The organism is Flavobacterium sp. UBA7663 (assembly GCF_002483315.1).
GTDB lineage: Bacteria > Bacteroidota > Bacteroidia > Flavobacteriales > Flavobacteriaceae > Flavobacterium.
In genome coordinates this window covers 1-230686 of sequence record NZ_DLHR01000019.1, presented here as the reverse complement: position 1 = coordinate 230686, position 230686 = coordinate 1, and the positions used below count along the sequence as shown (strand labels likewise).

General features: G+C 32.2%; 218 protein-coding genes and 1 tRNA gene (1 of these 219 cut by a window edge). 122 read left to right on the top strand and 97 right to left on the bottom strand.

The features are described 5' to 3' along the window. Window positions 1-655: the 5' portion of an endonuclease/exonuclease/phosphatase family protein gene (locus B2741_RS08395; protein WP_291137560.1), read on the bottom strand. It extends 461 nt beyond the left edge of the window; 655 of the gene's 1116 nt are visible here — the first part of the coding sequence; its start codon is at window positions 653-655; its stop codon lies beyond the left edge, outside the window. Between the two features lie 139 nt (window positions 656-794). Here B2741_RS08395 and B2741_RS08390 point away from each other — a divergent pair, with 139 nt between their 5' ends. The 4 genes from B2741_RS08390 to hflX all read left to right on the top strand — a co-directional run bounded on the left by B2741_RS08390 (window position 795) and on the right by hflX (window position 6912). Continuing rightward, window positions 795-3569, top strand: coding sequence for a TonB-dependent receptor (locus tag B2741_RS08390; RefSeq protein ID WP_291137557.1), 2775 nt, complete (start codon window positions 795-797; stop codon window positions 3567-3569). A 12-nt stretch (window positions 3570-3581) separates the two neighbouring features. Next, window positions 3582-4217 carry a choice-of-anchor J domain-containing protein gene (locus B2741_RS08385; protein WP_291137554.1) on the top strand — a complete coding sequence of 212 codons (636 nt, stop codon included), beginning with the start codon at window positions 3582-3584 and terminating at the stop codon, window positions 4215-4217. A 5-nt stretch (window positions 4218-4222) separates the two neighbouring features. Continuing rightward, entirely contained in the window at window positions 4223-5596 is a 1374-nt protein-coding gene (locus tag B2741_RS08380) for a DUF5689 domain-containing protein (RefSeq protein ID WP_291137551.1), read from the top strand. A gap of 92 nt (window positions 5597-5688) precedes the next feature. Then, window positions 5689-6912: a GTPase HflX gene (gene hflX, locus B2741_RS08375; RefSeq protein WP_291137548.1), complete on the top strand. Its 1224-nt coding sequence runs from the start codon at window positions 5689-5691 to the stop codon at window positions 6910-6912. Window positions 6913-6960: 48 nt separating this feature from the next. Here the strand turns inward: hflX and B2741_RS08370 are convergent, their stop codons facing one another. The 7 genes from B2741_RS08370 to B2741_RS08340 form a co-directional block, all read right to left on the bottom strand. After that, window positions 6961-7803, bottom strand: a complete 843-nt coding sequence (locus B2741_RS08370) for a DUF3078 domain-containing protein (RefSeq protein WP_291137545.1) — start codon at window positions 7801-7803, stop codon at window positions 6961-6963. Between the two features lie 36 nt (window positions 7804-7839). Next, window positions 7840-8343 (bottom strand): DUF2480 family protein, encoded by a 504-nt coding sequence (locus B2741_RS08365; RefSeq protein WP_291137543.1) that lies wholly within the window; start codon window positions 8341-8343, stop codon window positions 7840-7842. An 80-nt stretch (window positions 8344-8423) separates the two neighbouring features. Continuing rightward, window positions 8424-8747: an SUF system Fe-S cluster assembly protein gene (locus B2741_RS08360; protein ID WP_111566555.1), complete on the bottom strand. Its 324-nt coding sequence runs from the start codon at window positions 8745-8747 to the stop codon at window positions 8424-8426. Between the two features lie 33 nt (window positions 8748-8780). Beyond that, window positions 8781-9197 carry a GxxExxY protein gene (locus tag B2741_RS08355; protein WP_291137540.1) on the bottom strand — a complete coding sequence of 139 codons (417 nt, stop codon included), beginning with the start codon at window positions 9195-9197 and terminating at the stop codon, window positions 8781-8783. 72 nt (window positions 9198-9269) lie between these two features. After that, a complete protein-coding gene (locus B2741_RS08350; RefSeq protein WP_291137538.1) occupies window positions 9270-9689 on the bottom strand; it encodes a SufE family protein in 420 nt (139 codons plus the stop codon). Then, window positions 9689-10174 carry a hypothetical protein gene (locus B2741_RS08345; RefSeq protein WP_291137536.1) on the bottom strand — a complete coding sequence of 162 codons (486 nt, stop codon included), beginning with the start codon at window positions 10172-10174 and terminating at the stop codon, window positions 9689-9691. Before B2741_RS08345 ends, B2741_RS08350 begins: the two co-directional genes overlap by 1 nt. A 10-nt stretch (window positions 10175-10184) precedes the next feature. After that, on the bottom strand, window positions 10185-11399 hold the full coding sequence (locus B2741_RS08340; RefSeq protein WP_291137534.1) for an aminotransferase class V-fold PLP-dependent enzyme: 1215 nt from the start codon (window positions 11397-11399) through the stop codon (window positions 10185-10187). A gap of 141 nt (window positions 11400-11540) precedes the next feature. Here B2741_RS08340 and B2741_RS08335 point away from each other — a divergent pair, with 141 nt between their 5' ends. Genes B2741_RS08335 through B2741_RS08320 form a run of 4 tightly spaced genes read left to right on the top strand, consistent with a single transcriptional unit; the run spans window position 11541 to window position 14135 of the window. Beyond that, window positions 11541-11879: a PadR family transcriptional regulator gene (locus B2741_RS08335; protein ID WP_291137532.1), complete on the top strand. Its 339-nt coding sequence runs from the start codon at window positions 11541-11543 to the stop codon at window positions 11877-11879. Next, window positions 11876-12322: a hypothetical protein gene (locus B2741_RS08330; protein WP_291137530.1), complete on the top strand. Its 447-nt coding sequence runs from the start codon at window positions 11876-11878 to the stop codon at window positions 12320-12322. Before B2741_RS08335 ends, B2741_RS08330 begins: the two co-directional genes overlap by 4 nt. Further along, on the top strand, window positions 12319-12495 hold the full coding sequence (locus B2741_RS08325) for a hypothetical protein (protein WP_291137528.1): 177 nt from the start codon (window positions 12319-12321) through the stop codon (window positions 12493-12495). The genes B2741_RS08330 and B2741_RS08325 overlap by 4 nt, the downstream gene beginning before the upstream one ends. Next, window positions 12495-14135, top strand: coding sequence for a serine hydrolase domain-containing protein (locus B2741_RS08320; protein WP_291137526.1), 1641 nt, complete (start codon window positions 12495-12497; stop codon window positions 14133-14135). Before B2741_RS08325 ends, B2741_RS08320 begins: the two co-directional genes overlap by 1 nt. Before the next feature lie 41 nt (window positions 14136-14176). Here B2741_RS08320 and sufD read toward each other — a convergent pair whose 3' ends face one another. The 4 genes from sufD to B2741_RS08300 form a co-directional block, all read right to left on the bottom strand. Next, window positions 14177-15493 carry a Fe-S cluster assembly protein SufD gene (gene sufD, locus B2741_RS08315; RefSeq protein ID WP_291137524.1) on the bottom strand — a complete coding sequence of 439 codons (1317 nt, stop codon included), beginning with the start codon at window positions 15491-15493 and terminating at the stop codon, window positions 14177-14179. A 65-nt stretch (window positions 15494-15558) separates the two neighbouring features. Then, the gene (sufC, locus tag B2741_RS08310) at window positions 15559-16308 is read right to left on the bottom strand and encodes a Fe-S cluster assembly ATPase SufC (RefSeq protein WP_291137521.1); all 750 of its coding nucleotides are present in this window, start codon (window positions 16306-16308) and stop codon (window positions 15559-15561) included. A gap of 49 nt (window positions 16309-16357) precedes the next feature. Beyond that, the gene (sufB, locus tag B2741_RS08305; RefSeq protein ID WP_291137518.1) at window positions 16358-17806 is read right to left on the bottom strand and encodes a Fe-S cluster assembly protein SufB; all 1449 of its coding nucleotides are present in this window, start codon (window positions 17804-17806) and stop codon (window positions 16358-16360) included. 10 nt (window positions 17807-17816) lie between these two features. Beyond that, window positions 17817-18146, bottom strand: coding sequence for a HesB/IscA family protein (locus tag B2741_RS08300; RefSeq protein ID WP_133609171.1), 330 nt, complete (start codon window positions 18144-18146; stop codon window positions 17817-17819). Between the two features lie 145 nt (window positions 18147-18291). On the opposite strand from B2741_RS08300, the gene B2741_RS08295 reads away from it, so the two are divergent. The 3 genes from B2741_RS08295 (at window position 18292) to B2741_RS08285 (ending at window position 22781) form a co-directional block, all read left to right on the top strand. Then, the gene (locus B2741_RS08295; protein WP_291137515.1) at window positions 18292-19152 is read left to right on the top strand and encodes an MBL fold metallo-hydrolase; all 861 of its coding nucleotides are present in this window, start codon (window positions 18292-18294) and stop codon (window positions 19150-19152) included. Between the two features lie 73 nt (window positions 19153-19225). Continuing rightward, a complete protein-coding gene (locus B2741_RS08290) occupies window positions 19226-20821 on the top strand; it encodes a S8 family peptidase (protein ID WP_291137513.1) in 1596 nt (531 codons plus the stop codon). A 76-nt stretch (window positions 20822-20897) separates the two neighbouring features. Next, a complete protein-coding gene (locus tag B2741_RS08285; protein ID WP_291137511.1) occupies window positions 20898-22781 on the top strand; it encodes a M1 family metallopeptidase in 1884 nt (627 codons plus the stop codon). Between the two features lie 65 nt (window positions 22782-22846). On the opposite strand, the gene B2741_RS08280 is transcribed toward B2741_RS08285, so the two are convergent. Beyond that, on the bottom strand, window positions 22847-23944 hold the full coding sequence (locus B2741_RS08280) for a hypothetical protein (RefSeq protein WP_291137509.1): 1098 nt from the start codon (window positions 23942-23944) through the stop codon (window positions 22847-22849). Window positions 23945-24119: 175 nt separating this feature from the next. Here B2741_RS08280 and B2741_RS08275 point away from each other — a divergent pair, with 175 nt between their 5' ends. The 4 genes from B2741_RS08275 (at window position 24120) to B2741_RS08260 (ending at window position 29243) form a co-directional block, all read left to right on the top strand. Beyond that, the gene (locus B2741_RS08275) at window positions 24120-26243 is read left to right on the top strand and encodes an elongation factor G (RefSeq protein ID WP_291137507.1); all 2124 of its coding nucleotides are present in this window, start codon (window positions 24120-24122) and stop codon (window positions 26241-26243) included. Window positions 26244-26310: 67 nt separating this feature from the next. Continuing rightward, complete coding sequence (gene rnpA, locus B2741_RS08270) at window positions 26311-26682, top strand: ribonuclease P protein component (RefSeq protein ID WP_291137505.1); 372 nt, start codon at window positions 26311-26313, stop codon at window positions 26680-26682. 73 nt (window positions 26683-26755) lie between these two features. Beyond that, window positions 26756-28390, top strand: coding sequence for a S41 family peptidase (locus tag B2741_RS08265; RefSeq protein ID WP_291137503.1), 1635 nt, complete (start codon window positions 26756-26758; stop codon window positions 28388-28390). Between the two features lies 1 nt (window position 28391). Then, window positions 28392-29243, top strand: a complete 852-nt coding sequence (locus B2741_RS08260) for an OmpA family protein (protein WP_291137500.1) — start codon at window positions 28392-28394, stop codon at window positions 29241-29243. Window positions 29244-29348: 105 nt separating this feature from the next. Here the strand turns inward: B2741_RS08260 and B2741_RS08255 are convergent, their stop codons facing one another. The 4 genes from B2741_RS08255 to B2741_RS08240 all read right to left on the bottom strand — a co-directional run bounded on the left by B2741_RS08255 (window position 29349) and on the right by B2741_RS08240 (window position 33624). Further along, the gene (locus B2741_RS08255; protein WP_291137497.1) at window positions 29349-29795 is read right to left on the bottom strand and encodes a GNAT family N-acetyltransferase; all 447 of its coding nucleotides are present in this window, start codon (window positions 29793-29795) and stop codon (window positions 29349-29351) included. A 37-nt stretch (window positions 29796-29832) separates the two neighbouring features. After that, window positions 29833-30816 carry a DUF4837 family protein gene (locus B2741_RS08250; RefSeq protein WP_291137494.1) on the bottom strand — a complete coding sequence of 328 codons (984 nt, stop codon included), beginning with the start codon at window positions 30814-30816 and terminating at the stop codon, window positions 29833-29835. 16 nt (window positions 30817-30832) lie between these two features. After that, the gene (locus tag B2741_RS08245) at window positions 30833-32371 is read right to left on the bottom strand and encodes a lytic transglycosylase domain-containing protein (RefSeq protein WP_291137491.1); all 1539 of its coding nucleotides are present in this window, start codon (window positions 32369-32371) and stop codon (window positions 30833-30835) included. A gap of 65 nt (window positions 32372-32436) precedes the next feature. After that, window positions 32437-33624, bottom strand: coding sequence for a phosphoglycerate kinase (locus tag B2741_RS08240; protein WP_291137488.1), 1188 nt, complete (start codon window positions 33622-33624; stop codon window positions 32437-32439). Window positions 33625-33780: 156 nt separating this feature from the next. On the opposite strand from B2741_RS08240, the gene B2741_RS08235 reads away from it, so the two are divergent. The 3 genes from B2741_RS08235 to B2741_RS08225 are packed head-to-tail and all read left to right on the top strand — an operon-like array spanning window position 33781 to window position 35740. Further along, entirely contained in the window at window positions 33781-34932 is a 1152-nt protein-coding gene (locus B2741_RS08235) for an ATP-binding protein (RefSeq protein ID WP_291137485.1), read from the top strand. Window positions 34933-34934: 2 nt separating this feature from the next. Next, window positions 34935-35324, top strand: coding sequence for a DoxX family membrane protein (locus B2741_RS08230; protein WP_291137482.1), 390 nt, complete (start codon window positions 34935-34937; stop codon window positions 35322-35324). A 38-nt stretch (window positions 35325-35362) separates the two neighbouring features. After that, on the top strand, window positions 35363-35740 hold the full coding sequence (locus tag B2741_RS08225) for a hypothetical protein (protein ID WP_291137479.1): 378 nt from the start codon (window positions 35363-35365) through the stop codon (window positions 35738-35740). 114 nt (window positions 35741-35854) lie between these two features. Here B2741_RS08225 and B2741_RS08220 read toward each other — a convergent pair whose 3' ends face one another. The 7 genes from B2741_RS08220 to B2741_RS08190 all read right to left on the bottom strand — a co-directional run bounded on the left by B2741_RS08220 (window position 35855) and on the right by B2741_RS08190 (window position 46110). Beyond that, window positions 35855-36166: a GIY-YIG nuclease family protein gene (locus B2741_RS08220; RefSeq protein WP_291137477.1), complete on the bottom strand. Its 312-nt coding sequence runs from the start codon at window positions 36164-36166 to the stop codon at window positions 35855-35857. A 124-nt stretch (window positions 36167-36290) separates the two neighbouring features. Continuing rightward, window positions 36291-38564: a helix-turn-helix domain-containing protein gene (locus B2741_RS08215; protein WP_291137474.1), complete on the bottom strand. Its 2274-nt coding sequence runs from the start codon at window positions 38562-38564 to the stop codon at window positions 36291-36293. A 76-nt stretch (window positions 38565-38640) separates the two neighbouring features. Next, window positions 38641-39216, bottom strand: coding sequence for an OmpH family outer membrane protein (locus B2741_RS08210; protein WP_291137471.1), 576 nt, complete (start codon window positions 39214-39216; stop codon window positions 38641-38643). 241 nt (window positions 39217-39457) lie between these two features. Continuing rightward, window positions 39458-40306, bottom strand: coding sequence for a class I SAM-dependent methyltransferase (locus B2741_RS08205; protein WP_291137468.1), 849 nt, complete (start codon window positions 40304-40306; stop codon window positions 39458-39460). 134 nt (window positions 40307-40440) lie between these two features. Beyond that, window positions 40441-42312, bottom strand: coding sequence for a tRNA uridine-5-carboxymethylaminomethyl(34) synthesis enzyme MnmG (mnmG, locus tag B2741_RS08200; RefSeq protein ID WP_291137465.1), 1872 nt, complete (start codon window positions 42310-42312; stop codon window positions 40441-40443). Window positions 42313-42368: 56 nt separating this feature from the next. Further along, a complete protein-coding gene (gene ybeY, locus B2741_RS08195; RefSeq protein WP_291137462.1) occupies window positions 42369-42788 on the bottom strand; it encodes an rRNA maturation RNase YbeY in 420 nt (139 codons plus the stop codon). Then, window positions 42781-46110: a DUF4175 family protein gene (locus tag B2741_RS08190; RefSeq protein WP_291137460.1), complete on the bottom strand. Its 3330-nt coding sequence runs from the start codon at window positions 46108-46110 to the stop codon at window positions 42781-42783. Before B2741_RS08190 ends, ybeY begins: the two co-directional genes overlap by 8 nt. A gap of 176 nt (window positions 46111-46286) precedes the next feature. Between B2741_RS08190 and gltX the strand changes: the two genes are divergently transcribed. Further along, window positions 46287-47783, top strand: a complete 1497-nt coding sequence (gene gltX, locus B2741_RS08185) for a glutamate--tRNA ligase (RefSeq protein ID WP_291137457.1) — start codon at window positions 46287-46289, stop codon at window positions 47781-47783. Window positions 47784-47816: 33 nt separating this feature from the next. Here the strand turns inward: gltX and B2741_RS08180 are convergent, their stop codons facing one another. After that, on the bottom strand, window positions 47817-48464 hold the full coding sequence (locus B2741_RS08180) for a PorT family protein (RefSeq protein WP_291137453.1): 648 nt from the start codon (window positions 48462-48464) through the stop codon (window positions 47817-47819). A 98-nt stretch (window positions 48465-48562) separates the two neighbouring features. Between B2741_RS08180 and B2741_RS08175 the strand changes: the two genes are divergently transcribed. The 3 genes from B2741_RS08175 to B2741_RS08170 all read left to right on the top strand — a co-directional run bounded on the left by B2741_RS08175 (window position 48563) and on the right by B2741_RS08170 (window position 50140). Then, window positions 48563-49537, top strand: a complete 975-nt coding sequence (locus tag B2741_RS08175; RefSeq protein ID WP_291137449.1) for an SPFH domain-containing protein — start codon at window positions 48563-48565, stop codon at window positions 49535-49537. A gap of 193 nt (window positions 49538-49730) precedes the next feature. After that, window positions 49731-49916, top strand: a complete 186-nt coding sequence (locus tag B2741_RS13060; RefSeq protein ID WP_341681808.1) for a Thivi_2564 family membrane protein — start codon at window positions 49731-49733, stop codon at window positions 49914-49916. Between the two features lie 29 nt (window positions 49917-49945). Then, the gene (locus B2741_RS08170; protein ID WP_291137446.1) at window positions 49946-50140 is read left to right on the top strand and encodes a hypothetical protein; all 195 of its coding nucleotides are present in this window, start codon (window positions 49946-49948) and stop codon (window positions 50138-50140) included. Window positions 50141-50562: 422 nt separating this feature from the next. Here the strand turns inward: B2741_RS08170 and B2741_RS08165 are convergent, their stop codons facing one another. Further along, window positions 50563-52245, bottom strand: coding sequence for a glutamine--tRNA ligase/YqeY domain fusion protein (locus tag B2741_RS08165; protein ID WP_291137443.1), 1683 nt, complete (start codon window positions 52243-52245; stop codon window positions 50563-50565). A 132-nt stretch (window positions 52246-52377) separates the two neighbouring features. On the opposite strand from B2741_RS08165, the gene folB reads away from it, so the two are divergent. After that, entirely contained in the window at window positions 52378-52737 is a 360-nt protein-coding gene (gene folB / locus B2741_RS08160) for a dihydroneopterin aldolase (RefSeq protein ID WP_291137440.1), read from the top strand. A 17-nt stretch (window positions 52738-52754) separates the two neighbouring features. Here folB and B2741_RS08155 read toward each other — a convergent pair whose 3' ends face one another. Continuing rightward, window positions 52755-54695 (bottom strand): LTA synthase family protein, encoded by a 1941-nt coding sequence (locus B2741_RS08155; RefSeq protein WP_291137437.1) that lies wholly within the window; start codon window positions 54693-54695, stop codon window positions 52755-52757. A 113-nt stretch (window positions 54696-54808) separates the two neighbouring features. On the opposite strand from B2741_RS08155, the gene B2741_RS08150 reads away from it, so the two are divergent. Beyond that, window positions 54809-54879 (top strand) — tRNA-Cys (locus tag B2741_RS08150). 192 nt (window positions 54880-55071) lie between these two features. On the opposite strand, the gene B2741_RS08145 is transcribed toward B2741_RS08150, so the two are convergent. The 3 genes from B2741_RS08145 to rnr are packed head-to-tail and all read right to left on the bottom strand — an operon-like array spanning window position 55072 to window position 58696. Beyond that, window positions 55072-55767: a LysE family translocator gene (locus B2741_RS08145; protein ID WP_291137434.1), complete on the bottom strand. Its 696-nt coding sequence runs from the start codon at window positions 55765-55767 to the stop codon at window positions 55072-55074. 50 nt (window positions 55768-55817) lie between these two features. Then, entirely contained in the window at window positions 55818-56486 is a 669-nt protein-coding gene (locus B2741_RS08140; protein WP_291137431.1) for a head GIN domain-containing protein, read from the bottom strand. Window positions 56487-56518: 32 nt separating this feature from the next. After that, the gene (rnr, locus tag B2741_RS08135) at window positions 56519-58696 is read right to left on the bottom strand and encodes a ribonuclease R (protein WP_291137428.1); all 2178 of its coding nucleotides are present in this window, start codon (window positions 58694-58696) and stop codon (window positions 56519-56521) included. Window positions 58697-58812: 116 nt separating this feature from the next. Between rnr and B2741_RS08130 the strand changes: the two genes are divergently transcribed. The 3 genes from B2741_RS08130 (at window position 58813) to B2741_RS08120 (ending at window position 60965) form a co-directional block, all read left to right on the top strand. Further along, window positions 58813-59052, top strand: coding sequence for a DUF2007 domain-containing protein (locus B2741_RS08130; protein ID WP_194093657.1), 240 nt, complete (start codon window positions 58813-58815; stop codon window positions 59050-59052). Between the two features lie 623 nt (window positions 59053-59675). Further along, window positions 59676-60107 carry a ribose 5-phosphate isomerase B gene (gene rpiB / locus B2741_RS08125; protein ID WP_111566511.1) on the top strand — a complete coding sequence of 144 codons (432 nt, stop codon included), beginning with the start codon at window positions 59676-59678 and terminating at the stop codon, window positions 60105-60107. 24 nt (window positions 60108-60131) lie between these two features. Further along, window positions 60132-60965, top strand: coding sequence for an NAD(P)H-hydrate dehydratase (locus B2741_RS08120; protein ID WP_291137421.1), 834 nt, complete (start codon window positions 60132-60134; stop codon window positions 60963-60965). Here the strand turns inward: B2741_RS08120 and B2741_RS08115 are convergent. Beyond that, window positions 60930-61202 carry a DUF1294 domain-containing protein gene (locus tag B2741_RS08115; protein ID WP_291137418.1) on the bottom strand — a complete coding sequence of 91 codons (273 nt, stop codon included), beginning with the start codon at window positions 61200-61202 and terminating at the stop codon, window positions 60930-60932. The genes B2741_RS08120 and B2741_RS08115 overlap by 36 nt on opposite strands. A gap of 53 nt (window positions 61203-61255) precedes the next feature. On the opposite strand from B2741_RS08115, the gene B2741_RS08110 reads away from it, so the two are divergent. Beyond that, window positions 61256-63382 carry a Tex family protein gene (locus B2741_RS08110; RefSeq protein WP_291137415.1) on the top strand — a complete coding sequence of 709 codons (2127 nt, stop codon included), beginning with the start codon at window positions 61256-61258 and terminating at the stop codon, window positions 63380-63382. A 106-nt stretch (window positions 63383-63488) separates the two neighbouring features. Here B2741_RS08110 and B2741_RS08105 read toward each other — a convergent pair whose 3' ends face one another. After that, window positions 63489-63695, bottom strand: coding sequence for a Sec-independent protein translocase subunit TatA/TatB (locus B2741_RS08105; RefSeq protein ID WP_291137413.1), 207 nt, complete (start codon window positions 63693-63695; stop codon window positions 63489-63491). 130 nt (window positions 63696-63825) lie between these two features. Between B2741_RS08105 and B2741_RS08100 the strand changes: the two genes are divergently transcribed. The 15 genes from B2741_RS08100 to B2741_RS08030 all read left to right on the top strand — a co-directional run bounded on the left by B2741_RS08100 (window position 63826) and on the right by B2741_RS08030 (window position 79377). After that, the gene (locus B2741_RS08100) at window positions 63826-64698 is read left to right on the top strand and encodes a murein hydrolase activator EnvC family protein (protein WP_291137411.1); all 873 of its coding nucleotides are present in this window, start codon (window positions 63826-63828) and stop codon (window positions 64696-64698) included. A gap of 1 nt (window position 64699) precedes the next feature. After that, complete coding sequence (locus tag B2741_RS08095) at window positions 64700-66190, top strand: GH3 auxin-responsive promoter family protein (protein WP_291137409.1); 1491 nt, start codon at window positions 64700-64702, stop codon at window positions 66188-66190. Between the two features lie 2 nt (window positions 66191-66192). Continuing rightward, window positions 66193-67017, top strand: a complete 825-nt coding sequence (locus B2741_RS08090; RefSeq protein WP_291137407.1) for a carboxypeptidase-like regulatory domain-containing protein — start codon at window positions 66193-66195, stop codon at window positions 67015-67017. Window positions 67018-67060: 43 nt separating this feature from the next. Then, entirely contained in the window at window positions 67061-68749 is a 1689-nt protein-coding gene (locus tag B2741_RS08085; RefSeq protein WP_291137404.1) for a DUF6909 family protein, read from the top strand. Between the two features lie 5 nt (window positions 68750-68754). Further along, window positions 68755-69750, top strand: a complete 996-nt coding sequence (locus tag B2741_RS08080) for a hypothetical protein (RefSeq protein WP_291137402.1) — start codon at window positions 68755-68757, stop codon at window positions 69748-69750. Continuing rightward, window positions 69750-70763: a dTDP-glucose 4,6-dehydratase gene (gene rfbB / locus B2741_RS08075; RefSeq protein WP_291137399.1), complete on the top strand. Its 1014-nt coding sequence runs from the start codon at window positions 69750-69752 to the stop codon at window positions 70761-70763. The genes B2741_RS08080 and rfbB overlap by 1 nt, the downstream gene beginning before the upstream one ends. Continuing rightward, window positions 70763-71623, top strand: coding sequence for a glucose-1-phosphate thymidylyltransferase RfbA (gene rfbA / locus B2741_RS08070; RefSeq protein WP_291137397.1), 861 nt, complete (start codon window positions 70763-70765; stop codon window positions 71621-71623). The genes rfbB and rfbA overlap by 1 nt, the downstream gene beginning before the upstream one ends. A 1-nt stretch (window position 71624) precedes the next feature. Continuing rightward, window positions 71625-72176, top strand: coding sequence for a dTDP-4-dehydrorhamnose 3,5-epimerase (gene rfbC, locus B2741_RS08065; RefSeq protein WP_291137394.1), 552 nt, complete (start codon window positions 71625-71627; stop codon window positions 72174-72176). Further along, entirely contained in the window at window positions 72170-73075 is a 906-nt protein-coding gene (gene rfbD / locus B2741_RS08060) for a dTDP-4-dehydrorhamnose reductase (RefSeq protein ID WP_291137391.1), read from the top strand. The genes rfbC and rfbD overlap by 7 nt, the downstream gene beginning before the upstream one ends. 4 nt (window positions 73076-73079) lie before the next feature. Beyond that, window positions 73080-74177: an acyloxyacyl hydrolase gene (locus B2741_RS08055; protein ID WP_291137388.1), complete on the top strand. Its 1098-nt coding sequence runs from the start codon at window positions 73080-73082 to the stop codon at window positions 74175-74177. Between the two features lies 1 nt (window position 74178). Beyond that, on the top strand, window positions 74179-74952 hold the full coding sequence (locus tag B2741_RS08050; protein WP_291137385.1) for a GIN domain-containing protein: 774 nt from the start codon (window positions 74179-74181) through the stop codon (window positions 74950-74952). Between the two features lie 10 nt (window positions 74953-74962). Then, window positions 74963-76285: a hypothetical protein gene (locus tag B2741_RS08045; protein WP_291137382.1), complete on the top strand. Its 1323-nt coding sequence runs from the start codon at window positions 74963-74965 to the stop codon at window positions 76283-76285. 32 nt (window positions 76286-76317) lie between these two features. After that, a complete protein-coding gene (locus B2741_RS08040; protein WP_291137380.1) occupies window positions 76318-76935 on the top strand; it encodes a DNRLRE domain-containing protein in 618 nt (205 codons plus the stop codon). 587 nt (window positions 76936-77522) lie between these two features. Further along, on the top strand, window positions 77523-78200 hold the full coding sequence (locus B2741_RS08035) for a hypothetical protein (RefSeq protein WP_291137377.1): 678 nt from the start codon (window positions 77523-77525) through the stop codon (window positions 78198-78200). Next, on the top strand, window positions 78193-79377 hold the full coding sequence (locus B2741_RS08030; protein ID WP_291137374.1) for an O-antigen ligase family protein: 1185 nt from the start codon (window positions 78193-78195) through the stop codon (window positions 79375-79377). Before B2741_RS08035 ends, B2741_RS08030 begins: the two co-directional genes overlap by 8 nt. A 168-nt stretch (window positions 79378-79545) precedes the next feature. Here the strand turns inward: B2741_RS08030 and B2741_RS08025 are convergent, their stop codons facing one another. Together B2741_RS08025 and B2741_RS08020 are read right to left on the bottom strand one after the other, a co-directional pair. Further along, on the bottom strand, window positions 79546-80250 hold the full coding sequence (locus B2741_RS08025; protein WP_291137371.1) for a class I SAM-dependent methyltransferase: 705 nt from the start codon (window positions 80248-80250) through the stop codon (window positions 79546-79548). 168 nt (window positions 80251-80418) lie between these two features. Next, complete coding sequence (locus B2741_RS08020; RefSeq protein ID WP_291137368.1) at window positions 80419-81489, bottom strand: glycosyltransferase; 1071 nt, start codon at window positions 81487-81489, stop codon at window positions 80419-80421. A gap of 195 nt (window positions 81490-81684) precedes the next feature. Between B2741_RS08020 and B2741_RS08015 the strand changes: the two genes are divergently transcribed. Genes B2741_RS08015 through B2741_RS08005 form a run of 3 tightly spaced genes read left to right on the top strand, consistent with a single transcriptional unit; the run spans window position 81685 to window position 85106 of the window. Next, complete coding sequence (locus B2741_RS08015) at window positions 81685-82218, top strand: WcaF family extracellular polysaccharide biosynthesis acetyltransferase (RefSeq protein ID WP_291137366.1); 534 nt, start codon at window positions 81685-81687, stop codon at window positions 82216-82218. A gap of 1 nt (window position 82219) precedes the next feature. Continuing rightward, a complete protein-coding gene (locus tag B2741_RS08010) occupies window positions 82220-83413 on the top strand; it encodes a WcaI family glycosyltransferase (RefSeq protein WP_291137363.1) in 1194 nt (397 codons plus the stop codon). 16 nt (window positions 83414-83429) lie between these two features. Continuing rightward, window positions 83430-85106: a BACON domain-containing protein gene (locus B2741_RS08005; RefSeq protein ID WP_291137360.1), complete on the top strand. Its 1677-nt coding sequence runs from the start codon at window positions 83430-83432 to the stop codon at window positions 85104-85106. A 23-nt stretch (window positions 85107-85129) separates the two neighbouring features. Here the strand turns inward: B2741_RS08005 and fcl are convergent, their stop codons facing one another. Both fcl and gmd read right to left on the bottom strand, forming a co-directional pair. Then, window positions 85130-86062, bottom strand: a complete 933-nt coding sequence (gene fcl / locus B2741_RS08000; RefSeq protein WP_291137358.1) for a GDP-L-fucose synthase — start codon at window positions 86060-86062, stop codon at window positions 85130-85132. Continuing rightward, complete coding sequence (gmd, locus tag B2741_RS07995) at window positions 86056-87120, bottom strand: GDP-mannose 4,6-dehydratase (RefSeq protein WP_291137355.1); 1065 nt, start codon at window positions 87118-87120, stop codon at window positions 86056-86058. Before gmd ends, fcl begins: the two co-directional genes overlap by 7 nt. 136 nt (window positions 87121-87256) lie before the next feature. On the opposite strand from gmd, the gene B2741_RS07990 reads away from it, so the two are divergent. The 4 genes from B2741_RS07990 to B2741_RS07975 are packed head-to-tail and all read left to right on the top strand — an operon-like array spanning window position 87257 to window position 91660. Beyond that, entirely contained in the window at window positions 87257-88576 is a 1320-nt protein-coding gene (locus B2741_RS07990; protein ID WP_291137352.1) for an O-antigen ligase family protein, read from the top strand. A 1-nt stretch (window position 88577) separates the two neighbouring features. Next, window positions 88578-89561: a UDP-glucuronic acid decarboxylase family protein gene (locus B2741_RS07985; RefSeq protein WP_291137349.1), complete on the top strand. Its 984-nt coding sequence runs from the start codon at window positions 88578-88580 to the stop codon at window positions 89559-89561. Window positions 89562-89564: 3 nt separating this feature from the next. Next, window positions 89565-90908, top strand: coding sequence for an undecaprenyl-phosphate glucose phosphotransferase (locus B2741_RS07980; RefSeq protein ID WP_291137346.1), 1344 nt, complete (start codon window positions 89565-89567; stop codon window positions 90906-90908). After that, entirely contained in the window at window positions 90908-91660 is a 753-nt protein-coding gene (locus B2741_RS07975; RefSeq protein WP_291137343.1) for a glycosyltransferase family 2 protein, read from the top strand. Before B2741_RS07980 ends, B2741_RS07975 begins: the two co-directional genes overlap by 1 nt. A gap of 122 nt (window positions 91661-91782) precedes the next feature. Here B2741_RS07975 and B2741_RS07970 read toward each other — a convergent pair whose 3' ends face one another. Beyond that, entirely contained in the window at window positions 91783-93093 is a 1311-nt protein-coding gene (locus B2741_RS07970; protein ID WP_291137340.1) for a phenylacetate--CoA ligase family protein, read from the bottom strand. A gap of 112 nt (window positions 93094-93205) precedes the next feature. Between B2741_RS07970 and purD the strand changes: the two genes are divergently transcribed. Then, entirely contained in the window at window positions 93206-94477 is a 1272-nt protein-coding gene (gene purD / locus B2741_RS07965; protein ID WP_291137337.1) for a phosphoribosylamine--glycine ligase, read from the top strand. 20 nt (window positions 94478-94497) lie between these two features. Here the strand turns inward: purD and B2741_RS07960 are convergent, their stop codons facing one another. Then, entirely contained in the window at window positions 94498-94728 is a 231-nt protein-coding gene (locus B2741_RS07960) for a DUF6341 family protein (protein ID WP_133609015.1), read from the bottom strand. A gap of 46 nt (window positions 94729-94774) precedes the next feature. Between B2741_RS07960 and B2741_RS07955 the strand changes: the two genes are divergently transcribed. Further along, on the top strand, window positions 94775-95704 hold the full coding sequence (locus tag B2741_RS07955; RefSeq protein WP_291137334.1) for a DUF6427 family protein: 930 nt from the start codon (window positions 94775-94777) through the stop codon (window positions 95702-95704). On the opposite strand, the gene upp is transcribed toward B2741_RS07955, so the two are convergent. Further along, on the bottom strand, window positions 95699-96352 hold the full coding sequence (gene upp / locus B2741_RS07950; protein ID WP_291137331.1) for a uracil phosphoribosyltransferase: 654 nt from the start codon (window positions 96350-96352) through the stop codon (window positions 95699-95701). The genes B2741_RS07955 and upp overlap by 6 nt on opposite strands. A gap of 73 nt (window positions 96353-96425) precedes the next feature. On the opposite strand from upp, the gene B2741_RS07945 reads away from it, so the two are divergent. Continuing rightward, window positions 96426-97031 carry a DUF4254 domain-containing protein gene (locus B2741_RS07945; RefSeq protein ID WP_291137328.1) on the top strand — a complete coding sequence of 202 codons (606 nt, stop codon included), beginning with the start codon at window positions 96426-96428 and terminating at the stop codon, window positions 97029-97031. 10 nt (window positions 97032-97041) lie between these two features. Further along, on the top strand, window positions 97042-98079 hold the full coding sequence (locus tag B2741_RS07940) for a glycosyltransferase family 9 protein (RefSeq protein ID WP_291137324.1): 1038 nt from the start codon (window positions 97042-97044) through the stop codon (window positions 98077-98079). A 40-nt stretch (window positions 98080-98119) separates the two neighbouring features. On the opposite strand, the gene B2741_RS07935 is transcribed toward B2741_RS07940, so the two are convergent. The 3 genes from B2741_RS07935 to B2741_RS07925 form a co-directional block, all read right to left on the bottom strand. Continuing rightward, window positions 98120-99172, bottom strand: coding sequence for a ferredoxin--NADP reductase (locus B2741_RS07935; protein WP_291137321.1), 1053 nt, complete (start codon window positions 99170-99172; stop codon window positions 98120-98122). Window positions 99173-99222: 50 nt separating this feature from the next. Next, a complete protein-coding gene (locus tag B2741_RS07930) occupies window positions 99223-99735 on the bottom strand; it encodes an acyl-CoA thioesterase (RefSeq protein WP_111566472.1) in 513 nt (170 codons plus the stop codon). 98 nt (window positions 99736-99833) lie between these two features. Then, complete coding sequence (locus B2741_RS07925; RefSeq protein WP_291137317.1) at window positions 99834-100775, bottom strand: SPOR domain-containing protein; 942 nt, start codon at window positions 100773-100775, stop codon at window positions 99834-99836. A 283-nt stretch (window positions 100776-101058) separates the two neighbouring features. Between B2741_RS07925 and dprA the strand changes: the two genes are divergently transcribed. Together dprA and B2741_RS07915 are read left to right on the top strand one after the other, a co-directional pair. Then, complete coding sequence (gene dprA, locus B2741_RS07920) at window positions 101059-102162, top strand: DNA-processing protein DprA (RefSeq protein ID WP_291137314.1); 1104 nt, start codon at window positions 101059-101061, stop codon at window positions 102160-102162. Between the two features lie 43 nt (window positions 102163-102205). Continuing rightward, window positions 102206-102853, top strand: a complete 648-nt coding sequence (locus B2741_RS07915) for a hypothetical protein (protein ID WP_291137311.1) — start codon at window positions 102206-102208, stop codon at window positions 102851-102853. Between the two features lie 61 nt (window positions 102854-102914). Here B2741_RS07915 and trpS read toward each other — a convergent pair whose 3' ends face one another. Then, the gene (trpS, locus tag B2741_RS07910) at window positions 102915-103883 is read right to left on the bottom strand and encodes a tryptophan--tRNA ligase (RefSeq protein WP_291137308.1); all 969 of its coding nucleotides are present in this window, start codon (window positions 103881-103883) and stop codon (window positions 102915-102917) included. A gap of 159 nt (window positions 103884-104042) precedes the next feature. On the opposite strand from trpS, the gene B2741_RS07905 reads away from it, so the two are divergent. Next, window positions 104043-104783 carry a lysophospholipid acyltransferase family protein gene (locus B2741_RS07905; protein ID WP_291137305.1) on the top strand — a complete coding sequence of 247 codons (741 nt, stop codon included), beginning with the start codon at window positions 104043-104045 and terminating at the stop codon, window positions 104781-104783. 89 nt (window positions 104784-104872) lie between these two features. On the opposite strand, the gene B2741_RS07900 is transcribed toward B2741_RS07905, so the two are convergent. From B2741_RS07900 to recA, 4 genes are all read right to left on the bottom strand, one after another. Beyond that, window positions 104873-106528, bottom strand: a complete 1656-nt coding sequence (locus B2741_RS07900) for a hypothetical protein (protein WP_291137302.1) — start codon at window positions 106526-106528, stop codon at window positions 104873-104875. Continuing rightward, window positions 106525-107067: an RNA polymerase sigma factor gene (locus B2741_RS07895; protein WP_291137299.1), complete on the bottom strand. Its 543-nt coding sequence runs from the start codon at window positions 107065-107067 to the stop codon at window positions 106525-106527. The genes B2741_RS07900 and B2741_RS07895 overlap by 4 nt, the downstream gene beginning before the upstream one ends. An 11-nt stretch (window positions 107068-107078) precedes the next feature. Next, window positions 107079-107480, bottom strand: coding sequence for a hypothetical protein (locus B2741_RS07890; RefSeq protein ID WP_291137296.1), 402 nt, complete (start codon window positions 107478-107480; stop codon window positions 107079-107081). 92 nt (window positions 107481-107572) lie between these two features. After that, window positions 107573-108577 (bottom strand): recombinase RecA, encoded by a 1005-nt coding sequence (gene recA / locus B2741_RS07885; protein ID WP_133608986.1) that lies wholly within the window; start codon window positions 108575-108577, stop codon window positions 107573-107575. Window positions 108578-108765: 188 nt separating this feature from the next. Between recA and B2741_RS07880 the strand changes: the two genes are divergently transcribed. The 10 genes from B2741_RS07880 to B2741_RS07835 all read left to right on the top strand — a co-directional run bounded on the left by B2741_RS07880 (window position 108766) and on the right by B2741_RS07835 (window position 119197). Then, window positions 108766-110124, top strand: a complete 1359-nt coding sequence (locus tag B2741_RS07880; RefSeq protein WP_291137293.1) for a rhodanese-related sulfurtransferase — start codon at window positions 108766-108768, stop codon at window positions 110122-110124. Further along, window positions 110124-111365 carry a peptidase U32 family protein gene (locus tag B2741_RS07875; RefSeq protein ID WP_291137290.1) on the top strand — a complete coding sequence of 414 codons (1242 nt, stop codon included), beginning with the start codon at window positions 110124-110126 and terminating at the stop codon, window positions 111363-111365. Before B2741_RS07880 ends, B2741_RS07875 begins: the two co-directional genes overlap by 1 nt. After that, on the top strand, window positions 111365-111595 hold the full coding sequence (locus tag B2741_RS07870) for a ferredoxin (RefSeq protein WP_264548635.1): 231 nt from the start codon (window positions 111365-111367) through the stop codon (window positions 111593-111595). Before B2741_RS07875 ends, B2741_RS07870 begins: the two co-directional genes overlap by 1 nt. A gap of 176 nt (window positions 111596-111771) precedes the next feature. Then, window positions 111772-112932 (top strand): PSP1 domain-containing protein, encoded by a 1161-nt coding sequence (locus B2741_RS07865; RefSeq protein ID WP_291137284.1) that lies wholly within the window; start codon window positions 111772-111774, stop codon window positions 112930-112932. Further along, complete coding sequence (locus B2741_RS07860; protein ID WP_291137281.1) at window positions 112913-113410, top strand: gliding motility lipoprotein GldH; 498 nt, start codon at window positions 112913-112915, stop codon at window positions 113408-113410. Before B2741_RS07865 ends, B2741_RS07860 begins: the two co-directional genes overlap by 20 nt. Before the next feature lies 1 nt (window position 113411). Beyond that, window positions 113412-115703 carry a penicillin-binding protein 1A gene (locus B2741_RS07855; RefSeq protein WP_291137278.1) on the top strand — a complete coding sequence of 764 codons (2292 nt, stop codon included), beginning with the start codon at window positions 113412-113414 and terminating at the stop codon, window positions 115701-115703. Window positions 115704-115721: 18 nt separating this feature from the next. After that, entirely contained in the window at window positions 115722-116423 is a 702-nt protein-coding gene (locus B2741_RS07850) for a CoA transferase subunit A (RefSeq protein WP_291137275.1), read from the top strand. Window positions 116424-116425: 2 nt separating this feature from the next. After that, window positions 116426-117085, top strand: coding sequence for a CoA transferase subunit B (locus B2741_RS07845; RefSeq protein WP_231835616.1), 660 nt, complete (start codon window positions 116426-116428; stop codon window positions 117083-117085). Between the two features lie 132 nt (window positions 117086-117217). Then, on the top strand, window positions 117218-118384 hold the full coding sequence (locus tag B2741_RS07840) for a class I SAM-dependent rRNA methyltransferase (RefSeq protein WP_291137267.1): 1167 nt from the start codon (window positions 117218-117220) through the stop codon (window positions 118382-118384). Window positions 118385-118483: 99 nt separating this feature from the next. Next, on the top strand, window positions 118484-119197 hold the full coding sequence (locus B2741_RS07835) for a hypothetical protein (protein ID WP_291137264.1): 714 nt from the start codon (window positions 118484-118486) through the stop codon (window positions 119195-119197). Between the two features lie 71 nt (window positions 119198-119268). On the opposite strand, the gene B2741_RS07830 is transcribed toward B2741_RS07835, so the two are convergent. The 3 genes from B2741_RS07830 to B2741_RS07820 form a co-directional block, all read right to left on the bottom strand. Beyond that, window positions 119269-120870, bottom strand: coding sequence for a fumarate hydratase (locus B2741_RS07830; RefSeq protein WP_291137261.1), 1602 nt, complete (start codon window positions 120868-120870; stop codon window positions 119269-119271). A 75-nt stretch (window positions 120871-120945) separates the two neighbouring features. Next, window positions 120946-121149, bottom strand: coding sequence for a hypothetical protein (locus tag B2741_RS07825; protein ID WP_291137258.1), 204 nt, complete (start codon window positions 121147-121149; stop codon window positions 120946-120948). Window positions 121150-121202: 53 nt separating this feature from the next. Further along, window positions 121203-122642 (bottom strand): nucleoside recognition domain-containing protein, encoded by a 1440-nt coding sequence (locus B2741_RS07820; protein ID WP_291137254.1) that lies wholly within the window; start codon window positions 122640-122642, stop codon window positions 121203-121205. 134 nt (window positions 122643-122776) lie between these two features. Between B2741_RS07820 and B2741_RS07815 the strand changes: the two genes are divergently transcribed. After that, entirely contained in the window at window positions 122777-125734 is a 2958-nt protein-coding gene (locus tag B2741_RS07815; RefSeq protein WP_291137250.1) for a S8 family serine peptidase, read from the top strand. A 47-nt stretch (window positions 125735-125781) separates the two neighbouring features. Here the strand turns inward: B2741_RS07815 and B2741_RS07810 are convergent, their stop codons facing one another. The 4 genes from B2741_RS07810 to B2741_RS07795 all read right to left on the bottom strand — a co-directional run bounded on the left by B2741_RS07810 (window position 125782) and on the right by B2741_RS07795 (window position 128799). After that, a complete protein-coding gene (locus B2741_RS07810; protein WP_291137246.1) occupies window positions 125782-126495 on the bottom strand; it encodes a 3'-5' exonuclease in 714 nt (237 codons plus the stop codon). Between the two features lie 50 nt (window positions 126496-126545). After that, window positions 126546-127706 (bottom strand): serine hydrolase domain-containing protein, encoded by a 1161-nt coding sequence (locus B2741_RS07805; protein WP_291137243.1) that lies wholly within the window; start codon window positions 127704-127706, stop codon window positions 126546-126548. 61 nt (window positions 127707-127767) lie between these two features. Continuing rightward, complete coding sequence (locus tag B2741_RS07800; protein ID WP_291137240.1) at window positions 127768-128241, bottom strand: methylated-DNA--[protein]-cysteine S-methyltransferase; 474 nt, start codon at window positions 128239-128241, stop codon at window positions 127768-127770. A gap of 72 nt (window positions 128242-128313) precedes the next feature. Further along, entirely contained in the window at window positions 128314-128799 is a 486-nt protein-coding gene (locus B2741_RS07795; protein WP_291137237.1) for a DUF1573 domain-containing protein, read from the bottom strand. Between the two features lie 144 nt (window positions 128800-128943). Between B2741_RS07795 and B2741_RS07790 the strand changes: the two genes are divergently transcribed. Together B2741_RS07790 and B2741_RS07785 are read left to right on the top strand one after the other, a co-directional pair. Further along, entirely contained in the window at window positions 128944-130212 is a 1269-nt protein-coding gene (locus B2741_RS07790; RefSeq protein ID WP_291137234.1) for a sensor histidine kinase, read from the top strand. Further along, window positions 130205-130891, top strand: a complete 687-nt coding sequence (locus B2741_RS07785) for a response regulator transcription factor (protein ID WP_133608948.1) — start codon at window positions 130205-130207, stop codon at window positions 130889-130891. The genes B2741_RS07790 and B2741_RS07785 overlap by 8 nt, the downstream gene beginning before the upstream one ends. Window positions 130892-130895: 4 nt before the next feature. On the opposite strand, the gene B2741_RS07780 is transcribed toward B2741_RS07785, so the two are convergent. Together B2741_RS07780 and hemB are read right to left on the bottom strand one after the other, a co-directional pair. After that, window positions 130896-131309, bottom strand: coding sequence for a c-type cytochrome (locus B2741_RS07780; protein WP_291137230.1), 414 nt, complete (start codon window positions 131307-131309; stop codon window positions 130896-130898). A 69-nt stretch (window positions 131310-131378) separates the two neighbouring features. Next, window positions 131379-132377, bottom strand: coding sequence for a porphobilinogen synthase (gene hemB, locus B2741_RS07775; protein WP_291137227.1), 999 nt, complete (start codon window positions 132375-132377; stop codon window positions 131379-131381). A 102-nt stretch (window positions 132378-132479) separates the two neighbouring features. Between hemB and B2741_RS07770 the strand changes: the two genes are divergently transcribed. Together B2741_RS07770 and B2741_RS07765 are read left to right on the top strand one after the other, a co-directional pair. Continuing rightward, complete coding sequence (locus B2741_RS07770) at window positions 132480-133112, top strand: hypothetical protein (protein ID WP_133608942.1); 633 nt, start codon at window positions 132480-132482, stop codon at window positions 133110-133112. A gap of 7 nt (window positions 133113-133119) precedes the next feature. Further along, on the top strand, window positions 133120-134988 hold the full coding sequence (locus B2741_RS07765) for a hypothetical protein (protein WP_291137222.1): 1869 nt from the start codon (window positions 133120-133122) through the stop codon (window positions 134986-134988). A gap of 53 nt (window positions 134989-135041) precedes the next feature. Here the strand turns inward: B2741_RS07765 and B2741_RS07760 are convergent, their stop codons facing one another. The 9 genes from B2741_RS07760 to hemA are packed head-to-tail and all read right to left on the bottom strand — an operon-like array spanning window position 135042 to window position 143792. After that, on the bottom strand, window positions 135042-135980 hold the full coding sequence (locus B2741_RS07760; protein WP_291137219.1) for a DUF4421 family protein: 939 nt from the start codon (window positions 135978-135980) through the stop codon (window positions 135042-135044). Continuing rightward, the gene (gene hemF, locus B2741_RS07755; RefSeq protein WP_291137216.1) at window positions 135971-136873 is read right to left on the bottom strand and encodes an oxygen-dependent coproporphyrinogen oxidase; all 903 of its coding nucleotides are present in this window, start codon (window positions 136871-136873) and stop codon (window positions 135971-135973) included. Before hemF ends, B2741_RS07760 begins: the two co-directional genes overlap by 10 nt. Beyond that, window positions 136863-137399 carry a GNAT family N-acetyltransferase gene (locus B2741_RS07750; RefSeq protein WP_291137213.1) on the bottom strand — a complete coding sequence of 179 codons (537 nt, stop codon included), beginning with the start codon at window positions 137397-137399 and terminating at the stop codon, window positions 136863-136865. Before B2741_RS07750 ends, hemF begins: the two co-directional genes overlap by 11 nt. A gap of 13 nt (window positions 137400-137412) precedes the next feature. Next, entirely contained in the window at window positions 137413-138438 is a 1026-nt protein-coding gene (hemE, locus tag B2741_RS07745) for a uroporphyrinogen decarboxylase (protein ID WP_291137210.1), read from the bottom strand. Between the two features lie 51 nt (window positions 138439-138489). Further along, window positions 138490-139143, bottom strand: a complete 654-nt coding sequence (locus B2741_RS07740; protein WP_291137207.1) for a uroporphyrinogen-III synthase — start codon at window positions 139141-139143, stop codon at window positions 138490-138492. A gap of 2 nt (window positions 139144-139145) precedes the next feature. After that, window positions 139146-139853 (bottom strand): potassium channel family protein, encoded by a 708-nt coding sequence (locus B2741_RS07735; RefSeq protein WP_291137204.1) that lies wholly within the window; start codon window positions 139851-139853, stop codon window positions 139146-139148. A 10-nt stretch (window positions 139854-139863) separates the two neighbouring features. Next, window positions 139864-141606, bottom strand: coding sequence for a TrkH family potassium uptake protein (locus tag B2741_RS07730; RefSeq protein ID WP_291137202.1), 1743 nt, complete (start codon window positions 141604-141606; stop codon window positions 139864-139866). Window positions 141607-141618: 12 nt separating this feature from the next. Continuing rightward, entirely contained in the window at window positions 141619-142539 is a 921-nt protein-coding gene (gene hemC, locus B2741_RS07725; RefSeq protein WP_291137892.1) for a hydroxymethylbilane synthase, read from the bottom strand. After that, a complete protein-coding gene (gene hemA / locus B2741_RS07720) occupies window positions 142536-143792 on the bottom strand; it encodes a glutamyl-tRNA reductase (RefSeq protein ID WP_291137199.1) in 1257 nt (418 codons plus the stop codon). Before hemA ends, hemC begins: the two co-directional genes overlap by 4 nt. A 307-nt stretch (window positions 143793-144099) precedes the next feature. Between hemA and B2741_RS07715 the strand changes: the two genes are divergently transcribed. From B2741_RS07715 to gdhA, 8 genes are all read left to right on the top strand, one after another. Beyond that, window positions 144100-146322 carry a T9SS type B sorting domain-containing protein gene (locus B2741_RS07715; protein WP_291137196.1) on the top strand — a complete coding sequence of 741 codons (2223 nt, stop codon included), beginning with the start codon at window positions 144100-144102 and terminating at the stop codon, window positions 146320-146322. Window positions 146323-146529: 207 nt separating this feature from the next. Further along, a complete protein-coding gene (locus B2741_RS07710; RefSeq protein ID WP_291137193.1) occupies window positions 146530-147402 on the top strand; it encodes an AraC family transcriptional regulator in 873 nt (290 codons plus the stop codon). Window positions 147403-147506: 104 nt separating this feature from the next. After that, window positions 147507-148520 (top strand): ferrochelatase, encoded by a 1014-nt coding sequence (gene hemH, locus B2741_RS07705; protein WP_291137190.1) that lies wholly within the window; start codon window positions 147507-147509, stop codon window positions 148518-148520. A 74-nt stretch (window positions 148521-148594) separates the two neighbouring features. Further along, complete coding sequence (locus tag B2741_RS07700; RefSeq protein WP_291137188.1) at window positions 148595-149152, top strand: CopD family protein; 558 nt, start codon at window positions 148595-148597, stop codon at window positions 149150-149152. A 56-nt stretch (window positions 149153-149208) separates the two neighbouring features. Further along, window positions 149209-150624: a sensor histidine kinase gene (locus B2741_RS07695; RefSeq protein WP_414655306.1), complete on the top strand. Its 1416-nt coding sequence runs from the start codon at window positions 149209-149211 to the stop codon at window positions 150622-150624. Between the two features lie 10 nt (window positions 150625-150634). After that, on the top strand, window positions 150635-151411 hold the full coding sequence (locus B2741_RS07690) for an enoyl-CoA hydratase/isomerase family protein (protein ID WP_291137182.1): 777 nt from the start codon (window positions 150635-150637) through the stop codon (window positions 151409-151411). Window positions 151412-151442: 31 nt separating this feature from the next. Beyond that, complete coding sequence (locus B2741_RS07685; RefSeq protein ID WP_291137179.1) at window positions 151443-152993, top strand: hypothetical protein; 1551 nt, start codon at window positions 151443-151445, stop codon at window positions 152991-152993. Between the two features lie 150 nt (window positions 152994-153143). Further along, on the top strand, window positions 153144-154487 hold the full coding sequence (gene gdhA, locus B2741_RS07680) for an NADP-specific glutamate dehydrogenase (RefSeq protein WP_291137176.1): 1344 nt from the start codon (window positions 153144-153146) through the stop codon (window positions 154485-154487). A 55-nt stretch (window positions 154488-154542) separates the two neighbouring features. Here gdhA and B2741_RS07675 read toward each other — a convergent pair whose 3' ends face one another. From B2741_RS07675 to B2741_RS07650, 6 genes are all read right to left on the bottom strand, one after another. Then, entirely contained in the window at window positions 154543-155187 is a 645-nt protein-coding gene (locus tag B2741_RS07675) for an HD domain-containing protein (protein WP_291137173.1), read from the bottom strand. Window positions 155188-155254: 67 nt separating this feature from the next. Further along, on the bottom strand, window positions 155255-156253 hold the full coding sequence (locus tag B2741_RS07670; protein WP_291137171.1) for an acyl-ACP desaturase: 999 nt from the start codon (window positions 156251-156253) through the stop codon (window positions 155255-155257). A gap of 4 nt (window positions 156254-156257) precedes the next feature. Then, a complete protein-coding gene (locus tag B2741_RS07665; protein ID WP_291137168.1) occupies window positions 156258-156992 on the bottom strand; it encodes a lysophospholipid acyltransferase family protein in 735 nt (244 codons plus the stop codon). A gap of 88 nt (window positions 156993-157080) precedes the next feature. Continuing rightward, on the bottom strand, window positions 157081-157491 hold the full coding sequence (locus B2741_RS07660; protein ID WP_262317199.1) for a BrxA/BrxB family bacilliredoxin: 411 nt from the start codon (window positions 157489-157491) through the stop codon (window positions 157081-157083). A gap of 101 nt (window positions 157492-157592) precedes the next feature. Next, window positions 157593-158768 (bottom strand): lycopene cyclase family protein, encoded by a 1176-nt coding sequence (locus B2741_RS07655; RefSeq protein ID WP_291137164.1) that lies wholly within the window; start codon window positions 158766-158768, stop codon window positions 157593-157595. Continuing rightward, the gene (locus tag B2741_RS07650) at window positions 158768-161023 is read right to left on the bottom strand and encodes a TonB-dependent receptor (protein WP_291137161.1); all 2256 of its coding nucleotides are present in this window, start codon (window positions 161021-161023) and stop codon (window positions 158768-158770) included. Before B2741_RS07650 ends, B2741_RS07655 begins: the two co-directional genes overlap by 1 nt. 84 nt (window positions 161024-161107) lie before the next feature. On the opposite strand from B2741_RS07650, the gene B2741_RS07645 reads away from it, so the two are divergent. Together B2741_RS07645 and B2741_RS07640 are read left to right on the top strand one after the other, a co-directional pair. Then, a complete protein-coding gene (locus B2741_RS07645) occupies window positions 161108-161755 on the top strand; it encodes a metal-dependent transcriptional regulator (protein WP_291137159.1) in 648 nt (215 codons plus the stop codon). Between the two features lie 2 nt (window positions 161756-161757). Further along, complete coding sequence (locus tag B2741_RS07640) at window positions 161758-162576, top strand: ZIP family metal transporter (protein ID WP_291137156.1); 819 nt, start codon at window positions 161758-161760, stop codon at window positions 162574-162576. Here the strand turns inward: B2741_RS07640 and B2741_RS07635 are convergent. The 6 genes from B2741_RS07635 to B2741_RS07610 all read right to left on the bottom strand — a co-directional run bounded on the left by B2741_RS07635 (window position 162573) and on the right by B2741_RS07610 (window position 169181). Next, window positions 162573-162701: a FeoB-associated Cys-rich membrane protein gene (locus B2741_RS07635; RefSeq protein WP_133608879.1), complete on the bottom strand. Its 129-nt coding sequence runs from the start codon at window positions 162699-162701 to the stop codon at window positions 162573-162575. The two genes, B2741_RS07640 and B2741_RS07635, sit on opposite strands and share 4 nt — an antisense overlap. 74 nt (window positions 162702-162775) lie before the next feature. Continuing rightward, window positions 162776-165001 (bottom strand): TonB-dependent receptor family protein, encoded by a 2226-nt coding sequence (locus B2741_RS07630; RefSeq protein WP_291137151.1) that lies wholly within the window; start codon window positions 164999-165001, stop codon window positions 162776-162778. Window positions 165002-165185: 184 nt separating this feature from the next. Continuing rightward, window positions 165186-166013: a hypothetical protein gene (locus tag B2741_RS07625; RefSeq protein WP_291137147.1), complete on the bottom strand. Its 828-nt coding sequence runs from the start codon at window positions 166011-166013 to the stop codon at window positions 165186-165188. A 38-nt stretch (window positions 166014-166051) separates the two neighbouring features. Further along, window positions 166052-168154, bottom strand: coding sequence for a ferrous iron transport protein B (feoB, locus tag B2741_RS07620; RefSeq protein ID WP_291137144.1), 2103 nt, complete (start codon window positions 168152-168154; stop codon window positions 166052-166054). 5 nt (window positions 168155-168159) lie between these two features. Further along, window positions 168160-168387 (bottom strand): FeoA family protein, encoded by a 228-nt coding sequence (locus B2741_RS07615; protein WP_133608872.1) that lies wholly within the window; start codon window positions 168385-168387, stop codon window positions 168160-168162. A 98-nt stretch (window positions 168388-168485) separates the two neighbouring features. Then, entirely contained in the window at window positions 168486-169181 is a 696-nt protein-coding gene (locus tag B2741_RS07610; RefSeq protein ID WP_291137141.1) for an SCO family protein, read from the bottom strand. Window positions 169182-169302: 121 nt separating this feature from the next. On the opposite strand from B2741_RS07610, the gene B2741_RS07605 reads away from it, so the two are divergent. Next, a complete protein-coding gene (locus B2741_RS07605; protein ID WP_291137138.1) occupies window positions 169303-172686 on the top strand; it encodes a T9SS type A sorting domain-containing protein in 3384 nt (1127 codons plus the stop codon). A gap of 3 nt (window positions 172687-172689) precedes the next feature. Beyond that, entirely contained in the window at window positions 172690-174759 is a 2070-nt protein-coding gene (locus B2741_RS07600) for a M13 family metallopeptidase (RefSeq protein WP_291137136.1), read from the top strand. A 48-nt stretch (window positions 174760-174807) separates the two neighbouring features. On the opposite strand, the gene B2741_RS07595 is transcribed toward B2741_RS07600, so the two are convergent. The 5 genes from B2741_RS07595 to B2741_RS07575 are packed head-to-tail and all read right to left on the bottom strand — an operon-like array spanning window position 174808 to window position 178954. Beyond that, entirely contained in the window at window positions 174808-175731 is a 924-nt protein-coding gene (locus tag B2741_RS07595) for a DMT family transporter (protein WP_291137133.1), read from the bottom strand. Between the two features lie 2 nt (window positions 175732-175733). Then, window positions 175734-176579 carry an SDR family oxidoreductase gene (locus B2741_RS07590; RefSeq protein ID WP_291137129.1) on the bottom strand — a complete coding sequence of 282 codons (846 nt, stop codon included), beginning with the start codon at window positions 176577-176579 and terminating at the stop codon, window positions 175734-175736. Between the two features lie 8 nt (window positions 176580-176587). Further along, window positions 176588-176938, bottom strand: a complete 351-nt coding sequence (locus tag B2741_RS07585) for a hypothetical protein (protein ID WP_113987668.1) — start codon at window positions 176936-176938, stop codon at window positions 176588-176590. A gap of 3 nt (window positions 176939-176941) precedes the next feature. After that, a complete protein-coding gene (locus tag B2741_RS07580) occupies window positions 176942-177427 on the bottom strand; it encodes a DUF6265 family protein (RefSeq protein ID WP_291137122.1) in 486 nt (161 codons plus the stop codon). Next, complete coding sequence (locus B2741_RS07575; protein ID WP_291137119.1) at window positions 177428-178954, bottom strand: carbon-nitrogen hydrolase family protein; 1527 nt, start codon at window positions 178952-178954, stop codon at window positions 177428-177430. A gap of 186 nt (window positions 178955-179140) precedes the next feature. Here B2741_RS07575 and B2741_RS07570 point away from each other — a divergent pair, with 186 nt between their 5' ends. The 4 genes from B2741_RS07570 (at window position 179141) to B2741_RS07555 (ending at window position 180744) form a co-directional block, all read left to right on the top strand. Then, entirely contained in the window at window positions 179141-179509 is a 369-nt protein-coding gene (locus B2741_RS07570; protein ID WP_291137116.1) for a four helix bundle protein, read from the top strand. A 78-nt stretch (window positions 179510-179587) separates the two neighbouring features. Beyond that, a complete protein-coding gene (locus tag B2741_RS07565; RefSeq protein ID WP_291137113.1) occupies window positions 179588-179908 on the top strand; it encodes a single-stranded DNA-binding protein in 321 nt (106 codons plus the stop codon). A 67-nt stretch (window positions 179909-179975) separates the two neighbouring features. Then, the gene (locus B2741_RS07560; protein WP_133608852.1) at window positions 179976-180299 is read left to right on the top strand and encodes a single-stranded DNA-binding protein; all 324 of its coding nucleotides are present in this window, start codon (window positions 179976-179978) and stop codon (window positions 180297-180299) included. A 7-nt stretch (window positions 180300-180306) separates the two neighbouring features. Then, window positions 180307-180744 (top strand): HRDC domain-containing protein, encoded by a 438-nt coding sequence (locus tag B2741_RS07555; RefSeq protein WP_291137110.1) that lies wholly within the window; start codon window positions 180307-180309, stop codon window positions 180742-180744. 29 nt (window positions 180745-180773) lie between these two features. Here the strand turns inward: B2741_RS07555 and B2741_RS07550 are convergent, their stop codons facing one another. The 4 genes from B2741_RS07550 to B2741_RS07535 all read right to left on the bottom strand — a co-directional run bounded on the left by B2741_RS07550 (window position 180774) and on the right by B2741_RS07535 (window position 184670). Continuing rightward, window positions 180774-181397 carry a chloramphenicol acetyltransferase gene (locus tag B2741_RS07550; RefSeq protein WP_291137107.1) on the bottom strand — a complete coding sequence of 208 codons (624 nt, stop codon included), beginning with the start codon at window positions 181395-181397 and terminating at the stop codon, window positions 180774-180776. Next, window positions 181394-182080, bottom strand: coding sequence for an HAD family hydrolase (locus tag B2741_RS07545; protein WP_291137104.1), 687 nt, complete (start codon window positions 182078-182080; stop codon window positions 181394-181396). The genes B2741_RS07550 and B2741_RS07545 overlap by 4 nt, the downstream gene beginning before the upstream one ends. 64 nt (window positions 182081-182144) lie before the next feature. Next, window positions 182145-184202: a methionine--tRNA ligase gene (gene metG, locus B2741_RS07540; protein WP_291137101.1), complete on the bottom strand. Its 2058-nt coding sequence runs from the start codon at window positions 184200-184202 to the stop codon at window positions 182145-182147. A gap of 90 nt (window positions 184203-184292) precedes the next feature. After that, window positions 184293-184670, bottom strand: a complete 378-nt coding sequence (locus B2741_RS07535) for a GxxExxY protein (RefSeq protein WP_291137098.1) — start codon at window positions 184668-184670, stop codon at window positions 184293-184295. Window positions 184671-184912: 242 nt separating this feature from the next. Between B2741_RS07535 and B2741_RS07530 the strand changes: the two genes are divergently transcribed. From B2741_RS07530 to B2741_RS07455, 16 genes are all read left to right on the top strand, one after another. After that, window positions 184913-185809, top strand: a complete 897-nt coding sequence (locus B2741_RS07530; RefSeq protein ID WP_291137095.1) for a S66 peptidase family protein — start codon at window positions 184913-184915, stop codon at window positions 185807-185809. Window positions 185810-185846: 37 nt separating this feature from the next. Further along, window positions 185847-186206 (top strand): YraN family protein, encoded by a 360-nt coding sequence (locus tag B2741_RS07525; protein ID WP_291137092.1) that lies wholly within the window; start codon window positions 185847-185849, stop codon window positions 186204-186206. Window positions 186207-186268: 62 nt separating this feature from the next. Continuing rightward, window positions 186269-186934: an aspartate kinase gene (locus tag B2741_RS07520; protein ID WP_291137088.1), complete on the top strand. Its 666-nt coding sequence runs from the start codon at window positions 186269-186271 to the stop codon at window positions 186932-186934. Window positions 186935-187041: 107 nt separating this feature from the next. Continuing rightward, a complete protein-coding gene (locus B2741_RS07515) occupies window positions 187042-189666 on the top strand; it encodes a tetratricopeptide repeat protein (RefSeq protein ID WP_291137086.1) in 2625 nt (874 codons plus the stop codon). A 17-nt stretch (window positions 189667-189683) separates the two neighbouring features. Continuing rightward, window positions 189684-190043, top strand: coding sequence for a bactofilin family protein (locus tag B2741_RS07510; RefSeq protein ID WP_291137083.1), 360 nt, complete (start codon window positions 189684-189686; stop codon window positions 190041-190043). After that, the gene (locus tag B2741_RS07505; protein ID WP_291137080.1) at window positions 190043-190267 is read left to right on the top strand and encodes an AtpZ/AtpI family protein; all 225 of its coding nucleotides are present in this window, start codon (window positions 190043-190045) and stop codon (window positions 190265-190267) included. Before B2741_RS07510 ends, B2741_RS07505 begins: the two co-directional genes overlap by 1 nt. A gap of 2 nt (window positions 190268-190269) precedes the next feature. Further along, window positions 190270-190647 (top strand): hypothetical protein, encoded by a 378-nt coding sequence (locus B2741_RS07500; protein ID WP_290820696.1) that lies wholly within the window; start codon window positions 190270-190272, stop codon window positions 190645-190647. Window positions 190648-190764: 117 nt separating this feature from the next. After that, the gene (atpB, locus tag B2741_RS07495; RefSeq protein WP_291137077.1) at window positions 190765-191907 is read left to right on the top strand and encodes a F0F1 ATP synthase subunit A; all 1143 of its coding nucleotides are present in this window, start codon (window positions 190765-190767) and stop codon (window positions 191905-191907) included. 36 nt (window positions 191908-191943) lie between these two features. Further along, window positions 191944-192132 (top strand): ATP synthase F0 subunit C, encoded by a 189-nt coding sequence (atpE, locus tag B2741_RS07490; RefSeq protein ID WP_111566383.1) that lies wholly within the window; start codon window positions 191944-191946, stop codon window positions 192130-192132. 88 nt (window positions 192133-192220) lie between these two features. Continuing rightward, window positions 192221-192721 (top strand): F0F1 ATP synthase subunit B, encoded by a 501-nt coding sequence (locus tag B2741_RS07485; protein ID WP_111566382.1) that lies wholly within the window; start codon window positions 192221-192223, stop codon window positions 192719-192721. A 4-nt stretch (window positions 192722-192725) separates the two neighbouring features. Further along, window positions 192726-193259: an ATP synthase F1 subunit delta gene (gene atpH, locus B2741_RS07480; RefSeq protein ID WP_133608826.1), complete on the top strand. Its 534-nt coding sequence runs from the start codon at window positions 192726-192728 to the stop codon at window positions 193257-193259. A 23-nt stretch (window positions 193260-193282) separates the two neighbouring features. Further along, a complete protein-coding gene (gene atpA / locus B2741_RS07475) occupies window positions 193283-194860 on the top strand; it encodes a F0F1 ATP synthase subunit alpha (RefSeq protein ID WP_153201107.1) in 1578 nt (525 codons plus the stop codon). Between the two features lie 73 nt (window positions 194861-194933). After that, window positions 194934-195791, top strand: coding sequence for an ATP synthase F1 subunit gamma (gene atpG / locus B2741_RS07470; protein ID WP_026725480.1), 858 nt, complete (start codon window positions 194934-194936; stop codon window positions 195789-195791). Between the two features lie 95 nt (window positions 195792-195886). Continuing rightward, complete coding sequence (locus tag B2741_RS07465) at window positions 195887-196435, top strand: hypothetical protein (RefSeq protein ID WP_291137070.1); 549 nt, start codon at window positions 195887-195889, stop codon at window positions 196433-196435. 160 nt (window positions 196436-196595) lie between these two features. Next, a complete protein-coding gene (locus B2741_RS07460) occupies window positions 196596-198938 on the top strand; it encodes a S9 family peptidase (RefSeq protein ID WP_291137067.1) in 2343 nt (780 codons plus the stop codon). 1 nt (window position 198939) lies between these two features. Beyond that, complete coding sequence (locus B2741_RS07455) at window positions 198940-199368, top strand: GNAT family N-acetyltransferase (RefSeq protein ID WP_291137064.1); 429 nt, start codon at window positions 198940-198942, stop codon at window positions 199366-199368. On the opposite strand, the gene B2741_RS07450 is transcribed toward B2741_RS07455, so the two are convergent. Then, window positions 199365-201446 carry a prolyl oligopeptidase family serine peptidase gene (locus B2741_RS07450; RefSeq protein ID WP_291137061.1) on the bottom strand — a complete coding sequence of 694 codons (2082 nt, stop codon included), beginning with the start codon at window positions 201444-201446 and terminating at the stop codon, window positions 199365-199367. The genes B2741_RS07455 and B2741_RS07450 overlap by 4 nt on opposite strands. A gap of 108 nt (window positions 201447-201554) precedes the next feature. Between B2741_RS07450 and B2741_RS07445 the strand changes: the two genes are divergently transcribed. The 12 genes from B2741_RS07445 to B2741_RS07390 all read left to right on the top strand — a co-directional run bounded on the left by B2741_RS07445 (window position 201555) and on the right by B2741_RS07390 (window position 211611). Beyond that, entirely contained in the window at window positions 201555-202010 is a 456-nt protein-coding gene (locus B2741_RS07445) for a hypothetical protein (protein WP_291137058.1), read from the top strand. Between the two features lie 30 nt (window positions 202011-202040). After that, on the top strand, window positions 202041-203501 hold the full coding sequence (locus tag B2741_RS07440; protein ID WP_291137055.1) for a lipopolysaccharide biosynthesis protein: 1461 nt from the start codon (window positions 202041-202043) through the stop codon (window positions 203499-203501). Window position 203502: 1 nt separating this feature from the next. Next, window positions 203503-203937, top strand: coding sequence for a dUTP diphosphatase (dut, locus tag B2741_RS07435; RefSeq protein ID WP_291137052.1), 435 nt, complete (start codon window positions 203503-203505; stop codon window positions 203935-203937). Between the two features lie 124 nt (window positions 203938-204061). Next, complete coding sequence (locus B2741_RS07430) at window positions 204062-205072, top strand: sugar phosphate nucleotidyltransferase (RefSeq protein WP_291137049.1); 1011 nt, start codon at window positions 204062-204064, stop codon at window positions 205070-205072. Beyond that, window positions 205073-206440, top strand: a complete 1368-nt coding sequence (locus tag B2741_RS07425) for a tetratricopeptide repeat protein (RefSeq protein WP_291137046.1) — start codon at window positions 205073-205075, stop codon at window positions 206438-206440. Next, a complete protein-coding gene (locus B2741_RS07420; protein ID WP_291137043.1) occupies window positions 206441-207205 on the top strand; it encodes a DUF4292 domain-containing protein in 765 nt (254 codons plus the stop codon). A 46-nt stretch (window positions 207206-207251) separates the two neighbouring features. Next, entirely contained in the window at window positions 207252-208487 is a 1236-nt protein-coding gene (locus B2741_RS07415; RefSeq protein WP_291137040.1) for a murein hydrolase activator EnvC family protein, read from the top strand. Window positions 208488-208563: 76 nt separating this feature from the next. After that, window positions 208564-209511 (top strand): 2-hydroxyacid dehydrogenase, encoded by a 948-nt coding sequence (locus B2741_RS07410; RefSeq protein ID WP_291137037.1) that lies wholly within the window; start codon window positions 208564-208566, stop codon window positions 209509-209511. A gap of 120 nt (window positions 209512-209631) precedes the next feature. Beyond that, a complete protein-coding gene (locus B2741_RS07405) occupies window positions 209632-209973 on the top strand; it encodes a TM2 domain-containing protein (RefSeq protein WP_111566344.1) in 342 nt (113 codons plus the stop codon). Window positions 209974-209976: 3 nt separating this feature from the next. Continuing rightward, window positions 209977-210390 carry a DUF2752 domain-containing protein gene (locus tag B2741_RS07400; RefSeq protein ID WP_291137033.1) on the top strand — a complete coding sequence of 138 codons (414 nt, stop codon included), beginning with the start codon at window positions 209977-209979 and terminating at the stop codon, window positions 210388-210390. Then, window positions 210387-210833 (top strand): DUF4870 domain-containing protein, encoded by a 447-nt coding sequence (locus B2741_RS07395; RefSeq protein WP_291137030.1) that lies wholly within the window; start codon window positions 210387-210389, stop codon window positions 210831-210833. Before B2741_RS07400 ends, B2741_RS07395 begins: the two co-directional genes overlap by 4 nt. After that, window positions 210817-211611 carry a M48 family metallopeptidase gene (locus B2741_RS07390; RefSeq protein ID WP_291137027.1) on the top strand — a complete coding sequence of 265 codons (795 nt, stop codon included), beginning with the start codon at window positions 210817-210819 and terminating at the stop codon, window positions 211609-211611. Before B2741_RS07395 ends, B2741_RS07390 begins: the two co-directional genes overlap by 17 nt. A 1-nt stretch (window position 211612) precedes the next feature. On the opposite strand, the gene B2741_RS07385 is transcribed toward B2741_RS07390, so the two are convergent. After that, complete coding sequence (locus B2741_RS07385) at window positions 211613-213403, bottom strand: GNAT family N-acyltransferase (protein ID WP_291137024.1); 1791 nt, start codon at window positions 213401-213403, stop codon at window positions 211613-211615. A 196-nt stretch (window positions 213404-213599) separates the two neighbouring features. Between B2741_RS07385 and B2741_RS07380 the strand changes: the two genes are divergently transcribed. The 4 genes from B2741_RS07380 to B2741_RS07365 all read left to right on the top strand — a co-directional run bounded on the left by B2741_RS07380 (window position 213600) and on the right by B2741_RS07365 (window position 217311). Continuing rightward, complete coding sequence (locus B2741_RS07380) at window positions 213600-214361, top strand: exodeoxyribonuclease III (protein WP_291137021.1); 762 nt, start codon at window positions 213600-213602, stop codon at window positions 214359-214361. Between the two features lie 86 nt (window positions 214362-214447). Further along, on the top strand, window positions 214448-215413 hold the full coding sequence (locus B2741_RS07375) for an OmpA family protein (RefSeq protein ID WP_291137018.1): 966 nt from the start codon (window positions 214448-214450) through the stop codon (window positions 215411-215413). Between the two features lie 100 nt (window positions 215414-215513). Further along, window positions 215514-216554, top strand: coding sequence for an aldo/keto reductase (locus tag B2741_RS07370; protein ID WP_291137015.1), 1041 nt, complete (start codon window positions 215514-215516; stop codon window positions 216552-216554). A 73-nt stretch (window positions 216555-216627) separates the two neighbouring features. Continuing rightward, a complete protein-coding gene (locus B2741_RS07365) occupies window positions 216628-217311 on the top strand; it encodes a hypothetical protein (protein WP_291137012.1) in 684 nt (227 codons plus the stop codon). A 65-nt stretch (window positions 217312-217376) separates the two neighbouring features. Here B2741_RS07365 and B2741_RS07360 read toward each other — a convergent pair whose 3' ends face one another. The 9 genes from B2741_RS07360 to serS all read right to left on the bottom strand — a co-directional run bounded on the left by B2741_RS07360 (window position 217377) and on the right by serS (window position 227024). Beyond that, entirely contained in the window at window positions 217377-218753 is a 1377-nt protein-coding gene (locus tag B2741_RS07360) for a PQQ-dependent sugar dehydrogenase (protein ID WP_291137009.1), read from the bottom strand. Window positions 218754-218886: 133 nt separating this feature from the next. Next, complete coding sequence (locus tag B2741_RS07355) at window positions 218887-220491, bottom strand: DUF4139 domain-containing protein (protein WP_291137006.1); 1605 nt, start codon at window positions 220489-220491, stop codon at window positions 218887-218889. Between the two features lie 12 nt (window positions 220492-220503). Beyond that, the gene (locus B2741_RS07350) at window positions 220504-221034 is read right to left on the bottom strand and encodes a hypothetical protein (RefSeq protein WP_291137003.1); all 531 of its coding nucleotides are present in this window, start codon (window positions 221032-221034) and stop codon (window positions 220504-220506) included. Window positions 221035-221101: 67 nt separating this feature from the next. Further along, on the bottom strand, window positions 221102-222454 hold the full coding sequence (gene mgtE / locus B2741_RS07345; RefSeq protein ID WP_291137000.1) for a magnesium transporter: 1353 nt from the start codon (window positions 222452-222454) through the stop codon (window positions 221102-221104). After that, entirely contained in the window at window positions 222444-223223 is a 780-nt protein-coding gene (gene rsmA / locus B2741_RS07340; protein WP_291136997.1) for a 16S rRNA (adenine(1518)-N(6)/adenine(1519)-N(6))-dimethyltransferase RsmA, read from the bottom strand. The genes mgtE and rsmA overlap by 11 nt, the downstream gene beginning before the upstream one ends. Further along, a complete protein-coding gene (locus B2741_RS07335) occupies window positions 223223-223534 on the bottom strand; it encodes a hypothetical protein (protein WP_291136994.1) in 312 nt (103 codons plus the stop codon). Before B2741_RS07335 ends, rsmA begins: the two co-directional genes overlap by 1 nt. Window positions 223535-223542: 8 nt before the next feature. Further along, window positions 223543-223869 (bottom strand): DUF4286 family protein, encoded by a 327-nt coding sequence (locus tag B2741_RS07330; protein ID WP_291136991.1) that lies wholly within the window; start codon window positions 223867-223869, stop codon window positions 223543-223545. Between the two features lie 27 nt (window positions 223870-223896). Then, window positions 223897-225678: a tetratricopeptide repeat protein gene (locus tag B2741_RS07325; RefSeq protein WP_291136989.1), complete on the bottom strand. Its 1782-nt coding sequence runs from the start codon at window positions 225676-225678 to the stop codon at window positions 223897-223899. Window positions 225679-225752: 74 nt separating this feature from the next. Next, a complete protein-coding gene (serS, locus tag B2741_RS07320; RefSeq protein ID WP_291136986.1) occupies window positions 225753-227024 on the bottom strand; it encodes a serine--tRNA ligase in 1272 nt (423 codons plus the stop codon). 243 nt (window positions 227025-227267) lie between these two features. Between serS and B2741_RS07315 the strand changes: the two genes are divergently transcribed. After that, entirely contained in the window at window positions 227268-229196 is a 1929-nt protein-coding gene (locus B2741_RS07315; RefSeq protein WP_291136983.1) for a M1 family aminopeptidase, read from the top strand. 70 nt (window positions 229197-229266) lie between these two features. Beyond that, entirely contained in the window at window positions 229267-230592 is a 1326-nt protein-coding gene (gene rseP / locus B2741_RS07310) for an RIP metalloprotease RseP (RefSeq protein WP_291136979.1), read from the top strand. The last annotated feature ends 94 nt before the right edge of the window (window positions 230593-230686 follow it).

Here is a 230686-nt window from a genome sequence, read left to right as displayed (position 1 = left end):
GACTACTTCTTTTTTCGCCTCCAGAACGTGATGGCCAGTGATTTACAATTACATTGATTTCTTCCCCATCTAATAAACCTGTAACTAAAAGTTGATCACGAGTGTAAATTCTTTTTGTTTTTTTATCATAATTTACATTTTCTTCCACCTCTTCCTCTTCTTTTTTGTCTTTTTTATCAGAAGTAGATTCTGATTCATAAACATACAAAGGAACATTTATATAACTTGTAGGTTGAAAATGTTTTTCTTGATATAAAAATCCAACATCAATTCCACGTTTGTCTGGAGAATCAAAATGTACTACTTTGTAACCTTTGTTAATTAAAGCTGGGTGCTTTACTAAATCTTCTAAAACTCTTCTGTTTTCAATTTCACAAGCGCCAATAATTACAGGAGAATTTTTTTGAGCTTCGCTAGTACCTAACTCAATAAGCACTCTACTTAAATTGTCTAATTTCTTATTGTAATTCTTTTTTGTCCAACCATTTACGGGGGTATATTCTTCATCGTAAGTGTCTGGATCATTAATTGTGTCAAATAAGTTCTCAAAATTGTAAAACGCAACGGTATGCACTTTAAATTTTTTATCCTGAGAAAAAGCACTACTTACAGACAAAATCACGGTAAATACAGCCAAAAGGTGTTTAATTTTCATAAATCAAATGTTATATTAATATCAAGTTTATTACAAATTGGGTGCCAAAGGTAAATAATATTATTAAAAGTTATACATTTGCAGGCTGTTAAGTTTTAAACCACTTAACGTTAAATAAGTATTAATTATAATATTCTTTATGAAAAAACTTGTATTAAGCACTTTACTAGTGCTGCAAGCTGTTTTTGTTTTTGCACAGCAAAATCCAGCCTTAAAAGGTAAGGTTATCGATGCTAAAAGTCAAAAACCATTACAAAACGTAGTTGCAACTATTCAAAGCACGAATCAATCTGCCTTGACTGATTTTGACGGAAATTTTGTATTTCAATCACTTCCTGGTGGAGAACAAGTATTGGTAGTTAAGTCTACAGGATACAACCAACAGACATTCGTGTTAGAGCCAAACAATGGGGAACCATTAGACTTAGGCGTAGTTGTTTTAGAGGAAGACGTTACTTCTGAACAACAATTAAGTTTAGTAACTATTACAGAAAATGACTTAGGAGATGACAACAGCGGATCAGAAAGTACTTCGGGCTTATTACAAGCAACGAGAGATACTTATCAGCAAGCTGCTGCGTTTAACTGGGGATTAGCTCGTTTTAGAATTAGAGGTTTAGATAATGAATATGGAGTTACCATGATCAATGGTATATCTATGAATAAATTGTATGATGGAAGACCACAATGGAGTAACTGGGGTGGTTTAAATGACGCAACTCGTAATCAAGAATTTACAATGGGTTCTGCACCATCAGATTACACCTTTGGTAGTGCTTTAGGAACTCAAGAAATCAACACCAGAGCTTCTTTCTACAGACCAGGTTCAAGAATTTCGATGTCTGGAACAAATACCAACTATAGTTGGAGAATGATGGGAACTCACGCATCTGGTATGAACAAAGACGGATGGGCATTTGTAGTTTCTGCATCAAGAAGATGGGCTGAAGAAGGATACTTTGAAGGAACTGACTATGCTGCAAATTCATTATTTGCTAGTGTTGAGAAAAGAATTAACGAAAAACACAGTTTAAACTTAACTGCAATTTACGCTCAAAATAGTAGAGGAAAATCATCGCCAAATACTAAAGAAGTAAATGATTTAATGGGAATTGAATACAATTCGTATTGGGGATACCAAGGAGGTAAAAAACGTAACTCTAGAGATAAAGATGTTGAAGAACCAATTGTAATGCTTTCTCATTATTGGAGAATTTCTGAAAAAACATCCTTAAACACTAATGTTGCTTTTCAAACAGGTTCAATTGGAAACTCTAGATTAGATTACCAATTGGGTAACAACCCTGACCCAACTTATTACAGAAACTTACCAAGTTATTTCAGTAATTTAGGAGGTTATACTCCTCTTCAATTAGAAGAAATTGGAAACACTTTTAGAGAAAACTCTCAAATTGATTGGGATGCAATGTACATTGCAAATCAAAATAGTGCTTTCCCTGGAAGAAGTGTTTATGTTTTATATGAAGACAGAACCGATGACAACCAGTTAAGCGCAAACAGTATTTTAAACTCAAGTATTTCTGAAAATGTTAGCTTAACAGCTGGAGCAAATTTTAGAAAACTACGCTCTCATAATTATCAGAACTTATTAGATTTAATGGGTGGTCAATACTTCTTAGATATTGATCCTTTTTACACTGGAAATGCTAGCCAATCGGATTTAAATAACCCAAATAGACAAGTTGGTGAAAACGAATCTTACGGATATAACTATTTATTACACGCTTTAACATTTGATGGTTTTACGCAATTCAAATTTACTTATGACAAAGCAGATTTTTATTTAGCTCAATCTTTTTCTAGAACTGAATATCAAAGAGAAGGAATTTACAGAAATGGAATTTATGCGGATAATTCTTTCGGAAAAGGAGAAAGTATCACTTTTGAAAACTTCGGATTCAAAGGAGGTTTAACATACAAATTAAACGGAAGAAATTATTTAGATTTCAACGGTTTATACCAAACAAAAGCTCCAAGTTTGAGAAACTCTTTCTCTAATGCAAGAATGAACAATGTAATTACTCCAGACTTACAAAGCGAAAGTATTACAAGTGCTGATGCAAGTTACATCTTAAGAGCACCAAAATTCAAAGCTCGTATAACTGGTTTCTACTCTAAAATTCAAGACGCTACTGAAATTTCATTCTTCTATGGAGAAGGAATTGGAAGTGATGATGGTGGTGACGAAGATACATTTGTAAGTGAAATCGTTACTGGTATCGAAAAACAAAATATGGGTGCAGAACTTGGTTTAGAATACCAAATTACTTCAACTCTTAAAGCTACTGCTGCTGCTTCTTATGGTCAGTATATCTATTCAGATAATGCTAACTTAAAAACAAACGATGATGCTTTAGCTGCTGCAGGGAACAACTCATTAACTGACTTTGGAACTGTTTACATTAAAAATTACCACCAACCAGGTATGCCACAAACAGCAGCATCATTTGGTTTAGAATATAGAGACCCTAACTTCTGGTGGATTGGAGCTAATGTGAACTATTTAGCAAACAGCTATATTGATGTAGCTAGCATCTTAAGAACTGACAATTTCAGTATTGACAGTACTACGGGAGACAATTATTCTGGCGCAACACCAGAAACAGTTAAAGAGATATTAGAACAAGAAAAATTTGATAGTTTTTCTTTAGTAAATTTAACAGGAGGAAAATCTTGGAGAATAAGTAAAGCAAATCGTAACACTGTTGGGTTCTTTGCTTCTGTAAACAACGTTTTTGATGTGACTTATAAAACAGGTGGTTTTGAGCAATCTAGAAAAGCAACTTTCCCAGATTTACAAGCAGACCAAGCTAATGATACACCTTCATTTGGTTCAAAATATTTTTACGGATACGGAAGAACATTCTTTGTTAACTTCTACATTAACTTCTAAAAAAAATATACTATGAAAACAAAATTTTTAAAAACAATGTTCTTGTTAGTACTTAGTACAAGTGCTTTAACAAGTTGTGTAGGAGATGATGATTATGCAATTCCTACCGTTTTTACCTATGCTTTTAATGAAGGATTTGAAACTTCAACTACAGGAAGTGGCTCTGTTGAAGTGCCTATTACTTTAGAAGGCTGGGTAAACTATAATGCATCAACATCAACACCATTATCAACTCGCTTGTGGCACGCAAGAACATTTGATGATAATATTTATGCTGAGTTTTCTTCTTTTTATTCTACAACAGGTACTAATGATGTAGCTTGGTTAATAAGTCCAGTAATTGATTTAACTGGAACAACAGGAGAAATCTTGTCTTTTTCAACAAAAACAAGATTCGCAAACGGGTATCCGTTAACAGCTTTTATTTCAACAGATTATGACGGAACAACTGCTGGAATTGCAACTGCAACCTGGACACCTCTTACTTTCACTGCACCAACTGCAAATGACGTTTTTGTTAGTAGTGGAAACATTGACATCAGTTCTTATGAAAGTGATAATGTAAGAATTGCATTCAAGTACACAGGAAGCAAAGCAGGTGTAACCACTACTTTGCAACTAGACAATGTTAAGATCACCAAAAATTAATAGCTATGAAAAACTTAAAATTAGTATTAACAACAGCCATTTTAGCATCTTTAGTAGGATGTGTTAATGGCGATGATTATGGTACACCAGATTTATCAGATAACTGTGTTACCATTACACCAACGAAAGAAGTTTTTGAAATAACTGATATTGCAACTGCTACAACAGTTCAATATACAACTGACGAAACTTTAACTGACTACATTGAAGCTTATGTTACTTCAAGTGATGAAGGTGGGAACTTCTACAAATCTATCTCATTGATGTCATTAGATGGATTAAAAGGTTTTAGTATGCCTGTTGACAATTACAACTTGTATACCGAATTTGAACCTGGAAGAAAAGTTACCATCAAATTAGACAAAAACAGATATTTCAACAAACAACATGGTTCAACTGTTATTGGTTCTTCTTATCAAGGCGGTGTTGGAAGAATTTCTGGAGTTGAATATAAAGATGTTATTTTAAGATCTTGTGAAAATGTTAACGAGAATGACATAGTAAAAGATTTAAGTATTGCAGCGGCTAAAAACGATCAATATTTAAACATGTTAATCGAATTCGATGCGGTACAATTTACCGATGCGTCTTTGGGTAAAAAATACTATGATGCTACTCTAAATAGTTTTGGCGGAGCAACAAACCATGAAATTACAGATGAATTTGGGAACAAAGTCATTGTGCGAGTTAGTGAATTTGCAACTTTTGCTTCAAATGCAGTCCCATCATTTAATGGGAAAATTAGAGGAGTAATGACTAAATATAATAGTGATTATCAATTCATGATTAGAACTTTAAATGATGTAAATTTAACAGATACAAGATTGGCAATTGATTTATATCCGCCAATCGGAGGTTCAGCAATTGTTTATGATGCAACTTTAAACGAGCCTTTCACATCTTACACAACAACTAATCAACAAGTTTTTCCAAAATACATCAATGATGCAGCTGTAGGAAGCAGATATTGGCAAAGAAAAACCTTCAGTGGAAATACTTACATTCAAATGTCTTCATTTGGTGGAACTCCAGAAGCAAATAGATCTTTATTTATTGTTCCTGTTAATATGACAGCAGCAAATACATTATCTTTTGCTACAAATGCTGGTTTCCACAATGGAAATGTATTAAAAGTATACTATACAACTGACTATGTTCCTGGTTCACAAATAACAACAGCAACATTAGTTGATATTACTTCAAACTTTACAATTTCTCCAGGATTACCAAGTGGTTACCCAGCATCATTTACACCAAGTGGTGTTTATAATATTCCTTCTGGGGTAACAGGAAATGGTTTCTTCGTATTTGAATACGTTGGAAATGGAACTTCTGGACCAACAACTACAATGCAAATTGACAACATTGTAATTAACTAATTACAATTCTTATAAAATTCTAAAAGCGACTCAAATTGAGTCGCTTTTTTTATGCCCGCTATTTCGTACCTTTGTATTCTTAAAGAACGATTATGTTAGAGAAAGAAGTTATTGACTTTGAAAAATCAATAGTAGTAGGAATTGTTACGCAAAACCAAAGTGAAGAGAAACTAAACGAATATCTTGACGAATTGGAGTTTTTGACCTTTACCGCTGGAGGAACCGTTGTAAAACGTTTTTCCCAAAAAATGGATAAGCCTAATCCAAAAACTTTTGTTGGAACTGGTAAATTAGAAGAAATTAAATATTACATCAAAGACAGCGATATTACAACCGTAATCTTTGATGACGAATTAACGCCATCACAATCCAAAAATATTACTAAAGAATTAGATTGCAAAGTATTAGACAGAACCAATCTTATCTTAGATATCTTCGCACAACGCGCCGAAACTTCTTATGCAAGAACGCAAGTAGAATTAGCCCAATGTCAATATTTATTACCACGTTTAACAGGAATGTGGACGCACTTAGAACGCCAAAAAGGAGGAATTGGAATGCGCGGTCCTGGGGAAACTGAAATTGAAACCGACCGTCGTATTGTACGCGATAGAATATCATTACTAAAAGATAAAATTAAAGTAATTGACAAACAAATGGCCACTCAAAGAAGTAATCGTGGTGCCATGGTTCGTGTAGCTTTAGTGGGTTATACCAATGTTGGAAAATCAACTTTAATGAATGCTGTTGGGAAAAGTGATGTGTTTGTTGAAAATAAATTATTCGCAACCCTTGACACAACCGTCCGTAAAACCGTAATTAAGAATTTGCCGTTTCTTTTAAGCGACACGGTTGGTTTTATTAGAAAACTTCCAACACAATTAGTTGAATCGTTTAAAAGCACTTTAGATGAAGTTAGAGAGGCTGATTTGTTACTTCACGTTGTGGATATTTCTCATCCTGAATTTGAAGATCATATTGCTTCAGTAAATAAAATTTTATTAGATATTAAAAGTGCCGATAAGCCAACTATAATGGTTTTCAATAAAATTGATGCCTTCAAATCAGTTTATTTTGATGAAAACGATTTAAGTGTTGAAAAGACAACTAAACATTACACTTTGGAAGATTGGAAAAGAACCTGGATGAGCAAACTAGGCGAAAACAACACTTTGTTTATTTCGGCAACTGAAAAAGCCAACTTTGAAGAGTTTAGAGAAAAAGTGTACGAAGCTGTCAGAGAAATTCATATCACCCGATTTCCATACAACAAATTTTTATATCCAGATTATAAAGATGCTGTTGAAAACGAATAAAAAAAGACCTCAAATGAGGTCTTTTTGTTTTATTTAAGCCATTTTGGATTAGAAACCGTAATTCACACCTAAGCCAATAATTTGTTTGGTTTGAAAGCCTCTAAATGCATTGTCATCATAAATCGTTTGAAACGCAAAGTTTGTAGATAAGTATTTGTTGATTTTCATCACAATGTTCAACTGGTAATCAATATCAACATTTTGCGGATCTTCTAAATAGTTAGAGTAAAAATTCAAGATGTTTTCAACCGAAACATTTTCCATTAAATTGAATTTATAATAACCATTAATTGCAGCTCCTAATTCGTATCTTGTTGTTTCTCCTTGCTCTACTCCAAAAGACGAACCAAATTCCGTAAAATGGTCATGTACTACAATTAATTTTGAAGTTGCTGGTGCAATATTCACTTTTAAATTATCACTCTTTTTCCATAACATACCTGGTCCAAATTGAAAAAAGGCAGGCGAAAAGAAATGAGAAATTTTAACAGTTTGAGTTGCTGGATCCAAACCAGTATCCATTTGTGTTTTGAAATTGAAAAAGGCAGAATAAAACCATTCACCAGAAGCTTTTTTTCCTAATAACGAATTTAATTCAATTCTATCATCGGTTTTTTGAGTATCAGCACCTTTAATTTTGGTTAAACCGTAAGAAACAATCCATTTGTTGTCCCAATTCCAATCTCCATTTTTGTAATTGAAATCATAATTAAAACCAATATTTCCTGCGAAGTTATTTTGACCACCCGCTTGCCAATTACTAAAAGAAGATTGATTCGCTAAAAAAGTAAAAACGCCTTTTCTAGTCCAATGTTTTGTTGTGTCAATAGTTGTTTCTTGAGCAATACTAAACGTTGAAACAAATAGTATCAATAAAAAAAGTTTTTTCATTCCTTAAATTTTTAAAAATTAAAGGCGCAAAGGTACTTATTTTTGTTTAAACAACGGAACCGCCGAGCAAGCTTCACCAAACATAACGCTTTTAGCAACTTTCATTAGTTTTTGAATCGCCATAGTATATACTTGATTTGGAACTGGTTTTTTAGAGCAACCTTTCAAAATTACAGGTTTTTGAAAATAATCAGTGTAATCGAGTTTGTGCAAAATATCTTGATACCATTCAATAACCGCTAATTCTTTATTTCCGTGAATTACTTTTAATGTATGAGGCGCCAAATGAACAGAAACTAAAGCATAAGTCCATGCTGGTAAAATAGCATCTGTTGAACAATACAAAGCAACATATTTGTCTTCAAATTGAGACCAATCGTTGTTTTTTAATTGTTCACGAAAATCGGATTCTTTTAAGATAAATCCTTCTAATAACCATTGCGAAATATCTAAATCTACCACATGATTATCTGGATAGTAATCTTCTAAATCGAATACCATCAAGGAACTTTGTGCTACTTTATTTACTATTTCGTCCATATTTCAGTCACAGTTCTGAGTCACAGTTTTCAGTAAAAAATTTAAAATACTGCCTACTGTGACTGCGACTGCTTACTATTTTAAAGCATTCCTAATTCTAATTTTGCTTCTTCGCTCATTAAATCTTTGCTCCATGGCGGATCAAAAGTAATTTCAACTTCACAAGATTTTACAGCATCGATAGATTTTACTTTTTCCTCAACTTCTTGTGGTAAAGTTTCGGCTACTGGGCAATTTGGTGATGTTAAAGTCATTAAGATTTTTACATCGTTGTCCTCATTAATCATCACGTCATAGATTAAACCTAATTCGTAAATATCTACTGGAATTTCTGGATCAAAAATTCCTTTTAAAACTTTGACAACGTCTTCGCCTAAGTTGATTGTATCGTTAAATTCTTCCATTTTTTAAATTTTTAAACATATAAGTCATATAAGTTAATCCCATATTGTTTTATATATTTCGTTTACATATGTTTGTTGTCCTTCGTAATAAATGTTCTTGACATTAAAATTAATCAATAATCCTATTGGCATTTTCAATAAGTTCATGTAAGTCAAAAGTTGAGCTTCATAAATTGGTTTCATTTCCGCCACTGCTTTCAATTCAACTACTAAAATATCTTCAACTAAAATATCACATCTTAGTTTTGATTCCAATTCAAATCCTTTGTAATTAATTGGAATATTACATTCAGAAATTGAATTTATATTTCGTAATTCTAATTCCTTTATTAAACACTGATGATAAACAGTTTCCAATAATCCCGGACCTAATCTTTTATGAACTTCTATTGCTGCTCCGTTAACTTGATAAACTAAATCCTTTAAATGAGTTTTTGTTACATTCTTCATGGCTTGTATTAATTTTTGTGGAGTATATCATATTATAAAAACTTATATGGCTTATATGTTTAATTTTTCGATTTACTGCTTTGATTGAAATGCCAAAGCATACATTTTTATTTGTTTTATCATGGAAACCAAACCGTTTGCTCGTGTTGGTGATAAATGTTCTTTTAATCCTATTTCGTCAATAAAATCGGTGTTAGCATCTAAAATATCCTTTGGAGATTGATTAGAAAAAGCTCGGATTAAAATAGCAATAATTCCTTTGGTTAAAATCGCATCACTATCTGCTGTGAAAACAATTTTTCCATCCTGTTCTTCACCATGAACCCAGACTTTCGATTGGCAACCTTTGATGATGTTTTCGTCTACTTTGTATTGTTCATCAATTAACGGAAGTGTTTTTCCTAATTCGATGATGTATTCATAACGTTGCATCCAGTCGTCAAACATCGAAAACTCGTCTACAATTTCGTTTTGTATTTCTTTAATTGTCATTATTTATTTAATTTTTCGGCAACTACTATTAACTCATTTACAAAAGCTTCTATCTCTTTTGGAGGAAAACCTCCATCAAATTCAGAAGAAGTGTACGTATCTTTTTCATTAGTAAAAGATAATGTTGCTATTGGTGCTCCGTCATAGAATCTTTTTTGTGTTGGATCCTTTAAAGAACTTAAACTTTTCAAATCTATTTTTTGATATAAATCCAATAATTTTTTATAATCTTCTTTTTTTAATTCCCAAAAAACTGGTTTTGCACCACGAGCAGTAATAACAAAAATTTTACCCTCTCGAACCGTAATTTCTCTAAACATACCACGTGTCGTTTCTTGATAAACCACAACGGGTAAATTTGAAACTTGTTCTCCTAAATTTGATTCTGTATTCACAACTTTTGCTTCTTCTTGAACTGCAGTTTTATTACACTTACAACTGGTAAAAAAGCTCATCATACTAAAAACTAATGCGACTAATTTCATAATAAAAAATTTAAGATAACATCATTTGTGCTTTTTTAACCGCTTCTACAAAGATATCAATTTCTTCCTTGGTATTATAAAAAGCAAAACTTGCTCTAATGGTTCCTGGAATATTGAAAAAATTCATAATAGGTTGGGCGCAATGATGACCGGTTCTAACCGCTATACCTAACTTATCGATAATTGTGCCAATGTCATACGGATGGATACCTTCGATGTTAAATGAAATTACTGAAGCTTTATTTCCACTCGTTCCATAAATCGTTAAACCTTCTATTTCTTGTAATCTTTTGGTTCCGTAATCTAATAATTCTTGTTCGTAAGCTGCGATGTTATCAAAACCAATCGAATTCATGTAATCAATTGCGGTTCCTAAAACAATTCCGCCTTCGATGTTTGGCGTTCCAGCTTCAAATTTATGTGGTAAATCGGCATAAGTGGTTTTTTCGAACGTAACCTCGGCAATCATTTCACCTCCGCCTTGATAGGGTGGTAATTTTCGCAACCATTCTTCTTTTCCATATAAAATTCCAACTCCTGTTGGACCACACACTTTATGACCTGAAAACACATAAAAATCACAATCCAATGCTTGCAGATCTGGACGCAAATGCGGAGTTGCTTGTGCGCCGTCAATTAATACGGCCGCTCCTACTCCATGTGCCTTTTTGATGATGTATTCAATTGGGTTAACAGTTCCTAACGCATTTGAAATGTGATTAACCGTTACGATTTTCGTTTTTTCGGAAAGTAATTTATCGAATTCGGAAAGGATTAATTCCCCTTTTTCATTCATTGGAATAACCACCAACTTTGCTCCTGTTTTTTCACATAAAAATTGCCAAGGTACAATGTTGCTGTGATGTTCCAAAGCAGAAACCATCACCTCATCGCCAGTTTTTAATAAACTTGCAAAACCATTCGCCACCAAGTTAATTCCGAAAGTCGTTCCCGAAGTAAAAATGATTTCGTGATTATGTTTCGCATTCAAGTGATTTTGAATCGTATTTCGCGACACTTCATACGCATCCGTAGCCAATTGACTCAACGTATGCACACCTCGGTGAATATTAGCGTTGATTTCACTGTAATATTTGGAAATAGCATCAATAACCACTTGTGGCTTTTGCGAAGTAGCTCCGTTATCAAAATACACCAAGGGTTTACCATTTACTTTTTGCGATAAAATGGGAAAATCAGCTCTTACTTTTTGAACATCAAACATTTTCATACAATTTGAGTACAAATTTACAACTTGATTGTTTATAATTGGAATAAATAAAGGTTAAAATAGATATAAAAACACAATGCAAAAATAATTTTAGCGTTTATGTAAATACATTGTAATAAAATGTATATTTGTAAAATGTATAGTAAAGAATTAACAAAAGGAACGCTACTGCCAATTATCTTAAAATTAATAAGCGAAAGCGACAAAATGTACGGGTATGAAATTACCCAAAAAGTTAAAGAAATAACTAAAGGAAAAATAGATATTTCAGAAGGTGCCTTATACCCAATTCTCCACAAACTGGAGGCAGATGGTATATTAGAAACAGAGAAAGTTTTTTTAGGAAAACGAGTTAGAAAATACTATCAAATTACAGCTTCAGGAAAATTAGCAATAGATGAAATTACTGCTGAGTTAAATGATTTTATAAGCACATTACAACTTATTTTCAATTCAAAGACCATGAAATTATGACATTAACGGACAACAATATTAATTATATAGCAACAAATTTAGAATTCTATGAGATAAAAGATGTTGATTTAAAAGAAGATTTAATAGATCATATTTGCACTCATATTGAATGCTATAATGGAACTGATTTCGAAAAAGCGTATCAAGAAGCCATTGAAAATCTGGGTGGATATGCTTCATTTCAACTCATGCAAAAAGAGATAAACGAGAAAAAGTTGATTCAATCATTCTTAGCTAGAAAACGAGCGTTTTATTTACTTTCAACTTTTAACATTATGTTATTGGCTTTAGGATTGTTATTCAAACTAAACCAATGGCCTTACTCGAGTATTCTATTAGCTTCAGGATTTGGAATTTTAATTTTTATCACCACTCCGTTTGCATTATTTAACAAATACAAACATTCAAAACAAAAATTAATTTTATTAAACAAATCGTTATGACAAAATCTTTTTACATTTTGGCTTTTTTAACCTCATTTATTCTTGGAATTGGTGCTATGTTTGAATTTTTAGTTTGGCCATTTCGGGGAATGATAGTCTTTGCAGGATTCTTACTATTAAATTTTGGATTAGTTCCAACTTTCTTTTATCAGAAATATAAATCAGCTAAATAATGATTCGTGTTGTACTATTACTATTTAGTTTTTTAGCTTTTTACTTAGTTCAAGGACAAGAAAATAAAACGGAGAAAATTGATGCGCTTTTACAGTCATTTGAAAAGCCAAATTCACCAGGATTAAGTATCGGAATTGTTCAGAATGGAAAAATAGTTTATTCCAAAGGAATTGGATTAGCTTCAATCAAAAACAATATATCAAACAACACAAAAACAATATTTAGCATTGCTTCAATTGCAAAGCAATTTACTGCATCTTGCATTTGGGTTTTGGCACAAGAAAAAAAACTTTCTTTAGAAGATGATATTCGGAAATATCTTCCAGAAATAGCAAATTATGGCACTCCAATAAAAATAAAACATTTGCTAAATCATACGAGCGGTATAAGAAATTATCACGCCATAATGGATTTACAAGGTTTTGATTATGATTTAGAATACTATAACAATGAAACCGTTTTGCAACTTGCTACGAAACAAAGAGGTTTAAACAACAAGCCTGGAGAAAAAGTACTTTATAGTAATACAAACTATAACTTGTTAACTACGATTATTGAACGCGTTTCTGGTAAAAATCTTAATGAATTTGCAACAGAAAAACTATTCAAGCCTTTACAAATGAATTCGAGTTGTTTTAAAGTTTCTAACAAACAAATCATTAAAAATAAAGCCATTGAATATCAATTATCAAATGGTGAATATATTACAAATACCAGTACACAAGAAAGTTATGGCGCCGGAAGTATGGCTTCAACTGTTGAAGATTTAGCAAAATGGATTAGTGTTTTAAATGGAATAAATTCAGAATTCAAATCACTTTCAAATTTTTTAATTCAATGTGAAAAATTAGAAAATAGAGAAAAAGCAAAATACGCTCGCGGAGTAATGGTAGATAATTACAAAGGGTATCAAACCATTAGTCATAGCGGTTATAGTTGGGGCGGACAAGCTCAATTGATTACCCTACCAGAAAAGAATTTAGGGATAATTATACTGACTAATTTAGAATCCATTAACCCTACTCCTATTTCGTATCAAATTTTAGATTTATTTTTAAATGATACTACTATTAAGAAACCAATTAAAGTAAAAAAAAACAAAGACTTAAATAAAAATTTAAACGAATTTATCGGTCAATTTAAAGAAATCAATAGCGATATGAAAATGGAAATTTTTATTGAAAACGATACGTTAAAATCAAAAGGAAGTCAGGCTAAAAAAGGAGTTTCACTTTTATCTTTTGAAAAAAATAAATTTCAAAGAATAAATAATGAAAGTGTTAAGTATGATTTTACAAAAAGTAAAGAACAAGATTTAATTATTTATTTTGGCGGTACACCTTTTTACTTTAAAAAAACGCAATTTGTAAAGTCCGAAAATGTAAAAATCGATGAATTTGTCGGAAATTATTTTTCGGAAGAATTAAATACCACATATATCTTTTTCAAAAAAGATAACAAACTGTATTTAACCTATAAAAATCATGAAAATATAGCTTTATCGACTGTAGAAATTGATGAATTTGGAAACAATGCTCGAACTTCCTATCAGTTTATAAGAAATGGAAACAATCAAATTATAAGCATGAAACTTTCATCTGAAGGAACCGTGAAAGACATCCGTTTTATAAAACAATAAAACCGCCAAAAAGGCGGTTTCTAAATATCTATAAGGATTAACTACAAATCAAATCCCATATTCACGCCTAATTTATCAGCGATAATACGAGCAATTTTTGCTTTTAATTCTGGAATTTTTACACTGTTGGTTACTTCACTTGTGAAAGCATACATCAACAAAGCTTTGGCTTCTCTTTTAGGAATGCCTCGTTGTTGCATGTAGAACATGGCGCTTTCATCTAATTGTCCAATCGTACAACCGTGTGAACATTTTACATCATCGGCAAAAATTTCCAATTGAGGTTTTGCGTTGATGGTAGCTTTATCGCCAATTAAAATGTTATTGTTTTGTTGGAAAGCATCTGTTTTTTGAGCTTCTTTTTCAACGAAGATTTTTCCGTTGAAAACTCCTGTAGAACTATCGTGCAAAATCGTTTTATAGTTTTGGTGGCTTTCGCAATTTGGTGTTGCGTGTTGTACTAAAGTATAATGATCTACGTGTTGTTTATCGCCAATAATGGTAATTCCTTTTAATGTTGAATCGATTCTTTCTCCTTGGTGATAGAAATTCAAATTGTTTCTCGTGATGTTTCCACCAAACGAAAACGTATGCACCGCTACTCTACTCTCTTGTTTTTGGGCAATGTAAGTATTGTCAATCAAATTCGCAGTTTGCACATCGTTTTGTACTTTGTAGTAATCTACAATCGCACGTTTTTGAGCAAAAATTTCGGTAACCGAATTCGTTAAAACCGGATTGCTATTCAAACTTTGATGACGTTCTACGATTTGAACGTGAGCGTTTTCTCCAACGATGACCAAATTTCTTGGTTGCACCATCAAAGCCGCTTCATTTCCTGTTGAGAAATAGATAATTTCAATTGGTTTATCTACTACTTTACTTTTTGGAATGTTGATATAAGCGCCTTCCAATGAAAATGCGGTATTTAGAGAAGTTAAACTCTCTTCTTTACTCGCAATTTGATTGAAATAGCTATCAATTACCATTTTATATTTGGGCTTTGTCAATGCTGAAGCCATCAAACAAACATCCAATCCTTCATGTGTAGTTGAAGACAAAAACGAACTAAAGATTCCGTCGATGAAAACTACTTTATATGTGTCAATTTCGTGTAAGAAATACTTTTTAACATCTTTAAATTCAATCGTATTTTCTTTCTTTGGGAAAACCGAAAAATCATTCTTTAAAATCGAATTTAACGACGTGTATTTCCATGCTTCCTCTTTTTTAGTAGGAAAACCTTTATTTTCGAAATTTTTTATGGCGTGACTTCTTAACTCGTGAAGTTCAGAATGTGTATCAATCTTTTCTTCAAAAGCCATGAAAGAAGCTAATAATTTATCTTTTAATTCCATTGTATTTAGTGTTCAGTCGCAGTGTTCAGTCGCAGTCATCTGATAACTGTGACTGAGACTGTAAACTAATTTAATTCGTTTTTAATCCAGTCGTATCCTTTTTCTTCTAATTCTAAAGCTAAATCTGCGCCACCTGTTTTTACGATTTTTCCGTCCATTAAAACGTGAACAAAATCTGGAACGATATAGTCTAACAAACGTTGATAGTGCGTAATGACTAACACCGCGTTGTTTTCGTTTTTTAATTTGTTTACACCGTTAGCCACAATTCGCAACGCGTCGATGTCTAAACCTGAATCGGTTTCGTCCAAAATTGCGATTTTTGGTTCTAACATTGCCATTTGGAAAATTTCATTACGTTTCTTTTCACCACCCGAAAAACCTTCGTTTAACGAACGCGACAAGAATTTTCTGTCCATTTCCAATAATTCTGATTTTTCACGAATTAACTTCAGCATTTCGTTCGCTGGCATTTCCTCTTTTCCGTTGGCTTTTCTACTTTCGTTGATGGCCGTTTTAATGAAATTCGTTACCGAAACACCTGGAATTTCAACTGGATATTGGAACGATAAGAAAACACCTTTATGGGCTCTTTCTTCTGGAGCTAATTCTGAAATTTCTTCACCGTCTAAAAAGATTTCTCCTTGAGAAACTTCGTAATTTTCGTTTCCAGCAATGATAGAAGATAACGTTGATTTTCCGGCACCGTTTGGTCCCATAATCGCATGAACTTCTCCTGCCTTAATTTCAAGGTTGATTCCTTTTAATATTTCTTTGTCTTCAACAGACGCGTGTAAATTTTTAATGCTTAACATCTTATTTTTTTATTTTAAACCATTTAAGGCATATAAGTTCATATAAGTTTTATCCAACACTTCCTTCAAGTGAAATTTCCAACAACTTCTGTGCTTCTACTGCAAATTCCATTGGTAATTTATTCAATACTTCTTTACTGAATCCGTTTACGATTAAGGCAATTGCTTTTTCGGTTGGAATTCCACGTTGGTTGCAATAGAATACTTGATCTTCTCCAATTTTTGAAGTCGTTGCTTCGTGTTCAATTTTTGCCGAAGCATTTTTACTTTCGATATATGGGAATGTGTGTGCGCCACAATTATTTCCCATTAAAAGAGAATCACACTGCGAAAAATTACGCGCGTTTTCGGCTCTTGCTCCTATTTGCACTAATCCTCTGTAACTATTTTGTGATTTTCCTGCTGAAATTCCTTTAGAAATAATAGTTGACTTTGAGTTTTTACCCAAGTGAATCATCTTAGTTCCTGTATCCGCTTGTTGAAAATTATTAGTAACGGCTATCGAATAAAATTCGCCAATTGAATTGTCTCCTTTTAAAACAACCGAAGGATATTTCCATGTTACTGCCGAACCCGTTTCTACTTGTGTCCAAGAAATTTTTGCGTTTTTCTCGCATAAACCTCTTTTGGTTACGAAGTTATAAACGCCACCTTTTCCTTCTTTGTTTCCAGGATACCAGTTTTGTACGGTTGAATATTTTATTTCGGCATCGTCCATTGCTATTAATTCTACAACGGCTGCATGCAATTGGTTTTCATCGCGACTTGGAGCCGTACACCCTTCTAAATACGAAACATAACTTCCTTCGTCAGCAATTAACAACGTTCTTTCAAACTGACCTGTTCCTCCTTGATTGATACGGAAATATGTTGATAGTTCCATTGGACAACGAACGCCTTTTGGAATATAACAGAAACTTCCGTCAGAAAAAACAGCCGAATTTAAAGCGGCATAGAAATTATCTTTCTGAGGAACGATTGTTCCTAAATATTTACGAACTAATTCTGGATGTTCTTTGATAGCTTCCGAAATCGAACAGAAAATAATGCCTTTTTCGTTTAATGTTTTCTTAAAAGTAGTTGCAACAGAAACCGAATCCACTACGATATCAATCGCTACATTATTCATTTTCTTTTGTTCGTCAACCGAAATTCCTAACTTTTTGTACATCGCCAAAAGTTCTGGATCAACGTCTTCTAATTTTTTATTCGGATCGGCTTTTTTAGGTGCCGAATAATATGAAATCGCTTGAAAATCTGGTTTTTCATAATGCACATTTGCCCATTCAGGCTCAATCATTTCTAACCAAGCACGAAAAGCTTCTAAACGCCATTCTGTCATCCATTCAGGTTCTTCTTTTTTCTTTGAAATCGCACGAACGATGTCTTCATTTAGACCAATAGGAAACGTTTCCGAGTCTAATTCAGTATAAAATCCGTATTCGTATTCTTTATTTTCTAATTCGACTTTTAAGTCGTCTTCTGTGTATTTGCTCATATTTTTTGATTTATAGAGAGAAACTCTCTCCACATCCACACGTTCTTTGTGCATTTGGATTGTTAAAAACAAATCCTTTTCCGTTTAAACCACCCGAAAACTCTAATATAGTTCCTGCCAAATAAAGAAAACTCTTTTTCTCAACGGCAATTTTTACATTATTATCTTCAAATATTTTATCGTTTTCTCCTATTTCTTTGTCGAATTTTAAATCATAAGACAAACCCGAGCAACCACCACTTTTTACGCCTACTCGCACGTAATCTTTGGCTGCATCAAAACCATCTTCTTGCATCATGCTGATGATTTTTTTACTTGCTGTATCAGATACTTTAATCATTTCCTTATTTTGATTTTGTCTAAATTAACTGCAAAGATAATCCATAAATTGCTTTTTACAAGAGTTGCTAACATTTTTATAACTTATCGATTCATAGTTTCTGTTTATAGTATTTTTTGTAATTTGGCTGAAAATTGTTTGACCTATGAAATTACACCCAATTGAAGCTGGAAATTTTAAATTAGATGGTGGCGCTATGTTTGGCGTGGTGCCTAAAACCATTTGGAATAAAACCAATCCTGCCGACGAAAATAACCTAATTGATATTGCAGCAAGATGCTTATTAATTGAGGACGGAAACCGATTGACGTTGATTGATACCGGAATGGGAAACAAACAATCGGATAAATTTTTTGGATATTATTCGCTTTGGGGTGATCATTCTTTAGATAAATCATTAAAAAACGCAGGTTTTCATCGTGATGATATTACAGATGTGTTTATGACGCATTTGCATTTTGACCATTGTGGTGGAAGTGTAAATTGGAACAAAGACAAAACAGGTTACGAAGTGGCTTTTAAAAATGCTAAGTTTTGGACTAATGACAACCATTGGGAATGGGCAACGAAACCAAATTCGAGAGAAAAAGCTTCTTTTTTACATGAAAATATCATTCCAATGCAAGAAAGCGGTCAGTTGAATTTCGTTAAAAGACCTCAAGGTGATTTTTTATCAGAATCTGAATTAGGTTTTGGGATTTTCTTTGCCGATGGTCATACCGAAAAACAAATGTTACCACACATCAACTACAACGGAAAAACCATTGTTTTTTGTGCCGATTTGTTAGCAACTGCTGGTCATATTCCAATTCCGTATGTAATGGGTTATGATACAAGACCGTTATTAACATTGGACGAAAAAGCAAAATTTATGAACGCTGCGGCTGACAATAATTATTATCTATTTTTAGAACACGATGCGCATAATGAAATCATAACAGTAGAAAGAACCGAAAAAGGTGTTCGATTGAAAGAAGTTTTCAAATGCGAAGACATATTAAAATAAAGTTAAAAACAACTATAACTGTAACAAACACAAAACACTTCAGTCCAATAACTGAAATTAATTAATTGAGAATATGAAGAAAATTTTTAGACCCCTTTATTTAAGCTTAGCTTTAGGACTTGTTTTAGCAAGTTGTGGATCGCAAAAAATGGTATCAACTCCGGTTGAAAATATTGATAATTTACCTTTAAAAACAACTCCTGTTGCTGAAAATGATTTGCAACGCTGGAGTCATTTAGACTTAGTAAAAGATACACTTCCTGGAATGAGTGTTGATAAAGCTTACAAGGAATTACTTAAAGGTAAAAAAGGACAAAAAGTTATCGTTGGAATCGTAGATTCTGGTGTAGATATTAACCATGAAGATTTAAAAGCGGTTATTTGGACCAATCCAAAAGAAATTGCTGGAAACGGAATTGACGACGACAAAAATGGTTACATTGATGATATGCATGGATGGAATTTCTTAGGAAATGCTGTTCACGAACAATTAGAAATGACACGTATTGTTAAAAAAGGTCCTGGAACTCCAGAATATGATAAAGCTAAAGCAAAATTAGAAGAAGAATTAAAAGGACTTACACCTCAAAAACAGCAATTAGATTTTATTGTAAATGCTGAAAAACAATTAACTACTTACTTCAAGAAAAGCAATTTCACATTAGAAGAAGTAAAAGCAATTCCTGCGACTGAAACATCTTTGGCTCAACCAAAAGCTGTTTTTATGCAAGTTTTAAGCACTACATCAAAAGCAGATTTCGACAAACAAATTGAAGAATATAAAGACTATGTTTACGGACAATTAAATTACAACTTAAATGTTGATTTTGATGGAAGAAAAATCGTAGGTGATAATCCAAACGATTTAAAAGACATTAAATATGGAAACAACAATGTAGTTGGTCCAGAGCCAAAAGAAGCAAAACACGGAACACACGTTGCTGGAATTGTAGCTCAAGTTAGAGGCAACAATAAAGGTGGAGATGGTGTTACAAACAACGCTCAAATCATGGCGTTAAGAGCTGTTCCAAACGGAGACGAATATGATAAAGATATTGCTTTAGCAATTCGCTATGCAGCAGATAATGGTGCAAAAGTAATCAACGGTTCTTTTGGAAAATATTTTTCTCAAAACAAAGAATGGGTTATCGATGCCATCAAATATGCAGAATCGAAAGACGTTTTAGTAGTTATCGCTGCTGGTAACGAATCGTATGATTTAGATGTTACGAACAAATATCCTAACGATACGTATGACAACTCTCCAGAATATGCAAAAAATGTTTTAATTATCGGAGCTTTAGCACCAACTTATGGAAGCAAAATGGTAGCTGATTTTTCTAATTACGGAAAAAACAATGTTGATATTTTTGCACCAGGAGAAAAAATTTATGCTACTACTCCATTAAATACTTACGAATATTTACAAGGAACTTCAATGGCATCGCCTAACGTAGCGGGTGTAGCAACATTAATTCGTTCTTACTATCCAAGTTTAACTGCGGTTCAAGTAAAACAAATTATTATGGAAAGTGGTACTCCGTTGAAAAACACAGTAACTATTGGAGAAGACAAACACAAAGCTAATTTTGCTGATGCTTCTAAATCAGGTAGAATCGTAAATGCATACAATGCATTACTATTAGCCGAAAAAATGGCGAAAAAATAAAAATTTCACTACTTTAGTAAAAACCAAAACCTACAGGTTGTCAAATTCTTGTAGGTTTTTCTTTTAAAAATTGATTATGAAAAAATTACTTCTTTTACTTACTTCTTGTATTGGTCTTGCACAAAACAATCCAAATCCAGGTTATTGGCAACAACACGTTGACTATAAAATGGATGTGAAAATGGATGTGAAAAAATTCCAATATACTGGAAAACAAGAAATTGTTTACACTAATAATTCTAATGATACGTTGCACAAAGTGTATTATCATTTGTACAACAATGCGTTTCAGCCTGGAAGCGAAATGGACGCAAGACTTCAAGCCATTTCTGACCCTGATAAGCGAATGGTGAAAACCTTTAAAAAAGAAGGTAAAGATGTAAAAGAAAGTAGAATTAGCACTTTAAAACCGAATGAAATTGGGTATTTAAACATCGCTAATTTCAAACAAGATGGCGTTGCAGCAACCACAAAAGTAGTGGGAACTATTTTAGAAGTTACGTTAGCAAAAGCTATTTTACCAAAACAAAAAACAACTCTTTCCTTAGATTTTGACGGTCAAGTGCCATTGCAAATTCGTCGTTCAGGAAGGTTATCTGAAGAAGGCGTTGCTTTATCGATGACACAATGGTATCCAAAATTATGTGAATATGATTTCGAAGGATGGCACGCTAATCCATACATCGCAAGAGAATTTCATGGTGTTTGGGGAAATTTTGATGTAAAAATCACAATTGACAAAGCGTACACGATTGGTGGAACGGGTTATTTACAAAACAAAAACGAAATCGGTCATGGTTATCAAGATGCTGGTGTGCAAGTCGTTTATCCTAAGAAAACCAAAAATCTAACTTGGCATTTTTATGCACCAAACGTTCATGATTTTGCTTGGGGAGCGGATAACGAATTCATACACGACATGATTTTAGGTCCAAACAATGTAGAATTGCATTTCTTGTATAAAAACAAAAAAGAAAATTTAGAAAATTGGAAAAAAATGCAACCTAAAACTGCGGAATTACTAGCGTTTTTTAATGAAAACGTTGGGCCTTATCCGTACAAACAATATTCAGTTATTCAAGGTGGCGATGGCGGAATGGAATATGGCATGTGCACCTTAATCACCGGAAACAGAGCTTTTGGAAGTTTAGTTGGCGTTACCGCTCATGAAATGGCGCATTCATGGTTTCAATTTGTATTAGCAACTAACGAAACCAAACATGAATGGATGGATGAAGGCTTTACATCGTACATTTCAAACTTAGCGATGAACAAAATTTTACCTCCAAAAAAACCAGAAAATCCGTTTGAAGATTCTTATAAAAACTACATTTACTTGGCAAAATCGGGGAAAGAACAACCACTTTCTACACACGCCGATCGTTATGATTTGAATATGGCGTATGGAATTTCGGCTTACAGTAAAGGGGAAGTGTTTTTGGCGCAATTGGGTTACCTAATTGGGCAAGAAAACCTCAACAAAACGATCAAACGTTACTACAACGAATATAAATTTACGCATCCAACACCAAACGATATTAAACGTGTGGCTGAAAAAGTTTCGGGTGCTAATTTAGATTGGTATTTATTAGATTGGACACTAACCACCAACACCATTGATTATGCCATTAAAAACGTTGAAAGCGCAACCGATGGCGTGCAAAAAACAGGTGTTTCATTAGAACGCAAAGGGAGAATGCCAATGCCGTTAGATATTTTGGTAGAATATACTGACGGAACTAAAGAATTTTTCTACATTCCAAACACGTTAATGCGTTGGGAAAAACCAAATCCTTACACTGGAATTAAAGCTACGGTTTTAAAAGGCTGGGATTGGGCTTATCCAACCTACTTTTTTGAAATTCCAAAAGCACAAGCCAACATAAAATCCATCACTATTGACCCCAGCGGTTTATTAGCCGATGTAAATAAAGAAGACAATGTTTTTGTCAAAAAATAACGAAAAGCGACTTTAGAGTCGCTTTTCAATTTTTGTAAAAAGTACTTAAGAAACATATAGTTTAATCATTGATTTTCCATCAACTCATAAGTAATTTTCTTTACAGACTGATGAAATTTTAGAACAAATTTTCTATTGTTTTCAATAATTTTTGATTTTTCATTGTCTTCAATTTTCAAATGATGATTAAAGTGTAATAGCCTTTCTATTTCTTCAATTACATTCTTTGTTATAGTCTTATTAAATTTTTCTAATGTTGCGTTTATTATTATACCATCTAAAATAATTTCCTCGTCATTTCCTAATTGATTAATTTTTTTTTCATAACTATCATAATAATAAATTTTAGTTCTACCAACATTCTCAATTAGTAAATTATCACAAACATAATCATTCTTAAAGTCTTCTGGTATCATATTCAAATCAAGAATAGATTGAAAAAAAGCAATTGTTGGCTTATGAAAAATTGTTTTTAAAACAGGGGTTACTAATCTATTACTACCTTTGAATGGTCTATAAAATTCTCCTCGTGAGTTATCATCAAATCCATCATGCTCAAAATAAGGAAATCCTAAATTTTTACTTAGAAGAAATTCTTTTGAATAGTTTATAAAAAAATAATTATTTACCCTAAAACCTAAAACACAAGGTGCAAATTGAAATCCAGGGGTATTAAAACCATGAAAATTAATACCATTGTTTTTATCATCATTTAACTTATACACGTACAAAGCCCTATCCTTCTTGCCAATCCTGTTATCTATAAAAAATTTTGGGTTTACATCTTCTTTAATTTTATCTAAAGTTAAACTACCGAGCCACAAACCTATTCTCAATTTGTCAAACCAATCTAATAACAAATCGATTTCGTAAGCATCTATATATTCATTATTTAAAATCTTTTTAAAAATTTTTGATGTTTTATTTTCAAATTCAGAATATTTTGAGTTGCAAGTTGTACAGGCTGGAAATTGAAAACTTTTAAAAGAAAACAATCTATTTTTAAAATCTACTGTATTGTTTTCGAACAAATCATTAAAATTTAATCCCAAGCTAATTATTCTATTTTCATCACCCGTTAATTTAATTAACCATTTTGGAATTATATGTTCTTTGTTTTTATTGTCAGGATTTCCTCCACAGAATACACAAAATTTGCTCATTTAAAATTCTTATTTACGAATGCAATATACAAAACCAATTTTTAACCAAACTCTAGAAAAACTTCATATTTATCAAACTGACATTTATCATAATTTGCGTGTTTTGTCTTTCGTAATTTTAATGTGCTTAAAACGCAATTCAAAAAATTAGTACACAATTTTAAAAAACAATAGTATGAGCATTGCAACCAAAGACATTAGAAACGTGGTATTTCTTGGGCATTCAGGTTCAGGGAAAACCACATTTATCGAGACCATGTTGTTTGAAAGCGGTATCATTCCGCGTCGTGGTTCGGTAGAAGCACACAACACTATTTCTGATTTTACCGACTTGGAACGTGAACGCGAAAACACCATTTACAGCCATTTAATGCATGCCAAATGGCACAACAACAAAATAAATATTATTGACACACCTGGTTTTGATGATTTTATAGGCGAAGTGGTTTCGTCTTTAAAAGTTTCAGACACGGCTTTAATTCTTTTAAACGCAGCTTCGGGTGTAGAAGTTGGCACCGAAATCGTTTGGGAATACGTGCAAAATTACCAAACTCCTGCCCTATTTGTCATCAATCAAATGGATCATCCAAAAGCGGATTATGACACCACTTTAGAACAAGCCAAAAATCGTTTTGGAAACAAAGTAATTCCGATACAATATCCGTACAATTCGGGCGAAAAATTCAATAGCATTATAGATGTCCTTCGCATGACGATGTATGTTTTCACAGAAAATGGCGGTAAACCAGAAAAAATGCCTATTCCAACATCCGAATTAGAAAAAGCAAATGCACTTCATAACGCTTTAGTTGAAGCTGCGGCAGAAAACGAAGAAGGTTTAATGGAAAAATACTTTGATAAAGGCAATTTAGACGAAGAAGAATTGGCAAAAGGATTAACCATTGCCTTGGCACATCAACAAATTTATCCTGTTTTTTGTGCTTCAGGATTGAAAGATATGGGAAGTGGAAGAATCATGGGATTTATTGATGATATTGCGCCTTCTCCAGCCGACAGACCTGCTAAAAAACTTGAAAATGGCGCTGAATTAAAATGCGATGCTTCTGACAAAACCACCATTTTTATTTACAAAACACTTTCTGAACCTCAAGTGGGAATGGTTTCCTATTTCAAAGTACTTTCGGGCGAATTGAACGCTGGTGACGAATTAGTGAATGCCGACAATGGTGAAATCGAACGCCTAACTCAAATTTTTGTAACCGAAGGAAAACAACGAACTGCAGTAGAAAAATTAGTTGCTGGCGATTTAGGAGCCACGGTTCGTTTGAAATTTGGCCATTCAAATAATACGCTTAACGCGAAAGGTGTAGATCGAAAAATCAGAAAAATGCAATTTCCAGACAGCCGCATCAGAAAAGCCGTTTCGACCGCTAATCTAGCCGATATGGAAAAAATGATTAAAGCGTTGCACCAAATTCAGGAAGAAGATTTAACCTTAAAAGTGGAACAATCTGCCGAACTAAAACAAACTATTATTCAAGGACAAGGGCAATTGCATTTGGATTTAATCAAATACCGCATTGAAAACGAAAACAACATCGAAATGCTGTTTGAAGAACCAAAAGTACCGTATCGCGAAACCATAACCAAAGCTGCAAAAGCTGAATACCGTCATAAAAAACAGAGTGGTGGTTCGGGACAATTTGGAGAAGTACATATAACCATTGAACCTTATTTTGACGATATGCCCGAACCACAAGGTGTAAACATTCGTAATAAAGAAATCGAAGAATTGCCTTGGGGCGGAAAATTTGCGTTCTATTGGTGTATTGTGGGTGGTGCCATTGATAATCGTTATGCAACTGCCATCAAAAAAGGCATCATGCATGAAATGACCGAAGGTCCGTTGACTGGTTCTAATTGTCAAAACATACGAGTTTGCATTTACGATGGAAAAATGCACGCCGTTGACAGCAATGATATTTCGTTTCAATTAGCGGCTTCACATGCATTTCGAATGGCTTTTAACGAGGCTAAACCTCAACTTTTAGAACCTTATTATCATTTAGAAGTATTGTGCGAAGATAATCACACTGGTGATGTTATGGGCGATTTACAAACCCGAAGAGCCATCATTCAAGGCATGGACACGGATGGGCATTATCAAAAAATAATAGCAGAAGTACCTTTAGCCGAGCTAAAAGATTATGGTTCTTCCCTTCGTTCGTTAACACAAGGAAAAGCAAAATTCAAATTAGAATTTAGTAATTATCAATTAGTTCCTCCGCACATTCAGGAAAATTTAGTTATAAGCAATGCGTCGCTTTCTGAAGTGTAAAAAATGAATTTTGCGATAGAAAAAGCTTCTTCATTATTTGAAGAGGCTTTTTTTATACCTTTGCGCTATGCAATTCACATATCCCAAAAAAGAAAAATTAAAAAGCAAAACCACTATCGATTTGCTTTTTTCAGAAGGAAATTCGGTTTCGAAATTCCCGCTGCGTTTGGTATATGTTGAAAACAAAGAACCCAATGCCGAACTAATGAAAATGGGAGTTTCGGTATCAAAAAAATATTTCAAAAAAGCAGTAGACCGAAATTATTTCAAACGTGTTTTACGCGAAACGTATCGTTTAAACAAGCATCTTTTGATTGATAATTTAGAAAAACCGTATGCTTTTATGTTTTTCTATCAAACCAAAGAACGACTTTCGTATCAAGAAATTGAGGAAAAAACCATCCAACTTTTTCAAAAATTCAACGAAAGGCAGAAGTAAATTGTACTTTTGGTTTAATTTTTGCTCAAGATTCTTTACTTTCGTAAACTCGTATTAATCAATACTTCTATACATGAAACGTTATTTCAGTAGAAAAATAATAATTCCGGTTGTTGCGGCAACATTCCTTTTTGTGGGTGTTAGTTTCAAGAACGACTTTTTTGAAATTGCCAAACAAATAGAAATCTTCACTGGACTTTTCAAAACCGTTAACCAAAATTACGTAGATGAAACCAATCCTGGTGAGATGATGGATATTGCCATTAAAAACATGTTGAAAGAATTAGATCCATATACGGTTTTCTTTAACGAACAAGACGTTTTAAAGTTCAAAATTAACAATACAGGCGAATACACCGGAATTGGTGCTATGGTGCAACGCAAAGAAGGAAAAGTTTTTCTAAAAGAAATTTACAAAGGATTTCCAGCCGATAAAGCCGGTTTAAAAGCTGGTGACGAGGTTATTCAAATTGGAGACATTAGCCTAAAAGAATACAAAGAAGATGCTTCGCAATTGTTTCGTGGCGCAAAAAACACAAAAGTTGAAATTCAATACATTCGTCAAGGAAAAACGCAGAACGCCACTATTATTTTAGATGATGTTGAAATAAAAGCGGTTCCATTTTTCACGCTTTTAAAAGACAATACGGGTTATATCGTTTTAACGAAATTCACCGAAAAAGCGAGTTTTGAAACCAAAGCAGCTTTGTTAGAATTAAAAAAACAAGGTGCTACTAAAATCATTTTAGATTTAAGAGGAAATCCAGGTGGTTTATTACATGAAGCAGTAAATATTTGTAACCTTTTTGTGCCAAAAAACGAATTAATCGTAACCACAAAATCTAAAAATCCAAAACACAATTTAGAATATCGTACTAAAAATGAGCCTATCGATTTAGAAATTCCGATTGCAGTAATTGTGGATGGGAAAAGTGCTTCAGCTTCAGAAATTGTGGCGGGTGCGATTCAAGATTTAGATAGAGGTGTGATTTTAGGAACGAGAAGTTTTGGAAAAGGATTGGTACAACGTCCGTTAGATTTGTCTTATGGAACTCAAGTTAAAGTTACGATTTCGAGATATTACACACCATCTGGAAGATGTATTCAAGCTTTAGATTATTCGAAAAAAGATGAAACTGGAAAAGCGATTAAGAAAAATCAAACTGAATTCACTGCCTTTAAAACCAAAGCTGGTAGAACCGTTTATGATGGTGGTGGTGTTTTACCTGATATCGAAATTGAGGAAACCAAAATGGCAACCGTTACTGATGCTGTAGTTAAAACAGATGCTATTTTTAACTTTGCTACGCAATGGTATTATAAAAACCCAACCGTTTCAGGAATTCCGACCATTTCAGATGCCGATTTTATTGCGTTTAAAACCTTTTTAAAACAAGAGAAAATCAGTTTAGACACCGAAACCAATAAAGCGTTGAAAAACGTGCTTGAAACGGCTAAAAAAGAAAAAATAGACACTCAAATTACAAATGAATACAAACAATTAGAGTTGGCCATCGAGAAAAATCAGGAAATGGAATTGGACAAAAACAAGAACCAAATCAAAAAACTGATTCAGGAAGATTTAATCACACGTTACCAATATCGCGAAGGTTTATACCAATTTTATACCAAAGAAAACTTGGAAATTGAAAAAGCAATTTCGCTTCTAAACAATCAAACACAATACAAATCGATTTTAAAAAAATAAGATGACACGTTTACTTTCCCTACTATTTTTACTGTTTTCAGTAGTTTCATTTGCTCAAGAAGATGAAGAAGTACACTCTATATTTTTCGAATTTGACAAATACAATTTAAAAGAAGAACAAGCCAATGCCGTAGTGGCTTTCGTTAGTAAAATAGACACTTCGCGCATCGAATCGGTTCAGATTTTTGGCTATTGTGATGATAGAGGGAAAGATGCTTACAATTACACTTTGTCGACCAACAGAGCCAATACGGTAAAAAACAAGTTGATTGAAAGAGGTATCAAAAGTAAAATTATTATTACTCTTGAAGGAAAAGGCAGAATCATGCTTGATGAAGACATGCAAACCAATGTTCCTGAAGCGCGATCTAAAAATCGTAGAGTAGACGTAGTCGTGAATTTCAAACCCATTATAATTGAAGATTTAAAAATTCCAGGCGTTTATAGTTCGATTAAAAAAGATAGAATTGTTGGAGATAGAATTTATCTAGACCACGTTTTATTTGAAAGAGGAAGTAGTCAATTAACCTACAAAGCCAAAAAAGAATTAGACAGAATTGCCTTAGAATTACACAAATACAAAAACATTCACTTCGAGATTCAAGGTCACGTTTGTTGTACTCCAACCTTCCAAAAAGAAGCTGTTGATCGTGATACAAAAAAACGTGAATTATCAATAAATCGTGCTAAAAGAGTGTACAATTACTTTTTGATGAAGCGTATTAGTAAAGTTCGTATGAGCTATAAAGGCTATGGTAATACCCAATCTTTAAAACAAGGAAGTACTTTAGATAGAAGGGTGGAACTTTTGATTACTAAAAATGATGTGGTTAAAATAGAGCCAAAGAAGTAATTATAAGTTCAAGAGCAAGTACAAGTTCAAAAATTAATAAGATTTGCGAAATAAAGAGACGCTTAACAGCGTGACAAACTAAACGTTAAAACAATTTCAATACTTCTAACTCCTCTTCATTTGGATATGTGGAATATCATCTTCTAAATACATTTCGCTAGTTTGGATAAATCCATGTGATTCGTAGAATTTTTTTAGATATTCTTGAGCAGAAATCGTAATGGCAGTTTCGTTGAAATTTTCTTTTATTGCTTCAATAGAAACGCGCATTAAGTCATGACCGAATTTTTTATCGCGGTATTTTGAGCTTACCACAACTCTTCCAATGGAAGTTTCCTCAAAATAATAGCCTTTGTTGAACAAACGAGAATACGCTGCTAAATCGCCGTTATAATAACCTAAAACGTGAAGTGCTTTCTCGTCTTTGCCATCAATGTCTTGATAAACGCAATTTTGCTCTACTACAAACACTTCTGAGCGAAGTTGTAGCAACGAACATAGTTCAACTGTAGAAAGTTCGTTAAATCGCTTTATTTTGAATGTTATTTCCATAATAAAAAAAGAAGTTCCCAATGAAGGGAACTAAATATTATTTTAAAAACTTAACGGATTGAATAATGGCTTCCAATTCGAAAACCAAATCACGCTTCGATTTTGATGGATTATAGGTGAATCCTTCCAAAATTAAATAACGGTTATTTTTAGTGTCTTTGATAGCATAGTTTACAAAAGGTCCCGCCATGAAATCGTTTTTCAATTCCCAAGTTCCTTTGGTCAAATACGTTTTTTTACCCGCAACAGTTACATCAAACAAATAAGGAGCATAAGCAGCTTCGGTAATCATCCAAGTATTTGGTAGTGTTCCGTGAATGTTGGTTTTTCCAACCTCATCACGCATTGCAGTAATGTTGGCAATTATATTGTTATCTTTTTCAACTTTTTCAATTGGAACCTGATAAATCAAAATACTGTTATAGCCTGAGGTAAATTCTTTTCTTAACCAAATGAAATTGTCTTTTACCATGTCGTATTTATAACCAAAACCAATTTGCAAACTCACGCCAAATTTACTTTGTACTTGAGTATCTGGAACCAATGATTTTTTCATTCGAATTTGATTCTCAATCACTTCCGAAGCTTTGATTGTTTTAATAATTTCGGCTGATTTTTCTTCTAAAACCTTTAAAACATCTTCAGTATCCGTTCCAGAAATGAAAAATACATTTTGTGGTTTTGCATATTTATTGGTATTAGAAGCAAATCCAGCTTCTTTATCTTTTTTAACAATAATAATGTTTCGACTTTTACGAACAAATCCTTCAAAAACCTTTGTTGGATATTGATTTAAAGTAAACAATGGTTCTTCTTGTGGTAAACCATCTACTGGAGCGGCAAACTTTTTACGAATGCTATCTCCAATTTCTCCGTTCCATAAGTTATCGTCGATAATAATGGAAACGTTATTAATTTTACCGTTAGAATCTGATAAAATGGCTTGTGTTTCTTCTTTAGAAGTTTCTTTACAAGATAAAAACGATAAGGCGACAAAAGTTAAAACTGCTAATTTTTTCATGGGATAGAACAATTGATTATCCGTTAATTTTTAATTTCATTCCAGGTTGTATGTTATCACCGCTAATATCGTTCCATTTTTTTATATCTTCTATGGAAACGCCTGGAAATTGTTTAGAAATAGAGAATAACGAATCGCCACTTTTAACCGTGTAAGTCCCGTCTTTATTGGACTTAGACTCTGTTTTAACGATTACTTTTTTATCTGAATAAATTTTTAATTTTTTTCCTGCTTGAATGGTATTTCCTTTAATGTGATTCCATTTTTTTAGTTCAGTAATAGAAACATTGTACTTATCTGCAATTTTACCCAAACTTTCGCCACTCTTAATTGTGTGGAATTGAGTTTTTCGCTCAAATTTAGGTTTACTTACATAAGTGGAATCCACATTAGATGCTATCGAATCTTTTGAAGTTGTAGCAATGTATTCCGTTTTTGTTTTTTCTTTATAAGTTTCTAAATAATTAAAATACGCATAAATTTTTTCCTCATTGGAAACAAAAAGTCCCATTTTATTTTTTGGCAAACGCAAATAATGCGGTTCGTCTGTTTCAAAAGGAATTACCTTCAATTTATAAATTGGATTTAAAAACTCTAATTGTTCCACAGGAATATCAAGTAATTCTGAAATATGCTTGAAAGACATTTGCTTTTTCACCATAATCGTATCCGTTTCAAAATACGTTAATGGTGCCTTTTTAGGCATAATTCCGTGCTCTTTTTTGAACTCGTAAATGTAAAAAGTCGCTAAAAATGCAGGAACATAATTCGCGGTTTCTTTCGGAAGGTTTTTACGAATGTTCCAATAATTTTGGCTTCCGCCCGAACGACGAATTGCTTTTGAAACGTTTCCTGGTCCGCAATTATAAGCTGCTAAAACCATGCTCCAATCACCAAAAATTCCATATAAACTTGATAAATACTGACAAGCCGCTTCCGTTGCTTTTAGCGGATCATAACGCTCATCAACATAAGAAGTAACTTCTAAATTGTATTGTTTTCCTGTTGGATACATAAATTGCCACAAACCAGAAGCACCTACACGAGATTTCGCTCTAGGATTCAAAGCTGATTCTACAATAGCCAAATATTTCAATTCCAACGGAATGTTATATTTTGCTAAATGCTCTTCAAACATTGGAAAATAATATTCTGAAATTGCCATTAAGCGCTCAAATGCTTTCGGACGATTTTTCAAAAACGCTTTAATGGTGTTTTCTAAAGCCGGGTTGTATTCGATATTAAAAGGCGATTTAGCATCCATTTTGGCCAATCGCTTTTTTAATAATTCAGTAGATAGCTCGTAACTTACTTCGTTATCTGCATTAAAATTCGAAATATCAGAAAACATATTGTCAGACAATTCTGTGCTGGCTAATTCTGATAACCATCTTTCATCGATACAATTACTAGTGCTATGATTTACAAACGTCGTTTTCAAAGAATCCAAATAGGACATCTTAGGCAACGGAAGTAAATTTTCTTTTTCTGCAGTTTCCTGAGCAAAGCTAAAAAGCGACAGAAAAAGGGATGTTATTATTAAACTTTTTTTCATTCTGTTTTTTGTTTTTGGGGCATGCTAATCATTAATAACTTAATAACCAGTGTTTTATTGTGTTTTTAATCTAAAATAGCTGCAATTCCAGGTAAGGTTCTGCCTTCCAGCATTTCTAACATCGCTCCACCACCAGTAGAAACGTAACTCATCTTTGGCTCTAATCCAAATTGTTTTACAGCCGCAACGCTATCGCCACCACCTACAAGTGAAAAAGCTCCATTTGCAGTTGATTCTGCAATATATTCGCCTAAAGAAATTGTTCCTTTTGCGAAGTTTTCCATTTCAAAAACACCTAATGGACCATTCCAAAGAATTGTTTTAGAATCTAAGATAATGCGTTTGATAATTTCTAACGATTTTGGACCTGCGTCTAAACCTTGCCAACCGTCAGGGATTTTATTCACATCTACCACTTGTGTATTGGCGTCATTTGAAAAGGCATCGGCTGCAATAACATCAACTGGTAAATGAATCTGAACTCCTTTTTCTTTTGCTTGCTTTAAAATTTCGATGGCCAATTCTAATTTATCATCTTCACAAATTGAATTTCCGATTTTTCCACCCAAGGCTTTGATGAACGTAAAAGTCATTCCACCGCCAATAATCATGTGATTTACTTTGTCTAAAATATTTTCAATCACAGTGATTTTTGAAGAAACTTTACTTCCTCCTAAAATCGCAACCACTGGTTTTTCAGAATTTTTCAATACTTTTTCGATACTTTCAATCTCTTTGGCTAACAAATAACCGAAGCATTTCGTCTCTTTAAAAAATTGAGCAATAATAGTTGTTGAAGCATGAGCTCTGTGAGCAGTTCCAAAAGCATCGTTCACATAAATATCACCTAACGAAGCTAATTTTTTAGAAAATTCAACATCTCCTTTTTCTTCTTCGGCATAAAAACGTAAGTTTTCTAATAATAAAATTTCGCTTGGTTTTAGATTTTTCGCTGCATTTTCTGCAACTTCTCCTATACAATCAGAAGCAAAATGTACTTTTTGTCCTAAAATTTCTTCCGTTTTTGAAACGATGTGTTGTAACGAATATTTTGCTTCAACACCTTTTGGTCTTCCTAAGTGACTCATTAAAATTACACTTCCGCCATCTTTCAATATTTTGTCAATTGTTGGCTTTGCAGCCTCGATTCTTGTAGCATCTGTAACTTTAAAATTTTCATCTAAAGGCACATTAAAGTCTACTCTGATAATTGCTTTTTTATTATTGAAATTGAAGTCGTTAAGTGTTTTCATTTATTGATTTTTTAATTCGAATGATTGCAAATATAAATTATTGTATTTTAAATCTTTATAATAAATATCATATTTTGTGTTTTTTTTAAATCTTGCAAAACCATTTTTTTGATTTCTTTTCTATCAATTTTGGTAATTTTTGATTAGGTTTGTTCCATGCTTTTCAAAGATATTTTAGGACAAGAACATATTAAAAATCACCTAACTAAGAGTGCCGAAGCCGGAAGAATTCCGCACGCTCAGTTGTTTGTGGGTCCCGAAGGTTGTGGAACACTTCCTATGGCGATTGCGTATGCGCAATATATTTTGTGTGGTAATGTAGGTGGAGAAAATGTGGGAGAAAACACGGCTTGTAACCTAAAATTCGAACATTTTTCACATCCTGATTTGCATTTTGTTTTTCCAGTTGCTGGTACTGATACTGTTAAAAGTCATGCTGTTAGTGATAATTTCATGGTAGAATGGCGTCAATTTTTGACCGAAAGTCCTTACGGAAGTTTGTTTGATTGGTTGAAAAACTTAGGAATTCAAAACAAACAAGGGTTAATTGGTGTTGATGAAGCAACTGAAATCAATAAAAAATTATCACTAAAAGCCTACGAAGGTGGTTACAAAGTAATGATCATTTGGATGGCCGATAAAATGAATGGTCCTTCGGCAAATAAATTATTAAAATTATTAGAAGAACCGCCAGCTAAAACCGTTTTTATTTTAATTACCGAAAGCACCAGCGATATGTTACAAACCATTTTGTCGCGTTGTCAAGTAATTGATTTTATTGGTTTGAGCGAAAGTGTAATTGCAGAAGCATTGGTTTCACGTGAAAATTGTGAGCCAACAGTTGCTAAAAAAATCGCGCATCAAAGCGAAGGAAATTACAACAAAGCATTACATATTTTACGAAAAGAGGATGATGAATATCCTTTTGACGAATGGTTTGTAGAATGGGTCAGAAGTGCTTTTCGTGCCAAAGGAAATGCAGCCGCTATTAACGATTTAATTGCTTGGAGCGAAAACATTGCATCCACAGGAAGAGAAACGCAAAAACAATTTTTAAACTATTGCATTCACTTCTTCAGACAAGCATTGTTACTGAATTACAAAGCAAATGATTTGGTTTTTTTAGAAACAAAAGTCCCTAAATTTGAATTAGAAAAATTTGCTCCGTTTGTAAATGGTGCAAATATTACAGATATTTACAAAGAATTAGAAGATGCTATTTACCATATTGAACGCAACGGAAATAGCAAAATCATTTTAACCGATTTATCTATAAAACTAACACGATTAATCCATAAAAACGCATAATTATGACACAAGTAGCTCCACTATTAGTTTTGGCTTTTTTAGCAATTACCTTTTTACAATCTGGATATGATAAAATTAAAGACTGGAAAGGCAATGTAGAATGGTTGAATGGTCATTTTTCAAATACTGTTTTAGCTAAGCAAGTTCCATTTGCTTTAGGAACTGTATTACTTTTAGAAATTGTTTCGGGTGTTTTATGTGTTTCGGGTATAATTCAAAACATCATGCAAGATGTCGTTATTAGAGGCTTAGGTTTTTATGGCGCTATTTTGTCTTGTGTTACTTTACTTTTTCTTTTATTCGGTCAACGATTAGCAAAAGATTATGATGGCGCAAGAACTATTGTAATTTATTTTATTCCAGCAGTAATGTTGGTAAACTGGTTGAGTTGATTTTCTGTTTGTTAGTGATCTAACTAAAAAATGAAAATGTGAAAAAACTTTTTAAAAAACCATATTTAGTAGTTATTGCTTTTTGGTGTGTCATTTTTACCTCTATATTTTTTTTACGCGGTAAAATTTCTGGCGAAAAATTTGAATCACAAAAGTGGAAGACAGCTAACATCAATTCTGAAGAAAATTGGTCTTTACGTTGGGATATGATGAATGATCTAAGAAATGATTATCAATTAATCGGAATGTCAAAAAACGAAATAATTAAATTACTTGGTGAGCCTGATAATAAATCTGAAAGTTTTTCTCAATTCAGATATTCTTTAGGTTATGCGCATTTTGGGATTGATACAGGTACATTGATTATAGAATTTGAAAAGGATTCTGCAAAAAATTATATAGTTACAAGAGGATAAATTGCTTGAAAAACTTTGTGTGGGATGCTTAGCAGCATGACAGCTTTGAGGTTAAAATAATCGCAAAAACATCAACACAACGTTTGTCATGCTGTCAAGCATCTCTTTTGTTTCTTATGAAAAATGATTATTCAAAAATTCCATGTTTGGATTGAATTCTTTTATTAACTCCAATTTCAAATCTCTTCTAAGTAATTTAATTTCTTTTTCTCGTGCAATAGCTTGTTGAATCCAGCCGTATTTTTCGTAATAAATCAAATAATTAAGGTTGCATTTTGCACTAAAACTGTTTGGATTTAGTTTTTCGTTGTGTTCTTCTAATCTTCTTCTTAAGTTATTCGTAACACCTGTGTAAAGAACTGTTTTGGCTTTGTTTGTTAGAATGTAAACGTAAAAGTTGTAGATTCCTTCTGTGAATTCGATCATGATTTTGGCTTTTAAAGTGTTTTGTGAGAGATGCTTGACAGCATGACAAACTCAACGTGAAATGAATGGGTTTAAACTTTGTATGGGATGCTTGGCAGCATGACAAACGTAACGGATAATTGTTTTAACCCAAACTCGCTTTATACAATCGCAATTCATCCCAAGAAAATTTATCGCCGTGGATTTCTTTTAATTCGCCCAAACTTTCACCTTTAAAATCTTTGAAAGCGGCTTTTAAATCCGAAATTTTATCTTCTGGTAAAATGTCGGAAAGTTGTACGATTTCCATTTGAATCAACTTGGTAAAATGGTTGTAGATGGTTTGTGGTGTGAGTTTTCGCTGTTTCGCAATTTCGTATATGGATAAGTTTTGTTTCCACAATTCTAACGTGTCTTCGATGGTAGATTTCTTAGGTTCTTTTGTTTTTTTCTTTTTCGAATCGGTGTAATACGAAACGTCTTCATCGTCTTCTACTAAAGCTGCGTGCGAAGTTCTAAAGCGTTCTGCTACAATCACTAACTTATTGATTTTATAAGTACTCATGTCTTCAGAAATTAAATTTTTCTTCGAAATTTCTTTTCCTTCAACAATGATATTCGTTAATAATTTCGCTTTTTTGAGTTGTAAAATCGCTTTGATTTGGAGTTCTTCTAACACCAATAATTCGTCATAAAACGCTTTTACTTTTTTGATGCGTTTTACTTCTTCAATTTTCAACAACAATTCTTCTGCGACAGCATCTAACGTTTTGAAAAAATATTGATAAGCCGCATCACATCGTTCTTTTACGAAATTGACATCCAGATTTTCATCGGAAAAAATTTTATGTAATTGCGACATAAATTTTCCGGAAGGTTCTAAAATTTCGGCGATTTTATCGTGTTGGATTTTTGCCCAATCGTTGTGCTTGGTTTTTGGCGATTTTGGTGCTTCAGAATTATAACTGAACAAATGATTGCGCCATTCTTGACCTAATTCTTTGAAATCAAATGAATTAAGCAACGTATTTAACCAAAAAAACAACGTTTCTTTAGCTAACGAATGTTGTAAAATTTCTTCAGAAGCTTTGTTTTCGGCATAATTAAGCACTTCTTCATCGCTTGAAATGCCATTCATTCGCAACGGAGACAGTAAAATAAGCCCTTTTAACGAACGCAAACGCGATAAAGCCACATACGCTTGTCCGGGCGCAAAAACTTGCGATACATCGAGCGCTGCTTTGTCGAATGTTAAACCTTGACTTTTATGAACGGTTATTGCCCAAGCCAATTTAATAGGGTAGTGGACAAAAGTTCCGATAACTTCTTCTTCGATTTCTTTGGTATTTTCGTTGATTTTGTAACGAATGTTTTGCCATTCGTAACGTTCTACTTCAATGGTTTTGTTTTCCTCTGGAAAATGAACGAAGATTTCTTTTTCGGTTAACGAACTGATGACACCCATTTTTCCGTTGAAGAATTGTTTTTCGAAATTCAAATCGTTTTTAATAAACATGACTTGCGCTCCGACTTTAAGTTGCAATTTTTCTTCTAACGGATAAATTTTTTCTGGAAAATCAGCTGTGATTTCTGGTAAATAGGTGAATTGCTTTCCTTCTAAATCTTCTAAAGATTTTGCATTTATTGTATCTGCTTTGGAATTATGCGTGGTTAAAATGATAAAACCTTTATTTTTCTTCAGATCAAAATTGGGTTGTACGAATTGATTCAGAATTTTGACATCTTCTGAAGTGATTTTATTGTGTCGTAAATTGTTCAAAACATCAATAAATTCGGCGTCGGTTTGACGAAAAATTTTATCTAATTCAATGTATAAAGGCGGATATTGTTGAATAATGTGCGAATGAAAAAAGAACATACCACGATAATAATTCTTTAGCATTTCCCATTCTTCATTTTTTACTACTGGTGGTAATTGTAATAAATCTCCTATAAAAAACACTTGAACACCACCAAAAGGCCTTTCGTTTCTGCGCACTTTTCGCATCATAAAATCCATAGCGTCAAGCACATCGGCACGTAACATAGATACTTCGTCAATAATCAACAATTCCATATTTCGAATTACGGAACGTTTCACGTTATTCATTTTGAAATGGCGACCCAAAGAATCGCGATTTTCGAATTTTACAGTATCTGAAAAATGTGGAAGTTGCTTATTGTCAGGAATAAAGGCAGCAAAAGGCAATTGAAACATCGAGTGAATAGTAACGCCATTTGCATTCAAAGCGGCAATTCCGGTAGGTGCTACAACGACAGTGTTTTTGTGTGTTGTGGCGATAATTTCTTTTAAAAGTGTGGTTTTTCCAGTTCCAGCTTTTCCGGTAAGGAAGATGGATTTATTGGTTTGATTAATAAATCGGAGTGTGTAAGTGGCGGCGGCTGATAATGGTTCCATTTGGCGTAAAATTTTATAACACAAATATATAGAAACGAATAGAAATAAAAAAGTCCCGATTACTCGGGACTTTCAATTATTTTTTTTCTTCTTCCTTAGTGGCTACTTTGTCATCTTTCTTATTAGCTTTATAAGTCTCGTTAAGCTCTTTTAAAACTTCTTTTGTGATATCATAACCATCTTTTGCGTAAAGAACTGTTGCTGCATCACCTGTTCCGTAGATATAATCATATCCTTTTTTCTTTCCGTAATCTTTAATGAATTTTTTAACTTCACTAATTAAAGTGTCTTTCAAAACAGCACCTTCTTGCTGTAATTGTTGAATTAAAGCATTTTGCTCAATTCCTAATTGTTGCTCTCTTTGTTGTAATTCTGCACCTTTTTGTTGTGCCCATTGAGGTCCTTTAGCTTGTGCATTTTGACGGAAACTTTGTGCTTCAGCTTGAAAAGCACGAACTTTAGCTTCTAATGGACGACCTAATTCTTCAGATTTAACATTGAATTTTGCGTCTTCATCCTTGAATTTTTCGTATTTCTCAATTAATTCAGCAGTATCTATATATGCAGTTTTAAAATCTTTTGAACTTGTTTCTGTTTTGTTACATGCTAAAATGCTTAATGCAACACCTAAAATCAATACTAATTTTTTCATGGTTGTATATTGGTAATTAATAATTTTTCGTAAAAGTAATAATAAGTTGGTAAGTAGCAAATATGTTGCTTTTTTATTTATTTTTCAACTATAAGCATTTCTTATTTCAATTTTAAAATTTGATAGATTCAAGCTATTAAAAACAACTTTCACAAATCGGCCAAGTCAAATCTTTTAAAAAAAGACAATAAATATTATCGAAATAGATAAAAAACTGTCTAAAATCGCTTTAAAATGATTTTTACTTGTTTTTTAGTACATAAATATGCGATGAAAACTCCTTTTTAAAGAATCCAGACACATTTGAGATCAAACCAATAAAAAATCCTGAAATGAAATTCATTTTTCCTGATTTATATTTTTCTGATAAAAGTGACACATAAAAACTATCAAACCACATTGGTTTAACATCTTCCAAATTCATGTTTTGTTTATCGAATAATTTTTCGATAGCTGTTTTTGAAAAATGCCACAAATGTCTTGGCACATCATAAGCGGCCCAAAACTCTTTGTAATGATTTGCATCGTACGATTTGAAATTTGGAACCGCAATAATAATTGTTCCTGAAGGTTTCAATAAACGTTTCAATTCAGCAACTTGATGTTCGACATCGGGAACATGTTCTAAAACATGCCACATGGTAATCACATCAAATGAATTACTTTCTAACTTTTCAATCGTGTCACCAAATTTAATTCCTTTTCCTAAAGCTATTCCTTTTGCTTTATCATTTGGTTCAATTCCTAAAATATCCCAATTCTGATTTTTACATTCCAAAAGAAAATCTCCAGTTCCGGCTCCAATGTCTAAAATTCTTCCTTTTACAGGTTGATAAGAATTAATCAAACTAACTTTATCGCGAATTGCTTTTCTTTTGATGAAATGATACATTTTTTCAAATAGTGTACGTTTTCCGTCGGTGTGAGAAATGTAATCTTCGAATTCGTAATACGAACCTAATTTATCTAAAGTAGGTTGCGGATGCGTTTTTAAGATTTGATATTCTTCATTTAATAACAAGGAAAAAGATTCTCCAGAAACTGAAAAATCTTTAACGGTAATAAAACTTTTATCTTCTAAAAAATTCATTTATTTTGTTTTTATGCGAAAGGCTTATTTTAATAGGGTTGACAGCGTTGTTTCACGTGAAACATATTCAGTTGGCAGTCGCGGTGTTCAGTCGCAGTTAAATAAAAACTGAACACTGCGACTGAAAACCGAGACTATCTACCCATGTATATCAGCAACACTGAAATATCACTTGGCGAAACTCCGCTAATACGTGATGCTTGTGCAATAGTTCTTGGTCGAATTTTATTTAATTTTTGTTTGGCTTCAATTGAAATCGATTGGATTTTATCAAAATTGAAATTATCTGGAATAACCATATCTTCTAAACGTGTTAATTTATCAGCATTGTTTTTTTCCTTTTCAATATAACCCGAATACTTTACTTGAATTTCGGCTTGCTCAACAACTTCTTGATCCAAATCGTGTTCTTCGATATAAGCAGCCACTTTTTTAAATTTTCTAAAATCTTCCAAATCTAATTGTGGACGAGAAAACACTTTAAACATTTTGTCAGGTTGACTCATTGGTGCAGAACCTTTAGCTTCTAATATTGGATTTGCTTCTTCTGGTTTTAAACTTGTTTCTCTAAAGAAATTCACCATTGCATCCGATTGTGAGAATTTTTGTTCCATACGAATCAAACGGTCTTCTTTCGCTAAACCTATTTCAAATGCTTTTGGTGTTAATCTAAAATCCGCATTATCTTGACGAAGCAATGTTCTGTATTCGGCACGAGAAGTAAACATACGATAGGGTTCTTCTGTTCCTTTCGTAATTAAGTCGTCAATTAGAACTCCGATATACGCTTCGTCTCTTTTTAAAATAAATGGTTCTCTATTCTGAACTTTTAATGCTGCATTAATTCCCGCCATCAAACCTTGAGAGGCTGCTTCTTCGTAACCTGTTGTTCCATTAATTTGTCCTGCAAAATACAAACCTTTTACTAATTTAGTTTCTAAAGTGTGTTGCAATTGCGTAGGAGGGAAGTAATCGTATTCGATAGCATAACCTGGACGGAAAAATTTCACATTCTCAAAACCAGCGACTGAACGCAATGCTTTAAACTGAACATCTTCTGGTAACGAAGTTGAGAATCCGTTGATGTAATATTCACAAGTTGTCCAACCTTCGGGTTCTACAAAAAGCTGATGTCTTTCTTTATCTGCAAAACGATTAATCTTGTCTTCAATCGAAGGACAATATCTTGGACCTAAACTTTTAATTCTTCCGTTGAACATTGGACTTCTATCAAAACCTTCACGTAAAATATCATGCACTTCTAATGAAGTATACGACATCCAACAAGAACGTTGTGTTTTTAATGGAGCGGTCAAATTAGAATACGAGAATTTTTCTGGGACTTCATCACCAGGTTGTTCTGTCATTTTAGAAAAATCCAAAGAACGACCATCAACTCTTGGAGGTGTTCCGGTTTTCATTCTTCCTGATTCGAAACCTAATTTCACTAAATCTTCTGTGATTCCAAAAGAAGCACTTTCTCCTGCACGACCACCGCCAAATTGTTTGTCACCAATATGAATCAAACCATTCAAAAAAGTTCCGTTTGTCAACACAACTGACTTTGCTTTGATTTCCACTCCAAGAGAAGTTTTCACCCCTACAATCTTTCCGTTCTCTGCTAAAATCCCAGCCACCATTTCTTGGTAGAAATCTAAGTTCGGAGTATTCTCCAACATGGTTCTCCATTCATCCGAAAAACGCATTCTGTCCGATTGCACTCTTGGCGACCACATCGCAGGTCCTTTTGATTTATTCAACATCTTGAATTGGATCGCGGTCTTGTCAGAAACAATTCCAGAGTATCCTCCCAAGGCATCAATCTCACGTACAATTTGTCCTTTTGCAATTCCCCCCATAGCAGGGTTGCATGACATTTGCGCAATGTTTTGAAGATTCATTGTCACCAAAAGTGTAGAGCACCCCATGTTGGCAGCAGCAGCAGCAGCTTCACAACCAGCGTGACCAGCACCCACAACAATTACATCATATTGATTTAAAAACATCTTTTATAAATATTATGTTCCACGTGAAACATTTAAAAAAATTCTAGCTTATAAGCTTAATGTTCCACGTGAAACATTTGCATTTTTTCTTCTTCTTTCGAACGCATTAAAGCTTCGTCTTTTGGAGATTTATCTTTGTAACCACAATAATGTAAAACACCATGAGATAAAACACGCTTTAATTCTTCTTCAAAAGAAACATTGAAATCGCTTGCATTATCTTGAACTCGCTCAACAGAAACAAAAATATCGCCTTGTATTAAATTTCCTACCGTGTAATCAAAACTAATAATATCAGTTAAAGTATCGTGATCTAAATATTCTACATTGATTTTATGCAGGTATTCGTCATCACAAAAGATATAATTGATTTCACCTTCATCAAATCCTTCGGATTCGATAATGCGAGAAATCCAATCTTCATATTGCGCTTCGTTTTCGAGTTCGAAATCTGTTACGTAATTAAAACTAATCATTGCTTTTAAAATAGTTTTGAACCTTCTGGTTAAAATTGGACTGCAAAGGTAAGCTTTGTCTGTTTAATATTTCAACACTATTCAGATATTCTTTTAATTCCTTTGAAAGTGGAGTAGCGCTACCATTATAGCTCTTATCATTTGTTTTTGACTGACGCTTGGTGTCTTCACCTTGTTGCTGAATCGCCTTTTCTAATTTTAAAAGTTCGTGTTTTAAATTCAACATCTTTTGCAAGGTCTCGTTTTTAAAACCTTTATTAATTAGTTGTTTCTCGATATCCTTCATTTGGTTCAAAGCTTTCTGACCTTGACCTGTCATATCTTCTTTTTCTAAAGCTTTTTGTAGTGCATCACGGAGCTGTTGCTGTTCTTTTAAAATTTCTAATACTTTACCTGCGTTTCCTTCAGAACCGTTTTCGCCATTCTCACCATTCTCACCAGATTGTCCCTTTTGTTTTCCTAGACCGGGTTTTTCTCCTGGCTTATCTCCGGGTTTGTCGCCAGGCTTATCTCCAGGTTTCATTCCATCTTTCATTTTCTCACCAAGGCCTTCTTGTTGCTTGATGATATCTGGAAGTTGCATTCCACCTTTGCCTTGTCCCGGTTTTGGTTTTCCTTTCCCAGAACCTTGGCCTTGCATTTCCATGTTCATTTCGCTTTGCACATTACTCAAATAATCAGCTAAACGGTTCGCTGATGTTAAAACATATTGTTGATGTGAAGCGCCTTTTGCAATATTATTGTCCGCTAAAGTTTCTAAAGTCTTATCTAAATTATAATGAATTTCTCCTACTTCATTAAGAATCGTTTCAGTAATTTTTGGATTACGTAAGGCTACTGCGAACAAACTATCATCTACGTGTTTGAATTGAAGCTTCAAATCTTGTTGCTTTTTTAAGACTTTATTCAATTGCAAAGAACGTACTTGAGAAGAATTTGTAGTCTTAATTAAACTCTCCTCGTCGAATGAAAAAGCTAATAAATTATCAAGTATTTGACGTAACAATTTAGCATCTTCTTGCATTTGTTCCATGTCACCTGATTGCATAGATTGAGTCATTTTCTGACTCATCTGTTTCATCTTTGCAGCTGCAGATTTTTGCTTCGGTTTTGCTTTCTGTTGGTTTTGTTTTTGTAATTCCTCAGAAGCTTTCTGCATATCTTTTTTGACATCCTCTTGTTCATTCTTATCATTAGGAATATCCATTGGAGCTTTTAATTCTTTATTTTCTTTGTCTAATTCTTCAAGTTCTTTCTTAATAACGTCAAACTCTTTATTGATAGCGTCTTGATTTTCCTTGTTATTATCTTTAGCATCATCAGCTAATTTTTCTTCCTTCTCAGCAAGCTTGTCTAATTTATCTGCGATTTGTTCCGCTTTTTGTTCTACGTAAAAACGTTTCGTCAATTCGACTAACTGTTCTAAATTCTGTTGTTGATTTTTTGCATTTTGTTTTAACTTATCCGCTTTGTCAAATAATTTATCTTTCTCTAATTTCTTAGAAAGCTCTTCTAATTCTTTAAGAAGTTTTTCATTTTTATCTGCTTGCTTTTCGGCTTCTTCTAAACGACGTAATAATTCTTCTTTGTTTTTATCTTGTGATTTTGGATTGAATTCTTCCAAATTCTCAGTTAACTTTTTAGTGAATTCTTTCATCATTTCATCTTGTTGTTTTTGACGATTGATAAAGTCTTCCACTTTCTTTTGATCTTTGAAATCTAAATTGGATTTCTCTTTATTCATTTTTTGCAGTTTATCCAATTCTGAAATTTGCTTCTCTTGATTTTGAAGTGATTTTTCTAAACTATTGATGTTTTCATTCTGCTCTTGCAACTGTTTGTCTTCCTTTTGGTCTTCAGTCAATTCATAATGAAGAAAAACAGATGATTTTGTGCTTTTATAATTGTTAACTACATCATTATCAAATACTTCAAAATAATATTCGTAATTAACACCTTCTTCAATGGATAAACCATTAGGAAACGAATAAATAAATTGATCCACCGCTTGTTTATTAATGGCTAAATTCGCTTTTCGAGTTGCAGAAGGGTTTCCTTTTGGATAAAAAACAACTTGCAATTTTGATAAACCATGATCATCGGCAACTTGACCAATCATCATTTTCGATTTTAACTTTAATGAATCAGGAGCAATTTGAACTGAAATTGTTGGGTATTGATCTTTAATTGTTGCAATTTGATAAGACAATTTTTCAAACTCGTTGATATTTCTATTCGATGTAATTACTTCGTAACTTAAATTATCGGTAATTCTTCTTGAAAACGAAAAGTTGTTTTCTTTATTAGCAAAAACACTAACTAGATTATTCGATTTGAAACTCACTTTATCGGTCGCTAAAGCGTTAATTCTCCAATTCACAACCGTACCTTCTGGAACGACTGCATTTCCGGTTCCTTGAATAACTTCAGATTTTATACCTAAATAAGAAGGATATTGCAACAACATTTCAAAATTGGCAATCGTTGGAACATCAACCACATTAATTTGATATTCTTTCGAATTCAAACCATTTGCTTGAAGTGAAAAACTAACATCTTTTGACAGTTTAGAAAATGTATATTCGAAAACACCAGGTTTTGTACTTTGTAAAAAATATTCTTCATCACCAATTTGAATGGCAATATTTTCAGGCATCACTTTTCCCAGAGTTTTTACTTGTAACACAAAATCGGAATTCTGTTGTGCTGTTAATGATTTATTCAATACTACAAATTCAAATGGTGCAGGAGGAGCATATTTAGTTTGAAAGTGCACAACACGATCAAAACTATTGGAAATCACAGCAGAATTTCCAGTCACGAAAAACAGAATCAATAATAAAATAGGAAGAATTGCATAAGGTAAAAACTTTTTATTTTTAGCAAAGTTCACCGCGTTTGAAAACGGAATGGGTTGCAAAGAAGCTGCTTTTTGCTCGATAGACGCTGCTAATAATTCAGAATTTTGGTTTTGATTCGCTAATTGTAGAAAGTTCAACAATTTATCTTGTACTTCTGAAAAGTGATTTCCAATGATTCGGGAGGCTTGTTCGTAATTGATTCCTTGTTGTAATTTAAATAATTTAAACAGCGGAAAAGCAATGAATCGAAACAATAAAAACGATTCAACACCAACAAACAACCAGAACAAAATGGTTCTTCCGGATGTGGATAACCACAAAAAGTATTCGATCAATAAGGTAAAAATAAAATACAACAAGCCTAATCCGATGAAAAGAATAACCCCTTTTATCAGTTCGTTGGTGTAAAACTTTTTAATAAACCCTTCGAGTTTATCGAAAATGATGCCTTTTGCTTCCAAAATTGTTGATATACTGTTTATAACCGATAAAAATACAACATCTTGCGTGATTAGTCAATAGGTTTTTAGTGAAACTTAACATTTGTAGAATAGGATTGTTAATAACCATGAGAATTTCTAAATACTAAATTCTTACTTCTAATTTGTAATTGTATCTTTGCACAAAATTTAATGAAATGTCAGTAAGAGTAAGATTTGCACCAAGTCCAACAGGACCTTTGCATATTGGTGGTGTTCGTACCGCTTTATTCAATTATTTATTTGCCAAAAAACATGGTGGTACTTTCTATTTACGTATTGAAGATACCGATCAAACGCGTTTTGTTCCAGGAGCAGAAGCTTATATTTTTGAAGCTTTAGAATGGTTAGGAATTGCGCCGGAAGAAACTGTAGGAAAGAATGAAAAATTTGGACCTTATCGTCAAAGCGAACGCAAAGCGATGTATCAACAATATGCGGATCAATTGATTAATTCAGGTTGGGCGTATTATGCTTTTGATACGGCTGAGAGTTTAGATGTGATGCGAAAAGAAGCTGAAGCAAATGGAAATACATTTATTTATAATCATTCAGTTAGAGAGCAATTGGATAACTCGTTGACGGTTTCACGTGAAAAAGTTGAAGAACGAATTGCAAATGGAGAACACTATGTCATCCGTTTTAAAACACCTGTGAATGAAATTTTAGAATTAAAAGACATCATTCGTGGCGATATTAAATTTGATACGAATTTATTAGACGATAAAGTTTTGTTCAAATCAGATGGAATGCCAACATATCATTTAGCGAATATTGTGGATGACCATTTAATGGAAACTTCGCATGTAATTCGTGGTGAAGAATGGTTGCCATCGATGCCATTACACGTTTTATTATACAAAGCATTTGGTTGGAATGCCCCAGAATTTGCTCATTTACCTTTGATTTTAAAACCAATTGGAAACGGAAAATTATCAAAACGTGATGGTGATAAAATGGGATTCCCAGTATTTCCTTTGGAATGGAAAACAGAAGAAGGAACTTCATCAGGTTACAGAGAAAACGGATTTTTCCCAGAAGCGGTAATTAACTTTTTAGCGTTATTGGGTTGGAATGATGGAACCGAACAAGAGATTTTCTCATTAGAAGAATTGGTTGAAAAATTTGATTTAAACCGAATTCACAAAGCAGGAGCGAAGTTTGACCCTGAGAAAAACAAATGGTTCAATCATCAGTATTTGCAAAAGCAATCAGATGAAAGTTTAGCAGAAAGCTTTAAAAAAATATTAGATAAAAAAGGTATAACAACTTCTTTTGATTTAACAAAAGTGATTTCTTTAATTAAAGAAAGAGCGCATTTTGTGAATGAGTTTTGGGATTTAGCCGATTATTTCTTTGAAGCTCCAACAACTTACGACGAAAAAGCAGCTAAAAACTGGAAAGAAGAAACACCAGGTTTAATGCAACAAGTGATTTCGGAATTAGAAAAAATTGAAGATTTTACATCCGTTAACATCGAAACCTTATTAAAAGAATGGATGACAGCAAACGAAATTGGAATGGGTAAAGTAATGCAACCATTACGATTGAGTTTAGTAGGCGCATTAAAAGGCCCACATTTATTCGACATTATCGAAATGATAGGAAAAGCCGAAACGGTAAAAAGAATAGAAAAAGCAATTGCTAGTTTATAAAAGAAAACCCTCTGAAATTCAGAGGGTTTTTTGTTAAAGATATATTGTAATCTGACCACTAATCAAACCAATATTTCCTTTCATTTTTTCGCCAAGTAACTTTACGTTATCGTTGTTTTTTAAGTTGCCGAAGAAATTCGTTAAACCATATTGATAACCAATTCTTGCTCTTAAATTTTTAATTCCGCCGTTGATTCCTACGTAGAAATTAGCGTTAATTTTTGAAACATCTACAATGTCTTTGGCAATTAAACCGGGTTGGTCTAACAATAAATTGTTTTCGTCATCTTTATCAATTCCTAATTTACCATTTATTTGTAAAACCGGACCAAATTCTAAATTCAAATGGTCTTCAATTGCCACATAACTTGGTACAATATAAATTTGAACCGCCGACATTTTAAAATTCGTTTGCGTTTGTTGCAATCCTTTTAATGTTGGTATAGAGAAATTACTATCGGTAAAAAACATACCAAAACTCATTTGCCAGTTGTTATAATAGTTTCCTCTAACACTTAAACCGCCAATCCATCCACTTTCTGGAGTTACGGTAAAATTATCGGTATAAATATTTAATTGGGTTAAACCCGCACCAATTCCTATTCGGTTACTGTCTTTGTGTCCACGTTGCGCCATTGCAACACTCGAAATTATTAGAAAAATAAAAACTAATTTCTTCATTTATATAAATTTAGGGGGCAAAAATAGGGTTTATAAATTTGTTTTTGTAACTTTTTACTTTAAAAAGCGTATAACTATAAATCTAAAAACTAAACATTATGGAGTTTATTATGTTTCCAATTATTTTCGTTGGATTAATTGTTCTTTTTTCTTCTTTTTTTACCGTAAAACAACAAATTGTTGCGGTTGTGGAACGTTTTGGAAAATTTCACAGTATTCGTAATTCGGGATTACATTTAAAAATTCCAATTGTGGATAGAATTGCAGGAAAAGTAAATTTAAGAATTCAACAATTAGATGTTATCATCGAAACCAAAACTAAAGATAACGTATTCGTTAAAATGAAAGTTTCGGTTCAGTTTAAAGTATTACAAGAAAAAGCATACGAAGCGTTTTATAAATTAGAATATCCTCACGATCAAATTACTTCTTATGTATTTGACGTTGTGCGTGCTGAAGTTCCAAAATTAAAACTAGACGACGTTTTCGAAAGAAAAGATGATATTGCAGTTGCGGTAAAACGTGAGTTAAACGAAGCGATGACTACTTATGGATATGACATCATCAATACGTTAATCACTGATATTGATCCAGATATTCAAGTTAAAAATGCGATGAACCGTATTAACGCAGCTGACCGTGAAAAAACAGCAGCAGAATACGAAGCAGAAGCTGGACGAATCAGAATTGTTGCCAAAGCAAAAGCTGAAGCAGAAAGTAAAAGACTTCAAGGTCAAGGTATTGCTGACCAAAGAAGAGAAATTGCTCGTGGTTTAGTAGAATCAGTAGATGTGTTGAACAAAGTGGGAATTAATTCTCAAGAAGCATCAGCTTTAATTGTTGTAACGCAACATTACGATACTTTACAAGCTATTGGTGCAGATGCAAATAGTAATTTAATTTTATTACCAAATTCACCTCAAGCCGGAAGTGATATGTTAAACAATATGGTAGCTTCATTTAGTGCATCAAACCAAGTGGGTGAAATGATGAAAAAAGGAAACATCAAAAAAGTGGGTAAGAAACATCAAAAAGACGAATTTGGAACAGAAGGAGAATCTGAAGAAGTATAATTGAAATTTAGATACTGACTAAATTCAGTATGACAAAAATGAAAACCATCAATTTTTAATTGGTGGTTTTTTTATTTACGTGATTACGTATAATTGAATAGGTGTGAAATATATAAGATTTTAATGTAATTATGTAATTAATTGATTAATAATTAATTAACCTTTGTAGCTATTAAACTAATCAAAAAAAATTATGCCATTAATCAATATTTTAATCGTCCTTGTAATCGTTGGTTTCCTGCTTTGGTTAGTAAACAATTACATTCCAATGGATGGTAAGATCAAAAAAATAGTCAACATTATTGTTTTAATTGTTGTTGTTATTTGGGTGCTAAAGGCTTTTGGGCTTTTAAGTAAACTTACCAGCATACAAGTTTAAATAATTCAAAAATCAATAAATAATATCATATGAATCTCAAAAGAATTTTTGGTGCCGTACTTACTATACTTGGAATTGTTGGACTTATCTATGCTGCTTACCTATTTGTAAATACTGGCGGAACTTCACAAAATATTAAAATGCTTGCAACTTATGGAATTTTAGGTCTTGTATTTTTTATTTCGGGAATCAATCTTGTTCGTACAACAAAAGATGAAGCGTAATTTATTTTTGAATCAAAATTAAGTCAACTTGAAATTTTGCATTAATAACTTTTTTATCTTTCACGATAAGTTAATAATGAAAAAATAATTTATCGAAGTTAAAATTCAAAAATCAAGGAAAAAAGAGGTAAAAATTGAAATAAAGCGATTTTAGCTACTTTTACAAATCAAGATGTAAAAACACTTTACTCAAAAAAGATTTTTTCTTAAAATTCATTTATGAAAGTCACTTTTTTAAGTTTTTAATTATTAAAAATTATTTTTTGATAGATTTAACCAATAATGATTTTTAATGATGATTTTTTAATTTTTCATTAAGATTTCTATATAAAACAAAAACGTGTCAGGTTTTCAAAATCTGACACGTTTAAAATATGATTAAGATGCTGAACTAAAATCAGCATGACAAAAATTGAAACTTTTTATTGTTCAGAAATTTTTGCCCAAGTATCTCTAAGTCCAACCGTTTTGTTGAAAACTAATTTTTCAGCTTTTGAATCTCTGTCTACACAAAAATAACCTAAACGTTGAAATTGAAAATGATCTAATTCTTTTGAAGTAACTAAACTTGGTTCCACATAACCCGTAATTACTTTTAACGAATTTGGATTGATAAATTCTTTAAAATCAACTTCTTTGTCTTTATCTGGACTTTCATTGGTAAATAATCTATCATACACACGAACTTCTGCTTCTTTTGCATGAGGAATTGAAACCCAATGAATGGTTCCTTTTACTTTTCTTTGACTTGCTTCTGTTCCACTTCCTGATTTAGAATCTACGTCGTAAGTAACGTGAATTTCAGTAATATTTCCGTTTTCATCTTTTACAACTGATTCACCTTTAATGATATACGCATTTTTTAAACGCACTTCAGTTCCTAAAGTTAATCGGAAAAATTTCTTGTGTGCTTCTTCTTGAAAATCTTCTCTTTCGATATATAATTCTTTAGAAAAAGGCACTTTTCTGTAGGTCATTACTTCTTCTTCCGGATTATTTTCAGCTTCTAACCATTCTTCTTGACCTTCAGGATAATTCGTAATTACTAATTTCACTGGATCTAAAACTGCCATTACACGAGGTGCAACTTTGTTTAAATCTTCACGAACACAAAATTCTAAAAGCGAAACATCAATCAAATTATCACGTTTTGCAATTCCGATTGTGTTAGCAAAATTTACAATAGAATTTGGTGTATAACCACGTCTTCTCATTCCAGAAATCGTACTCATACGCGGATCATCCCAACCTGTAACATGTTTTTCTTCAACCAATTGCAATAATTTACGTTTAGAAACAACCGTATGTGATAAATTTCTACGCGCAAATTCTCTTTGTTTTGGTCGCACCTTTGTTGGGTCATAAATTTGATTCAAAAACCAATCATATAATTCACGGTGAGGCAAGAATTCTAACGTACAAAATGAATGCGAAATTTGCTCTAAATAATCACTTTCACCATGAGCCCAGTCATACATTGGATAAATACACCAATCATTTCCTGTTCTGTGATGATGCGCGTGCATGATACGGTAAATAATAGGATCACGCATCAACATATTGTTAGCGCCCATCGAAATTTTAGCACGTAAAACGTGAGTTCCTTTTTCGAATTCTCCGTTTTTCATACGAGTAAATAAGTCTAAATTCTCTTCGATAGAACGATTTCTATAAGGAGAATCGGTTCCTGGTTGCGTAGGAGTACCTTTTTGTTGCGCCATTTCTTCCGAAGTTTGGCTGTCTACATACGCTTTATCTTTTTTGATTAATTCCACTGCCCAATCATACAATTGTTGGAAATAATCAGAAGCATAACATTCTTTATCCCATTTAAAACCAAGCCATTCTACATCGCGTTTAATTGCGTCTACATATTCTTGCTCTTCTTTAGATGGATTGGTATCGTCGAAACGAAGATTTACTGGTGCTTTATAATCGATTCCTAAACCAAAATTTAAGCAAATTGCACTGGCATGACCTACGTGCAAATACCCATTTGGCTCTGGTGGAAAACGAAAACGTAATTTATCTGCTGACAAACCATTTTTTAAATCTTCTTCAATGATTTGTTCTATAAAATTCAATGATTTTTCTTCTGTTGACATTGTTTTTCTATCTTTTATGCAAAGATAGAAAATGTTTCAAGTTTCAAGTTTAAAAGTTTCAGGTTTTATGTAACTTTGGATAAAGAAAACAACTTGAAACCAAAAAAACCTCAAACTTGAAACTAAAAATTTATGGGAACTATTAAATTACAAAATATTCGCACGTATTCCTATCACGGATGCTTAATTGAAGAAGGAAAAATTGGCTCAGATTATAGTGTAGATTTAGAAATTAAAACCGATTTGCGTAAATCTTCTCAAACAGATGAATTGGCTGATACCGTTGATTATGTGTTGTTGAATAAAATTGTAGTGGAAGAAATGGCGATTCGTTCTAAATTATTAGAACATGTTGCACAGCGCATTATCACTAGATGTTTTGCGGAAATTCCGTCAATTTCTAGAATAAAATTAGCGGTTTCTAAATTGAATCCTCCTATTGGTGGCGATGTAGAAGCAGTAACAATTGAAATGGAAGAGTTTAGAAATTAACTCTTCCATTTGTTTTTCTAGTCAATTTTATACACTCTATTTTTGTACATATTACTTGATGCTACAATATGAGCTAAAGCGTCTTTGGCTAATTCTTCATTTAAAGCAACTGGAATTAATTCGGTATCACTTTTTACTTTAAACTGTAATGGTTTTGCGTTTGGATTTAAGATAACAATATCATCTTCTACTCTAAAAGCATAGGTTTCATGGAATAACATAATGGTTCTTCCTTTTGTCCCTTTAGGTAATTTTAGTAAGTTTCTTCCTGGCATTGGTGATTTGGTGGTAATTCCAGATAACGCTAAAATAGTTGATGGTATATCCATTTGACTTGCCAAATTATCATAGGTAATTCCTCTCTCAATATTTGGCGCAATGATTAAAGCAGGAATATGAAATTTATTAACTGGAACTAAATTTTTACCGTAAGTTCTGGTGTTATGATCTGCAATAACTACAAAAATAGTGTTCTTATAATATGATTCTTTTTTAGCTAATTCAAAGAATTTACCAATAGAAAAATCAGCATATTTCATGGCGTTATTAACGGTATTTTTCTTTTTATCGAAAAGCTTAATTCTTCCATCAGGAAACTCAAAAGGCTCATGATTTGAAGTTGAAAATAACAAAGAAAAGAACGATTTATTTCCTAAACTTTTAAAATATTCATTGGCTTTTACTGCTAAATCTTCATCCGAATATCCCCAAGTTCCTTTCATAGCATGTTTTTTTCCATCTGAATCAAAATCGGTTTCATCAATAATATTTTTGAAACCATTTCCATTGAAAAAAGACGCCATATTATCAAAATTTGCCATTCCACCATAAATGAAACTAGTATCATAATTTTGACGACCGAAAGCATCTGCCAACGTAAAAAAACCTTGTTGAGAACCACTTAACTTAACGATACTTTCGGAAGGATTTGGTAAAAATCCAGAAGTTACAGCTTCAATTCCTCTTACACTTCGAGTTCCTGTACAATATAATTTAGTGAATAATACACCTTCTTTAGTTAATTCATCAAACTCTGGGGTAAGTTTTAAACCGTGTAAACTACCAACATATTCTGCACCTAAACTTTCTTCTAAAAGAATAACAACGTTGTATTTTGGTTGCGAAACATCTGGCTTTTGAAGATGTAAAAAAGGTACTTCTCCTGGAATAAATTCGGTAACATCCATATACTTTTTTACACGAGAATAGGCTTCTAATTCATCCATTCTACCGTACTTCTTAACATCACCTTCATTCTTCATTGAATACGCTGCAAAAGCTACTGTATAAAAGGAATTTAAACCTAATGAGTTCGTCATTTGATCCGAACAAAATATAGCGTTACTTCCGTTGATTGGACGTTTTGAAGTTAAACTACCACGAGCTCCAAAAAATAATAAAAACGCAACTACTGGAAATAAAAGCAACTTGGTACTATACTTACTTTCGATGGGATAAAATACTTTTTTTCCATACTTGAAAGCAAAAAACAATGCTATTCCTAATAAAATTGTGGTGATGATTAAAGATGGTAAATAACTTTTTAAAAGGGTACCAACGACTTCTTTTGGATAAATTAAATAATCTAAAAATAAACGATTTGGACGCGTGTCGTATTGGTTGATAAAATCTAAAGTGGCTAACTCCATTAATAGAATTAGAAACAAGAAGAAAAGAAAATAAAAGTTGAAGAACTTCTTTATTCTATTTAAAATAGTATTTGGTAAAACTGTAATCAGAACAAAAGGAAGAAAACTTAAATAGCAAAGCAGAATAAGATCAAAACGAAGTCCGATGGTAAATAATTGAAAATAATCTGGCGTTTCAACAACTCTTTCATTAAAAATTAAGAATAAAATGAATCTGTTTGCCGATAAAATGAATAATCCGATTGCTATAAAATTAAGAACAGGACGTAAAAAAAGTAATTTTCGCATTATTTTATCTATTGATTTCATTTCAAAGGTATTAGAAACGAGTATCGTAAATAAATAATAGCGCTTAATATTTACTTAATATTTTTTTTGGTTTCGAAGAAATAAAATGTAAATTTGCAGTCCGTTCAAATAATGGCGTCGTGGCCGAGCGGCTAGGCAGCGGTCTGCAAAACCGTCTACCCCGGTTCGAATCCGGGCGATGCCTCTAAAGAGTTACTAGAAATAGTAGCTCTTTTTTTGTTTTAATTTTTTTAAAAAATTAATTAAAGATATATCGAATCCGGGCGATACCTCTAAAACCTTCTAAGAAATTAGGAGGTTTTTTTATAGAATAATCTTTAGAAAAAAATAATTAGATCCTGAAACGAGTTCAGGATGACAAATATTGAAAAATAAATTATTCACTAACAGCGGTATCAGGTAATAACTTATTGGTTATCATTTCTTTTTCTTTTGGGAAGAATCCTTGTAGGATAAAAAACAAACCAAAAATTAGAATTACCATACTAATCACTCTTTTGATTTTGTAGATATTTGCAGGAATTAATTTGTGTTTCAATTGCTTTGCTAACAATATTTTAGCCACATCGAAAGCCAAATAAAACACTAAAATTGCTGCGAAAAAAATAGAAATTCGAGAAGTGTTCATTTCCATTTGTGGTCCGTAAGTAATGATAATCATCATCCAAAAACCTAAAACTCCAATGTTAATGAAATTCAACAAAAACCCTTTGAAGAACAAAGCAAAGTAATTTTTCTTTGGAATATTATCGTCGTCTTGTTCAATTTCAGTTTGTTTTTTGAAATTTCTTTTGAGTTGAATAAACGAAATTAATCCGTAAGCCAACATGATAATTCCACCAATAACAAAAAGTGTTGGATTATCTTTTAGTTGTTCTAAAAGTTGATTTGTACTTAAATAAGCGATTAAAATGAAAATAATATCACTAAAAACAATTCCTAAATCAAAAGTAAATGCCGCTCTAAAACCTTTGGTAATACTGGTTTCAAGTAAAACAAAAAAACCAGGACCAATTGAAAAAGCTAACAAAAGTCCCCAAGGAATTGCGGTAAGTATATCGTGTAAATGCAAATTGAGAAGTTAAAAAGTTGGAACTACGAAGTTAAGAAATTATTATCAAATTACTTCGCTTGTTCTATAGTTCCTCCTGCGATTTTCTTTTTGTTGATTTGTTTTGGTTTTCCATAGATTATAATTTCACCACCAGCTCTTGTTTTTGCATCGACTAAATCAGTTGCGTACACATGAGCCATTCCGCCTGCGTTTACCGTAACAACAGATTGTTGCGTTTTACAATCTTGGCCGTCATATTTTCCACCAGAATTGGATAAAATATCTTGATTTTTTACCGTTCCTTTTGTGGTTACAATACTTCCTTGCGAAACACGAACTTGTAATCTATCCGTTTGTAAATTAGTAAGTTTAATTTCAGAACCTTCTTTACAAATGATATCAAAATTAATTGCTGAAATTTCATCTTTTGAAGCAATTCTACTCCCTTCATTAGCTTCTACAGCATCAATTTTTTTATAATAAACAGTAGCGGAAACATCGTCTCCACTTAACATTTTTATTAAAGGCATTCTGATTTTTAATTCGCCATTTTTGTTTACCAATTCTACTTCTTGAGAATTGGCACCCGTTAAAACAATTTTATTTTCAGGTGACGCTACTAAGTTGACATCAATTTTATCAAAAGCAGTTACTTTAGTAAAATCACCAACGTTTTTTTCGGTTTGGGCAAAAGCTATCGAACTAATTAATAATAAGCTATAAACTATTTTCTTCATTTTAATATTTTTAAATTCTTATAAGAAATTAATTACTCTCTCTTTCTCAAATAATGAAAATCTAATTGTTTCTTCACTAAATCGGTGTTTTTTACTTTAACGTAAATTTCGTCTCCTAATTGTAAAATATTTTTAGAAACTTCACCTATTAAAGCGTATTGTTTATCATCAAACGTGTAATAATCATCTTTTATTTCACGAATTCTAACCATTCCTTCGCATTTGTTTTCGATGATTTCTACATAAATTCCCCATTCGGTCACACCAGAAATTACACCTAAAAACTCTTCATCTTTATGATCTTGCATGTATTTTACTTGCATGTATTTCACAGAATCGCGTTCGGCTTGAGCGGCTAAACCTTCCATTTGTGAAGAATGCACACATTTTTCTTCGTATTCTTCTTCACTTACACTTTTTCCGCCATCTATGTAAAATTGTAACAAACGGTGTGCCATAACATCAGGATAACGACGAATTGGTGAGGTAAAATGACTGTAATAATCAAAAGCTAATCCGTAATGACCAATATTTTCAGTTGAATACGCAGCCTTACTCATACTTCGAATTGTAAGCGTATCAACCAAATTTTGTTCTTTTTTACCCACAACTTCTGAAAGTAAATTATTCAACGAACTTGAAATATCTTTTTTAGATCGGAAATTGATTGAATATCCAAACTTAGCAATCACAGTTTGAAGATTGATTAATTTATCTTCATTTGGTTCATCGTGAATTCTGTAAATGAAGGTTTTCTTTTGTTTTCCAATGAATTCTGCTACTTTTCTATTCGCTAACAACATGAATTCTTCAATCAAATGATTCGCATCTTTACTTTGTTTGAAATAAACTCCAATTGGTTCAGCATCTTCATTTAAATTGAATTTTACTTCTACTTTATCAAACGAAATTGCGCCAGCTGCCATTCTTTTTCTTCGAAGAATTTTAGCTAATTCATCCATTTTAAGAGTAGCATCAACTATTGGTTTTGGAACAATATATTCGTTTCCAGTTAATGAAATTTCGGCTGGAATAACGTCTGATTTTGTTTCTATGATACTTTGTGCTTCTTCATACGCAAAACGTTGATCAGAATACGTTACTGTTCTTCCAAACCATGCATCTAAAACTTCTGCTTTATCATTCAATTGAAAAACAGCTGAAAACGTATATTTTTCTTCATGAGGACGAAGCGAACAAGCAAAGTTGGATAACACTTCTGGTAACATTGGAACTACTCTATCTACCAAATACACAGAAGTCGCTCTTTTATAAGCTTCATCATCTAAAATAGTTCCTTCTTGAAGATAATGTGAAACATCGGCAATATGAACTCCAATTTCGTAATTTCCATTTTCTAAAACCTGAAACGATAACGCATCATCAAAATCTTTTGCATCTTTCGGGTCAATCGTAAACGTTAAAACATCACGCATATCGCGACGTTTTTTAATTTCCTCTTCTGTGATTGAAGTATCTATTTTATTTGCATACGCTTCCACTTCAATTGGAAAATCATAAGGTAAACCATATTCAGCTAAAATCGCATGAATTTCTGTATTGTGTTCGCCTGGTTTTCCTAATACTTTTATCACAGAACCAAAAGGAGAATCCGCTTTTTTAGGCCAATCTTCTAAGGTTACTAAAACAACATCTCCGTGTTCTGCATCACCAATTTTATTTTTTGGAATGAAAATATCGGTATACATTTTAGCATTGGCAGTTGTTACGAAAGCAAAGTTTTTTTGCACATCGATAACACCAACAAATTCTGATTTTTTACGTTCTAAAATTTCTAAAACTTCAGCTTCTGGTTTTCGTGAACTTCTTCTATTGTAAATATAAGCTTTCACTTTATCGCCATCTAAAGCATGATTTAAGTTAATAAACGGAACAAAAACATCGTCTTCTAGTTCGTCACAAACAAAATATCCTGTTTTACGAGACGTCATGTCTATAATTCCTTCGTAATATTCGGCTTTGGAAATAATTTGATATTTTCCAATTTCCGTTTCGTGAATTTTATCTTGTGCTTTAAGTATTTTTAAATCTCTAATTATTTCGTTTCGGCTTTTGGTATCGTTTAACTCTAAAACAGCAGCTATTTGCTTGTAATTAAAAGATTTAGAAGGTTCTCTTGAAAGTATTTTAAATATTTGTGCAGTAAAATCTTTTGGTTTATTTCCTAATTTTTTTGGTTTCTTACTCATTGTATCATTTTCAATTATTGGTTAAAGTTACAAAATACAACAATGTAAAACGAAAATGTATTTCAGTTTTAATATAAAAATAACTTATCGTAACTTTATAAAGTAAATCAATTCAGATGGAAAATTTTGTAACCGTTGCTATTTTTAACTACCAACACGAGACTTTGATTATTAAAAATTTATTAGAGCAAGAAGGAATTGCTTACTTCTTTGAAAACGAAACTATCGTTGGAATCGATCCATTTGCTACAATTGCTTATGGCGGAATCAAATTAAAAGTACATCCAAACGATGAAGCAACCGTGAAAGAAATTCTAAAAAAACTAAACGAAGACGATCATTTAAAAATTGTTTAATTTTTTAAAAGCTGAAAGTTTTCAACATATATTAAAAACAACAAAAAATATTTTTAATTAAATTTAAATTTATGATAGTTATTATAGCGTGTTAATATGTGGAATAAGTTTTTTTACAGAAGTAGTTTTTAAAAGTTATCGTTACTTATACAACGTAATTAACAATTTAAAAATTTAGTAAAGAACTGAAAATAAGACCTTCTAAATTCTTTCTTTTGTAGTTATCAACAGTTGTTAAAAATATATTTTATATTCGTTTTGTAAATAACTTCAATTGTTGATTTCTGTTGAAAACTGATTTTTTTCTATTGATAACTTTTCTAAAAATTCGTGAAACTAAATTAGGATTTTTAATTCCGGTTTTGGATTACAAATTTTTTCTTTACAACCTAAAAAAACTTCTAAATTTCTATCCAAAGTTGTTAACAATTATTGTTAAATTAAGGTTAACTGATTATCAACGATTTACGTAAAGAAGTTAACAATGTGTAATTTTTAGTTTACTTTCTTATATAATTCACTGATTTTAAAGGATTTGTTTAAAAAAATATCAAAATAAGAATCATATTATTATTACTCCTTTATCTTTAGTATTTTTGCATATACAAAACACACAACAACTTATGAAAATTTCAATTGGAAACGACCACGCTGGTCCAGATTATAAAAAAGCTATTGTTCAATATTTAGAAGAAAAAGGACATACCATTTTTAATCACGGAACTGATACTTTTGATAGTGTTGATTATCCTGATTTTGGTCATCCAGTAGCCTATGATGTGGAATCAAAAAAAGCCGATTTAGGAATTGTAATTTGCGGTTCAGGAAACGGAATTGCGATGACAGCTAACAAACACCAAGACATTCGTTGTGCACTTTGTTGGACAAAAGAAATTGCCGCTTTAGCACGACAACATAATGATGCTAACATTATTAGTATTCCAGCTCGTTATACTTCTATTCAACAAGCTATAGAAATGGTAGATACGTTTTTAAACACTCCTTTTGAAGGCGGAAGACACGGTAATCGTGTGAAAAAAATCGCTTGTAAATAATCAAAAATCTTAAAATCAATTCAAATGGAACTCGTAAAAATAGATTTGAATTGTATTAAAAACACTTATAAAAAACGACCATGTGATTCTAACAAAGGAACGCATGGTCATGCTTTGTTAATTGCAGGAAGTACAGACAAAATCGGAGCTGCTATTATTGCTTCAAGAGCTTGCTTACGTTCTGGAGTTGGTTTATTGACAGTAGTTTTTTCTCCAGAAAATAAAAATGTTCTTTTCAATTCGATTCCCGAAGCAATGTATGCCAATTCTTGTGTGATGAACGATTTATCACCTTACAACGCTATCGGAATTGGTCCTGGAATTGGAGTTGACGAAATCAGTCTGCAATACATTTACGAATTGTATGAAAATAAACTTCCCGTTGTTTTTGATGCTGATGCTTTGAATTTAATTGCGAAATATAAAATCGATTGGAAAAACTTTAATTTTCCATTTGTTTTAACGCCACATCAAAAAGAATTTGACCGATTATTTGGCGAACACAATTCTGAATCTGAAAGAAGAATTACAGCAATCCAAAAAGCAAAAGAACTAAATTGCGTCATCGTTTTAAAAGGACACAAAACGTTTATCACTGACGGAATTCACACTTTTGAAAACACTACAGGAAATTCAGGTTTAGCAAAAGGTGGTTCAGGTGATGCGTTAACCGGAATGATTACTTCATTTTTAGCACAAGGTTATACTACTTTAGAATCGGCTATTTTAGGAGTTTATCTTCACGGATTAGCTGCTGATATTACACTTCAAACACAAAGCGAAGAAAGCATGTTAATAACCGATGTTATCGAGAATATAGGATTAGCTTTTAAAAGCTTGAATTCCGAAATACAATAAAACAACCTGAAGTATCGCAATAGCGTAGAAACTCAAAATAAAAGAAAATTTATTGGTTTTGTGTTTGAAAAGATACATGCTTAAAATTCCACCAATAGTTCCGCCAACTCCAGCTAATAAAAGCAAATTGAATTCCGAAATGCGTCTTTTATTGTTTTTAGCTTGCCATTTATCGTAGCCAAAAGTTAAAAAACAAAGGCTGTTAATCACAATTAAATAAATAAATAGTACTTCCAAAAGCTAATAATTTTGTCCAAAGATAGTATTTTAGCAGTTCAATTTTATTCACAATGACCCACATTCAATTCATTCAAAATCAAACCAACATTGCTCCAAAAAGCATTGAAGCTACTATAAAATTACTTTCAGAAGATTGTACGATTCCGTTTATTTCGCGTTACAGAAAAGATCAAACCGGAAATTTAGATGAGGTTCAAATCGAAGCCATTTCGAAGTTAAACAAGCAATTTGATGAAATCATCAAACGAAAAGAAAGCATTTTAAAATCGATTGAAGAGCAAAATGCACTTTCACCAGAATTGAAATCAAAAATTGAAAACAGTTTCGATTTACAAGAATTGGAAGATTTCTATTTACCCTATAAAAAGAAGAAAAAAACCAAAGCTGATGTCGCTCGTGAAAACGGATTAGAGCCATTAGCAAAAATTATCATGAGTCAAAAAAATGATGATATTGAGTTTTTAGCCTCAAAATATTTGAATGCCAATGTTAAAAATGAAGACGAAGCCTTACAAGGTGCTCGCGATATCATTGCCGAATGGATTAATGAAAACATTTTTATTCGTAAAAATTTACGTCGCTTGTTTCAACGAAAAGCCGAAATCACAACCAAAGTTGTTAAAACTAAAAAGGATGACGAAGCGGCTCAAAAATTCAATCAATATTTTGATTGGAACGAACCTATTTCAAAAGCACCATCACATCGTTTATTAGCCATGTTGCGTGCCGAAGCTGAAGGTTTTGTTAAACTAAATGTCGCAATCGAAAAAGAAGAAGCTTTAGATATTATAGAAGAAAACATCATCAAAAATAAAAATACGGATGCTACCGAACATTTAGAATTAGCGATTAAAGACAGTTACAAACGTTTGTTAGAACCAGCCATTTCAAACGAAACCTTACAAGAAGCAAAAGCCAAAGCCGATATTAAAGCGATTGATGTGTTTTCGGAAAATTTACGCCAGTTGTTGTTAGCACCACCTTTAGGAGAAAAACGAATTTTAGCCATCGACCCAGGATATAGAACAGGTTGTAAGGTGGTTTGCTTGGATGAAAAAGGAGATTTGCTTAACAACGAAACTATTTATCCACACGCGCCACAAAACGACACTGCGATGGCGATGAAGAAAATTCGTTCTATGTTGAATGCGTACAACATTGAAGCGATTTCTATTGGTAACGGAACTGCTTCTCGCGAAACCGAATTCTTTATTAAAAAAATTGCTTTTGATAAACCGGTTCAAGTTTTTGTGGTTTCGGAAGCGGGAGCATCGGTATATTCTGCCAGTAAAATTGCACGAGAAGAATTCTCAAATTATGATGTAACGGTTCGAGGTTCGGTTTCTATTGGAAGACGACTTTCAGATCCTTTGGCAGAATTAGTAAAAATCGATCCAAAATCAATCGGAGTTGGACAATATCAACACGATGTAGATCAAACGAAATTGCAATCAGCTTTAGATAGCACGGTAATGAGTTGCGTGAATTCTGTTGGAATTAACATCAACACAGCAAGTAAATCGTTGTTGAGTTATGTATCTGGAATTGGTGAAAAAATGGCGGAAAATATCGTTGCTTATCGTTCAGAAAACGGACCTTTTGAAGATAGAAAGCAACTGAAAAAAGTACCACGTTTAGGAGAAAAAGCATACCAACAAGCAGCAGCTTTCATTAGAATTCGCGATGGAAAAAATCCGTTAGATAATTCGGCTGTGCATCCAGAAGCGTATCCTATTGTGGAAAAAATGGCAAAAGATTTGGGAATCAAAACCAATGAATTGATTGCCAATAAAGAAAAAATAGCGCAAATAAAGCCAGAGCATTACATCACATCCGAAATCGGAATTTTAACCTTAAAGGACATTTTAAAAGAGTTAGAAAAACCAGGTTTAGACCCAAGAAAAGCCGCAAAAATTTTCGAATTTGACCCGAATGTAAAAACAATTAAAGATTTAAGAACAGGCATGATTTTACCTGGAATTGTGAATAATATTACCGCTTTTGGTTGTTTTGTAGATGTAGGAATCAAAGAAAGTGGTTTGGTTCACATTTCGCAACTAAAAGAAGGTTATGTTTCCGATGTAAACGAAGTCGTAAAAATGCACCAACATGTTCAAGTAAAAGTAGTTGAGGTGGACGAAGCTAGAAAACGCATTCAGTTGACAATGATTTTATAATTCCCCTCTTTTAGAGGGGTGCCTTTAGGGCGGGGTGTTAAAAAACAAAATCCCAAATTCCATTTTATTGGAGTTTGGGATTTTTTCTATTCTGACTAAAGGAAAACTATTCTTTTTCTTTAGCTTCTTCTTCTTTTTTTGAATTTGCTGGTTGGTCGTCTTTGGCAGCGTTTTTAAATTCTTTAATACCTGTTCCAATTCCTTTCATCAATTCTGGAATTTTTTTACCACCAAAAAGTAAAACTACAATAGCGATAATTAATATTACTTGCATAGGGCCTATTACTCCCAAAAATATGGTTAAAGCATTCATGATTTTAGTATTTTAAAGTACAAAGATATAAAGAAATTACCAAATCATTATTTTTTAACGATTTATTATCAGGTTTCAATTTACAAACACGTTGTATTTAGTATATTTGTGATATAAATTGGTTCAAAAAATGGCTAACAAAAAGCTAAAACGTCAGTTACTTCTTAAAAAGTTATACAACAAAAGAAGATTAGTTATTCTTAACGAAGATACTTTTGAAGAAACGTTTTCATTAAAATTAAACTTAATGAATGTCTTTGTTGTGGGAACCATTGGCGCAATTTTAATCATTTTTGTAACTACTTATATTATTGCATTTACACCTTTACGCGAATATATTCCGGGTTATGCTTCTTCAAAATTAAAACAAGATGCATTGGAAATGGCTATAAAATCAGACTCTCTTGAAAAATCAGTAAAAATCAACAATGCTTACATTGCTTCCATCAAAAAAGTATTAACAGGTGATTTAGAATACGCAAAGCTGAACAAAGATTCTATCAAAGCTTTAGATGTTTCTGATATAGATGTTTCCGGACTTTCACCAACAGAAAAAGAGCAAGAATTACGAAATCAAGTTATTAAAGAAGATAAATACAATGTATTTGAAACTTCAAAACCTAAAGTTAGTTTTGTATTATTTCCGCCTGCTCAAGGTGCTATTTTGCAAAAATATAATGTAGCTAATAAACATTTAGCAGTTAAAATCGCTTTAACCAATAACACACCAATAAAATCCGTTGGAGCTGGAACCATCATTTTTTCCGATTGGACGCCAAGTTCAGGTTATGTGGTAATTGTTCGTCATAAAGATGATATTTTGTCGGTGTATAAAAATGCGGCTTCGGTAACAAAATCGCAAGGAAATATCGTACGATCGGGAGAAGTTATTGCTCTTGCCGGAAATGCTAATAATGTACAAAATTCGGGCGCAACACTTCATTTTGAATTATGGAAAGATGGTTTCCCAATTGACCCAACGCAGTTTATCAATTTCAATTAACATGTCAGTAAAAGCTTTTGCAGCAAAATTATTTGCAAAAAGAATTCACGCTAAAACTCAAAAATGGGCCAATAATCCTATTGAAACCCAACAAAAAGTTTTTGAAGAATTAATCAGAGAAGCGGCTCAAACGCAATTTGGAAAAGACCACGATTTTGGTTCGATAAACTCTCATTCCGATTTTGTTCAAAAAGTGCCTGTTCGTGATTACGAAGGATTAAAACACTATGTTGATAAAGTCGTAAAAGGGGAAGAAAATGTACTTTGGAAAGGAAAGCCACTTTATTTTGCTAAAACTTCTGGAACTACTTCAGGCGCTAAATATATTCCACTTACTAAGGAATCAATGCCGTTTCATATTCAAGCGGCTCGGAATGCGATTTTGAGTTATATTCACGAAACCGGAAAAGCCGATTTTGTTTCAGGAAAAATGATTTTCTTGCAAGGAAGCCCCATTTTAGAAGAGAAAAACGGTATCAAACTTGGAAGATTATCAGGAATTGTAGCGCATTTTGTTCCGAAATATTTACAAAAAAATCGCATGCCAAGTTGGGAAACCAATTGCATTGATGATTGGGAAACCAAAGTCAATGCCATTGTAGAAGAAACGATTAACGAAGACATGTCGGTGATTTCAGGAATTCCGTCTTGGGTGCAAATGTATTTTGAGAAACTGGCAGCAAAAGCAAATAAACCTGTTGGCGAAATCTTCAAAAACTTCAATTTATTCATTTATGGGGGTGTAAATTACGAACCATATCGAGCGAAATTCGAAAATTTAATTGGAAGAAAAGTCGATTCTATTGAATTGTTTCCAGCTTCTGAAGGCTTTTTTGCTTACCAAGATTCTCAGAATGAAAAAGGAATGCTATTGCTATTAAATTCTGGCATTTTCTACGAATTCATAAAAGCAGACGAATTTTTCACCGAACATCCAAAACGCTATACCATTGGCGAAGTAGAATTAGGTGTCAATTACGTTTTAATCATTTCTACCAACGCCGGACTTTGGGCTTACAATATTGGTGATACGATTCAGTTTACAAGTTTAAAACCGTATCGCGTTATCGTTTCGGGAAGAATCAAACATTACATCTCTGCTTTTGGCGAACACGTTATTGGAAAAGAAGTAGAATCGGCGCTAAAAGAAGCAATGGAAGGAACTGATGTTCGTGTAAATGAATTCACAGTCGCGCCACAAATCACACCAACTGAAGGTTTACCTTATCACGAATGGTTTATTGAGTTTGAAAATGAACCTAATAATTTAGAAGATTTCGCATCAAAAATTGATGTCGCCATGCGCAAACAAAATGTGTATTATGACGATTTGATTGTAGGAAATGTGTTGCGAACATTGGTAATTACAAGTGTTCCAAAAAACGGTTTCCAAGAGTATATGAAATCGATAGGCAAATTAGGTGGACAAAATAAGTTACCAAGATTAAGTAACGATAGAAAAATTGCTCAATTTTTTGATACAAAAGAATAAAGATGAAAGAGAAAAGATTGATGTGGGTTTTTGTGGTTGTTTCACAATTTGCGTTTTCACAAATCCGTGGTGTGGTTAAAGACAGTATTTCGGGCGAACCGATTCCGTTTGTGAATATTTGGGTAGAGAATGAAACTGTTGGAACTACTTCGGAAGCAGATGGAAGTTTTTTCTTGGAAGCATCCAAAGAAAAGAATATTGTAATTTCGGTTTTAGGATATGAGAGAAAAACGATTAAAGGAAGAGAGATTTCGATAGTTCAATTGAAACCTATGGCTTACGACTTAAGAGAAGTGGTCATATTGAATAAAAAACAATCCAAACAAATTGAAATAGGCGATATCAAAAATGCTATTTTTCAATCGTTTGACAATGGACCAAAAATCGAAGCAAAGTTTTTCCCGTATCAAGCTTCTTATAATAAAACAAAATTTTTAAAAGAAGTTACAATTTTCACTGATAGTAGAATTGAAGAAGCTACCATAAAACTTCACTTTTATAGTGTGGATGAAAACGGTTATCCAGGCGAAGAATTGTTGACAAAAGATTATGTTGTTACCTTGAAAAAAGGAGTAATCAAACATCGTTTTAATATATCGCAATTTGATTTGGTTTTTCCAGAGAAAGGAATGTTTGTAGCCTATGAAAAATTGTTAATCGAGAGTAATAAAACCGGTACCAAATACCAACCGTATGTGTTATATAACTATGTTGAAAGAGACTTTTTTTACACCTATGCTTACGGAAAATGGAGCAAACAAGCAGGGAATAATTCGGAGAAAATAAGTGTAAATGAGCCATCAATAAATCTGATATTAACCAACTAAAAAATAAAATTGTAACTTTGCAGGTTAGAAAAACAAAATATTAATGAAAGACATTAAAAACATTTCGCGTTCTAGAGCGCAAGAGTCCTCAGCAGCTATTGAGCGACTGTACATTACCATGAGACATTTATTTAACAGAGGTTTCTATAAACCAATGGGTGTTTCGGGAGAAACTTTAAGAGAAGCCTTATTAGCGCTTCGACCAGAAATTTACGGTTCTATTGCCGAAGAAAAGGTAGAATTAAACGGTTTATTATATGTAATTGAACGTTTACCAATTGGAATTGAAGAATGCCGTTACATCAACTTAACTTCAGATGAAGGCTATTCAAATTCGCACTTTAAAGCGATTGTTCCTCCAAAAAGAAGAAGAAACTGTTACCGTATTGACGACGAACAAATGAATGTGGAAATCACACGTGGTCGTTCTGATATTTACGATATTTTAACACATTTGACCTTCATTTTTATCGAATCACACAAAATTAAAGATAGAGTTTTAATTGATGAAGAAGGAAGATTTACTCGCGATTGGGAAAAATTAGAATTAGCGGTAAAACAAACTAAAAAATTACCTTTAGTTGAACGTGAAAAAGCAATTTCTCACGCAGCGAATGTATTAGGAAGAACGTTTGCTGAAGTGCAAGATATTTATGATGATTTTGCCACGGCAGAAGCGCCTGATCGATTTTTACATGTAGTATATTGGTTAGGAAAATTAGCTATCGAAGAGGTGGTTGACAATAACAAAAGAACCATTACGTTTAGCCCAATTTTAAGAGAAAGATTAGGACATCATATTTACGGCGAAATTTGGGCAAACAACATCAAAGAAGTATTAGTAAAAAACTATTTGATTGAAAGACCAATTCATATCATAAGTGCTAATATGCACAGTGTGATGAATTCTATTTTTGCTGAACCTGTTTTAGGAAAAAAATATAAAGATGCTGCTGATTTTCAAATATTTGAAGATTTAAGTAGTTCTAATAATAAAGAATTACGCAAGAAAGTGGAAGATTTTGCGTTACAACACGGAATGATTTCATTGCCTGATACTTCTGGAACCAATATCGACGTACAAATTTTTGATACGGCTAAAATAGATATTAAAAAAACAGCTTTTGCTAAAGCGAATTTAGGCGAAAACAAACCCGTTTTAATCGTTATGGATTATGCGTTTGGTGAGCAAGCTTATGAAACCATTGACGAATTATTGAAACCTTACAAAATTGCTAAAAACAAACTGTTTTTAAATGTGGAATCAGTTTCAATCATGGGTAAAGCTGGAATTTTAGAAGGTGGAAAAGGCGATATCATGATTCCAACAGCACACGTGAATGAAGGAACGGCTGATAATTATTTCTTTGAAAACGAATTAAAAGCAGAAATGTTGAAAGGAAATGATATTCCGGTTTTTGAAGGACCAATGATTACTGTTCTTGGAACATCGCTTCAAAATAGAGATTTGTTGAAATTTTTCCACGAATCTACTTGGGAAGCTATCGGGTTAGAAATGGAAGGCGCTTATTATCAAAAAGCGATTCAATCGGCATCAAAAATTAGAAAAAGCATCAATCCTAATGTAAAAGTTAGATACGCTTATTATGCTTCGGATAATCCTTTGGAAACAGGAAGCACATTAGCTTCAGGTGGATTAGGAACTACAGGAGTAAAACCTACGTATTTAATTACAATAAAAATATTAGAACAAATCTTTAACGTAAAATAAAAACGATGAGTACAAATTCTCAAGATCAAGAAATCGATTTAGGACAAATCGGAACTGGAATTAAAAACTTTTTCAATGGAATTGTGAATTCAGTTTTCGATTTTATTTTTTTTGTAAAAAAGAAATTAGTAATAATTGTAGGCTTATTTGTTGTTGGAGTTGTTTTAGGTTATTTTTTAGATCAAAACACCAAAAAATACACTTCTGAAATTATTGTTGCTCCTAATTTGGGCGGTTCGGATTATTTGTATGCTAAGATAAATTTAATCAAATCAAAATTAAAAGAAGATGATAAATCTTTTTTTAAATCTATTGGAATATCAAATACGGAAAATATTTTAAGCATTAAAATTGAGCCAATTATAGATATTTATGCTTTTGTAAACACAAGTCAAGCTATTGCCGAAAACGCTCAAAACACCCAAAATTTTGAGTTAATGAGATTATTGGCTGAAAGTGAAGATATTAACAAAGTAATTGAAGATGAAAAAACTAGTAAAAACTATCCACATCATAAAATCTCAATCATTACATTAAATAAGATAGATGATAAAGTAATAATTAAACCAATCTTAAAGTATTTAAATTCTGATGAATATTTGAATAAATTATTGGCTATCACTCAGGAAAATGTTCTTATAAAAATGAAGAAAAATGAAGAACAAATTTTACAAGTTGATAATTTAATAACTCAAATTTCTGAGAACTTAGCAAAAGAAAAAAGCACTACAAGTTTAGTTTATAACAATGAAAACAATGAAATAAATGCTTTATTTACATTGAAAAATGGTTTAATTAATGAAATTGCAGGTCAGAAAATAACACTCGAGAACATTAAATTATACATTAAAGACGTTAGTATTACCACAAATATAATAGAATCTAAAGGAGTCAATAATAAATTGAAACTCTTTTTACCTTTAGTTTTTATTCTTTTATATTTATTTGGCTATTTTTTTAAATCAATTTACAAAAAACAATCTGCAAGAATTAATAGTTAATGAAAAATATATTAGTTACTGGCGGTGCCGGATTTATTGGAGCAAATTTTGTTCCCTATTTCATTAAAAACAATTCAGATTATCATTTAGTAAATTTGGATTTACTAACGTATGCTGGAAATTTAGAAAATGTTTCAGAAGTAGAAAACCATCCAAGATATACGTTTGTACAAGGTGATATTTGTGACAGAAACTTTGTTGAAGAATTATTCCAAAAATTTCAGTTTCATGATGTTATTCATTTTGCAGCTGAAAGTCATGTTGACAATTCGATTTCTGGTCCAGAAGCATTCATTAAAACCAATGTTTTAGGAACCTTTAATTTATTAGATACTGCAAGAAAACTTTGGATGTCAGCTCCAAATCAATATAATGTTGAATTTGAAAATTCGCGTTTTCACCACGTTTCTACTGATGAGGTTTATGGAACTTTAGGTGAAACTGGTTTGTTTGAAGAAACGACTCCGTATGCTCCCAATAGTCCTTATTCTGCTTCAAAAGCGGGTTCAGACATGATTGTAAGAAGTTATTTTCATACGTATGGAATGAACGTAGTAACCACAAATTGTTCTAACAATTACGGTCCAAAACAACATGACGAAAAGTTGATTCCAACTATTATTCGTAAAGCCATAAAAGGAGAAAATATTCCAATTTATGGTGACGGAACAAATGTTCGTGATTGGTTATACGTTTTAGATCATTGCAAAGGAATTGAATTAGCGTTTAAAACAGGAAAATCAGGTGAAACCTATAATATTGGCGGAAGAAACGAACGAAACAATTTATATATTGTTGATACTGTTTGTTCGATTTTGAATGAATTACAACCAAAATCAGAAGGAAAATATCAGGATCAAATTACATTTGTGAAAGATAGACCTGGTCATGATTTACGTTATGCCATTGATGCCACCAAAATTGAAAATGAATTAGGTTGGAAAGCCGATGAAAATTTCGAATCGGGAATCAAGAAAACCATTGAATGGTATTTACAAAAATATAACAACTAATGAAGGGAATTATATTAGCTGGAGGTTCAGGCACACGTTTACATCCGTTAACATTAGCGGTGAGTAAACAATTAATGCCAATTTATGATAAACCAATGATTTACTATCCATTATCAACCTTGATGTGGGCAGGAATTAGCGAAATCTTAATTATTTCAACACCGCATGATTTACCTTTATTTCGTCAATTATTAGGAGATGGAAAATCATTAGGTTGTAAATTTGAATACGCAGTTCAAGAGCATCCAAATGGCTTAGCCGAAGCATTTATTATTGGAAAAGAATTTATTGGAAAAGATAAAGTAGCTTTAATCCTTGGAGATAATATTTTCTACGGAACGGGTTTAGCTGAACTATTACAAGAAAACAGCAATCCAAACGGAGGAATTGTTTATGCTTATCATGTTCATGATCCAGAACGTTATGGTGTAGTTGAATTTGATGGTGGTGGTAAAGTTTTATCTATCGAAGAAAAACCAATGCATCCAAAATCAAATTTTGCGGTTCCAGGAATTTATTTTTACGATAATCAAGTTGTTGAAATAGCTTCAAACATAAAGCCAAGTCAGCGAGGAGAGTTAGAAATTACCGATATTAATAAAACCTATTTAGAACAAGGAAATCTACAGGTTTCCATTTTAGACAGAGGAACTGCTTGGTTAGATACTGGAACATTTCAATCTTTAATGCAAGCAGGACAATTTGTGCAAGTAATTGAAGAACGCCAAGGATTAAAAATTGGGGCTATTGAAGAAGCGGCATATAAAATGGGATTCATTGATGCCGACCAATTAAAAAAATTAGCAGAACCTCTACTGAAAAGTGGTTACGGAAAACATTTAATGAGTTTAGTGAGTTAAAATGAAATTTATTGAAACCAAACTTAAAGGATGTTTTATCCTTGAACCAAAAATAATTAAAGACCAACGCGGTTACTTCATGGAAAGTTTTAATGAAAAAACTTTTCAAGAAGGTGTGGGACAAAAAGTAACTTTTCTGCAAGACAATCAATCTTTTTCAACCAAAGGTGTTTTACGAGGCTTACATTATCAATGTGGCGAACACGCACAAGCAAAGTTAGTTCGTGTTCTTGATGGCGAAGTTTTAGATGTTGCGGTAGATTTACGTCCAGAATCAGATACGTATGGTGAATATGAAGCTGTTTTGCTTTCGGCAGAAAATCAAAAGCAGTTTTTTGTTCCAAGAGGTTTCGCTCATGGATTTTTAGTTTTAAGCAAATCGGCAACCTTCTTCTACAAATGTGATAATTTTTATAATAAAGAAAATGAAGCCGGTATTGTATATAATGATAAAACCTTAAATATCGATTGGAATTTTCCTGTCCAAGATTTGATAATTTCCGATAAAGATAAAGTATTACCTAATCTACAAAACGCAAAAAAAGTATGGTAGTATTGGTAACAGGAGCAAACGGACAATTAGGTCAAGCTATTCAATCTATTTCTAAAAACCATAAAGAAATAGATTTTGTATTTTGTTCTTCTTCTGAATTAGATATTACTAATTTAGAAAATTGTCAAGCTGTTTTTTCAACTTACCAACCACATTTTTGTATCAATGCGGCCGCTTATACAGCAGTTGATAAAGCTGAAAGTGAACCATCAAAAGCGTTTGACATCAATGCAAACGGAGCTGAAAACCTAGCAATTACTTGCAAAAAGTTCAATACAATTTTAATCCATATTTCTACTGATTTTGTTTTTGATGCCTATTTTTCAGATGGTGTCGCCTATTATGATAGAGAACTTAGATTGCCATTAAAAAGTAATTTTGGACTTACAGAAACCGATGTGCCTTTTCCAAGTGGTGTTTATGGTTTAACAAAATTGCAAGGAGAACAAGCTATTCAAGCAAATTTAGATAAGCATTTTATTATTAGAACTTCTTGGGTATATTCTCAATTTGGAAATAATTTTATGAAAACCATGCTACGATTGGCATCGGAACGTGATAGTCTTTCTGTTGTTGCAGACCAAATTGGAACACCAACAAACGCTGTTGATTTAGCTGAGGTTTTGATAAAAATCATCCAATCATCCAATTCCCAATTATCTTTTGGAATTTATAATTTCTCAAACGAAGGGCAATGTTCTTGGTATGATTTTGCTAATGAGATATTTCGTCAAAAAGGAGTCTCAATAGATTTAAAACCTATTCTAACTTCGGCTTATCCTACACCAGCCAAAAGACCAGCGTATAGTGTTTTGGATAAAACAAAAATTAAAAGTACATTCGATATTAAAATCAATGATTGGCAAACTAGTTTAAGTGCATGTTTAAAACAATTGTAAATTCATGAAAAAAACAATTTTACTTTTTTGCTTTTCCTTCTTTTTTTCTTTCTCTCAAGAAAAAGCATCAACTTATTTTGATGTACAATTTTTTAGAGGGAATATTTATAAACACACAAATGATGTTGGTCATTTAATATCGGGTCATCCAGATGGGTTTTTACTTAGTTATAACTGGAAAACCTTTGGAAAAAAAGAATGGCAACAAGTCTACAATTATCCTGATTATGGTGTTTCGTATCATTATTTAGACTTTAAAAACCAATATTTAGGTGTCAATCATGCAGTTGGAGTTCATTATAATTTTTATTTTTTTAAACGTCAATTGATGTTCCGAATTTCTCAAGGAATTGGTATGACTTCTTCTCCATATGACAAGGAAACCAACAACAAAAACAACGCTTTTGGAACCAAAATAATGGACAATAACTACTTTTTATTGCAATATAAAAAGGAGAATATTATTGATAAAATTGGAGTTCAGGCTGGTTTTATGCTAACTCATTTCTCTAACGGAAGATTCAAAGCACCAAACAGTGGAATTAACACAATAGCTTTTAATGTAGGATTGAATTATAATTTTAACGACAAACAAGAGTTTATAGTTGATTCATTACCATCAAAAGACACTTACAAAGAAAGAATTATATACAATATTGCTTTTAGAACTGGAATTTCAGAAGGACCAGTACCACATTTAGGACAGCGTCAATTTTATCATATTGGTTTATATGCCGATAAACGAATTGGAAGAAAAAGTGCTTTACAATTAGGAACAGATGTTTTTTTCTCACGTTATTTACAAGATTATATAAAATTTGTGTCGGTGGCTTTTCCTGAGAATCATGATTCTTATGCCGATCCAGACACCGATTATAAACGAATCGGATTATTTGTTGGACATGAATTATTTATCAATAAATTATCAATTGAAGCACAGGTTGGTTATTATGTTTACAAGCCTTTTGATTATGAAATTGATATCTATCAAAGAGTTGGGATAAAATATTATCTTTATAAAAATATTTTTACAGGTGTTGGGTTAAAAACGCACGGCGGAAGAGCCGAAGCAATTGAAGGAACAATTGGTGTAAGATTATAATATGAAAAAAGTTATTTTACATATAGTTACTTTATGTTGCCTAATTTTGGTAACCAGTTGCGGTATTTCTGAAGATTGTTTCAAAGGAAATGGTAACCAAATTACCCAAACATTTCCACTTGAAAATTTCACTAAAATAAAAGTGTATGATGGTGTAGGTTTAGTGGTTAAAGAAGGTCCAAACTATGAAGTTAAAGTAGTAACATCAGATAATATTATTAATGATTTAGATGTAAAATTAAATGGTGATATGCTTATTGTTAAAGATAATTCGACTTGTAATATTGCTCGTGATTATGGGCAAACTACAGTTTATGTTACTATTCCAGATGGAACCTTTTTACCTTTAATTCCAGAATTAGAATTGCATTGTAAAACGGAACAAAAAATACAATCAGAAGGGATATTGCATTCGCCAATTGTCCGTTTATTTTCAATGGATTTGTCAGATGGTGCTGGAACAGGTGATTTTTATATAACTGTTGATAATTCTCAATTAGTAGTTGAAAGTAATAATGTTTCAAATTTTCAAATTTCTGGAAATATTGAAAATGGAATTATAGCGCTTTTTTGGGGAAATGGAATAGTTGACTGTAAAAATTTAGATGTATCGTCTGAATTAGAAATTTATCATAGAGGATCAAATGATATTAAATTAAGTCATGTGAATATTTTAACAGGAGGTATTTATAGTACAGGAAATGTAATTTTATATGAGTCTCCTCAAACATTAAATGTGAATGTGTTTTATACTGGCAGATTGATTTTTAACTAATTTAGCACACGTGATAAAAAAAATATTTTCGGTATTTCTTGTAACTTTATTAGCTCAAATATTATCTATTTTTTCTATATCATATATTTATAATAGAAATCCAGACGAAAGCTTTTTAAATACAATTGCGATATTAGATTCTACTTTCTCAATTGTTACATCGGTATTGGCATTTGGAATGCTTCAAATAACAACTAGAAATATTGTAACAAATAAAGAGTGGGAAAAAGAAGTGAGCGAAACACAAAACATTAGAATGAGTTTTGCTTTTTATATTTCAATATTAAGTTTGATTTTATATTTTTTTTTAGAGAAACCTTTGTTTTTATATTTTACTACTTCAATTTTTATTGCAAATAATGTTAACTATGCGCTTTATGGTTTAGGTAAGTCATTACAAGCATCAGTTTCATCATCTCTGAGGTTAATTATTAATGCTTTAGGACTTTTGTTGATGGGTTATTTTTGTGTCTACAATAGTCTTTTTTATTTTATTTTATTTTCAATTACTATATTAATAACATCAATTTATTCTAATTTTTTATTAAAGGCAAAGTTTCAATTTAAATTAATAAATGACTTTTATAAATCTTATTTAATAACTTTTAAAATTGGAATTACAGATTTAGCCATTGTTTTTTTATTAGATACTGGAATATTGTTTTTTGCCGACTTTTTCTATGAAGAACATGCTATTACAAATGCATATATAGTTTTGAAAATTTACCTTTTAATAAAAGGTGTCCAGCGTTTAGTTTTTCAAACATTTTACAATGAATTAGTTAATATTAAAAAAGTTATTCTTTTAAACAAAATAATTTTTATTATTGGGGTAGTGTATTTTGTTGCCACAGTACTTTACACAAATGAAGTCGCATCTTTTATTTTTGGTAAAATCAGCGAAAGCGCATTATTAAACTTTAAAATTTCCGGATTTTCTGTAATAATTTCATCAATTTTATTAGCATCTATTCCTAGAACTTTAGTTATTAAAAACGACAAGATTTATTTTAATTCTTTTGTTTTGAGCTTGTTTTTTTTATTATCATCAATGATTATTTTATCTTTTACTAGATATAAGGATAATGGAATTTTTATTGCTTTATTAATTGGAGAATTTGTGTTGTTCCTTTCTTTTTTTATTGGTATATGGAAGGATCTAAAAATCAGAAAATATAAAAAATTTTATTTAATGAATTTTCTGTTGTTAGTGGTGTACTTTTTATTAAATAAATATCTTGAAACAGAATTCGCAATTTTGGTTTCCATAGTTATAAATGTGGTATATGGTTTCTATTTTATTTTTTTTAATAAAAAAGAATTGATGTCGTAAAATAATTATATTTGTAAAAAATAATTTAAGTAATGAAAAAATGTATTTTAGTACTGGTTTTAGTACAGTTAACATTGAGTTGTGGTGAAAAAACTAAGGAAATTACAATTACTCCAGACAACTCTAAAGGGAGAGATGCAATCATAAACAACATATTAGCGGACAAGAATTTTTATGACGAGCCTAATATGCATTTATATGCCGCAGTTAATGATGGACAACCTAATATTACTCGTGGATTAATCAATTTTAAAGAGATACCAAAAAACTCAATTATTGATTCTGCATTTTTACACTTTAAATTTAATACAGAATCTATTTATGGAAAAGAAAACTTTGGTGAAAATCATTTTTGTATAAGTAGAATTGTTTCTCCATGGAACGATCAAGATGTTACATGGAACACACAACCCGTGACTTCACCATTTAATGTTGTATATCAGGATAAAGTTGTATTAAACAATAATCCAAACAGAATTAACGTAACAAAATTAGTTCAAGAGATATCAGATGATTATGATAATAGCTATGGTTTTCAATTAAAATTAATTAATGAAAATCAGAATACTATTTTAATTATGGCTTCATCAAACAATCCTAAAGAAGAATTAAGACCTTCATTAAAAATTTATTACAGAGAAAAAAAATAATTTATTAAATGAAGATTAACATTCCAAAACTTCCTATATTTTTTCAATTTATAATTTTTTTAAGTATAGTTGAAGTTTTGGTTATGTTTATTTTATCAAAAATAGGGTTTGGTTTTTTTCAACTAGTTCCTTATTTAAGGATAATATCACTTTTTTTTGTTTTTGTTTTTATTATAAAAAAAAAACTATTTAATCTTTCTTTTCTTAAAATAAGTTTATTAAAAAACGATGAAAACAAATTGGTTGTTTTCTGGTTTTTATATGCTATTTTCGGGTTTTTTATTGGTGTTTTGAATAATAACCCAAAGCTTTACTTAGTAACTGATTTTGCTTATATTGTAATAGGATTTGTTTTATTTAGAATATTTCAAACTAAATATGATATTCAAAAAGAACAATACAAATTAGTTTTATCAAAAAGGCAAAATAAATATTTATTAATTGTTTTTTTTATAATAACAGCCCTATCTTTTTTTTTAGAAGCAGAATTACCTTCTTTTTTTATCGTTTTTATTATTTCGTATAGTTTATATTTATTTTTTTTAGGTGATAAGCTATTATCACTATTGTATTTAATTCCTTTTTTTTTGCATGTTTTAAAAGCAAACCGCTCAATTTTAATTGTATTTATTTTAGCTATTGGTCTTAGTTTATTGAAAGGAAGAATCACAAAAAGAAATATCATCGTTGGCTTTTTTACTTCAATATTTATTTTAGGAACAATTTTGTTTTTCTCTGAAGAGATTTTGTTTTTTGTAATTCAAAACTTAGAGCAAGGGTTATTAAAAAATCGTATAAATCAGTTGTATTTAATAGCATCTGGTAAAATAAACTGGAATGCTCCAAACGCTTTATCTCTAAAGCAACGTTTTGTAGAGGCTGAATTGGTAATGGAATATTGTTTTTCTAATCCATTTAGGTTCTTATTTGGAGCTGGAAACGGCGGAACAATTGAAGGCTTTACTTTTAAAGATACAGGTGTTACAGGTGCTTCAATTTTAGGAAAAGAAGCAGTTCATAACATTCATTTATTACCATTTTCTTTATTCTTTAGATATGGCTTTTTTGGATTAATAATTTTTATTCTACTAATTAAAAATTCGATAAAATACTTTTTTCAAATAATTTTCGAGGAACCTAATTATAAAACCTTTTTATTTGCATTTGCATTGTTCTGGATTATTTACTCAATTCCAGCAGCATCTTTTTTATGGACATGTTCTTTATTTTGGATAACCTTAGGAATAATATCTAAAAATGATTAGTATTAAAATTCTTTTAAAATATAGTTTGCTATTAACTTCAATATTGTTGATTTTACCTAACAGTATAAGGGAAGTTCCATTTGCCTTTTTAGGATTGCTTTCTATAATTATTTATTTTAAGGAAAAACTATATAAAATTAAAGACATTTACATTTTTAGTTTTTTTTTAGTTTGTAGTGTTAGTTTAATTTATACATCAAATCTTAAAGAGGGTTTTTCTAAAATTGAAGGATTGCTCCCTGTTCTTTATTTAAGCGTTTCCTATCTGGTTTTTTTAAGACAAAATATTATTTCAAAACAACTAGTAAAAAAATGGATAATTTTATTTAACACTTCTAACCTCGTTTTTATTGTAATTTTCTTTGTTTATTGCTATTTCAAAATAACCGACTTTTCATATAATAATCTAAGAACAATTTTAGACACTATTCCGTTAATAAAAATACATCCAATTTATTTTTCTTTTATAGGAATATTAACAATTTTAATTAATTACAAATTCCAATCTTTATTCAAATATTATTATTTATTTATAGCAGTTGGCTTTTTTGAGGTTTACTTATCAGGGGTTAGAGCAACTTTTTTGAGCTTCCCTTTGTTATTATTGCTTTTTGTGCTATTAATGAAAAAGAGTAAACTCTTTAAACTTAAGTTTTTATTAATAACATCAATTTTTCTTTTTTCTGTAAGCCTATTAAATAAAGACTTAATTAAGAGGTTTAATGAAATTAAAGCTCCACAAACTTTTGAAAGGGTTAATATACATAACTCAACAAGCATTAGGTACGCAATTTGGACATGTGCTTACGAACAAATGAAAACTTCGAATAAGTTATTTGGAGAAGGAATAGGAGATGTTAGAGACATGCTTTCAACTTGTTATAAAACAAATTACCCAGAGCTAGAAAAGTATTACAATACTCATAACCATTATTTTTACATCTACTTAACAGTAGGTTTAATAGGGTTATCAGCCTTTTTTATCAGCCTATTAAACATTGTTTTTATTTCCAAAACAAAAGACAAGCAGTTTTTGTATTTGGCGCTTTTTTTCTTCTTATATACTTTTCTTTTTGAAAATGTTTTAGAAAGAAAATACGGAATATTATTGTTTTACTTTACAATAATGTTCACTTTTAATCTATTCTTAAGAGAAGAAGACAAAATATCAGAATAGTTTTTCAGTATAGAAGTATTTTGTAGTTCATCCAAAGGTTTTCCTTATTAACAATCTGAAGAATGAATAAAAGTGTTATATAAATTGATTTTGATTTCAAAAAAATGAATTTTCATCCCAAACTTTAATACATCTTTTGATGTAATTTTTTAAGTAAACAAATGCGGATTAATTGATGAAATTTAATTTTTCCAATTCCCACAAAGCCATTGATTTATCTTTGTATTGTCCGTTGCCTTCCGTTGAATTTTCGATAATAATTTTTAAAGGGGTTGGAAAATTAAAAGGGACATCTTGTAAGTTTAATGGTCTCCAATCGCCAGTGATTATATCATAATTTACATGGTGATTGATATAAGTTGTTGTTAGTATATATTTACAACCTGAAGATTTTATGTTTTTTAATGCCTTGTTAATATCTGCATAAGACAAGTGTACAAAGCAATCTCTTACGAGTATTATATCACATTTAGGCAGGGAATCACTAATTAAATTAAGAACTTTGAAATTAATATTTTCTTTTTTGTACTTTAAAGTATTTTCTTCAATAAGCTCTTTAACGATATCTCCACCAATATATTCTATTTTTGAAAGATCAACTTTTCTCATCCAATTAAAATCACCACAAGGAAGATCTAAAACAGATTTAACACTTTTTTCTTCAAACAAATCATTTAATTCTTTAATTAGATTTTTTGTTTGTTTAATTTCAGAACCTTCTCCAGAAATGCTTTCAGCGCTTTTCCAATGATTGTTTTTATATATATCAGTAAACACCTCATCCGCACTCATTTTTTTGAATTTTGCATTTTTGCATTTTCTATACCATGAAATTAAACTTAACGGAATAATACTTTTTATATATTTTATCATTTTTATTGTTTTTTTTGTGGCAAAAAGCTATTTACATTGAGCCTAAGCAAATGTAGCACATTTTTTATAAAACCAAAAATATATCTTAGTTGGTACTTTTAACCATTAATTATTAAATAATATTAAAGAAAGAATCAAATTTGTTTTTGATAAACAGGGAGAATTATATTACAAACTTTCATATAATTCATGCCATAACCAAGCTTTTTTATCCCAGCTGTAGTTATCTTGAGTAAAGTCATACAAGTGTTTTCCTCTTTCAATTCTCTCATTATTATTCCAATTATAACTTTCTATTATTGCGTTTTTTAATTCAGAGACATTTGGGTTAATTAATATTCCACCATTTTCCCCCCATTCTTTCTTCAGTCCAGTTTGAAAGGTTGTAATTACGGGTGTTTTACAAGCTGCAGCTTCAAGATTAACCATTCCAATAGCTTCAGAATAAGAAGGAGCTAATAAAGCCCTAGCATTTGCAATTAAATCATACTTTTCATCACCAAAAATGCCACCTAAAAAATCAATATTATTTACTAAATCCCGTTTTTTTATTAGTTCTTTTAGATACTCACTATATTTGTTCTCAACACCAATTATTTTTACCTTAATCTTACTATTATTAATTATTTTTAATACTTCGATAATAATTTCAATCCCTTTTTTAGAATCAATTCTTCCTACAAAAACAAAGTAATCTTCTTTAGGATTATAATTTAAGTTTTTAGGGATATTATTAAAATCAATAAGATTTGGTATTTCAACTATATTTTTATGCTTTGTTAGCTTAAATAAGTTTTCTTTTTCCAATGGAGTAATTGCATGTAAAACAGTAGCTTTTTCTAATATGTTATTTAAAATTAACTTTAAATAAAGCCCCTTTTTAATTGGGTTTTTTTCCAGAATCCAAGGTTCTAACATACCGTGTGGAGTTACTAAATAAGGGATATTCTTTTTTTTAGCAATTTCACTTGCTACATACTGATTATAAGTATAAACACCATGTAAGTGAAATATAGCATCATCAGGAAGTGTCTTGAGGTGAGATTTTATATGCGTGTTATAATACCAAGCTTTATCACTTTTGAATTCGGTAAAAGCGTCTTCTGGCTCTTTACAGGTTGTTATTATTTTAGAATTTATATTATTGTTAACTAAATTTTCATGTAAGAGCTTAAGAATTGTTCTAACACCACCACTTGATTTGGAAATGTTTTCGGTAATATGATATATATCTTTCATTTTTCAATTATTCTAACACTTTTTATCATTGCAAAGATTGTAAAATTTATGAGAAAGTTTTAAAAATAATTCGAATCTCTAAAAAAGGAAAAAATCCTACCCACAATTGATAAAAAACAAATAAATTTACAAAATATTATAAATCATCATCCTATTCAAAAAGGATTTAATTAACCTTTTTTATAACCCCATACTATGTTTGAATTAAAACAATTTAATTTACCAAAAAACTTTAGAGGCAGAAGCGCTATCGTTGTTCAACTTTGGCGGGTAATTTATGTTGTCTTTTTTAGAAACTCTCCACAGTTTTTATATGGTTGGAGAAGATTTATTTTAAGATTATTTGGCGCTAATATAGGAAAGAAAGTAATTATAAGACCATCAGTAGAAATAACATATCCATGGAAGGTTGTAATTGGTGACTATTCTTGGATAGGCGACAATGTAGTTTTATATTCATTAGGTAAAATAACTATTGGATCAAATACTGTAGTTTCTCAAAAAAGTTATTTGTGTACAGGTTCTCATGATTTTAATTCAGTTGCTTTTGACATTTTTGAAAAACCAATAGTAATTGGAAATTCTTGTTGGATTGCAACAGATGTTTTTGTTGCTCCAGGAGTACAAATCGTAGACGAGGTTATTGTAGGAGCAAGATCGTCTGTTTTTAAAAGTATAGTAGCAAAAGGTATTTACAAAGGAAACCCTGTTGCTAAAAAAGAGGTTTAAAATGAACATAACCATAATAAGTAATAATTACTATCCTGAAGATAGTGGTATAGGTTTGTATTCAGCAGGAATGGCTGAGTATTTGGCAGAAAATCACAATGTAAAAGTTATTACAGCAATGCCATATTATCCTCAATGGGAAATTTATGCTGAATATAAAAGTAAACCAACATATTTTAGTGAAATCATCAATAATGTTGAGGTTTTTCGTTTTAAAACTTATACTCCTAAAAAGCCAACTTTTTTAAAAAGGATTTTCCAAATGTGTCATTTTTTTATTGGTTCATTGGGTAATATTTTTAGAATTAAAAAAAATGATGTTGTTATAGTCGTAATGCCTTTTACAATATCAATTTTTTTAGGATGGTTTTTAAAAACCATAAAAGGCGGAAAATTATTAGTGCATGTTCAAGATTTCGAGTTTGATGCAGCTTTTGAAACTGGACTTTCAAAAAAATCAGGATTATTGCCTAAATTAATTTTTAAAGTAGAACGCTTTTTTTTAAATCGTGCAGATTCTGTAAGTACAATAAGTTACGGAATGTTGAAAAAACTAGAAACTAAAACAGCATCATCAACAAGTTATTTTCCAAATTGGATTGATTATTCAAAAATAAATCCAGAAACAGCTAAACCTAATAAAATCTTTGACTCTAATAAATTCAACATTTTATATTCTGGTAATATTGGCGCAAAACAAGATTGGGCCTTTTTTATAGATTTTGTAAAAGCTTGTCAAGAAATAAGTAAAGTTCATATTTATCTTATTGGTGAAGGTGCAAAAAGAGATGAAGTGGTTGAAAGAATAAAAAATTTCTCAAACTGCACTTATTTTCCTCCAGTTCGCTATGAAGAATTAAATGATTTATTGTGTAATGCTGATTTGCATATTCTTTTTCAAAAGAGCACTGTAGTTGATACTGTAATGCCTTCTAAAATATTGGGCATGATGGCTAGTGCTAAACCTTCAATTGTTACTGGTCATGAAGAGTCTGAGGTGAAGTATAATTTCGAAATTTCTAATGGCGGGTTTTATTATTGTGAGGAAAACAAACTAGATCAAATACTTAGACAAGTAAATTATTTAATAGAATCTCCACAAGATTCAATAGAAATTGGGAATAACGCAAGAAAGTTTATTATTGAAAAGTTTTCAATGAATAAAATTTTGTGTAAATTCGAGAAGACTTTGTAGAAATTAAATCTTTATTATGAAAAACATACTTTGTTTAATTATTTCTTGTTTTATTTTTATATCATGTACTAATGATGAAGATAATTTTTTTGAATTAGAGCAAACGAGTTTTTCTATTAATAAACCATCAACCACTTTAAATTTACATATTTCATCTAATGTTAATTGGGCTGCAATTGATATTCCATCTTGGATAGTATTTAGCCAAACAACTGGCTCTGGGGATTCTGATATTATTATTAATGTTACAGAAAACAATGATCCAAATGGTCAAGTAAGAACTGCTGAAATTAAATTTATTGCAGATAACAAATTGTATTTATTAACAATTATTCAAAATGCACAAGTAGTTTATACCCTATCGATATTAAATAACACGCCTCTAAGTTTAGACCATAATCAGCATGTTTTTACTATTCAAATTTCAAGTGCCCAACCATGGTATATTCAAAGTAAACCAACTTGGGTTCAAGTTCAACCTTCTACGGGAGGTGTTGGGTTAACATCTGTTGAAATTACGATTCTTGAAAATGACACTTCTTCAAATAGATTTGGAAGTACAATTTTCGCAACAGAAACTCCATTTAATCCCAATAATTCTACATATGATATATTACATATAGAACAAACGCGTAATCCAGCCACTTTTGCTAAAACTTGGAGTCTAACGACTGATCCAATTTATTTAGGCTTGGGAGATATTAGATATAATTTAGAACTAAAAAATAATAGATTAAATAATTCGATTTTTTTAACATATAACACTACATTGATTGGAGGTAAGGCATATATTGAATCTTATGATGGAGTTCGTTGGGATTATTTAGATAATAATAAATATGTTTATTGTACAAAACCAAAACTAGCTATAAGCAATTTAGGAATCCCTTTCATGTCTTATATGACAAATGGTCCAGGTCAGGCTATTGGCTATGCCTCTGCAACTAGTTATTCTCAGATTACAAGTGGTGCAATGTTAGATTATTTGTCTCCATCAACAGTTAATTTTACAGATATTGCATTAACAAATAATAATGAAATGGTTGTAGTTTATAATGACAACAGTAATAATGGTAAAGTAACAGTTAAACAAAAAACAGGTTCTTTATGGCAAACTATTGGTTTACAAGGGTTTTCAGTTGGATCCGCTCAATACTGTAATATTGCTGTAAACTCAAATAATGAAATTTATGTTGCATATTCAGATCAAGGAGTCTCTAATAAAATCGTTGTAAAAAAATATAATGGTTCAAACTGGGAAACAAATGGCCAATTAGGTTTTTCTAGTTCAGATGCTGAGAATATTGAGATGGAAATTGGATCTAATAATGAGATATTTGTTGCTTATAAAGATATTGCAAATGGAAGTAAAATTACTGTTAAAAAATATGTTTCAGGAAATTGGGAAACAATTGGAACGGAAGGATTTTCAACTAATTCAATAAAAAGTGTTTCTTTAGCATTGAATAATCAAAATAGTCCTTACATAGCTTATTTAGAAGATACTGACAATCCAGTAATAAAAAAATTTGATGGTACTTCTTGGGTAGAACTTAATAAAATAAGAATACAAGATGGAGGTCAATTTATTACAACAGCATCTGAATTAAGAATTGTTGTAGGTACAGATAATATCCCATTTATTGGAATGAAATGTTCATTAGGTGTTATATTGGCTAAATACATAAATTAAGAGCTAGAGCCAACAAAACTTTATTATTCTTCAATCTTTTTTAGATACCATTGATGTGTCCTTTTTATACCCTCTTCCAAAGTTACTTTGTGTTTCCATCCCAAAGTATTAATTTTTGAAACGTCTAATAATTTTCTTGGAGCGCCATCTGGTTTTGAGGCATCAAAAATTAAATTTCCTTCAAAACCTACAATTTTCATTATTGTTTCGGCTAGTTCTTTAATAGATACATCTTTGCCTGTTCCTATATTTACGGTTTCAACATCATTGTAGTTTTCCATTAAAAACAAACACGCTTCTGCTAAATCATCTACAAATAAGAATTCGCGCATTGGTGTTCCAGAACCCCAAATTGTAACCTCTTGTTTGTTGTTTTGTTTTGCCTCAATAAACTTACGAAGTAACGCTGGTAAAACGTGAGAATTTTCAAGATTAAAATTATCGTTTATACCAAATAAATTAGTTGGCATAGCCGAAATAAAATTACAACCATATTGTTGTTTGTAAAATTGGCACATTTTTAAACCTGCAATTTTTGCAATAGCGTATGCTTCATTTGTTGGCTCTAACGAACCAGTTAGCAAATATTCTTCTTTTATAGGTTGTGGAGCAAATTTTGGGTAGATACAAGAGCTTCCTAAAAACAGCAATTTCTTCACATTAAATTCATAAGCGGCTTGAATTACGTTGCTTTGAATCATTATGTTATCATAGATAAAAGTTGCAGGATAAGTGTTGTTTGCATGAATACCTCCAACTTTTGCAGCGGCTAAAAATACATATTCAGGTTGTTCTTGATTAAAAAAATCATGAACTGCTTGTTGGTTTTTTAAATCAAGTTCTTTAGATGATTTTACAACAATATTTGAATAACCTTTAGCCTCTAAAGTTCTAACAATAGCCGAACCAACCATGCCGTTTGAACCAGCAACATATATTTTAGCACTTTTTAGCATACTCTAGGAAGTTTTACATATTCTAAATCGTGTTTCATCATAATTTTTACCAATTCTTCAATTGATGTACGGCTTGGATTCCAACCTAACTGTGTTTTTGCTTTGGTAGGATCGCCTAATAAACTTTCTACTTCGGCAGGTCTGTAATAATTTGGATCTACCTCAATTAAGGTTTTGCCAGTCTCTTTACAAATTCCTTTTTCAGTTTCATTTTCACCTTGCCATTCAAGCTCAATACCTACTTCTCTAAAAGCTAATTCACAAAAATAACGAACCGAATATTGAATACCTGTTGCAATTACATAATCTTCTGGTGTTTCTTGTTGTAGCATTAACCACATGCATTCTACATAATCTTTTGCATAACCCCAATCGCGCATAGCGTTTAGGTTTCCTAAATATAATTTATCTTGAATACCGTGTTTAATTCTTGCTGCAGAAAGTGTAATTTTTCGTGTTACAAAAGTTTCTCCTCTACGTTCTGATTCGTGATTGAATAAAATCCCATTCACGGCATAAATCCCATACGATTCTCTATAGTTTTTGGTAATCCAAAAAGCATAAATTTTTGCCACCCCATAAGGAGAACGAGGATAAAATGGTGTGGTTTCTTTTTGAGGAACTTCTTGAACTTTTCCATACAATTCAGAAGTTGAAGCTTGGTATATTTTCGTCTTTTGGGTTAAACCACAAATTCGAATAGCCTCTAATAGACGTAAGGTTCCTATTGCATCTGTTTCAGCAGTATATTCAGGTAGATCGAAAGATACTTTTACGTGCGATTGCGCTGCTAAATTGTATATTTCATCAGGTTGAATTTGCTGTACTAATCGAATTAAACTTGTAGAATCAGTCATGTCGCCATAATGCAACTGAATTTTTTTGTCTTTATGTAAATCGCGTATTAAAGATTCTATGTAAAGATGCTCTATTCTTTCTGTATTAAAAGTAGAGCTTCTTCTAATAATTCCATGAACTTCGTATCCTTTTTCTAATAATAGTTCGGCTAAAAACGAGCCATCTTGTCCATTTATTCCTGTTATTAAGGCTTTTTTCATTTAAAAAAAATTATTAGCAAATATAACATAAAGCTTTAATCTTGTACTCTTTTTAAAAGAAAAAATAAAAGTATTAAGTTTTTAAAAAAAGCAATATCTTGCAATTGATTTACAGTTTTCAAACAAATAGTTAAAAATGATGAAAGATAAATTAGATTCTCTCTCTTTTTCCCAAATATTAAAAAATGGTAATCTTTACGATTTCTCATTTTTTTGTTTGTTACTTCTAATTTGTACCATTCCATTGCCAAATGTTATTAACAATATTGTAACGGGAATATTAGTTTTGTTTACTTTATCTCAACTAAAAAAAACATCGTTTTACTTTACAAAAGAGATGATTTTACCAATTATTCTTTTTGTTTGGATGGCCATTTCTTGTATTTGGTCAATCGATTTTTTGGGTTCTCTAAATGCTTTACCTAAAGAAAGCTTTTTAATATTGTTTCCGTTTTGTTGTGCTATAATTTTTGTTCACAATAAGGAATTATTGTTTAAATATTATAGTATTTCAATATCTTTTTATGTTCTTTTTTTCTTAATAAAAGCAGTTTTTCGGTTTTTCACCGAAAACAATACAGCGGTTTTTTTCGGACACGAATTAGTTACAAAAGAGTTAAATGCCATTCATTTTTCGGCATTCGTAAGTGTGGCTTTTTTTTATTTTTTAACTAAGGAAATCAAAACAAAAACAGATTATATTCAATTACTATTGCTTACACTGTTTTTAGCATTATTAAATTCTAAAAGTATAATATTAGTAGATATTTTACTTGTTGGGTTATATTTTTTCTTCTATTCAAAATCAGCCAATAAAATGCGGTTGAGAAACATTGTCTTGTTAGGAATCGTTTTTTTTTCATTTCTATTTTTTAACAGAATAAAAGAAAAAATCGAATTTGAATTTCAATTGGATAAGGATAATAATATTGGACACACCGTTATTCCTAAAGAAATTGTTGGCGATCGAATTATTAGTATGAAACAGGCTTGGGAAAATAATAAATTTGAACAAAGCGATTTTTTCTCTGGAGCATCTTTTCGAGTATACCAGTTTAGAATGTTTTTAGAAATAATGAAAGAAGAAAATGTTTTTTTTCAAGGTTTAGGACTAAATGCCTCATATAAAAAACTGGAAGAAAAAGGATTAAAATACAATGTTTTTAATGGAAATGAAACCACAGAAGGATATCAAAAGAAAAACTTCCACAATCAATTTATTCAGGTTTTTTCTGAGTTAGGGTTTATAGGGTTTGTTTTATTGATCCTAATTTTATTCGCAAACCTTAAAAACGCATTAAAAAATAAAGATTTTATACATATTGCTTTTGCAATTCTAATGATAAGCTTATTTTTGACCGAATCTTTTTTGTGGAGACAAAGAGGTGTTGTGTTTTTTACAGCTTTTTATTGTTTGTTCAACACAATTCATTTATCAGAAAAAGAAAAAAAATAACATGAAAAGAATATTAATTACAGGTGCAGCGGGTTTTCTTGGCTCACATCTTTGTGATAGATTTATTAAAGAAGGATATTTCGTTATCGGAATGGATAACTTAATTACAGGTGATTTAAAAAATATTGAACATTTATTTAAAGATAAAAATTTCGAATTTTACCACCATGATATTACTAAATTTGTTCATGTTCCAGGTAAATTAGATTATATTTTGCACTTTGCATCACCAGCAAGTCCAATTGATTACTTAAAAATTCCAATCCAAACTTTGAAAGTAGGTTCACTTGGAACTCATAATTTGTTAGGTTTGGCTCGAGTAAAAAAAGCTCGAATTTTAATTGCGTCAACATCTGAAGTTTATGGCGATCCATTGGTTCATCCACAAACGGAGGAATACTACGGAAACGTAAACACCATTGGCCCAAGAGGTGTTTATGACGAAGCAAAACGCTTTCAAGAGTCTATAACTATGGCATATCATACTTTTCACGGAGTAGAAACCAGAATAGTGCGTATTTTTAATACGTATGGACCAAGAATGCGACTAAACGATGGTCGTGTAATTCCTGCTTTTATTGGTCAAGCGCTTCGTGGAGAAGATTTAACTATTTTCGGTGACGGAAGTCAAACACGATCATTCTGTTATGTTGATGATCAAGTAGAGGGAATTTTCAGATTATTACATTCTGATTATCATTTACCTGTTAACATTGGTAATCCAGACGAAATCACAATTAAAGATTTTGCCGAAGAAATTATAAAGTTAACAGGGACTAATCAAAAAGTGGTGTATCATCCGTTGCCAATTAATGATCCAATGCAAAGACAACCCGATACGACCAAAGCAAGAGAAATTTTAGGTTGGGAAGCAAAAGTCTCTAGATCTGAAGGCATGAAAATTACGTATGATTACTTTAAGACACTTTCTTCGGAAGAGCTATTAAAAGAAGAACATAAAGATTTTTCAAAATACATTCATTAGTCAATGCAAAAGGGAAGATATTCCAAATATATTAGACCAATTATTATTTTCATAGATTTATTAGTCATAAACCTATTGGTTTTGGCATGCCTTAGATCTGCAATGAGTAATATTGGCTATCATTTGATTTTGTCAACCTTTTGGCTGGTTGTAGCTTATTATATTGGTTTTTATGAAGTATACAGAACTACAAAAGAAACCACAATTTTCACAAAATTACTCAAACAATTTCTTTTTATATCGTTAATAACCTTTGCATATGTTGGCTTTAAATATAAGTTTGTAACCACTAAGGAAATTTTTATTTATATTCTTGTTTCTTTTATTTTAGTAGGTTTTTTTAAGTTTTTAGTCTTTTTTCTGCTAAAAAAGTATAGGGTACATTATAGAGGAAATATTCGAAGCGTTATTATCATTGGTTCAAAACAAAACACAGCAGAATTAGTTAAGTATTTTACTCAAAATCCTTATTTGGGATATGTAATAGTTAAGCATTTTGATGTAAAAAAAGACAAAACCTTATCTGTACAAAGCATTTTTGAATTTATTTCAGAGAAGAAGATAGAAGAAGTTTATGCATCATTAGATGATTTATCTAAAAATGAGACTGAAAATTTAATTGAATTTACCGATAATAATTTCATAACGCTAAGGCTTATTCCTGATAACAAAAGTACACTGTATAGAAATTTAGCAGTTCAGTACTATGGGATAATTCCAATTATTGTTCTTAGAAAAATACCTTTAGAAATGGAGGTTAATAGTAGACTAAAAAGAAGTTTTGATATTGTTTTTTCCCTATTTGTAATCATTTTTATTTTATCTTGGTTAACACTTATTCTTGGATTGTTAATAAAAATAGAGTCTAGAGGACCAATTTTTTTCAAACAGAACAGACCTGGATTTAAAGAACGAGATTTTCTGTGCTATAAATTTAGATCTATGATGATTAACAAAACAACGGAAAAAGAAGCAGTAAGAAATGACCCAAGAGTAACAAGAATAGGAAAGTTTATACGTAAAACAAGTATTGATGAACTGCCACAGTTTTTTAATGTTTTGCTTGGGGATATGTCGGTTGTTGGTCCTAGACCACATTTGTGGACACAAAATAAAGTATATGGAACCAAAGTGAAAAAATATATGATCCGTCATCACGTAAGCCCAGGTGTAACTGGATTAGCTCAAGTTAGAGGGTTTAGAGGAGAAATTGAAACAGACGAGGATATGGTTAATAGAATCAAGTATGATGTTTTCTATATAGAGAATTGGTCCATTTGGATGGATTTAAAGATTATTATTCAAACGGTAATCAATATCTTTAAAGGAGAAGAAAAAGCCTACTAATGAACCCTTTAGTTTCCATAATTACTCCTTCCTATAATTCGGCAAAATTTATTGCGGAAACCATTCAATCAGTACAAAATCAAACTTATCAAAATTGGGAAATGATTATTGTAGATGATGGTTCTTCTGATGAAACCGAAAGTGTTGTTTTATCCATAATCCAAAATGACAAACGCATTCAATTTCATAAATTAAGTCAAAATTCTGGACCAGCAGTTGCCCGAAATACCGCAATTGAAAAAGCGTCTGGAGATTACATGACGTTCATTGATGCCGATGATATTTGGTTCTCAACGTTCATCGAAAACAACATCAAAACTATTCAGGAAACTGGAATTCCATTCGTTTTTTCGTCTTACAGAAGAGCTAATGAACAATTAGAATTTGTGTATTCTGATTTTATTGTTCCTCAGAAAGTTTCTTATACCGACATTTTAAAATCAAATTCAATAAGTTGTTTGACGGCTTTTCTTGATATTAAAAAATTAGGTAAAAAGTACATGCCACTCATTCGAAAACGCCAAGATATGGGATTGTGGTTGAACTATTTAAAAGTCATTCCATTCGCATACGGAATTCAAGAAACTCAAGCGATTTACAGAATTAGAGAAAATTCACTTTCTAGAAAAAAATCGGACTTAATTAAATACCAATGGCAATTTTATAGAGAAGTTGAAAAGCTAAATGTTTTTCAATCGGCATATTATATGTTACATTGGATGTATCGCGGTTTTATGAAGTATAGAAATTAGATTTTAACGCAAAGTTTTAAAGTCTTTCGCAAAGTTCACAAAATCTAATAAAGTTAATTAAAGAAGCTTCGCTTTGAAGAATATTACTTAAAGAATAATCTGTGATAATTTGTGTTTATAAATCAAAGCATCGATTGAAATTGCTTCAATTTCCCTCTTTTTGTACGTTCCAAAACCTCTTTTCGATTGTATGTAAAGTGCAATCCAGGTTCTAAATATTTCGCAATCGCTTTTTCAATTTCTAGAATTTGTTCCAAAGTTAATTCCACCGAACTCACATAATCAATTTCGAAACTATCCAATTTAGTCTGACGAACGATAAATTCTTTCACGTTTCCGTCGTCTTCAATAATACTTTTGGTTACGTAGTAAAACGTTAATCCAGGCGATTTTTTTCCACTTGGTAAAAGTGCCACATCACTGGTTCGTCCAATTAATTTTTTCAGAATTGGTTTTTTTAACGTGCTTTTTTCGTCCAAAATTCCAACATCGCCAATTTCATATCGAATAAACGGATGCGCTTTATTATACAAAGAAGTAATCACCACCTTCCCTTCTTTTCCGAAAGGAACAGGTTGATTGTTTTCGTCTAAAATTTCCACAAACAAGGTTTCTGCATTCACTTGCCATTCGTCATTCGGATTCTGAAACGCAATTAAATCCAATTCCGAAGCACCATATTCATTCACAACCGGAATTCCTAAATGCTTTTCCAATAAAATTTTATCTTCTTCAAACAACATTTCCGAAGTCACCATGCAAACTTTCAACGTTGGACAAACATCGGTTAGAACAATATTTCTCGCTTGTAAATATTTTCCAAAAAGCACAATCGAACTTGTATAACCATTGATGTAATCAAATTTTTTGGTTTTAAAATGTTCCAAAACGCCATCTAATATTTTATCCGATAGATCAAAAATTGGGAAACGATATCTTTTACTTAAAAAATCCTTTAAACGTTCTTTTCTGTACCCAATAAAATCCAACGGAATCCCATAAAATCGCGCTTGATACGACGAATTGAAATCAACGCCATACCAACTAAATCGATAAATAATCGAAGCCCAAGTAATCGCATGCGCTTCTTTATCCTTAGCAAACACAAACGGATCACCGCTAGAACCCGAAGTTTTATTCACAAAAACAGTTTTCTCGGAATAGCCTTTTGAAAGTCTGTCTTTTAAAGGCTTTTGTAAATTTTTTTTGGTCAGAACGGGTAAATCATTCCAATTTTCAAAGCTGTCTTTCCCAACTAAATCTTGATAAAAAGCATTGTTTTTCAAATGAAATTCCACAATTTCTCGCTTTTTGTTTTCGAGATAATCAGGATAATCTGTTTCTGAAATTTGTAGAATTTTCTCAAAATCAGCCTGAGCTTTCACAATAGGAAAACCGCTTAATTTTAAAGAAAGATGAAACAAGTTGAGCATTCGTTAGAATTTATCCAAAAGTAATAAATCTGAAAATAATCTTTCTTCTTTTTTCTTTTTTCTTTCTTCTTAAGAAATAGTACTTTTGCCTCACAACATAACAACATACAAAATGACTATTTTACTACTTGGTTCTGGCGGTCGCGAACACGCACTGGCTTGGAAAATGCTTCAATCTTCAAAATGTACTTCTCTTTTTGTTGCCCCTGGAAATGCAGGAACAGCATCGATTGCAAAAAATGTGGATTTAAATCCAAATAATTTTGATGCCGTTAAAGCTTTTGTTTTACAAGAAAAAGTAGCTATGGTGGTTGTTGGTCCAGAAGATCCATTGGTTTTAGGAATTTACGATTTCTTTAAAAATGATGCTCAAATCAATCATATTCCAGTAATTGGTCCATCAAAAGTGGGTGCACAATTAGAAGGAAGTAAAGAATTTGCCAAAGAATTTTTAGTAAAACACAACATTCCAACCGCTCGTTACGAAAGTTTCACCAAAGAAACTGTAGAGCAAGGTTGCCAATTTTTAGAGACTTTAGAAGCACCTTACGTTTTAAAAGCAGACGGATTAGCTGCCGGAAAAGGTGTTTTAATCTTATCTGATTTAGAAGAAGCGAAGACTGAATTAAGAAATATGTTAGTTGGTGCTAAATTTGGACAAGCAAGTTCAAAAGTAGTTATCGAAGAATTTTTAGACGGAATTGAATTAAGTTGTTTCGTTTTAACCGACGGAAAATCATATAAAGTACTACCAACAGCAAAAGATTACAAACGAATCGGAGAAGGCGATACTGGATTAAACACAGGCGGAATGGGAGCAGTATCTCCAGTTCCATTTGCTGATGCAGTTTTATTAGAAAAAATTGAAACTCGAATTGTAAAACCAACGATCGCAGGTTTACAAAAAGACGGAATCGAATACAAGGGTTTTGTTTTCATCGGCTTAATCAACGTAAATGGTGAACCAATGGTTATTGAATATAATGTTCGTATGGGTGATCCAGAAACGGAAGTAGTGATGCCAAGATTAAAAAGTGATTTAGTAGAAATTTTTGAAGCGATTGGAAATCAAGAATTAGAGAAAATCACCTTGGAAATTGATGAAAGAGCAGCTACAACTATCATGGTAGTTTCTGGCGGATATCCAGAAGATTATGAAAAAGGGAAGGAGATTTTCGGATTGGAAAACATCACCGATTCTATTCCATTTCATGCGGGAACAAAATTAGAAAACGGAAAAGTTGTAACTAATGGAGGTCGCGTAATTGCGGTAACTTCGTACGGAAATGACTTTCAGGAAGCCATAAAAAAATCTTATCAAAGTATAGCAAAACTACAATTTGATAAGATGTATTTTAGAACGGATATTGGTAAGGATTTATAATCCTTGCTAATATCTTAAGATTATTTTAAAAATGAGTGTGCAGTAGTATCTTGCTCATCTTCATTATTTGCTTTGAAGATGTTCAATTGCTTAATCCAATAAGTCATAGCTCCACAACAGATTATAATAAAAATCCAGTTTAAGATATTTGCAGTCCACCAATTAGTTAATTCTAGTTCTCTTAACCAATCCATTGGTAAGAATAAAAAATCTACGAAAAGTGATTGTATTCCTTCAAAAAATGATTTCATTTTGATAAAGTATTATATTTACACCACAAAAATATAAAATATTCGCATGTTAGCAAGCGTTTTTAGTAAAACAAGACCATTTAATTATTTAGTAATAGGAATTCTATCGCTTTTTTTCTTTTCTGTGAAGATAATTGCGTTAGCAAAACCCAATGCTAATTGGATTTACTATGCTGAAGAGTTTGGTTTGTATGTTTTACTTTTCGCGTCTTTATTCATTCTAAATTTCATTACACTTAAAAACGGATTGACCAAAGGAAACAATTATGCGTTGTTTTTGTTTTTTGTTTTCCTATTATTCTTTTCTTCGATTTTTCAGAATAAGAACATTATTATTTCTAATTTTCTGTTGCTTTTAGCTTTAAGAAGGTTAATTTCCTTGAAATCCTTACTACAAACAAAAGAGAAAATTTTTGACGCTTCGTTTTGGATTTTTCTTGCGGCCTTATTTCACTTTTGGAGTATTTTTTATATTATTTTGGTGTTCATTGCTATAATCCTACACGTATCTAAAGATTACAGAAACTGGATTATTCCCTTTATTGCTTTGTTTGCTGTAACTATTTTGTTTTTCCTTGCCAATAGTATTCTAGATAATACTTTGATGAGTACTTTGTTAGATAAAACGTATATCAGTTTTGATTTTTATTACTTTGAAAATATTTACCAACGAATTGCTTTGGCGGTTTTTACATCATTAAGTTTATTTGCGTTTGTTTTACATGTTTTTGATGTACCAAATAAAGCATTAAACATGCAATCTTCGCACAAAACCATTTTGTTTTCCTTCATTTTAGGAGTAGGAATTTATGTGCTTTCGGCAAATAAGAATAATGGAAGTTTAGCTTTCTGTTTTGCACCGTTGGCAATCATTGGCGCTAATTTTATCGAAAAAATTGAAAATAATTGGGTAAAAGAAATCGTTGTGTATTCTTTATTGGCTTTTGGTGTTTTCTTTTTTATAATGCAATTATAATTTAATTCCGTAAGCCAAATCTCCGGCATCTCCTAAACCAGGAACAATATAATTGTGTTCGTTCAGTTTTTCATCTAAAGCAGCCACCCACAAATGACAAGTTGAAGGAACATTTTCTTCTAAATATTGAATACCTTCTGGTGTTGCAATCACTACGGCGATATGAATTTCTTTAGGTTGGTGTTCCAAATGTAATTTATGTAAAACCGCTACTAATGATTGTCCAGTGGCTAACATCGGATCAATTAAAATCAAATTTTTTCCTTCGAATGACGGAGCTGCTTGGTATTCTACTAAAATTTCAAACTTATCATCGTTGTCATAATGATGACGATAAGCCGAAACAAATCCGTTTTCTGCATTATCAAAAAAGCTCATAAAGCCTTGATGTAAAGCTAAACCAGCACGTAAAATCGAACACAAAACCACTGGTTCTGCTATGGTTGTAGTGTGTTTAATTCCTAATGGTGTTTGCACATCAATTTCTTTGTAATCAAGCGTTTTGCTTAATTCATATGCCATTATTTCTCCAATACGCTCAATATTTTTTCTAAAACGCATGCTGTCTTTTTGGATGTTTACATCGCGAATTTGCGCCAAGAAATGATTAAGAATACTGTTTTGCTCTGAGATATAATGAATGTGCATTGGATTTATTTTTTATTTTCAGGATAAAAGTACAAAAAATCGCTATTTTTGTATCAATTTTAAAGCTATAATTATGTTTGCTGAATTTGCATTTCCCATTTTTGAACAAAGTATCAAAACATATCACATTGTTGACGATGTGTATCAACCAGTTGTAAATCCTTTCGAAAAAGGAACTATTGAATATTTGTTATTTGCAAAAAATTGGGTAGACACGGTACAATGGCATTACGAAGATATCGTTCGTGATCCAAATATTGATCCAGTTGCAGCTTTAGATTTAAAACGTAAAATTGATGCTTCGAATCAAGTTCGTACGGATATGGTGGAATACATCGATAGCTATTTCTTAGATAAATATAAAGATGTTCAAGTAAAACCAAATGCAAAAATCAATACGGAAAGTCCAGCTTGGGCAATTGACCGTTTGTCGATTTTAGCTTTGAAAATTTACCACATGAATGAAGAGGCAACTCGTGCTGAAGCAACGCCAGAGCACAGAGCAAAATGTCAAGAAAAACTAAATGTTTTGTTAGACCAAAAAAACGATATGTTTACTTCAATCAGTCAATTAATTGAAGATATTGAAGCGGGTGACAAATACATGAAAGTGTACAAACAAATGAAAATGTACAACGATGAGGAGTTAAATCCGGTGTTGTATCAAAATAAAAAATAGTCATCATTTGATGTCTAAACCAAAACACATATTGGTAATAAGGCTCTCAGCCATGGGCGATGTCGCAATGACAGTTCCTGTGTTGAGAGCCTTAGTTTTGCAATATCCAGAAGTAAAAATTACGGTAGTTTCGCGTCCTTTTTTTCAACCTTTTTTTGATGGAATTCCGAATGTGAATTTCTTTGGAGTGGATTTGAAAGAACGTCATAAAGGGTTCTTAGGTTTACTTCGATTATTTTCCGATTTACGAAAATTAAACATTGATGTGGTTGCCGATTTACATAATGTACTTCGTTCTAAAGTAGTGCGAACCTTATTCGCTTTAAGCGGAAAAAAAGTAGCTGCAACGGATAAAGGAAGAGCCGAAAAGAAAGCCTTGACTAGTTTAACTAACAAAGTTTTTTCTCAAGTAAAACCAATGGTCGAAAGACATGTAGATACTTTTAAACAACTTGGGTTTTCAATTGATTTATCACAACCAAAGTTTCCAGAAAAAGCAATTTTATCAGAAGAAATCCTTTCTGCTACAGAAACAAAAAATCAAAATTGGATTGGAATAGCACCTTTTGCACAATATGAAAGCAAAGTCTATCCAATCGATTTAATGCAACAAGTAATTGATGGATTAGCTGAAAATAAAAATAATAAAATCTTCTTATTTGGAGGCGGCGAGAAAGAAATTCAATTGCTAAATCAATTACAAAATCAGCACGAAAATGTAATCGTTTTAGCCGGAAAATTAAAATTCAAACAAGAATTAGAAGTGATTTCTAATTTAGACATCATGCTTTCCATGGATTCAGGAAATGCTCATATTGCTGCAATGTTGGGCGTGAAAGTCATTACGGTTTGGGGCGCAACGCATCCTTATGCAGGTTTCAAACCCTTCAATCAACCCGATGATTTTTGTTTGACTTCGGACAGAGCTCAATATCCGTTATTGCCAACTTCCATTTATGGAAATAAAAAAGTGGAAGGTTATTCAGATGTGATGCGAACTATTTTGCCAATTCAAGTTATTGAAAAAATAAATTCCAATCTTACCTAGATAAAATTGGAATTTGTATTTTTAATTGGAATCTTAAAGATTAAACATCATCAAAATCAATCTTAATTGTTGATGTTGTTGGATATGCTTGACACGCTAATGTTAATCCTTCAGCAATTTCTGAATCGGTTAAAATTTGATTTTTCTTCATATCGGCAGCACCTTCGGTAATTTTACAAATACAACTACTGCAAATTCCACCTTGACAAGAATACGGTACATCTAAACCTTGTTTTAAAGCTGCTTCTAATAAGGTTTGTTTTTGACTCATTTCGAAAGTTGTTTCTTCGTCGTCTACTAAAATTGAAATTTTAGTGTGGCCTTCAGCACCACCAACAGATTCATTTTCGTTTGAAGATGTTGAGAACAATTCGAATTTAATGTCAGCATCTGAAATGTTGTTTTCCTTTAAAGTATCTGAAACCAAATTGATCATTTCTTCTGGTCCGCACAAATAGAATTTTGAGAATTCCATTTCGGCATGTTTGTTTTTCAACACAAAATTTACAGCCGATTTGTCAATTCTGCCAAACAAAGCATTATCAGCAGTAGATTGACTGTATACATATTGTACAAACAAACGCCCAACGTATTGCAATTGCAAATCGTGTAATTGGTTGTGGAAAATGGTGTCTTTTTCTGATTTATTACCGTAAACCAATACAAAAGTACTATTAGGTTCTTCTTCTAAAACGGATTTTAAAATCGAGTAAACAGGCGTAATTCCGCTACCAGCTACAAAAGCTGCGTAGTTTTTCTGACGTTCTGCTTTAGGTTCAAAGGTGAATTTTCCTTCAGGCGTTCCTACTTCGATTACATTTCCAACGGCTAATTTTTCATTGGCAAATTTAGAGAAGAATCCAGTTTTGATGGCTTTAACTGCGATGCGTAATTCTCCACTTTTTGGAGAAGAACAAATTGAATACGCTCTTCTAATTTCTTGTCCGTCCAACGTAACTTTTAAGTTTACATATTGTCCAGCAACAAAAGAGTAATATGATTTTAATTCGTCTGGAACATTAAAAAGAATCGAAACCGCATCAGCAGTTTCTTTGATGATTTCTTTAATGCTTAATTTATAAAATGATGACATGTGATTTTATTTTTTACAAAAATAAAAAAAAGAACCCGAAGGTTCTCAATTTATTCCATAAACAGCGCTTTTAATTCCGTTGCCTCACTTGGTTTCATTTTTCCGGCTAAGACTAAGCTTAGTTGTTTTCTTCTTAATGCTGCTTCGTAACGTTGTTTTTCTAATTCGGTTTCTGGTTCAATTGGTGGAACTGGAATTGGTCTTCCCGTTTCATCAACCGCTACGAATGTATAGATAGCTTCATTAGCTTTATTTTTAATTCCTGATTCTCTGTCTTCAATCCAAACATCAATAAAAATTTCCATAGAAGTATTGAAAGTTCTCGATACTTTAGATTCAACGGTCACCACACTTCCTAAAGGAATAGCTCTGTTAAAAGCCACGTGATTTACCGAAGCAGTTACACAAATTCTACGTGAGTGTCTTCTAGCGGTTATACTTGCTGCTCTATCCATACGAGCTAACAATTCTCCACCAAATAAATTGTTCAAAGGATTCGTTTCACCTGGTAAAACTAAGTCGGTTAAAGTAGTTACCGATTCTGAAGGAAATTTTGGTTGCATTGTTTTTTTTACAAAGATAATGAGGTTTTCGAATATTATATGCAAAAAAAAATCCCAAAAAAGGGATTTTAATAATTATTACGCAAAGTGTTAAAAAATTATTCTATCATTAACCACGCTTCTGCATTATGTGTTTTTTGTATGTTTTTTCTATCGGTTTGTGCTTCTTCTAACGTTTTAAAACTAGCATATACCACAGGATATAAGTTGTGTTTATTTAAAGGAAGCATCTTCGCATTTTCAAAACCAGCTGCTTTTAATTCAGCAATAGCTTTATTTGCGTTTTCTTCACTTCTGTAAGCGCCAGCTACTAAATGATAAGGCATTTTTTCTTCAACAGGAGCTGCCACACTTAATTCTACCGCTTCAACAGGAGCGCTAATTACAAAAGTCGCTTCTTGAATTTGTTGTTGTACTTTCTCTTGAACGTTTTTCTGAACTGCTAAAGTTTTGGTTTGAATTTGTTGATCATAGTAAGTTTTATATCCAAAACCACCAGCACCCAACATCACTACAAAAACAGCTGCATATTTCAAATACGAGTAATCTCTTTTTCTTTCAGGAGTAAAAATAATTGGCGCTTTTTCTTCTAAAGCTTCTACTTCTTGTTTTAAAACTTCTCTTGTAATTTCAGGAGAAACAAAACTGCTCAAACCAAACGAATCCGTTAAATAATTTACCGTATTAGCGGGTTCAAAAACCCAATTCATTTCATTGTTAACCGAAATTTCGCCAATGTTTTTCAACACCACACGATTGCGGTTTTGTAACAAATACGTCCATTCGTTTACCACATCACCAATTTTGATTACTGCTAATTCGTAAGACATTTTTTCTTGTAATGCCACATGATTTGCTAATAAACCATCATTGTTTTTTACATTCGCATTAAACGAAACCACTTTTTTAGGTGGAAAAAACGAACTTGCGCTTCCAGTAACGTGAGCGGACACAGTTTCGGTTAAAAACGCACCAAAGCCAGGAACAGTAACGCACTGATAACGATATAATAAGTCGGATATGTGTTTCTCTATCTGCATAACAACAAAGTTAGATAATCAATAGCAATATCAAAATTTTATCAACAAAAATTATTAACAATTGCGATTTTTACTTTAAATTATTGGAAGCGAATGGCTTGGGCTTTCTTGGTTCCCATATTCCTGCTGTCCTCTCTACACGGTGCCGCTCCCATCAGGGCTGGTTAGGTTTCCATTTTCTTTCTTGGTCTTTGTTTTCTAAGAAGTAAAAAATCTTTGTATTATTGTTAAAAAGAACTATTTTTGTTCTTCAATTATACGCCAAATAAATTTTATACACGCCATGACACAGTCAGAATTATACCATACGCTTGCGCTCATGCAAGTGGAAGGAGTAGGAGATGTAATCGCCAAAAAACTCATCCAACATTGCGGAAACGCTACAGAAGTCTTCGCTTCGAAAAAATCCCAACTTCAAAAAATTGACGGCATTGGTTCGGTTGTAATTAAAAATTTGCAAGACAAATCGGTATTTGCAAAAGCAGAAGCCGAACTCCAATTTCTTGCACAAGAAAACATTTCCACTAATTATTTTCAAGAAGAAAATTATCCCGAGCGATTAAAAAACTGCTACGACAGTCCTGTACTTTTATTCCAAGCCGGAAATATCGATTTACAAAACCAAAGAATTATTAGTATTGTCGGTACACGTCAAATCACGACGTATGGTATGGAATTTACTAAGAAATTAATCGAAGAAATTTCACCTTTAAATCCAATTATTGTTAGCGGTTTTGCTTATGGTGTTGATATTTACGCACATCAAATAGCAATGGACTGTGGTTTGCAAACCATAGGTGTTTTAGCTCACGGATTGAATCAAATTTATCCGAAAATACACAAAAAGTACATGGCAAAAATGGAACAAAATGGTGGGTTTTTAACAGAATTTTGGAGTTCCAGTAATCCCGATAAAGAAAATTTTATCAAACGAAACCGCATTGTTGCTGGCATTAGTGAAGCTACCATCGTAATTGAAAGTGCTGAAAGAGGTGGTTCATTAGTCACCGCTAATTTAGCCAACGATTACAACCGAGATGTTTTCGCAGTTCCAGGAAGAACGACGGATAAGTATAGTCAAGGTTGCAATAATTTGATTAAAACACAACGTGCTAATTTGCTTACTTCGGCAGCTGATTTGGTGTATATTTTGAATTGGGAATTGCAACGCGAATCTCAAAAAGTAGTACAAAAACAATTGTTCGTCACCTTAACCGAAGAAGAACAAATCATTTATGATTACCTTCAAAAAACAGGAAAAGAAATGATGGACATTATCGCCTTAGAATGTGATTTTCCTATTTATCGCATTTCTTCCATTTTGTTAAACATGGAATTAAAAGGAGTGATTAGACCTTTGCCCGGAAAGATGTTTGAGGTGGTTTGATTTTTTTGGCTTATTTTTTGATTGAAATTCCTAAATTTAGAACATGAAAAAAGCACTTAGCATCGTATCGATAGTTTTGTTTTTATTCTCTTGCACCGAGAAAGAAAAAACTTATGAAGAATTAGAAGCAGAAGTTTTGTGCGATGTGTTGCCGGAAATTGCAAAATATGAGATTAACAGTTTTCTTAGATTAGGAATTATTATTCCACCACCACCAGAAATTGACTCAATAATTTATCCTAATAAACAGATTGATAGTATTAAAAAAGTAGAATATAATGATTGGGAAAAGTATAAAAAAATAAGAAATGAAAAATCAGATAGTATATTTAATTTGGTTGAAAAATTTAAGCGAATTGAATTTGGAATTTTAGATACTCTTGCAGATGTTGAAAAATTAAAATTTGATAAGAATATTTATAAATTTAATAATTTAGATTTTAGAGGTGTTGAATTAAATGAATTTGAAAAATGTAATCTAAAAATTAATTTAGTAAATTTTAAAAACACATTTGAGGGTGAAGATAGAAATTCAAACAATCCTTTGGTTTTCTTAACTAGAGTACTTATTGATGAGAAAGATGAAAAAGCATTTTTTTCTGTATTAAAAATGTATGGAACCTATCATGTATTTTGTAATTTCTCTCAAAAGGAAAATAAATGGAAAATCGAAAAGATTACTAAAGAATAAAAATCCTCAAAATTTAGACTTCTAAACTTTGAGGTTTTTTTATTTTTAAATTTGAGTTTAATTAATAACCCAACTTCTCTCTCACTCTTTTCAAAACACCATTCGCTACCGCACTTGCTTTTGCAGCACCTTCAAGCAATAATTTATCTACTTCTTCTAAGTTGTTGATGTAGTAATTGTATTTTTCTCTTTCGGTTTTGAATTTCTCAACGATTAATTCAAACAAGGCTTGTTTTGCGTGACCGTAACCGTAATTTCCAGCCTCGTATTTGGCACGTAAATCAGCAACTTCTTCTGCAGAACCTAATAATTTGTATAAAGCAAACACATTACAAGTGTCTGGGTTTTTTGGTTCTTCAAGTGGAGTGCTGTCGGTTTCAATGGTTTTAATTTGTTTTAGTAACGCTTTATCGTCTAAAAAGATATTGATAAAATTGTTTCTCGATTTACTCATTTTTTGTCCGTCTGTTCCTGGAATAATCATGATTTGCTCATCAATTTTAGCTTCAGGCAATACAAACGTTTCACCCATTTGATGATTAAATCTCGAAGCTACATCACGCGTAATTTCTAAATGTTGCAATTGATCTTTTCCAACAGGAACAAAATTGGCATCATACAATAAAATATCTGCAGCCATTAACATCGGATACGAAAATAATCCCGCATTCACATCATCTAATCTATCCGCTTTATCTTTGAAAGAATGTGCTAATGTTAAACGTTGAAACGGGAAAAAGCAACTCAAATACCAAGAAAGCTCGGTCGTTTGAGGCACATCAGATTGGCGATAAAAAACCACACGATTAGTATCTAAACCACAAGCAAGCCAAGTTGCCGCAACACTATACGTATTTTGTCTTAATTCTGCTCCATTTTTGATTTGCGTAATCGAATGCAAATCGGCAATGAAAAGAAAAGACTCGTTATCAGGATTGTTTGCCATTTGAATAGCAGGAATAATTGCTCCTAATAAATTACCTAAGTGTGGTGTTCCTGTACTTTGAACTCCGGTTAAGATTTTTGCCATTGTTGTTTTTTAATGCAAAGAATCGCAAAGTTATTCGCAATGCTTCGCCAAGTTTTTTAATTATTATTCTGAAATGCAAATGTAGCGTAAAAACAGAAAAGTAAAAAGAGATAGGTTTTATATAAATGATTACTTTTGGAAATCAAATAAACTTGCTAAATGAAATTTTTAAAATATCCGCTTACACTTTTATATCGAATTTGGTTTTACATCTTGGTTTTGGTTCCAATCATTGTACTGTTTCCATTTATTTTGGCTACCATTTTAAGCGAGAAAACGTATCCTTTATTTTTTAAAATTGCTAGGTTATGGTCTAAGATTATTTTAATTGGAATGGGTTTTAATTATTCTATTGAAGGTGATGAGGTTTTTGAAGATGGGAAAAGTTATATGTTAGTAGCTAATCATACTTCAATGACCGATATTATGATGATGTTGATTGCAGTTAAAAATCATCCATTTGTTTTTGTGGGAAAGAAAGAATTGGCTAAGATTCCGATTTTTGGATTTATTTATAAACGCGTTTGTATTTTGGTAGACAGATCAAATAGTAAAAGTCGTTATCAGGTTTTTGAGCGTGCTCAAAAAAGAATTCATCAAGGTTTGAGTATTTGTATTTTTCCAGAAGGTGGCGTTCCGGAAGAACATATTGTGTTAGATGAATTTAAAGATGGTGCTTTCAGAATTGCTATTGAGCATGGATTGCCAATTGTTCCAATGGTGTTTTTCGATAATAAAAAACGTTTTTCTTATACTTTCTTCAGTGGAACTCCGGGAAAAATGCGCGCTAAAATTTATCCGATAATTGAAACGAAAGGCAAAACATTGGAAGACAGAAATGCATTGAAACAACAAGTAAGAGATATCATTTTACAACCGTTGCTTCAGGATTTAAAATAAAAAAGTCTAGACGCATCTAGACTTTCTCAGTTTCATTTTAACTAGAAATGAAACAACTTAACTATAAATTTAAGCTTAACCAACAAAGCTTAAAAACTAAAACTAATTCCGGTATACAAGCCTATAAAATAAGGCTTGAAGTTACCGGAATTCTCACTAAACGTATTGATCTGGTATTTAAACATAGGTTGGAAATTAGCATTAAAGCTTTTCCAGAACGAGTATTTAAAACCCAAACCGACATTACTACTAAAATGTATACTGTTTAAATTATTGGCTCTTCCTACTTCCATTTCGATACCATTTGCTAATAAAGAAATGTTATTTTGATTTAAAAATAAGGTACTCATTCCTCCAATCACTTCTATACCAAATTTCTTATCTAATAATTTGTAACTTAATTCTAAAGGAACTTCGATGTAACTAATATTTTGTTGTAATGCACCTACATTGTTCTCAATAATTACATTTTCAACATCACCCGATAATGTTTCTACATTACCAACTTTTGACGAAAATACCATATTTGATGCTTCTGGATTTCTTGATATTGTAGGGATGTTGTTTTCAACAGTATTTATTCGTGCATCAAAAAGAACATCATTGGTATTGTAGCTTATATTAATATTGTTAACACCTGTTTTTAAACTTAATTTATTGTTTATTGCATAGCTTCCAGCTATACCTAAACTTAAAGTTGTTGCATAATTTTTGCTATTCGAATCAAATTGTTGGTCAATTGAAGATCCTTGTGCTAAGGAGTTAAAATAAACAGGCGACGCGTTAGTGCTAATCGCCCATTTACTTCTTTTTTCTTCTTTTTCATCTTCATTTTTCCCAGCCTCTTTTTCTTTAAGCAATTCCTCTAGCAGATTTGTTTCTTTAGAAACTTCAGCCACTAGCGTACTATCTTGAGTAATGATTTCATTAGAAACAACAACATCTGAATTGTTTGTTTGTTTTATAATAGAATCATTATTAGTTATTGTTGTTGTATTTGATGTTTTATTTTCAAAAAAAGCATCAATAGTTTCTTTATTGATAGCGTTTTTATCTTCTCTATTATTAACTACGTTATTATCATCAAATAGGTTTTCAAAATCAGAATTATTTTTATTTGACTTCGATTTTGATTTTCTTTTCGCTTTGTTTTTTTCTGTATTAGCTACTAAAGCTTTTTCAGAATTTGTTACAGATGATGATTGTTTTTTGAAATTGTTCTTTCCTTTTTTAAATCCTTTTTGATTTGAACTTGCATCAATATCGTTTTGTAATTTGCCATTTGAAACTAATCCGTTTCTTCTACTAGAATTGTTTTTAAGTTTCGATTTAACTAATTTTTCATCAATCGATTTTTCATTATATTGATTGATTGAGTTGTTAGATTTTTTATCTAAATTTTCTTCATTTGATTGCGAATCATAAACAATAGCTTCGTTATTAGGTGAAGTAATGTTTGAATTGTTTGAGTTTCCTTTAGAATCTTCAGTATTTACAATTGTGTTGTTAGAATTTGGCACCTCAGTTGTATTGCTTTCACCTGAGAAATTCCAAATTAATGAACCGATTATAAATAGTGAAGCGGCAATTCCAGAAAATTGGAACCAAATAGGTACAATTCTTTTTTTCTTCTTTTTCTCATTTAAACGACTTGCAATAACATCCCAAGAATCTTGAGGCGGTAAAGCTTCAAAATCTTTGAATTTCTCTTGAAATAATCGTTCTATATTTTTATTGTCTTTCATTTACTTTTTTTTACCTCAAAACTGTTATTTGATTCTATCTTACTTTTCAAAATAGCTTTTGCTCTAGCTAAATTTGACTTAGATGTTCCGATGTTGATTTCTAACATCTCGGCTATTTCTTTGTGAGAATATCCGTCTAAAACATATAAGTTAAAAACCAATCGATATCTGTCTGGTAATTCTTGAATAATCTTGGTTAAAAACTCTAAACTGATGTTGTCATCATCAATTTCAATTTCCTCTTCGTCAGCAATTTTCTCAGAAACAATTTCAAAAATGTTTTGTTTTCTATATTGCTGTAAAACATAATTTATGGTAACTCTTTTGGCCCATCCTTCAAAGGAACCCGTATTTTTATATTGATTTATTTTTTCAAAAATGATTAAAAAACTTTCTTGTAAATTGTCTTGAGCTTCTTCGTAATTACGCGAATATTTTAAACACACAGAAAACAACTTTGGCGCTAATAAGCGATAAACCTGCTCTTGTGCTTTAGTATTATTGTTACTACATTCATGTATAAGTTGCTCTATAATCAATTTTTTAAATATTAATTTACAGGAATATCATATGTCATAAAAGTATCATTTCCTTCAACGTCATGACCTGTCCAAAACTTAAACACATAGTTTCCAGTATTTGTAACATGAAAATTAAATGTTTCTTCAACTAGTATGTTTTCAACAGGAGCACAATTACCTCTTCCTTCAACCAAATTTTTGATTGCACAGGTTCTTGTATTTAATTCTTTTTCGTAGTAAATACCATAAGGAGAGTGGCAATTTGTTGGCCTATAATATTGCATAGTTATTTGATAAGTTTCCCCTAAGACAAATTCTGTAGGCATCTCAACAGAATGAACAGGTAAAATTTCAACACTGAAACTATTATCTTCTAGTTCACAAGAGTTTAATAAAAAAAGAATACTTACTAATAAAATTAATTTTTTCATTTTCATTGATTATTATACTTAGTAGATTAATTTTTCTAAAAAAGGTTGCGTTAAATTACAAAAAAAATCACGCTCGAGGCGTGATTTAATTTTTATGCGTTATTTTCTTTGATTAGATCTTTAATTTTTTGTTCTAATTCGTCCATTAATTCTGGGTTGTCTTTGATTAATGCTTTTACAGCATCTCTACCTTGACCTAGTTTTGTTTCTCCATAACTAAACCAAGAACCGCTTTTTTTAATGATTTCAAATTCTACCGCTAAGTCTAAAACTTCACCTACTTTTGAAATTCCTTCTCCATACATGATGTCAAATTCTGCAGTTCTAAATGGTGGAGCTACTTTGTTTTTTACCACTTTTACTTTAGTTCTGTTTCCTAAAACATTATCACCATCTTTAATCTGAGTCGATTTACGAATATCGATACGAACTGAAGCATAGAATTTTAATGCGTTACCTCCAGTTGTAGTTTCTGGACTTCCAAACATAACTCCAATTTTATCACGTAATTGGTTAATGAAGAAAACCGTACAATTGGTTTTGTGAATAGTTCCTGTTAATTTTCTTAAAGCTTGTGACATCAAACGTGCGTGTAATCCCATTTTAGAATCACCCATATCGCCTTCAATTTCACTTTTTGGTGTTAAAGCAGCAACCGAGTCAATAACAACAATATCAACGGCTCCCGAACGGATTAAACTTTCGGCAATTTCTAATGCTTGCTCACCATTATCAGGTTGAGAAATAATTAAGTTATCAATATCGATTCCTAATTTTTCAGCATAAAAACGGTCAAATGCATGTTCCGCATCAATAAATGCTGCAATTCCTCCTGCCTTTTGAGCTTCTGCAATGGCGTGTAATGTTAACGTAGTTTTACCTGACGATTCTGGTCCGTAGATTTCAATGATTCTTCCTCTTGGGTAACCATTTACTCCAAGTGCCAAATCAATACCTAATGAACCTGAAGGAATAGACTCTACTTCTTCCACCGCGCTATCGCCCAGTTTCATTACAGTTCCCTTTCCGTAAGTTTTGTCAAGTTTGTCTAATGTTAGTTGTAAGGCTTTTAATTTTGCTTCTTTGTCTGAACTCATAATATTTGGCTTTAAATTGATTACAATTCTTTTTTTGTAAAAATACAGCTTTTTTCAATTGTGCCAAAAATTGTTAATATGTTTTCCAATTCATTTAAAGATTTGATTTTTAATCAATTTTATTACCTTTGCCCTCGAATTCTTCCATTTAGAATTCACAACATATTTCTCACTTAAACGTTTATAGCATGCAACTGTATAACACCTTAAGCGCAGAAGAAAGAGCTCAATTAATTGATGAAGCCGGAAAACAACGTCTTACATTATCTTTCTATGCGTATGCCAAAATTGAAGATCCCAAAAAATTTCGCGACGATTTATTTATTGAATGGAACAAACTTGATGCTCTTGGACGTACCTATGTAGCCAAAGAAGGTATCAATGCGCAAATGAGTGTTCCTGCCGAAAACTTCGAAGCTTTTCGTGAAACTTTAGAAGCGTACGATTTCATGAGAGGAATTCGTTTGAATGTTGCCGTAGAACACGACGATCATTCATTTTTAAAACTTACTGTAAAAGTTCGAGACAAAATTGTAGCCGATGGTTTGAATGATGAAACTTTTGACGTTACCAATATTGGTGTGCATTTAAAAGCCAAAGAATTCAACCAAATATTAGAAGATCCAAACACAATTGTAGTCGATTTTAGAAATCATTACGAAAGTGAAATCGGGCATTTTAAAGGTGCTATTACTCCTGATGTGGAGACTTTTAGAGAAAGTTTACCAATAATCAACGAGCAATTAAAAGATTTTAAAGAAGACAAAAATTTGGTGATGTATTGCACTGGAGGAATTCGTTGCGAAAAAGCTTCGGCGTATTTTAAACATCAAGGTTTTAAAAATGTATTCCAATTAGAAGGCGGAATTATCAATTATGCTAAGCAACTTAAAGAGGAAGGTTTAGAAAGTAAATTCATTGGAAAGAACTTTGTTTTCGATCATAGATTAGGTGAAAGAATTACCGATGATATCGTTTCGCAATGCCATCAATGTGGAAAACCTTGCGACAATCATACCAATTGTTTAAACGATGGTTGCCACTTATTATTCATTCAATGTGACGAATGTAAAGCCGCAATGGAAAATTGTTGTTCTACCGAATGTTTAGAAATCACGCATTTGCCATTAGCCGAACAAGTTAAACTTCGTAGAGGAAAACAAGTGGGTAATAAAGTATTTCGAAAAGGAAAATCAGAGAATTTAAAATTCAAACATTCAGGAGAATTGTCTGACAAACCTTTGGCTGTAGCCGAAAAAACGAAAGACATTCGTCAAAAAATAAAAGTAAAAAAAGTATTGCTTGGTAAAGCCGAACATTATTATGTGAAAGCACAAGTGGGACTTTTCGTTGTAGAAAATCAAGAACTAAATGTTGGCGATAAAATCTTAATTTCAGGACCTACAACTGGAAATCAAGAATTGATTTTAGAAAAAATGTTGGTAAACGGAACTAAAAATTCAGTAGCTAAAGTTGGCGATAAAATAACTTTTGAAGTACCTTTCCGAGTAAGATTATCTGATAAATTATTTAAAATTATTGGCTAATGACAACTTCGGGAAGAATTGAATTAATGGCGCCTGCAGGAAATTTTGAATCTATGCAAGCGGCTTTAGACAATGGTTGCGATTCCATTTATTTTGGTGTCGAACAACTAAATATGCGTGCTCGAGCAACAGTAAATTTCGTTTTAGACGATTTGACTGAGATTGCACGTCGTTGCAACGAAAAAAACGTTAGAACTTATTTAACGCTAAATACGATTATTTACGATCACGATTTGTCGATTGTAAAAACACTTTTATCAAAGGCAAAAGAAGCAGGAATCACAGCTGTAATTGCATCCGACCAAGCGGTTATTATGACGGCTAGAACGATTGGAATGGAAGTGCATATTTCAACCCAATTGAATGTGACTAATATTGAAACGGTTAAATTCTACGCCATGTTTGCCGATACCATTGTATTGTCTCGCGAGTTGAGTTTACGTCAAGTAAAAAAAATCACCGAAGACATCGAAAAAGAACAGGTTAAAGGTCCAAGTGGGAATTTAGTTGAAATTGAAATTTTTGGTCACGGCGCTTTGTGCATGGCGGTTTCAGGAAAATGCTATTTGAGTTTACATTCGCATAATTCATCAGCAAATCGAGGGGCTTGCAAGCAAAATTGTCGCAAAAAATATACGGTTATTGACCAAGAAAGTGGTTTTGAAATTGAAGTAGACAACGAATATTTAATGTCTCCAAAAGATTTATGCACCTTAGATTTTCTAGATCAAGTAATCGATTCGGGAATAAAAGTGTTAAAAATTGAAGGTCGAGGTAGGGCAGCTGATTATGTAGCAACGGTTATCAAAACTTATCGCGAAGCTATCGATTCGTATTACGAAGGAACGTTTACCAAAGAAAAAATCAACACTTGGATGGAAGCTTTGGCAACGGTTTACAATCGCGGTTTTTGGAGCGGGTATTATTTGGGACAAAAATTAGGCGAATGGTCAGATAATCCTGGTTCTAATGCAACTCAGAAAAAAGTATATGTTGGAAAAGGAATGCATTATTTCCCAAAATCAAGTATAGCCGAATTTAAAATAGAAGCTTACGACATCAAAAAAGGAGATAAAATTTTAATTACTGGTCCATCAACAGGAGCTCAAGAATTAATTTTAGAAGATTTTTTTGTGAATGATGCCACTTCTGAAAAAGCAACCAAAGGAGATAGTTGTACTTTGAAAGTGCCGTTCCGCATTCGTTTATCGGACAAAATGTATAAAATCGTTGAAAACTAATGGTTGTTGTTACGCTTCAAAGAGACAAATGTATTGGCTGTAATTATTGTGTCGAAATGGCACCAGCACAGTTTCAAATGTCAAAAAAAGACGGGAAATCAGTATTAATAAAATCGGTTGATGCCAAAGGTTTTCACACTTTAAAATCTGCAGACCATACGATTGTTGAAAATTGTGAATTGGCAGTAAAAGCTTGTCCTGTGCATATAATTACCGTAAAAGAAACATAAATTTTTGGTTTACAATACTATATAAAGACCTATTTCGTTTTATAATGAGATAGGTTTTTTGCATTTGTAAAACTTCAAAAGATTGAATTTGAAAGTTTCCATAAAAAATCAATATCTTTACGCTCAAAAACGTTTTGAAACGTAGTCCATTAGGACAATCACTATATATTTAAATTATGGCATGTACAAACTGTTCAACCGCCGATGGCGGTGCACCAAAGGGGTGTAATAATAATGGGACTTGCGGCACCGATAGCTGCAACAAACTTTCGGTTTTCGATTGGTTATCAAATATGACATTACCAGGTGGTCAAGCGCCTTTCGATGCTGTTGAAATCAGATTTAAAAACGGAAGAAAAGAATTTTTTAGAAATACCGAAAAATTAACTTTATCTATTGGAGATATTGTTGCTACCGAAGCTTCTCCTGGACACGATATCGGAATTATTACTTTGACAGGCGAATTGGTTAAAATTCAAATGAAAAAGAAAGGTGAAAATCCAGATAAAGAATTATCAAAAATATACAGAAAAGCTTCCCAAAGAGATATCGATATTTGGACAGAAGCCCGAAATAAAGAAGAATCGGTGCGTATGCGTGCTCGTGAAATCGCTATCAATTTGAAGTTAGAAATGAAAATTTCTGATGTAGAATTTCAAGGCGATGGTTCAAAAGCAACGTTTTATTACACAGCTAATGATAGAGTCGATTTTCGTCAATTAATTAAAGAATTTGCACAAGATTTTAAAATTAGAATCGAGATGAAACAAGTAGGTTTCCGTCAGGAAGCAGCTCGTTTAGGAGGAATTGGTTCTTGCGGAAGAGAATTGTGTTGCTCTACTTGGTTAACCGATTTTAGAAGTGTAAATACTTCGGCAGCACGTTACCAACAGTTGTCGTTAAATCCACAAAAATTAGCGGGTCAATGCGGAAAACTAAAATGTTGCTTGAACTATGAATTAGACACTTATTTAGATGCATTGAAAGACATGCCTGACATGGAAACCAAATTGTATACCGAAAAAGGTGATGCGTATTGTCAAAAAATCGATATTTTCAAAGAAATCATGTGGTTTTCTTATGCAAATGCTCCAGCACAATGGATGGTTTTACCTGTTGAAAAGGTGAAAGAAATTTTAGCCATCAATAAGAAAAAAGAACGTGTGGCGGCTTTGGAAGATTATGTTGTAGAAACGGTTCAAGAAGTAGAGAAAAAATTCGAAAATGTAGTAGGTCAAGATAGTTTAACACGTTTTGATCAACCTAAGAAAAAGAATAACAATAAAAACAAAAAACGTAAACCATCAAATTTTAAAAATGCTCCTAAAAAAGACTAAATTTATTGGGTTAATGCTGTTTGCTGTGCTTTTTTTCTCTTGTGATGAAAAGCAATTTTTTAGCGAATACAAAGAGTTAGACGGTTCTTGGAAAAAATCAGACACGTTGCGTTTTACATTTGAACAAAAAGACACGATAAATCCGTATCATTTGTTTTTGAATGTTAGAAACAACAACGATTATCCGTTCAATAACATGTATTTGATTGTAACGATGAAAGAACCAGGTAAAAAACCGACTTTTACTGTAGATACATTAGAATACCTAATGGCAAATCCAGATGGAACGTTATTAGGAGAAGGTTTTTCAGATGTGAAGGAAAGTAAATTATGGTATTTGGAAAATTTCAGATTTAAAAGAGTTGGAAAATACAATGTTGAGATAGTTCAGGCAGTAAGAGAAACAGGGAAAGTAGACGGTGTTTCGGAACTAAAAGGAATAACAGAACTAGGATTAAGAATTGAAAAAATAAAATAGTATGGCTACCAAAAAAGCAAATACAAACGATTTTTCAGAGTATAAAAGAAAATTTTGGCAATTATTTGCCTACGGATTTTTAGGTGTAATTTTATTATTCCTTTTCGCTTCATGGGGATTTTTCGGAAAAATGCCTTCGTTTGACGATTTAGAAAATCCAGATTCAAATGTAGCAACTGAGATTATTTCTTCGGATGGAGTAGTCATTGGTAAATTTTATAAAGAAAACAGAACACCTGTTAAGTACGAAGATTTGCCACAACATTTAGTAAAAGCACTTGTTGCAACAGAAGACGAACGTTTTTACGAGCATTCAGGAATTGACGCTAAAGGAACATTGAGAGCAGTAGTAAAATTAGCTCAAGATGGTGGAGCCAGTACGCTTACTCAACAGTTAGCAAAAAATTTATTCCACGGTGAAGGTTCGAAATTCATTCTTTTTAGAGTAATTCAAAAAGTTAAAGAATGGATTATCGCTGTTCGTTTAGAGCGTCAATATACCAAGCAAGAAATCATCGCCTTGTACTTAAATCAAGTAGATTTTGTAAACGGAGCAGTTGGAATTCGTTCGGCAGCAAAAATTTACATGAACAAGGAGCCAAAAGACTTAACTATTGAAGAAGGCGCTTTGTTTGTAGGAATGTTAAAAAATCCTTCGTTATATAATCCAAACCGAAAAAAAAGAGCACAATTGGTTCTAGACCGAAGAAATACGGTTTTAGGTCAAATGGTTAAAAACGGTGTAATTACCGAATCAAAAAAAGAAGAACTAAAGAAACTTCCTATCAAATTAGATTTCAGACCTGAAAGTCATTCAGAAGGAAGTGCTACCTATTTCAGAGAATATCTAAGAGATTACATGAGAAAGTGGGTGAAAAGTCACTTAAAAGATGATGGAACGGAATATGATTTATATCGCGATGGTTTAAAAATCTATACGACTATCGATTCTAAAATGCAACAATATGCAGAAGAAGCAGTAACCGAACATTTAAAAAATCTACAAAAAGAATTTTTCATTGCAGCGAAAGGAAAAGACAACGCTCCTTTCGTTGATATAACTCCTGAGCAAACGCAACAAATTATGCTGCAGGCTAAGAAAAATTCAGAGCGTTGGAGAAAAATGGACTTGAATGGTAAAACAAAAGAAGAAATTCTAAAATCTTTTGATGTGCCAGCAAAAATGAAAATCTTTACTTATGAAGGTGAAAAAGACACCATCATGAAACCAACAGATTCTATCATATACTACAAACACATGCTACAAACAGGTATGATGGCGATGGAACCAAGAAGTGGTCATGTCAAAGCCTGGGTTGGTGGTGTAAATTATAAATATTTCCAATATGATCACGTGGGTCAAGGAGCAAGACAAGTAGGTTCTACCTTTAAACCATTCTTATATGCAACTGCAATAGAACAATTAGGAATGTCGCCTTGTGATTCTATTATTGATAGTTATTTCACTATGCCAAAGGGCAAATGGGGAATTGATGCCGATTGGTCTCCAAAAAATTCCGATGGCAATTACAGAGGAACCATTACATTACAAAAAGCATTAGCGAACTCAGTGAATACGGTTTCGGCAAAATTAATTGATAGAGTGGGACCAAAAGCAGTTGTTGACATGGCAAAAGAATTGGGAGTTACTTCCAATATTCCTGAACAACCGTCAATTGCATTAGGTGCTGTTGATATTACAGTGGAACAAATGGTTGGCGCTATGAGTACATTTGCCAATCAAGGAGTATATGTAAAACCAACATTTATCATCAAAATTGAAGATAAAAACGGAGTAGTTATTGACCAACCAGTACCCGTTACAAAAGATGTCGTAAATAAAGACGTTGCTTATGCTGTTGTCAAATTAATGGAAGGTGTTACAAGTTCAGGAACAGGTGCTCGATTAAAATATGGAGGCGGTGGATTTATCCAATACGATTATAGTTTCGGAAATCCAATTGCAGGAAAAACAGGAACTTCTCAAAATAATTCTGATGGATGGTTTATCGGAATGGTACCTAATTTAGCGACTGGAGTTTGGGTAGGAAACGAAGACAGAGCAGCTCACTTTAGAGCCACAAGATTAGGTCAAGGAGCTACTATGGCATTACCTATTTGGGGAATCTTTATGAAAAAATGTTATGCCGATAGCGATTTAGATGTGTCTAAAGAGCCATTTGAAAAACCAGAAGATTTACAAATAAAAGTAGATTGTTGGACGCCTAAAAAAGTAGTTGATACCACAGCTGTTCCAACAGACGAGCCAGACATGGACGAATTCGGATTATAAACAACAACAAACCAAAATATGATTTCTAGAAAAGTTAATAACGTTAAAGAAGCGTTGGAAGGAATTCAAGACGGACAAACCATCATGTTAGGCGGTTTTGGTCTTTGTGGTATTCCCGAAAACAGTATTGCTGAATTAGTAAATAAAAATGTAACCAATTTAACTTGTATTTCAAACAATGCAGGTGTAGATGATTTCGGATTAGGATTACTTTTACAGAAGCGTCAAATTAAAAAAATGATTTCTTCTTATGTAGGAGAAAATGCCGAATTCGAACGTCAAATGCTTTCAGGAGAATTAGATGTTGAATTAACTCCACAAGGAACTTTAGCTGAAAAATGTCGTGCTGCTCAAGCCGGAATTCCAGCTTTCTTTACGCCAGCAGGTTTCGGAACTGAAGTTGCTGAAGGAAAAGAAACACGCGAATTCAACGGAAAAATGCACGTAATGGAATTGGCTTACAAAGCTGATTTTTCTATCGTAAAAGCATGGAAAGGTGACGAAGCAGGAAACCTTATTTTCAAAGGAACAGCTCGTAATTTCAACGCTTGTATGGCAGGTGCTGCAAAAATTACTATTGCTGAGGTAGAAGAATTAGTACCAGCAGGAACTTTAAATCCTAACGAAATTCACATTCCTGGAATTATGGTCAACCGTATTTTCCAAGGAGAGAAGTTTGAAAAAAGAATTGAGCAAAGAACTGTTAGACAAAGAAGTTAATCATGGCATTAGATAAAAATCAAATCGCAAAAAGAATAGCACAAGAAGTAAAAGACGGTTACTATGTAAACTTAGGAATCGGAATTCCGACTTTGGTTGCCAATTATGTTCGTACGGATATTTCAGTAGAATTTCAATCGGAAAATGGCGTTTTAGGTATGGGTCCATTTCCTTTTGAAGGAGAAGAAGATGCTGATATCATCAACGCAGGAAAACAAACGATTACCACTTTGCCAGGAGCAAGTTTCTTTGATTCTGCGTTTAGTTTCGGAATGATTCGTGCGCAAAAAGTAGATTTAACTATTTTAGGTGCGATGGAAGTTTCCGAAAACGGTGACATTGCCAACTGGAAAATTCCAGGAAAAATGGTAAAAGGAATGGGTGGCGCAATGGATTTAGTAGCTTCGGCAGAAAATATTATCGTGGCAATGATGCACGTTAATAAAGCTGGAGAATCGAAAATCTTGAAAAAATGTACGCTTCCATTAACTGGAGTGGGTTGTGTGAAAAAAGTCGTGACGGAATTAGCGGTTTTAGAAATCACTCCAAAAGGTTTCAAATTATTAGAAAGAGCGCCAGGCGTTTCAGTAGAAGATATCATCAAAGCAACAGAAGCCGATTTAATCATCGAAGGAGAAATTCCAGAAATGAAAATCGATTAATATTAAATTTTAATTTCACCGCAGATTCACAGATTACAATTTTAAACATCTGTGAATCTGCGTTTTTTTCAATAAAGAAACCGCCTAAAAATAAATAATAATCTGCGAATCCGCGGTAATTTTTTCAAGAAAATGAGCTTACCAAAAGTAATTCTAAAATCAGGTAAAGAAAAATCTATTCAACGTCGTCACCCTTGGATTTTCAGTGGTGCGGTTTATGGCGTGAGTCGCGAAATAAACGATGGCGAAATGGTGGATGTAGTCGATTCGAAAAACAATCATTTAGGAACTGGATATTTCAGCGATAAAGGAAGTATTGTGGTTCGTATTTTGACGTTTGGTGATGAAACTTTTTCTGAGAATTTTTGGGTAGCCAAACTACAATCAGCTTGGTATTTACGTACTCAATTATTAGATTTTGAAATTACCAATGCGTTCCGAGTAATTCACGGAGAAGGTGATGGAATTTCAGGATTAATTATTGATTATTACGATAAAAACTGGGTAATACAAGCGCATTCGACAGGAGTTTTTCTTCAAATGGAGCAAATTGCAGAAGCTATAAAATCCAATTTTTCGGAGTATTGTGAAACCATTTATTGCAAAAGTTCAGGAACTTTACCGAATACAGGAACTGATTATTTTTTATTCGGAAATAAAGCACAAGCAGTTGCCAAAGAGAACAACATTTTGTTTTCAGTAAATTGGGTAGAAGGACAAAAAACAGGTTTCTTCTTAGACCAACGCGAAAACCGAAAATTATTAGGCGAATTCTCAAAAGGTAAAAAAGTATTAAATACGTTTTGTTACACAGGCGGATTTTCAATTTACGCGATGAGTGCTGGTGCAGAATTGGTTACTTCGGTAGATATTTCTCAAAAAGCGGTAGATTTAGCAGCAAGTAATATGGAATTAAATTTTCCTAACGCCAATCACAAAGCAGTTGCGGATGATGTATTCAACTTCATGAAAGAGCACACGCAACAATACGATGTCATTGTTTTGGATCCACCCGCTTTCGCGAAAAGCATCAAAAGCAAACACACCGCAACACAAGCTTACAAACGTTTAAACATTGCAGGTTTAAAAGCCTTAGCACCTAACGGAATTTTATTCACGTTTTCATGTTCACAAGTTATTGACGATGTTTTGTTTTACAACACCGTTGCCGCAGCAGCCATAGAAACCGGAAGAAACATCAGAGTATTACACAAATTAGAACAAGGACCCGATCATCCAACCAACATTTACCATCCAGAAGGGCATTATTTAAAAGGATTGGTGTTGTTTGTGGAGTAGGTTTGAAAGTGTTCAGTGTTCAGTTTGAAGTATTCAGTATTTCTCGCATAGTTTGTCATTCCGAAGGAATCTCATAGAATCAGTTTAAAACTTTTATTTATGATTAGATTTTTTAGCATCTTCTTTTTTACTCTTTTTTTGTTTAGTTGTAAACAAAAAACAGAATTAGTACAAGCTGAAATAAAGTCTTTTGGTTTGAAGATAGATTTCAGACTTTATAATGACAGCACATACATTATGAAAAGAATTTATGAATTTGATTCAATTAAAAATGAAACTTTAGAAGGTAACTTTAAGTTGCTAAATGATACTCTTGTTTGTTATGGCGACTTTAATTTTAATGGCCTTATAAAGAATAACTTTATTGAATCTAACCAAGAGTATGAAAAATATGAAATCATAAATTCAAAAATTAAGTCGAATATAAAAATCGATTTTAAAAAATTCCCAACATATACAACTTTTACATTTGATAAATCAAAAGAGTATAATCGTTTTAACGAAACTGCTATTCCTTATGAGTTAACAGAAAATGATTTGCTTAAAATAGATTCTATTTTACCAATTTGCATGAATAAAACAGAAAATTTTGAAGGTAAACAAAATGCCGATGATTATTCAAAACAATGTATTGCAACAAAAAATAGTAATGGAGAGATAGAAGTTTGGGTTAATTGCGCATGCTCAGGAATAGCTAAAGAGTCATTCAAATATTTTATAGGAACTGTTCATGATGGTGGACCTTGTTTTTTTAAATTGAAAATAAATTTAACCAAAATTGAATGTTTTGATGTTTTTGTCAATGGTTCTTAAATAAAAAACCCGCAAGTCTTTCAACTCACAGGTTTGTCTATTTTCTATATTCTATTCTCTTTTTTCTAAGACTAAAGATTCATAAAAAAATCATTCCCTTTATCATCAGTTATAATAAACGCAGGGAAATCTTTTACGGTAATTTTACGAACGGCTTCCATGCCTAATTCTTCAAAGTCTACTACTTCTACTGATAAGATGTTTTCTTTTGCTAAAATCGCAGCAGGACCACCAATCGAACCTAAATAGAATCCTCCGTATTTCTTACAAGCGTCCATTACTTGTTTTGAACGATTTCCTTTCGCTAACATAATCATGCTTCCGCCAGCGGCTTGGAATTCGTCTACATAAACGTCCATTCTTCCTGCGGTTGTGGGTCCAAAACTTCCTGATGGCATTCCGTCTGGAGTTTTTGCTGGACCTGCATAATATACAGGATGATTTTTGAAATACTCTGGCATTGGTTTTCCAGCGTCTAATAATTCTTTGATTTTTGCATGTGCAATATCACGAGCCACAATCAACGTTCCGTTTAATTTTAAACGTGTTTTGATTGGGTATTTTGATAACTCTGCTAAAATTTCTGGCATTGGTTTGTTCAAATCAACTTCAACTGCAGGCTCTAAATGAGGAGCTGTTGTTGGTAAAAACTGACCTGGATTGGTTTCTAATTGTTCTAAGAAAATCCCATCTTTCGTGATTTTTCCTTTTATATTTCTATCAGCTGAACAAGAAACGCCCATTCCAACAGGGCAAGAGGCAGCATGACGAGGCAAACGAATGACACGAACATCATGCGTTAAATATTTTCCACCAAATTGTGCTCCAATTTGACTTTCTTGACAAATAATTTGTACTCTTTTTTCCCATTCTAAATCGCGAAATGCTTGACCCGACATGTTTCCAGAAGTTGGAAGATTGTCATAATATCCAGCTGAAGCTTTTTTCACGGCTGCTAAATTCGCTTCTGCAGAAGTTCCACCGATAACGATAGCTAAGTGATACGGAGGACAAGCCGCTGTTCCTAAATCCATAATGCGCTCACGAACAAATTCGTCTAATGATTTTTCATTCAACAACGATTTTGTCTTTTGATATAAAAACGTTTTGTTTGCCGAACCACCACCTTTTGTTAAAAATAAGAATTCATACGAATTTCCTTTTTTCGCATAAATATCAATTTGAGCTGGTAAGTTAGAACCTGAGTTTTTCTCTTCAAACATCGAAATCGGAACAATTTGCGAGTAACGAAGATTTTTATTTTGGTACGTATTGTAAATTCCTTTTGATAACCATTCACCATCTTCCACGCCTGTGTAAACGTTTTCACCTTTTTTGGCAACCACAATCGCAGTTCCAGTATCTTGACAAGAAGGCAATTGACCTTCTACAGCTACTGCGGCATTTTGCAATAAGTTATAAGCCACAAAACGATCGTTGTCTGTTGCTTCTGGGTCTTCGATAATGTTTCTTAGTTTTTGTAAATGTGCCGAACGCAACATAAACGAAACGTCGTCCATAGCTTCTTGCGCTAATAATTCTAATCCTTTTGGATCCACCACTAAGATTTCTCTATCGCCAAGTTGTTCTACTTTTACATAGTCAGAAGTTAATTTTTTGTAGTGTGTATCGTCTTTTAGAATAGGATACGGGTCTTGATATAAAAAGTCCATTTTGTGTAAGTTTTGAAAGGTAAAGTTACGGATTTTTGTTTTTCTAACCTGCAAGGTTTTTAAAACTTTGAGGAATTAATTTACAATATAAATTATTATCCCAACTATAATTAAAAATAAAACGAAGCCTATTCTGGTATTCCAATTTTCATTCTTAATTTCGGTGAATGGTTTTTTTCCTGAATAACAAAGCCATTTAGCCAACATGCCCAATCTTTTAAAAAAGAAGTACATACCTTCACGTCCTAAATCAATAATTAATTCTTCAAAAAAACTCATTTTTAATTTATTTTACCTAAAAGATTTTGGAAACCTTGCTGTAATTTAACAAGTTAAAAAAACCAACTCGCCACAAAAATCGCTGTAATCACACAAATTAAATCCACTAAAAGCATCATTCCTAAGGTATAACGAGTGTTTTTTACATTGATACTTCCAAAATAAACGGCAATAACATAGAAAGTTGTTTCCGCACTGCATTGGAAAATACAGCTTAGCCTTCCTGTTAAGGAATCAGGTCCAAATTGTTTCATCGCATCAATCATAAATCCTCGTGATCCACCAGAACTAAAAGGGCGTAACATCGCCACAGGAAGCGAATCAGTGATTTCTTTAGCTACTCCAAGATGAGCAAAAACAAACGAAATTCCGTAACTGATGTTTTCAAACAAACCACTATTTCTAAATAACGAAATAGCCACTAACATTCCCATCACATAAGGAAAAATGGTAACTCCTGTTTTTAATCCGTTGTTGGCACCGGTTACAAAAGTGTCGAAAATGGTTGTTTTTTGTTCTACGAATTTCTTTTCTTGAACGAAAGAAAAGATTAAAGTTCCACCAATGATTAATATCAATAACAATCCCGAAAGGTTAGAAGTAAAGTAATTTTTTCCGATTAAATCTAAACTGTTTACATAGAATAATAATCCCACAATAGCTCCAATAACTCCCATTAAAGCCGCTAGTAATGAAGCGCTTTTGAAATTTACTTTTTGTTTGATTCCGACTAATATAAAAGCAGCAATAGTTCCAATGAAAGAGGTAATAATACAAGGCAACATTACGTCTGCAGGATTTGCAGCATGTTCAGCCGCACGATAACCGATAATTGACGTTGGAATTAATGTTAAACCAGCAGCATGCAAACACATGAACATGATTTGTGCATCGCTTGCCTTGTCTTTATCAGGATTTAATTCTTGTAAACTTTGCATCGCTTTTAATCCAAAAGGAGTTGCAGCCGAGTCTAATCCTAAGAAGTTGGCAGAAAAATTTAGCGTCATATAAGAAATCGATTCGTGATTTTTAGGAATTGAAGGAAAAACTTTTGCAAACAACGGACTTAATTTCTTCGCCAATCTTTCAGAAGCTCCAGAAATAATAAGTAATTCCATAATCCCACAGAAGAAAGATAAGTAAGCAATTAATGGTAAAATCAAATCAAATAAACTGCTTTTGGTCATAGGTAGTAAACCATCTGCTTTTTGTTTTCCGCTATAGATTTTTACGGTTTGATTGTTGTAGACATAGGTAGTGTCTGCATCAGCTTCATTTTTATTAATAATGAATGTTTTGTCTTCCGCTTTTTGTAAACTATCTTGAACAAATTGAGGCACTTCTTTTAAATACTTTTCACCAATTAAAAGAGGTTCGCCTTGTTTGCCATTCAGTACATAATCAATAGAATAATATTGTGAAGAAAATAATCCAAAAACAATAAAAAAGATTGACGATATAAATATTACTAACCAAAATCTGCTTAAAACCATAACTAGCTATTTTTTCGTAAATGTACTATAATTCAAAATATTTCAACAAATATTAAATAAATATAAATATTTAGTGATTTTAAGAAATAATTATATATTTGTAAATATTATATTAACCCAAGCTACAAAACATTATGAAAATCAGAAGATTACTATTTATTTTTTCATTATCTATTTCTGGTTTTGTTTTTTCACAAACTAAAGAAGACGCTGAAAAAATCACAAAAAATTACGATTTAGAAAAAATCAAAGAGCTAGAAGTTTATCTTAGAAAGAAGGAAGCGTCTGAAAAAAAAGCAGCTTATGAAGCGGCTTCAATTAATGGATGGCCAATTACAATTGAAGGGGAAAATGGTTCCTTTCAAGAACTAATGAAATTAACACCTGATGGATTTCCAGTATATTATTCAACAGAAAATATAGCAGCAGCAAGATCAACACGTACTAATTATTTAAACTCAGGAGGTGGACTTGGATTATCTTTAGATGGTCAAGGAATGATTGCTAGAGTATGGGATGGAGGGACTGTTAGAAGATCTCATAGTGGTTTTGGAGGAAGAGTAGAAACAGTCGATAACTCAGGCTCAACATTTGGCTCACATCCAACTCATGTTACAGGAACTATAATAGCTTTACCGTGGGGTGCAAGTTCTTCTACAATAAAAGGAATGGCCTCACAAGCGACTGCAAGAACATTTGATTGGACCGATGACGAATCAGAAGCTTTATCAGAAGCAACTTTAGGCATGTTAGTTTCTAATCATTCTTATGGGGTTCCTGTTACAGGATCAGGAGGGCCACTTCCTTCATGGTATATTGGTTCTTATGTTGAAGATTCTAGGGTATGGGATGAAATTGCATATTTATCCCAATATTATTTACCTATTTATTCTGCTGGTAATGATGGAAACAATAATGATAATGCTGATCCAATTGTATTTGGATTTGATAAACTTGTAGGAAACAAAGTGGCCAAAAATGTATTAACAGTTGCTAATGCTCAAGATGCAACTATTGCAGCAGACGGCTCTTTAACAAGTGTTATTATAAATTCTGGGAGTAGTCAAGGCCCTACTGACGACAAAAGGATTAAACCAGATATCACAGGAAATGGAACTAATGTAACATCTTTGAACAGTACTAACGATACATCAACCACAGCAATGTCTGGGACATCAATGTCTGCCCCAAATGTAACAGGAACACTATTATTATTACAACAACATTACAAGAATGTTACAAATAGTTTTATGAGATCAGCTACCCTAAAGGGTCTTGCTTGCCATACCGCAGATGATGCGGGTGAAATTGGACCTGATCCGGTTTTTGGATGGGGATTATTAAATGCCAAAAAAGCAGCTGAGACTATTAATAATAATGGTTTAACTTCTTGGATTTCTGAGGAAAGGTTAAATCAAGGACAATCATTTACTATGACAGTAAAATCATCTGGAGGAGCTACTAATCCTTTGGTTGCATCAATAACTTGGACCGATGTTCCTGGTGAAGCTAATAATGGACAAAGATTGACTCCTAATGATACATTTAGGTCATTAGTAAACGATTTAGATATTAGAGTTACCAAAGACGGAACCACATATTATCCTTGGAAATTAAATAGTACTAATCCAACATTACCCGCAACAAGAACGGGAGATAATAATTTAGATAATGTTGAATTAGTAAGAATTGATTCTCCATTGGCAGGTGATTATGTAATTACAATTACTCACAAAGGTAATTTAGTTGATAATGGACAAAATTATTCATTAATTATCACTGGAATTACATCCGATTTCGCAATAATTCCTACGTCTGAAAATGTAGAATTATGTAGCAATCAAGATGCAATATTTAATTTTAATTTTAAGAAAACAAGAGGTGGAGTTACAAATTTTTCAGCAGTAGGAATACCTGCAGGCGCGAATTTTTCTATTTCACCAGCAAGTTTGAATGTTAATGGTAATATTTCAATGACCGTTTCTAACTTGTCTTCAGTAATTCCTGGAGAGTATAATATTGGTATTGTTGGTAGTAATGGAATAGAAACCGAGACAAGAACACGAACATTGAAAGTTTACAATTCAACTTTTCAACCTGTTATTTTATCATCACCTACCAACGGATTTAATGGAACATCAACCATAGTTAATCTTAATTGGCAATTAGATTCTAATGCTGAAAATTACAATTTGCAAGTTTCTACTAGTCCAACTTTTGCAACAACGGTAGTAAATCAAATAACAATCAATACTAACTATTTAATAACTGGTTTGTTACAAGACACAATGTATTACTGGAGAATTATTCCTTCTAATAGATGTGGTATCGGAATTACAAACTCAGCAACAGTTAATACTTTTAGAACAGGAGTATTATCATGTGGAAATACATTCTCTGCAACTGATTTTTCAAATGCAACAGTAGCTACAATAGCTAACTCTAGTGCAAGTGTACCTTTAAATATATCAGGAGGCTTAACTATTGGAGAAATAAGAGTTTCATTTGAAATGACCCATACTTATGTTCAGGATATGACAATAACGTTACAAGGGCCTGCTTCATTAGGAAGTCCAATAATTACTTTATTGGAAGAGCCATGTGGAGATAATGATAATATTAACTGTAGATTTGTTGATTCAGGATCTGCACCCGCATGTTCTGGTGTTCCTGCTATTTCAGGAGATATTGCACCAAATGATTCTTTAAGTAATCTTAATGGATTGATAGCAGATGGAACATGGACACTTTTAATTAGTGATCCTTATAACGGAGACGGAGGTGAGGTTACCAATTTTTCAATTGAAATATGTGCTTTAACAGCATCATTAAGTTCAAATGATACTGTTTTAAATTCATTAAAAGTGTATCCAAACCCAGCTAAAGGTATCGTCAATATTGATTTAGCTGGAAGTGTAACAGGTGAAACAACATATGAATTGTTTGATGTTCAAGGAAGAAAAGTAATTTCTAAAATTTCTTCTAATAGCGTTGAAACATTAAACGTTGAAAATTTGTCTGACGGAATTTATATGTTAAGCATTCAAAATGGAGGTGCTAAAACAACAAAAAAATTGGTTATTAATAAATAATCATCAGCATAAAAAATAAAAAAGGGAGCTTAATTAGCTCCCTTTTTTTATACATGAATAATTTCATCTTCTACCAATAAATCTTCTCGTCTTAATCTCAGAAAAATTTGTGCTACAGCAATTACATCTTTTTCACAATAAGTAATAATTCGGTCAATATCGTTTTCTACATAAAAAACGTGTGCTACTTCGCTTCCATCAATATCATCTTTTGGAGATGGAATTCCAAGCACTTTTGTAAGTAATTTTAATGAAGTAAAGTGTTTGTAGTCGCCAAACTTCCATAATTCTAAAGTATCAAGATGTGCAACTTCCCATGGTTTTTTGCCGAATAAATTTAGTTTATTTGGCAATGCAATCCCATTAATAATCATGCGTCTAGCTATAAACGGAATATCAAATTCTTTAGCATTATGACCACACAAAACATGCTGTGCTCCGTTAAAATGTGTGTTTAGTAAATTTGAAAAATCGTTTAAAATTTTCTTTTCTTCTCCCCAAAAACTGGTCACACGAAAGTTTCTAATATCACCTTTATTTACAAAGTAACCTACAGAAATGGTAATGATTTTTCCAAATTCAGCCCAAATTCCAGCTCTTTCGTAAAAATCTTCTGCCGAGACTTCATCTTTACGTTGGTATTGGGTTTTGTGTTCCCACAAATAACGAGTTTCTTCATCTAAAATACCATAATTTTGGTGTTCCGGTACAGTTTCAATGTCTAAAAACAAAATGTTGTTTAAGTTAATTTTCTCAATCATTTTTGTATGGTTTATAGTTAATTTAAGTTTTTAGTTTCCAACTTTCATTATCATTTCTTTCTTTGTTTCAACATTTCATTCGCTTCTTCCATATAGACATATAAATCATTGCTGTGTGGGTCAGTTTCAGTTTGTTTTCCTTTTAAATGTCCTAATCGAACAATTATTAATTCATCTTCTGGAATTACAATTACAAATTGCCCTAAATGCCCACGCATGTAGTATAAATCTTTACCTAAAAAGTTATGCATCCACCAGCCATAACCATATTGTGGACTTTTTTCAAAACGTGGAGTTATACATTTTTTCACGAATGCGCTATCTAGTAATTGTTTACCATTCCATTTTCCATTGTTTAAATATAATTTTCCAAAACGAGCAAAATCCCTAGCATTACTAGCAATACAACAATACGCTTTTTCAATTCCGTCTGGTTCTTCGTCAAGTTGCCAAAGCGCTTCGTTTTCGGCTCCCATGGGTTGCCAAAAGTGTTTAGAAACATAATCAGATAAATGTTCTCCCGTTGCTTTTTCAATACACATCGCCAATAATTGAGTAGCGCCACTTAAATATTTGAATGATTGACCTGGTTTTTCTTTGATGTCTAAACCTAAAATAATGCCTTTTAAATCATCATCAAAATAAGCGCGGGTTACAATTGAAAACGGACTATAATATTTTTCATCCCAACTTAATCCAGATGCCATAGAAGATAAATCACCTATGGTTACGTCTTTTGCATAATTACCTTTTAATTCTGGAAAAAAATCGGTTACTTTTTGATCTAAACTTTTAATTTTTCCTTCCATAATAGCTTTTCCCATTGCCATAGTAACGACACTTTTTGCCATAGAAAAGGAATTGGATTTCGAGTTTTTATCAAATCCGTCAAAATAACTTTCGTGCCAAATGCTGTCTTTTTTAATGATGAGATAAGCAATGGTTTGAAGTTCTTTATGTGTCTTTTGTAAATTTTGAGTTGCAGGAACTGAGTTATAATCAGAAGCTATTGCCCAAGGTTGAGCAGTTCCTTTTTTAATTTCTCTATTTGGAAATTCTTTATAATCTTCTAAAAAAGCGGTTGTGTAACCCTTGAAATAGATTGTCCTTACGGCACGTAACAAATAATCTACATCAAAAATGTACATCAAAATTATGATGCTAGCCAAAACAATAGCGAACCACTTGAAGAATTTTAAAAGAAATTTCATTTCCAAATTTTATAAGATTGTGTTATAAAAGTAGGAAAAAGTTAGAATGATTTTAAAAAATCTAAAACAAACTTTCTTGTTTTATTGGATTTTCGTGTTCGAGCAGCCATTTTTTGCGCCACAATCCACCAGCATAACCTGTTAACGAGCCATCACTTCCAATGACTCTGTGGCATGGAACGACAATCCAAAGCGGATTTTTTCCATTGGCAGAAGCAACTGCACGAATTGCTTTTACATCGCCTAATTTTTTTGATAATTCTAAATAGGAACACGTTTTTCCGAAAGGAATTTTTAATAATTCTTGCCAAACTTTTTGTTGAAAATCAGTTCCTACGGGATTAATTTTAAATGAAAATTCCGTTCTTTTTCCATTAAAATAATCTTGAAGTTGTAAAACAGCCTCTTTTAATTCCTTCGGAAATTTTGTAGAAATTTCAACGTCTTCATTCAGCACATGAATTTTTGAAATCCCATTTTCATTTCCTTGAATTTCTGTACAACCAAGAGGTGTATTTATAATGACTGTTTTCATTTTGTAAATATAAAAAAAACCACCTTTTGACAGGTGGTTTAATAAGATGTAAAAGCTGAATTAATAATATTGTTAAGATTTAATCTCTTCTTTTTTCTCAGTAGCTGGTTCTAATACTTTTCCTTTGAAAGATAAAGTTTTTACTGCTTCAGCACCATTTTCAGTAGTTGTAATTGTAACTGATTTTTGAAATTGACCACCAGATGCAGCATTAAAAGTTGCAGCAACCATTCCTTTTTCTCCAGGTTTAATTGGAGTTTTTGTGTAATTTGCAGCAGTACAACCACAAGCTGGTCTTACATTTGTAATTAAGATAGTTTCTTTTGTAGTGTTTGTAAAAGAAAATTCATAAGTAACTGGTTTTCCTTTTTCAATATCTCCAAAATCATGCATTTCTTGATCCCATTTAATGTTTGATTGTTTAGGAGCTACAGGAGTTTTAACTTCTGTTGGAGTAACCTGAATTGCTTTAGTTGTTTCTATTTTTGCATCTTTTAATTGTGCAAATGAAGCGCTAGCTATAAATAAAGCTACAATTGATAATTTAATTGATTTCATACTGTATATGTTTTAGTTATTTTAAATTTGTTATACAAAACTAAAAAACTTTTAAACGGGTGTTGTTAATTAAATTTTAATGATTGTTAATGACATGTTAATAGAGATTTTTAGAACCACATTTTTTGTAATATCGAACTCATTATGAAGTTTAACAGATTTAATACCGTAATTTTCATTGGGTTTTTAGCAATTGTTGGTGTTATCATTATGCAACTGTTTTTGCTCAATCAGGCCTATATTTTTGAAAAAAAAGATATGGAAGATAAAATCCATTTTGCTTTGCAAGATGTGGTGGAAAAAATTTATAGAGATAATAAATCAGAATTACCCATTACCAATCAAATTAAGAAAGTTTCTGAAAACTACTTTATAGTTAACGTTAATGATGTTTTCGAAAATCGAATACTAGAGCAGTATTTAAAGCTTGAATTTGAAAAAGTAAAATTGGAACTTGACTTCGAATATGCTATTTATGACTGTAGTTCAGATGAAATGGTTTACGGAAATTACATTTCGATTAATGGGAAATCTGAGAAATTTTGTGAAGATTGCTTTTTAAAAAACAGCGATTTAACGTATTATTTTGCAGTGCGTTTTCCACATATTGAACAAACATATTTCAAAAGTCTATCGCAATATTGGATATTTACAGGCGTGTTGTTCCTGGTTTTAATTATTTATGTGTACTCGGTATTTTTAATGTTGCAACAAAAAAGATACACCGATTTACAAAAGGATTTTATAAATAATATGACACATGAGTTTAAAACACCTTTGGCTTCTATTTTAATTGCTTCAAATTATGCCAATACGCAAAAAGAAATTGTTGATAATCCAAGATTGTCAAAATACATGCAAATCATAATCAATCAAAGCAATAAACTAAACCAACACATTGAGAAAATTTTGTACGTAGCCAAAACTGAAAGCAAGCAAATTGTTTTGGATAAAACCAAAGTAGATGTAAAAGTATTGCTGGAATTGGTTAAAGAAAATATCGTTTTAAAACATCAGAAAGAAATAAAAATAGACATTCAATTAGAGCGTGATTATGTAATTCAAGCTGATGAATTTCACTTTTATAATGTGCTTTATAATATTATGGATAATGCGGTAAAATATTCGGGTTTAAATCCAATAATCCAAATTCAATCCAAAGAAAATGATAAAGGATTGCTTTTAAAATTTTCGGATAATGGAGTCGGAATTCCAGCTAATGATTTACCATTTGTGTTTGATAAATTTTTTAGAGTTGCACGAGAAGATAGTAAAGATATTGAAGGATTTGGTATTGGACTTTCGTATGTAAAACGTGTTTGCGAATGGCACAAATGGAAAGTTTTTGCAACGAATAATGAAGATAAAGGAATTACAATATCCATCCAAATAAATAAAAACGATTATGAGTAAGAAACGTATTTTGTATGTAGAAGACGACGAAACCCTGGCGTTTTTAACTTCCGATAATTTAGAACAACATTTTGAAGTTGTACATTGCAACAACGGAAAAGAAGCATTTCAACTGTTTTGTAAAGAAACGTTTGATTTGTGTGTTTTAGATATTATGTTGCCCGATATGGATGGATTTGAAATAGCAACCGAAATCAGAAAACGAAATCAGGAAATTCCGATTATTTTTCTTTCGGCAAAAACCATGAAAGAAGACCGAATTAAAGGATTGAAATTGGGTGCCGATGATTATTTGGTAAAACCATATTCTATTGAAGAATTGATTTTAAAAATTGAAATTTTCTTAAACCGAAGTCAGAAATCAACCGATAATTCAACACAAAAACAATATACTTTTGGAAGTTTTCAATTTGAACCCGAGAATTATTTATTGAAAAATGACAGTCAAAAAATCACATTAACCGAAAGAGAAGCATCGCTTTTAAAATTGTTTTTAGACAATCCAAATACCGTTCTAAAACGCGAAAAAATCTTAATGGAATTATGGGGAAGCGATGATTATTTCCTTGGTAGAAGTTTAGATGTATTCATTTCAAGATTGCGAAAAATCATAAAAGAAGAAACCCACGTGAGAATAGAAAACATTCCGCGCGTGGGCTTTAAGTTGGTAGTTGAATAATATTTTATTCGAAACTCATCATATATACTTCTAAAGCTTTACGTTCTTCAGCCGTCATAGCTTTGGTAATAGTAAAGTTAGTTTTCATGGTTTCATATTGTGTTGGGTCAACAATTGGTTCGCTTTCTTCGTTGATGAAAGCGGCAATACTGGCCCCTTTTTCTTTGTAAATTTTAGCAATATCTTTAATTGCAGGACCAATCACTTTGGTGTCCGCTTTATGACATGCCGTACAAGTTCCTTTACCTTCAAAAAGCTCTTGACCTTTTGCTAGTAATGGATCAACTGCTGTCTCAGTGGTTGTCTCAGTTTTTTCTTCAACTGGATTTCCGTAGGTGTCAGTTTCTTTTTTTTCACCACAATTAGTCAATGTGATTGTTAGTGCAAAAATAGCTAATGATTTAAATATAAGTTTCATTTTAATATAATTTAGAAATATCGATAAAATTACAATATCGATTTTACTTAGTTTGTGACAAATGTCACATTACTTTCTGTTTAATAAAATAGCTGCTTCTTTTGCAAAATAAGTTGAAATCAAACTCGCACCTGCTCTTTTGATACACATTAATTGCTCCATCATAATTTTGTCGTGATCTAACCAACCTCTTTCAGAAGCTGCTTTAATCATGGCATATTCTCCAGAAACATGAAAAACCGTTACCGGAACATCAACCGCATTTTTCACTTCACGAACGATATCCAAATAGGCAATTCCAGGTTTTACCATAACCATATCAGCACCTTCTTCTACATCCCAAAGAGCTTCTTTAACCGCTTCGATGCGATTAGCGTAATCCATTTGGTAGGTTTTTTTGTTTTTCGGAACTTCTACATCGGCATCTTTTGGAGCTGAATCCAAAGCATCTCTAAACGGGCCATAAAAAGCCGAAGCATATTTAGCCGAATAACTCATGATTCCCACATTGTGAAATCCTGCAGTATCTAAACCTTGACGTAAACGTAAAACACGTCCATCCATCATATCACTTGGCGCTACAAAATCGGCACCCGCTTTTGCGTGAGAAACCGCCATTTTTACTAAAGCATCATTAGTTGCATCATTTGCGACATCACCTTTTTCAATGATACCATCATGACCATAAATGGAATAGGGATCTAAAGCTACATCAGGCATTACAATCATTTCAGGACAAGCCGCTTTGATAGCACGAATGGCTCTTTGCATTAAACCATTGTCGTTCCAAGCTTCTTTACCAGTATTATCTTTTAATGATTCATCTACCTTAACATAAATATTTACTGCACGAATTCCCAAAGCAAAAAGTTCTTTTACTTCTTCGACAGTCAAATCAATCGAGCGACGGTAAATGCCAACCATAGAAGGGATTTCGACTTTTACATTTTCACCTTCAGTAATAAACATCGGAAACATAAAATCACTTGGACTTAATGTGGTTTCGCGAACTAAACTTCTTATAGATTCGTTTACTCTTAAACGACGACCTCTGTGTAATGGAAACATAATTTGATATTCAAATATTAATGCGTAAAGTTACTAATTTTTCATCTATTTCTTTCTTTTGCAAAAGACATAAATCTGTAAAAATATTCTTAATTTTGCAGCATGAAGAAGCTAATTATTCTTAGCATTTGTTTGCTACTAACCAGTTGTTTCGAAATAACTGAAAAAATCAAACACAATAGTGATCAAAGTGGTGACTATAGTTTGGTTGTAGATTTTTCGAGTTCATGGTTTAAAACAAAATCGGCTATAATGTTAGAAGAAGTTGATGGGGTAAGCATTCCAAATGAAGAAGATATTAAATCTAAGTTAGCACAATTTAGAGCTGAAGCTTCAAAAATTAAAGGTATTTCAAAAATTTCTACCTCATACGATTTTAATACCTATATTTTTAAAATCAATTTTTCATACAATTCTTTAGAAACGTTGAATGCTGTTTTAAATGCAATAGATAAAAAAAATACTTTAGTTCATTTTAAAAACAATAATGGCAAATTTGAGCGAATCGCTTCTTATCCGTTACCTAAAAATTTAATAAAGAACGAAGACAAAAAAGAAGATTTACTGAAAGCAAATATAGTTGCCGTTTATACTTTTGATAAAGATGTGGCAATGGTACAAAATGCGAATAGTAAACTTTCAAAATCGAAAAAAACAGTGTTTTTAAAACAGAATATATGGAATGTTTTAAACAACAATAAGCTGATGAATAATTCCATAAGTTTCAATCCTTAATTCAATTATGAAAAAGATTTTTTATTTCTTATTCTTGTTTCCAGTATTAGTGTTTAGTCAAGAAAAACTGGAAAAGTATGATTATTTTGTGCAATTCAACACACCACAATTTGCTAAAAAAGTAAACATTGATAGTTTGTTTAATCACAAAGTTTTTAAAAGTGTAAACCAAGCTGATTCCGATTTTAAATTAAACGATTTTATTTCGTTCATAGATAAATCTAAACCCGTAACCATTCATGGAAATTTTACCGATAGCATAGCGTATTATCAAATGACATTTCCATTAAAAGATGGAAAAGGTTGGAATACTTTTATCCAAAATAAAGTCAATAAAAATAACTCAAACTCAACTGATTCTATTAAAGAAGTTATTAAAACGCATTCAAAATACACTGTTTATTCGCCTAAAAAAGATGATTTTTCTATGGCATGGAATGAAGGTAACTTCATTATTTACGGACTTGTTGAAACCAATAATAATTTTACTAACGCAGATTTTTCAGACGCTATGTTGGTAGCCGATAGTGCTGCAGTTGTAGTAGATGAAGAGTATTATGAAGACCCTCCAGTAGAAGTGATTGAAATTGAAGAAGTTGCTCCAATAGAGGAAATTGTTGAAAAAAGAATTGGAGTTGAAGAAGCTATTTCTGAAGATGAAAATATCGAAGTGGTAGAAGCTGTTGAAGATGAAGAGTATAAAAAATGGATTGCCTCTTTTGAAAAAGAGCAAGCAGAACAACGAATCCAAAAACAAGAAAAGCAAGAGGAACAGATAGCTCTTTTATTTGAACATGGATTTGTAACACCAACTTCAACTAAAGTAAGTACCAATGCAGATATTGCTTCATGGATTAATTATGAAGCAGTTTATGGCAAAATGAGTTCGTTTTATTATTTGTTAGGTTCTATCAATTCAAACAACGGCATAAATAATTCCAATAATTCAATTAAAGGAATGAATGTTGATTTCTATTTTGAAAACAACAAAGCTAGAATGGAACAAAAAGTGGAATATTCAGAATCTCTTGCCAATGTAATGCAAAAAGTAGTTGCCAGAAAACCGAATAAAAACATTTATAATTATTTTCCAAAGCAAGAACCTTTAGCGTATTTTTCCTATCACTCAAGTACAGAAGAATTACTTAAAAACTATCCAGAAATTATGGAGCAGCTTTTAAGTAATATGCCAATTGACAAACAAGATACAGAAATAATAACAGATTTAATTTCAACAATTGTTGATGAAGAAGCCACAGCAACTCTTTTTGATGGCGATATTTCTATGTTTTTACATGCCATGGAATCTTATGAAAGTACCTTTATGTCGAGAACTTATGATGAAAATTACGAAGAAGTAGAAGAAGAAAAAACCATCACTAAAACCCGACCAATTTTCACCATGATTATGACTTCTACACATCCAAAAATGGGAGATAAACTATTGAATTTAGGTGTTAGAAAAAATCTTTTGCAAAAAGGAGATGGTTATTATTTAGTAAATCAATCAGAAGATTTAGGAGATATGGTTATACTTAAAAAAGGGGATGTTATGGTGTTTACTAATGGATTAAATTATTTGAATAACGGTTCAAAATCTGACTTTACTAAAAAAGTAAAGAAAGATTTATCGAAGAATTATTTTTATGGAAATTTTGAAATGCAACGTTTTTTCAAAGCGTATTTATTGAACCAAGATTTAGGAAGTGATACGGCAAAAATGATACGTTTTGGAAATCAGTTTAAAAATATGGAGTTCAAAGCGTCAAATAAGATAAACAATCATATTATGAAATTAGAAATGGAAATCAATTCTAATTTTTCAAATGAAAATATTGTACTTCAGACTCTGGACTTAATCGATTTTTTTAATTAAATAATATTTTATTATAAAAAAAGCACTATTTCATTTTTGACTTAGTGCTTTTTTTATAATTTCATTTTTTTATTTACTTTATCGTAAACTTCTTTTATTTTTTTAGGCGGATTAAATCGATAACCAAGTGTAAATTTGAAGGTTGAAAAATTATCATTTAATCTGATTTTTGCATCTGTATCTTGAACAAAATCAGTAAAATTCAAATTGATAAAACTAAAAAATGAATCCACATTATAACCAATTTTGAAACTACCCGTTACTTCATATAATGAGGAAACGTCTCCATCTACATCATTAAATCCAAAGCCAGGAGAAAGTCCAATAGAAACCAAAAACTTTTCTTTAATAACTAAATTATAAAAATAGGAAGCCGAAAACGTTGCTAAATAAACATCACTATGTTCGCCGCCACTTCCATCGTTGAGATCAAAATTGGTATAATAAAAACTAAAATTAGGAATAAAGCTTCCTGCGCTTTTGGTTTGCCATTCTTTTTGATTGGCAATGGTTTTAAACGAAAATTTATCATTAAAAACATAAGAAGTTGTTCCGCCAATTTTTGTGGTTCTTAATCGTGGTAGAAAAACGGTTACATCATCTTCTACATAAAATCCTTTTTGATTAATGAATGTAATGGATTGCATCCATTTTTTATGATAAAAACGTGAACTAATAGTAAATAATTTGGAACCCGAATTATCTTTGTTTTCTTCAAAGAACTTTGGCGAAAAACCATAACTAATATCAATAAATTTATAGCTAAGATTAGCACCAATTTGGGCTTTTCGGTTGGGAATTAAACTCAAATGTTTGTTTTCGCCACCAGAATCAAACAGAAATTCAAAACTGTTAGAAGTATCTATAAAATATAAACTACTGGTTACTTTTTCGTCATAAGATTTAAAAAAAGGAGTGGACAAAGAATCGTTTTGAGCCACTCCTAAAATAGTTCCTAAGCAAAAAAATATGTAGCTTAATTTTATATCCATTCAACTGGTTTTGCTAATACTTTTAGTAATTTTTCTTCTTCACTTCCTGCTTCAGGATGATGGTCATAAACCCATTGTACATGTGGTGGTAAACTCATCAAAATACTTTCTATTCTTCCGTTGGTTTTTAGCCCGAAAAGTGTGCCTTTATCATGAACCAAATTGAATTCCACATAACGACCACGACGAATTTCTTGCCATGTGCGTTGTGCATCCGTATAAGGTAAATCTTTTCTTTTTTCCACAATTGGAACATACGCTTGTAAGAAAGAATTTCCAACTTCTGACACGAAATTGAACCAATCTTCCATCGACATTTGTTCGGTTGCTTTTAAATAATCGAAAAACAAACCGCCAATTCCACGTGCTTCAAATCGATGTGCGTTCCAAAAGTATTCGTCGCATTTCTTTTTATAGTTCGGATAAAATTCAGTATTATGTTTATCACAAGCATTTTTACAGGTTTGATGAAAATGTTTGGCATCTTCTTCAAATAAATAGTAAGGTGTTAAATCTTGTCCACCACCAAACCATTGGTTGATAATATTGCCTTTGTCGTCATACATTTCAAAATAACGCCAATTCGCATGAACCGTTGGCACCATCGGATTTTTAGGATGAATCACCAAACTCAATCCGCAAGCGAAAAAATCCGCTTCTCCAACACCAAACATTTTTTGCATGGTATCAGGCAATTTCCCATGAACGGCTGAGATATTCACACCGCCTTTTTCTAAAACATTTCCGTTTTCAATAACACGTGTGCGACCGCCACCGCCTTCTGGTCGTTCCCAAATGTCTTCGCGAAATTTGGTGCCGCCATCAATGTCTTCTAATCCTTTACAGATTTGATCTTGCAGGTTTTGTATGTAGGTGTAGAATTTATTTTTCATGTTCTAATTCATATAATTCCATATCCAATGGAGTTTCATTTGGAGGTGTGTATTCATTTAAAAGTGTTCTTTTCCATTCGAAACCACATTTTTCGGCAACTTTACAACTTCCAATATTTGTTTTATGAGCAATAATTTGAAATTTATTGAATCCTAAAACTTCAAAACCGTATTTTGTGGTTAGAGCAATAGCTTTTGACATCCAACCTTTGTTTTCGTATTCTGAACTAATACAATAGGCAAATTCTCCTTGTTTGGTATCCCAATTTATTTCTTTGATGATAATCAAACCAGCAATTTTTGAATTTGAAATATCTTTAATTCCAAATGTAAATTCAGATTTTAAAGCGTTTTCTTTTCTTTTTTCCTCAATATACTTTAAACTATCATCAAAGGATTGATTTTTTGATAATGTAATTGGAAAGTAACGTTTAAAGTTATCAAAATTAAAAACCATCATTTCAGATAAACTTTTTGCGTCATCTGCTTGTAAAGTGATTATATAAAATGAATCGGTTGCAATCATTAGTTATAAAAAACTACTTCTTATACTCCTTCACTGCTTCAATAAACGCCTTAGCATGATCAACAGGAATATTTGGTAAGATACCGTGACCTAAGTTGACGATGTATTTGTCTTTTCCAAATTCGTCAATCATTTGATGTACCATTTTTTTGATGGTTGGAATTGGAGAAAGCAGTCGACTTGGGTCAAAATTTCCTTGTAAGGTAATGTCACCACCTGTTAAATAACGCGCGTTTCTTGGCGAACATGTCCAATCTACTCCTAAAGCTGATGCTTTTGATTTTGCCATGTCGTTCAAAGCAAACCAACATCCTTTTCCAAATACGATAACTTCGGTTTCTTCAGCTAAAGCTTCTACAATTTGGTTGATGTATTGCCATGAAAATTCTTGATAATCTACCGGAGAAAGCATTCCTCCCCAAGAGTCAAAAATTTGAATCGCATTACAACCTGCTTTTACTTTTTCTTTTAAGTATAAAATTGTGGTATCGGTAATTTTTTGCAATAATAAGTGTGCCGCAACTGGATTTGAAAAACAAAATCCTTTTGCCGTATCAAAACTTTTAGAACCTTTTCCTTCAACAGCATAACAAAAAATCGTCCATGGCGAACCAGCAAAACCAATTAATGGAACTTCGTCGTTCAACATTTCTTTGGTTAATTTTACTGCGTCCATCACATAACCTAAAGTTTCGTGAATATTCGGGACAAAAACCTGATTCACTTGTTCGGCTGTACGAATTGGATTTGGAATTATCGGACCTAAATTATCTTTTAATTCTACGTGAATTCCCATAGCTCTTGGCACTACCAAAATATCCGAAAATAAAATTGCTGCATCTGGTTTTACAATACGAATGGGTTGTACCGTGATTTCAGCAGCTAATTCTGGAGTTTCGCATCGGGTGAAAAAATCATATTTGTCTCGTAAAGCTCTAAATTCTGGTAAATATCTTCCTGCTTGACGCATCATCCAAACTGGCGGACGTTCAACAGTTTCTCCTTTTAATGCTCTTAAAAATAAATCGTTTTTTAACATGGTTTTTGTTTTTCAGACCTGACAGGTTTCGAAAACCTGTCAGGTCTTATTTTATTTATAATATTTTATTACTTCGGTAATTACATTTTCAACGGTGGGTTGCGATGCAATTACTATGTTTTTTGTTCTATTTTCTAATGCTTTTGAAGTGGTAGTTCCAATACAAAAACACATTTTATTTTCTAATGAATTCATTTCTAAAAAACTATTCACACCTGACGGACTAAAAAATAAAACGCCATCAAATGGTTTTTTTATTTGGTGGGGTTTCAGTTTGGTTTCATATACGACAAATTCGTTGTATGCGATTTTATTTTGCTGAAAATAATTTGGAATCGTATTTCTTCTGATATTTCCGCAAAAGAAGGTAAACGAACTGCTTTTGTATTTCGAATCGATTATTTGAATCAAATCTTCGGCATAATCAGCACTTTCTAAAACGGTGAATCCTTTTTTTTTGAGAAAATTTTTGGTTTTACTTCCCACACACAAACAAGAAATGGTATGAACGTTTTTTACATCCGATTTTAAAACACTTTTTACCGCTTTTTTACTCGTAAAAACTAAGTAATCATTTAGTTGAGGTGTTTCAAATGAAATGGATTTGGTTTGAATAAAATTTTTTTCTACAAGTTCCATTTTAGCATCAGAAAACTTCTTTTTTAATGTTTTTGAAAGTTTTTTTGTAGAGAGAATTCGGTTCATTTTTAGCTTCTAATTTGATGTTCTTCTTGTCCTAAACAATAGGTTTCAATGTCTTTATTGTATCCGTAAACTACCAAAATATCATTTTCTAGGACAACAGTATCTGGAGCTGGACGACCGATAGATTCTTTTATGATTGATTTTTTACCAATTAAATTACGTTTTTCTCTTTTGCGAATAATTGTAATTAGTGTTAAATGATATTTATCGATTGAGTCTAATTCAGCTAATGTTTTTCCGTAAAATTCTGGTTTTGCTTTTACTTCCGAAATCGTAAAATTATCATCTAATTGATAGTTTTCTAAAGTTGATTTGAAGTTGATTTGCTTGGTTAATCTATCTGCCGATTCTTGCTCTGGGTGAATAATACTATAAATTCCCATTGCTTCTAAAACCGTGTCGTGAATTGGAGACAAAGCTCTACTGATAATTTTTACATCACTCAGTTTTTTAATAATTGCAGTTGTAATTATAGCAGCACCTTCATTTTCACCAATCGCAACAACGACTTTATCGGCATCTTTTAATGGCAAAGCTTCATACGATAATTCGTTTGTTGAGTCTAAGGCAACTGCATGTGAAATTTTATCTTTGATAAGATTAATTTTTTCGATGTTTTTATCTACACCAATTACTTCGTTTCCTGTTTCAGTTAAGCTGATGGCAAGCGACATTCCGAAGTTTCCTAAACCAAATACTATAATTTTCATTTTTGGTAGATTAGTTAATTAATATATTTTCTTTTGGATATTCGTAGAATTGATGATTCAATCTTCGTAATAATCCAACCATTAAGTTGAGCATTCCGATACGGCCAATAAACATACAGGCGATTAATACATATTTACTTGGTTCGGTAACTGTAGGAGTATAATTTAAGCTTAATCCTACTGTACTGTATGCTGAAAAACATTCAAAAGCAACGGTTAATAAAGGCGTTCCTTTTGGTTCAAAAATCAACATTGCTACAATTGAAATTCCTATTGTTATTAAGGAGATACACAAAATAGCAAAAGCACGAGAAGTAGATTCCGAAGAAATTCTTCTGCCAAACAATTGAATTCTGCTTTTTCCACTGGCAACAGCAAAAATATTTAAAGTTGCTAATGCAAACGTACTCGTTTTGATACCACCCGCAGTAGAAGCTGGAGAACCACCAATCCACATTAAAAAGATAATGAACAACAAAGAAGGAACGTTCATTTTAGTAAAATCTACCGCATTAAACCCTGCAGTTCTTGGTGTTACCGAATTAAAAGAAGCGGCTGTAATTTTCCCAAAAATACTATTGTGCTCTAGTAAGGTGTTGTTGTATTCTGAAATAAATAGGAAAATAAAACCACCGATTAATAATACTAAAGTAGTGTAAATTACAATTTGAGTATTTAAAGTGATGATTCGAACTTTTTTATGAATAATAGTTTTGTCAAAAAGTTCTACCACATGAGTTTTAATTTTTTGATAAAAATTAAATACAATGTTATGTCCCAAACCGCCTAATACAATCAATGTCATAATAATCCATTGCAGAAAATAATCAAAACGAATAGCTTCATCATATAATCCAGCTGATAAAATAGAAAAACCAGCATTACAAAATGCCGAAATGGAGTGGAATATTGAAAAGAAAAATTTATTATCAATTGTATTGTTGTCAATAATAGATGAATATACAAAAATGGCACCAACTGCTTCTACGGCTAAAGTGAAAATAACAACATTTAGTGCCGCTCTAAAAACATCTCTCATGCCGTCGTGTGCAATAAAATCTTTAGTATTTAATCCCTCTTTAAATGAAGAACTCCCTCTAAAAAAGAAAGCAAAGAATGAGGTAAAAGTCAAAATTCCGATTCCACCTAACTGGATTAAAACTAAAATAATTGATTGTCCTACAACAGTGAAAGCTGTAGAAGTATCAACAACAGCTAAACCAGTAACACAAACAGCACTTGTTGAAGTAAAAAGTGCGTTGGTAAAAGTAATTCCGTTTGTGGTTGCACTTGGGAGCATTAATAAAAACCCTCCTGTTAAAGCTAAAATCATAAAACTTCCAACAAATACAATTGCCGGATTAAAATAGATATCATAAATATGACGTACCAAAACCAAAAGTCTAAGCAAGAAATAAAATATAAGCCCACCTTCTAAAAGAGGTTTTACTTTTTGAAGAATATAGTCAGTAGAGAAGTCAATATTTAAAATAGAAATTACAAAACAGGCTATCATAATTCCTGTTAGTAAAATCATATTAGCTAATGCTACTTTTTTATTGCTTTTATATTTGTAGGTAAAAAACTTAAAAGCATTAAAAGCTAATAATCCTATCGACAATAAAATTAATCCTATTACATGTGGTGAATTGTAGTTTTCTTCGAAGTCATATCCAAAGTCAAATACAATAAAAAGTAATACGATGATATCAAAAAAGCGATACAAATAATTGAGTAATGATTCTTTCTCCATTTTGGAATAAAATTACTTTTTTAAATCACGACGAATGCTTTCCATTAAAGTTGTTCCGCCGTTGTTTAAAATTTCTTCGGCACAATTTTTTCCGAAGTTTATATAAGAATCAAAAGTACAACTTTTTTTGATTGTGTGTTTTTCTTTTCCGTCTAAAGAGAACAAAACCCCTTCAAAATCAATTTTGTCTGAGGTAAATGTTGCCAAAGCGCCAATTGGAGCCGTACAACCACCTTCTAATGTTTTTAAGAATTCACGTTCAATGTGCGTGCAAATCTCTGTTTCAGAGTGATTTAATTTAGCTAAAGCTTCTTTACAGAAACCATCATTTTCCATTGCCACCACAACCATTGCGCCTTGCGCTGGTGCCGGAACCATCCAATCTAAATCGATATAATTTTCTGGTTTTAAGTTAATGCGTTCTAAACCAGCTGCTGCAAAAACAGCTCCGCTCCAATCGCTATCATGAAGTTTTTGCATACGCGTATTTACATTTCCACGTAAATCCACTACACTATGATTCGGATATTTATTCAACCATTGCGCTTGTCTGCGTAAGCTTCCAGTAGCGATAGTTCCGTTTGAATTTAAAAAATCTAAATTGCCTTTGTGAACTAAAATATCTAATGTGTTAGCGCGTTCTAAAACTGCTGCTTGCACAATTCCTATAGGTAAAGTGGTTGGCACATCTTTCATAGAATGCACTGCAATATCTACTTGACCATTTAACATGGCAATATCTAAAGTTTTGGTAAAAATTCCAGTGATTCCTAATTCGTAAAGTGGTTTGTCAAGAATGATATCTCCTTGCGATTTAACTGCTGTAATTTCGGTTTTATAACCTAAATCATTTAGTTTTTTTTGTACTGTGTGTGCTTGCCAAAGGGCCAATTCGCTATCACGAGTTCCTATTCGGATTGTTTTGCTCATTATTTTGCAACTGTTTCTAATTGGAAAATCTTTTCAATCCATTCAATACTTTCATCCACCATTGTTTCATCATCTTTTAAATGATTGGCAAAATGATTGGTGATTTTTTGAATAATTCTAGCTGTAATTAATTCGGCTTGTTCTTCGTCAAAATTAGCTAGTTTTTTTCGTTGAAAGTTTAATTCTCCTTCTTTAATTGTATTCAGTTTTGCTTTTAAAGCATGTATGGTAGGGGCGAATTTACGTTGTTTGGTCCAAGCAATAAATTCGTCTTTAATTTCGTCAATAATAGCTTCAGCTGCAGGAATATGTTTTTTTCTGTTTTCTAAAGTTTCATCTGTAATTTGCGAAAGTTCATCCATGTGAACTAAAGTAACACCTTCAATGTCTTTTACATTTTCGTTCACGTTTTTCGGAATCGATAAATCCAAAATTAATAAAGGTTTTTTCAGATTTAAAATAGCTTTATCAACTGTAGGATTTTGAGCGCCAGTTGCCACAACTACCACATCTGCTTTTTGAAGTTCTAACTGCAAATCAGCATAATCTTTCACAATAACATCTAGTTTTCTGGCTAATTTTTCAGCTTTTTCTTTAGTTCTATTTATTAATGTGATTTGCTCGTGTTTCGTGTGTTTTACTAAGTTTTCGCAAGTATTTCTCCCAATTTTTCCTGTTCCAAAAAGCAAAATATTCTTAGAAGCAATATCTTCTATATTTTTAAAAATGTATTGTACCGATGCAAAAGATACTGATGTAGCACCAGATGAAATTTCTGTTTCGTTTTTGATTTTTTTACTTGCTTGAATAACTGCATTCACCAATCTTTCTAGGAAAGCATTTGCCAATTCAAGTTCTTTACTTTTTACGAATGCATTTTTTAATTGACTGATGATTTCAAAGTCGCCTAAAATTTGACTATCTAAACCTGTTCCAACACGAAACATGTGTGAAATAGCTTCATTGTTTTTATACACAAAAGCAACTTTTTGAAAATCTTCAACGGTTCCTTGGCTGTTTTCGCAAAGTAATTTGATTAATTGAAATGGATGTTGTGCAAAACCATAAATTTCGGTACGGTTGCAAGTAGAAGTTACAATTAGGTTGTCAATACCTTCTGCTTTGGCTTGAAGTAATAAGCGGGTTTTAGCCTGTTCATCCAAGCTAAATTTGCCTCTCATTTCAGCATCAGCTTTCTTGTAACTTAAGCCTATGGCGTAGAAAGTTGGATGCTTTGCGAATGTATTGTTTTCCATAATATGTACTCTTTCCTAAAAGTTTAACAAAAATATATTTTACCTTTTTATAAAAACAACGCTCAAAGGACTTTTTGTGTCGCTTAAAGATATTTTAAGCTAATATTATCTTTTCACTATTATTTCTATTAAATTTGTAATGTCTTCAAGGGCTAACAATTGCTTTATATAGAACAATTCTAAATAAGCATATTTGATATCCACAACAGCATATACGAAAAAATGTCGCTGAGGGTTCTCTAATTGAATATATTATTACTTTGTGATGATAAAAAGTTGTTTTACATGTATATCTATACTTTTCTATGTGTCAATATTTGCACAAGAGGAATCTAATATTTGGTATTTTGGAATAAATGCAGGACTTAATTTTAATTCCAATCCACCAACGCCTCTTTTAGATTTGCCAATTGGCACTTTTTCTTCTGAAGGTTGTTCAACTATTAGCGATAGCAATGGAAATGTTTTGTTTTATACAAATGGTGAGAAAGTTTGGAATAAAAATTTTCATGTCATGTTTAATGGGGACAATTTGGCCGGACATAATTCTTCAACCCAATCCTCTGCCATCATTCCTTATCCTGGAACATATAATTTCACAGAAAACCGATTTGACAAATATTTTCTTGTTACCTTAGATGATTACACAGAACAAGCCCCTAATTCTGAGGATGAAGGCGTTCGTTATTCTGAAATTGATATGTCATTGGATAATGGACTTGGTGTTGTTACTCAAAATAAAAACATCCATCTTTTCGGAACAACTACAACTGAGAAAGTTTGTGTAGTGCCACATAGTAATGGCTGTGATTTTTGGGTAATATGTAAAGTTGTGGACAGTAATAATTTTTATTCCTATCATATTTCAAGTAATGGCTTTAATGTAAATCCAGTAATAAGTACTACTAGTTTTTTTGTTGATGCCAGACCAGGACAAATGAAAGTATCACCAGACAACAAATTACTTTCTTATGTTGTACCTTCAAGTAGCAATTACGAGGGGCTTTATGTCTTTAACTTTAACAACTCTACAGGGTTAATCACTGAAAAATTTGCTGATACTACCGCTAACGAAAATCAGTATGGAACTGCTTTTTCGCCAAATAGCAAAGTACTATACAAATGTGCGGGTAGTAGAATATATCAATATGATGTGTCAACAACTACAAATAATGATTTTATCACATCAAAAACAATTTTTATATCCTCAACCAGTGGTTTACAGTCTATGCAACTTGCTCCTGATGGCAAAATTTACATCGCAAGGCCAATATTAATTTCCTTATCAGGTCGTTTGGGTGTAATTAATAACCCTAATGTATTGGGTGAAAATTGTAATTATGTTTCTGAACAACAGGATTTAGGCGGACGTTTTTGCTTAGCAGGATTGCCTAACCAATTAAACAATCTAAAGCCTTATAATGAGATTATTATAGAAAACGAACTTTGTAATAGCCTACAACTGGCATTGGAAAACAATAACAATATTCTTAATTATAATTGGGGATTAGCTTATGTGACTAATCCGCAAACGTATATAAGTACTTCATTAGAAGCAACACCAACACTCAACATTCCGAACCAAAATGAGCATTACATCATTACTTGTACCATAGTTTCTGAATGTTATAGCAATACTTATCAGTTATTGTTTTCTCCAAGGAATAGCAATTCGGTAATTCCTTCATTTAATCTTTTAACAAATACATATTGCCAAAACCAAACACCCAACTCTTTGCCGTTAACTTCTGTTGAAGGAATTGCTGGAACCTGGACACCAAACATAATCAATACAACAATTGTTGGCACATCGTCTTATACTTTTACACCTAATCAAGATCAATGTGCTTATCAAGCTACTATTGAAATAACAATAAAGCCTAATATAAAGATTGATTTTCAGGATACTATCATTTGTGAAGGTACAACCATTAGTTTTCCTAGTACAAATGGTGTTGATGGCACATGGTATCCTACAAATATTAATACGACTCAAAATACAACTTACACCTTTACTCCTATTGACAATTGTGGGCAATCTTCAACTTGGCAAGTTATTTTTTTAGAAAGTCTTTCTGATTTAAGTATTTCAACTTTTAATAATACCGTTATTGTAAATGTTGTAAGTTCTAATAATATGCTATTGTATCAATTAGATAATGGAAACTTTCAATATTCAAATATTTTTGAAAATGTAAGCTTTGGTTGCCACACAATAAAAGTTACTGATTTATATGGTTGTACAGAGCTTTCTTCTTCTGTTTTCATTTTTGATTATCCCAAATTTTTCACACCAAATAATGACGGATATAATGATTATTGGAATATCGTCATAGAAAACACTGATGCTAATTTGTATATTTTTGATCGTTATGGGAAATTATTAAAAGAAATTAATCAAAATGAAATTGGTTGGGATGGAACCTGTAATGGGAATAAACTTCCTTCAACAGATTACTGGTTTGTATTAGAATATGATGAATGTGGTGTTCGAAAAACATTTAAATCGCATTTTGGTTTAATGCGATAATGTTAAGATAACGACAATTACTTCGTTATTGTTTAAAAACAACGCTAAAAGAGCGTTTTTTCTAAAACAAGATATATTAGATTCTTTCATTTTTGTCGTTATTTATTTTTAGATTTGTAATGAAATAAGGTGCTAACAATTTTATTGATTAGATTCAGTCAAATTATCATATTTGATTTTTATAAAACGGATATAAAAAATATCGCTATGGGTTCTTTAGAAGAAATAAAAATTGAAAATGAATTTATTTTATTACGTTTTCAAAACGACAGTAATGAAACAATTAAAATTGAAAGACCTGTAAGCCAAGGACTTATACAGTTTCATTTTGGAATTAAGGGAAAGGGAAAATTTATCTTTAATCAAGGAAATTATGCTTTGGATTTGAAAGAAGAAAAGTCGCTTTTATTTTACAATCCACAAAAAGAATTGCCCATTCATTTAGAATTAGCTCCAAATACATGGGTGATTTCTATTATTGTTTCTATCAAAAAGTTTCATGGATTATTTTCTTCGGAAGCAGAAAACATCCCTTTTTTAAGTGATGAAAATAAAGATAAGAAATATTATAAGGAGAATGATATTAGTCCTTCCATGTCAATTGTATTAAGTCAAATTTTTCATTACAATTTAAATTCTTTTATCAAAAACTTGTATTATAAAGGAAAAGGTTACGAATTATTGAGTTTGTATTTTAATCGTTCTGAAGATCCAAATGCAGAGCAGTGTCCGTTTTTAATCGATGAAGAAAATGTATTAAAAATAAAAAAAGCCAAAGAAATTATGATTTCTAATATGGCTGAGCCACCTGGATTAGAAGAATTATCTGAGCAAGTAGGATTAAGTTTGAAGAAATTAAAAATGGGTTTCAAGCAAATTTATGGCGATACGGTTTATGGATTTTTATTTGAATATAAAATGGATTATGCCCGTCAATTGCTTGATAGTGGTTCGTACAATGTAAATGAAGTAGGTTTAAAAATCGGATACAGCACGGGAAGTCATTTTATTGCAGCTTTCAAAAAGAAATTTGGGACAACACCAAAAAAATATTTAATGAATTTGAACACGAATGTATAAAACCAATTGATATCAATTTCGTATATCAAACTATAAATAAAAAAATGATAATTTAAAAAGTAAAAAAACCAAATTAATTACTTTTATAAAAAAACAATTGCCACATGAAAGGAGTACTATTAGTAAATTTAGGATCACCAGAAAGCCCAACAGCAAAAGACGTTAAGCCGTATTTAGATGAATTTTTAATGGATAAATACGTAATTGACGTTCCGTTTTTATTGCGTGCATTATTAGTTAGAGGAATTATTTTGCAAACGCGTCCAAAAAAATCGGCTGAAGCGTATGCAAGAATTTGGACAGACGAAGGTTCTCCTTTAATTGTGATTTCTAAAAAAATGCACCAAAAGGTTCAAAAATTGGTTGATGTTCCGGTTGCTTTAGCCATGCGTTATGGATCCATGACTATTCAAAAAGGATTACAAGAATTAAAGGATAAAGGTGTAACAGAAATAATGCTTTTGCCTTTATATCCGCAACATGCCATGGCTTCAACTACTACTATTTTAGTTTTGGCAGAAGAATTGCGTCAGAAGCATTTCCCAGAAATGACATTTACTAATGTTCCAGCATTTTATAACAAACCCGATTTTATTCAGGCTTTGGCAAATTCTATTAAAAAGCACTTGGAAGGATTTGAATATGACCATTTATTATTTTCGTATCACGGAATTCCAAAACGTCATATTCGTAAAACAGATGTAACGAAATCGCATTGTAAAATTGATGGTTCTTGTTGCAACACGCCTTCTCCAGCTCACGAATTTTGTTACCGTCATCAATGTTATGAAACTACAAAACAAGTTGTAAAATTATTAGGAATTCCAGAAGGAAAATACAGCCAAACCTTTCAGTCGCGTTTAGCAGGTGATAAATGGTTAACACCTTATACAGATGTAGAAATCAACAAAATGCCAGAACAAGGCATTAAGAAATTAGCGGTTGTAACGCCAGCTTTTGTTGCCGATTGTTTAGAAACTTTAGAAGAAATTGCAATGGAAGCCAACGAACAATTTTTGCATCATGGTGGTGAGGAATTTATGGCAGTTCCATGTTTAAATGATGAAGATGAATGGTGTGGTGTGGTTGCAAATTGGGTTAAGGAATGGATTAAATAAATTGTTTCAAGTTTCAGGTTTCAAGTTCTTAGAACAGCAATCAACCTGAAACCTGAAACTTGAAACTAAGTAATATGGAACTTTACAACTACATAAAATCACTGCATTTAATCTTTGTAATTACCTGGTTTGCTGGGTTGTTTTACATTGTTCGTTTATTTGTTTATCACGCAGAAGCCAAACAAAAACCGCAACTAGAGCAAGACATATTGATTAAACAATATCAATTAATGCAATATCGTTTGTGGTACATTATTACTTGGCCAAGTTCGGTTTTAGCAAGTGTTTTTGCTTTTTGGATGTTGTTTTTTACTGAAGTTGGAAAAGTTTGGCTGACACAACCTTGGATGCATGTAAAATTAGCTTTTGTGTTTTTATTGTATTTGTATCATTTAAAATGCCATCAAATATTTAAGCAATTACAAAATAACGAAGTGAAACATTCCTCTGGTTTTTTTAGACTTTGGAACGAAGGTGCTACTATTATTCTTTTCGCAGTTGTTTTTTTAGTAATTTTAAAAAATGCAATTAATTGGATTTATGGTGTTGTCGGAATTTTTGTTTTTTCGATTTTAATTATGATGGGATACAAATTGTACAAGAAAATTAGAGAAAAGAACCAAAATAGTTAATGGATAGAATTTTTAATATCAAAAATCTTTCACTACGAATAAGAATATTTCTATCCATGATATTCTTAACACTTATTGCGTCTATACTTATTGCTGCGGTTTCCATATATCAATTTAGAAAAGAGGCAAAAGAATACCATCAAGATAGATTAGAGCGAAAAGAAACTGCAATTGCTGAACATATAAATTATGTATTACAAACAACAACTTATCCGCTAAACACAAAAAATATTCCGCTAATTTTTAAAGATAAAATTTTCGAATTAGCAGATATTCATAGTATGGAAATTAATTTTTTCGATTTAAAAGGGAACTTATTAATTTCATCAAAAGCTATTTTTAAATTAGATAAAGACAAACCAAAAATTAATCCATCTACTTTAAAAATCATTCAATCTTCTATAGAAAAACGGTATATAGAATTTTCAAATGTTGACGATAGAACCTATCGTTCTTCTTATTCTTATTTAAAAGATAATAAATTTAAGCCACTTGCTATTTTAAATTTGCCCTATGAAGAAGATGCTGAGTTTTATGACAATGAAGTTCAAAATTTCTTAATTCGTTTTGGACAGGTCTATACTTTTATGTTTTTCATTGCTATTGTTCTTTCTTACTTTTTATCAAGTTATATTACAAAATCATTAAAAATCATTAGTGATAAAATTCAGGAAACTCAATTAGATCAACGGAACGAGAAAATTGTTATTGAAGACGGAAGTAAGGAAATCAACTTATTGGTTCGTTCTTATAATAACATGGTTGATAAATTAGAAGAAAGCGCCACTATTTTAGCTCAAAGTGAAAGAGAACAAGCTTGGCGCGAAATGGCAAAGCAAGTAGCGCATGAAATTAAAAATCCGCTTACTCCAATGCGTTTAACGGTGCAAAGTTTTCAACGAAAGTTTGATGCTAACGATCCTGATATTTCAAAAAAATTAAACGATTACACGCAAACAATTTTACAACAAATAGACACGATGAGTTCGGTGGCAAGTGCTTTTTCTAACTTTGCAACAATGCCAGCGCAACAAAACGAAACTTTAAATGTTGTTCGAATTGTAAAAATGGCATTGGAAATTTTTAACGAAGATTTTATTCAGTTTTCAGCATTAGAAGACGAAATTATTGCTAAGTTAGATAGAACACAATTAATCCGTGTGATTACAAATTTGGTAAAAAATGCAATTCAAGCCATTCCAGAAGAAAAAGAGCACAAACTGGTTTTTGTGACCGTTTTTAGAGAAGATAATCAAGTAAAAATTGCAGTTAAAGATAATGGAAAAGGAATTTCGCAAGAAAATGCTGCCCGAATTTTCGAACCAAAATTCACCACGAAATCTAGCGGAATGGGACTTGGTTTAGCTATTATTAAAAATATTATCGAAAATTACAACGGAACAATTACTTTTGAAACCGAATTAAACATTGGAACCGAATTTTTGGTTTCTTTCCCAATAAATAAACAATAAACAAACTATAATGGAAAACATTTTAATTGAAAAACAAGACAATATTGCGGTTATTACCATTAATAGACCCACAAAATTAAACGCATTAAATAAAGCTACAATCCAAGAGTTACATGAAGGTTTTAAAGCGTTAAAAGATGACAAATCGGTGAAAGCCATTATTATTACAGGAAGTGGCGAAAAAGCATTTGTTGCTGGGGCTGACATTTCAGAATTTGCCAATTTCTCAGTAGAAGAAGGCGGAAAATTAGCTGCTCAAGGGCAAGAATTATTATTTGATTTTGTACAAAATTTAAGCACACCTGTTATTGCAGCAGTTAATGGATTTGCTCTTGGTGGGGGATTAGAATTGGCAATGGCTTGTCATTTTAGAACAGCTTCAACTAATGCAAAAATGGGATTGCCAGAAGTTACATTAGGAGTTATTCCAGGTTATGGAGGCACACAACGTTTAGCGCAATTAGTAGGAAAAGGTCGCGCTATGGAACTAATTATGACAGCCGGAATGATTGATGCCGAAACCGCTAAAAATTATGGTTTAGTGAACCATGTTGTTGCACAAGAAGAACTATTAGATTTCACAAAAGGAATTGCTTCAAAAATCGCAAACAATTCAAGTGTTGCTATCGCAAAAGCAATCGAAGCAATTAATGCCAATTTTGAAGACGGAACGAATGGTTATGAAGTAGAAATTAAAAATTTTGGTCTTTCTTTTGGAACCGAAGATTTTAAAGAAGGAACAACCGCGTTTTTAGAAAAAAGAAAAGCAATATTTCCAGGGAAATAATCACATAAACATTTAATACGAATCTATAAAAATGAAAAAATTTATTACAGTTTTATTTATAAGCCTTTCATTCACAAATTTTTACGCACAAGAAATCCCTAATAGCATAATTAAAAGCGCCGTTTTTAAAGACGAATACAAACATTCTTATATTTCTTTAGTTGAAGACGATGGAAATGATGGCGTCTTCATTGTAAGAAGTTATGCTGGTGGATTATTTTCTTCTGGAGCAGGATATTACTTTGAACATTATGACTCAAATCTGAAATTAATTAAAGAATATGAGTATGAAATGAAACGCTCTGATGTTGAAAAATATGGAGCAATTATAGGTGTAATTATGAATGGAACCGAAGTTAACCTAATCGATTTCGTTTACAATACAAAAGAAAAAGCATTTGTTTGTTCTGCTTTATCTTCAAGTATCAATGAGTTTAATTTTACTAAAAAAGAGCTTTTTAGAATTGCTAGTGACGATGTAATGAAATCGCAATGGTTTGGAAACAACCAATTTGATGGCGATTCTGGAACTAATTTTATAGTTAATGAAGATAAAACTGCTTTTGCAATCACTATTGATATTAAAAATAAAAATGCCGAAACACATAAAGTTTATTTGTTTGATAATAAGTTGAACAAAAAAATTGAGCACGAATTTAAAAGAGATATTAAAGATAAAAAGTTTAAATATGAAAATATTGATGTTTCTAAAGACGGGACCAATCTGTATCTTTTAGGAAAGGTTTTTACCGAAGAAAAAAAGAAGAAAAAAGAAGGCGGAAAATACCAGTATGAATTGACAAGAATAAGCAAAGATGGTCAAGCAACTCAAGTTTTTGATACTGATGAACATTTTTCGGGTTCTTTAAAGACAATTGTTTTTGAAGATAAACTTACATGTATAGGGTTTTATTCTGACAGAAAAGATTTTCGCTATAAAGGAATTAGTTATTTCGAGTTAGATCCAATAACATTAGCAATTCGAAAATCAAAATTTAATCCGTTTACGGAACAATTTATAGTTGATAAATATGGAAAAAATAAAGACAAAGAATTGAAAAATTTATCATTTAGAGGAATTTTGATAACCCAACAAAACGAAATTGTTTTTAACGCCGAAGAATATTATGTAACGTCGCATTACCATGCAACTCCAAATGGTGGAGGAACTTGGACATATTCGTATCATTATGATGATATTGTTAGCGCAAAAATAGCGCAAGATGGAAACATTATCTGGGCAAGAAACATTAATAAACGCCAATCAACAGGTGGTGACGATTCATATATTTCATATACTTCAACAGTTAAAGGAAATGACACTTACTTTTTTATTAATACAGGTGAAAAAGTAAAAAAATTAAGCAATGATAGAATTCAATTTGGACAAACAAGTACCAAAAAATCAAATCTTAATGTAATTAGAATTAACCCAGATGGAAATTTTGATTTTCAAGAAATCTTAGATGATAAAGATAGTGAAGTACCATTTATGGTTTCTGATGGAGCCATTTCAAAAAACTCGGTCTACTTCATTGGTCGAAAAGGAAAGAAAAAGCAGCTATTAAAAGTAACGATTTAAAAATTTAACCCAGAACTTAGTTCTGGGTTTTTTATTTAAGGTTATTAAAAAATGTTTTAGTTAATTTTTTCAAGTATAATTGTTAAAATGTTTAATTTTGAGTTGAAATAAATATTTTTTAATTATTTAACAAACAACAACACAATAATTATGTTAAAAAAAATTAATGATTTCGTGGCTGAAGTTGCGAAAAAAAATCCAAATGAACCTGAGTTCTTGCAAGCTGTCCACGAGGTGGCTGAAGCGGTTATTCCATTCATTGAAAACAATAAAAAGTATCAAGATAAAATGCTTTTAGAACGAATGGTTGAACCTGAAAGGGTTGTAATGTTTCGCGTAGCATGGTTAGATGATGCCAGAAAAACAAGATTAAACAAAGGGTATCGTATTCAAATGAATTCTGCAATTGGTCCATACAAAGGGGGATTGCGTTTTCATCCTTCGGTAAATTTAAGTATTTTGAAATTTTTAGCTTTTGAACAAGTTTTTAAAAACAGTTTAACGACATTGCCAATGGGTGGTGGGAAAGGAGGTTCAGATTTTGATCCAAAAGGAAAATCAGACACTGAAATCATGAGTTTTTGCCAAGCTTTTATGGCAGAATTATTTAGACACATTGGGCCAGATACCGATGTTCCTGCGGGTGATATTGGTGTTGGCGGTAGAGAAGTAGGGTATTTATTTGGTCAATATAAAAAATTGAGAAACGAATTTACAGGCGTTTTAACAGGTAAAGGAATTTCTTTCGGAGGTTCGTTAATTCGTCCAGAAGCTACAGGATATGGTACTGTTTATTTTGCCCAAAGTATGCTAGCAACCAAAGGACTTTCATTTCAAGGGAAAACAGTTTTGGTTTCTGGTTCCGGAAATGTGGCGCAATATGCCATTGAAAAAGCTACACAATTAGGAGCAAAAGTGGTGACCGCATCAGATTCTTCAGGATATATTTATGATGCAGACGGAATTGACGCAGAGAAATTAGCGTACATTATGGAAATCAAAAATGTAAATTATGGTAGAATTTCTGAATATTTAAAGAAATATCCAAAAGCACAATTTTTTGCAGGAAAAGATCCATGGGAAGTTAAATGTGATATTGCTTTGCCTTGTGCAACTCAAAACGAATTGAACGGTGATGAAGCACAAAAATTAATTGCAAATGGTTGTATTTGTGTGGCAGAAGGTGCCAATATGCCTTCAACTCCAGAAGCAATTGCAGAGTTTCACAAATCTAAAATTTTATTTGCACCAGGGAAAGCATCTAACGCAGGTGGTGTAGCCACATCAGGTTTAGAAATGTCGCAAAATTCATTACGATTGAGTTGGACAACAGAAGAAGTGGATGAACGTTTACATAAAATCATGAATAGCATTCACGAATCTTGTGTAAAATATGGTAAAAACGATGATGGTTATATTGATTATGTAAAAGGCGCTAATATTGCAGGTTTTGTAAAAGTAGCCGACGCTATGCTATCGCAAGGAGTGGTTTAATGAAATCAAAATATTAAAAAAAGCGGTTTTCTTTATGAAAACCGCTTTTTTGTTTTTATTCATGACCGTCCCATTCGGCATAAAATTGACTTAAAAAAGCTACCATGAAATCATGACGTTTTTGAGCAATTTTTTTACCTGTTTCGGTATTCATTTTATCTTTTAAAAGCAATAGTTTTTCGTAAAAGTGATTTAGAGTTGGCGATTCACTATTCTTATATTCTTCCTTATTCATATTCATGTTTGGTTGAATATTTGGATTGTATAATGGACGATTTTTAAAACCACCATAATTAAAAGCACGTGCAATTCCTATAGCGCCAATTGCATCCAATCGGTCTGCATCTTGCACAACTTCTAATTCTTTTGAATTGAATTTCTTTTCGAAATTTCCACCTTTAAAGGAAATATTTTCAATAATTGCAATTACATGTAAAATAATGTCTTCTGAAACATTTTGCGATTCTAAAAAAGCACGAGCTGTTTTCGGACCAACCGTTTCATCGCCACCATGAAATTTTGAATCAGCAATATCGTGTAATAAAGCACCAAGCTTCACTACAGTTAAATCGCAATCTTCGCCTTCAGCAATTAACAAAGCATTTTTATAGACGCGTTCAATGTGAAACCAATCGTGACCTCCTTCTGCATTTTCTAATTGTTGTTTTACAAAAAGTATAGTGTTGTCTATTATTGTCATTTCTGATGATATAAAAAATTCCAATCTTGTGTAAAATTGGAATTTAATTTTTTTAGAATTTATAAGTTTATCTAGCTAAAGCCGGTTCTACCCATTTAAAAAGTTGTCCTTCAGCAGGAACGACTAAACGCTCAGAAATTTTTGCCATACGAGCAGGTAATTTCATTAGATAATCACGTGCTTTTTCAGCTTCATCTGTAAGATTGCCAATTTTATCAATTTCCCATTTCTCATTTAATTTTTGAAGAATATCCACATAATCCATCGCTGTGTAAACACCTAAACGTTGTGCCGATTCTGAAAATTTTTCGAATGCAGTTCCAATACTTTCACCTGATTCTCTAATCAAATGCGCTGGCATCGTAATTTTTTTCTTCATCATGTATTGAAACGATAACATCATTTCGCTAGGATCTACTTCAAAAATACGTTTAACAAATTCGCTATATGCTAAGTGATGGCGCATTTCGTCTCCTGCAATTAAATTACACATTTTGTGTAGTTTTTTATCGCCAAATTTCTTAGCCAATTGCGCAACACGATTGTGAGAAACATAAGTTGCTAATTCTTGAAAACTGGTGAATACAAAGTTTTTATAAGGATCTCTTCCAGTTCCTGGATCAAAACCATCGTTGATTAAATGGTGCGTAGTAATTTCAACTTCACGCATATTCACTCTACCCGAAAGATAAAGATATTTGTTTAATACATCTCCGTGACGGTTTTCTTCACCTGTCCATTGACGTAACCATTTTGCCCAACCATTATCTCCGTTTTCTCCTTTTTGAGTAACGCCTTCTACATCCATTAACCAAGTTTCGTATGTTGGTAACGCTTCTTCGGTAATGGTATCTCCAACTAAAGTTACCCAAAAATCATAAGGTAAATCTTTAGCTATTTCACGTAGTTCTTTTACTTCTTCTAAAAAGTTTTCTTTTGAAGAATCAGGAAGCAAATCAGTAGGTTGCCAAATTTTTTCTACAGGGATTAAAAATTCTTCCACGAAGTTATCCACTTTTTTTTCCAAAAACTGCATTACTTCCAAGCGGACGTTTTGTATTGACATTGGGTTATATTTTAATATGTTTTATAATTATATTTTCGGTTTTCTCAAAAATCTCTTCAAAAGGATGTTCTGAAATTTTCATTGGTTTATGGATGGTAAATTCTAAGCGAGTTCCTAATCCAAGAGGAAATTGTCCAAATTTAGTCATTTTCCATGAATTATTAATGGTAATTGGCAAGAAGTACGCATCTGGAGCAAACTTGTATAACATTTTTAATCCATTCACGGCGAAAGGTTTAGGTGTTCCTGTTTTGCTTCGTGTTCCTTCTGGAAAAATTACTACGGAGTAATTATTATTGTTTACTAATTCGGCTACTTTTTTAATTTCTGGCAACGCTTGTTTTGGATCTTTTCGGTTAATTAAAGCCGAACCACCATGGCGTAAATTATAAGAAACACTCGGAATTCCTTTTCCTAGTTCAATTTTGCTGATGAATTTTGGATGTACTTTTCGTAAAAACCAAATGATAGTGGTGATATCATGCAAACTTTGATGATTGGCAACGATGATTAAAGGTTTATTTTCAGGAACATTTTCCATTCCTTTAATATGATATGAAGCGCCTACAATGTGAGCCGTTCTAACTAAAAACCAATTTAGGTAAGCTACACTTAAACGATGCGCATTGTATCCAAAAAGATTGAAACAAATCCATTGAATAGGATGAAAGATTACTAACCAAAGTAAAAAAAAGAAGTAATACACTATTGAAAGTGGATACGATACTATTTTTTCCATTTTTAAATTGAATTTGCACAAAAGTAAGGTTTAAAATAAAAAACCACCAATGTTTTGGTGGTTTTTTATTGTATGCCAGCATAGTATCTTAGCAATATTCGTTGTAAGCGTCTTTTAAGTTTTCAGCAATTAATTCAGCTGGACGCCCTTCTATATGGTGGCGTTCTAACATGTGTACTAATTCACCATTTTTAAACAAAGCCATACATGGCGATGATGGAGGAAAAGGAAACATGTGTTGGCGAGCTGCATCAACTGCATCTTTGTCAACTCCAGCAAAAACAGTTACTAATTGTGAAGGTTTTTTAGCACCATCTAAACTCATTTTTGCTCCCGGACGTGCATTTCTTGCCGCACAACCACAAACCGAGTTGATTACTACTAATGTAGTTCCTTCATTTTTTAAAGCATTTTCTACTGCTTCAGCGCTATATAATTCTTGAAAACCAGCTTCTGTTAATTCAGCACGCATTGGTTTTACCATTTCTTCTGGATACATAATTTTTATGTTATAAGTTAACGAGTGGCAAAGTTACAAAGTTTTTTGCTTGTTATAGAAAACCAATTCATAAAGATTTGTTATGATTTGATAGTTTACTCTTATTTTAAAATTCTACCAAAAAGCGCTTTTACAAATAGCATTTTCGGACATTTCCAAATTACTTGTAAATCTTCCCAAATAGAAGTTTCTTCATCCAAAAATTTAAAAATTACAGTCGAACTTCCTTTTTTAAACATTGAAGAAAATATCTTAGAACCTAATTCGTTTTTTGAACTCAAAATATCCAACAACAATAAATCGTAGAACCAAAATTTATCTTTTTTATGAAATTTAGTGAAGTCGAATTCTGATTTTATAAATTGAACTAAAGCTTTTGATTTTTTGGAAGCATTTTTAAAAGTATAACCTGTGCTAGCTTTTGTCCAACCGCCAGCCGAACCAATATTAATGATGTTTTTCGTGTTGTGTTTCCAGAAAGGATAACACGTCATCGGGATATTGCCTTGTTCTTTTTCGATGATTTCGTATTCGGTTATTCCGAGATTTTCAATGTATTTCTGAATTTCAGATTCGTATTCTTCCCTCGGAAGTAAATCTTTTGAAAATAAGGTGTATTCCAATAAAGCTTCAGTTGAAGAAGTTGGTAAAACATACATAAATCTTGTGTTACCTTTCTGTTCCACCGAGAAATCCATGAAAGTAGCGTAATTTGGTGTAAAAACCGCTTCTTTACTTTTGATAAACCAACCGATAAAATGTTGCTGAATTAAAGGGAATTTGGTTTGCGCTTTTACAGCTTCTGGATTGTAAATGGAATTGAAAATTTTGTTACAAGTAAAAGTTTCTTCTTTGGTTTTTACAACACAATGGTTGCCTAATTCGGTAAAATCAACAACTTTTTGATTTAGAAAATGAATGTTTTTATGTTCGGAAATCTTTTTGAAAACCAATTCGTAAAAATCCAAACCATTGATTTTCTTGTATTGATAAGGGGTTAGTTCTAAAACCCGATTGAATTTCTCATTGGCAAAAATGGCTTGATTCCATTTTTTTGAGACGATTTCTTCGAATGATTCCCCTCTCTTAGAGGGGTGCCCTTTGGGTGGGGTGTCGTTTTCATCCCAAAAACACCAAGTTCTATCGTTTGCTTTTTTAGTATTCTCATCAATTAGCAAAATGGATTTATCTTCAAATTTTCCAGATAAAAGCATTTCATAAACGGTCATTAAAGCCGATAATCCTGAACCTGTGAAAATGTAATGATAATGTTGCATTAAAAAATAGTATATCGAATTCCTAAAAAACCTCTAATTCCTTGGTTGGGCGCATACACATAACTTGGATCAAAAGTTAAAGCATATGGATTTGTTGGTGTAGCTAAAACATTTCCGTTTGTGTTATATGTTACATCTTCATCAAATGGATCGTTTGCTCTCGCTATTAAGAAAGGCGTGCTTTTGTTTGGCGTCCAATTCAAAATATTTTTCACACCACCATAAAGTTCAAAACTACGAAATTTTTTATAAGTAAACTGAATGTTTTGTAAACTCCAAATAGGAGAATATTCAGGTCTTGGATCTAAATCACCTAAAATCGGCAATCGCATTGGTCCATATAAATTTCCGGTGTAATCGATGGATAAAAACCATTTTGGAATATCGTAAGTTATAGCCCAATTGACGCTGTATTTTTCCGTTAAAACAGGTGTTGAACTCATTCCGTTTTGCACATTTTTAGGTTCCATAATCGTAAAACCAACAATTGCTTTTAATCCAAAAGGCGTAACTAAATCGATATTACCACTAATTCCTAACGTTTGTGCATATCCGTTTAAGTTCGAATAAATGATTTGATTTGGATTTGTGTCGTAATCTGGAATAATTTGGTTGTTAAAATAGGTGTACCAAGCCGAAGTTTCGAAACCTAAAAAAGTGCCGTTTTCAAATCTTATTTTCTTCAGATAATTCAAATTGATGTTGTATGAAGTTTCCGGTTTTAAATCTTCTGTAATCACAACATCTCTTGAACCCGTTAAAGCGGCATGTTCTTCGGTAAATAAATTCACAATTCGAAATCCAGTTCCTGCATTAATTCGGAACACATCATTTTCTGTCGGATTCCATTTGTAGGCTATTCTGGGTGTAAAAATGTTTCCGTGATTGTTGTTGTAATCGTATCTAGCACCTAATAAAATATGATGCTTCTCCGCTAATTTTATTTCATCTTGAAGAAACACGCTATAGATTTTTGTTTGTTCTGCCGAAAGAGTTGCCGTTGTATTATCGTCATAATATTGATAACGAAAAGCAGCTCCCAATAACAAATTGTGATTTTCTACCTTTTTATCCCAAGTATATTGTCCGAAAGCGATTTTTTGATTCGCTAAATAAATGGTATTTCCATAAACCGAATTTTGATCGTGAGCGGTTACGGAAAACGACAAATACATGTCTTCTGTGGTTGGTAATTGATATTTACTCAAAAGCTCCACTCGTTTGGTATAAATGCTTTCACCATACACTTCAGAGCCACCACGATGGGTTTTGTTCCATTGCATTTCGCCTCCCCAACGGTCTTCGTAAAAAAGGCGTCCAGCGATGGTGAATTCTTTATTGTTTTTTCGGTCAAAGTTCCATTTGTTGAAGACGGAAATTCGTTCTTGCAAGGTTACATCTGTAAAATTATCATTGTTATTATCGATAGGTTGGTTGTAATTATAATAATTGATGCCGACTAAAGTAACTGCTTTTTTACCAATGTTACTTTTAAAACCTAAATCCAAATTCGTTTCTAACCAAGAAGTCGAAAAAATATCGGCTGAAAATAAGGGAGCAGTTGTTGGTTTTTTGGTAATGATGTTAATTAATCCACCAACCGCTTCACTTCCATACAAACTTGAGGCTGGACCTTTAACTACTTCAACTCTATCAATTAACGAATTCGGAATTCCTGATAAACCATAAACAGTTGAAAGCGAACTCACAATTGGCATTCCGTCAATTGTAACCATGGTGTACGGACCTTCTAATCCGTTAATATGAATGTCGCCTGTGTTGCAAATGTTGCAATTCAGTTGAGGTCGAACACCGTTAACATTTTGCAAGGCTTCAAAAATATTGGAGGTTGGGTTTTTCTTTAAAAAAGCAGTTGTATACACTTCAACCGGAACTGGCGTTTCCATTCTTGAAACGGGTTTTAAAGTTCCAGAAATCACTACATCATCTAATGTGTTTGAATCTTCTTGTAAGGTGAAATTGATTGTTAAATCAGAATTGTTTTCAAGTGTAATTTTTTTCTTTTCGGGTTTAAACCCAATGTAAGAAGCAGTAATTGTATAGGAACCATTAGGAATATTTTCAAATATATACATTCCTTTTTCATTGGTTTCAACTCCTTTATTTAGTTCTTTAATATAAATATTAGCATAAGCTAAAATTTCATTATTAGCGGTCACTTTTCCTTTTATTGTGTTTTGTGAAAAGGTAAAAAACGAAAAAAATAGAGTTGTATAAATAAATATTTTAAACATTGTAAAATTAAATTTAGACAAAACTAAAAATAAAACATTTACAAAACTAAAAAAACTTTATATATTTGTCAAAATGAATTGTTTATGACCATTTCTGAAGAAAATTATATTAAAGTTATTTATCATTTGTCGTTGGTTTCTCCAAAAGGCGTCAACACGAACGCTATTGCGGGAATGTTAGATACCAAAGCGTCATCAGTTACCGATATGATGAAGAAACTTTCGGATAAAGATTTGGTAAGTTACCAGAAATATCAAGGCGTTACCTTAACTGAAAAAGGTTTTCATTCGGCAAAAATGATTGTGAGAAAACATCGTTTGTGGGAAGTTTTTTTAGTAGATAAATTAGGTTTTTCTTGGGATGAAGTGCATGAAATTGCAGAAGAATTAGAACACATCAAATCGGAACAATTGATAAATAAATTAGATGCTTTCTTAGGTTTTCCTGTCGCTGATCCCCACGGTGATCCCATTCCTGATGCAAAAGGTGTGATTAAGAAAATAGAGAAACAATTGTTATCGGAAGTGGAAATTAACGCTTCGTTTCATTGTGTAGGCGTAAAAGATTCTTCTACCGATTTTTTAAAATATTTAGACAAACAAAAAATAGCTTTAGGTTCGGTTGTAAAAGTAATCGAAAAAGAAGATTTTGATGATACGTTAACGGTTGAAATAGATGGAAAACGATTAACTATTTCGAATAAAATTGCTAATAACTTATACGTACAATAATTATGTTTGATTCAATTATTCATTTTTTTGAAAGTATTGACCCGATTTTGGCTGCTTTTTTAGCGACCACATTTACTTGGGGTTTAACGGCATTTGGCGCTTCGTTTGTGTTCTTTTTTAAGAGTATGAATCGAGTAGTTTTAGATGGAATGCTTGGTTTTACAGGTGGTGTGATGGTAGCTGCGAGTTTTTGGAGTTTGCTAGCGCCAGCTATTGAAATGAGTGGTGGTGATGGATTTGTAAAAGTAATTCCGGCTGCCGTTGGATTTGCTTTAGGGGCTTTATTTATTTTCGGATTGGATAAAGTGTTGCCACACATGCACATTAATTTCAAAGAAACCGAAGGAATAAAATCACCTTGGCAACGTACGACACTTTTGGTTTTAGCCATTACTTTGCACAATATTCCTGAAGGATTAGCGGTTGGGGTTTTGTTTGGTGGTGTTGCCGCTGGAATTCCAGAAGCATCTATTGCAGGTGCCGTTACTTTAGCTATCGGAATTGGAATTCAGAATTTTCCTGAAGGGATTGCCGTTTCTATGCCGTTACGAAGAATGGGAATGAGTAGAACAAAAAGTTTCATGTACGGACAATCATCTGCAATTGTAGAACCTATTTTTGGAGTTATTGGCGCTGTCGCAGTTACTTTTTTTACTCCAATTTTGCCTTATGCATTGGCTTTTGCAGCTGGAGCGATGATATTTGTTGTTGTAGAAGAAGTAATTCCAGAAACCCAACAAGATAAAAATACCGATATTGCCACTTTAGGTTTTATCGGCGGATTTATTGTGATGATGGTTTTAGATGTAGCTTTAGGTTAATGACAAGCACAATCATCGCCACAAGGTTTTGATTTCTTTGGACGTTTTTTCCAAAAGAATTTCTTTACCAAAAAACCTACTGCGATGGCTAAAGAAAGGTAAACTAAGATTTGTTGTATATCCATAATGCAAAAATAAGAAAAGCAATCTCATTATTATTGAGATTGCTTTTTTATTAACTAAAACTAACTGAAAATTATTAAAATTGAGCGGCAATTCCGATAGAAGCGCTAAATGGCATTCCTGGTCTTAATCCAGCTGGAACTCTTGAAACCAAATACGTAGTGTCGAAAAGGTTATTGATGTTTCCAGTTACACTAAAATGTTTGTTGAATTTATATTTTGAACCAAAATCAACAACAGTGTTACTTGGTACAGAATTTTCATTTGGAATTGAACCTTGACCAGCAACTGTTCTAAATTCACCACTATATCTAACTCCTAAAATCAATTCAAATTTTGCGTGTTCTAAAGCAATTGAAGCGTTAAATTGGTGTTTTGAAATGTATGGAATTTCATCTCCCTTTTCAATTGTTCCCCAAGCTCCGTCTGAACTTGCAAATTCGTTTACAAACTCTGTATCGGTTAAGGTATATCCAAAAGTAATTGGCAATTTGAATTTACTCTCTTCTTTTAGTACTTGATAATTGATTAAGAATTCAATTCCTTTTACATGCGCTTCACCAGCATTGAATTGGTCTAATGTTCCAGAACCACCACTAGCAGCTAAATCACTTCCTAAAAGATTTTTATAATCATTAAAGTAAACTACTAACTCGCCACTAAATTTTTTGTAATTGTAACGTGTTCCAATTTCGTAATTCGTACTGTTTTCTGCATCAGTTCCAGGTGTGTTTGTTGGTGGTGCAAATCCTTTATGAACACCTCCAAATAATGACACATAATTATTGAATCTATAATTAGCTCCAATTCCTGGTAACCAAACTTTTACATGATTGTCGTTTTCAACTAAGTTTACTCCAGTTCTTGTTACATCATTTGTACCATAGTTTTTGTTTAATAAGTCGATAGTTTCAAAACGAATACCTGGTGTAACGGTTAAGTCGTTGTATTTTATTTTGTATAAAGCGTGAGCTGCCAAAGCTGAAGCATAAGCAACTCGGTTATCTTGTGTTCCTGGAGTTCCTGCAGTAGTTAATACCATCGAACCATCTATCATTGCATAGCTATCATTCCATTGGAATCTATCTTCGCTGTCTTTGTGATAACGTACACCAACTTCTAAATCATGATAAACATCTCCTGTTAAGAAATGAAAATCTAACTTAGTTTGAACGCCTTGTGCTAAATAACCTCTATTGTTTGCACGAACTCGTAAAGCATTGTTTGGTGAGTTTTGTGCACCAGTTACATAATCAAAAGCTAATGCATTTGTTGTTGGGTCTTCTAAAATTGCATCGATAGCATAAGTAGTTCCTCCAAATCTAACATCGTTTAATTTGTACCAATTTCTTGCAAATTTATTACGATAAGCTGTTGTTGTTACACTAAAGTAGTTACTTGTTTTTAAAGTATGAGTAACCGAAAATTGATTGTTTTTTGTAGTGATATTGTCTTTTTCAGAACCCGCATAACGCATGAAAGGCGAGTTATTGAAATCTTCTTCTGTTAAACCTAAATAAGTTTCGTTAGCATCTTCTTCGGCATACACCATTTTAAAATCTAACGCATTATAAATTTTGCTGGTTGGTTTTGATTGTACTCTAAATTTAGCCATTATATCTTTTTTGTCAAAACCTGTGTTGGCACCACTTGGTAAATTTTTAAAACCATCCGAATTGTAGTTTAAAAACTGAACAACAGCACCTACGGTTTCATTTGCAATTCCTACGTTTGCAACAGTACGACTCGTATTAAAACTTCCGTAATCTGTTAAAAATCCTGCGCTAAATTTTGTTGGAATTGGAGCCGAAACAAAGTTAATGGTTCCTCCAGTAGTAAAAGGGCCGTACTGAATTTGGCTACTTCCTTTTAAGATTTCAACAGCACTCATACGAGCAACAGATGGAAAATAATAAGCCGCTGGCGCACTATATGGAGCAGGAGCAATTAAAACATTGTCTTCCATTAAAGTGATTTTCGCACTTCTATCTGGAGAAGTTCCTCTTAAACTAATATTTGGTCTTAACCCAAATCCGTCTTCTTCGTAAACATTAACACCAGTAACGGTTCTAAGTACACGATTAATATCAGTATAGTTGAATTTTTGTAAATCTGCCGTTGAAATGTAAGATGCAGAACCTGTTTTGTTAGCTGCTTCAAATTTACTTCCAATGATTTGATTTGCTGAAATAACAACTTCTTTTAAGTTTTTAACAGAATCTTTTTGTGTGTTGTTTTCTTTTTCTTGAGAAAACACCAAACCTGAAAATAATAGGACGATTGGGGTAATTATATATTTCATCTTTATTTAGATTAATTCTACGGAGCAAAAATAATCACTAAAGTTTATTTAGACAAATTATAAATAAACTTTTTTAAAGAGACTTTTAGAATTGTATTTAATCTATTTTTTTAATAATAAATTTTTGTTTTTTTCTATTTAAATCAGAAAAACAAACGAAACTATTTAATAAAAACAGCTTTTTTTAAAAGTATATTCCTGCTCCAATTGTCATATAATTGTAATTTGGAGTGGCAATTTTTAAATGTTCGTAGCCTAAAGCGAAAAAACAGTTCTGTTTATGGTATTTTCCTCTAATTTCGAATGAGTTTACAGGTAGGCCATTTATTTTACTCCAAGTCATTGCACTATTAAAACTGATGTTTTTTATCGCAAAAACATCGGTATGTAAACCATAAGAAAAACCGGCTTTTTGAACATCATTTCCCACATAAGTAGCACCAAGTGTCCAACCTAAATTGAACTTTTTAAATCGAATTCTATCGTAAGCCACATTAAATTGAAATAGTGAAAGATTAGAATAGTTGTTAGTAATAGCATTTTTTTCAATTAATTTTCGATAATCACCTTGTATATAGAAATATTGAAAAGGTCTGAATTTTGCTTTTAGATGATTTCCGAATAAATTATTGTTGCTATACAGAAAATGATTCTCAACATCAAATCGCATCAAATTTCCATATTGAATACTGTCATTTTCTTTTTGGAAATTTCCCGATTCACCATCAAAATAAGGATATTTTGATAATGGATTGTATAAATGATTTTCACTTCTGTAATCTCCAATAGTGGAATAAAAACTCACATATAATAAGCCTTCAACAAATAAGCCAGCTAATCCAAAATCATTTGAAGAAGAATTTCTACTAGAGTTAGAATTTGATGAACTCGAACTTGAGGAAGAATTAGAACTGTTTCCAGATTTTAATTCATCTTTAGATTTGTCAATCTTTTGAGAAAAAGAACAGTGTAAGGTAAGACTAAGTAAAATTACAAGTAATGTGTTTTTCATCAATTTTTGTTTCTTAAAAGCAATCAAAAAGTATGCCTTTATTTCAAAACTTGATACGCAATTAAAGCGGTTATGTAGGCAAAACCACTCATGAAAACCAACTGAATTATGGGCCATTTCCAAGAATTGGTTTCTTTTTTTACAATGGCTAAAGTAGAAATACATTGCATCGCGAAAGCATAAAAAAGGAGTAATGAAATTCCTGTAGCAAAATTGAATATTTTTTCACCAGTTACAGGGTGCACTTCGGCAGCCATTTTATTTTTAATAGTACTTTCTTCTTCACTATGACTTCCTACACTGTAAATGGTGGCTAATGTGCCAACGAAAACTTCACGAGCCGCAAACGAACTTACCACGGCAATTCCTATTTTCCAATCATAACCTAATGGACGAATAACAGGTTCAATTGCTTTCCCCATGTAACCTATGTATGAATTTTCTAACTTGAAGGAATTTACTTGATCTTCAAATGCTTCGGCTGTAATGGTTTTGTTTTGATTTTGTTGGGTAATAATAGCTTCAGCATTATTGAAATCATCACTTAATCCGTGCGAACCTAAATACCATAAAATTACCGATAAGGCTAAAATGATTTTTCCAGCACCCGTTACAAAAGCTTTGGTTTTTTCTAAAACGTTTAACCCAACATTTTTTAACATTGGAATTTTGTAACTCGGCATTTCTACTACGAAATACGATTTACAACTTAATTTCAAATATTTATTTAATAAGTAAGCCGACAAAACCGCCATTCCAAAACCTAATAAATACAATGCCATCAATGTTAATCCTTGTAAACTTAAGAAGCCAAAAATTCTCTTTTCGGGAATAATTAAGGAAATTAAAATGGCATAAACTGGTAATCTTGCGGAACAAGTTGTGAAAGGTGTTACTAAAATTGTAATTAAACGTTCTTTCCAATTTTCGATATTTCTCGCACTCATAATTGCCGGAATAGCACAAGCCGTTCCTGAGATTAAAGGCACAATACTTTTTCCAGACAAACCAAATTTTCGCATGATTTTATCCATCAAAAACACTACGCGACTCATGTAACCACTTTCTTCTAATACCGAAATAAACAAGAATAAAAAGGCAATTTGCGGAATAAAAATCACAATTCCACCAATTCCAGGAATCAATCCTTCACTGATTAAATTTGTGAATTCTCCTGCAGGAAGATGTTGTTTGGCAAGCGAACTAAAATTAGCAAACGTTTCATCAATGAAATCCATTGGAATGCTACTCCAATCAAATAAAAACTGAAAAATAAGCATTAAAATCCCGAAGAAAATTACATAACCATAAATTTTATGTGTTAAAACTCGGTCAATTTTTGCTCGAATATCGGTTGCTTTTGAAACATCTATTTTTTGACCAATTTTCAATGTGTCATTAATAAATTGGTAACGTTTTATGGTTTCTTTTTGCTGTAAACGTTTTAAATCGGCGTGCGATTTGGTAAACGAACTTTTAATTTCGTTTCGTTCTAAATTTAAGAAATTGACATCTTGCGTAATTACCAACCAAAGTTTATACAACAATTGATTTGGAAACGCTCTTCTTAAATTATTAAAATAATCTGGGTCAATTGACGATGCATGTAAACAAGGTTCGGTTGAAAGTTCGGAATAGTTCAGAATTAATTCCTTCAACTGACCAATTCCAGTTTTTTTTCTTGAACTGATTAAAGCAATCTTCGTTTTTAATTCTTTTTCTAAAGCTGGAATATCCAATTCAATTCCTTTTAAAGCCATTCTATCCGCCATGTTAATGACTAAAATGGTTGGAATTTCTAAATCTTTGATTTGAGTAAAAAGGAGTAAATTTCGTTTTAGATTTTCCACTTCGGTAACCACAACGGCAACATCTGGGAAATCTTCATCATTTTTATTTAGCAACAATTCGATTACTACGTTTTCATCAATTGAACTTGCATTTAAGCTGTAAGTTCCGGGTAAATCAATGATTCTAGCTCTCGTGTTTTCGTTTAATTTGCAAACACCTTGTTTTTTTTCAACGGTGATTCCTGGGTAGTTTCCCACTTGTTGATTCAATCCTGTAAGTTGGTTAAAAACGGAAGTTTTGCCCACATTTGGGTTTCCAATTAAAGCCACTTTTATAGGATTTGAACTCATGAGAATTAAATTTTAGTAACGGTAATTTCCCTTGCCGTTTCAATACGAATGGCTACATGAGAATCATTTACGTTGAAATATAAAGGATCACCTAAAGGTGCAATTTGAATTAAAGTAATGGAATTTCCAGGCAAACATCCCATTTCTAAAAGCTTTAGCGGGATTTCATCTAGATTGACAGAAGTAATGGTAGCTACTTCACCAATTTTAAGTTCAGAAGAACAAATTTCCATTTCCTTATTTAGATTGAATTAAAATACAAAAGTAAAAATTATAATCGGACTACAACTGATAATTGTCAACTTTAGCAAAATTATTTGTGATAAATTGTTTATTGGTTTTCACAAAGCCACAAAATATCTTCCAAAAGTTGTTTCATGTTCTTTGTTTTTGGGTCATCGGTTGGTTTGTCTAAATTAGTACCATCGTAAAAACCTCTAATTCGTTTGTTTTTATCTACCAAAATGAAATTTTCGGTATGTACCATGTCATACATTTCTTCCGGTTTACCCGTTTTTACTGCCAAGTATGATTTTCTGGCTAAATAATAAATATCCTTTTTATCTCCAGTTACTAAATTCCATCGCGATTCATCCACTCCTTTTTCAATGGCATATTTCTTTAAAACTTCAGGTGTGTCAATGTCTGGAGTAACTGAAAAAGATAACAATTTTACTTCGGGATTATTTTTCAATTGATTTTGCAACCAAACCATGTTATCGGTCATTTTTGGGCAAATAGTTGGACAAGTGGTAAAAAAGAAATCGGCCACGTAAATTGTATTAACATAGTCTTTTTGGGTGATTACTTTCCCATTTTGATTTGTAAAAGCAAAATCAGCAATTTTATGATCGTTGCCAATATGTTGTACAGTAGAATCTACTAATTCTGGATTAATATCTCTTGGAGAGTAGATGGGAAGCATTTTTTCTGGAGAAAGTAAAGTGTATATTCCAAAGAAAATTCCAATCGATATAATTGAAAATATAATTATAAATTTTTTATAAGATTTTAAATTAACCAACATTGTTTTTTTTGCAAAAATAGTGTTTATTTCATTTTTAATATGAATTACACAATTGTTAAATTTGTAATTGCTTGAAAATCTTTATTATATTTGTGAGATTATACCATAAAAACTACTAAAAATGATTAAAAATTACCTGATTGTTAGTCTATTGTGTTCCTTTTTAGGATTTTCACAATTCAATTCCAGCGCCCCTTGGATGACTAACATAAGTACGGCTAAAAACGGTGAAGCAACCATTAATGAAATGGTAAATGCTTTTAACACCTATTGGTCTACAAGAGACAAAAACGCAAGAGGATCTGGTTACAAACCTTTCATGCGTTGGGAATATCATTGGAAAAATTACACTAACAATCAAGGATATATAATGTCTTCGGATGAGTTTTGGAACGCTTGGCGCCAAAAGAACCAATCGAAAACGAATAGAAACACTACGATGTCACTTCCGCCAAGTAATTGGGAGCCAGTGGGACCATTTACGCACACCAATACAGGCTCGTGGTCTTCGGGTCAAGGAAGAGTAAATATTGTACATGTTGATCCATCTAATGCTAATACGATTTATTTAGGTGCGCCTGCTGGAGGAATTTGGAAATCTACTAATAATGGTTCTACTTGGACACCTTTAACAGATGAATTGCCTCAAATTGGAGTTTCTGGTATTGCTGTTGATTATTCAAATTCAAATGTAATTTATATTGCTACAGGCGATAAAGATGCTGGAGATTCTTATTCTGTTGGAGTTTATAAATCTACAGATGGTGGTATAACATGGAATTCTACAGGAACAATGGGGGGATCTAATCCTTCTAGAGCGGGTGATATTGTAATTCATCCTACTAACAATCAAATACTTTGGTGTGCTACAAATAATGGTATTTACAAAACAACAAATGCTGGTACGTCATGGACACAAGTGCAAACGGGTAATTTTTCTCAAGGAAATATTCGTTTAAAGCCTGGAGACCCTAATACAGTTTATGCAGTATCAAATAATAGATTTTTCCGTTCAACGGATTCTGGAACAACCTTTTCCATGATTACTTCAGGTTTACCTACTGCTTCTGGAAGATTATTATTAGATGTTACACCTGCAAATGCTAACTATATTTATATTTTAAGCGCAACAACAGGAAGTGGTTTTCAAGGAATATATCGTTCAATTGATGGTGGAACCACTTTTACAGCAAGAAATACTACAACAGATGTTTTCGAATCATCTCAGGCTTGGTATGATTTGGCATTAGCGGTTTCATCAACAAATGCGGAAGAAATTTATACTGGGTGTTTAAATGTTTGGAAATCTACCAGTGGAGGAACTTCGGCAACAAAAATTAATAATTGGAGTAATCCGTCTGGACCATCTTATACCCATGCCGACATTCATTATTTAGGGTTTCATGGGACAAAATTATTTGCAGGTACAGATGGTGGAATTTATGTTTCTGAAAACAACGGAATTAATTTTACAGATTTAACGGCAGGGGTACAAATTAGTCAATATTACAAAATTGCGGTTTCAAAACAATCTAGCGGTAATATGGTTGGTGGTTTACAAGATAATGGTGGTTATGCCTACAGTGGAGGTCAATGGAAAAATTATTATGGCGCAGATGGTATGGATACCGCAGTAGATCCAACAAACCCTAATTTATATTATGGTTTTATTCAAAATGGAGGTGGATTGTACATCAGTAATTCTGCTGGAAATGGGATTAGCTCATCAGTAAATTCACCTGGAGGAATTGATGGGAACTGGGTAACTCCATTAGTAGCAAATTCCATTGGTGAAATATTTTCAGGATTTGATTATTTATACAAGTTAAATGGTAATACTTGGGAACAACAAAATTTTGATCCAACAGGTTCAGGTAATATTGATTATATTGAAGTTGATCCTACAGATGATAATATTATGTATGTTGCAAATGGAACGGGTTTATATAAAAGTATTGACAGAGGTATAAGTTTCACTTTAGTTTACACAGCTCATGCTTCCATTACTTCTGTTGAAGTGAATAATTCAAATAACGAGATAGTATATTTAACAACTAGTGGTTCAAACGGAAGGGTTTTGAAATCCTTAGATGGCGGAGTAAGTTTTAGTAATATTACTTCAGGTATTCCAAATATTGGTAAAAACATTATTGTTCATCAACCTAGACATACAGATAATCCATTATTTGTAGGAACCAGTCTTGGGGTTTACTATTTAGACGATAGTATGTCAACATGGCAACCTTTCGATGCTAATTTACCTAACGTTTCTGTTGAGGATTTGGAGATAAATGTTGAGGATGCAAAATTAATTGCAGCAACATATGGAAGAGGAGTGTGGCAAACCGCTATTCCTGTTCAATTAGCTAGTAATGATATTAAATTCTTAAGAATAAAAAATCCAACAGCTGAAATTAATTGCGGAAGTACCGTTACTCCTAGAGTTGAAGTCAAAAATAATGGGTTAAATACCATTACTACAATTACAGTTAACTACACTATTGATGGAGCGCCTTCAAGTTTTGTATGGAATGGTTCTTTAGCTTCTTCTGCAATTACAGATATTGATTTACCATCGACCGTTTTATCAAGAGGAGCACATACTTTAAATGTTACTACTGTAATTTTAAATGATGCTTATTCAGATAATAACAATGGTACTTCATCTTTTTATATAAATGATGCAGGAACTGTTGGAGTTGTAAATCCATTTACAAATGCTACAAATGAGCTTATTGTTTACAACGAAGGCACAAGTGGCGCACAATGGCAAAGAGGAATAAGAACAGGTGGTTTAACATCTTCAGGAAATACAGTTTATACGACTAATTTGACAGGAAATTATCCAGATAACATAAAAACGTATTTGGTTTCTCAATGTTATAATTTATCTAATGTGATTAATCCACAGATTAGTTTTGCTATGAAATATGATATAGAACCAAACTGGGATATTGTCTATGTAGAATATTCAACAAATTTTGGTGCTTCATGGATTGTATTGGGCGAAATGGGTCCAACGTGGTATAATAGTGATAGAACGCCTACAACTACAGGAACAGATTGTAATAATTGTCCTGGAGCTCAATGGACAGGATTAAATACAACATTAACAACTTATACTTATCCTTTAAATGCCTTGAATGCTGAAACAAATATTATTTTTAGAATTGTTTTCCATTCAGATCAATCTGTAAATGATTTAGGAGTTAATATAGATGATTTTTTAATTAACGGAACGCTTTCTGGACAAAGTTTTGAACTGCAAAGCATTGTTTTGTATCCAAATCCTTCAAATGGGATTTTCAATGTAGTAACAGGTACAAATGAGATTACTGAAATTGAAGTTTATGATGTAACAGGTAAATTGGTTTGGTCTAGAAAAGATTTTGAAGTTTCAAATTCAGAAATACAAGTAAATTTATCTTCAGTTGCTCAAGGAATTTATTTTGTAAAAATTTCTACAGAGAACCAATCAACAGTTAAACGAATTATTAAAGAATAAATTATGAATAAATTCATCTTAAAAGGAAGTCTAAGTTTTCTTTTTTTATCAGTTGTACTATCGTCGTGTAAATCTTCACAAGAAGTAGCAGAAAAAAAAGAGGCAGTAGGAATCAACGTAGGTTATATGGATAAATCTACTAATCCAGCCGATGATTTCAATCGTTATGTAAACGGAACTTGGTTAGATAAAACTGAAATTCCAGCCGATAGAACACGTTGGGGAAGTTTTGACGAGCTTCGCAAAAACACCGATGACGATGTAATGGCAATTTTGAAAGATGCCATCAAAGACAAAACCATCGACCCAAATTCAGATCAAGCAAAAGCTATTAATTTATACAAAACTGTTTTAGATACTGTAAGCAGAAATAAAGCAGGAATTGATCCGTTAAAACCTTATTTAGCTAGAATTAATAGCGTTCAAAACGCAGACCAATTAGTAGCTTTATTAGCCGAAATGGAGCCAGAAATGGGATTAGGTTTCTTCGGAAGCTACATTGGTGCCGATGCTAAAAACAGCAACAAAAACGTAATCTATGTAGGAACAGGAAGCCTTGGTTTGCCTGATAGAGATTACTACGTTTCCGATGCACCAGACAACAAAGAAAAACGCGAAAAATACGTGGCTCACGTTACTAGAATGTTGCAATATTTAGGTGAATCTGAAGCTACAGCTAATGCGAACGCAAAGAAAATTTTAGCTTTAGAAACTAAAATGTCAACCGCAACTTTAGATAGAGTAGAGCGTAGAGATAGAAGAAAAACATACAATCCAATGAGTTTTGCTGATTTGCAAAAATTAGCACCAACCGTAAAATGGGATGCTTATTTTCAATCTGTGGGAATTGGAAAAGTAGATTCGTTAGTAGTTTCGCAACCAAAATATTTACAAACAGTTGAAACTATCTTAAAAGACAACCAAGTTGAAGATTGGAAAGCGTATATGCGTTGGACTGCTTTAAGAGGTTCTTCAGGATTACTTTCAACTGAAATCGAAAATGCTAATTTTGATTTCTACGGAAAAACCTTAACTGGTGCAGTAAAACAACGTCCAGCTGAAGAAAGAGCTTTAGCAACAGTTAACGGAAGATTAGGTGAAGCTTTAGGAAAATTGTACGTAGCTAAAAAATTCCCACCAGAAGCAAAAGCAAAAGCGCAAGCAATGATTGCAAATGTAATGTTGGCTTTTGATAACCGAATCAACAATTTGCCTTGGATGACAAAAGCTACTAAGGAAAATGCGAAAATCAAATTGAATAAATTCCGAGTAAAAATCGGATATCCTGATAAATGGAAAGATTATTCAGCTCTTGAAGTAAAATCTCCAGAACAAGGCGGAACCTATTTTGATAATTCAAGAATGTACGCAAAATGGAGTCACAAGAAAAACATTGAAAAATTAGGCAAACCAGTTGACAAAGAAGAATGGGGAATGTCGCCACAAACAGTAAATGCATATTTCAGTCCAACCAACAATGAAATTGTATTCCCAGCGGCTATTTTACAACCACCTTTCTATGATTATAAAGCGGATGAAGCAGTAAATTATGGTGGAATTGGAGCTGTAATTGGTCACGAAATTTCACATGGATTTGACGATTCAGGTTCAAGATATAATGCGGATGGAAACTTAGTAAACTGGTGGAGTGATGAAGATTTGAAACAATTTACGACTTTAGGGAGTGCTTTAGCAGATCAATATTCAGCATTAGAACCATTACCTGGAATTTTTGTTGACGGAAAATTCACTTTAGGAGAAAACATCGGAGATTTAGGTGGAGTTAACGCTGCTTACGACGGATTACAAATCTATTTGAAAGCAAATGGAAACCCAGGTTTAATCGACGGATTTACACCTGAACAACGTTTCTTTATTTCTTGGGCAACCATTTGGAGAAGTAAAATGCGTGACGAAGCGATTAAAAATCAAGTAAAAACTGACCCACATTCACCAGGAATGTATCGTGCTTATGTGCCGTTACAAAATGTGGAGGCGTTCTACAAAGCGTTCAATATTTTACCACACAACGGTATGTATTTACCTTTTGAGAAACGCGTGAAAATTTGGTAATCAAATTCAAAAAATAAAATCAAATCCCATCTTTTTAGGTGGGATTTTTTATTTCTTCTTAATTGCTCGATTCACTAAATAAAGTCCAATAATAGTTATCGTTCCGCCAATGATAATCGCTGTGGTTAAAGGTTCATTAAACAATAAATAACCAAAAAACAACGCTACCATCGGATTGATGTAAGCATACAAACTACTGATTTCAGTTGGTAGATTTTCCAAGGCATAAATAAACGCAATAAACGTCAACACCGAACCAAAAACGACTAAATATCCAATAGACCACCAAGAAATTGCTGGAATTTCACTCAATGGAACCGAAGTGCCATTAAATCCAATAACGCTCGAAATCACAATACTGGATATCAACATTTGTAATCCCAAACTAAAATACGGATTGAAATTCGTTTTATTTTCTTTGATATAAATCGAAGACAACGCCCAAGTAAACGTAGCAATTACCGAAAGTAAAATCCCAAAACGGAATTCAGGTCGTAAGAAATCGTTGAGGTAATCGTAAAAAATCACACAAATGCCACCAAAAGCGACAATTAAACCTACAACAGCTTTCCAAGACGTTTTTTGTCCGCGAAACAAACTGATGATGACAATCCAAAGCGGGAATATCGAACCAATAATCGCACCTAAACCACTTGAAATGTATTTCACACCCCAAGTACTTAAACCGTTACTCAACATGAAATTCAAAACACTCAAAACTAAAATTGTGCGCCATTGACGTTTGTTTGGCCAAGGATGTTTTTTGATTAAGAAATAAAGCAAGTACAACAATCCACCAAAAAGTTGACGCAGCGCAACCAATTGCATCGGAGGCATGTGTTTGACACCTTCTTTGGAAGCAATCCAAGTGGTTCCCCAGAAAAAGCTAATCCAAATTAATGCTAAAATGGGTAAACCAATTGCATTTTTCTTTTGTTGGATGTAATTGTGAAATACGCTAAAATAAGCCATTACTAAATTTCTTTTTGGAACGAATAGCCTAAAATCGTTTCCACTTTTTTACTAGAAATAATTTTACCTTTCGATTCCGAATCTTCCGCAAAGGTAGGTAATGGTAAATTCAAAATTTCAGCTTTTTTGTGATAATATGCTTTACGTGTTGGATGCTGAGGTGCGACAGCATTGAAGGTTTGATTCCATTCCCAATTGTCATGCTGAACTTGTTTCAGTATCTCTTCAATAATTCCAATACAATCTTCCCTTTGAATCATATTCACTGGAGCATTCGGATTTTCCACATTCATTCTTCCAGCTAAAAATTTCACAGGATGACGATCATCGCCAAGTAAACCACCAAAACGAATTACGGTAGTTTTGAAATATGAGTTCGATTGTAAAAGTGTTTCGGCAATGACTAATTGTTTCCCACTTTCGGTATCTGGATTTGGTTGGGTTTCTTCTGTAATTTCAACAATTGGGAAACCATCACCATAAACTGAAGTCGAACTCACAAAAACAACTTTCTGAATACCTGATTTTTCAATAAACGGAATCAACGTTTTTACTTTATTTACGAATGTCATTTCGAGCGAAGTCGAGAACTCTCTTCTCAATCCTGGTGGAATATCAATCGCTAAAACATTGGTTTCTTTCAGAAAATCTTCAATTGTTCCAATGATTTGATGTTCCTCCAACTGAATTTGGAAAGGCAAAATTCCAGCATTTTTCAACACGTCTAATTTACTTTCCGAAGTCGTAGAACCTTTTACTTCGTAACCTTTTGAATGCAATGATTTGGCTAACGGTAATCCGAGCCAACCGCAGCCGAGTATGGCAATCTTTTTTCTTTCTTCTTTCATCTATTTTCTTAACTATCTTTCTTCACCAACATATAAAAATCATCTTCCAAAGCACGATAGCCTTGATCGTATAAAAAGAAATAGGTGTTGCCCGTTTTGGTTTGTAACATGCTTGTAAAAAACTCAAAATCGAAACCTTTACTTAGTAATTTGGTTTTTGTAGTTTTTCCTTTGTCTTCTGGGTTGAGTTCACATAAAATGCGGTAATTTTTACGCAATTTGTTGTTAATGTTGCGCATCAGATTGTTCTGATCTTTGTTCATTTTGTTGTTGTATGCATTGCGGCAGCCATCCGAACAAAACTTTTTGTCTTCGCGACCAATGATTTTATCGCCACATTCTAAGCAGGTTTTACTCATGGTTTACTTCTTGAAATTAAACTTCATTTCCTTTCCACTATCTTCAAAAACCACGTAAAGATTGATTTCTTTATCCGAAATTTTCTCAAACGTAAATTTGTCGAAATACACATGTGTCTGGGTGACTTTTACCAATTCAAAGTTTTCACTGACTTCAGGTTTTTCCCAGCCTTTCAATTCGCCATCAAAGTGTTTGAGTTGTAATAAAAGGGTTTTGTCTTTTTCAATAATGTGTCCCAATTCATAAAAAACAACTTTTCCGTCTACGACTAATTTGAAATTAAACATCATCGAATTTCCAATGGGTTCACTCCAAGTTTCTTGACAAATGCCACCTAATGCTTCGCCTGTCCAATTCCCGACAATCCATTTTACATCTTTTAAGGTGGCTTTTGGCGAACCTTTTTCATCGTTATAATTCAGAGTGTTTTGTGCGTTACTAAAAGTATTTCCTAAAACAAAAAGCAGTAAAAAAAGAAAGGTTTTCATCTATTTTATTTTTTTAAGTTGATACAAATCATGTCTACGATCTTTCATGGTTCTAACGCTACCATGTTCGTGCAATTCTTTTAATAAATTAATGTCAACGTCTACAATTAGCGTCATTTCGGTGTTTGCTGTGGTTTCAGCTTTAATTCCGTTACTTGGAAATGCAAAATCAGATGGTGTAAAAACAGCCGATTGCGCATATTGAATGTCCATGTTGTTTACTTTTGGTAAATTTCCAACACAACCCGCAATAGCAACATAACATTCGTTTTCAATAGCACGTGCTTGTGCACAATGTTTTACGCGTGTATAGCCATTTTGAGTATCGGTTAAAAAGGGAACAAACAAAATATTCATACCTTCGTCTGCCATTAAACGAGAAATTTCTGGAAATTCTACATCATAACAAATTACAATTCCAATTTTACCACAATCGGTGTCAAAAGTTTGAATGGTATCGCCACCTGTAATTCCCCAATAGAAAATTTCGTTAGGCGTGATGTGAATTTTACGATACATTTCTTGTGTTCCATCTCTTCGGCATAAAAAACCTACGTTATACACGTGTCCGTCCTCTAAATACGGCATACTTCCAGTAATGATATTGATGTTGTAAGAAATAGCAAATTCTTGCATCTTCTTTCGAATAGCATCGGTATATTTTGCCAATTCTTTGATGGCTTCTGCTTCCGAAAGGTGATTGTAATCGGCCATTAAAGGCGCAATAAATAGTTCTGGAAACAATGCAAAGTCGCTTCCGTATCCAGAAACGGTATCTACAAAAAATTCGGTTTGTTCAAAAAGAGCTTCTAAATTTCCTAAGGAACGCATTTGCCACTGAATTAATCCCAATCGAACAATACTTTTTTCAGTATTAATTAATCTAGGATTGTCTTCATAATAAACGTTATTCCATTCTAATAAAACCGCATACTCTTGCGATTCTATGTCGCCTTCCAAATAATTTTTTAGCACACGAACTTCGTGAAAATCATTACTCAATTGAAACGATAAAACAGGATCATAAATTTCTTTACGCTTTACTTTATGAATGTATTGTTTTGGATTAATTTCGGATGCATATTTTCCATAACTAGGAATTCTTCCTGCAAAAATGATGGATTTTAAGTTTAATTGTTCGCACAATTCTTTCCGCGAATCGTATAATCTTCTTCCCAATCGCAATCCTCTATATTTTGGATTGATAAAAACGTCAATTCCGTATAAAACTTCTCCTTTAGGATTGTGAGTTGAAAACGTATAATTTCCTGTAATGGTTTTGTAGTTTTTGGTTTTAAATGCAAAATCTTCGGTAACCAAAATGGATAATGCTGAACCAACCACAACTCCGTCAGCTACAATTACAAGTTGACCTTCAGGAAATAAAGCTAATAATTTTTCGATATGATTTTCTTTCCAATATGAATTTACCATTTCAGGATACGATTCAATCATGGATTTTTTTAATTCTTTGTAATCTTCAATTTGAAGATTTCGTAATTCTACTTTGTTAATTAAATTTGGCATATAGTATTGATTTTCAACAAATATAGCGAAAATAGTTTCCATTTACAAACGCTTACAAATATTTACAACCGAAAGTAAATAGCTAAATACCGAATAACCTTTTTTTCTCGCCACATCTTTGCACTGTCGAAATGAACGAATTATTAGTCGCAGTTTTCAGTCACAGTTTTCAGAAAAATTAATAGAATGGATTTCAAAGAATTATTAGCATATCAAAAAGCTTTTTCATTAGCTATGGAAATTAAAAAAGTATCAGACTCGTTTCCAAAAGATGAAAAATATGCACTAACTGATCAAATCAGAAGGTCATCAAGAAGTGTATGTGCCAATATCGCCGAAGCTTACAGAAAAAGAAGATATATAAATCATTTTATAAGTAAGCTTACTGATTCTGATGGTGAAAATTCTGAAACTTCCGTTTGGTTAGATTTTGCTTTAGAATGCAATTATTTATCAAAGACTCAATATATTGATATGATAAATAAGTCGGAAGAAATTGGTAAAATAATTAATTATATGATTTTAAATCCAACAAGATTTGGTTGTAAATTATAAAATTAAACACCTGTGACTGAACACTGCGACTGCGACTAAAAAAGTAACATAATTATTAACATTAAATATTTAAACGCCATGAAAAACAGAGTACAATTAATCGGACACGTAGGACAAGAACCAGAAATCAAAAACTTAGAATCTGGAAGAGTAGCAAACTTCACTATCGCTACAAATGAAAATTACACCAACACCAAAGGTGAAAAAGTTGAACAAACCGAATGGCACCGCGTTTCCGCTTGGGGAAAAACAGTAGACATAATCGAAAAATTAGTAACCAAAGGAAGTCACGTTGCCATCGAAGGTAAACTAACCCACAGAAGTTACGACGATAAAGACGGAAACAAACGTTATATAACGGAAGTTGTTGCCAATGAATTGGTTCTATTGAGCAAATAAGTCAAGAACAATTTCAAAATCAACATCAAAATACTTTCATAAACACAAACATTAAATTTTATACGCCATGAAGAATTCAGTACAATTAATCGGACACGTTGGTCAAGAACCAGAAATCAAAAACCTTGAAGGAGGAAAAAAATTAGCAAACATCAGCATCGCTACAAACGAAGTGTATTACAAAGACAACGGTGACAAAGTAGAACAAACGCAGTGGCACCGAGTAACCGCTTGGGGCAAAACGGCTGATATCATTGAAAGATTTGTAACCAAAGGTAAAGAAATCGCTATCGAAGGCAAACTAACTCATAGAAGTTACGACGACAAAGACGGAAATAAACGTTTTGTTACCGAAGTTGTAGCAAACGAAATTTTGTTAATCGGTAAATAAGGATGCTATGCAAGTTAAAGTATTTTCAATCCGTTTGGATAACGCATTTTTGGAGTACGATCAACAACAATTGAATGCTTTTTTGAATTCGGTTACGTTTAAAAAATCGAGCCCGCAATTTGTTGAGAGTGAAGAAGCATATTGGTCCGTGATTGTTCATTATGAATCAGAAGAACAAGAAAAACAAGAGCGATTAGAACGTAAATCGTATGAAGATTTGAATCCGAAAGACAAACAAGTTTACGGTTATTTGAATCAGTGGAGAAACGAAAAATCAGAAGCTTTGAAACTGAAAAAGTATATGATTTGTCACAATTCGGAACTAATCGATTTAGCCATGTATAAGCCAAGTAACTTAGATGAATTGCAACAAATTAAAGGTTTCGGAAAACAAAAATCGGAGAGATTCGGAGAAGATATTTTAGCAATTTTGAATGCTGTTTGATTAATAAACCATCGACTTTTGTCGGTGGTTTATTTATTTAATTCCGCTTGTAAAGCATCAACAAATAATCCCATGTGATAGCCGTCTACTAAACCATGATGTGCTAAAACCGTCATCGCCATGGTTTTTTTACCGTCTTCAGTCATTAACTTTCCATACGAAACTTTTGGACAACTATCTTTTAAAGAGTATTTTCTTGAGTGTGTTAAACCTGTGAAATTAATCCAAGGAACGGCAGAAAAATGAATGATATTTTCAGGAAATTCTCTTGTAAATAGTCCTGGTGTTATTTGAATTCTTTCGATTTCAGTTTGAACGTTTTTAGCAAATTCGTGAATATCGGAATGATATTTCATAAAAGAGAATCCAAACGTTTTGTCTTCGCGCATTATTGTTGAAGAAGCGTCAATTTCGTCATAAAGCATCACATCATTTCCTTGAATTCGATACCTGAAATTTTCCACGTGGTTTACAGCAGCAATCGTTTTGTGTAAATAATAAACAAAAAACGGAATTTGCATGGCTTTCGCTTTTTCATAAGCAATAGTCATGTCTATAGGTGTAGTAATCCCAAAAAAAGGTTCTTCGAAAGTACAGAAAAATTCAAAATGTTCTTTTCGATTCCAAGTAGAGATGTCTATTTTTTGCTTCATTTTAGTAAGGGTAAAATCTCAGTAATATTGGTAAACGATTTGAAATTATCGTGCTCGATTTCAAAATCAATTTTTTCGTATTCCCAAGTCGTGTGATACGGAATGTGAATCGCATGTCCGCCAATATTTAAAACAGGTAAAACGTCTGATTTTAATGAATTTCCAATCATTAGAAAATCTTCGGCTTTACAATCTAAACGACCTAACATTTTTTCATAATCCAATTCGGCTTTGTCACTCATGACTTCGATATGATGAAAATAAGCACCAATTCCTGAATCGTGCAATTTGCGGTGTTGGTCTTTTAAATCGCCTTTTGTAGCTACAATTAATTTATGACTTTCTTTTAATTGTTCTAAAACTTCAGTTACATTGGGTAATAATTCTACTGGTTTTTGCAGTAAATCTTTCCCAATAGCTAAAATTTGCTCAATTCCTTTTCCCGAAATTTTATGATTGGTTAATTCCAAAGCCGATTCTATCATTGACAATGTAAATGCTTTGATTCCGAAACCATACAGTGGTAAATTCTTAATTTGATGATTCAAAATCAACCCTAAAATTTCTTGACTCGAAGCATAATCTTGAAACAAAACACAAAAGCGTTCTTGCGCCTCATCGAAATAAGGTTCGTTGTGCCATAAAGTATCGTCGGCGTCGAAAGCGATTATTTTTGGGTTCATAGTTATTGTTTTTTACCGCAGATTCACAGATTGTATATATAAATCTGCGAATCTGCGGTTATTTTTAAGAAATCATCGCACCATTAATTACACCTTCTGCATCTGGATTTACAAAAACCAATTTTCCTTCTGCATTATTGGTTAACAATAACATGCCTTCGCTTTCCACACCACGTAAAGCTCTTGGTGCTAAGTTTACTAAAACAGTTACGCGTTTTCCAATAACTTCTTCAGGTGTAAAATGCTCAGCAATTCCAGAGACGATGGTTCTAACATCAATTCCAGTATCTACTTTTAAAACTAAAAGTTTGTTGGCTTTTGGCATTTTTTCTGCTTCGATAATCGTTCCAATTCGTAAATCTATTTTGGCAAAATCTTCAAACGAAGCCGTTTCTTTTTGCGGTTCAGCTTTTGCGTTTTCCACTTTATTGGCAGTTTTAGTTGCTTCTAATTTGTCTAATTGTTTTTGGATTTCGGCATCTTCAATTTGGGCAAACAAAATTTCGGCTTGACCAATTTGATGTCCTGCTGGTAATAAATCTGTTTTCGTCGTTACATCATTCCAACCTAAAGCATCTATTTTTAAAATATTCGATAATTTTTTAGCTGTAAACGGTAAAAATGGTTCCGATAAAACCGCTAAAGCAGAAGCAATTTGTAACGCCACATACATTTGAGTTTGCACTCTTGTCGGATTTTCTTTTACCATTTTCCATGGTTCTTCATCTGCTAAATATTTGTTTCCTAAACGCGCTACGTTCATTAATTCGCCCAACGCTTCTCTGAATCTATAACGCTCAATTGAACTTGAAATTACAGCTGGATACGCTTTTAATTCGTCTAAAGTTTGTTCGTCAACTTCAGAAAATTCGTTTGGAGCTGGAACAATTCCGTTGTAATATTTATTAGTCAACACCACCACACGATTGATGAAATTTCCAAAAATCGCCGCTAATTCATTATTATTTCTTGCTTGAAAATCTTTCCAAGTAAAGTCATTATCTTTTGTTTCTGGAGCATTTGCCGTTAATGCATAACGCAACGAATCTTGTTTTTCTGGGAAATCTTGTAAATATTCGTGCAACCAAACCGCCCAGTTTTTTGAAGTAGATAATTTGTTTCCTTCCAAATTTAAAAATTCATTTGCCGGAACATTATCGGGTAAAATATAACTTCCTTCTGCTTTTAACATCGCTGGGAAAATAATGCAATGGAAAACGATATTGTCTTTTCCAATGAAGTGAACCAATTTTGTATCGGCATCTTTCCAATACGGTTCCCAATCTTTTTCTTCACGAGCCGCCCATTCTTTGGTTGAAGAAATGTAGCCAATTGGCGCATCAAACCAAACATATAATTTTTTTCCTTCGGCACCTTCAACTGGAACATCAATTCCCCAATCTAAATCACGTGTTACGGCTCTTGGTTCTAAACCACCATCAACCCACGATTTTACTTGTCCGTAAACATTTGGTTTCCAATCGTTTTTATGACCTTCTAAAATCCATTCTCTTAAGAACGATTCGTAACGATTTAAAGGTAAAAACCAGTGTTTCGTTGATTTTAAAATTGGAGTTTCTCCTGTAATAGTTGATTTTGGATTAATTAAATCGGTTGCATTTAAAGTCGAACCACATTTTTCACATTGATCGCCGTAAGCTTCTGGATTGTCGCACTTTGGACAAGTTCCAGTCACAAAACGGTCTGCTAAAAATTGGTCTGCTTTTGCATCGTATAATTGTTCGGTAGTTTCTTCGATGAAATCTCCGTTATCGTATAATTTTTTGAAAAATTCTGATGCGGTTTTATGATGAATCTCCGAAGAAGTTCTTGAATAATTATCAAATGAAATCCCGAAATCTAAAAACGATTGACGAATAATTCCGTCATATTTATCAATTACTTGTTGAGGCGTAATGCCTTCTTTTTTCGCTTTCATTGAAATCGCCACACCATGCTCGTCGCTTCCACAAATGAAAGCCACATCTTTTCCTTGCAAACGCAAATATCTCGCATAAATATCAGAAGGAACATAAACACCCGCTAAATGTCCAATGTGAATAGGGCCATTTGTATAAGGTAAAGCCGCTGTAATCGTATATCTTTTTGGATTTTCTAACATAATTATTTAATTTTAACGCAAAGACGCTAAGTTTTTCGCAAAGCTATGTAAAGTAATTTTAAGTTTTTAAAAGTGCAAATGTCGTGAAAATTATAATTTATTCACAACTCGTCTGATGCCTTCTTTTAAAAGAACGGAATTAAAGTTTAAAAGTAAGCCTAATTTGAAATTACCAAGCCTTAAATAAGTTAAAGTTTGTGCAAAATGAAGTTCGGAAAGTTCTTCAACACTTTTTAATTCTAAAACCAGTTTATCTTCTACAAGTAAATCGATTCGATATCCGCAATCTAGTTTTACATCTTCGAAAATCAATGGAATTGATTTTTCTTTTTCAACTTTAAATCCTGCTTGTACAAGTTTATAATAAAGACATTCTTTATATGTGTTTTCAAGTAAGCCAGGTCCTAATGCATTGTGAACTTCAATTGCAATTCCAATAACTTTATTTGAGATTTCATTTTCTGTCATTTTTTCCTTTTTTGACTTTGCGAAAAACTTCTAAACTTTGCGTTAAATTCCGAACAACAGAAGTGTTAATTTAAGAGAGCAAAGATTATTTTATTAAAAACTGAAACAAAAATAATCGATTAGTGACGAAATCCCGAATTTTAATTGGATTTTGTTTACTTTTGAGTTAATAAAATCTGACTATGTATAGATTTATTTTAGTACTTATTTTAATTTCAAACTTTTCTCATTCGCAAAAGAAAATGAAAATTCCACCTTATCTAAAAAAAGGCGACACAGTTGCTATTGTTTGTACGGCTCGTAAATTTTTTCCAGAAGATGCAAAACCCGCTATTGAATTATTAGAATCTTGGGGATTAAAAGCCAAATTAGGCAAAACCATAGGTTTAGATAGTTGTCAACTTGGCGGAACCGATACAGAAAGAATTGCTGATTTTCAAGAAATGATGGATGACGACAATATCAAAGCGATTTGGTGCGCGCGTGGTGGATATGGAACGGTTCGAATAATAGATTCGTTGGATTTTACCAAATTCAAAAAGCATCCGAAATGGATTATGGGATTTTCTGATGTTACGGTTTTGCATAGTCAATTGAATGTGGAACGCGTTGCGACATTACATTCGATTATGCCATTTACGGTTCCAAAAGCACCTGAAGAAGTAAAAGAAACTTTGAGAAAAGCAATGTTTGGAGAGGCGATTTCGTATACAATTCCATCAAAATCATATGATGTAAAAGGAAAAGCTTCAGGCGAATTAGTAGGAGGAAATATTTCGATTTTATATAGTTTATTGGGTTCAAAATCATCGATTGATACAAAAGGAAAAATTCTCTTTATTGAAGATTTGGACGAATATTTGTATCACATTGACAGAATGATGTACAACTTAAAACGCAATGGATATTTTGAAAATGTAAAAGGAATTATTGTGGGAAGTATGGCCGATATGCACGATAACGAAATTCCGTTTGGACAAAATGAAGTGCAAATTATTACCGCAATTGCCAAAGAATACAACATTCCAATTGTGTTTGAATTCCCAGCTGGACATCAAAAAGACAATAGAACTTTGATTCTTGGAAAACAAGTAGATTTTGAAGTGAATGATAAAGAAGTAAAATTGATTTTTGATTGATGATTAACGATTAACGATTGTTGATTTAAGAAATAAAATGGCGGAACACAATGATTTAGGAAAATTTGGAGAAGAATTGGCAGTTGATTTCTTAGAAAAAAACGGCTACGAAATCTTAGAAACCAATTGGGTTTTTGACAAAGCTGAAATCGATATTATTGCTCAAAAAAATGGAATACTAGCTGTTGTTGAAGTTAAAACGCGTTCGAGTTTAGATTTTGGTTTACCACAAGAATTTGTAAAGCCTAAGAAAATTCAATTATTGGTAAAAGCTATAAATGAATACGTTACCCAAAACGATTTAGATGTTGAAGTACGTTTTGATATTGTTGCTATTCATAAAGAAAACACAGAATTTGTTATAGAACACATCGAAGAAGCATTTTATTATTTTTAATGTTAAATTTGTAACAAATTGTTTTTTGTTTTTATCTTTGCGCCCAACAAACAACTAAAAACATGAAAACAATATCTTCAGTAGTAGAGCAATACATTAAATCTAAGCCTTTTTTATTGAGTTCGCTTTCGCAAGGAATCATTAATTTGACTTCTTTAGCTCGTATTATGATGCCTGAATTAGAGGCGCATTTAGGTAAAGATGTAAAACAAGGCGCAGTAGTAATGTCATTAAAAAGACTTTCTGAAGAGTTGGATTTTAAAATCAACTATAAAATTTCAAAGGTCTTAAAAAATATTGGTGAAATCACGGTTCGTTCTTCGTTAACAGATTTTACTTACGTAATTTCGGACACTCTTTTAGATAATCAAGCCAAGTTAATTTCGGAAATTAATAAGCAACAAGATATTTTTTATACGTCTTCTCGTGGCGTAAATGAAACCAATATTGTAATTAGTGCTTCGGTAGAATTGCTAATCGAATCTATTTTTAAGAATGAAAAATTAACACATAAAATAGAGAATCTTTCTTCTATCACGGTAAAATTACCACAAGAAAATATTTCGACACCTGGGGTTTACTATTATATTTTTCAAAGATTGGCTTGGGAAGGAATTATCATTCATGAAGTAATTTCAACTACAAACGAATTTACAATTATTGTTAGCGATGATCAAATTGATGTTGCATTTAAGGTGATAAAAGACCTAAAAAATGTGTTTGATTAACAAAAAATAGCTTATTTTTTTTCACATCAAAAAAAGAAACGTATTTTTACCATTCTATACATACTAAAAAGTGATTTTAGTAGTTTAAGTACAAAAACGTTTTTACATTGAAAAGCACTATAATTAAATACTCTCTTGTCGTAGGTTTTTTATATTTTTTGATAGCATGTTCTGTCAAGAAAGATAAATTTATTAATCGCAATTTTCACGCGGTAACTACCGAATATAACGTTTTATATAACGGAAATTTAGCTCTAACTAAAGGTTTAGAAGAATTAAAAGTAACCTATAAAGATAATTTTTGGGAAGTACTTCCAGTAGAGCGAACATCAGATGCCGAAGAGGCTATTTTACCAGGACAAACAAAGAACCAAAATTTCGAACGTGCCGAAGAAAAAGCAGTAAAAGCAATTCAAACGCATTCCATGAATATTGCTGGGACTGAAAAAAATCCGCAAATGGATGAAGCGTATTTGTTGTTAGCAAAGGCTCGTTATTATGAAAACCGATTTATTCCATCTTTAGAAGCTTTAAATTACATTCTTTATAAATATCCTTTAAGTGACCGAATTTATCATGCAAAAGTATGGCGTGAGAAAGTAAATATTCGATTAGATAACGAAGATGTTGCTATCAAAAATCTGAAAAGACTTTTAAAAGACGAAAAAATTCAAGGTCAAGATTTAGCAGATGCTAATGCTATGTTGGCACAAGCTTACATGAACATTCAAGTTAAAGATACTGCTATTGCTGCTTTAAAAGTTGCAAAAGAAGCCACTAACGACAATGAAGAAAAAGCACGTTATACTTTTATTTTAGGTCAGTTATATGAGAATCTTCAATATAATGACAGTGCTTATGCGACTTTTCAGGAAGTTATTGATATGAATAGAAAATCGCCACGCAGATATGTTGTCCAATCGCATGCTAAACAAGCACTGCAATTTGATTATAAAAAAGGCGATACATTAGCATTTGTTGAAAAATTCAATAAACTTTTAGAAGATAGAGAAAACCGACCTTATTTGGATGTCTTGAATCATCAAATGGGAATTTTTTATGACAAACAAGGATTAAATCAAAAAGCAAAATGGTACTATAATAAATCGATAAAATCGGTTTCCCAAGACAGCTATTTAGTTTCTTCAAACTATAGAAATATTGGAGAAATTTATTTTAAAGAAGCCCAATACAAAACAGCAGGTAAATATTACGATAGTACTTTGTTACGATTAAACGATAGAACACGTGAATATCGAAAAATAAAGAAAAAAAGAGATAATTTAGAAGATGTTATTAAATATGAAACTATTGCACAACAAAACGATAGTATTTTATCGGTTGTAGCAATGAATGATTCTGACAGGAATCTATATTATCAAAAGTACATCGCTAAATTAAAAATTGAAGACGAGAAAAAGGCTAAAATTGCCGCCGCAAAAGCAGAGAAAGAAGCAAATCTTCAAGCAAGTCTTAATAATAACTCTTCTGTAAATACAAATACTCCAGGGAAGAAGGATACGCAAGTAATTGATATGGGTCTTTCTCCGATGTTACCTCCTGGAATGGGAGCTGACAATAATGAAGGCAGTTTTTATTTTTACAATCCGGTAGCGGTAGAACTTGGTAAGAAAGAATTTCAGGTGAGATGGGGAAAACGACCACTTGCCGACGATTGGAGATTGGGTTCAAAAAACGCAAACGATTCGAATAATGCTGACGATGACAACATTGATGTTGATCAAAAAGATTCAGTTGGTGAAAAGGAAATGAATCCAAAGTACGATGCACAATTTTATTTAGCTCAAATTCCAACAGACCCAAAACTTTTAGATAGTTTAGCCAGAGATCGAAATTTTGCATATTATCAGCTTGGACTTATCTACAAAGAAAAATTCAAAGAATATGAATTGGCAGCTTCTCGTTTGGAGCAATTATTAAAAAACAAACCTGAAGAGCGTTTGGTACTTCCAGCAATGTATAATTTGTATAAAATTTATCAGCAAATTTCGCCTTCAAAAGCAGCAGATATGAAACAGCAAATCTTGTCGCAATATCCGGATAGCCGTTATGCTCAAATTTTGAATAATCCAGAAGTTGAAATTACAGATAACGATAATCCAGAATTGGTATTTAATGCTTTGTATAAGAAGTTTGAAAACAATCAATTAAGAGAGGTTTTTGTAGAAGTAGATGAAGCCATTTTTAAATTTACTGGTGAAGAATCTTTGCCGAAATTTGAAATGCTTAAAGCAAAAATAGTAGGAAGATTAAAAGGGGTAGAAGAATATAAAAAAGCATTAAATTTTGTTGCACTAACGTATCCTAATGTTGATGAAGGAAAACAAGCCGAAAAAATGGTGCAAATGGAAGTGCTGTTAATTGAAGCACTTGATTTTGGTTTAGTACAACCAACGAGTTACAAAATTATTTTTCCTAAAACGTATCCTTACGGCAAAGAAGTCAAAAATCTAACAGATAAAGTAGCAAAATACATTAAAGACACCAATGCAGTGGCATTAAAATCGTCTGAAGATATTTATACTTTAACAGATAACTTTATTGTAATTCATGGTTTTGATAATAAAGATGCCGCGATATCAGTATTATCAGTATTACAATTGCATAAAAATTACAAACTAACAGACAAAGTTTACATTATTTCAACAGAGGATTACAAGATCGTACAGATGAAGAAGAAGTTGCAAGAATGGATTTTGTTAAATAAATAACCCCAATACCTACTAATATGTTTGAAAAAGTGAAAAACCAAGATCATTTATTAGGCAAAACCAATAGAATTGTAGATGGAACTACTATTACTGGAGATATTACTACTTTAGCAGATTTTCGTTTAGACGGAAAATTAAAAGGTAATTTCACTTCCGAAGGTAAAATCGTAATTGGTCCAACTGGAGAAGTCATAGGTGATATCATTTGTAAAAGCATTGATATTGAAGGAGTTTTTTCAGGAAAACTACAATCCGAAGGCATGTTAAACGTAAAATCAAAGGCACATATAACAGGAGAAGTAATCGTTGGTAAATTAGCAGTAGAGCCTGGGGCTAGATTTGAAGCTAGTTGCGAAATGCGAACTCAAAACAAATAATGGATTCAAACAATAAGAAACAATCCAACAAGTGGTTAGCACTAATTAATATCCCATTTCAAATGGGATTGATTATTTTTGGCTTTTCGTATCTTGGTGGTTGGCTCGATGAAAAATACCCAAATCCCGAAGGTTATTTTCTGAAAGGAATTACACTTCTTGGAGTCTTTGTTGCGCTATATAATGTAATTAAACAAGTAAATCAATTAAATAATAATAAGTAAAGATGTTAAAAAAATTACCCGTAACTGTTCAAGCTTTATTAATTTCAATCGTTTTTTTTCTAATTCACTTTGGAATAGTTACTTTTTTAAATAAGATTGACACAATACCTTTTTTAATGTCGTATGCTTTACAATTTATAATGACATTGGCTATTTTGTTAGCAATGATTAAAATTTATGAAACAGCTAAAGAACAATTAGGTTTTGCTTTTTTAGGACTGTCTACCTTAAAAGTAGGTATTAGTTATTTTTTTGCAACCGAATATTTATTTCAAAATAAGGTTATGCTTGAAACAAACAAAATTAATTTTTTCATCACTTTTCTGTTTTTTTTAAGTCTAGATGTCTATTTTACAATAAGATTGCTAAACAAAAAGTAATTTGAGGCAAAAAAATCATTAAATATTCAAAAAAAAATATTTTTGAAACTTGGAATATTAATTAAAGTTGTACTTTTGCAAAAATTTTTAAGACCAAAATTTTAGAATATAATCAATATGGTGATTTCAAGAAAACCACTTCATGTAATAGCAGCAATCGCAATCGCGATATTGCCTTTATTTAGTTTTGCTAATGTTTCTAATGATTCAGTTAAAAAAGAAGCTCATGAAGTTCATGTTGCTACTGATGCTAATCACGGAGAAACAGCTGAGCCTCAGGACAAGAAAGCTAAAGTAGATGCGTACATCCAACATCACTTACAAGATTCTCACGATTTTACTTTTTTCTCAGATGAAAAAGAAGGTAAACATTATGGGTTTTCATTACCAGTTATTTTAATTGATAATGGTTTAAAAGTATTTTCATCTTCTAAATTTCACCACGGAGAAACTGTAGCTGAAGTTGATGGAAATTTCTACAAATTATACCACGGAAAAATTTATAAAACCGATGCTGCTGGAACTATTAACTACGACGAGCACCATCATCCAACAAATGCAAAACCATTAGATTTTTCAATTACGAAAAACGTGTTTTCAATGTTGTTTACGTCTGTTTTATTATTGTTCATGTTTATTGGTTTAGCTAAATCATATAAAAAAGGACCAATTCCAACTGGATTTGGTAGAGTGTTAGAGCCGCTTATCTTATTCATCAGAGACGAAATTGCTATTCCAAATATTGGAGAGAAAAAATATAGAAAATTCATGGGTTATTTATTAACTGTGTTTTTCTTAATTTGGTTATTAAACTTACTTGGAATGACTCCACTAGGAATCAACGTTACAGGTAATATTGCGGTAACTATTTGCTTGGCGTTATTTACTTACTTTATTACACAATTTAGTGCTAATAAAGATTATTGGATGCATATTTTTTGGATGCCAGGTGTTCCGGTTCCAATGAAGATTATCTTAATGCCAATTGAAATTTTAGGAACATTAACAAAACCATTCGCATTATTAATTCGTTTGTTCGCAAACATTACAGCGGGACACGTTGTAATCATGAGTTTAATTGCAATGATTTTCGTTGGAAAAAATTTAGCAGCTGACTTACCTATATCATTAGGATTAACATTGTTTATTTCAATTATCGAAGTTTTAGTAGCATTCCTACAAGCTTTTATCTTTACAATGTTGTCGTCATTATTTATTGGTATGGCAGTTCAAGATCATCATCACGATGATCATCATTAAAATTTGAGTATTGTTTAATTTTATAAATCAATTATTATGTACAATTTAATTGGAGCTGGTTTAGTAGTAATCGGTGCAGGTTTAGGTTTAGGAAAAATTGGTGGTTCTGCAATGGACGCTATCGCACGTCAGCCAGAAGCTGCTGGTAAAATTCAAACAGCGATGATTATTATCGCTGCTTTATTAGAAGGTTTAGCATTCGCTGCTTTAATCTTAGGAAAATAATAAAGAAACAAAAACAGTATCTGTAACGGTTGGTTACAGGTACTGCTTTTAAAAAGAAAGTACTATTTAAACATATATTTTTCAAAACATGGAGAAATTAATTAACGATTTTTCATTCGGACTATTTTTCTGGCAAGCTATTATCTTATTAATATTAATCGTATTAATGGTTAAATTTGCATGGAAACCTATCATGAATTCAATTGTAGCTCGTGAGGAAGGAATTTCTAACGCTTTATTAGCGGCTGAAAACGCTAAAAAAGATATGTTAAACTTGAAGTCTGATAATGAAAAATTATTAGCTGAAGCAAGAGCTGAAAGAGACTTGATGATTAAAGAAGCAAGAGAAATCAAAGAAAAAATGATTGCTGATGCTAAATCTGAAGCACAAGTTCAAGGAGCAGCAATGATTGAATCTGCGAAAGCAACAATCGAAAGTGAGAAAAATGCAGCTATGGCAGAATTGAAAAATCAAGTTTCTTCTTTGTCATTAGAAATTGCTGAGACATTATTAAAAGGAGAATTATCTAACAAAGAAGCTCAAACTAAATTGGTTGAGAAAATGTTAGGTGACGCTAAATTAAACTAATATCATGGCAGGAACTAGAGCAGCAATTCGATACGCTAAAGCCATTTTGGACATTGCCCAAGTGAACAACAGCACACAAGCTGTAAATTCAGACATGACTTCAATTGTTAACGCAATTAAAGACAGCGCTGAGTTAAAAGATTTCTTGCAAAGTCCAGTTGTTAAAGGTGAAATTAAATTTTCGTCTTTAAACGAAATTTTTGCTTCTGCTCAAAAAGAGACAAAAGGATTATTTCAATTGCTTTTAGTAAACAAAAGATTTGAATTATTAAACGATGTTGCTTTACAGTTCAATGCTTTATACGATGAACTTAACGGAATTGAGATTGCAAAGGTAACTACCGCTTTCCCAATTACACCTGAGTTAGAAGCTAAAGTATTGGCAAAAATTGCATCGTTTTCAAATAAAAATATTACCATTCAAAATATTGTAGATCCAGCTATCATTGGTGGATTTATTTTAAGAATGGGCGACAAACAATACAATGCATCTGTGTCAAGCAGACTGCAAAATTTAAAAAGAGAGTTTAGTAATTAATATACCATTAAAGATATATCAAAATGGCGGAAATTAAACCTGCTGAAATTTCAGCAATATTAAAACAACAATTATCAGGTTTTGAATCTGGTGCATCGTTAGAAGAAGTTGGAACAGTACTTCAAGTTGGAGACGGTATCGCTCGTGTTTACGGATTATCAAACGCTCAATACGGAGAGTTAGTACAATTCGAAAACGGATTAGAGGCTATCGTATTGAACTTAGAAGAAGACAATGTTGGGGTGGTACTTTTAGGACCATCAACAGGAATCAAAGAAGGTTCAACAGTAAAAAGAACACAACGTATTGCTTCTCTTAAAGTAGGAGAACAAATGGTAGGTCGTGTTGTAGATACTTTAGGTAACCCAATTGATGGTAAAGGTCCAATCGGTGGTGAGTTATACGAGATGCCATTAGAAAGAAAAGCTCCTGGAGTTATCTTCCGTCAACCAGTAACTGAACCATTACAAACAGGAGTAAAAGCAGTTGATGCTATGATTCCAGTAGGTAGAGGTCAACGTGAGTTGGTTATTGGTGACCGTCAAACTGGTAAATCAACAGTTTGTATTGATACCATCTTAAATCAAAAAGAATTTTACGATGCAGGAAAACCTGTATTCTGTATATATGTTGCAATTGGGCAAAAAGCTTCAACTGTAGCAGGAATCGCAAAAATGTTAGAAGAAAAAGGTGCAATGGCTTATACCGTTATTGTTGCTGCAAATGCTTCTGACCCAGCTCCAATGCAAGTATATGCTCCTATGGCAGGTGCTGCAATTGGTGAGTATTTTAGAGATTCTGGTCGTCCAGCTTTAATTGTTTATGATGATTTATCTAAACAAGCTGTAGCTTACCGTGAGGTGTCTTTATTATTAAGAAGACCACCAGGACGTGAGGCTTATCCTGGAGACGTTTTCTACTTACACTCTCGTTTATTAGAAAGAGCTTGTAAAGTAATTAACAACGACGAAATCGCTAGAAACATGAACGATTTACCAGATTCTATCAAAGGAATCGTTAAAGGTGGTGGTTCGTTAACAGCGTTACCAATTATCGAAACTCAAGCGGGTGACGTATCTGCATATATCCCAACAAACGTAATTTCGATTACAGACGGACAGATCTTCTTAGATGGTGATTTATTCAACTCTGGAGTTCGTCCTGCAATTAACGTAGGTATTTCTGTATCTCGTGTGGGAGGTAATGCACAGATTAAATCAATGAAAAAAGTATCTGGTACTTTAAAATTAGACCAAGCACAATTCCGTGAATTAGAAGCTTTCGCGAAATTTGGTTCTGACTTAGATGCGGTTACTTTAAACGTTATTGAAAAAGGAAAAAGAAACGTTGAAATCTTAAAACAAGGTTTAAACTCTCCTTTTACAGTAGAAGATCAGGTGGCTATCATTTATGCAGGTTCTAAAAACTTGTTAAGAAATGTACCAGTTGTAAAAGTAAAAGAATTTGAAAAAGATTTCTTAGAATACTTAAACGCTAAACACAGAGATACATTAGACGCACTTAAAGCAGGTAAGTTTGATGACGCTATCACTGACGTTTTAGAAAAAGTAGCGAAAGAAATTTCAGCAAAATATAATTAATTTTCAGTGAAAAGTGAATAGTGATTAGTGAAGAGCTAATTACTATTCACTAATTACTAATTACTATAAAAACATGGCAAACTTAAAGGAAATACGTAATAGGATTACTTCTGTTTCATCTACGATGCAAATTACATCGGCGATGAAAATGGTTTCTGCTGCAAAATTAAAAAAAGCGCAAGATGCTATTACAGCAATGCGTCCGTATGCAGAAAAACTTACTGAGCTATTACAAAACTTAAGTGCAACTCTTGAAGGAGAAGTTGGTGGTGCTTTTACAGCTCAAAGAGAAGTAAATAAAGTACTTATCGTTGCAATTACTTCAAACAGAGGTTTGTGTGGTGCGTTTAATACGAATGTAATTAAACAAGCAAAAGCAGTTGCTGATACATATGCAGGAAAACAAGTAGATATTTTTGCTATTGGTAAAAAAGGAAACGACGTTTTGCGTAAAACAAACAACGTAATCGAGGTTAACAATGTTATTTTTGACAAATTAACTTTCGAAAATGCTTCTGATATTGCACAACAATTAATGGATAAATTTGTGAAAGGCGATTACGATAAAATCGAAATCGTTTACAACGAATTTAAAAATGCTGCAACTCAAATTGTAAGAACACAACAGTTTTTACCTTTAGCTCCAATTGTGGGTGGCGAAGTAGTAGCTTCTGATTATATTTTTGAACCATCTAAAGAAGAAATTGTGTTGACATTGATTCCGAAATCATTAAAAACACAATTATACAAATCGATTAGAGATTCATTTGCAGCAGAACACGGAGCACGTATGACAGCAATGCATAAAGCAACCGATAACGCTACAGAATTAAGAGACCAATTAAAATTAACCTACAACAAAGCGCGTCAAGCAGCTATTACAAACGAAATCTTAGAAATCGTTGGTGGAGCAGAAGCTTTGAACAACTAATTTTAATTTAGATATTATAAAAAGTCCCGATTTACTCGGGACTTTTTTGTTTTATATTTGTGATATTAATTTTGATAAAATCAAACATTTGTCCAATGAATAAGTTGTCAATCATTCTGCTTTGTTTTAGTTTTTTAAGCTGTATTAAAAATGAAAAACTCGATAATAATGAGTCTAGTATTTTTTTTGACAGTTTTAAAGAGTTGAACAAAAAAAACTATGATTTTAGTAAAATTAAGTATATTGCTATTGGCGATTCATTAGCGTACAATAATTGGATAGAGGACAGTGGTGTTGATACGATTAAATTAAAAAAATATTTAAATACAAAAAATCTATTCTCATTAAATACAATAAAAAATATCGAAAATTATCCAATTTTTGAAAAATATAAAAAGTTTGATTTTAATGAATATTTTATTTACAAAAGAAAGAATACAAATTCAAATTTTAATGAATATTATACCCTGAACTTTAATCGATGTCAGTTACTCTCAATTCAATTTGTAATTTTTAATGAAAGAAAAGATAGGGTTCTTATTTCACATAGTTTGGATTGTACATTTGGATCTATTGATATTTATTCAAAAATAGAAAATAATAAATGGATTTTTTTAAAGAATATATCAAAGGTATCTAATTAGTATAATTGTCATATTACTAATCAGACAATGTAATCAGATAGCGCATAATTACATTCCGTGCCCAAAAGAAATATTCACCACACCACAAATTCATTTAACAAAACCTTTTTTCCCTCATTTACTTTTATTGGTATATTTGTAAGTAACAAACTATTTTCCAATGAAAAAATATTGCTGTTTCTTCTTACTACTTTTCACCTTTTTTGGTAATGCTCAAAATCTTCGTTTAGAAGACATCATGAAAGGCGACGAATTCATCGGGCACCAACCCGAAAATCACCGTTGGTCTATCGATGGACAAACCGTTTTATTTGATTGGAATCCGAATAATGAAGTCGATAACAGCACCTATTTTTGGAACAAATCGAGTAAGTCGCCTCAAAAAGTAACGACTTCAAATCCTATTTATGATTTGGATTTTATGTCTACACAGAAAGATTATGATGTTGTGTATTATACCAATCAAGGCGTTTTATATGCGTATACCAAATCCACAAAAAAGACAAAAAAAGTAATTCAATTAGCAGATAGAATTGCTTCTGTTCAAAGAAGTAGTGATCCTAATATTATCTTTTTTCAGCAAAATCGTAATGTATATCAATTCAACACCAAAGATTTTTCGATTGTTCAATTAACGAATTTTAGAACCGGAAAAGAAAGTAAATCATCAAAAGAAGAAGATTCATTTCTAAAAGATCAACAAAAAGAATTGTTTCAATTTGTTCGTGATGAAGCAAAAGCAGACGATTGGTATGAAACGCAATCCAAATCCAAAAAAGAGAAGTTTCCAAAAGAAATTTTCTATGACAAATCATCGTTAGAACAAGTAAAAGCATCGCCTGATGGAAAATTTGTAACCTTTAGAATTTCAGATTATCCAAATCAGCCATCTACAAATGTTGAAAATTTCATCACCGCTGATGGATTTACGCGTCAAGAAAAAGCAAGGGCAAAAGTCTCATTTGATAATTTCAGTAAGCACAAATTCGGAATTTTCAATGTAAAAAAAGATACTACGTATTACGTTTCGTTTTCCAATTTATCAGGCATCAAAGACGCACCAAAATATTATCAAGAATATGAGGATTTAAAAGGCGATTCGGAATACGATATTCCTGTAGTAATGCAAAGTCCGGTGTATAGCAAAGATGGAAAAAATGCTGTTTTAGAAATCAGAAGTCAAGACAACAAACACCGTTGGATGGTACAATTGGATTTAGTTTTAGGAAAAATAACCGAGTTAGATCATCAATATGACGAAGCTTGGATTGGCGGACCTGGAATTCCGGGTTATAGTTTCAGTAGCGGAACTTTAGGTTTTATTGATAATTCAACCATTTATTTTCAATCGGAAGCAACTGGTTTTTCGCATTTGTACACGTACAATTTAAAAACCAAGAAAAAAGAAGCATTAACAAAAGGTAATTGGGAAGTTCGAAATGTTCAATTATCGAATGATACCAAATCGTTTTATATCACAACTACGACAACACATCCGGGCAACAGAAGTTTTTACAAATTGGACATCGCTTCCAAAAAAATGACCGGAATTTTAACGAATGATGGCAACTACGAAGTAGAATTATCTCCAGATGAACAAACACTTTTGGTGCGCTATTCGTATAAAAACAAACCATGGGAATTGTTCGTTGGTGCTAACAAACCGAATGCCGATTTGAAACAAATTACATTTTCAACTACGCCTGAATTCAAAAAATACAACTGGAAAACACCAGAAGTTATTACATTTAAAGCAGAAGATGGAACGACAGTCTACGCACGTTTGTACCAACCAAAAGTGGAGAACAAGAACAAAGCGGCAGTCATTTTTGTACACGGCGCTGGTTATTTGCAAAACGCACACAATTATTGGAGCACGTATCACAGAGAATTCATGTTTCACAATTTGCTTACTGATTTAGGTTACACGGTTTTAGACATCGATTACAGAGCCAGCGATGGTTACGGTCGCGATTTTAGAACGGGAATTTACCGTCATATGGGCGGAAAAGATTTATCCGACCAATTGGATGGGAAGAAATATTTGCTTCAAAATTTAGGAATTGACGCCAACCGAGTAGGAATTTACGGTGGTTCGTATGGTGGATTTATTACATTAATGGCTTTATTGACAGAACCTGGCGAATTCAAAGCTGGAGCCGCGTTACGTTCAGTTACCGATTGGGCGCATTATAATCACGGATACACGTCAAACATTTTGAATTTTCCAGAAACCGATCCTGAAGCGTACAAGAAAAGTTCTCCAATCTATTTTGCGAATAATTTACAAGACAAATTGTTAATGTTACACGGAATGGTAGACGATAACGTACAATTCCAAGACATTGTTCGATTAACACAACGATTTATCGAATTAGGTAAAAAAGACTGGGATTTAGCCGTATTTCCAGTAGAAGCCCACGGATTTAAAAGAACGTATTCTTGGGTTGACGAATACCGAAGAATTTTAGACTTATTCAACGAAAATCTATTAAAAAAGTAAAATGCCACAGTTAATTGAATTAGGAACTAAAGCCGAAATGTTAGAGCAATTATCCATCATACAACAATTGTATCCCGATTATACGCTTGAAATTTATGGCGATTTGCTAGACAAAATGATTCCACACAATTACAAACAATTAATTGTAGTGGAAAACGGAATAACAATGGGTTTAGCTGGGTTTTGGATTGGTACTAAATTGTGGTCTGGCAAATATTTAGAATTAGATAATGTGGTGGTGCACGAAGATTTTCGTTCCAAAGGAATTGGTAGTATCATGACCGAATATCTAAATCAAAAAGCAATCGATGAAAATTGCAATATGGTTGCTTTAGATGCTTATACGACTAATTTTGGAGCACAAAAATTCTATATGAATCATGGTTTTGTTCCCAAAGGGTTTCATTTTGTAAAATATTTGAAGGATTAATTATTCAAGTATTCCCAAATAAAACTATAAAATTCGCTTTGTTGTTTTACTCTTTTCTCGTAGCTTGAAATGTTTCCAGAATGACCAGCCGTTTTATTTACTTTCAGATAAATTGGATTTTTCTGTGCAGTTCTATTTTGTAATCTTGCTACAAATTTATAGGATTGAAATGGTGGCACTCTATCGTCGTTTTCAGAAGTAATAATTAAACAAGTTGGATAATTTACATCTTCTTTAATCGTGTGATAAGGCGAATAAGAAATCATAGATTGAAATTCTTCTTTGTTATTTGGATTTCCATATTCATCAAAATGATGTATTCCAGAAGTGTATTTATCAAGAGTAGCCATATCTAATCTTCCCATTTCAGAGACTACTACTTTGAATAAATCAGGGCGTTGTGTCATTGCGGCACCCACAACTAATCCGCCATGCGAACCACCATTAATGGCTAATTTGTTTGGATTGGTATATTTTTCTCGAATTAAAAACTCAGCAGCATCCACAAAATCATTAATCGAATTGATTTTTTTCAATCCTTTTCCTTCTTTGTGCCAGTTTTTTCCTTTTTCGCCACCACCTCTAACTTTCGCAAAGGCATAAACACCACCTTTTTCTAAAAAATGCAATAACCCAGTGTCATAATTTGGGCTGCTAACACTTCCAAAACCGCCATAAGCTCTTAATAAAGTGGGATTATTTCCATTAAGCTCAATTCCTTTTTTGTGAATAATAACTATCGGAATATCTTTATTATCTCTACTCTTATAAGTAATCGTTTTGGTTTCAAAATAGTTAAATGGGAATAAGGTTGGTTTTGGTTGAATAAAATCATTAAAATAAATATCGTTAGCTCCAGTAGTAATATTTAACTTGTAATTTAATGAAGAAATAGTGTACGAATAAAACGTAACAAAAAGTTCATTTGTTTTTTCGTCATAAAATCTAATTTGAAAATCCATATTGTGTGGTGCTTCAAATTTTCTGATAAATTTCCCAGTATAATCGTATATAGACATATAATATTTGCCCATATTGTCATACTTGCAAATAATATAATTTTCTAAAAAAGTGGCGTCAATTAGTAAATGAGAATATATTTGAGGAATTAAAACAGTACTTTCTGTTCTATTATTTATATCAAAATAACTGATGTTTCCCCATGGGTATTTTTCATCAGAAAAGTAGAATTTATCGTTAATAATATTTAAAAGTTCAAGATTACTTTTGTCGTCTTTTATGAAGTTTTTAAACTGAAATAGTTCGTTTTCAATAGTGGTGTAATAGTAGTTTTTAGTTGTTTCATCTTCGCTTGTTTCAACAACAAATAATTTATTTTGTTTGGTAAAAAAACTAAAGTTTGACTTTGTATTTGAAGTGTCAAAAACCAATTGGTCTTTACTTTGAATATCTCCAATTTTATGATAGTATAACTGATATGTAGAATCTTTTGCAAAGAACTCTTTGTTTGAATTTTTCTTGTAAAAAATACCTCTGTCGCCATTCCAAGCAACATTAGAAAATTTAATATCGGTTAAAACATCATCAAGATATTTTTTATTGGTAAAGTCTTTAAATTTAATTTCTTGTCTATCACTCCCATTCGGACTAATTTTAAAAGCCAAATATTTAGCATTTTTGGAAGGAAAATAACCAGATAAAACCACATTCGCATCTTTGTAAACATCAAAAGGATCAACCAACGGTTTTCCTAAATCATTTAAACTTTCTCTATAATATAAAACGCTTGGTTTGTTTTTATCGATTCTATAGGTGTTGTAAAAATACTTCCCTTTTTTACTAGGCAATCCATTCGTAGATAAATAATCATAATCTTTTATTTTGAATGAAAAATTATAATTTCTAACTAATTCTGATAGTTTTTCTTCGCTAATATTGTTTTGTAAAGTTACCCAATCGGCAACTTCTTTATCAGAAGTGTTTTCTAACCAAGCATAATCGTCTTGTATCGTAATTTCGTGTTTTGAAAGCGTTGAGGAAACTTTTTTTGTCTCAATTTTTTGTTGAGAAAATACGGTAGAAGTAACAAAAAGAAGTAAAAATAAAAATCGTGTCATAATCTAACAAATAGTATTGCGAAAGTATTAAAATATTATGCTAAACAATACTTTTGGACTGTTTTTTGCAATAATAATTTCAGTAACTTTATCAAAACGAAATTTATCATGATTCAATATATTTTATACCTATTCTTTGCCACAACATTAATCTCTTGTAACACAACTGAAACAATAGTGCAAGAAAACAATTTATCTACATCTTACGAAACTTGGGTTGCTGGTGTTCGAGGTGGTGGAAGCGGGATCAATTTTTATGTTGATTTAAAAACCGAATTAAGTAAAGAAATCGAACTAAAAAAAGTAATCTTTAGAGGACATGAAGCGCCTTTTGAAAAACAAGATGCGTTACATTTCATTGCAAGAATAAAGACTGAGGGCAATCAACAAAAGTTTGAAGGTGATGATACCAAAATTTACACCAGTACAAAAAACGCTTTAACCTTAGCCGAAAACGAAGCCGTTTTAATTTTCTTAAAAAACGGAAAAGAAATTCGTCAAACTATTAAAGAAGTTAAAGAAAAACCAATGTTGCTTTATCCTTCGGCAAAACCAAAGTTTTAATTACATTTGTTATTCTAAAACCAAAGGAAATTGAGTCTTTACAAAAGTCTTTTTAAACAAACAGCGATTTATGGCATAGCAACCGTTTTGCCAAGAATTATCAGCTTTATTCTAAATCCAATTTTTGTCTATTATCTAACCGATAAAGAAAAAATGGGTGAAGTTTCCGTTATTTTTTCCTATTTGGTTTTCTTCAACGTAATCTTATCTTACGGAATGGAAACAGCTTTTTTCCGATTTTATAATTCTGAAAATGATAAAAATAAAGTAATTTCTACATCAACAATTTCGCTTTTTTGGTCAACGATAGGATTTTTAGCATTGTTCCTTTTGTTTCGAAAAGATTTAGCACTTTGGTCAGAAATCAATGTGGAATACATTGTTTTTACCATTTGGATTTTAGCTTTAGATGCTTTGGCAATTATTCCGTTTTCCAAAATTAGAGCTGAAGGTCGTCCGATAAAATATGCGGTGATTAAGATTTCAAGCGTATTAATCAATTTGTTGTTAAATGTTTTCTTTTTGATTCTTTTACCCGATTTAGCAAATGAATCATCAAATCCGTTATTACAAACCATATATCATGATGATTTTCAAATTGGATACATTTTTGTTGCAAATTTAATTGCAAGTTTGATTACATTACTTTTCATTTTACCTGATTATTTCAAAATTAAATGGCAATTTGATGCTGATTTGTGGAAGAAAATGATGCAATACGGTTTGCCTATTTTAGTGGCCGGAATTGCCTTTGCTATAAATGAACATTTCGACAAGATTTTGTTAGATTGGATGGAAGTCGACATGGCTGATATTGGAGCCTATTCTGCTTGTTACAAAATCGGAATGTTTATGGTGTTGTTCCGAACCGCTTATTCTTTAGGAATTGAACCGTTTTTCTTCAGTCACGCAAAAAATGAAAATGCACCTCAAACGTATGCTACGATTACAAAATACTTCGTCATTTTTGGTTCGTTTATTTGCTTAGGTGTTATCGTTTTTGCTGATATTTTAAAATTAATTTTAGTTCCAAAAGACATTTATTGGGATGCGATGGATGTTGTGCCATTAATAGTTTTAGCCAATTTCTTTTTAGGCATTTACACGAATTTATCCGTTTGGTATAAATTAATTGATAAAACCAGAATTGGCGCTTATATTTCAATTGTTGGAGCAATAGTAACTTTAGTTTTAAATTTACTTTTAATTCCAATCATAAGTTATATGGGTTCTGCAATTGCTACTATTTTGGCTTACGGAACCATGATGTTCATTTCATACTATATGGGACAAAAAAAATATCCAATTCCATACGATAAGAAATCAATTTTTACTTATTTAGGATTAGCAATAGTGCTTTCGGGAATTTCATTTTATGTGCCAATTTTACGCGAAACTTACTTATTCGGAATTGCATCTATCTTGTTTTTTGCTTACTTTGTATACCGAAACGAAAAAGAAACCATTTTAACGATTATCAGAAGAAAATAATATGCAAATCAAAATCATCAATAAATCAAATCACGAGTTACCAAACTACGAAACCATCGCTTCGGCAGGAATGGATTTACGCGCGAATATCTCAGAATCAATTACATTAAAATCATTAGAAAGAACCATCGTAAAAACCGGACTTTTCATTGAATTACCAATCGGTTTTGAAGCACAAGTTAGACCAAGAAGTGGTTTAGCAGCCAAAAAAGGAATCACCGTATTAAATTCACCAGGAACAGTCGATGCCGATTATCGTGGAGAAATTGGTGTGATTTTAGTAAATTTATCCAATGAAGATTTCGTAATCGAAAACGGAGAACGCATCGCCCAATTAATCATCGCCAAACACGAACGCGCTGAATGGCTTGAAGTAACTGAATTGTCAGAAACTTCAAGAGGTGAAGGCGGTTTTGGTAGTACTGGAGTGAAGTAAAGCCCCCTAACCCCCAAAGGGGGAATTGACAAAATTGTGTAAATAGTTAAATATAAATTGAATTAATTAATAAAATCCTATTGACCCCTAATAGGAATTCCCCTTCGGGGGTTAGGGGGCTAACATGAAAATAATCGTACCAATGGCAGGTCGTGGTTCACGCCTTCGCCCACATACCTTAACCATTCCAAAACCATTAATTCCAGTAGCTGGAAAACCAATAGTTCACAGATTAGTGGAAGATATTGCCGGAGTTTTAAATCAGAAAATAGACGAAGTTGCGTTTATTATTCACGAGAGTTTTGGTAAAAAAGTAGAAGAAGATTTAATTGCCATTGCTCAAAAATTAGGTGCAAAAGGAACTATTTATTATCAAAACGAAGCCTTAGGAACAGGTCACGCGATTATGTGCGCCAAAGATTCTTTGAGTGGTCCAGCTGTTATTGCTTATGCAGATACATTAATTCGTGCGGATTTTGATTTGGATACTTCTGCCGATAGCGTAATTTGGGTAAAACAAGTCGATCAACCTGAAGCTTTTGGTGTGGTAAACTTAGATGCTAATGGAGAAATTATCGAATTGGTAGAAAAACCAAAAGAATTCGTATCCGATTTAGCGGTTATTGGAATTTACTATTTTAAAGATATTGCTGTTTTGAAAAACGAATTGCAATCGGTACTTGATAATAACATTATTCATGGTGGCGAATACCAAATTAACGATGGTATTAAACAAATGATGGCAAAAGGCATGAAATTTGTACCAGGTAAAGTGGACGAATGGATGGATTGCGGAAACAAAGATGTTACAGTGGAAACCAACACGAGAATGTTAGGTTTTTTACATAACGATGGCGAAAATTTAGTTGCTGCTGATGTGAAGTTAGAAAATTCAACTATTATTCCACCATGTTACATTGGTGAAGATGTGGTGTTGATTAATACAACCGTTGGTCCAAATGTTTCATTAGGAAAAGGGTGTCACGTAATTGATTCAACCATAAAAAATAGCTTGATTCAAACACACGCACATATCAAAAATGCCAAATTAGACAACGCTATGATAGGGAATCATGCTAGTTTTGATGGCAATTTTACAAGTATTAGTATCGGAGATTATTCGGTTTTAGAATAGATGATAAAAAGAAAACACATAGCTTTTTTGGCGTTCCTGCTTTTTAGTTTTGGGAATCACTTGTTTGCGCAAGATAATCCCGATGCGATTGCTTTGGTGGACGACCAATTGGAGAATAATTTTTACGAAGCTGTAAAACAACGCGGCATCGAAAATTACGATAAAGCTATTGTGGCAATTCAAAAATGTATTGAAAAAGATTCAAAAAATGCGGCTTTTCAATATGAATTAGGCAAAAATTATTTGAGCCTAAAAAATTATGTTGATGCCGAAAGTGCTTTCAAAAAAGCAGTTGAGTTAGACAACAAACAACGTTGGTATTGGAACGGATTGTACGACGTGTATTATCAAACTAAAGATTATCAAAAATCGATTCCGATTGTAGAAAAATTAATTGAGTTTGATACTAACATGAAAGAAGATTTGGTTTCGCTTTACATGAATACCAACCAACATGGAAAAGCGTTAGAATTGTTGAAAGACATGGAATCGAAATCCAAGTTGACCAGTACAATGGAATACTATAAATTGAAGATTCAAGAATCAAATGCTTATACAAAACCACAAAAAGAACAATTAGAAGAAGCAATTAAAAAGAATCCAAAAGACGAACAGAATTACATCGACTTAATAGTTTTATACTCGAGTTTCAATCAGGAAGACAAAGCTTTTGAAGTGGCAAAACAATTGGAAAAAGAAATCCCAAATTCCGATTGGGCACATGTAAGTTTAGTGAAATTTCATTTGAATAATAACGATGGAACGAATGCGTCAAAATCTATGTTTAAAGTTTTGGATAACGATAGAATGGATTTAAAAATCAAACATCGCGTTTTTAATGAATTTTTAATTTTTGCTGTAAAAAACCCAACATTTCTGAAAGATCTTGACAAAGCAATTCCTTATTTTGATAACGATAGAGAAATTAATGTAGCTAAAGAAGTTGCCAAATTTTTCTGGAAAAAGAACGATTTAGAAAATGCTTCGAAATATTTTGATAAAGGAATCAAAAAGAATTCTGATGATGTTGAAGCGATGGAATTGTACTTAGAAGTGTTAATTCAGAAGCAAGATTTTCAATTGGTAACCAAAAAAGCAGAAGAATATTTGGAGTCATTTCCAACACAAGTTGGGTTCTATTTTTATGCTGGTTTAGGGTACAATCAACTTAGAGAATATAAAAAAGCAAAGAACATTTTAGAAAACGGCTTGGATTTTGTAGTTGAGTTTAATCCTACAGAATCTGGAATTTACAACAATCGTTTCAATGTTAATTTTTACAAACAATTAATTATCAGTTGCGAGAATTTGAATGACAAGGTTAAAAAAGAAGTGTACACCAACAAATTAAAGCAATTACAAAAATAAATGAAGTCAATACTATCAGCCTTTTTAGTCGTTTTTTTAATCGGATGTAAATCTAAGCAAGCCGTTGCTACAGCCGCCGCAAATGAAAATACCGAAGTTTCAAAAGTAATCAAAGGTCATTATAAAAATGAACACGATTTTACTACGCTAAATATCAGAGCAAACGCTAAATACGAAGATGAGAAACAATCTCATTCTATGAATGCCGATATTCGAATTAAAAAAGATGAAATCATCTGGATAAACATTAAGTTTTTCGGAATTCCAATGGCAAAAGCGATGATAACTCCAACAAAAGTGAGCTATTACGAAAAGATAAATAACACATATTTTGAAGGCGATTTCAGTATGTTAAGCAATTGGTTAGGAACCGACTTAGATTTCAATAAAGTACAGAATTTATTTCTTGGAAAATCAATTGACGATTTAACAAAAGATAAGTGGATTTCAGAAGTGGTGGATAAAATGTTCAAGTTGTCTTTACCTACGAATGCTGATGTTTCCAAAGAATTTTATTTTGAAGGCGCTAATTATTTATTAAAAAAAGAAACAATAACTCAAGCAAGTAAAAACCGAAATTTAGAAATTCGTTATCCTTCGTTCAAAGAAGAAAAAGGAATGTTTTTACCAAATGAAATCAATATTAAAGCGGAACAGAAAGACAAAGTGACTATCGATATTGAGTATAAGAACACAACATTTAATGAGAATTTGAGTTATCCTTATTCGGTGCCTAGTGGTTACACCGCAGTTGAAATCAATTAATTTTTTATTTAAGTAAAAAAACTACCTTTGTAAAAATCCTTGTTGCATGAACCAATTCATTAAAATCCTATTTTTCTTTTTTATTACAAGCCTATGTTTTGCCCAACCTTCTGAACAGCAAAAGTTAGAAGAGCGCAAAGCACAAATTCTGAAAGAAATTTCAGAAAATAAAGCACGTTTAGAAGCTGAAAAAAAGAAAGAAAAATCGGTTTTAAAACAGATTAGTCAGCAAAAAAACTTGATTCAATTACGTCAAAAATTACTCAATACAACGGCAAAGCAAACGCGTTTATTAAGTGACGAAATCTATTTAACACAGTTAGAAATGAACAAGTTAAATAGAGAATTAAAAGTATTGAAAGAAGATTACGAAAAAATGATTGTAAAATCATACAAAAGCCGAAACGAGCAAAGTAGAATTATGTTTGTACTTTCAGCAGAAAATTTTCTTCAAGCATATAAACGAATTCAGTATATGAAACAATATGCAGGATTTAGAAAAATGCAAGGGGAAGAAATCAAGGATAAACAAAACAAACTAGTAGTCGCTGAAAAACGATTATCGGAAAGTAAAAAAGAAAAAGAAGTTGTTTTAGCTCAAACTGAAAAAGAAAAGCAAGAGTTAGAAAAAGAGAAGCAAGAACAAGAGCGTTTAGCAAAACTAATTCAAAAAGACAAAAAGAAAATATCGGCTGAAATTAGCAAAAAGCAAAAAGAAGCAAAAGATATTGATGCGAAAATCAAAAAATTAATTGCCGCAGAAATTGCTGCTGCTAATAAACGAAATGCTGCAAAAACAGGAACAACAGCTCCAAAAGCAGGAACAACGGCTGCATCAAAATTTGTGTTATCTGCTGAAGGAAAAGTAGTTTCAGATAATTTTAAAGCCAATAAAGGTAAATTGCCTTGGCCGGTTGTTGATGGTTATATTTCATTAAAACATGGCGATCAACCGCATCCAGTTCATAAAAATTTAACCATTCATAACAGTGGTGTTGAAATTTCTACAAAACCAGGTGCTTCGGCAAGAGCTGTTTTTGGTGGCGAAGTGTTGCAAGTTCAAGTAATTTCGGCAAACAACAAAGCAGTTTATATTCAGCATGGAGATTTTATTACTGTTTATTTGAATTTATCTTCTGTTAGCGTAAGCAAAGGTCAAAAAGTGACAATCAAACAAAATATCGGAAAAATCCATACCGATTCTTCTGGAAGTGCGGTAATTAAGTTTTTAGTATTACAAAACACAACAACACTAAATCCAGAATCTTGGTTAAACTTATAAAATGAAAATGAGGTCTAAATGGCCTCATTTTTTTTGAATCATAATTTCTTGTACTTTTATATTTCAATAGAAAATCATGAACGTAGCACAAATCAAAATACTTCACATCGATAGCAATCATCCTTTGCTTTGGGAACAATTAGAACAAGCGGGTTTTCATAACGAAGCCGATTTTACTTCATCCAAACAAGAAGTAGAAGCCAAAATTGAAAACTACCACGGAATTGTCATTAGAAGTCGATTTAAAATTGATAAAACGTTTTTAGATAAAGCTACTAATTTGCAATTCATTGCTAGAGTTGGTGCTGGTTTAGAAAGTATCGATTGTGATTACGCTAAAACGAAAGGAATTCATTTAATTGCTGCTCCAGAAGGAAATGCTAATGCAGTTGGCGAACACGCTATCGGAATGCTATTATCACTTTTTAATAATCTAAACAAAGCCAATAATGAAGTAAAATCCGGTCAATGGAAACGAGAAGCCAATCGCGGACACGAATTAGAAGGAAAAACTATCGGAATTATCGGTTATGGCAACATGGGGAAATCATTCGCCAAAAAATTACGTGGATTTGATGTAACGGTTTTATGTCATGATATTTTACCGAATATGGGAAATGAAAATGCAACTCAAGTACCATTATCCGAACTTCAAGAAAGAGCTGATGTTTTAAGTTTGCACACACCTTGGACACCCGAAACCGATAAAATGGTAAATTCGGATTTCATAAATAAATTTAAAAAACCATTTTGGTTGATTAATACAGCAAGAGGAAATTCAATAGTAACTGCGGATTTGGTTGAAGCATTACAATCAGGTAAAATTTTAGGCGCCGGTTTAGATGTTTTGGAATACGAAAAACTATCTTTCGAAACCTTGTTTGAAGGTGAAAAACCCGCCGCTTTTGAATATCTTTTACAAGCTGAAAATGTATTACTAACACCACACATTGCGGGTTGGACTTTTGAAAGTCATCAAAAATTAGCACAAACCATTGTAGATAAGATTTGTAAGATTTATTAATAATGTTTGTAACATTTGACTTTGTTGTCGACTAATAAAGAAAATATTTTTATATTAGCATTTTATGGCGCATCCGAAAAGCCTTACGAGTAGGAGACAACTAAAACAAACAATTTTACAATGGAATCACAAAAAGTAGACATGTTCATGATGACGAACGCGAAATTTTTCGAAGGTCATCAATTAAATGCAATCAGAGAACGTTTATTACAAATGGATGACGATAAATGGCCAATGGTACAAACACTTCAGTTTAAAGACCCAACAACTTCTTTATTAATTTCAATTTTTGCTGGAGCTTACGGAATTGACCGTTTCTATATCGGTGATACTGGTATGGGAGTTGGAAAACTACTTACTTGTGGTGGTTTAGGAGTTTGGGCTATCGTGGATTGGTTTTTAATTCAAGGGGCTACCAAAGAGAAAAACATGGAATTATTCAACAGAACTTTTATGTTCTAATAAATGAATAAAAACAAGCTATATCTATTTCTTTTATTCGCTTGTTTTGTAGGGTATAGTTGGTTGCTTTTTTCGTTGCAACACGAACACGAAATTCAAAGTAAAGAATTTACCGTTTGTTTGTTTAAAAAAGTAACCACTGTTCCTTGTCCTTCTTGCGGAACTACTCGTTCTGTAATGCAATTTTCACACGGAAATTTTCTTTCAGCAATTTTAATCAATCCTTTTGGTATAATTGTTGGGCTAATAATGATTGTAGCTCCCATTTGGATTAGCTATGATTTCATTCAAAAAAAGGAAACTTTTTACACCGCTTATTTAAAAATTGAAACTATACTCAGAAAACGAAAAGTCGCTATTGTACTTATCGTTCTGGTAATAGCCAATTGGATTTGGAACATTAAAAAAAATCTATGATTACAACAGCAAAATTTAATTATCAACCTCACGAATCGGAACTAGAACGTGCATCAAATAGCTATTTGATGTCATTAGTAGCCGTAATTGGTGGTTTGCCATTGCCTATTTTAAATTTGATGGCAAGTATTTTCTTTTATTTAGGAAACCGAAAAAGTACGGCGTTTGTAAAATGGCATTGTACACAAGCTTTGGTTTCTCAATTAGGCTTGTTTTTCTTCAATAGTGCTGGTTTTTGGTGGACAATGTCTATTCTTTTTCAAGATGGAGAGGCAACCAATTACTACCTTGCTTACATTATTACGTTAGTGGTTTTTAACTTAATTGAGTTTTTCTTTACTTTAATTATCGCGACTAAAGTAAGAAAAGGACAACACACTGAATTCTTCTTTTTTGGAGATGTTACTAATTTAATTTGCAAAACGAATGAAGGTATTAAGTAAAGGATTAGTTATCGTAGCACTATTTTTTGGTGTTTGGATGTTGTTATCGCAAATTGATTTTGTGAAGCATTTTAAAGTAAAAGAAGCCAAAACAGGAACTGAAAAAACACTAGGTGATATCATTTGGAACGAAATTGAAGATACAGAAACCATCATTTTTGATGATTCAATTGTGAATACTTTGGATTCCTTATTATTGCCAATCTGTAAAGAAAACGCCATCGAAAGAGACAGTTTAAAAGTACACATCATTGACAAAGATGAAGTAAATGCTTTTGCTATGCCTGATAATCATTTGGTGGTTTACACTGGTTTAATCAAAGCTTGTAAAAACGAACAAGCGTTATTAGGTGTTTTAGGTCACGAAATTGCTCATATTGAAGGTAATCATGTGATGAAAAAGTTGTCGAAAGAAATTGGTCTTTCCGTTTTATTATCGATTACAACGGGTTCAAATGGTGCGGTTTTAAGTGAGATTTTAAAAACACTTTCATCATCAGCTTACGACAGAAGTTTAGAAACCGAAGCCGACATGCAAAGCGTGAAATATTTGCTTAACGCGAATATCGACCCAAGACCATTTGCTGATTTTCTTTACGAATTATCCGTTGATAATGAGTTACACAAATATACCTATTGGGTTTCCACGCATCCCGAATCAGAAGCGAGAGCCAAAACCATTTTGAATTATCTAAAAGGTAAAAAAATAAAGTCAAAGCCTATTTTAACTAAAGAAGCTTGGGAAGATTTTCAACAAAAAATAAAGGATAACAATTAAGTTATCCTTTCTCTTTTCTTTCCAATTCCGCTTGAAACTCTTCCATTACGGGTTTCATGGTGCTTTCAGGAATATCAGATATTCGAATATACATTAATCCGTCAACCGCATTATTAAATAGTGGGTCTACATTAAATGCAACCACTCTTGCGTTTTGTTTGATGTATTTCTTAATTAAAACCGGTAAACGTAAAGTACCAGGTTCTAGTTCATCTATAATCTTATCAAATTTATTTAAGTCCGATTCTGTTTCGTTAAAAACAAAATCTTTATCAGCGTCTTTCAGTTTTACTTTAAATTCTTTTTTCGGATGCACATATTGCGCAATGTATGGATCGTAGTAATGTGACTTCATAAATTCAATCATCAACGATTTTGAAAACTCAGAAAACTGATTGCTAATACTTACGCCACCAATCAAATATTTGTGTTCAGGATAATGTAAAGTCGTGTGAACGATTCCTTTCCATAACAAGAACAATGGCATTGGTTTTTGTTGGTATTCTTTGATAATGAACGCTCTACCCATTTCGATAGATTTGCTCATCATATCATACAATTCAGGTTCAAAACGGAACAATTCATGTAAATAAAAGCCGTCAATTCCGTGTTTTGGATAAATATGAGAACCTAATCCCATTCGATAAGCGCCAGCAATACATTGCGCTTCTTCATCCCACAAAAACATATGATGATAATATTTGTCGTAAGGATCTAAATCCAATGATTCGTTCGTTCCTTCTCCTACTTCTCTAAACGTAATTTCTCTTAAACGACCAATTTCGTGTAAGATATTCGGAATTTTATCTGCAGTTACGAAGTAAACTTCATAATTTTTGCTTTGCAATAAACGGTAATCGCCTTTTTTTAGAAAATCCATCTCTTCTAAAATTTGGTCATGATTTGCCGGTTTCGCAATTTGCTTTGGCGATTTTGGAAGACTTAATTTTGGCAAATTAATTTTACTTTCATCTTCAAAAGCATTCGAAAGCATATAGGTTTTCTTACGTAAGAAATCGCCATACGCTTCAATATCTTGGTATTCGTTTTGTTCTGCTACCGAAATAGGTTTTCCTATACGAACTTTAATTACTCTATCTTTTTGTGTTAGTAATTCACTTGGTAATTTTGCAGTTCTAAGTGTATCATTTATTTTAGATAAGAAGTAAAACAATCTACTATTCTTAGCATGAAAATAAATAGGAATAACCGGAACTTGTGCTTTACGAATGACTTTGATTGCACCTTCTTCCCAAGGTTTATCTACGACTAACTTACCATCTTTATAAGTAGAAACTTCTCCAGCAGGAAACATTCCTAAAGGTTTACCATCACTTAAATGACGTAAGGTTTCTTTGATTCCTACCACACTCGATTTAGCATCTTTATGATTCTCAAACGGATTAACCGGCATAATGTACGGTTTCATCGGTTCAATTCGGTGCAATAAAAAGTTGGCGATAATTTTGAAATTCGGTTCTCTTTCAAGCATTAATTTCAAAAGTAAAATACCGTCAATTCCGCCAAGTGGATGATTAGATATCGTAATATAAGCGCCGTCTTTTGGTAAACGTTTTAAATCTTCTTCTGGGATTTCAAATTTGATTTGGAATTCATCTAAAATAGCATTCAAAAATTCCAATTCACTCAAATGTTTGTTTCGGTCATAAATTTTGTTCAGCGAAGAAATCTTAAGCACTTTCATGAGCAACCAGCCCGAGAAAGTCCCGAAAACGCCATATTTGTCGGCATTAATTGCCTTTGCAACTTCTTTAGCAGTAACTAAACCCATTTATAATTTGTTTATTGAGCAAGAAACAAAGATAAGAATTTTGATGAATTTTCAGCACTTTTCATTTGGTAATAAAAAAGGCTATTTTGTTATATTTTTTAGTAGCTTGATAGTTAGTGAATTATGAAATCGATGAAATCTAATCTTTATTTTTAAAAACCTTTTTCTTATATTTGGTCAAAAGCTATAGTAGTAAATGAAAATCATATCATACAACGTTAACGGAATTCGAGCAGCTATAACCAAAGGTTTTTTAGAATGGTTGCAACAAGCAAATCCCGATGTTATTTGTCTTCAAGAAATTAAAGCTACAGAAGACCAAATCCCAAAATTAGAAATTGAAGCAGCAGGTTATCCGTATCAATATTATTTTCCAGCGGAGAAAAAAGGGTATAGTGGTGTAGCTATTTTGTCAAAAATCGAACCTAAAAAGGTGGTTTTCGGAACAGGAATCCAACACATGGATTTTGAAGGAAGAAATTTGCGTTTGGATTTTGAAGACTTATCTGTAATGAGTTTGTATCTTCCATCTGGCACAAATATTGATAGATTAGATCATAAGTTCATGTTCATGGACGATTTTCAAAATTATATCAATGAGTTAAAGAAAGAAATTCCAAACTTGGTGATTTGTGGTGATTATAACATTTGTCATGAAGCAATTGATATTCATGATCCAATTAGAAATGCTAAAATTTCTGGTTTTTTACCGGAAGAGCGCGCTTGGTTAGATGGTTTTATGAAAAGTGGATTTGTAGATACTTTTCGTCATTTAAACAAAGAACCACACAATTACAGTTGGTGGAGTTACAGAGCCAATGCTCGAAATAATAATAAAGGCTGGAGAATCGATTATTGTTTGGCAGCCGAACCTTTGAAAGATAAAATTCAAAGAGCATTAATTTTGCCCGAAGCCAAACATTCCGACCATTGCCCAGTTTTAGTAGAAATTAAATAAAAGTTCAATTACAAGTTCAAATTCAAATATCAACTTCAAAACACAAACCTGAAATTTGAAAATCAATTATAAAAACAAAAAACAAAATGATTAGAAAAATTGCCCTTGCTTGCGTAGTTTTAAGTTTAACTACTTCATGTGTTTCTAAAAAAATCTACCAAGATTTAGAAAACAAATATGCCGATTTAAAGAAAGAACACAACGCTTTATCAGATGAAAACGGATTGTTAAAAACAGATAAAAATCAGTTAGAATTAGATAAAAACAATTTACAAACGGAATTAGATAAAACCAAAGCGGAACGCGATAAATTAGCATCAGATTATGCTGCTACGAAAAAGAATTTAGACAATTTGAAAGCGTCTTATGCTGCGCTTGAAAAAGACAGCAATGATGCTTTAGAAGCAAATATTAATAAAAATAGACAATTGTTAGCTGAGTTAGAAGCCAAACAAAAAGCGTTAACTGCAGAGCAAGATCGATTGAATAAACTGAAAAAAGATTTAGAAGCTTCTTCAACTCGTTTGGCTGAACTAGAAAAAATGATGGCAGACAAAGAAGCGGCTCTGAAAAAATTGAAAGAAACTTTATCAAAATCGTTAAAGGCGTTTGAAGGTAAAGGTTTAACTATTGAAAATAGAAATGGAAAAATTTATGTTTCGATGGAAAACAAGTTACTTTTCGAATCGGGAAGTTGGACAGTGGGTGCTGAAGGAAAAAAAGCCGTGGATTTAGTTGGTAAAGTTTTAGGAGATAATCCAGACATTTCTGTATTAATTGAAGGACATACAGATGATGATAAAATCACAGGAACTATTGGTGGTGGAGTTGAAAATAACTGGGATTTATCTACAAAACGTGCCACAGCTATTGTAAACATTTTATCACAAAACAAAGCTATTGACAAGCGCAATTTAACTGCTGCTGGCCGTGGAGAATATGCACCTTTAATGAGTAATGAAACCGCAGAAGGAAAAGCAAAAAACAGAAGAATCGAAATCATCTTAACACCTAAGTTAGATGAAATTTCTAAAATGTTGAATGAACTATAACATTTCATAAAAGATTGATAAAAAGGCTTGAGTTCAAAATTCAAGCCTTTTTCTTTGGTTTAAACTTTGTAACTTTGGATTTTAAATTTTGAAATTGAAAATGAACTATACGACACTACCAAATACCCAACTAAAAGTCAGTAAAATTTGCTTAGGAACAATGACTTTTGGGAATCAAAATACCGAAAGTGAATCGCACAGTCAATTGGATTATGCCATTGAAAAAGGAATTAATTTTATTGATACTGCCGAAATGTATCCTATTGGCGGAAACGCTCAAATTTTTGGAAGTACAGAACGTCACATCGGAACTTGGATAAAGAATATAGGTGCTTCAGAACGCGAAAAACTGGTTTTAGCCACTAAAATTGCGGGACCTAATCGCGGAATGGAATACATTCGTCAACCGTTGGATTTTTCGAAAAAAAGTATTCACGAAGCGGTAGATTTGAGTTTAAAAAACCTTCAAACGGATTACATTGATTTATATCAAATGCATTGGCCAGAACGCATAATGAACATGTTTCAAAAACGTGGTGTTCAGGAATTAGACCCAAAATGGCAAGACAATATTTTTGATGTGTTAACGGTTTACGACGGATTAATCAAAGAAGGGAAAATCAAACATATTGGACTTTCAAATGAAAATCCGTGGGGAGTAATGCGTTTTTTAATGGAAAGTGAAAAACATGGTTTACCAAGAATTGCAACCATACAAAATCCATTTTCTCTATTAAATCGATTGTATGAAGTTGGTTTATCGGAAATAGGAATGCGTGAAAATGTTGGGTTATTAGCGTATTCCCCTTTAGGTTTTGGATTTTTATCTGGGAAATATTTGAATGGTTATCCTGAGAATTCTCGTATGAAATTGTTTCCTAATTTCGTTCGTTATACCAATGAAAACTGCTTTAAAGCAACCAAACTATACAAAGAATTAGCAGAAGCTAACGGTTTAACGTTAACGCAAATGGCGATTGCTTTTGTACATCGTCAAAAATTTGTGACTTCAACTATTATTGGTGCTACAACTATGGAACAATTGCAAGAAAACATTCAAGCTTTCGAGACTGTTTTATCAGACAAAATTGTGGCTGAAATTGAAAAAATTCAGGAATTAATTCCAAATCCGGCACCTTAAAAATTAACAAATTTTATTTAGTGAAACCAGTTTTTTTAAATATTTTTGTTTTTTTAATTATAAAAATTATACAATGTTGAAAAAATATAGCGTTTTTGTAAGTTTATTTTTTTGTTTTTCACTTAATATGTTTTCACAAACTCTTCCAACTATAGATGATGTTTCTAAACTCAGAAATTGGAATTATGGTTCAGAGATAGATGATAAAAACTCAAATATTGCAGGGTCTCAGTATTTTGAAGATCGTTTTTTAACGGCTAGAGTTTCACTTTTGGACAATAAAGAATTGGAAATTAGATACAATGCTGTTAAAGATGAGATGGAATATAAGAACGAAGGAAAAGTTTTTAGATTGAATAAAAAAGATAGTTTAATAGTTGTTTTTAAGTCTGGAAATAAAATTTATGAATACATGGATTATATTTTCAAGAAAAAATCGGAAAAAGGTTATTTAGTTCGTAAAACAAATTTCAAAAAAACAGATTTATTTGTTAAAGAAATTATTTCTTTTGTTCCTTATAAAGATGCCGCAAATCCTTATGAGCAAGCAACACAAGCTCATTATAGAAAAGATAAAAACGTTTATTTTATTAAACTTGATATTGGGGTTGTTGAGATTCCTAAGAAGAAAAAGGAATTTTTAAAATTATTTTCTGAAAACCAAGAAAATATTGATAACTTTTTAAAGTTAAATAAAGTAGATTTAGATGATGAGAATGATTTAATTTCAATAGTTCGATTTATAAATACAATTTAATTTATAAAATTTTTAAACAGAAATTTTTCCTATAACTATCAATATAAGAATATAATAAATTCTGATTATTCAATAATTAATTTTGTTGTATAATTAGTTCCATTAGTAGTTTCTACAGAAACTAAGTAAATTCCTTTTGATAAAGATGTTGTCGCAATTGTGTTTTCAAGATTTGTGCTTGCTTCTTTAGTAAAAAGTAATTTTCCAGTTAAGTCAAATACATCAATTTTTGTTGCCAAATTGGATGGATGACTTTTTATGGTAAATGATTCTTTGGCAGGATTTGGGAATAACGAAAAACCATTAGTTTCGAAATCAGAACTACTTAAAGACGAATCTATTATTTTATAAATTGTTCCCGATGAAATTCCTGCAATATATAATTCGCCATTCACATCTTCACCAAAAGTTACAAAGTTATTTCCCGAAAATGAAGTTGTAGTTGTTATGACTCCAGCACTGTTAACCATTCTAATTTTGTCATCGCAATAATCAGTAAAGAAATATTTGTTTTGAAAATTGGGATAAGTTGAACCCGTATAAAAATAACCGCCTGTTACTGAACAAGCTCCTCCAGAACGTGCATACTGAGCAAACGGAAAGGTCATTGTTCCTGCAGGCGCACAACCTGAAGTATTGTAAGTTGAATTTCCTTCATAACATCTCCAACCAAAATTAATTCCAGTGTTTGGTAATGGGTTTGCAATTTTATTAATTTCTTCAATAGCACCTTGACCTACATCGGCAATCCATAAATCGCCATTTAATCTGTTGAATGAAAATTTCCATGGGTTTCTTAATCCTATTGCCCAAATTTCATCGTTACCAGCTACACCAACATATGGATTTGTTGGAGGAATTGTGTAATAAGGGGCAACATTTGAATTGACATCAATGCGTAACATTTTCCCTAAATTTTCAGTGATATTTTGGGCTCTATTTTCGGGGTCACCTGAACTTCCGCCATCTCCCATTCCAATGTATAAATAGTCATCAGATCCAAATTTTATGCTTCCGCCATTATGATTGGAATAAGGTTGTGTAATTGTCATTAAAATTGTGCTAGTTGTATTGGCAATATCAGGGTTTACTGAATCTACAGTATATCTTGCAATAACTGTATTTCCTGAAAGATTAGTGTAGTTTACAAAGAAATAACCATTTGTGCCATAGTTGGGATGAAAGGCTAAGCCTAATAATCCGCGTTCTCCATTAGTGGTTATGATGGAAGATAAATTCATAAATGGAGTTGTATTTATTGTTCCATTAGCATTTAATATTCTAATTAATCCGCCTTTTTGTACTACAAATAAGCGTGAATCTCCAGCGTTTGTAATTTCAACTGGGCTATCAAAACCAGTTGCAAATGACTGTAAAGTGATGGTTTGTGACTGTCCAAAAAATGATATCATCATTAAACTCAAAAGTAGGATTGTTTTCATAATTAGTAGTTTTGATTTCCTAAATTTAAGAAATATTTTTAAAACTAATTCATTTTCAGTGATTTACATTTGAAAATAAAAAAGCGCAAAGAATTTTTACACTCTTTACGCTTTTATTCACTAGGGTTAGTTATTATAAATTATCTATAAACTTATCCTTTGGATATTTGACTTTATAACTGATTCTGTATTTTTTTGTTTCTCCAGCGCTAAGTTTTACATCCCAAGTTAGAATTCCAGTTTCTACGTTTACTTTTGCTTTTCCGTTGTCTAACAATTCTATGGTAATTTCTTTATCAGTACTAATTGGATATTGATCTTTCAACAATAATTCAATTGCTTCTTTTTTGTTGTTTTTTACTGTTATGTCATAAGTAAATGTTTGCTCTTTATAACCTGATAAGAATTTTGTTCCCGATTTATCTGCGATTTTTTCCCGTTTGATGGCGATTTTTTTATCTCTTCCCATGCTCAAATTCAATGTATCTGAAGTTTGATTTGGGTTAATCATCGTTTTGCCTACATACATTCCTTCGAAGATGATATTCGCTTCTCCAGGCAACAAATTGAATTTAGAATATTCGCTAATTTCAGCTAATAAGAAAGCTTCTTTTTCCACTTTTGGAACGGCATAATATTTATAAGTTGCTGGTAATTTTAAATCTTTCAAGGCTACACTATGCGCTTTTCCATTGGATAAAATGTCATATGGAATATCAATATCAAAAGAAACATTTAATTGGTTTTCATTGATTGTAGTGTAGTTAGAGATTGATGATTGCGGTGCGGCATCTTTTTTAACGCCATAACCTGTAACTACTACCTCATTCATTTTAGCATCATCATTTACATAGCCATATGTTCTTGGATAACCGTATCGTAAAAACCAAGCTTGTAAAATAGGAGCCGTGTTGTTTTGATTTGGATTACCGCTTGAAAGTGTTAGTTTTACTTTTTTCCAATCTATTCCTGTGTTTTGCACCACTTTTGCTTTGTACATTAAGTTGATAGGAGAATTGATATTGTCGGCACGTAAATCGTAAAATGGCGACCAAGATGCGTTTGCTGTGATGTAATTAATGTCAAGATTCACTGAACTTGCAACATCGGTCATGACTTGTAAAACCAATTTTCCTTGCGAAGATTTTTCTTGTTTTTGAGTGTTGAGTTCTAGTTTTGAATTCAATTTTGAAAGTTTGTCTTTTAACTTGTTTTCTTTCTCGATTAACGTATCTACCAAATTACTCAACTCGTTTCGTTTAGCTCTGTAATAATCTACTAGTTTGATTAATTCGGTTACATTCAAACCCGAGTTTTGCCCAGCAACGTTTTGATTCTTATCCAACAAATCAATGGTTTTTGAATAGGAAACTTTTTCGTTGGCAATCTTTCCCATTTCTTTTTCGATAAGCATAATACTATCGCGAACTCTTTTAATCAACGGATTACTTTCGTCAATTTCATATTCCGAAATAAAATTTCGTGTAAACTGAACTGATAAAACCGTTACATTAGCCGGAGCGCCAATTTGAATGGTGTTTTCATTGACAAAATCGGCAACGTTTTTAATAACAATTTCGCTAGTTCCAGAAGGAATTGTAGCCGAAGCTGTGTGGTTTAATTCAGCAGAATTACTATAAATAGTGGCGCTTTTAATTTTAGCCGAAGTAAAAATTGGTTTTTGAGCAAATGTGATTGCTGACACCAGAACGATTAATAGTGAAAATATTCTTTTCATTTGATATAGTTTTTAGTTAATTCTTTTTAAATAATAATTTGTTTTTCTAAACCAACTCGATTGATTTCCGTTAGGATAACTGTGAATGTATTGTAAAGTAATGTGATTGTTTTTTAGAAATATAATTGTGAATTTTCCATTTAAAGGAGCCCCTCTATTCATGTAAGATAATTCAGACGGGAGTTCATTAAATACAATTTCTTTTTGACCGATTGATTGAAAAAAGTCTTTTATATCTTTACCAGTAACGACATTGTTTCGTTTTCCGATGTACAAATTATTTATTTTATGAGGATTATTTGGCATTGATTCTTGCCATCCTGTTTGGTGCAAATATAAAAGCTCCCATTTTGAGTCAGATGACAAAGAATCAATATCTGCAGGAATCGAAATTTCTTCAATATTTTTTATGTGCTTGGAAATAGAATCATTTTTAGTAGCTAGATTTAGTTTTCTTTCAAATAAGAAGCGCTCTTTAGCTTCTTCTTGTGAAAATGACGCTATTGAGGTTAACAAAAGGAATGTCAAAATTATTTTTTTCATCTCTATAAACTTTAGTGTTTATTGTATAGAGTGAAATAAAAGTAAAAAGGTTGGAAAGCGATTGAAATTAAATTCCTAAAATAATCTTAGCAATAGTAAAATAAGTCAAAATTCCTAGGATATCATTGCTAGTAGTAATAAAAGGGCCAGTGGCTAATGCTGGGTCAATTCCGTATTTATTTAATATGATTGGAATAAAAGTTCCAATTAAGGATGCCATAATAATTACTGAAAGTAAAGCAATTGAAACCGTATAACCAACATGGATTTCGTAGCCTAATAAGAAATAACTACCAGCCAATAAGATAATAGAAAGAATTATTCCGTTTAGTAAACTTAACGAAAGTTCTTTTAATAATCGTTCTACAACAGGGCCAATAATGGTGTTGTTTGCCAAACCTTGTACAATAATCGCAGAAGATTGAACTCCTACATTTCCAGCCATTGCGGCAATTAGCGGTGTGAAGAAAAATAATTCGGGATGAAATTTCATAACAGGTTCAAAAATTCCTAAAACGTGTACCGATATAAATCCACCAAATAATGCTAAAACCAACCAAGGCAAACGTGCTTTTGTCAGTTCTAAAATGCTATCATCTGCTTCAACGTCTTGCGAAATACCAGCAGCTAACTGGTAATCTTTGTCGGCCTCTTCTTTGATGACATCAATAATATCATCAATGGTAATACGACCAACTAAACGACCTAATTCATCTACAACTGGAATGGCTTCCAAGTCATATTTTTGCATGATTCGCGCTACTTCTACATCTTTAGTATCTACTTTTACGTAATCTACTTTTTTGATATAAACATCGCTAATAGGCGTTTTTGTTGAGGTTGTCAATAAATCTTTTAATGATAAACGACCTTTTAAGCGTTCTTCATCATCCACTACATATATTGAATGTACTCGTGAAACATTTTCAGCTTGCGCACGCATTTCTTTTACGCAAGTTAAAACGTTCCAGTTTTCGTTTACTTTTACTAATTCTTTTCCCATCAAACCACCAGCAGAATCTTCATCATAGCGTAATAAATCTACAATGTCTTTGGCGTGTTCAACGTCTTCTAATTCCGAAATTACCTGTTCTTTTTTGTGTTGCGGTAATTCGGCAATAATGTCGGCAGCATCATCGGTGCTTAACTCATCAAGCTCTTCTGCAATTTCTTTTGGTGAAAGATTACGTAAGATTTTTTCACGAACTTCTTCATCTAATTCCAGAAGAATTTCAGCTGTTTTTTCAGAATCTAAGGTGTTAAAAATATAGCCAGCGCCATAATCATCGAGTTCTTCCATGATTTCGGCAATATCAGCAAAGTGAATATCTTCAAGAAGCAAAAGTAATTCTTGCGACTTGTTTTCACTTATAAGTTGTTCTATTTCAGATAGAAACTCTCTGCTGATTTTAAACTCCATCGGCTGTTATTTTTTGGGTAATTTCTATAAATTGTTCCACCGTTAGTTGTTCTGGACGGAGGTCAAAGATAGTGTCTAATTTTAAATTATCAGAAAAATTGAACGTTTTTAAACTATTTCGCAATGTTTTTCTTCTCTGTTGAAAGGCAGTTTTTACTACTCTAAAGAACATTTTTTCATCACATGGTAATGAATAATCTGCTTTTCTTCTTAATCGTAATACACCTGAATCTACTTTTGGTGGTGGATTAAAAACATTAGGCGGAACCGTAAACAGGTATTCCGCGTCATAAAATGCTTGTGTTAAAACCGATAAAATTCCGTAGACTTTACTTCCTTTTTTCTCGCAAATACGTTGAGCAACTTCTTTCTGAAACATGCCAGCAAATTCTGGAATTTGGTCGCGCATTTCTAAGGTTTTGAAAACAATTTGAGTTGAAATATTGTACGGGAAATTTCCAATGATTGCAAAAGGTTCGTTATTAAAAACCTCGTTTAAATTGTATTTTAAAAAATCTTTCGAGATGATATGATTTTCTAATTTTGGAAAGTGAACACCCAAATATTCCACTGATTCTTTGTCGATTTCAATTACAAAGGTTTCGGTTGGTTTGTCTAATAAATATTTGGTTAAAACACCCATTCCTGGACCAATTTCCAAAATTTTAGAATAGCCTTCTAACGAAAGTGTATCAGCAATACCTTTTGCGATACTTTCGTCTTTTAGGAAATGTTGTCCTAAGTGTTTTTTTGCGCTTACTTTTTCCATTATTCTTTGTTTAGCTTATCAGCTACTTGTTTTATATCGTGTCGAGACCAAATTAGAAGATTTCTTTTCCCAATTTTGTATAATTTCTCTGAATCAACATTGTTTATTAAAGCCCATTTTATCCATTTTTTCACTGCAAAATCCCAGTAAATCCATCCAATGACAGTTCCTCCAATTAAGGAAAAATTGAAGCTTTGATTGAAAAATTCATGAATAATATAAAATGCAATACAAATTAAAATTGTAATTGGAAGGTTTACCCAAAGATGTCCCTTTATTATAATTTCAAGTGTTGATAATTTTTTTTTCATTCAATAAATTAGTTGGTTTCTCCGTAGAATTCACCCATTACTTCCAACTCAGTTCTAAAAGCTAACATTTTATCTGCAAAAAGATGAAGCCCTTCTTGACGTAATCTCGGTGCGTGATTTTGGTAATAATCTTCTAACTTTGCTCTTGAATCAGTGAAATATTGTACGGCATAAGTTACACCTCCCATTTCTTCTTCCACCACAACTCGAACCATTTTAGCATTAGTAAATAAACCTGTTGCTAAAACATCGTTAATATGTTTGTTTTGCATCCATTTTAACCAATCGTGGTGAATGCTTTCGTCTACGTTTACTGTTACGTTATATATAATCATTATTCTTGTTTAATCGTTTCTTTTTTTCTAAATAGTCGTATCGCCTCTTAAAGTTCGATATTGTTTTCTACTTTCGGTATAATACAAACTGTCTGGATGTTCTAAAACCATTTTTTCGTATAGCGGTTTTGCTTTTTCGTTATCCAATAGATATTGGCGGTAAATCTCTGCTGAAAAAAACAAGGCTTCGTCTTTATAAATTCCGTCTTTGTGATTGTCTAAAATGTTTTGGTAATAACTTAATGCTTTTAGATACTCTTTTTTCTCTTCGTAAATTTTGCCGACTTTAAATAATGTGCTTTCTTCGATACTTTCGCCTTTGTGTTTTTGTAAAATGGTCAAGAACGATTGCAGAGCTTCTTCATTTTTGTTTTGATACAGTTGTAAATCGGCTTTAGCATATGCTTGAAGTGCTACTCGTAAACTATCTTCGGCGGAATTATCTTGGATAAGTAGAAACATTTCGATAGCATCATTTGCAATTAACAAACTTGGTGATTGTTTCAAGACTTTTACTTGTTGCAAGGTCCAATCGAAATCTTTTTTGTAGAAGTTGGCTTTGGCTAATTTAAGGCTGGCTTCGTGAGCTAAAACATCATTTTTCAAATTGTCTTCTACTTGTGCATAATATAAAATGGCTTGATTGAATTTTTCATCATACACCATAATATCAGCCAATTCCATTTTTACTTTTGATTGATCTCGCAAGTTTAATGGTAATTTTAATGTGTTTTGTAAAAGTTCAATTCCTAATTTTGATTGGTTCAGATAAAACGTTTTGAAATGAGCCGAAAGAATTTGCAAGTCTAATGAATATGGACTAATACCGTATTTTTTCAATAATTCCTGAAGTTTCAAATCGATAGCAGGATACTCTTTTGAAGTAGCCGATTCCATTTCCATCGAAAGTAAAAAATGATGCGCTTTCATTTGTAAATCCAAATCCTGAGTGTTTTCCAAAACAAATTCTAAAATAACTTTCGCATCATCAAATTGTTTTTCTTCCATTGCCATACTTCCCAAAGTGACAATGTTGTAAAAGCTTTCAGGATTTCGTTTATAAACCGCTTTCTCTTGAATAAAGGCTTTTCCGTATTCTTTTTGTTGAACGAAAAACCAACTCAAGAATTGGTTCCAATACACATCTTGCGATTTTTGCGTTCTAAGCAATAAGTTTTTTCGAATAGTAGCCGCGAATGAACTATCAGAATCATCCATTAAAAAACGTGTCAATTGGTTTTGAACCATTGGAGTTCCTTCTGGAGTATTGAATCCGTAATCCAATAATTTATTCAGCATCACTTCTAAATTACCTAATTGCCCTTGAACCATGGCGGTTTGATAATCGAAATTTAGATTAGGATTTTTCTTTTGTGCGGTTTCATAAGCTTTTAAAGCCCAAGTCAATAATACTTTTTTCTCAAAGGAATTAGCAACTTGATATGCGTAATTTGGCTCTTTTTCAACTTCTTGAATGGCTAATTCGTAATTCTTATCCGCTTTTTCGGTGTTTTTTTGAAGTTGGTAATTGTAACCCAATTCAATATACAACAAAGGCTGATTGTATTTGTCTTTTCTTTTCGTGATTGCGTTTTCCGCTTTATCGTATTGTTGCAACTGTTGATAGCAATCAATTACTCTCTGAAAGAAGAAATAATTCGAAGGTTGTTTGGTTGAAATTTCCTCAAATAAAGTCAGTGCTTTTTGAAATTCGCCTTTTTCAAAATAGTCCATAGCCAATTGCTCGTTCTGTGCCGAAACCCAAAACGATGACAAAAAAAGTATGAAAAAAGCAATTTTTTGCAACATAAATAAAACAAATAATGTACTAAAGTAACACTTTTTAGCGTCAAATTAGTACATTATTTTATAAAGATTAACGTTTAGTTGATAATATCGAATCCAGTATATTTTCTTAAAACTTCAGGAACTACGATGCCTTCAGGCGTTTGGTAGTTTTCTAAAATTCCAGCTAATACTCTTGGTAACGCCAACGAACTTCCGTTCAACGTGTGTGCCAATTGGTTTTTACCTTCTTTGTCTTTGAAACGTAATTTTAAACGATTCGCTTGGAACGTTTCAAAATTAGAAACCGAACTAATCTCTAACCAACGCTCTTGTGCAGTTGAATACACTTCAAAATCATAGGTTAAAGCAGAAGCAAAACTCATATCGCCACCACATAATCTTAGAATTCTGTATGGTAATTTTAATTCTTGTAAAATTTCTTTCACGTGTTCTACCATTCCGTCTAATGCTTGGTATGAATTATCTGGATGCTCAATGCGAACGATTTCTACTTTGTCAAATTGGTGTAAACGATTTAATCCACGAACGTGAGCACCATACGAACCTGCTTCACGACGGAAACAAGGCGTATATCCTGTACAAAGAACTGGTAAATCATTTTCGTTTAATAAAACATCTCTAAAGATATTGGTCACTGGAACTTCAGCTGTTGGAATTAAATACAAATCATCAACACCTACGTGGTACATTTGACCTTCTTTATCCGGTAATTGTCCTGTTCCAAAGCCAGAAGCTTCGTTTACTAAATGAGGCACTTGGTATTCTAAGTAACCTGCATCGGTATTTTTATCTAAGAAATACGTGATTAAAGCACGTTGTAATTTAGCACATTTTCCTTTGTAAACTGGAAAACCTGCTCCAGTGATTTTAACACCTAATTCGAAATCAATTAAATCGTATTTTTTTGCTAATTCCCAGTGAGGCAAAGCGCCTTCGTGTAATTTTGGAATGTCGCCTTCTTGAAAAACGTTTAGGTTTTCTTCAGGAGTTTTTCCTTCCGGAACAATGTCAGCTGGTAAATTAGGTAATTTGTATAATTCTTCTTGTAATTTTGAGGCAAACGTATTCAATACTTCGGTAAGTTCTTTGTCTTTTTCACGAAGTTGAACTGATTTTTCTTTTAAGATTTCGGCTTTCGCTTTTTCGCCACTTTTCATTAAATCACCAATATCTTTGGATAGCTTATTCGACTCGGATTTGATAGTATCTAATTCTGCTTGAGTTGCTCTTCTTTTTTCGTCTAATGCAATTACTTCTTCAACTGCATTTTTAGCATCTAAGTTTTTCTTAGCTAATCGTTTTACTACTTCGTCTTTGTTTTCTCTAATGTACGCTATCTGTAACATAATATATAGGATTTTAAGGTTGCAAATTTAAGAAATTGGATTCATATAATGCATAAAAAACGATTTCACTTAAGTGTTTTTGCGAATTGATTAAATTCTTACAAAAAGCTTTATTAAAATAAAGATATTATTGTATATTCGCTTAATTTTTATGTAAATTGATAATTTTAAGCTTAATTCTGTTATGTTTTAATAAAATTAAATTACTTAAAAGTTCCCCAAAAATCTTTTAACCTACACAAAATGAAAAAAATTACCTTAGGTCTCTTAATCTTATTTGGTTTTATCAGTTTTGCCCAAACGGATAATAACGAATTTGAAAGAATGGTAGAAGCCGAAATGAAATCAGCTTCGTCTTTGCAAAATCTCAGAGTAAATCCTAACACTCAAAATTATGATGTAACGTATCATGAGCTAAGATTTACGGTTAATCCAAACAACAGTACACCTTACATCAACGGAGTGGTAAAGACTACTTTTACTGCTTTATCTGATATGAATGTTGTAACTTTTGACATGGCCACAGCTTTAGCAGTAAGTTCGGTAACTATGAACAGTACAAGTCTTACTTTTAGTCAAAGTAATTACGAATTAAACATCAATTTACCATCAACATTAACAACTGGAAATAGCGCAACAGTAGAAATTACTTATGCAGGTTCACCGCCTCAAGCAGAAGGCGGTTTCACAAGAAGTACACATAGTGGAACTCCAGTAATTTATACACTTTCGGAGCCTTTTGGTGCAAGAGATTGGTGGCCGTGTAAACAAGATTTGAACGATAAGATAGCTAGTTTTGATATTTATATCACTTGTCCAGATACCTACATTGGGGTTTCAAACGGTTTGTTGCAGAGTTCTGTAACTTCAGGAGGAAATACAACGCGTCATTTTAGACATAATTATCCAATCCCAGCTTATTTAATTTCGTTAAATGTTACAAATTACACAACTTATAATATTCAAGCAGGTTTAGGAACAGTTGAGAGTCCATTTTTCCCAATAAATAATTACTTATATCCTGAAAGTAATACAGCTACAAACCGAACGGCTATTGATGTTACTGTTCCAATAATGAATGTTTTTGAAGAAAAATTCGGACCTTATCCTTACAGAAATGAACAATACGGTCATGTACAATTTGGATGGGGCGGCGGAATGGAGCATACTACGATGTCTTCCATGAACAGTTGGGGTAGAAGTTTAATAGCGCATGAGTTGGGTCATCAATGGTTTGGAAATAAAGTTACTTGTGGTTCTTGGAAAGATATTTGGTTGAATGAAGGTTTAACAGAATACACAGCAGGAATTATGGTAGAAGAATTGGATGGTGATGCGTCTTTTGTTTCTTGGAAAAACGGAAAAATCTCAAATATTACATCACAAGTAGGAGGAGCGCTATACTTAACAGATGCTGAAGCTTTAAATGTGAATAGAATTTTTAGCAGTAGATTGTCATATAATAAAGGTTCTATGGTAACTCATATGTTGCGATGGGTTATGGGTGATGCTAATTTTTTCTTGGCGCTTCGTAATTATTTAAATGACACAAATTTAGCGTATGCCTATGCGCAAACAAATGATTTAAAAGGACATCTAGAGGCGGTTCATGGTAGTAATTTGGATGAATTTTTTAATGATTGGGTGTATATGCAAGGATATCCATCGTATGCATTAACAGTTCAAACATTGGGTTCAGGACAAGCAAGGATAACTGTTAATCAGACACAATCTCATCCAAGTGTTACTTTCTTTGAAATGCCTTTAGAGATTAGATTAATAGGAGCTGGTGGTCTAACACATGATGTGGTAGTGAATAATACTTCAAACGGACAACAATTTGTGGTACCAGTTCCGTTTTTAGTAACAGGTGTTATTTTTGACCCAAACAAACACATTATTTCAAGCAGTAATTCAACAACATTATCAAACAATAGTTTTGAACTAGAAGAAGCGATTTCAGTTTACCCAAATCCTGCAAATGACGAATTGCATATCATGATGCCAACTACTACTCAATTAGAAAAAGTTGAAATTTATAATACTTTAGGGCAACTATTAGCAACATATCAAACTGCTGATTTTAGAATTGACAACTTAAGTTCGGGAATGCATGTGATGAAAATTACTACTTCGGAAGGTGCAATTCATAAAAATTTTATAAAAAAATAGCTCCAAAATAAAATATTGATGAAAAGTAAGGTGAAAACCTTACTTTTGTCGTTTAAATAAAAGCGTAAAAATGATTCAAGTAGCACAAATATTATTCATATTATCAGTTTTAGTAATCCTTCACGAATTTGGTCACTACATTACAGCCAAGATGTTTAAGGTACGAGTAGAGAAATTTTACTTGTTTATGGATGCTGGTTTTTCATTAGTAAAAAAGAAAATCGGTGAAACAGAATGGGGAATTGGATGGTTGCCATTAGGAGGTTATGTAAAACTTTCAGGAATGATAGATGAAAGTATGGATGCCGAACAAATGAATGCGCCTGCAGAACCTTGGGAATTCCGTTCTAAACCAGCTTGGCAACGTTTGATTATTATGTTAGGTGGGATTATTGTGAATGTAATTTTGGCTTGGTTGATTTTTACAATTATGTATGCAACTGTAGGGCAAAAATTTATTTCAACAGCAAAAATTCAAGAAAACGGGTTAGCTTTTGGCGAAGTAGGTCAGAAAGCAGGTTTTAGAAATGGAGATAAAATTCTTTCAGTAGATGGTAAACATCAACCAAGTTTTAACCGAATGACATTAGATGTTTTGCTTGGTGATAAAGTTCAGGTAGAACGAAATGGTTCTATAGTTGATGTGATTTTAACCGATGAAATGAAAGGTGAAATTATCAGTAAAGAAGGAAAAGAATTTGTTGGGCCTCGTTTTTCAAATACCGTAGTAGATTCGGTTGTCCCAAAATCGGCAGCTGATTTAGCAGGTTTAAAAAAAGGAGATAAAATCAAAGCTTTAAACGGAAGTGCTTTTACCTATTATGATGAGTTTAAAGAAAGGATTTCAAAATATAAAAATGATAGTATTTCTTTATCAGTTTTGAGAGGAACTCAAATGGTGGAGTTGAAAGCTAAAGTTGATAAAGAAGGAAAACTAGGTTTCATCAATAAAGCTTTAGATAAATTAGATTACGAAGTAAATAATAAATTGTCTTTCGGTCAAGCGGTTCCTGCAGCGGTAAAAGAATCTTGGTCACTATTAGTTTATAATGTAAAACAGTTCAAATTAATATTACGTCCAAAAACAGAAGCCTATAAACACGTTCAAAGTCCAATAGGAATTGCGCGTCGTTTACCTGATACTTGGAATTGGGAATTCATTTGGAATTTTACAGCCTTATTCTCAATCGGATTGGCATTTATGAACTTATTACCAATACCAGGATTAGATGGCGGACACGCATTATTTACAATAGTTGAAATGATTACCGGAAGAAAATTATCTGACAAAGCTGCAGGTTATGTACAAACGGCTGGAATGATTATCTTATTGACACTAATGGCTTTAACTTTCGGAAAAGATATATACCAATTAGTAGTAGACAAACTTTTATAATTTTTTCAATAAAATAATTTGCGATAACAAAAAATCAGTTTATATTTGCACTCGCTTAAAAGATATATAACTTCCTCCTTAGCTCAGTTGGTTA

Excerpts from the sequence above, each read along its gene's own strand:
- B2741_RS08390 (WP_291137557.1), top strand. The coding sequence starts at position 795 with ATGAAAAAACTTGTATTAAGCACTTTACTAGTGCTGCAAGCTGTTTTT.
- B2741_RS08385 (WP_291137554.1), top strand. The coding sequence starts at position 3,582 with ATGAAAACAAAATTTTTAAAAACAATGTTCTTGTTAGTACTTAGTACA.
- B2741_RS08380 (WP_291137551.1), top strand. The coding sequence starts at position 4,223 with ATGAAAAACTTAAAATTAGTATTAACAACAGCCATTTTAGCATCTTTA.
- hflX (WP_291137548.1), top strand. The coding sequence starts at position 5,689 with ATGTTAGAGAAAGAAGTTATTGACTTTGAAAAATCAATAGTAGTAGGA.
- B2741_RS08370 (WP_291137545.1), bottom strand. The coding sequence starts at position 7,803 with ATGAAAAAACTTTTTTTATTGATACTATTTGTTTCAACGTTTAGTATT.
- B2741_RS08365 (WP_291137543.1), bottom strand. The coding sequence starts at position 8,343 with ATGGACGAAATAGTAAATAAAGTAGCACAAAGTTCCTTGATGGTATTC.
- B2741_RS08360 (WP_111566555.1), bottom strand. The coding sequence starts at position 8,747 with ATGGAAGAATTTAACGATACAATCAACTTAGGCGAAGACGTTGTCAAA.
- B2741_RS08355 (WP_291137540.1), bottom strand. The coding sequence starts at position 9,197 with ATGAAGAATGTAACAAAAACTCATTTAAAGGATTTAGTTTATCAAGTT.
- B2741_RS08350 (WP_291137538.1), bottom strand. The coding sequence starts at position 9,689 with ATGACAATTAAAGAAATACAAAACGAAATTGTAGACGAGTTTTCGATG.
- B2741_RS08345 (WP_291137536.1), bottom strand. The coding sequence starts at position 10,174 with ATGAAATTAGTCGCATTAGTTTTTAGTATGATGAGCTTTTTTACCAGT.
- B2741_RS08340 (WP_291137534.1), bottom strand. The coding sequence starts at position 11,399 with ATGTTTGATGTTCAAAAAGTAAGAGCTGATTTTCCCATTTTATCGCAA.
- B2741_RS08335 (WP_291137532.1), top strand. The coding sequence starts at position 11,541 with ATGTATAGTAAAGAATTAACAAAAGGAACGCTACTGCCAATTATCTTA.
- B2741_RS08330 (WP_291137530.1), top strand. The coding sequence starts at position 11,876 with ATGACATTAACGGACAACAATATTAATTATATAGCAACAAATTTAGAA.
- B2741_RS08325 (WP_291137528.1), top strand. The coding sequence starts at position 12,319 with ATGACAAAATCTTTTTACATTTTGGCTTTTTTAACCTCATTTATTCTT.
- B2741_RS08320 (WP_291137526.1), top strand. The coding sequence starts at position 12,495 with ATGATTCGTGTTGTACTATTACTATTTAGTTTTTTAGCTTTTTACTTA.
- sufD (WP_291137524.1), bottom strand. The coding sequence starts at position 15,493 with ATGGAATTAAAAGATAAATTATTAGCTTCTTTCATGGCTTTTGAAGAA.
- sufC (WP_291137521.1), bottom strand. The coding sequence starts at position 16,308 with ATGTTAAGCATTAAAAATTTACACGCGTCTGTTGAAGACAAAGAAATA.
- sufB (WP_291137518.1), bottom strand. The coding sequence starts at position 17,806 with ATGAGCAAATACACAGAAGACGACTTAAAAGTCGAATTAGAAAATAAA.
- B2741_RS08300 (WP_133609171.1), bottom strand. The coding sequence starts at position 18,146 with ATGATTAAAGTATCTGATACAGCAAGTAAAAAAATCATCAGCATGATG.
- B2741_RS08295 (WP_291137515.1), top strand. The coding sequence starts at position 18,292 with ATGAAATTACACCCAATTGAAGCTGGAAATTTTAAATTAGATGGTGGC.
- B2741_RS08290 (WP_291137513.1), top strand. The coding sequence starts at position 19,226 with ATGAAGAAAATTTTTAGACCCCTTTATTTAAGCTTAGCTTTAGGACTT.
- B2741_RS08285 (WP_291137511.1), top strand. The coding sequence starts at position 20,898 with ATGAAAAAATTACTTCTTTTACTTACTTCTTGTATTGGTCTTGCACAA.
- B2741_RS08280 (WP_291137509.1), bottom strand. The coding sequence starts at position 23,944 with ATGAGCAAATTTTGTGTATTCTGTGGAGGAAATCCTGACAATAAAAAC.
- B2741_RS08275 (WP_291137507.1), top strand. The coding sequence starts at position 24,120 with ATGAGCATTGCAACCAAAGACATTAGAAACGTGGTATTTCTTGGGCAT.
- rnpA (WP_291137505.1), top strand. The coding sequence starts at position 26,311 with ATGCAATTCACATATCCCAAAAAAGAAAAATTAAAAAGCAAAACCACT.
- B2741_RS08265 (WP_291137503.1), top strand. The coding sequence starts at position 26,756 with ATGAAACGTTATTTCAGTAGAAAAATAATAATTCCGGTTGTTGCGGCA.
- B2741_RS08260 (WP_291137500.1), top strand. The coding sequence starts at position 28,392 with ATGACACGTTTACTTTCCCTACTATTTTTACTGTTTTCAGTAGTTTCA.
- B2741_RS08255 (WP_291137497.1), bottom strand. The coding sequence starts at position 29,795 with ATGGAAATAACATTCAAAATAAAGCGATTTAACGAACTTTCTACAGTT.
- B2741_RS08250 (WP_291137494.1), bottom strand. The coding sequence starts at position 30,816 with ATGAAAAAATTAGCAGTTTTAACTTTTGTCGCCTTATCGTTTTTATCT.
- B2741_RS08245 (WP_291137491.1), bottom strand. The coding sequence starts at position 32,371 with ATGAAAAAAAGTTTAATAATAACATCCCTTTTTCTGTCGCTTTTTAGC.
- B2741_RS08240 (WP_291137488.1), bottom strand. The coding sequence starts at position 33,624 with ATGAAAACACTTAACGACTTCAATTTCAATAATAAAAAAGCAATTATC.
- B2741_RS08235 (WP_291137485.1), top strand. The coding sequence starts at position 33,781 with ATGCTTTTCAAAGATATTTTAGGACAAGAACATATTAAAAATCACCTA.
- B2741_RS08230 (WP_291137482.1), top strand. The coding sequence starts at position 34,935 with ATGACACAAGTAGCTCCACTATTAGTTTTGGCTTTTTTAGCAATTACC.
- B2741_RS08220 (WP_291137477.1), bottom strand. The coding sequence starts at position 36,166 with ATGATCGAATTCACAGAAGGAATCTACAACTTTTACGTTTACATTCTA.
- B2741_RS08215 (WP_291137474.1), bottom strand. The coding sequence starts at position 38,564 with ATGGAACCATTATCAGCCGCCGCCACTTACACACTCCGATTTATTAAT.
- B2741_RS08210 (WP_291137471.1), bottom strand. The coding sequence starts at position 39,216 with ATGAAAAAATTAGTATTGATTTTAGGTGTTGCATTAAGCATTTTAGCA.
- B2741_RS08205 (WP_291137468.1), bottom strand. The coding sequence starts at position 40,306 with ATGAATTTTTTAGAAGATAAAAGTTTTATTACCGTTAAAGATTTTTCA.
- mnmG (WP_291137465.1), bottom strand. The coding sequence starts at position 42,312 with ATGTTTTTAAATCAATATGATGTAATTGTTGTGGGTGCTGGTCACGCT.
- ybeY (WP_291137462.1), bottom strand. The coding sequence starts at position 42,788 with ATGATTAGTTTTAATTACGTAACAGATTTCGAACTCGAAAACGAAGCG.
- gltX (WP_291137457.1), top strand. The coding sequence starts at position 46,287 with ATGTCAGTAAGAGTAAGATTTGCACCAAGTCCAACAGGACCTTTGCAT.
- B2741_RS08180 (WP_291137453.1), bottom strand. The coding sequence starts at position 48,464 with ATGAAGAAATTAGTTTTTATTTTTCTAATAATTTCGAGTGTTGCAATG.
- B2741_RS08175 (WP_291137449.1), top strand. The coding sequence starts at position 48,563 with ATGGAGTTTATTATGTTTCCAATTATTTTCGTTGGATTAATTGTTCTT.
- B2741_RS13060 (WP_341681808.1), top strand. The coding sequence starts at position 49,731 with ATGCCATTAATCAATATTTTAATCGTCCTTGTAATCGTTGGTTTCCTG.
- B2741_RS08170 (WP_291137446.1), top strand. The coding sequence starts at position 49,946 with ATGAATCTCAAAAGAATTTTTGGTGCCGTACTTACTATACTTGGAATT.
- B2741_RS08165 (WP_291137443.1), bottom strand. The coding sequence starts at position 52,245 with ATGTCAACAGAAGAAAAATCATTGAATTTTATAGAACAAATCATTGAA.
- folB (WP_291137440.1), top strand. The coding sequence starts at position 52,378 with ATGGGAACTATTAAATTACAAAATATTCGCACGTATTCCTATCACGGA.
- B2741_RS08155 (WP_291137437.1), bottom strand. The coding sequence starts at position 54,695 with ATGAAATCAATAGATAAAATAATGCGAAAATTACTTTTTTTACGTCCT.
- B2741_RS08140 (WP_291137431.1), bottom strand. The coding sequence starts at position 56,486 with ATGAAGAAAATAGTTTATAGCTTATTATTAATTAGTTCGATAGCTTTT.
- rnr (WP_291137428.1), bottom strand. The coding sequence starts at position 58,696 with ATGAGTAAGAAACCAAAAAAATTAGGAAATAAACCAAAAGATTTTACT.
- B2741_RS08130 (WP_194093657.1), top strand. The coding sequence starts at position 58,813 with ATGGAAAATTTTGTAACCGTTGCTATTTTTAACTACCAACACGAGACT.
- rpiB (WP_111566511.1), top strand. The coding sequence starts at position 59,676 with ATGAAAATTTCAATTGGAAACGACCACGCTGGTCCAGATTATAAAAAA.
- B2741_RS08120 (WP_291137421.1), top strand. The coding sequence starts at position 60,132 with ATGGAACTCGTAAAAATAGATTTGAATTGTATTAAAAACACTTATAAA.
- B2741_RS08110 (WP_291137415.1), top strand. The coding sequence starts at position 61,256 with ATGACCCACATTCAATTCATTCAAAATCAAACCAACATTGCTCCAAAA.
- B2741_RS08105 (WP_291137413.1), bottom strand. The coding sequence starts at position 63,695 with ATGAATGCTTTAACCATATTTTTGGGAGTAATAGGCCCTATGCAAGTA.
- B2741_RS08100 (WP_291137411.1), top strand. The coding sequence starts at position 63,826 with ATGGCTAACAAAAAGCTAAAACGTCAGTTACTTCTTAAAAAGTTATAC.
- B2741_RS08095 (WP_291137409.1), top strand. The coding sequence starts at position 64,700 with ATGTCAGTAAAAGCTTTTGCAGCAAAATTATTTGCAAAAAGAATTCAC.
- B2741_RS08090 (WP_291137407.1), top strand. The coding sequence starts at position 66,193 with ATGAAAGAGAAAAGATTGATGTGGGTTTTTGTGGTTGTTTCACAATTT.
- B2741_RS08085 (WP_291137404.1), top strand. The coding sequence starts at position 67,061 with ATGAAAGACATTAAAAACATTTCGCGTTCTAGAGCGCAAGAGTCCTCA.
- B2741_RS08080 (WP_291137402.1), top strand. The coding sequence starts at position 68,755 with ATGAGTACAAATTCTCAAGATCAAGAAATCGATTTAGGACAAATCGGA.
- rfbB (WP_291137399.1), top strand. The coding sequence starts at position 69,750 with ATGAAAAATATATTAGTTACTGGCGGTGCCGGATTTATTGGAGCAAAT.
- rfbA (WP_291137397.1), top strand. The coding sequence starts at position 70,763 with ATGAAGGGAATTATATTAGCTGGAGGTTCAGGCACACGTTTACATCCG.
- rfbC (WP_291137394.1), top strand. The coding sequence starts at position 71,625 with ATGAAATTTATTGAAACCAAACTTAAAGGATGTTTTATCCTTGAACCA.
- rfbD (WP_291137391.1), top strand. The coding sequence starts at position 72,170 with ATGGTAGTATTGGTAACAGGAGCAAACGGACAATTAGGTCAAGCTATT.
- B2741_RS08055 (WP_291137388.1), top strand. The coding sequence starts at position 73,080 with ATGAAAAAAACAATTTTACTTTTTTGCTTTTCCTTCTTTTTTTCTTTC.
- B2741_RS08050 (WP_291137385.1), top strand. The coding sequence starts at position 74,179 with ATGAAAAAAGTTATTTTACATATAGTTACTTTATGTTGCCTAATTTTG.
- B2741_RS08040 (WP_291137380.1), top strand. The coding sequence starts at position 76,318 with ATGAAAAAATGTATTTTAGTACTGGTTTTAGTACAGTTAACATTGAGT.
- B2741_RS08030 (WP_291137374.1), top strand. The coding sequence starts at position 78,193 with ATGATTAGTATTAAAATTCTTTTAAAATATAGTTTGCTATTAACTTCA.
- B2741_RS08025 (WP_291137371.1), bottom strand. The coding sequence starts at position 80,250 with ATGATAAAATATATAAAAAGTATTATTCCGTTAAGTTTAATTTCATGG.
- B2741_RS08020 (WP_291137368.1), bottom strand. The coding sequence starts at position 81,489 with ATGAAAGATATATATCATATTACCGAAAACATTTCCAAATCAAGTGGT.
- B2741_RS08015 (WP_291137366.1), top strand. The coding sequence starts at position 81,685 with ATGTTTGAATTAAAACAATTTAATTTACCAAAAAACTTTAGAGGCAGA.
- B2741_RS08010 (WP_291137363.1), top strand. The coding sequence starts at position 82,220 with ATGAACATAACCATAATAAGTAATAATTACTATCCTGAAGATAGTGGT.
- B2741_RS08005 (WP_291137360.1), top strand. The coding sequence starts at position 83,430 with ATGAAAAACATACTTTGTTTAATTATTTCTTGTTTTATTTTTATATCA.
- fcl (WP_291137358.1), bottom strand. The coding sequence starts at position 86,062 with ATGCTAAAAAGTGCTAAAATATATGTTGCTGGTTCAAACGGCATGGTT.
- gmd (WP_291137355.1), bottom strand. The coding sequence starts at position 87,120 with ATGAAAAAAGCCTTAATAACAGGAATAAATGGACAAGATGGCTCGTTT.
- B2741_RS07990 (WP_291137352.1), top strand. The coding sequence starts at position 87,257 with ATGATGAAAGATAAATTAGATTCTCTCTCTTTTTCCCAAATATTAAAA.
- B2741_RS07985 (WP_291137349.1), top strand. The coding sequence starts at position 88,578 with ATGAAAAGAATATTAATTACAGGTGCAGCGGGTTTTCTTGGCTCACAT.
- B2741_RS07980 (WP_291137346.1), top strand. The coding sequence starts at position 89,565 with ATGCAAAAGGGAAGATATTCCAAATATATTAGACCAATTATTATTTTC.
- B2741_RS07975 (WP_291137343.1), top strand. The coding sequence starts at position 90,908 with ATGAACCCTTTAGTTTCCATAATTACTCCTTCCTATAATTCGGCAAAA.
- B2741_RS07970 (WP_291137340.1), bottom strand. The coding sequence starts at position 93,093 with ATGCTCAACTTGTTTCATCTTTCTTTAAAATTAAGCGGTTTTCCTATT.
- purD (WP_291137337.1), top strand. The coding sequence starts at position 93,206 with ATGACTATTTTACTACTTGGTTCTGGCGGTCGCGAACACGCACTGGCT.
- B2741_RS07960 (WP_133609015.1), bottom strand. The coding sequence starts at position 94,728 with ATGAAATCATTTTTTGAAGGAATACAATCACTTTTCGTAGATTTTTTA.
- B2741_RS07955 (WP_291137334.1), top strand. The coding sequence starts at position 94,775 with ATGTTAGCAAGCGTTTTTAGTAAAACAAGACCATTTAATTATTTAGTA.
- upp (WP_291137331.1), bottom strand. The coding sequence starts at position 96,352 with ATGCACATTCATTATATCTCAGAGCAAAACAGTATTCTTAATCATTTC.
- B2741_RS07945 (WP_291137328.1), top strand. The coding sequence starts at position 96,426 with ATGTTTGCTGAATTTGCATTTCCCATTTTTGAACAAAGTATCAAAACA.
- B2741_RS07940 (WP_291137324.1), top strand. The coding sequence starts at position 97,042 with ATGTCTAAACCAAAACACATATTGGTAATAAGGCTCTCAGCCATGGGC.
- B2741_RS07935 (WP_291137321.1), bottom strand. The coding sequence starts at position 99,172 with ATGTCATCATTTTATAAATTAAGCATTAAAGAAATCATCAAAGAAACT.
- B2741_RS07930 (WP_111566472.1), bottom strand. The coding sequence starts at position 99,735 with ATGCAACCAAAATTTCCTTCAGAATCGGTAACTACTTTAACCGACTTA.
- B2741_RS07925 (WP_291137317.1), bottom strand. The coding sequence starts at position 100,775 with ATGCAGATAGAGAAACACATATCCGACTTATTATATCGTTATCAGTGC.
- dprA (WP_291137314.1), top strand. The coding sequence starts at position 101,059 with ATGACACAGTCAGAATTATACCATACGCTTGCGCTCATGCAAGTGGAA.
- B2741_RS07915 (WP_291137311.1), top strand. The coding sequence starts at position 102,206 with ATGAAAAAAGCACTTAGCATCGTATCGATAGTTTTGTTTTTATTCTCT.
- trpS (WP_291137308.1), bottom strand. The coding sequence starts at position 103,883 with ATGGCAAAAATCTTAACCGGAGTTCAAAGTACAGGAACACCACACTTA.
- B2741_RS07905 (WP_291137305.1), top strand. The coding sequence starts at position 104,043 with ATGAAATTTTTAAAATATCCGCTTACACTTTTATATCGAATTTGGTTT.
- B2741_RS07900 (WP_291137302.1), bottom strand. The coding sequence starts at position 106,528 with ATGAAAGACAATAAAAATATAGAACGATTATTTCAAGAGAAATTCAAA.
- B2741_RS07890 (WP_291137296.1), bottom strand. The coding sequence starts at position 107,480 with ATGAAAAAATTAATTTTATTAGTAAGTATTCTTTTTTTATTAAACTCT.
- recA (WP_133608986.1), bottom strand. The coding sequence starts at position 108,577 with ATGAGTTCAGACAAAGAAGCAAAATTAAAAGCCTTACAACTAACATTA.
- B2741_RS07880 (WP_291137293.1), top strand. The coding sequence starts at position 108,766 with ATGCAACTGTATAACACCTTAAGCGCAGAAGAAAGAGCTCAATTAATT.
- B2741_RS07875 (WP_291137290.1), top strand. The coding sequence starts at position 110,124 with ATGACAACTTCGGGAAGAATTGAATTAATGGCGCCTGCAGGAAATTTT.
- B2741_RS07870 (WP_264548635.1), top strand. The coding sequence starts at position 111,365 with ATGGTTGTTGTTACGCTTCAAAGAGACAAATGTATTGGCTGTAATTAT.
- B2741_RS07865 (WP_291137284.1), top strand. The coding sequence starts at position 111,772 with ATGGCATGTACAAACTGTTCAACCGCCGATGGCGGTGCACCAAAGGGG.
- B2741_RS07860 (WP_291137281.1), top strand. The coding sequence starts at position 112,913 with ATGCTCCTAAAAAAGACTAAATTTATTGGGTTAATGCTGTTTGCTGTG.
- B2741_RS07855 (WP_291137278.1), top strand. The coding sequence starts at position 113,412 with ATGGCTACCAAAAAAGCAAATACAAACGATTTTTCAGAGTATAAAAGA.
- B2741_RS07850 (WP_291137275.1), top strand. The coding sequence starts at position 115,722 with ATGATTTCTAGAAAAGTTAATAACGTTAAAGAAGCGTTGGAAGGAATT.
- B2741_RS07845 (WP_231835616.1), top strand. The coding sequence starts at position 116,426 with ATGGCATTAGATAAAAATCAAATCGCAAAAAGAATAGCACAAGAAGTA.
- B2741_RS07840 (WP_291137267.1), top strand. The coding sequence starts at position 117,218 with ATGAGCTTACCAAAAGTAATTCTAAAATCAGGTAAAGAAAAATCTATT.
- B2741_RS07835 (WP_291137264.1), top strand. The coding sequence starts at position 118,484 with ATGATTAGATTTTTTAGCATCTTCTTTTTTACTCTTTTTTTGTTTAGT.
- B2741_RS07830 (WP_291137261.1), bottom strand. The coding sequence starts at position 120,870 with ATGGACTTTTTATATCAAGACCCGTATCCTATTCTAAAAGACGATACA.
- B2741_RS07825 (WP_291137258.1), bottom strand. The coding sequence starts at position 121,149 with ATGAGTTTTTTTGAAGAATTAATTATTGATTTAGGACGTGAAGGTATG.
- B2741_RS07820 (WP_291137254.1), bottom strand. The coding sequence starts at position 122,642 with ATGGTTTTAAGCAGATTTTGGTTAGTAATATTTATATCGTCAATCTTT.
- B2741_RS07815 (WP_291137250.1), top strand. The coding sequence starts at position 122,777 with ATGAAAATCAGAAGATTACTATTTATTTTTTCATTATCTATTTCTGGT.
- B2741_RS07810 (WP_291137246.1), bottom strand. The coding sequence starts at position 126,495 with ATGATTGAGAAAATTAACTTAAACAACATTTTGTTTTTAGACATTGAA.
- B2741_RS07805 (WP_291137243.1), bottom strand. The coding sequence starts at position 127,706 with ATGAAATTTCTTTTAAAATTCTTCAAGTGGTTCGCTATTGTTTTGGCT.
- B2741_RS07800 (WP_291137240.1), bottom strand. The coding sequence starts at position 128,241 with ATGAAAACAGTCATTATAAATACACCTCTTGGTTGTACAGAAATTCAA.
- B2741_RS07795 (WP_291137237.1), bottom strand. The coding sequence starts at position 128,799 with ATGAAATCAATTAAATTATCAATTGTAGCTTTATTTATAGCTAGCGCT.
- B2741_RS07790 (WP_291137234.1), top strand. The coding sequence starts at position 128,944 with ATGAAGTTTAACAGATTTAATACCGTAATTTTCATTGGGTTTTTAGCA.
- B2741_RS07785 (WP_133608948.1), top strand. The coding sequence starts at position 130,205 with ATGAGTAAGAAACGTATTTTGTATGTAGAAGACGACGAAACCCTGGCG.
- B2741_RS07780 (WP_291137230.1), bottom strand. The coding sequence starts at position 131,309 with ATGAAACTTATATTTAAATCATTAGCTATTTTTGCACTAACAATCACA.
- hemB (WP_291137227.1), bottom strand. The coding sequence starts at position 132,377 with ATGTTTCCATTACACAGAGGTCGTCGTTTAAGAGTAAACGAATCTATA.
- B2741_RS07770 (WP_133608942.1), top strand. The coding sequence starts at position 132,480 with ATGAAGAAGCTAATTATTCTTAGCATTTGTTTGCTACTAACCAGTTGT.
- B2741_RS07765 (WP_291137222.1), top strand. The coding sequence starts at position 133,120 with ATGAAAAAGATTTTTTATTTCTTATTCTTGTTTCCAGTATTAGTGTTT.
- B2741_RS07760 (WP_291137219.1), bottom strand. The coding sequence starts at position 135,980 with ATGGATATAAAATTAAGCTACATATTTTTTTGCTTAGGAACTATTTTA.
- hemF (WP_291137216.1), bottom strand. The coding sequence starts at position 136,873 with ATGAAAAATAAATTCTACACCTACATACAAAACCTGCAAGATCAAATC.
- B2741_RS07750 (WP_291137213.1), bottom strand. The coding sequence starts at position 137,399 with ATGATTGCAACCGATTCATTTTATATAATCACTTTACAAGCAGATGAC.
- hemE (WP_291137210.1), bottom strand. The coding sequence starts at position 138,438 with ATGTTAAAAAACGATTTATTTTTAAGAGCATTAAAAGGAGAAACTGTT.
- B2741_RS07740 (WP_291137207.1), bottom strand. The coding sequence starts at position 139,143 with ATGAACCGAATTCTCTCTACAAAAAAACTTTCAAAAACATTAAAAAAG.
- B2741_RS07735 (WP_291137204.1), bottom strand. The coding sequence starts at position 139,853 with ATGAAAATTATAGTATTTGGTTTAGGAAACTTCGGAATGTCGCTTGCC.
- B2741_RS07730 (WP_291137202.1), bottom strand. The coding sequence starts at position 141,606 with ATGGAGAAAGAATCATTACTCAATTATTTGTATCGCTTTTTTGATATC.
- hemA (WP_291137199.1), bottom strand. The coding sequence starts at position 143,792 with ATGGAAAACAATACATTCGCAAAGCATCCAACTTTCTACGCCATAGGC.
- B2741_RS07710 (WP_291137193.1), top strand. The coding sequence starts at position 146,530 with ATGGGTTCTTTAGAAGAAATAAAAATTGAAAATGAATTTATTTTATTA.
- hemH (WP_291137190.1), top strand. The coding sequence starts at position 147,507 with ATGAAAGGAGTACTATTAGTAAATTTAGGATCACCAGAAAGCCCAACA.
- B2741_RS07700 (WP_291137188.1), top strand. The coding sequence starts at position 148,595 with ATGGAACTTTACAACTACATAAAATCACTGCATTTAATCTTTGTAATT.
- B2741_RS07695 (WP_414655306.1), top strand. The coding sequence starts at position 149,209 with ATGATATTCTTAACACTTATTGCGTCTATACTTATTGCTGCGGTTTCC.
- B2741_RS07690 (WP_291137182.1), top strand. The coding sequence starts at position 150,635 with ATGGAAAACATTTTAATTGAAAAACAAGACAATATTGCGGTTATTACC.
- B2741_RS07685 (WP_291137179.1), top strand. The coding sequence starts at position 151,443 with ATGAAAAAATTTATTACAGTTTTATTTATAAGCCTTTCATTCACAAAT.
- gdhA (WP_291137176.1), top strand. The coding sequence starts at position 153,144 with ATGTTAAAAAAAATTAATGATTTCGTGGCTGAAGTTGCGAAAAAAAAT.
- B2741_RS07675 (WP_291137173.1), bottom strand. The coding sequence starts at position 155,187 with ATGACAATAATAGACAACACTATACTTTTTGTAAAACAACAATTAGAA.
- B2741_RS07670 (WP_291137171.1), bottom strand. The coding sequence starts at position 156,253 with ATGTCAATACAAAACGTCCGCTTGGAAGTAATGCAGTTTTTGGAAAAA.
- B2741_RS07665 (WP_291137168.1), bottom strand. The coding sequence starts at position 156,992 with ATGGAAAAAATAGTATCGTATCCACTTTCAATAGTGTATTACTTCTTT.
- B2741_RS07660 (WP_262317199.1), bottom strand. The coding sequence starts at position 157,491 with ATGTATCCAGAAGAAATGGTAAAACCAATGCGTGCTGAATTAACAGAA.
- B2741_RS07655 (WP_291137164.1), bottom strand. The coding sequence starts at position 158,768 with ATGCAACATTATCATTACATTTTCACAGGTTCAGGATTATCGGCTTTA.
- B2741_RS07650 (WP_291137161.1), bottom strand. The coding sequence starts at position 161,023 with ATGTTTAAAATATTTATTTATACAACTCTATTTTTTTCGTTTTTTACC.
- B2741_RS07645 (WP_291137159.1), top strand. The coding sequence starts at position 161,108 with ATGACCATTTCTGAAGAAAATTATATTAAAGTTATTTATCATTTGTCG.
- B2741_RS07640 (WP_291137156.1), top strand. The coding sequence starts at position 161,758 with ATGTTTGATTCAATTATTCATTTTTTTGAAAGTATTGACCCGATTTTG.
- B2741_RS07635 (WP_133608879.1), bottom strand. The coding sequence starts at position 162,701 with ATGGATATACAACAAATCTTAGTTTACCTTTCTTTAGCCATCGCAGTA.
- B2741_RS07630 (WP_291137151.1), bottom strand. The coding sequence starts at position 165,001 with ATGAAATATATAATTACCCCAATCGTCCTATTATTTTCAGGTTTGGTG.
- B2741_RS07625 (WP_291137147.1), bottom strand. The coding sequence starts at position 166,013 with ATGAAAAACACATTACTTGTAATTTTACTTAGTCTTACCTTACACTGT.
- feoB (WP_291137144.1), bottom strand. The coding sequence starts at position 168,154 with ATGAGTTCAAATCCTATAAAAGTGGCTTTAATTGGAAACCCAAATGTG.
- B2741_RS07615 (WP_133608872.1), bottom strand. The coding sequence starts at position 168,387 with ATGGAAATTTGTTCTTCTGAACTTAAAATTGGTGAAGTAGCTACCATT.
- B2741_RS07610 (WP_291137141.1), bottom strand. The coding sequence starts at position 169,181 with ATGTTGGTTAATTTAAAATCTTATAAAAAATTTATAATTATATTTTCA.
- B2741_RS07605 (WP_291137138.1), top strand. The coding sequence starts at position 169,303 with ATGATTAAAAATTACCTGATTGTTAGTCTATTGTGTTCCTTTTTAGGA.
- B2741_RS07600 (WP_291137136.1), top strand. The coding sequence starts at position 172,690 with ATGAATAAATTCATCTTAAAAGGAAGTCTAAGTTTTCTTTTTTTATCA.
- B2741_RS07595 (WP_291137133.1), bottom strand. The coding sequence starts at position 175,731 with ATGGCTTATTTTAGCGTATTTCACAATTACATCCAACAAAAGAAAAAT.
- B2741_RS07590 (WP_291137129.1), bottom strand. The coding sequence starts at position 176,579 with ATGAAAGAAGAAAGAAAAAAGATTGCCATACTCGGCTGCGGTTGGCTC.
- B2741_RS07585 (WP_113987668.1), bottom strand. The coding sequence starts at position 176,938 with ATGAGTAAAACCTGCTTAGAATGTGGCGATAAAATCATTGGTCGCGAA.
- B2741_RS07580 (WP_291137122.1), bottom strand. The coding sequence starts at position 177,427 with ATGAAAACCTTTCTTTTTTTACTGCTTTTTGTTTTAGGAAATACTTTT.
- B2741_RS07575 (WP_291137119.1), bottom strand. The coding sequence starts at position 178,954 with ATGCCAAATTTAATTAACAAAGTAGAATTACGAAATCTTCAAATTGAA.
- B2741_RS07570 (WP_291137116.1), top strand. The coding sequence starts at position 179,141 with ATGGATTTCAAAGAATTATTAGCATATCAAAAAGCTTTTTCATTAGCT.
- B2741_RS07565 (WP_291137113.1), top strand. The coding sequence starts at position 179,588 with ATGAAAAACAGAGTACAATTAATCGGACACGTAGGACAAGAACCAGAA.
- B2741_RS07560 (WP_133608852.1), top strand. The coding sequence starts at position 179,976 with ATGAAGAATTCAGTACAATTAATCGGACACGTTGGTCAAGAACCAGAA.
- B2741_RS07555 (WP_291137110.1), top strand. The coding sequence starts at position 180,307 with ATGCAAGTTAAAGTATTTTCAATCCGTTTGGATAACGCATTTTTGGAG.
- B2741_RS07550 (WP_291137107.1), bottom strand. The coding sequence starts at position 181,397 with ATGAAGCAAAAAATAGACATCTCTACTTGGAATCGAAAAGAACATTTT.
- B2741_RS07545 (WP_291137104.1), bottom strand. The coding sequence starts at position 182,080 with ATGAACCCAAAAATAATCGCTTTCGACGCCGACGATACTTTATGGCAC.
- metG (WP_291137101.1), bottom strand. The coding sequence starts at position 184,202 with ATGTTAGAAAATCCAAAAAGATATACGATTACAGCGGCTTTACCTTAT.
- B2741_RS07535 (WP_291137098.1), bottom strand. The coding sequence starts at position 184,670 with ATGACAGAAAATGAAATCTCAAATAAAGTTATTGGAATTGCAATTGAA.
- B2741_RS07530 (WP_291137095.1), top strand. The coding sequence starts at position 184,913 with ATGAAAATTCCACCTTATCTAAAAAAAGGCGACACAGTTGCTATTGTT.
- B2741_RS07525 (WP_291137092.1), top strand. The coding sequence starts at position 185,847 with ATGGCGGAACACAATGATTTAGGAAAATTTGGAGAAGAATTGGCAGTT.
- B2741_RS07520 (WP_291137088.1), top strand. The coding sequence starts at position 186,269 with ATGAAAACAATATCTTCAGTAGTAGAGCAATACATTAAATCTAAGCCT.
- B2741_RS07510 (WP_291137083.1), top strand. The coding sequence starts at position 189,684 with ATGTTTGAAAAAGTGAAAAACCAAGATCATTTATTAGGCAAAACCAAT.
- B2741_RS07505 (WP_291137080.1), top strand. The coding sequence starts at position 190,043 with ATGGATTCAAACAATAAGAAACAATCCAACAAGTGGTTAGCACTAATT.
- B2741_RS07500 (WP_290820696.1), top strand. The coding sequence starts at position 190,270 with ATGTTAAAAAAATTACCCGTAACTGTTCAAGCTTTATTAATTTCAATC.
- atpB (WP_291137077.1), top strand. The coding sequence starts at position 190,765 with ATGGTGATTTCAAGAAAACCACTTCATGTAATAGCAGCAATCGCAATC.
- atpE (WP_111566383.1), top strand. The coding sequence starts at position 191,944 with ATGTACAATTTAATTGGAGCTGGTTTAGTAGTAATCGGTGCAGGTTTA.
- B2741_RS07485 (WP_111566382.1), top strand. The coding sequence starts at position 192,221 with ATGGAGAAATTAATTAACGATTTTTCATTCGGACTATTTTTCTGGCAA.
- atpH (WP_133608826.1), top strand. The coding sequence starts at position 192,726 with ATGGCAGGAACTAGAGCAGCAATTCGATACGCTAAAGCCATTTTGGAC.
- atpA (WP_153201107.1), top strand. The coding sequence starts at position 193,283 with ATGGCGGAAATTAAACCTGCTGAAATTTCAGCAATATTAAAACAACAA.
- atpG (WP_026725480.1), top strand. The coding sequence starts at position 194,934 with ATGGCAAACTTAAAGGAAATACGTAATAGGATTACTTCTGTTTCATCT.
- B2741_RS07465 (WP_291137070.1), top strand. The coding sequence starts at position 195,887 with ATGAATAAGTTGTCAATCATTCTGCTTTGTTTTAGTTTTTTAAGCTGT.
- B2741_RS07460 (WP_291137067.1), top strand. The coding sequence starts at position 196,596 with ATGAAAAAATATTGCTGTTTCTTCTTACTACTTTTCACCTTTTTTGGT.
- B2741_RS07455 (WP_291137064.1), top strand. The coding sequence starts at position 198,940 with ATGCCACAGTTAATTGAATTAGGAACTAAAGCCGAAATGTTAGAGCAA.
- B2741_RS07450 (WP_291137061.1), bottom strand. The coding sequence starts at position 201,446 with ATGACACGATTTTTATTTTTACTTCTTTTTGTTACTTCTACCGTATTT.
- B2741_RS07445 (WP_291137058.1), top strand. The coding sequence starts at position 201,555 with ATGATTCAATATATTTTATACCTATTCTTTGCCACAACATTAATCTCT.
- dut (WP_291137052.1), top strand. The coding sequence starts at position 203,503 with ATGCAAATCAAAATCATCAATAAATCAAATCACGAGTTACCAAACTAC.
- B2741_RS07430 (WP_291137049.1), top strand. The coding sequence starts at position 204,062 with ATGAAAATAATCGTACCAATGGCAGGTCGTGGTTCACGCCTTCGCCCA.
- B2741_RS07425 (WP_291137046.1), top strand. The coding sequence starts at position 205,073 with ATGATAAAAAGAAAACACATAGCTTTTTTGGCGTTCCTGCTTTTTAGT.
- B2741_RS07420 (WP_291137043.1), top strand. The coding sequence starts at position 206,441 with ATGAAGTCAATACTATCAGCCTTTTTAGTCGTTTTTTTAATCGGATGT.
- B2741_RS07415 (WP_291137040.1), top strand. The coding sequence starts at position 207,252 with ATGAACCAATTCATTAAAATCCTATTTTTCTTTTTTATTACAAGCCTA.
- B2741_RS07410 (WP_291137037.1), top strand. The coding sequence starts at position 208,564 with ATGAACGTAGCACAAATCAAAATACTTCACATCGATAGCAATCATCCT.
- B2741_RS07405 (WP_111566344.1), top strand. The coding sequence starts at position 209,632 with ATGGAATCACAAAAAGTAGACATGTTCATGATGACGAACGCGAAATTT.
- B2741_RS07400 (WP_291137033.1), top strand. The coding sequence starts at position 209,977 with ATGAATAAAAACAAGCTATATCTATTTCTTTTATTCGCTTGTTTTGTA.
- B2741_RS07395 (WP_291137030.1), top strand. The coding sequence starts at position 210,387 with ATGATTACAACAGCAAAATTTAATTATCAACCTCACGAATCGGAACTA.
- B2741_RS07390 (WP_291137027.1), top strand. The coding sequence starts at position 210,817 with ATGAAGGTATTAAGTAAAGGATTAGTTATCGTAGCACTATTTTTTGGT.
- B2741_RS07385 (WP_291137024.1), bottom strand. The coding sequence starts at position 213,403 with ATGGGTTTAGTTACTGCTAAAGAAGTTGCAAAGGCAATTAATGCCGAC.
- B2741_RS07380 (WP_291137021.1), top strand. The coding sequence starts at position 213,600 with ATGAAAATCATATCATACAACGTTAACGGAATTCGAGCAGCTATAACC.
- B2741_RS07375 (WP_291137018.1), top strand. The coding sequence starts at position 214,448 with ATGATTAGAAAAATTGCCCTTGCTTGCGTAGTTTTAAGTTTAACTACT.
- B2741_RS07370 (WP_291137015.1), top strand. The coding sequence starts at position 215,514 with ATGAACTATACGACACTACCAAATACCCAACTAAAAGTCAGTAAAATT.
- B2741_RS07365 (WP_291137012.1), top strand. The coding sequence starts at position 216,628 with ATGTTGAAAAAATATAGCGTTTTTGTAAGTTTATTTTTTTGTTTTTCA.
- B2741_RS07360 (WP_291137009.1), bottom strand. The coding sequence starts at position 218,753 with ATGAAAACAATCCTACTTTTGAGTTTAATGATGATATCATTTTTTGGA.
- B2741_RS07355 (WP_291137006.1), bottom strand. The coding sequence starts at position 220,491 with ATGAAAAGAATATTTTCACTATTAATCGTTCTGGTGTCAGCAATCACA.
- B2741_RS07350 (WP_291137003.1), bottom strand. The coding sequence starts at position 221,034 with ATGAAAAAAATAATTTTGACATTCCTTTTGTTAACCTCAATAGCGTCA.
- mgtE (WP_291137000.1), bottom strand. The coding sequence starts at position 222,454 with ATGGAGTTTAAAATCAGCAGAGAGTTTCTATCTGAAATAGAACAACTT.
- rsmA (WP_291136997.1), bottom strand. The coding sequence starts at position 223,223 with ATGGAAAAAGTAAGCGCAAAAAAACACTTAGGACAACATTTCCTAAAA.
- B2741_RS07335 (WP_291136994.1), bottom strand. The coding sequence starts at position 223,534 with ATGAAAAAAAAATTATCAACACTTGAAATTATAATAAAGGGACATCTT.
- B2741_RS07330 (WP_291136991.1), bottom strand. The coding sequence starts at position 223,869 with ATGATTATATATAACGTAACAGTAAACGTAGACGAAAGCATTCACCAC.
- B2741_RS07325 (WP_291136989.1), bottom strand. The coding sequence starts at position 225,678 with ATGTTGCAAAAAATTGCTTTTTTCATACTTTTTTTGTCATCGTTTTGG.
- serS (WP_291136986.1), bottom strand. The coding sequence starts at position 227,024 with ATGTTACAGATAGCGTACATTAGAGAAAACAAAGACGAAGTAGTAAAA.
- B2741_RS07315 (WP_291136983.1), top strand. The coding sequence starts at position 227,268 with ATGAAAAAAATTACCTTAGGTCTCTTAATCTTATTTGGTTTTATCAGT.
- rseP (WP_291136979.1), top strand. The coding sequence starts at position 229,267 with ATGATTCAAGTAGCACAAATATTATTCATATTATCAGTTTTAGTAATC.